The sequence below is a fragment of the Sphingosinicella terrae genome (assembly GCF_003347635.1).
Classification (GTDB): Bacteria; Pseudomonadota; Alphaproteobacteria; order Sphingomonadales; family Sphingomonadaceae; genus Allosphingosinicella; species Allosphingosinicella terrae.
Genome location: NZ_QDFY01000006.1, coordinates 1 through 223,799 on the forward strand (window position 1 = coordinate 1; position 223,799 = coordinate 223,799).

General features: G+C 68.5%; 215 protein-coding genes, 2 tRNA genes and 1 pseudogene (1 of these 218 running past the window's edge). 101 read left to right on the forward strand and 117 right to left on the reverse strand.

What is annotated here, in order from left to right; all coding sequences use genetic code 11:
* Positions 1-161: 161 nt before the first annotated feature.
* Positions 162-1,310 (forward strand): TIGR03032 family protein, encoded by a 1,149-nt coding sequence (locus tag DDE10_RS13220; protein WP_114953263.1) that lies wholly within the window; start codon positions 162-164, stop codon positions 1,308-1,310.
* 6 nt (positions 1,311-1,316) lie between these two features.
* Here the strand turns inward: DDE10_RS13220 and DDE10_RS13225 are convergent, their stop codons facing one another.
* Positions 1,317-1,829 (reverse strand): hypothetical protein, encoded by a 513-nt coding sequence (locus DDE10_RS13225; RefSeq protein WP_114953264.1) that lies wholly within the window; start codon positions 1,827-1,829, stop codon positions 1,317-1,319.
* Positions 1,830-2,758: 929 nt separating this feature from the next.
* On the opposite strand from DDE10_RS13225, the gene DDE10_RS13230 reads away from it, so the two are divergent.
* Entirely contained in the window at positions 2,759-3,253 is a 495-nt protein-coding gene (locus DDE10_RS13230) for a GFA family protein (RefSeq protein ID WP_114953265.1), read from the forward strand.
* A 70-nt stretch (positions 3,254-3,323) separates the two neighbouring features.
* Here the strand turns inward: DDE10_RS13230 and DDE10_RS13235 are convergent, their stop codons facing one another.
* The 5 genes from DDE10_RS13235 to DDE10_RS13255 form a co-directional block, all read right to left on the reverse strand.
* Positions 3,324-4,472 (reverse strand): M23 family metallopeptidase, encoded by a 1,149-nt coding sequence (locus DDE10_RS13235; protein WP_114953266.1) that lies wholly within the window; start codon positions 4,470-4,472, stop codon positions 3,324-3,326.
* Positions 4,473-4,598: 126 nt separating this feature from the next.
* Positions 4,599-5,402 (reverse strand): ferritin-like domain-containing protein, encoded by an 804-nt coding sequence (locus DDE10_RS13240; protein ID WP_114953267.1) that lies wholly within the window; start codon positions 5,400-5,402, stop codon positions 4,599-4,601.
* Between the two features lie 40 nt (positions 5,403-5,442).
* On the reverse strand, positions 5,443-6,024 hold the full coding sequence (locus tag DDE10_RS13245) for a hypothetical protein (RefSeq protein ID WP_162806606.1): 582 nt from the start codon (positions 6,022-6,024) through the stop codon (positions 5,443-5,445).
* 29 nt (positions 6,025-6,053) lie between these two features.
* A complete protein-coding gene (locus tag DDE10_RS13250; protein ID WP_114953269.1) occupies positions 6,054-6,518 on the reverse strand; it encodes a peroxiredoxin in 465 nt (154 codons plus the stop codon).
* Between the two features lie 41 nt (positions 6,519-6,559).
* A complete protein-coding gene (locus DDE10_RS13255; RefSeq protein WP_114953270.1) occupies positions 6,560-9,250 on the reverse strand; it encodes a bifunctional [glutamine synthetase] adenylyltransferase/[glutamine synthetase]-adenylyl-L-tyrosine phosphorylase in 2,691 nt (896 codons plus the stop codon).
* Positions 9,251-9,324: 74 nt separating this feature from the next.
* On the opposite strand from DDE10_RS13255, the gene DDE10_RS23490 reads away from it, so the two are divergent.
* The gene (locus DDE10_RS23490) at positions 9,325-9,504 is read left to right on the forward strand and encodes a hypothetical protein (RefSeq protein WP_162806607.1); all 180 of its coding nucleotides are present in this window, start codon (positions 9,325-9,327) and stop codon (positions 9,502-9,504) included.
* Between the two features lies 1 nt (position 9,505).
* On the opposite strand, the gene DDE10_RS13260 is transcribed toward DDE10_RS23490, so the two are convergent.
* From DDE10_RS13260 to DDE10_RS13265, 3 genes are all read right to left on the reverse strand, one after another.
* The gene (locus DDE10_RS13260) at positions 9,506-10,150 is read right to left on the reverse strand and encodes a sigma-70 family RNA polymerase sigma factor (RefSeq protein ID WP_114953483.1); all 645 of its coding nucleotides are present in this window, start codon (positions 10,148-10,150) and stop codon (positions 9,506-9,508) included.
* A 103-nt stretch (positions 10,151-10,253) separates the two neighbouring features.
* Positions 10,254-10,391 (reverse strand): hypothetical protein, encoded by a 138-nt coding sequence (locus DDE10_RS23830; RefSeq protein WP_284734650.1) that lies wholly within the window; start codon positions 10,389-10,391, stop codon positions 10,254-10,256.
* Positions 10,392-10,463: 72 nt separating this feature from the next.
* Positions 10,464-11,258: a response regulator gene (locus tag DDE10_RS13265; RefSeq protein WP_114953271.1), complete on the reverse strand. Its 795-nt coding sequence runs from the start codon at positions 11,256-11,258 to the stop codon at positions 10,464-10,466.
* Between the two features lie 363 nt (positions 11,259-11,621).
* Between DDE10_RS13265 and DDE10_RS23495 the strand changes: the two genes are divergently transcribed.
* Both DDE10_RS23495 and DDE10_RS13270 read left to right on the forward strand, forming a co-directional pair.
* A complete protein-coding gene (locus DDE10_RS23495) occupies positions 11,622-11,750 on the forward strand; it encodes a NepR family anti-sigma factor (protein ID WP_162806608.1) in 129 nt (42 codons plus the stop codon).
* Between the two features lie 11 nt (positions 11,751-11,761).
* Positions 11,762-13,369: a sensor histidine kinase gene (locus tag DDE10_RS13270; protein WP_114953272.1), complete on the forward strand. Its 1,608-nt coding sequence runs from the start codon at positions 11,762-11,764 to the stop codon at positions 13,367-13,369.
* 18 nt (positions 13,370-13,387) lie between these two features.
* On the opposite strand, the gene DDE10_RS13275 is transcribed toward DDE10_RS13270, so the two are convergent.
* Positions 13,388-13,573, reverse strand: a complete 186-nt coding sequence (locus tag DDE10_RS13275) for a hypothetical protein (protein WP_114953273.1) — start codon at positions 13,571-13,573, stop codon at positions 13,388-13,390.
* Positions 13,574-13,921: 348 nt separating this feature from the next.
* On the opposite strand from DDE10_RS13275, the gene DDE10_RS13280 reads away from it, so the two are divergent.
* Positions 13,922-14,047, forward strand: coding sequence for an entericidin A/B family lipoprotein (locus DDE10_RS13280; RefSeq protein WP_114953274.1), 126 nt, complete (start codon positions 13,922-13,924; stop codon positions 14,045-14,047).
* Positions 14,048-14,122: 75 nt separating this feature from the next.
* Here the strand turns inward: DDE10_RS13280 and tatC are convergent, their stop codons facing one another.
* The 5 genes from tatC to DDE10_RS13305 form a co-directional block, all read right to left on the reverse strand.
* Positions 14,123-14,911 (reverse strand): twin-arginine translocase subunit TatC, encoded by a 789-nt coding sequence (tatC, locus tag DDE10_RS13285; RefSeq protein ID WP_114953275.1) that lies wholly within the window; start codon positions 14,909-14,911, stop codon positions 14,123-14,125.
* Positions 14,908-15,306 carry a Sec-independent protein translocase protein TatB gene (gene tatB, locus DDE10_RS13290; protein WP_114953276.1) on the reverse strand — a complete coding sequence of 133 codons (399 nt, stop codon included), beginning with the start codon at positions 15,304-15,306 and terminating at the stop codon, positions 14,908-14,910. Before tatB ends, tatC begins: the two co-directional genes overlap by 4 nt.
* Before the next feature lie 29 nt (positions 15,307-15,335).
* On the reverse strand, positions 15,336-15,608 hold the full coding sequence (locus DDE10_RS13295) for a twin-arginine translocase TatA/TatE family subunit (RefSeq protein ID WP_114953277.1): 273 nt from the start codon (positions 15,606-15,608) through the stop codon (positions 15,336-15,338).
* Between the two features lie 98 nt (positions 15,609-15,706).
* Positions 15,707-16,300, reverse strand: a complete 594-nt coding sequence (gene scpB / locus DDE10_RS13300; protein ID WP_114953484.1) for an SMC-Scp complex subunit ScpB — start codon at positions 16,298-16,300, stop codon at positions 15,707-15,709.
* Positions 16,301-16,347: 47 nt separating this feature from the next.
* A complete protein-coding gene (locus tag DDE10_RS13305) occupies positions 16,348-17,112 on the reverse strand; it encodes a segregation and condensation protein A (protein WP_114953278.1) in 765 nt (254 codons plus the stop codon).
* Between the two features lie 164 nt (positions 17,113-17,276).
* Between DDE10_RS13305 and DDE10_RS13310 the strand changes: the two genes are divergently transcribed.
* Positions 17,277-17,507: a KTSC domain-containing protein gene (locus DDE10_RS13310; protein WP_114953279.1), complete on the forward strand. Its 231-nt coding sequence runs from the start codon at positions 17,277-17,279 to the stop codon at positions 17,505-17,507.
* 55 nt (positions 17,508-17,562) lie between these two features.
* Here DDE10_RS13310 and DDE10_RS13315 read toward each other — a convergent pair whose 3' ends face one another.
* The 4 genes from DDE10_RS13315 to DDE10_RS13330 form a co-directional block, all read right to left on the reverse strand.
* Complete coding sequence (locus DDE10_RS13315; RefSeq protein WP_284734651.1) at positions 17,563-18,000, reverse strand: ExbD/TolR family protein; 438 nt, start codon at positions 17,998-18,000, stop codon at positions 17,563-17,565.
* A gap of 81 nt (positions 18,001-18,081) precedes the next feature.
* The gene (locus DDE10_RS13320; RefSeq protein WP_284734652.1) at positions 18,082-18,339 is read right to left on the reverse strand and encodes a DUF5985 family protein; all 258 of its coding nucleotides are present in this window, start codon (positions 18,337-18,339) and stop codon (positions 18,082-18,084) included.
* A 4-nt stretch (positions 18,340-18,343) separates the two neighbouring features.
* Positions 18,344-18,616, reverse strand: coding sequence for a DUF5985 family protein (locus DDE10_RS13325; protein WP_114953280.1), 273 nt, complete (start codon positions 18,614-18,616; stop codon positions 18,344-18,346).
* A 4-nt stretch (positions 18,617-18,620) separates the two neighbouring features.
* Positions 18,621-18,992: a hypothetical protein gene (locus DDE10_RS13330; RefSeq protein ID WP_114953281.1), complete on the reverse strand. Its 372-nt coding sequence runs from the start codon at positions 18,990-18,992 to the stop codon at positions 18,621-18,623.
* A 222-nt stretch (positions 18,993-19,214) separates the two neighbouring features.
* On the opposite strand from DDE10_RS13330, the gene DDE10_RS13335 reads away from it, so the two are divergent.
* Positions 19,215-24,602: a HAMP domain-containing protein gene (locus DDE10_RS13335; protein WP_114953282.1), complete on the forward strand. Its 5,388-nt coding sequence runs from the start codon at positions 19,215-19,217 to the stop codon at positions 24,600-24,602.
* 2 nt (positions 24,603-24,604) lie between these two features.
* The gene (locus tag DDE10_RS13340; RefSeq protein ID WP_114953283.1) at positions 24,605-26,701 is read left to right on the forward strand and encodes a response regulator; all 2,097 of its coding nucleotides are present in this window, start codon (positions 24,605-24,607) and stop codon (positions 26,699-26,701) included.
* On the opposite strand, the gene DDE10_RS13345 is transcribed toward DDE10_RS13340, so the two are convergent.
* Complete coding sequence (locus tag DDE10_RS13345) at positions 26,698-28,362, reverse strand: isovaleryl-CoA dehydrogenase (RefSeq protein ID WP_114953284.1); 1,665 nt, start codon at positions 28,360-28,362, stop codon at positions 26,698-26,700. The genes DDE10_RS13340 and DDE10_RS13345 overlap by 4 nt on opposite strands.
* Before the next feature lie 220 nt (positions 28,363-28,582).
* On the opposite strand from DDE10_RS13345, the gene DDE10_RS13350 reads away from it, so the two are divergent.
* The 6 genes from DDE10_RS13350 to DDE10_RS13375 all read left to right on the forward strand — a co-directional run bounded on the left by DDE10_RS13350 (position 28,583) and on the right by DDE10_RS13375 (position 31,914).
* Complete coding sequence (locus tag DDE10_RS13350; protein ID WP_114953285.1) at positions 28,583-28,936, forward strand: YbaN family protein; 354 nt, start codon at positions 28,583-28,585, stop codon at positions 28,934-28,936.
* Positions 28,937-29,000: 64 nt separating this feature from the next.
* Entirely contained in the window at positions 29,001-29,240 is a 240-nt protein-coding gene (locus DDE10_RS13355; RefSeq protein WP_114953286.1) for a MoaD/ThiS family protein, read from the forward strand.
* Between the two features lies 1 nt (position 29,241).
* Positions 29,242-29,700 (forward strand): molybdenum cofactor biosynthesis protein MoaE, encoded by a 459-nt coding sequence (locus tag DDE10_RS13360; protein ID WP_114953287.1) that lies wholly within the window; start codon positions 29,242-29,244, stop codon positions 29,698-29,700.
* Between the two features lie 11 nt (positions 29,701-29,711).
* Positions 29,712-30,251: a molybdenum cofactor biosynthesis protein B gene (moaB, locus tag DDE10_RS13365; RefSeq protein WP_114953288.1), complete on the forward strand. Its 540-nt coding sequence runs from the start codon at positions 29,712-29,714 to the stop codon at positions 30,249-30,251.
* Positions 30,248-30,733 (forward strand): cyclic pyranopterin monophosphate synthase MoaC, encoded by a 486-nt coding sequence (gene moaC / locus DDE10_RS13370; protein WP_114953289.1) that lies wholly within the window; start codon positions 30,248-30,250, stop codon positions 30,731-30,733. Before moaB ends, moaC begins: the two co-directional genes overlap by 4 nt.
* A complete protein-coding gene (locus DDE10_RS13375) occupies positions 30,730-31,914 on the forward strand; it encodes a molybdopterin molybdotransferase MoeA (protein WP_114953290.1) in 1,185 nt (394 codons plus the stop codon). Before moaC ends, DDE10_RS13375 begins: the two co-directional genes overlap by 4 nt.
* A gap of 191 nt (positions 31,915-32,105) precedes the next feature.
* Here the strand turns inward: DDE10_RS13375 and mobA are convergent, their stop codons facing one another.
* Together mobA and DDE10_RS13385 are read right to left on the reverse strand one after the other, a co-directional pair.
* Positions 32,106-32,720, reverse strand: a complete 615-nt coding sequence (mobA, locus tag DDE10_RS13380) for a molybdenum cofactor guanylyltransferase (RefSeq protein WP_162806609.1) — start codon at positions 32,718-32,720, stop codon at positions 32,106-32,108.
* Positions 32,717-33,457 (reverse strand): sulfite exporter TauE/SafE family protein, encoded by a 741-nt coding sequence (locus DDE10_RS13385; protein ID WP_114953291.1) that lies wholly within the window; start codon positions 33,455-33,457, stop codon positions 32,717-32,719. Before DDE10_RS13385 ends, mobA begins: the two co-directional genes overlap by 4 nt.
* 67 nt (positions 33,458-33,524) lie before the next feature.
* On the opposite strand from DDE10_RS13385, the gene DDE10_RS13390 reads away from it, so the two are divergent.
* A complete protein-coding gene (locus DDE10_RS13390) occupies positions 33,525-34,070 on the forward strand; it encodes an NUDIX domain-containing protein (protein ID WP_114953292.1) in 546 nt (181 codons plus the stop codon).
* Between the two features lie 5 nt (positions 34,071-34,075).
* Here DDE10_RS13390 and moaA read toward each other — a convergent pair whose 3' ends face one another.
* The gene (gene moaA / locus DDE10_RS13395) at positions 34,076-35,086 is read right to left on the reverse strand and encodes a GTP 3',8-cyclase MoaA (protein WP_114953293.1); all 1,011 of its coding nucleotides are present in this window, start codon (positions 35,084-35,086) and stop codon (positions 34,076-34,078) included.
* 283 nt (positions 35,087-35,369) lie between these two features.
* Between moaA and DDE10_RS13400 the strand changes: the two genes are divergently transcribed.
* The 3 genes from DDE10_RS13400 (at position 35,370) to DDE10_RS13410 (ending at position 37,506) form a co-directional block, all read left to right on the forward strand.
* The gene (locus DDE10_RS13400) at positions 35,370-36,236 is read left to right on the forward strand and encodes a TraB/GumN family protein (RefSeq protein ID WP_114953294.1); all 867 of its coding nucleotides are present in this window, start codon (positions 35,370-35,372) and stop codon (positions 36,234-36,236) included.
* A 323-nt stretch (positions 36,237-36,559) separates the two neighbouring features.
* Positions 36,560-37,054 (forward strand): peptide-methionine (R)-S-oxide reductase MsrB, encoded by a 495-nt coding sequence (msrB, locus tag DDE10_RS13405; RefSeq protein WP_114953488.1) that lies wholly within the window; start codon positions 36,560-36,562, stop codon positions 37,052-37,054.
* Positions 37,055-37,080: 26 nt separating this feature from the next.
* On the forward strand, positions 37,081-37,506 hold the full coding sequence (locus tag DDE10_RS13410) for a cupin domain-containing protein (protein ID WP_114953295.1): 426 nt from the start codon (positions 37,081-37,083) through the stop codon (positions 37,504-37,506).
* A 103-nt stretch (positions 37,507-37,609) separates the two neighbouring features.
* On the opposite strand, the gene DDE10_RS13415 is transcribed toward DDE10_RS13410, so the two are convergent.
* Positions 37,610-38,776, reverse strand: coding sequence for a hypothetical protein (locus DDE10_RS13415; RefSeq protein WP_162806610.1), 1,167 nt, complete (start codon positions 38,774-38,776; stop codon positions 37,610-37,612).
* Between the two features lie 478 nt (positions 38,777-39,254).
* Positions 39,255-39,345 (reverse strand) — tRNA-Ser (locus DDE10_RS13420).
* Between the two features lie 176 nt (positions 39,346-39,521).
* On the opposite strand from DDE10_RS13420, the gene DDE10_RS23500 reads away from it, so the two are divergent.
* Entirely contained in the window at positions 39,522-39,698 is a 177-nt protein-coding gene (locus DDE10_RS23500; RefSeq protein ID WP_162806611.1) for a hypothetical protein, read from the forward strand.
* Between the two features lie 115 nt (positions 39,699-39,813).
* Here DDE10_RS23500 and DDE10_RS13425 read toward each other — a convergent pair whose 3' ends face one another.
* On the reverse strand, positions 39,814-40,122 hold the full coding sequence (locus tag DDE10_RS13425; RefSeq protein ID WP_114953297.1) for a 4a-hydroxytetrahydrobiopterin dehydratase: 309 nt from the start codon (positions 40,120-40,122) through the stop codon (positions 39,814-39,816).
* Positions 40,123-40,238: 116 nt separating this feature from the next.
* Between DDE10_RS13425 and DDE10_RS13430 the strand changes: the two genes are divergently transcribed.
* Genes DDE10_RS13430 through DDE10_RS13440 form a run of 3 tightly spaced genes read left to right on the forward strand, consistent with a single transcriptional unit; the run spans position 40,239 to position 41,838 of the window.
* Positions 40,239-40,640, forward strand: coding sequence for a metallopeptidase family protein (locus DDE10_RS13430; protein WP_114953298.1), 402 nt, complete (start codon positions 40,239-40,241; stop codon positions 40,638-40,640).
* Positions 40,637-41,200, forward strand: coding sequence for a heme ABC exporter ATP-binding protein CcmA (gene ccmA / locus DDE10_RS13435; RefSeq protein ID WP_114953299.1), 564 nt, complete (start codon positions 40,637-40,639; stop codon positions 41,198-41,200). The genes DDE10_RS13430 and ccmA overlap by 4 nt, the downstream gene beginning before the upstream one ends.
* Positions 41,197-41,838: a heme exporter protein CcmB gene (locus DDE10_RS13440; RefSeq protein WP_114953300.1), complete on the forward strand. Its 642-nt coding sequence runs from the start codon at positions 41,197-41,199 to the stop codon at positions 41,836-41,838. Before ccmA ends, DDE10_RS13440 begins: the two co-directional genes overlap by 4 nt.
* Before the next feature lie 46 nt (positions 41,839-41,884).
* Here DDE10_RS13440 and DDE10_RS13445 read toward each other — a convergent pair whose 3' ends face one another.
* The 10 genes from DDE10_RS13445 to coxB all read right to left on the reverse strand — a co-directional run bounded on the left by DDE10_RS13445 (position 41,885) and on the right by coxB (position 50,527).
* Positions 41,885-42,751: a class I SAM-dependent methyltransferase gene (locus DDE10_RS13445; RefSeq protein WP_114953301.1), complete on the reverse strand. Its 867-nt coding sequence runs from the start codon at positions 42,749-42,751 to the stop codon at positions 41,885-41,887.
* Positions 42,748-43,974, reverse strand: a complete 1,227-nt coding sequence (locus DDE10_RS13450) for a M16 family metallopeptidase (RefSeq protein WP_114953489.1) — start codon at positions 43,972-43,974, stop codon at positions 42,748-42,750. Before DDE10_RS13450 ends, DDE10_RS13445 begins: the two co-directional genes overlap by 4 nt.
* Before the next feature lie 64 nt (positions 43,975-44,038).
* Positions 44,039-44,653: an SURF1 family cytochrome oxidase biogenesis protein gene (locus DDE10_RS13455; protein ID WP_284734653.1), complete on the reverse strand. Its 615-nt coding sequence runs from the start codon at positions 44,651-44,653 to the stop codon at positions 44,039-44,041.
* Positions 44,650-45,018 (reverse strand): DUF983 domain-containing protein, encoded by a 369-nt coding sequence (locus DDE10_RS13460; protein ID WP_284734654.1) that lies wholly within the window; start codon positions 45,016-45,018, stop codon positions 44,650-44,652. Before DDE10_RS13460 ends, DDE10_RS13455 begins: the two co-directional genes overlap by 4 nt.
* 101 nt (positions 45,019-45,119) lie before the next feature.
* Positions 45,120-45,944: a cytochrome c oxidase subunit 3 gene (locus DDE10_RS13465; protein WP_114953303.1), complete on the reverse strand. Its 825-nt coding sequence runs from the start codon at positions 45,942-45,944 to the stop codon at positions 45,120-45,122.
* A 53-nt stretch (positions 45,945-45,997) separates the two neighbouring features.
* Positions 45,998-46,540: a cytochrome c oxidase assembly protein gene (locus DDE10_RS13470; protein ID WP_284734655.1), complete on the reverse strand. Its 543-nt coding sequence runs from the start codon at positions 46,538-46,540 to the stop codon at positions 45,998-46,000.
* A gap of 11 nt (positions 46,541-46,551) precedes the next feature.
* Positions 46,552-46,686, reverse strand: coding sequence for a cytochrome c oxidase system small membrane protein (locus DDE10_RS23835; RefSeq protein WP_284734671.1), 135 nt, complete (start codon positions 46,684-46,686; stop codon positions 46,552-46,554).
* A complete protein-coding gene (locus tag DDE10_RS13475) occupies positions 46,683-47,591 on the reverse strand; it encodes a heme o synthase (RefSeq protein ID WP_114953305.1) in 909 nt (302 codons plus the stop codon). Before DDE10_RS13475 ends, DDE10_RS23835 begins: the two co-directional genes overlap by 4 nt.
* A 104-nt stretch (positions 47,592-47,695) precedes the next feature.
* Positions 47,696-49,372, reverse strand: coding sequence for a cytochrome c oxidase subunit I (gene ctaD / locus DDE10_RS13480; RefSeq protein ID WP_114953306.1), 1,677 nt, complete (start codon positions 49,370-49,372; stop codon positions 47,696-47,698).
* 15 nt (positions 49,373-49,387) lie between these two features.
* Positions 49,388-50,527 carry a cytochrome c oxidase subunit II gene (gene coxB / locus DDE10_RS13485; RefSeq protein ID WP_114953307.1) on the reverse strand — a complete coding sequence of 380 codons (1,140 nt, stop codon included), beginning with the start codon at positions 50,525-50,527 and terminating at the stop codon, positions 49,388-49,390.
* Positions 50,528-50,804: 277 nt separating this feature from the next.
* Here coxB and pyrE point away from each other — a divergent pair, with 277 nt between their 5' ends.
* From pyrE to DDE10_RS13510, 5 genes are all read left to right on the forward strand, one after another.
* Positions 50,805-51,389: an orotate phosphoribosyltransferase gene (gene pyrE / locus DDE10_RS13490; protein ID WP_114953308.1), complete on the forward strand. Its 585-nt coding sequence runs from the start codon at positions 50,805-50,807 to the stop codon at positions 51,387-51,389.
* 4 nt (positions 51,390-51,393) lie between these two features.
* Positions 51,394-52,125, forward strand: a complete 732-nt coding sequence (locus DDE10_RS13495; RefSeq protein WP_114953309.1) for a pyridoxine 5'-phosphate synthase — start codon at positions 51,394-51,396, stop codon at positions 52,123-52,125.
* Between the two features lie 115 nt (positions 52,126-52,240).
* Positions 52,241-52,654, forward strand: coding sequence for a holo-ACP synthase (gene acpS, locus DDE10_RS13500; RefSeq protein WP_114953491.1), 414 nt, complete (start codon positions 52,241-52,243; stop codon positions 52,652-52,654).
* Positions 52,651-53,571 (forward strand): signal peptidase I, encoded by a 921-nt coding sequence (gene lepB, locus DDE10_RS13505; protein ID WP_114953310.1) that lies wholly within the window; start codon positions 52,651-52,653, stop codon positions 53,569-53,571. Before acpS ends, lepB begins: the two co-directional genes overlap by 4 nt.
* Positions 53,568-54,671, forward strand: a complete 1,104-nt coding sequence (locus tag DDE10_RS13510) for an AI-2E family transporter (protein ID WP_284734656.1) — start codon at positions 53,568-53,570, stop codon at positions 54,669-54,671. The genes lepB and DDE10_RS13510 overlap by 4 nt, the downstream gene beginning before the upstream one ends.
* Positions 54,672-54,869: 198 nt before the next feature.
* On the opposite strand, the gene DDE10_RS13515 is transcribed toward DDE10_RS13510, so the two are convergent.
* From DDE10_RS13515 to DDE10_RS13535, 5 genes are all read right to left on the reverse strand, one after another.
* On the reverse strand, positions 54,870-55,520 hold the full coding sequence (locus tag DDE10_RS13515; protein WP_114953311.1) for an FKBP-type peptidyl-prolyl cis-trans isomerase: 651 nt from the start codon (positions 55,518-55,520) through the stop codon (positions 54,870-54,872).
* An 84-nt stretch (positions 55,521-55,604) separates the two neighbouring features.
* On the reverse strand, positions 55,605-55,811 hold the full coding sequence (rpsU, locus tag DDE10_RS13520; protein WP_010126124.1) for a 30S ribosomal protein S21: 207 nt from the start codon (positions 55,809-55,811) through the stop codon (positions 55,605-55,607).
* 195 nt (positions 55,812-56,006) lie between these two features.
* Positions 56,007-57,323 (reverse strand): DEAD/DEAH box helicase, encoded by a 1,317-nt coding sequence (locus tag DDE10_RS13525; RefSeq protein ID WP_114953312.1) that lies wholly within the window; start codon positions 57,321-57,323, stop codon positions 56,007-56,009.
* Between the two features lie 188 nt (positions 57,324-57,511).
* Entirely contained in the window at positions 57,512-59,026 is a 1,515-nt protein-coding gene (locus DDE10_RS13530; protein WP_114953493.1) for a class I adenylate-forming enzyme family protein, read from the reverse strand.
* Positions 59,027-59,060: 34 nt separating this feature from the next.
* Complete coding sequence (locus DDE10_RS13535) at positions 59,061-59,678, reverse strand: TetR/AcrR family transcriptional regulator (RefSeq protein WP_284734657.1); 618 nt, start codon at positions 59,676-59,678, stop codon at positions 59,061-59,063.
* 152 nt (positions 59,679-59,830) lie between these two features.
* Here DDE10_RS13535 and DDE10_RS13540 point away from each other — a divergent pair, with 152 nt between their 5' ends.
* From DDE10_RS13540 to DDE10_RS13555, 4 genes are read left to right on the forward strand one after another with little or no spacing between them, the layout of a single operon-like run.
* Positions 59,831-60,670: an alpha/beta fold hydrolase gene (locus DDE10_RS13540; RefSeq protein ID WP_114953313.1), complete on the forward strand. Its 840-nt coding sequence runs from the start codon at positions 59,831-59,833 to the stop codon at positions 60,668-60,670.
* A 10-nt stretch (positions 60,671-60,680) separates the two neighbouring features.
* Positions 60,681-62,927 (forward strand): TonB-dependent receptor, encoded by a 2,247-nt coding sequence (locus DDE10_RS13545; protein ID WP_114953314.1) that lies wholly within the window; start codon positions 60,681-60,683, stop codon positions 62,925-62,927.
* Between the two features lie 4 nt (positions 62,928-62,931).
* Positions 62,932-64,209, forward strand: coding sequence for a spinster family MFS transporter (locus DDE10_RS13550; protein ID WP_114953315.1), 1,278 nt, complete (start codon positions 62,932-62,934; stop codon positions 64,207-64,209).
* A gap of 27 nt (positions 64,210-64,236) precedes the next feature.
* Positions 64,237-64,659, forward strand: a complete 423-nt coding sequence (locus tag DDE10_RS13555; RefSeq protein WP_114953316.1) for a YciI family protein — start codon at positions 64,237-64,239, stop codon at positions 64,657-64,659.
* A gap of 6 nt (positions 64,660-64,665) precedes the next feature.
* Here DDE10_RS13555 and maiA read toward each other — a convergent pair whose 3' ends face one another.
* Positions 64,666-65,313, reverse strand: coding sequence for a maleylacetoacetate isomerase (gene maiA / locus DDE10_RS13560; protein ID WP_114953317.1), 648 nt, complete (start codon positions 65,311-65,313; stop codon positions 64,666-64,668).
* A gap of 59 nt (positions 65,314-65,372) precedes the next feature.
* Between maiA and DDE10_RS13565 the strand changes: the two genes are divergently transcribed.
* Positions 65,373-66,110: a PepSY domain-containing protein gene (locus DDE10_RS13565; RefSeq protein WP_114953318.1), complete on the forward strand. Its 738-nt coding sequence runs from the start codon at positions 65,373-65,375 to the stop codon at positions 66,108-66,110.
* Between the two features lie 18 nt (positions 66,111-66,128).
* On the opposite strand, the gene DDE10_RS13570 is transcribed toward DDE10_RS13565, so the two are convergent.
* The 4 genes from DDE10_RS13570 to DDE10_RS13585 all read right to left on the reverse strand — a co-directional run bounded on the left by DDE10_RS13570 (position 66,129) and on the right by DDE10_RS13585 (position 70,024).
* Entirely contained in the window at positions 66,129-66,572 is a 444-nt protein-coding gene (locus DDE10_RS13570; RefSeq protein ID WP_114953319.1) for a DUF411 domain-containing protein, read from the reverse strand.
* A gap of 82 nt (positions 66,573-66,654) precedes the next feature.
* Positions 66,655-67,278: a PRC-barrel domain-containing protein gene (locus DDE10_RS24010; RefSeq protein WP_349356543.1), complete on the reverse strand. Its 624-nt coding sequence runs from the start codon at positions 67,276-67,278 to the stop codon at positions 66,655-66,657.
* A 67-nt stretch (positions 67,279-67,345) separates the two neighbouring features.
* Positions 67,346-68,311, reverse strand: a complete 966-nt coding sequence (locus tag DDE10_RS13580; RefSeq protein ID WP_114953320.1) for an SWFGD domain-containing protein — start codon at positions 68,309-68,311, stop codon at positions 67,346-67,348.
* 162 nt (positions 68,312-68,473) lie between these two features.
* On the reverse strand, positions 68,474-70,024 hold the full coding sequence (locus tag DDE10_RS13585) for a L,D-transpeptidase family protein (RefSeq protein ID WP_284734658.1): 1,551 nt from the start codon (positions 70,022-70,024) through the stop codon (positions 68,474-68,476).
* A 148-nt stretch (positions 70,025-70,172) separates the two neighbouring features.
* Here DDE10_RS13585 and DDE10_RS13590 point away from each other — a divergent pair, with 148 nt between their 5' ends.
* Positions 70,173-70,532, forward strand: a complete 360-nt coding sequence (locus DDE10_RS13590) for a pilus assembly protein PilZ (protein WP_114953322.1) — start codon at positions 70,173-70,175, stop codon at positions 70,530-70,532.
* A 146-nt stretch (positions 70,533-70,678) separates the two neighbouring features.
* Here the strand turns inward: DDE10_RS13590 and DDE10_RS13595 are convergent, their stop codons facing one another.
* Entirely contained in the window at positions 70,679-71,125 is a 447-nt protein-coding gene (locus DDE10_RS13595; protein ID WP_114953323.1) for a response regulator, read from the reverse strand.
* 142 nt (positions 71,126-71,267) lie between these two features.
* Between DDE10_RS13595 and DDE10_RS13600 the strand changes: the two genes are divergently transcribed.
* Positions 71,268-72,794: a PAS domain S-box protein gene (locus DDE10_RS13600; protein ID WP_284734659.1), complete on the forward strand. Its 1,527-nt coding sequence runs from the start codon at positions 71,268-71,270 to the stop codon at positions 72,792-72,794.
* Complete coding sequence (gene fixJ, locus DDE10_RS13605; protein ID WP_114953324.1) at positions 72,784-73,404, forward strand: response regulator FixJ; 621 nt, start codon at positions 72,784-72,786, stop codon at positions 73,402-73,404. The genes DDE10_RS13600 and fixJ overlap by 11 nt, the downstream gene beginning before the upstream one ends.
* An 18-nt stretch (positions 73,405-73,422) precedes the next feature.
* Here fixJ and DDE10_RS13610 read toward each other — a convergent pair whose 3' ends face one another.
* The 3 genes from DDE10_RS13610 to DDE10_RS13620 form a co-directional block, all read right to left on the reverse strand.
* Positions 73,423-74,919 carry a helicase HerA domain-containing protein gene (locus DDE10_RS13610; RefSeq protein ID WP_114953325.1) on the reverse strand — a complete coding sequence of 499 codons (1,497 nt, stop codon included), beginning with the start codon at positions 74,917-74,919 and terminating at the stop codon, positions 73,423-73,425.
* A gap of 74 nt (positions 74,920-74,993) precedes the next feature.
* Positions 74,994-75,410, reverse strand: coding sequence for a hypothetical protein (locus DDE10_RS13615; protein ID WP_114953326.1), 417 nt, complete (start codon positions 75,408-75,410; stop codon positions 74,994-74,996).
* A 50-nt stretch (positions 75,411-75,460) separates the two neighbouring features.
* Positions 75,461-76,510 carry an NAD(P)-dependent alcohol dehydrogenase gene (locus DDE10_RS13620; RefSeq protein ID WP_114953327.1) on the reverse strand — a complete coding sequence of 350 codons (1,050 nt, stop codon included), beginning with the start codon at positions 76,508-76,510 and terminating at the stop codon, positions 75,461-75,463.
* Between the two features lie 126 nt (positions 76,511-76,636).
* Between DDE10_RS13620 and DDE10_RS13625 the strand changes: the two genes are divergently transcribed.
* The 10 genes from DDE10_RS13625 to DDE10_RS13670 all read left to right on the forward strand — a co-directional run bounded on the left by DDE10_RS13625 (position 76,637) and on the right by DDE10_RS13670 (position 88,572).
* A complete protein-coding gene (locus DDE10_RS13625) occupies positions 76,637-77,530 on the forward strand; it encodes a LysR family transcriptional regulator (RefSeq protein WP_114953328.1) in 894 nt (297 codons plus the stop codon).
* A 250-nt stretch (positions 77,531-77,780) separates the two neighbouring features.
* The gene (locus tag DDE10_RS13630) at positions 77,781-78,692 is read left to right on the forward strand and encodes a MarR family winged helix-turn-helix transcriptional regulator (RefSeq protein ID WP_162806612.1); all 912 of its coding nucleotides are present in this window, start codon (positions 77,781-77,783) and stop codon (positions 78,690-78,692) included.
* 142 nt (positions 78,693-78,834) lie between these two features.
* On the forward strand, positions 78,835-80,304 hold the full coding sequence (locus tag DDE10_RS13635; protein WP_114953330.1) for an aldehyde dehydrogenase family protein: 1,470 nt from the start codon (positions 78,835-78,837) through the stop codon (positions 80,302-80,304).
* A 47-nt stretch (positions 80,305-80,351) separates the two neighbouring features.
* Positions 80,352-80,852, forward strand: a complete 501-nt coding sequence (locus DDE10_RS13640) for a nuclear transport factor 2 family protein (RefSeq protein WP_162806613.1) — start codon at positions 80,352-80,354, stop codon at positions 80,850-80,852.
* Positions 80,853-80,856: 4 nt separating this feature from the next.
* Positions 80,857-81,957, forward strand: coding sequence for an NAD(P)-dependent alcohol dehydrogenase (locus DDE10_RS13645; protein ID WP_114953331.1), 1,101 nt, complete (start codon positions 80,857-80,859; stop codon positions 81,955-81,957).
* Positions 81,954-82,817, forward strand: coding sequence for an alpha/beta hydrolase (locus DDE10_RS13650; protein WP_114953332.1), 864 nt, complete (start codon positions 81,954-81,956; stop codon positions 82,815-82,817). The genes DDE10_RS13645 and DDE10_RS13650 overlap by 4 nt, the downstream gene beginning before the upstream one ends.
* On the forward strand, positions 82,810-84,264 hold the full coding sequence (locus DDE10_RS13655) for a carotenoid oxygenase family protein (RefSeq protein ID WP_114953333.1): 1,455 nt from the start codon (positions 82,810-82,812) through the stop codon (positions 84,262-84,264). The genes DDE10_RS13650 and DDE10_RS13655 overlap by 8 nt, the downstream gene beginning before the upstream one ends.
* 40 nt (positions 84,265-84,304) lie before the next feature.
* Positions 84,305-86,638 carry a TonB-dependent receptor gene (locus tag DDE10_RS13660; protein WP_162806614.1) on the forward strand — a complete coding sequence of 778 codons (2,334 nt, stop codon included), beginning with the start codon at positions 84,305-84,307 and terminating at the stop codon, positions 86,636-86,638.
* 1 nt (position 86,639) lies between these two features.
* Positions 86,640-88,004: a spinster family MFS transporter gene (locus DDE10_RS13665; RefSeq protein ID WP_114953335.1), complete on the forward strand. Its 1,365-nt coding sequence runs from the start codon at positions 86,640-86,642 to the stop codon at positions 88,002-88,004.
* A 262-nt stretch (positions 88,005-88,266) separates the two neighbouring features.
* Positions 88,267-88,572 (forward strand): PspC domain-containing protein, encoded by a 306-nt coding sequence (locus DDE10_RS13670; protein WP_114953336.1) that lies wholly within the window; start codon positions 88,267-88,269, stop codon positions 88,570-88,572.
* Between the two features lie 30 nt (positions 88,573-88,602).
* Here the strand turns inward: DDE10_RS13670 and DDE10_RS13675 are convergent, their stop codons facing one another.
* A complete protein-coding gene (locus DDE10_RS13675) occupies positions 88,603-89,898 on the reverse strand; it encodes an HD-GYP domain-containing protein (RefSeq protein WP_114953337.1) in 1,296 nt (431 codons plus the stop codon).
* A 373-nt stretch (positions 89,899-90,271) separates the two neighbouring features.
* On the opposite strand from DDE10_RS13675, the gene DDE10_RS13680 reads away from it, so the two are divergent.
* Both DDE10_RS13680 and DDE10_RS13685 read left to right on the forward strand, forming a co-directional pair.
* Positions 90,272-90,742 (forward strand): type 2 periplasmic-binding domain-containing protein, encoded by a 471-nt coding sequence (locus DDE10_RS13680; protein ID WP_114953338.1) that lies wholly within the window; start codon positions 90,272-90,274, stop codon positions 90,740-90,742.
* A complete protein-coding gene (locus tag DDE10_RS13685) occupies positions 90,739-91,668 on the forward strand; it encodes a cation diffusion facilitator family transporter (protein WP_284734660.1) in 930 nt (309 codons plus the stop codon). The genes DDE10_RS13680 and DDE10_RS13685 overlap by 4 nt, the downstream gene beginning before the upstream one ends.
* A gap of 9 nt (positions 91,669-91,677) precedes the next feature.
* Here DDE10_RS13685 and rnk read toward each other — a convergent pair whose 3' ends face one another.
* From rnk to DDE10_RS13700, 3 genes are all read right to left on the reverse strand, one after another.
* Positions 91,678-92,109: a nucleoside diphosphate kinase regulator gene (rnk, locus tag DDE10_RS13690; protein ID WP_114953339.1), complete on the reverse strand. Its 432-nt coding sequence runs from the start codon at positions 92,107-92,109 to the stop codon at positions 91,678-91,680.
* 481 nt (positions 92,110-92,590) lie between these two features.
* Positions 92,591-94,177, reverse strand: coding sequence for an MFS transporter (locus tag DDE10_RS13695; protein WP_114953340.1), 1,587 nt, complete (start codon positions 94,175-94,177; stop codon positions 92,591-92,593).
* A gap of 154 nt (positions 94,178-94,331) precedes the next feature.
* Positions 94,332-94,407, reverse strand: a tRNA-Thr gene (locus DDE10_RS13700).
* A 138-nt stretch (positions 94,408-94,545) separates the two neighbouring features.
* Here DDE10_RS13700 and DDE10_RS13705 point away from each other — a divergent pair.
* Together DDE10_RS13705 and DDE10_RS13710 are read left to right on the forward strand one after the other, a co-directional pair.
* Complete coding sequence (locus DDE10_RS13705) at positions 94,546-95,850, forward strand: PAS domain-containing protein (protein ID WP_114953341.1); 1,305 nt, start codon at positions 94,546-94,548, stop codon at positions 95,848-95,850.
* 265 nt (positions 95,851-96,115) lie between these two features.
* The gene (locus DDE10_RS13710; RefSeq protein ID WP_114953342.1) at positions 96,116-100,822 is read left to right on the forward strand and encodes an NAD-glutamate dehydrogenase; all 4,707 of its coding nucleotides are present in this window, start codon (positions 96,116-96,118) and stop codon (positions 100,820-100,822) included.
* 19 nt (positions 100,823-100,841) lie between these two features.
* Here the strand turns inward: DDE10_RS13710 and DDE10_RS13715 are convergent, their stop codons facing one another.
* From DDE10_RS13715 to DDE10_RS13730, 4 genes are read right to left on the reverse strand one after another with little or no spacing between them, the layout of a single operon-like run.
* Positions 100,842-101,072 (reverse strand): ribbon-helix-helix domain-containing protein, encoded by a 231-nt coding sequence (locus DDE10_RS13715; RefSeq protein WP_114953343.1) that lies wholly within the window; start codon positions 101,070-101,072, stop codon positions 100,842-100,844.
* A gap of 13 nt (positions 101,073-101,085) precedes the next feature.
* Positions 101,086-101,808: an acetoacetyl-CoA reductase gene (phbB, locus tag DDE10_RS13720; protein WP_114953344.1), complete on the reverse strand. Its 723-nt coding sequence runs from the start codon at positions 101,806-101,808 to the stop codon at positions 101,086-101,088.
* A gap of 32 nt (positions 101,809-101,840) precedes the next feature.
* Positions 101,841-102,848 (reverse strand): ferrochelatase, encoded by a 1,008-nt coding sequence (gene hemH, locus DDE10_RS13725; protein ID WP_114953345.1) that lies wholly within the window; start codon positions 102,846-102,848, stop codon positions 101,841-101,843.
* On the reverse strand, positions 102,845-105,073 hold the full coding sequence (locus tag DDE10_RS13730) for a xanthine dehydrogenase family protein molybdopterin-binding subunit (protein ID WP_114953346.1): 2,229 nt from the start codon (positions 105,071-105,073) through the stop codon (positions 102,845-102,847). The genes hemH and DDE10_RS13730 overlap by 4 nt, the downstream gene beginning before the upstream one ends.
* Positions 105,074-105,164: 91 nt before the next feature.
* Between DDE10_RS13730 and DDE10_RS13735 the strand changes: the two genes are divergently transcribed.
* Entirely contained in the window at positions 105,165-105,443 is a 279-nt protein-coding gene (locus DDE10_RS13735) for an ETC complex I subunit (RefSeq protein ID WP_114953347.1), read from the forward strand.
* Positions 105,444-105,462: 19 nt separating this feature from the next.
* Here the strand turns inward: DDE10_RS13735 and DDE10_RS13740 are convergent, their stop codons facing one another.
* The 8 genes from DDE10_RS13740 to DDE10_RS13775 all read right to left on the reverse strand — a co-directional run bounded on the left by DDE10_RS13740 (position 105,463) and on the right by DDE10_RS13775 (position 110,804).
* Complete coding sequence (locus DDE10_RS13740; RefSeq protein WP_114953348.1) at positions 105,463-105,996, reverse strand: NUDIX domain-containing protein; 534 nt, start codon at positions 105,994-105,996, stop codon at positions 105,463-105,465.
* A complete protein-coding gene (locus DDE10_RS13745; RefSeq protein ID WP_432653731.1) occupies positions 105,993-106,667 on the reverse strand; it encodes a TPM domain-containing protein in 675 nt (224 codons plus the stop codon). Before DDE10_RS13745 ends, DDE10_RS13740 begins: the two co-directional genes overlap by 4 nt.
* Entirely contained in the window at positions 106,667-107,491 is an 825-nt protein-coding gene (locus tag DDE10_RS13750) for a TPM domain-containing protein (RefSeq protein WP_114953349.1), read from the reverse strand. The genes DDE10_RS13745 and DDE10_RS13750 overlap by 1 nt, the downstream gene beginning before the upstream one ends.
* A 181-nt stretch (positions 107,492-107,672) precedes the next feature.
* The gene (locus DDE10_RS13755; protein ID WP_114953350.1) at positions 107,673-108,278 is read right to left on the reverse strand and encodes a LemA family protein; all 606 of its coding nucleotides are present in this window, start codon (positions 108,276-108,278) and stop codon (positions 107,673-107,675) included.
* Positions 108,279-108,405: 127 nt separating this feature from the next.
* On the reverse strand, positions 108,406-108,834 hold the full coding sequence (locus DDE10_RS13760; RefSeq protein ID WP_114953351.1) for an ExbD/TolR family protein: 429 nt from the start codon (positions 108,832-108,834) through the stop codon (positions 108,406-108,408).
* Positions 108,835-108,857: 23 nt separating this feature from the next.
* Positions 108,858-109,343, reverse strand: a complete 486-nt coding sequence (locus tag DDE10_RS13765) for an ExbD/TolR family protein (RefSeq protein WP_114953352.1) — start codon at positions 109,341-109,343, stop codon at positions 108,858-108,860.
* Between the two features lie 87 nt (positions 109,344-109,430).
* A complete protein-coding gene (locus DDE10_RS13770) occupies positions 109,431-110,228 on the reverse strand; it encodes a MotA/TolQ/ExbB proton channel family protein (protein WP_114953353.1) in 798 nt (265 codons plus the stop codon).
* A 60-nt stretch (positions 110,229-110,288) separates the two neighbouring features.
* Entirely contained in the window at positions 110,289-110,804 is a 516-nt protein-coding gene (locus DDE10_RS13775) for an energy transducer TonB (RefSeq protein ID WP_349356544.1), read from the reverse strand.
* A 369-nt stretch (positions 110,805-111,173) separates the two neighbouring features.
* Between DDE10_RS13775 and DDE10_RS13780 the strand changes: the two genes are divergently transcribed.
* Positions 111,174-112,013 (forward strand): hypothetical protein, encoded by an 840-nt coding sequence (locus tag DDE10_RS13780; protein WP_284734661.1) that lies wholly within the window; start codon positions 111,174-111,176, stop codon positions 112,011-112,013.
* Positions 112,014-112,032: 19 nt separating this feature from the next.
* Here the strand turns inward: DDE10_RS13780 and DDE10_RS13785 are convergent, their stop codons facing one another.
* Together DDE10_RS13785 and DDE10_RS13790 are read right to left on the reverse strand one after the other, a co-directional pair.
* A complete protein-coding gene (locus DDE10_RS13785) occupies positions 112,033-112,434 on the reverse strand; it encodes a dihydroneopterin aldolase (protein ID WP_114953354.1) in 402 nt (133 codons plus the stop codon).
* A 28-nt stretch (positions 112,435-112,462) separates the two neighbouring features.
* Positions 112,463-113,239 carry an SDR family NAD(P)-dependent oxidoreductase gene (locus DDE10_RS13790; protein ID WP_114953355.1) on the reverse strand — a complete coding sequence of 259 codons (777 nt, stop codon included), beginning with the start codon at positions 113,237-113,239 and terminating at the stop codon, positions 112,463-112,465.
* A 58-nt stretch (positions 113,240-113,297) separates the two neighbouring features.
* On the opposite strand from DDE10_RS13790, the gene DDE10_RS13795 reads away from it, so the two are divergent.
* From DDE10_RS13795 to DDE10_RS13805, 3 genes are read left to right on the forward strand one after another with little or no spacing between them, the layout of a single operon-like run.
* The gene (locus DDE10_RS13795) at positions 113,298-113,861 is read left to right on the forward strand and encodes a DUF1285 domain-containing protein (RefSeq protein WP_114953356.1); all 564 of its coding nucleotides are present in this window, start codon (positions 113,298-113,300) and stop codon (positions 113,859-113,861) included.
* On the forward strand, positions 113,858-114,466 hold the full coding sequence (locus DDE10_RS13800; RefSeq protein ID WP_114953357.1) for a CoA pyrophosphatase: 609 nt from the start codon (positions 113,858-113,860) through the stop codon (positions 114,464-114,466). Before DDE10_RS13795 ends, DDE10_RS13800 begins: the two co-directional genes overlap by 4 nt.
* A 35-nt stretch (positions 114,467-114,501) precedes the next feature.
* Positions 114,502-115,662, forward strand: a complete 1,161-nt coding sequence (locus tag DDE10_RS13805; protein ID WP_284734670.1) for a CCA tRNA nucleotidyltransferase — start codon at positions 114,502-114,504, stop codon at positions 115,660-115,662.
* 1 nt (position 115,663) lies between these two features.
* Here the strand turns inward: DDE10_RS13805 and DDE10_RS13810 are convergent, their stop codons facing one another.
* Both DDE10_RS13810 and parC read right to left on the reverse strand, forming a co-directional pair.
* Positions 115,664-117,430 carry a putative bifunctional diguanylate cyclase/phosphodiesterase gene (locus tag DDE10_RS13810; protein WP_114953359.1) on the reverse strand — a complete coding sequence of 589 codons (1,767 nt, stop codon included), beginning with the start codon at positions 117,428-117,430 and terminating at the stop codon, positions 115,664-115,666.
* A gap of 70 nt (positions 117,431-117,500) precedes the next feature.
* Positions 117,501-119,741, reverse strand: coding sequence for a DNA topoisomerase IV subunit A (gene parC / locus DDE10_RS13815; RefSeq protein ID WP_114953360.1), 2,241 nt, complete (start codon positions 119,739-119,741; stop codon positions 117,501-117,503).
* Positions 119,742-119,884: 143 nt separating this feature from the next.
* Between parC and DDE10_RS13820 the strand changes: the two genes are divergently transcribed.
* The 3 genes from DDE10_RS13820 (at position 119,885) to DDE10_RS13830 (ending at position 122,557) form a co-directional block, all read left to right on the forward strand.
* A complete protein-coding gene (locus tag DDE10_RS13820) occupies positions 119,885-120,856 on the forward strand; it encodes a DUF4349 domain-containing protein (RefSeq protein ID WP_114953361.1) in 972 nt (323 codons plus the stop codon).
* Positions 120,857-120,899: 43 nt separating this feature from the next.
* Positions 120,900-121,517 (forward strand): GDSL-type esterase/lipase family protein, encoded by a 618-nt coding sequence (locus tag DDE10_RS13825; protein WP_114953362.1) that lies wholly within the window; start codon positions 120,900-120,902, stop codon positions 121,515-121,517.
* 110 nt (positions 121,518-121,627) lie between these two features.
* A complete protein-coding gene (locus tag DDE10_RS13830; RefSeq protein WP_114953363.1) occupies positions 121,628-122,557 on the forward strand; it encodes a DUF4349 domain-containing protein in 930 nt (309 codons plus the stop codon).
* Here the strand turns inward: DDE10_RS13830 and DDE10_RS13835 are convergent.
* A complete protein-coding gene (locus DDE10_RS13835) occupies positions 122,535-123,467 on the reverse strand; it encodes a LysR substrate-binding domain-containing protein (protein WP_114953364.1) in 933 nt (310 codons plus the stop codon). The two genes, DDE10_RS13830 and DDE10_RS13835, sit on opposite strands and share 23 nt — an antisense overlap.
* 109 nt (positions 123,468-123,576) lie before the next feature.
* On the opposite strand from DDE10_RS13835, the gene DDE10_RS13840 reads away from it, so the two are divergent.
* The 4 genes from DDE10_RS13840 to purC all read left to right on the forward strand — a co-directional run bounded on the left by DDE10_RS13840 (position 123,577) and on the right by purC (position 127,179).
* Positions 123,577-123,771 carry a hypothetical protein gene (locus tag DDE10_RS13840; RefSeq protein ID WP_162806615.1) on the forward strand — a complete coding sequence of 65 codons (195 nt, stop codon included), beginning with the start codon at positions 123,577-123,579 and terminating at the stop codon, positions 123,769-123,771.
* A gap of 359 nt (positions 123,772-124,130) precedes the next feature.
* Positions 124,131-125,036, forward strand: a complete 906-nt coding sequence (locus DDE10_RS13845) for an alpha/beta hydrolase family protein (RefSeq protein ID WP_114953366.1) — start codon at positions 124,131-124,133, stop codon at positions 125,034-125,036.
* Complete coding sequence (kynU, locus tag DDE10_RS13850; protein ID WP_114953367.1) at positions 125,036-126,259, forward strand: kynureninase; 1,224 nt, start codon at positions 125,036-125,038, stop codon at positions 126,257-126,259. Before DDE10_RS13845 ends, kynU begins: the two co-directional genes overlap by 1 nt.
* 140 nt (positions 126,260-126,399) lie before the next feature.
* Positions 126,400-127,179, forward strand: coding sequence for a phosphoribosylaminoimidazolesuccinocarboxamide synthase (gene purC / locus DDE10_RS13855; RefSeq protein WP_114953368.1), 780 nt, complete (start codon positions 126,400-126,402; stop codon positions 127,177-127,179).
* A gap of 25 nt (positions 127,180-127,204) precedes the next feature.
* On the opposite strand, the gene DDE10_RS13860 is transcribed toward purC, so the two are convergent.
* Both DDE10_RS13860 and DDE10_RS13865 read right to left on the reverse strand, forming a co-directional pair.
* Positions 127,205-127,570, reverse strand: a complete 366-nt coding sequence (locus DDE10_RS13860) for a hypothetical protein (RefSeq protein ID WP_114953369.1) — start codon at positions 127,568-127,570, stop codon at positions 127,205-127,207.
* The gene (locus DDE10_RS13865) at positions 127,563-127,778 is read right to left on the reverse strand and encodes a hypothetical protein (protein ID WP_114953370.1); all 216 of its coding nucleotides are present in this window, start codon (positions 127,776-127,778) and stop codon (positions 127,563-127,565) included. The genes DDE10_RS13860 and DDE10_RS13865 overlap by 8 nt, the downstream gene beginning before the upstream one ends.
* A gap of 145 nt (positions 127,779-127,923) precedes the next feature.
* Between DDE10_RS13865 and DDE10_RS13870 the strand changes: the two genes are divergently transcribed.
* The gene (locus DDE10_RS13870) at positions 127,924-128,382 is read left to right on the forward strand and encodes a DUF2267 domain-containing protein (protein WP_114953371.1); all 459 of its coding nucleotides are present in this window, start codon (positions 127,924-127,926) and stop codon (positions 128,380-128,382) included.
* 110 nt (positions 128,383-128,492) lie between these two features.
* Positions 128,493-128,891, forward strand: coding sequence for a PRC-barrel domain-containing protein (locus tag DDE10_RS13875; protein ID WP_114953372.1), 399 nt, complete (start codon positions 128,493-128,495; stop codon positions 128,889-128,891).
* Positions 128,892-129,015: 124 nt separating this feature from the next.
* On the opposite strand, the gene DDE10_RS13880 is transcribed toward DDE10_RS13875, so the two are convergent.
* The 3 genes from DDE10_RS13880 to DDE10_RS13890 all read right to left on the reverse strand — a co-directional run bounded on the left by DDE10_RS13880 (position 129,016) and on the right by DDE10_RS13890 (position 130,438).
* Positions 129,016-129,471 carry an OsmC family protein gene (locus DDE10_RS13880; RefSeq protein WP_114953373.1) on the reverse strand — a complete coding sequence of 152 codons (456 nt, stop codon included), beginning with the start codon at positions 129,469-129,471 and terminating at the stop codon, positions 129,016-129,018.
* A gap of 2 nt (positions 129,472-129,473) precedes the next feature.
* The gene (locus tag DDE10_RS13885) at positions 129,474-129,956 is read right to left on the reverse strand and encodes a bactofilin family protein (RefSeq protein WP_114953374.1); all 483 of its coding nucleotides are present in this window, start codon (positions 129,954-129,956) and stop codon (positions 129,474-129,476) included.
* 92 nt (positions 129,957-130,048) lie between these two features.
* Complete coding sequence (locus tag DDE10_RS13890) at positions 130,049-130,438, reverse strand: hypothetical protein (protein WP_114953375.1); 390 nt, start codon at positions 130,436-130,438, stop codon at positions 130,049-130,051.
* A 1,008-nt stretch (positions 130,439-131,446) separates the two neighbouring features.
* Here DDE10_RS13890 and DDE10_RS13895 point away from each other — a divergent pair.
* Positions 131,447-132,115, forward strand: a complete 669-nt coding sequence (locus tag DDE10_RS13895) for a c-type cytochrome (protein WP_114953376.1) — start codon at positions 131,447-131,449, stop codon at positions 132,113-132,115.
* A 17-nt stretch (positions 132,116-132,132) separates the two neighbouring features.
* Here the strand turns inward: DDE10_RS13895 and DDE10_RS13900 are convergent, their stop codons facing one another.
* The 3 genes from DDE10_RS13900 to DDE10_RS13910 are packed head-to-tail and all read right to left on the reverse strand — an operon-like array spanning position 132,133 to position 133,974.
* Positions 132,133-132,375, reverse strand: a complete 243-nt coding sequence (locus tag DDE10_RS13900; protein ID WP_114953377.1) for a hypothetical protein — start codon at positions 132,373-132,375, stop codon at positions 132,133-132,135.
* A gap of 59 nt (positions 132,376-132,434) precedes the next feature.
* On the reverse strand, positions 132,435-133,319 hold the full coding sequence (locus DDE10_RS13905; RefSeq protein ID WP_114953378.1) for an LOG family protein: 885 nt from the start codon (positions 133,317-133,319) through the stop codon (positions 132,435-132,437).
* A 25-nt stretch (positions 133,320-133,344) separates the two neighbouring features.
* Positions 133,345-133,974, reverse strand: a complete 630-nt coding sequence (locus tag DDE10_RS13910) for an extensin family protein (protein WP_284734662.1) — start codon at positions 133,972-133,974, stop codon at positions 133,345-133,347.
* 226 nt (positions 133,975-134,200) lie between these two features.
* Between DDE10_RS13910 and DDE10_RS13915 the strand changes: the two genes are divergently transcribed.
* From DDE10_RS13915 to DDE10_RS13930, 4 genes are all read left to right on the forward strand, one after another.
* A complete protein-coding gene (locus DDE10_RS13915; RefSeq protein ID WP_432653732.1) occupies positions 134,201-135,358 on the forward strand; it encodes a phosphoserine transaminase in 1,158 nt (385 codons plus the stop codon).
* 97 nt (positions 135,359-135,455) lie between these two features.
* Positions 135,456-137,033, forward strand: a complete 1,578-nt coding sequence (serA, locus tag DDE10_RS13920; RefSeq protein WP_114953381.1) for a phosphoglycerate dehydrogenase — start codon at positions 135,456-135,458, stop codon at positions 137,031-137,033.
* A gap of 164 nt (positions 137,034-137,197) precedes the next feature.
* Positions 137,198-137,590 carry a cupredoxin domain-containing protein gene (locus DDE10_RS13925; RefSeq protein ID WP_114953382.1) on the forward strand — a complete coding sequence of 131 codons (393 nt, stop codon included), beginning with the start codon at positions 137,198-137,200 and terminating at the stop codon, positions 137,588-137,590.
* Positions 137,591-137,644: 54 nt separating this feature from the next.
* Complete coding sequence (locus DDE10_RS13930; protein WP_114953383.1) at positions 137,645-138,142, forward strand: hypothetical protein; 498 nt, start codon at positions 137,645-137,647, stop codon at positions 138,140-138,142.
* A gap of 33 nt (positions 138,143-138,175) precedes the next feature.
* On the opposite strand, the gene DDE10_RS13935 is transcribed toward DDE10_RS13930, so the two are convergent.
* The 3 genes from DDE10_RS13935 to mutY all read right to left on the reverse strand — a co-directional run bounded on the left by DDE10_RS13935 (position 138,176) and on the right by mutY (position 140,665).
* Entirely contained in the window at positions 138,176-138,643 is a 468-nt protein-coding gene (locus DDE10_RS13935; RefSeq protein ID WP_114953384.1) for a CHRD domain-containing protein, read from the reverse strand.
* Positions 138,644-138,712: 69 nt separating this feature from the next.
* On the reverse strand, positions 138,713-139,582 hold the full coding sequence (gene nudC / locus DDE10_RS13940; RefSeq protein ID WP_114953385.1) for an NAD(+) diphosphatase: 870 nt from the start codon (positions 139,580-139,582) through the stop codon (positions 138,713-138,715).
* Positions 139,583-139,618: 36 nt separating this feature from the next.
* Complete coding sequence (gene mutY, locus DDE10_RS13945; protein ID WP_114953386.1) at positions 139,619-140,665, reverse strand: A/G-specific adenine glycosylase; 1,047 nt, start codon at positions 140,663-140,665, stop codon at positions 139,619-139,621.
* Between the two features lie 45 nt (positions 140,666-140,710).
* On the opposite strand from mutY, the gene DDE10_RS13950 reads away from it, so the two are divergent.
* The 4 genes from DDE10_RS13950 to smc are packed head-to-tail and all read left to right on the forward strand — an operon-like array spanning position 140,711 to position 146,212.
* Complete coding sequence (locus DDE10_RS13950; RefSeq protein ID WP_114953387.1) at positions 140,711-141,283, forward strand: DUF721 domain-containing protein; 573 nt, start codon at positions 140,711-140,713, stop codon at positions 141,281-141,283.
* Complete coding sequence (locus DDE10_RS13955) at positions 141,280-142,035, forward strand: thioredoxin domain-containing protein (RefSeq protein WP_114953388.1); 756 nt, start codon at positions 141,280-141,282, stop codon at positions 142,033-142,035. Before DDE10_RS13950 ends, DDE10_RS13955 begins: the two co-directional genes overlap by 4 nt.
* The gene (locus DDE10_RS13960; RefSeq protein ID WP_114953389.1) at positions 142,036-142,749 is read left to right on the forward strand and encodes a DsbA family protein; all 714 of its coding nucleotides are present in this window, start codon (positions 142,036-142,038) and stop codon (positions 142,747-142,749) included.
* A 22-nt stretch (positions 142,750-142,771) separates the two neighbouring features.
* Positions 142,772-146,212: a chromosome segregation protein SMC gene (gene smc / locus DDE10_RS13965; RefSeq protein WP_114953390.1), complete on the forward strand. Its 3,441-nt coding sequence runs from the start codon at positions 142,772-142,774 to the stop codon at positions 146,210-146,212.
* Between the two features lie 87 nt (positions 146,213-146,299).
* Here the strand turns inward: smc and DDE10_RS13970 are convergent, their stop codons facing one another.
* On the reverse strand, positions 146,300-146,551 hold the full coding sequence (locus tag DDE10_RS13970) for a hypothetical protein (RefSeq protein ID WP_162806616.1): 252 nt from the start codon (positions 146,549-146,551) through the stop codon (positions 146,300-146,302).
* A gap of 127 nt (positions 146,552-146,678) precedes the next feature.
* Here DDE10_RS13970 and DDE10_RS13975 point away from each other — a divergent pair, with 127 nt between their 5' ends.
* Complete coding sequence (locus DDE10_RS13975) at positions 146,679-148,040, forward strand: cytochrome P450 (RefSeq protein WP_162806617.1); 1,362 nt, start codon at positions 146,679-146,681, stop codon at positions 148,038-148,040.
* 72 nt (positions 148,041-148,112) lie between these two features.
* Here DDE10_RS13975 and DDE10_RS13980 read toward each other — a convergent pair whose 3' ends face one another.
* From DDE10_RS13980 to ypfJ, 5 genes are all read right to left on the reverse strand, one after another.
* Positions 148,113-148,706 (reverse strand): YdeI/OmpD-associated family protein, encoded by a 594-nt coding sequence (locus DDE10_RS13980; protein WP_114953393.1) that lies wholly within the window; start codon positions 148,704-148,706, stop codon positions 148,113-148,115.
* A 3-nt stretch (positions 148,707-148,709) separates the two neighbouring features.
* The gene (locus DDE10_RS13985) at positions 148,710-149,846 is read right to left on the reverse strand and encodes a PepSY-associated TM helix domain-containing protein (protein WP_114953394.1); all 1,137 of its coding nucleotides are present in this window, start codon (positions 149,844-149,846) and stop codon (positions 148,710-148,712) included.
* A 10-nt stretch (positions 149,847-149,856) separates the two neighbouring features.
* Positions 149,857-150,540, reverse strand: a complete 684-nt coding sequence (locus DDE10_RS13990) for a Fe2+-dependent dioxygenase (RefSeq protein ID WP_114953395.1) — start codon at positions 150,538-150,540, stop codon at positions 149,857-149,859.
* A gap of 133 nt (positions 150,541-150,673) precedes the next feature.
* Positions 150,674-153,034, reverse strand: coding sequence for a TonB-dependent receptor (locus tag DDE10_RS13995; protein WP_114953396.1), 2,361 nt, complete (start codon positions 153,032-153,034; stop codon positions 150,674-150,676).
* Between the two features lie 269 nt (positions 153,035-153,303).
* Positions 153,304-154,200 carry a KPN_02809 family neutral zinc metallopeptidase gene (gene ypfJ, locus DDE10_RS14000; protein ID WP_114953397.1) on the reverse strand — a complete coding sequence of 299 codons (897 nt, stop codon included), beginning with the start codon at positions 154,198-154,200 and terminating at the stop codon, positions 153,304-153,306.
* A gap of 208 nt (positions 154,201-154,408) precedes the next feature.
* On the opposite strand from ypfJ, the gene DDE10_RS14005 reads away from it, so the two are divergent.
* The gene (locus DDE10_RS14005) at positions 154,409-155,191 is read left to right on the forward strand and encodes a 3-hydroxybutyrate dehydrogenase (protein ID WP_114953398.1); all 783 of its coding nucleotides are present in this window, start codon (positions 154,409-154,411) and stop codon (positions 155,189-155,191) included.
* 14 nt (positions 155,192-155,205) lie between these two features.
* Here DDE10_RS14005 and DDE10_RS14010 read toward each other — a convergent pair whose 3' ends face one another.
* Positions 155,206-156,753, reverse strand: a complete 1,548-nt coding sequence (locus DDE10_RS14010; RefSeq protein WP_114953399.1) for a hypothetical protein — start codon at positions 156,751-156,753, stop codon at positions 155,206-155,208.
* Between the two features lie 46 nt (positions 156,754-156,799).
* A complete protein-coding gene (locus DDE10_RS14015; protein WP_114953400.1) occupies positions 156,800-157,270 on the reverse strand; it encodes a peptidase S1 in 471 nt (156 codons plus the stop codon).
* A gap of 149 nt (positions 157,271-157,419) precedes the next feature.
* Between DDE10_RS14015 and DDE10_RS14020 the strand changes: the two genes are divergently transcribed.
* Both DDE10_RS14020 and DDE10_RS14025 read left to right on the forward strand, forming a co-directional pair.
* Positions 157,420-158,067 (forward strand): DUF4893 domain-containing protein, encoded by a 648-nt coding sequence (locus DDE10_RS14020; protein ID WP_114953401.1) that lies wholly within the window; start codon positions 157,420-157,422, stop codon positions 158,065-158,067.
* A 12-nt stretch (positions 158,068-158,079) separates the two neighbouring features.
* Entirely contained in the window at positions 158,080-159,414 is a 1,335-nt protein-coding gene (locus tag DDE10_RS14025; RefSeq protein ID WP_114953402.1) for an amidohydrolase, read from the forward strand.
* Positions 159,415-159,447: 33 nt separating this feature from the next.
* On the opposite strand, the gene DDE10_RS14030 is transcribed toward DDE10_RS14025, so the two are convergent.
* Complete coding sequence (locus tag DDE10_RS14030; protein ID WP_114953403.1) at positions 159,448-160,992, reverse strand: lipopolysaccharide biosynthesis protein; 1,545 nt, start codon at positions 160,990-160,992, stop codon at positions 159,448-159,450.
* Positions 160,989-163,760 carry a DNA polymerase I gene (gene polA / locus DDE10_RS14035; RefSeq protein ID WP_114953404.1) on the reverse strand — a complete coding sequence of 924 codons (2,772 nt, stop codon included), beginning with the start codon at positions 163,758-163,760 and terminating at the stop codon, positions 160,989-160,991. The genes DDE10_RS14030 and polA overlap by 4 nt, the downstream gene beginning before the upstream one ends.
* A gap of 122 nt (positions 163,761-163,882) precedes the next feature.
* Between polA and DDE10_RS14040 the strand changes: the two genes are divergently transcribed.
* Positions 163,883-164,728, forward strand: coding sequence for an alpha/beta fold hydrolase (locus DDE10_RS14040; protein WP_114953405.1), 846 nt, complete (start codon positions 163,883-163,885; stop codon positions 164,726-164,728).
* Between the two features lie 51 nt (positions 164,729-164,779).
* Here the strand turns inward: DDE10_RS14040 and DDE10_RS14045 are convergent, their stop codons facing one another.
* The 6 genes from DDE10_RS14045 to DDE10_RS14070 all read right to left on the reverse strand — a co-directional run bounded on the left by DDE10_RS14045 (position 164,780) and on the right by DDE10_RS14070 (position 184,899).
* Positions 164,780-179,701 carry an autotransporter-associated beta strand repeat-containing protein gene (locus DDE10_RS14045; RefSeq protein ID WP_114953406.1) on the reverse strand — a complete coding sequence of 4,974 codons (14,922 nt, stop codon included), beginning with the start codon at positions 179,699-179,701 and terminating at the stop codon, positions 164,780-164,782.
* Positions 179,702-180,170: 469 nt separating this feature from the next.
* Positions 180,171-180,890, reverse strand: a complete 720-nt coding sequence (locus DDE10_RS14050; RefSeq protein WP_114953407.1) for a response regulator transcription factor — start codon at positions 180,888-180,890, stop codon at positions 180,171-180,173.
* Positions 180,891-181,308: 418 nt separating this feature from the next.
* Positions 181,309-182,898 carry an L-aspartate oxidase gene (gene nadB, locus DDE10_RS14055; protein WP_114953408.1) on the reverse strand — a complete coding sequence of 530 codons (1,590 nt, stop codon included), beginning with the start codon at positions 182,896-182,898 and terminating at the stop codon, positions 181,309-181,311.
* A 122-nt stretch (positions 182,899-183,020) separates the two neighbouring features.
* Positions 183,021-183,950, reverse strand: coding sequence for an ABC transporter ATP-binding protein (locus DDE10_RS14060; RefSeq protein ID WP_114953501.1), 930 nt, complete (start codon positions 183,948-183,950; stop codon positions 183,021-183,023).
* A gap of 56 nt (positions 183,951-184,006) precedes the next feature.
* Complete coding sequence (locus DDE10_RS14065) at positions 184,007-184,321, reverse strand: hypothetical protein (RefSeq protein ID WP_114953409.1); 315 nt, start codon at positions 184,319-184,321, stop codon at positions 184,007-184,009.
* Positions 184,318-184,899, reverse strand: a complete 582-nt coding sequence (locus tag DDE10_RS14070) for a hypothetical protein (RefSeq protein WP_114953410.1) — start codon at positions 184,897-184,899, stop codon at positions 184,318-184,320. Before DDE10_RS14070 ends, DDE10_RS14065 begins: the two co-directional genes overlap by 4 nt.
* 388 nt (positions 184,900-185,287) lie before the next feature.
* On the opposite strand from DDE10_RS14070, the gene DDE10_RS14075 reads away from it, so the two are divergent.
* The 4 genes from DDE10_RS14075 to DDE10_RS14090 all read left to right on the forward strand — a co-directional run bounded on the left by DDE10_RS14075 (position 185,288) and on the right by DDE10_RS14090 (position 188,024).
* Positions 185,288-185,500, forward strand: coding sequence for a zinc-finger domain-containing protein (locus DDE10_RS14075; RefSeq protein WP_114953411.1), 213 nt, complete (start codon positions 185,288-185,290; stop codon positions 185,498-185,500).
* A gap of 252 nt (positions 185,501-185,752) precedes the next feature.
* Positions 185,753-187,177 carry a metalloprotease TldD gene (tldD, locus tag DDE10_RS14080; protein WP_114953412.1) on the forward strand — a complete coding sequence of 475 codons (1,425 nt, stop codon included), beginning with the start codon at positions 185,753-185,755 and terminating at the stop codon, positions 187,175-187,177.
* Positions 187,177-187,740 (forward strand): DUF924 family protein, encoded by a 564-nt coding sequence (locus DDE10_RS14085; protein WP_114953413.1) that lies wholly within the window; start codon positions 187,177-187,179, stop codon positions 187,738-187,740. Before tldD ends, DDE10_RS14085 begins: the two co-directional genes overlap by 1 nt.
* Complete coding sequence (locus tag DDE10_RS14090; protein WP_162806618.1) at positions 187,737-188,024, forward strand: putative signal transducing protein; 288 nt, start codon at positions 187,737-187,739, stop codon at positions 188,022-188,024. The genes DDE10_RS14085 and DDE10_RS14090 overlap by 4 nt, the downstream gene beginning before the upstream one ends.
* A gap of 2 nt (positions 188,025-188,026) precedes the next feature.
* Here the strand turns inward: DDE10_RS14090 and DDE10_RS14095 are convergent, their stop codons facing one another.
* The 4 genes from DDE10_RS14095 to recQ all read right to left on the reverse strand — a co-directional run bounded on the left by DDE10_RS14095 (position 188,027) and on the right by recQ (position 192,345).
* Positions 188,027-188,803: a DUF2272 domain-containing protein gene (locus DDE10_RS14095; protein WP_114953415.1), complete on the reverse strand. Its 777-nt coding sequence runs from the start codon at positions 188,801-188,803 to the stop codon at positions 188,027-188,029.
* Between the two features lie 169 nt (positions 188,804-188,972).
* A complete protein-coding gene (locus DDE10_RS14100) occupies positions 188,973-189,383 on the reverse strand; it encodes a TIGR01244 family sulfur transferase (RefSeq protein WP_114953416.1) in 411 nt (136 codons plus the stop codon).
* Positions 189,384-189,641: 258 nt separating this feature from the next.
* On the reverse strand, positions 189,642-190,121 hold the full coding sequence (locus tag DDE10_RS14105; protein WP_114953417.1) for a LuxR family transcriptional regulator: 480 nt from the start codon (positions 190,119-190,121) through the stop codon (positions 189,642-189,644).
* Positions 190,122-190,566: 445 nt separating this feature from the next.
* The gene (gene recQ, locus DDE10_RS14110; protein WP_114953418.1) at positions 190,567-192,345 is read right to left on the reverse strand and encodes a DNA helicase RecQ; all 1,779 of its coding nucleotides are present in this window, start codon (positions 192,343-192,345) and stop codon (positions 190,567-190,569) included.
* 284 nt (positions 192,346-192,629) lie between these two features.
* Between recQ and DDE10_RS14115 the strand changes: the two genes are divergently transcribed.
* On the forward strand, positions 192,630-193,538 hold the full coding sequence (locus DDE10_RS14115; protein ID WP_114953419.1) for a hypothetical protein: 909 nt from the start codon (positions 192,630-192,632) through the stop codon (positions 193,536-193,538).
* A gap of 61 nt (positions 193,539-193,599) precedes the next feature.
* Here the strand turns inward: DDE10_RS14115 and DDE10_RS14120 are convergent, their stop codons facing one another.
* The 6 genes and pseudogenes from DDE10_RS14120 to DDE10_RS14140 form a co-directional block, all read right to left on the reverse strand.
* Positions 193,600-194,766 carry a hypothetical protein gene (locus tag DDE10_RS14120; protein WP_114953420.1) on the reverse strand — a complete coding sequence of 389 codons (1,167 nt, stop codon included), beginning with the start codon at positions 194,764-194,766 and terminating at the stop codon, positions 193,600-193,602.
* A gap of 118 nt (positions 194,767-194,884) precedes the next feature.
* Complete coding sequence (locus tag DDE10_RS14125) at positions 194,885-195,454, reverse strand: hypothetical protein (protein WP_114953421.1); 570 nt, start codon at positions 195,452-195,454, stop codon at positions 194,885-194,887.
* Between the two features lie 127 nt (positions 195,455-195,581).
* On the reverse strand, positions 195,582-195,905 hold the full coding sequence (locus DDE10_RS24075; protein ID WP_432653733.1) for an oxidoreductase: 324 nt from the start codon (positions 195,903-195,905) through the stop codon (positions 195,582-195,584).
* Between the two features lie 74 nt (positions 195,906-195,979).
* Positions 195,980-196,300 (reverse strand): annotated as a pseudogene (locus DDE10_RS24080) (oxidoreductase); the annotation flags it as partial.
* Positions 196,301-196,411: 111 nt separating this feature from the next.
* A complete protein-coding gene (locus DDE10_RS14135) occupies positions 196,412-199,204 on the reverse strand; it encodes a hypothetical protein (protein ID WP_162806619.1) in 2,793 nt (930 codons plus the stop codon).
* Positions 199,205-199,720: 516 nt separating this feature from the next.
* Complete coding sequence (locus DDE10_RS14140; protein WP_114953423.1) at positions 199,721-200,659, reverse strand: LysR family transcriptional regulator; 939 nt, start codon at positions 200,657-200,659, stop codon at positions 199,721-199,723.
* 73 nt (positions 200,660-200,732) lie between these two features.
* Here DDE10_RS14140 and DDE10_RS14145 point away from each other — a divergent pair, with 73 nt between their 5' ends.
* Positions 200,733-201,767 carry an aldo/keto reductase gene (locus tag DDE10_RS14145; protein WP_114953424.1) on the forward strand — a complete coding sequence of 345 codons (1,035 nt, stop codon included), beginning with the start codon at positions 200,733-200,735 and terminating at the stop codon, positions 201,765-201,767.
* Positions 201,768-201,782: 15 nt separating this feature from the next.
* Positions 201,783-202,955 carry an MFS transporter gene (locus DDE10_RS14150; RefSeq protein ID WP_114953425.1) on the forward strand — a complete coding sequence of 391 codons (1,173 nt, stop codon included), beginning with the start codon at positions 201,783-201,785 and terminating at the stop codon, positions 202,953-202,955.
* A 511-nt stretch (positions 202,956-203,466) separates the two neighbouring features.
* Here DDE10_RS14150 and DDE10_RS14155 read toward each other — a convergent pair.
* The 5 genes from DDE10_RS14155 to DDE10_RS14175 all read right to left on the reverse strand — a co-directional run bounded on the left by DDE10_RS14155 (position 203,467) and on the right by DDE10_RS14175 (position 205,718).
* Complete coding sequence (locus DDE10_RS14155) at positions 203,467-203,802, reverse strand: DUF6481 family protein (RefSeq protein WP_114953426.1); 336 nt, start codon at positions 203,800-203,802, stop codon at positions 203,467-203,469.
* A 40-nt stretch (positions 203,803-203,842) separates the two neighbouring features.
* Complete coding sequence (locus tag DDE10_RS14160; RefSeq protein ID WP_114953427.1) at positions 203,843-204,052, reverse strand: hypothetical protein; 210 nt, start codon at positions 204,050-204,052, stop codon at positions 203,843-203,845.
* Positions 204,053-204,142: 90 nt separating this feature from the next.
* Positions 204,143-204,343, reverse strand: coding sequence for a hypothetical protein (locus DDE10_RS14165; RefSeq protein WP_114953428.1), 201 nt, complete (start codon positions 204,341-204,343; stop codon positions 204,143-204,145).
* A gap of 83 nt (positions 204,344-204,426) precedes the next feature.
* Positions 204,427-204,633, reverse strand: a complete 207-nt coding sequence (locus DDE10_RS14170; RefSeq protein WP_114953429.1) for a cold-shock protein — start codon at positions 204,631-204,633, stop codon at positions 204,427-204,429.
* Positions 204,634-204,860: 227 nt separating this feature from the next.
* A complete protein-coding gene (locus tag DDE10_RS14175) occupies positions 204,861-205,718 on the reverse strand; it encodes a LytTR family DNA-binding domain-containing protein (RefSeq protein WP_284734665.1) in 858 nt (285 codons plus the stop codon).
* A gap of 123 nt (positions 205,719-205,841) precedes the next feature.
* Here DDE10_RS14175 and DDE10_RS14180 point away from each other — a divergent pair, with 123 nt between their 5' ends.
* The 6 genes from DDE10_RS14180 to DDE10_RS14205 all read left to right on the forward strand — a co-directional run bounded on the left by DDE10_RS14180 (position 205,842) and on the right by DDE10_RS14205 (position 209,837).
* Positions 205,842-206,312: a hypothetical protein gene (locus DDE10_RS14180; RefSeq protein ID WP_162806620.1), complete on the forward strand. Its 471-nt coding sequence runs from the start codon at positions 205,842-205,844 to the stop codon at positions 206,310-206,312.
* A 116-nt stretch (positions 206,313-206,428) separates the two neighbouring features.
* Entirely contained in the window at positions 206,429-207,328 is a 900-nt protein-coding gene (locus DDE10_RS14185; RefSeq protein ID WP_114953431.1) for a helix-turn-helix domain-containing protein, read from the forward strand.
* 101 nt (positions 207,329-207,429) lie between these two features.
* Complete coding sequence (locus DDE10_RS14190; protein ID WP_114953432.1) at positions 207,430-208,311, forward strand: SDR family oxidoreductase; 882 nt, start codon at positions 207,430-207,432, stop codon at positions 208,309-208,311.
* A 12-nt stretch (positions 208,312-208,323) separates the two neighbouring features.
* Positions 208,324-208,803 (forward strand): GlcG/HbpS family heme-binding protein, encoded by a 480-nt coding sequence (locus tag DDE10_RS14195; RefSeq protein WP_114953433.1) that lies wholly within the window; start codon positions 208,324-208,326, stop codon positions 208,801-208,803.
* Positions 208,743-209,252, forward strand: coding sequence for a nuclear transport factor 2 family protein (locus DDE10_RS14200; protein WP_114953434.1), 510 nt, complete (start codon positions 208,743-208,745; stop codon positions 209,250-209,252). The genes DDE10_RS14195 and DDE10_RS14200 overlap by 61 nt, the downstream gene beginning before the upstream one ends.
* A gap of 87 nt (positions 209,253-209,339) precedes the next feature.
* Positions 209,340-209,837: a GNAT family N-acetyltransferase gene (locus DDE10_RS14205; protein ID WP_162806621.1), complete on the forward strand. Its 498-nt coding sequence runs from the start codon at positions 209,340-209,342 to the stop codon at positions 209,835-209,837.
* Between the two features lie 220 nt (positions 209,838-210,057).
* Here DDE10_RS14205 and DDE10_RS14210 read toward each other — a convergent pair whose 3' ends face one another.
* On the reverse strand, positions 210,058-210,426 hold the full coding sequence (locus tag DDE10_RS14210) for a winged helix-turn-helix transcriptional regulator (RefSeq protein ID WP_114953436.1): 369 nt from the start codon (positions 210,424-210,426) through the stop codon (positions 210,058-210,060).
* Positions 210,427-210,520: 94 nt separating this feature from the next.
* Here DDE10_RS14210 and DDE10_RS14215 point away from each other — a divergent pair, with 94 nt between their 5' ends.
* From DDE10_RS14215 to DDE10_RS14225, 3 genes are all read left to right on the forward strand, one after another.
* Positions 210,521-210,847 (forward strand): nuclear transport factor 2 family protein, encoded by a 327-nt coding sequence (locus tag DDE10_RS14215; protein WP_162806622.1) that lies wholly within the window; start codon positions 210,521-210,523, stop codon positions 210,845-210,847.
* Complete coding sequence (locus DDE10_RS14220) at positions 210,844-211,635, forward strand: SDR family oxidoreductase (protein WP_114953437.1); 792 nt, start codon at positions 210,844-210,846, stop codon at positions 211,633-211,635. The genes DDE10_RS14215 and DDE10_RS14220 overlap by 4 nt, the downstream gene beginning before the upstream one ends.
* A 167-nt stretch (positions 211,636-211,802) precedes the next feature.
* Positions 211,803-212,402 carry a cupin domain-containing protein gene (locus DDE10_RS14225; RefSeq protein ID WP_162806623.1) on the forward strand — a complete coding sequence of 200 codons (600 nt, stop codon included), beginning with the start codon at positions 211,803-211,805 and terminating at the stop codon, positions 212,400-212,402.
* Between the two features lie 45 nt (positions 212,403-212,447).
* Here the strand turns inward: DDE10_RS14225 and DDE10_RS14230 are convergent, their stop codons facing one another.
* Positions 212,448-214,520 (reverse strand): serine hydrolase domain-containing protein, encoded by a 2,073-nt coding sequence (locus tag DDE10_RS14230; RefSeq protein WP_162806624.1) that lies wholly within the window; start codon positions 214,518-214,520, stop codon positions 212,448-212,450.
* Positions 214,521-214,719: 199 nt separating this feature from the next.
* Here DDE10_RS14230 and DDE10_RS14235 point away from each other — a divergent pair, with 199 nt between their 5' ends.
* The 3 genes from DDE10_RS14235 (at position 214,720) to DDE10_RS14245 (ending at position 217,301) form a co-directional block, all read left to right on the forward strand.
* Positions 214,720-215,316, forward strand: coding sequence for a hypothetical protein (locus DDE10_RS14235; RefSeq protein WP_114953440.1), 597 nt, complete (start codon positions 214,720-214,722; stop codon positions 215,314-215,316).
* A 94-nt stretch (positions 215,317-215,410) separates the two neighbouring features.
* The gene (locus DDE10_RS14240; protein ID WP_162806625.1) at positions 215,411-216,619 is read left to right on the forward strand and encodes a serine hydrolase domain-containing protein; all 1,209 of its coding nucleotides are present in this window, start codon (positions 215,411-215,413) and stop codon (positions 216,617-216,619) included.
* Positions 216,620-216,677: 58 nt separating this feature from the next.
* Positions 216,678-217,301, forward strand: a complete 624-nt coding sequence (locus tag DDE10_RS14245; protein WP_114953442.1) for a class I SAM-dependent methyltransferase — start codon at positions 216,678-216,680, stop codon at positions 217,299-217,301.
* Between the two features lie 33 nt (positions 217,302-217,334).
* Here the strand turns inward: DDE10_RS14245 and DDE10_RS14250 are convergent, their stop codons facing one another.
* A complete protein-coding gene (locus DDE10_RS14250) occupies positions 217,335-219,326 on the reverse strand; it encodes a BCCT family transporter (protein ID WP_114953443.1) in 1,992 nt (663 codons plus the stop codon).
* Between the two features lie 340 nt (positions 219,327-219,666).
* Between DDE10_RS14250 and DDE10_RS14255 the strand changes: the two genes are divergently transcribed.
* From DDE10_RS14255 to DDE10_RS14265, 3 genes are all read left to right on the forward strand, one after another.
* Entirely contained in the window at positions 219,667-220,260 is a 594-nt protein-coding gene (locus DDE10_RS14255; protein WP_114953444.1) for a uracil-DNA glycosylase family protein, read from the forward strand.
* Entirely contained in the window at positions 220,257-220,811 is a 555-nt protein-coding gene (locus DDE10_RS14260; protein ID WP_114953445.1) for a DUF488 domain-containing protein, read from the forward strand. Before DDE10_RS14255 ends, DDE10_RS14260 begins: the two co-directional genes overlap by 4 nt.
* A 158-nt stretch (positions 220,812-220,969) precedes the next feature.
* Positions 220,970-221,311, forward strand: coding sequence for a GIY-YIG nuclease family protein (locus DDE10_RS14265; RefSeq protein ID WP_284734666.1), 342 nt, complete (start codon positions 220,970-220,972; stop codon positions 221,309-221,311).
* 179 nt (positions 221,312-221,490) lie between these two features.
* Here the strand turns inward: DDE10_RS14265 and DDE10_RS14270 are convergent, their stop codons facing one another.
* Positions 221,491-223,314: an ABCB family ABC transporter ATP-binding protein/permease gene (locus DDE10_RS14270; RefSeq protein WP_114953446.1), complete on the reverse strand. Its 1,824-nt coding sequence runs from the start codon at positions 223,312-223,314 to the stop codon at positions 221,491-221,493.
* Positions 223,315-223,545: 231 nt separating this feature from the next.
* Here DDE10_RS14270 and DDE10_RS14275 point away from each other — a divergent pair, with 231 nt between their 5' ends.
* Positions 223,546-223,799: the 5' portion of a hypothetical protein gene (locus DDE10_RS14275; protein ID WP_114953447.1), read on the forward strand. 43 nt of this gene lie beyond the right edge of the window; the window shows 254 of its 297 coding nt (coding positions 1-254); it begins with the start codon at positions 223,546-223,548; the stop codon falls past the right edge of the window.

Here is a 223,799-nt window from a genome sequence, read left to right on the forward strand (position 1 = left end):
CCAACATCCTGATCATCCAGTCGGACGTCATCTTCGCCTGATCCGACCCGGCACGATCAAGAGGGGCGTCCCGGCATAGCCGGGGCGCCCCTTTTTCAAGGACCGATCTGGCCGGTGCATCCGAATCCTTCTAGCCTGAGCTCCACCAACCGGGGAGCGGCATGGCCAAGGGAAGGAATGGGTCCGCGAAGGCGGATGCGGGCGATGTCGCCGTCGAGGAGGCGAAGGCCGCCCCGGCGCCGGCCGCCCCGGCCGCCGACCAGACCCATATCAGCGTCTCGCGTGGCTTCAGCGCCTGGTTGGGACGGACGAGGTCCAGCCTGGCCTTCACCTCCTATCAGACCGGACAACTCTTCCTCGTCGGGCGCCTGGCCGACGACCGCGTCTCCTTCCATCAGCAGAATTATCTACGGGCGATGGGCGTCCACGCCACGCCCCAGCGTCTCTATCTCGGCTCGCTCTTCCAGATTTGGCGGCTCGAGAACGTTCTCGCGCCGCACGAGCGGGCCAACAAGGATTTCGATCGCCTGTTCGTGCCGCGCAATGCCCAGACCACCGGCGACATCGACGTGCACGAGCTCGCCGTGGATCGGAACGGACGGGTCATCTTCGTCAATACGAAGTTCAGCTGCCTGGCGACGATGAGCGTCACCCATGGATTCAAGCCGCTGTGGAAGCCGCCCTTCATCTCGCGGCTGGCCGCCGAGGATCGCTGTCATCTCAACGGGCTCGCCATTCAGGACGGCGCGCCCGCCTATGTCACGGCGGTGAGCCGATCCGACATGATCAACGGCTGGCGCGACCGTCGCCACGAGGGCGGAGTCCTCATCGACGTGCGCACCGATCGCATCGTCACCGATCAGCTATCGATGCCGCACAGCCCGAGAGTGACGAAGGACGCTGTCTGGCTGCTCGATTCCGGACGAGGCATGCTCGTCCGCGTCGATCCGACGTCAGGGGCAAGAGAGGATGTCGCCTTCTGTCCCGGCTTCCTTCGCGGACTCTCGCTCCACGCCGGCTTCGCGATCGTTACCGTTTCGCTGCCGAGGGACGGCGCCTTTTCCGGCCTGGCGCTGCATGACGAGCTCTCACGGCGCGACGGCGAGCCGTGGTGCGGAATATGCATCGTCGATCTCAGGACCGGTGATCTCGTGGAATGGATCCGCCTGAGCGGCGCAATCAAGGAGCTGTTCGACGTGGCCGTCATTCCCGGAGCGGTCTGCCCGATGGCACTGGGCGTCAACTCGCCCGACATACAGAGCCTGGTCTCGTTCGATCCGGAATTCGGATCGCTGCAACCGGCGGACTGACCCCGCTCAGTCCAGCCTGAACTGGTCGAACCAGGAGACGCGAATCTGGTGGCCATCGGCGGTATAGCCGACCAGGCCCAATCGCGTGGCTGGCCAATAGGGTTCCTTTCGATGGGCGGCCAGTTCCGGCGCCTCGATGATCGCACCCAGACCGGCAACACCCTCTTTGGGATGCGCGTAGGACCACCGCTCGAGCAGGTCGCGCGTGAACAAGGCGAGGCCGAGGGCGGCGCGGCTGCGGCGGAAATCCGGGTCGACGGCGGCCCGCAGCATCGCGAACCGAGCCCGCAGGAATTCCAGCCGGACCACGCTCGCGGTGGCGACTGCGACCAGCCCGCCGTCCCGGTAGGCGACGGCGACCAGTTCCTTGGCCCGCGCCTCCGGGGTGACACCCTCCGGGAGAATGCCGAGCCGCCTCCAGAAATGGATGGCATCCGCCTCGATCGCGGCATCGTCCCGTCGCCATGCCGCACGATAATCGAACTCGCCCGCAGCCCGGTCGTGGAAGGTCGATGCCATGGCGCCAGACTGCCCGAGCCGGAGCGGCCTATCAAGCGACCGCCGATCGGGCTCGGACTCGAGACCGAATCCTGCGCCGGCGCGACAGGCCCTCGATATCCTTGCCAAGGTCCATCTGCACCCGGACGAAGGCCGGCAAGCTCAGTCGGTGTCGGGACCGTGGCGGTGGCCGGCAGTGGCCCGGGCCACCGCCTCGACGATCGATCTCACGGCCCGCGATCCCAACCACCACTTCATTCTCGGCACCGATCTTGTCTCGCCATTCCGGACGAAATCCCTATGAGCGGCGCGCGTCCCAGTACAGAAGGCGCGCCCTGCCCACGATCGCCGCACCTTATCCCCGTTATCCCCGCAATTCACAGCCGTCATCATGTCGATTTCGCTTGGTGCGACTCGGCATGTGGAGTCATGTTCGTGTTTCGCAGCGGAAGATCGCCACTCCGGAAACGGAGCCAGATCGAAGCTGAGACCACCGCGGAAGCGACAGACATTCGAAAGAATGAGTGCCGGCGAAGCGATGGACGGATGAGCAAGGAACAAGCGCGAGGCGCAAGCCGAACCCACTTTCCCAGTCATTCGTGGCTCCGAGCCTTCGGGCAAGGAACCGAAACGGGATAGTCGACGCAGCAATGCCGAGATGATTCCTGCGATCGGGAAACCAGCGAAGTCGAAAGTCTTCGGTGGAATTCCGGTCAGGTGACCGAACGAAGCCGAAAGGCGACGAACGGAAACCGAGGAACCGACCGGGGCCGAAAGGCTCCGGCCGGAACCTTCCACGGATCGCCGTCCGGTTTCGGCTGGATCCGATCCAAGGAAAGTGGGGGCTGACGGCAACGTCAGCCCCCATTTCTTTGTGCGATGAGGCCCGCCTGTATGCCGACGGCGCGGCAGACTCGGACGGTCTTCATCCCGGAGCGGGAGAAAAGGCCATGGCTGCCGAAGAAGGCTTCGAGGGCCGCTGCGCCTGCGGCGAGATCCGCTACCGCATGACCTCCGCTCCCTTGTTCGTCCATGCCTGCCATTGCACCGAATGCCAGCGCCTGTCCGGCAGCGCCTTCGCGCTGAATGCGCTGATCGAGACCGACCGTCTCGAGCTTCTGACCGGCGATACCGAAGCCGACCCGGTCGCCGGGACCAGCGGCAAGCCACAGACGATCCATCGCTGTCCGCACTGCCGGGTGGCCCTTTGGAGCCATTATCCGGGCGCGGGCCAGGCCGCTGCCTTCGTCCGCGTCGGAACGCTCGACGAGCCGGCGCGCCTCCCGCCCGACATCGCCATCTTTACGTCCAGCCGCCTTCCCTGGCTGCCGCTTCCCGAGGGCATTCCGGCGGTGGAGCATTATTACGACCGGCGCGATCACTGGCCTGCGGAAAGCCTCGCCCGGCTCGATGCGGCGCGCGGCCGACCTACGCCGACCGCTTGAATCAACAGGCGCTGCCTTCCCTGGGGGAAGGCAGCGCCTGTTCAGAAGCCGAAAGCGAGGAAATCCGGGGTCAGCGCGAGCCTGCGGCCGGGCCGCCCGAAGGACCGCCGAGCGCAACGTCGGCGGGGCCCTGGCTGCGCTGCTGAAGCGCCACCAGCATGTCGTTCGACTGCATGAAGGGGATCGGGTTCACGGCGCGACCGTCGATGCGGACCTCATAATGGAGGTGGCTGCCGGTCGAACGGCCGGTCGAGCCCATCAGGCCGATCAGGTCGCCGCGCCGGACGCGCTGGCCCGGCTGAGCGATCAGGCGGGAGAGGTGGCCGTAGCGGGTCTGGATGCCTTCGCCGTGATTGATCTCGACGAGATTGCCATAGCCGCCACTATTCCATTCGGAGCGGGCGACGACGCCGTCGGCGGTGGCATAGATGGGCGTGCCGACAGGGCCGGCCAGATCGATGCCGCCGTGCATGGCTGCCCGGCCGCGGAAAGGATCGGAGCGCACGCCGAAGCCGCTGGTGAAGTTCGACGAGGTGCGGAGCGGCTGGGCCGAAGGGATCGCGGTGACGCCCTGCTCGAGCTGCTCGAGGCGCCGCCAGCTGACGAACAGCTCGCGGAAACGGGGATCCGCATTATCGGCATCAACCGCCTCGAAAGGGCCGCCCATGCCGGTGGCCGCGCCATGGAAGCGAGCGGGATTGATGCCGAGCTGCCTGACCAGGCGAGCAGTCTCGCGATAGCGCTGAAGCGTCACGTCCCGCGCCTGCTCGGCCAGCGCCTGCTGCATGCCGTCGACCTCGGCATAGTTTTCGGAAAGCGCGTTGTGCGGAAAGCGCTCCAGCTCCGGAAGCAAAGAGGCGAGCTGATCGGCGTCGGCGTCGCCGGAAAGCATGCGGGTAAGGAATTCCTGGCGGCGCTCGAGCAGCTCGGCGTGGCTGCGGGCCTGGTCGCGCATCGCCGCGACGCTGGCCTCCATGCGGGCGAGCTGACGCTGCATCTGGGCCACGTCGCCGTTCATCAGCGCGATGGCCTGGACAGTCGCGAATGCCGACCAGGCGAGAAGGACGAGGGCGGCAAGCGCGGCGCTCATCTGGATGCCGGCGCCGATCGTGAAGCGACGGAGGCTCTTGCCGTCGTGCAGAAAGATATCTCGTGGCTTGAACAGATTAAGGAACCTTCCCGCGACGTTCACGTTGGTATTCTGCAGCAGATCAGTCATTCGTCTTCCCCGGTCGGCCCGATGGGCCGGCACGGCCACGCATGGCGACCGCTTGCTTAAAAACTGGGCTGTTGCCCCACTCAAGACGCCGGAAGGTGCCCACCCCGTGCGTGTGGCTGCAGATTGTTAATGAAATTCGACCCCGGCAAGCCCTGCGTAGAATTCGCGGGGTAGACCGGCTTCGTCGCGCGCTGAGTCGTTGAACGGAGGTTTGAGACTGCCGCGGAAGTGAGTTCGAATCAGTCGTTGCCAGTGCGCAACGATGTCCAGCCCCTGGGCTTCGCACCCTGCGCGGAACCAGCGCGTGCCGGATCCGACATGGCGGATTTCGTCGCGATAGATCCGCGCGAGGATCGCAGCGGAACGATGATCGCCGGCGCGTTCGAGCGCGCCGATCGTCGCCGGAGAGACGTCGAGTCCGCGCGCCTCCAGCACCATCGGGACCACCGCCAGCCGAGCGAGCGGATCGTGGGCCGTCGCCTCGGCCGCCTGCCACAAGCCGTCATGCGCCGGCAGGCCGCCGTAACGGCTGCCGAGCGCGTGCAGCCGGCGCTCCAGAAGTGCGAAGTGCATCGCCTCGTCGGCGCCCACCGAGATCCAGTCGTCGATGAACGCCGTAGGGAATCTCGCGCCGAAGCGCCCGATGGGGTCGAACGCCAGGTCGATTGCGACGAACTCGATATGCGCCAGCGCGTGCAGGAGCGCGATGCGGCTTCGCTCCGATCCGGCCCTGCCCCGCTTCGGCATCCGCGATGGCGGCAGCAGTTCGGGCCGCTCCGGCCTTGCCGGTCGATCCGGCATCGGCGCGTCGAAACGCGCGGCAAGCCGGCCGCTGCGCCAGTCGCGGGCCGCCGCCCGCGCCGCCTTGACCTTGATGCGCGGGTCTGCGCTGAGCAGCACCCGGCGGCACGCCTGCGCGATCGAAGTCATCGGCCCGGAAGTTCCTTCAGATGCGACGCGAGAGCGCGGACTAACGCTGTTCGCGAGCCCCGTCGATCAGCCACACATCCCCTTGCTGGTAGGACACGTCGCCATAATGCGCCGCATCCTCGACAAGGGCTGGCTCAGCGTCCTCGGCACTCACGGGATAATGGGCATAGCGCACAAGGTCGCGCTTCGGCGCTTCGGCCTCCAATGGCGGTGGAGAAGCCTGCGTCTCCTCCTTCTCGACAGGCTCAGGCAGCGACGAGGTCGCGGTCCCGCCGCCGCCGAAATAGGGCACGGCCGCAGAATAGACCCTCGTCTCGGCCGGGCGCTGTACGTCGCAGTCCGGGCACTCCGCGGCTCGAGCGGCCCGGCCCTCGTCCCAGCCGTAGAGCGATGCATAGGCGGCGGGCCGCGGGGCGAGCCGGCTCTCCTCGATGGCCGCGCCGCGGTCGCGCGGATGCAGCGCCGGACCCTGGAAATAGACCGGCTTGATCATGCCGATCGCGCTCTCGCCGAGATGGATGCCGACGGCAACGGCGGCAAGCAGCGAGCCGCCGATGAGCGGAAGGGTGATCGGATTGTGCATCAGCCGCAAAACGATGCGGGCGGGCCTGCGTTCCGCCATTGGGTCCCCCTCTCTCGGGCCGGTCCGGTTCAAGGCAGCTCGCGCGCGGCCGCGAGCACCTGCTCGGCGTGCCCCGGTACCTTCACCTTGCGCCAGATCCGGGCGATGGTTCCGTCGCGATTGACGAGGAACGTCGCCCTTTCGATACCCATATATTTGCGGCCGTACATCGACTTCTCGACCCATGTGCCAAAAGCCTCGCAGACCGAGCCGTCGGAGTCGCTCGCGAGCCGCACCTTGAGATCATATTTGCCGGTGAAGCGGGTGTGGCTCGCCGGGTCGTCGCGCGACACGCCGAGTATCCAGGTTCCCGCTTTCTCGAACTCCCCGGCCAGCGCGCTGAAATCCTGCGCCTCGCGCGTGCATCCCGACGTGTCGTCCTTCGGGTAGAAATAGAGGACGAGCTTGTTGCCGCGGAAATCGGCGGGGCTGACCGGCTCCCCTTCCATCGCGGTGAGCTTTACATCGGGTACCCGGTCGCCTTCGCTCAGCATGTCGATCTCCTCGCTCGTTGCGACCAACCCGGATTGCGCGTCTAGGTCTGGCTGAAGGTGCGCCACAAGTCGCTTATTGTCTGCCGTGCCCGCTCGTGAGCCGCAAGCAATTCGTCCCAGTCGCGCTGGCCGCAGGCCTTTGCGACCAGCGGCCGGGTGGCCGCCGGCGGCTCGGCGGAGCTCGGCGAGACCAGTCGGAACATGACCAGCATCCGGGTCAGCAGCCGGTAGGCCGGCAAAACCGCCGCTGGAACGAGGCCGGCCTCGATGAGATGGTCGAGCGCATTTCCAAGATGAGGCGTCAGGCCGACCCGGTGGCTGAGCTGGAGGCTGTGCATGGCGAATTCGAGATCGATGAGGCCGCCGTCGCCGTGCTTGATGTCGAAGGGTCCGTGCGGTGGCTTGTGGGCGGCGATATCGGCGCGCATCCGCCCCGCCTCGATCCGGACCCGGGCGGGATCGCGGGGTCGGCGGAGCGTCTCTTCGACGACCTGCTGGAGCTGCGCCCGCGCTCCAGCGGAGCCGAAGACGGGGCGGGCGCGCAGCAGCGCCATATGCTCCCAGGTCCACGCCTGCTCGCGCTGGTAGCGATCGAAAGTCTCCAGGCTCACGGCCAGCAAGCCATCCTGGCCATTGGGCCGCAGCCGCATGTCGACGTCGTAGAGCGGCCCGGCCGCGGTCGGAACCGACAGCGCCGCCGTCACCCGCGGCGCCAGGCGATTGAAATAGTCGGTCGCGCGGAGCGGCCTGAGGCCGTCCGATTCCGCCTCGTGCGTGCCGCTGAACAGATAGATGAGGTCGAGATCGGAAGCGAAGGTGAGCGCGCCGCCGCCGAGCCTACCCAGACCAAGCACGAGCAGCTCCGAGCCCGGGACCCGCCCGTGCGGCCGCTCGAACTCCCGCACCGTGGCGCCCGCCAGCACCTCGATCGCCGCCTCGGCAACCCGGCTATAGCCCTCGGCGACCTGCAGCGGATCGCCATGGCCGACGACGAGCTGGACGCCGAGCGCGAACCGGCGCTCGTTCACCTGGCGGCGCACCCGGTCGAGCAGCAGCTGATAGTCGTCACCGGCGCGGTCGGCACGCGCCATATCCGAGGCCAGCATTTCGACCGCCCCGGCAGACTCGAAAGCGCTGGCGTCGATGAGGCTGTCGAGCAGCTCGGGGCGACGGCCAAGCTGGTCGGCGAGGACCGGGGCATGGCTGAGAATGGCGGCGACATGCTGGGTCAGCGCCGGCCGCGCCTCGAGCAGGCGGTAGAGATTGATACCGCTGGGCAGCCGCTCGATCACGTCCTCGAACCGGTTGATCGCGCGCATCGGATCGGGGGCCTCGGCAAAGGCGTGGATAAGGCTTGGAAGCATTGCCTCGAAGGCGTCGCGGGCGGCAGGCGTCCTCAGCGACCGAATCCGGCCCGACCGCCAGGCGGCGACCCGGACGGCCGCGGCGGCGGGGTCGGCGAAGCCGGCGTCGGCCAGGCTCGCTTCGAGCCCCGCAGGCTCAAGCGGCAGCCGGTTGGCCTCGTCGCCGCCAAGCGTCCCGTAGAGCTCGGCCACCTCGCGGACGTGGGGCTCGATCAGGTCGACGAGGCCCTCTCCGTCGGCGAGGCCGTGCAGCCGCGCGACAGTGTCGAGCGCCTCCGGGTTGCGTGGGAGTTCGTGGGTCTGGCGGTCCTCGACCATCTGCAGCCGATGCTCGATCGTCCGCAGCAGCCGATAGGCATCGCCGAGCGCGGCCGCCTCGGGCGCGCCGATCCTTCCGGCGCGGCACAGCGCGCTCAGGGCGTCGAGCGTCGCCGGCGACCGCAGTTCCGGCTCACGGCCGCCATGGATCAGCTGGTGAATCTGGACGAAGAACTCGACCTCGCGAATGCCGCCGCGGCCGCGTTTGAGATCGAATCCGGGCCCGAGTCCCTGGCCCTGAGCATAATGGTCCCGGATCCGGCGGGTGATCGACTGGATCTCACCGATGGCGCCGAAATCGAGCGAGCGGCGCCACACGAACGGGTGGAGCGAGTCGAGGAAGTAGCGCCCGAGCCGCGCATCGCCGGCCGCCATGCGCGCACGGATGAACGCCGCCCGCTCCCAGGGCAGCGCAGCCGCTTCGTAATAGCTTATGGCTGCATCGACGGGCAGCGCGATCGGGGTCACTTCGGGCGAGGGCCGGAGCCTGAGATCGACCCGGAAGGCATAGCCGTCCTCGGTCCGCTTCTGCAGCAGCTCGACCAGACGGTGAGCGATCCGAACCGCCGCCTGGTCGGCTTCCTCCCGCGGCCGCCGCGGCAGCCGGAGCGGATCGTAGAGCAGGATGAGGTCGACGTCGGACGAGTAATTAAGCTCGTGACCACCGAGCTTCCCCAGTGCGATCACCGCGAACCCCTCCGGCTCGGCGTCGGGCGCGCGCTCCGCCTTGGCCTGGGCGAGGCTGCGGGCGATCGTCCGGTCGGCGAGGTCCGAAAGCTCGGCGGTCACCCGCTCCAGCGGCAGCAGGCCGGCGAGGTCGCCGATGGCCAGGGCCAAAGCGAAACCGCTTCGCTCGGCGCGCACGGCGCTCATCGTCTCGCGGTCTTCGCCTTGTTGCCGCGCCGCGGCGAGGGCGCCGTCCAGGTCGCCTGACGCGAGCCGTTCGACGATCACCGGGAACCGCTCGATCTGCAGTCTCAGGAAAGGCGAATGCACGGACGCACGCGTCAGCGCCGCTTCGATCGCCCGGCCGCTCGGTGTTTCTTTCATGCCACAGGCTCGTTTCGTTCCGTTGGCGCGGCGCAACATATGCAACTGCAGCCGCCAACACACGTTAACGACGCGTGGAGAAGCTGAATCCGAGAAAGGAAGCCTTGGCTCATTGGTCGAACCGGCGCTTTGTGAAAGTGGCCCCGCCCACGATTCATGCGGGTGTCGGCGACGCCCTTCGCCATGCCTACCATCTCGACGGCGAGGCCCGTTCGCTCTCCAAGTTCGAGGACCTGCTCGACAGGCTCAAATAGCCTATCTGGCCCCACTATCGGGGTGAGGATCGCGGTCGCGGCTCAGCTCGTCGACCTCGCTCATGATCGTCTGCAGCGCCGACTGGTCGGTGGTCGCCTGCTCGCGCCGGGACGGCAGCTTGCCCTCGCTCATCAGCGCCTCCAGCGCCACCCGGCCACGCGCGACGCGGCTCTTGATCGTGCCGACCGCGCAGCCGCAAATCTCGGCCGCTTCCTCGTAGGCGAAGCCGCCGGCACCGACCAGGATCAGGGCCTCGCGCTGCGGCTGGGGCAAATGAAGGAGTGCCCGCTGCATGTCCGAAAGTTCGATATGCCTGTCCTGGCTCGCCGGCGCGGCGAGCAGCTTCGAGGCCGTGATCTCGTCCCATTCGCCCTTGAAGCGTGCCCGGCGCATTTGCGACAGGAACAGGTTCCGCAGGATGATGAAGGTCCAGGCACGCATGTTCGTGCCCGCCTGAAAGCGCTTGCGCGCCGCCCAGGCCTTGAGCAGCGTCTCCTGGACGAGATCGTCAGCGAGGTCGCGGCTGCCCGACAGCGAGCGCCCGAACGCGCGCAGATGCGGAATCACCTGCGCGAGCTGATCCTTGAACTCGGGGTCGGACAGCGGCACCGTCTCGGCGCCGCTGCCTTCCTGTTGCCGTTCCATTCCTGCCGGCTTGCCGCCCGCCATCAACCCAGCCCCTACGATATGCGAAATGCGGCTTGCGGCCCGGCGCCCGAATGCGCCCGCCTGCCGACCAAGATAGACCTCAACGCCAGATAAACAACAGAAGCAGGAAAATGGCGATGACCAGACCGAGGCCCCACACGAGCACGTAGCGCGTCATATGGGGCGTGGTGCCTGCCCGCGCTTCAGTCGTGGTAAGGTGTTCGGGTTCCTGATCCATCGTCTCCGCCGCTCTTTATTGAGTTCCACTCGTTTCAGTCTGGGAACGCCTGCTGGTCCGGACGGTTCCCGTTCAGGCCGGCACCGTCGAGGTATCGAAGAACAGGGCCTGAGCGATCTGCGCCTTCACGGTCGAGCGCTGGAAGGGCTTGGTGATGAGGAAGGTCGGCTCCGGCCGCTCCCCGGTCAGCAGGCGCTCCGGGAAGGCGGTGATGAAGATCACCGGCACCTGGAACTCCCTCAGGATGTCCTTGACCGCATCGATGCCCGAGCTGTCGTCGGCGAGCTGGATGTCGGCCAGCACGAGGCTGGGACGACGAGCCATCGCCTGCTGCACCGCCTCGTCCCGCGTGACGGCGACGCCGGTGACGTTGTGGCCGAGATCCCGGACGATCGTCTCGATATCCATGGCGATGATCGGCTCGTCCTCGATGATGAGCACATCGGCGCGGGTCTGGCGCTCGATCTCCGCCAACGCCTCGGCGACCAGTTGCTCGACTTCCTCGGGAGCGGCGCCGATGAGATAGCCGGCATCCTCCGGCGTGAAGCCCTCCATGGCGGTCAGCAGCAACGCCTGGCGGGACAAAGGCGTGATCCGCGCGAGCCGAGCCTGAGCGATGCCCTCCGCGTCATGAGCGCTCGCGTGGCCGGGCTCTTCCTCGATGTTCGCCGAGGACCAGATCGCATGGAACGTCCGGTAGAGACCAAGGCGTGGGTCGACGTCGCGCGGAAAGGCCTCCGGCGCTGCGACGATCGCCTCCAGGGTGGCGCGGACGAAATTATCGCCATGCACCTGGCTGCCGGTGAGGGCGCGTGCATAGCGGCGAAGAAAAGGGAGATGCGGCTTCAGGTCGTCACCGAGCGACATTCTAGAGACTCCTCTGCGGTTCCTGCTGGCCTATTGGGTACAGGCGTGCCCCAATGCAACCCCGCTGGACAGGTGAGAATGCGTCCGGAATCGGCACAAAAGAGGCCCCAGCCCCGTCCTCGCGTCAGGTTGGAACCATCGTCGGAGTTTTTAGTTTCATTCCCGGCGCGGGGCCATTATGCGGGTCCGCCGAAATCAGGTGTCTGTTCGGTGGGACGGCTCCCTGGAAGCTGCTGAAGCAGAGAAAACCGAGGCTGCGGGCGCGGCGCTGCGGGCCGTGAGGGGTATGTGAACTTGAACTTTCAGGACGAGAGGGACGGCCGCAAACGGCGCAAGCCCGATTCTGTCAGCGAGTCATCCGCGATGCCCCGAACGCGTAAGAAGCGCGAGCCCACCGGCGAGGTCGGTAGCGCCCTGCGCTCCGCCTATCAGCGGATGGTCGACGAGGACATCCCGCCTGATCTGCTCGATCTGCTCGGGAAGCTCGGTTAGGGCCAACTGGCTTGGCCAGCAACCGGCACGACGGCGACGTCGCCCCCGAGGAGGTGAGCGGCGGTTGGCTGGTTTCCCGATGGGCAAGGCTCTCGAGCGGCCCGAAGATGCTGCTCATCCTCAGCCTCGCGCTGCTCCCGCTCGGCATCATCGCCATCGCTGCCTCGATCTACAGCGCGCACGAGAACAGTCTCCAGCGCATCGAGGAGACGCTCTCGCGGCTCGAGGACAAGGCCGAACGGCTCGAGGGCCTGCTGGCGCGAACGGCCGGAACGATGCGTCCGGCCAGTGCGGCGGTCGTGGCGGCCCCTCCCGACAGCCCAATCTGCGAGCGTGTCATCGCAAGGCTGTCGACGGTCCAGTCGACCCCTGGCCGTTATGCGCTGTTCGGATCGGACGGACAGCTTCGCTGCGCCACTGCCGGCTTCACGCCGCCGGCGCTGCGCGCGCCCGACCGCTCCGGCCAGACGATCGAGATCAGTCCGGACGGCCGGACCCTGATCGTCGCATTATTCAACGATGAGGGAGTCCCCGAAGGCGTCGCCGCCTTCGACCGGGAGGACCTCAACGCCTTGGCCTTCATCCCGGGCACGCGCGCCGACTTCAATCTGGAGCTGATCGGCGGCGGCCGCCGGATGTTGCTTCGCGATGATTATCGACGGGTGCCCTTCGTGCAGACGGTCAGCGACTCCGCGCCCCTCGCCGACGGCCGGCTCCAGCTGCGGATCGTCCTGGGGGCGGTGCCGATCCGCGCGATCGACGTGCTGCTGATCCTGCTGCCGGTGATGATGTGGATCGCGGCAGGCCTGATCGGATGGTGGGTGCTGAAGCGGCAGCTTCTGCGGCCGCTCGCCGCCATCCAGCGCGTCGTCTCGTCCTACCGGCCCGGCGACCGGCCGCTCGAGCTGCCGGCACTGAGGAGTCCGGCCCGCGAGATCGGCGAGCTTGGACTGGCCTTCGACAATGTGACCCGCACCGTCGCGCGCCATGAGGCCGACCTCGAAGCGGCGGTGGAACGCCAGTCCAAGCTGGTGCGCGAGGTCCATCACCGGGTGAAGAACAACCTCCAGGTGGTCGCCTCGCTGCTCAACCTCCATTCGCGCGGCAGTCCGAGCCCGGAGGCGGCGGCCGCTTATGCATCGATCCAGCGGCGGGTCGACGCGCTCGCCGTCGTCCACCGCAACCATTATGCCGAGCTCGAGGAGAATCGCGGAGTCGCGCTGAAGCCGCTCATCTCGGAGCTGGCGGCGAACCTGCGGGCGACGGCGCCGTCGAGCGCCTCGGCGATGCAGATACGATTGGACATCGAGCCGTTCCACGCCAATCAGGACGTCGCCGTCTCGGTGGCGTTCCTGGTCACCGAAATCACCGAATATGGCATGCTGTGCGGCGCGAACCTGGTGTCGATCGTGCTCGAGTCCGATGAGCCGGGATGCGCCCGGCTGGCGATCGAGGTGGACAGCCTGGCCGGCAAGGGTCCGCGCGACCCGACCCTGTCCGACCGCTTCGACCGGATCATCACCGGCCTTGCCCGCCAGCTCCGATCGACGCTGGACCACCAGCCGGAACGCGGCCGCTACGCCCTGCGCATCGCCGTCGTCGATCGGCGCGAGCGCTGAATAACCGTGACGAGCCGATCAGCGGCTGCGGTCGTCCGCGCCTTCGCCGCGGCTGAATTCCGGCCGTCCCTTCGCTTCGTCTCTGGCTCTCGCCAGATCGGCAGCGGATTGGCCGGCCCGATTGGCGGCATCGATGTTGCGGACCTCGTCCTCGTTCACCCCGTCGAGGTCGGAACTGGGGGGCGTCTGCGGCGGCTTCGGCACGATATCGTCTCCTTTGCCCTCCTGAACCCGTCGCGCCCCCGCCCGGTTGCCGCCGAATAAAAAACGCCGAAAAATTTTCGAGGGCCCGGGAACCGGCCAGCCGCTGCCTCGTTCTTGAGTTCGGATAGTGACCTTTTGCCCCCCCGCTCTCGCTATCCATAACATGGGCCCGGACGCGCTGACCTCCCCCCCCCCGGTAGCGCTTCCGGGTCCAACTTATTCTCCCTCTTCAAAAAAGTTCCAGCCAGGCGATCGATGCGCCGGCGGAACCAATGCGCTTCGGCAGGCTTATATCCGGGTCGAGCGCCGGCGCGCTTCAGTGACCGGCGCTTGCTCAGGAGAAGCGTCATGGTGAAGAAGCTTGTACTGGTTTTCGCTCTGTCTAGCGGCCTCGTGCTGTCGGCCTGCAACACGGTCCGCGGCGCTGGCGAGGACGTTCAGTCCGTTGCCAATGAGGTCGACGACGAGATGTGACCCACGCGGGCCGCGATGCGCCCCGCAACTGAATGCGGATTCTTCAAGGGCGCTGCCTCCGGGCGGCGCCCTTTTTCATTCACCGGAAGCCGCCGCCGCGCGGGCGCGCTTGCGCTCGGTTAACCAGATGGCGACGAGCGAGACTTCGTAGAGCAGGACCAGCGGGATGGCGAGGAGGAGCTGCGAAATGATATCGGGCGGCGTCAGCACGGCGGCGATCACGAAGGCAACGACGATCGCATAGCGTCGGCCCGACTTGAGCTGCTGGCGGGTGACCAGGCCGGCACGCTCGAGCAGCATCAGCAGCACTGGCAGCAGGAAGGCGACGCCGAATCCGAAGATGAAGCGGGTCACGAAATCCAGATAATTGCCGACGCCGGGAAGCGCTTCCTGATGGACGCCCGCAATATTTCCCTCGTAGCCGAGCAGGAAATGCAGTGCGACCGGCATGGCGACATAATAAGCCAGAGCCGCCCCGGCGAGGAACAGGAACGGCGTCAGCAGCAGGAAAGGCAGGAAGGCCCGTTTCTCCTGCGAGTAGAGACCGGGCGCGATGAACTGCCAGAGCTGATTGGCGATGAACGGGAAGGCGATCATCAAGGCCGAGAAGAAGGCGACCTTGATCTCCACGAAGAAGGCCTCGAACACCGCGGTGTAGATCAGCCGATCCTGGCCCGCCGCCAGCAGAGGCTGGACGAGGAAGCCGAAGATCGGCCGGGCGAAATAGAGGCAGACGCCAAAGGACACGGCAAGCGAGGCGAAGCTCCACAGCAGCCGGCGCCTGAGCTCGATCAAATGATCGAGCAGCGGCGCTTTGGTGACGTCGAGATCCTCCAGCCGGTCCGGCTTCACCGCGTCGCTCATGAGGCTTCGCCTGGCGGCGGCACCGCTCCAGAGGGCGGGATCGGCGGCGCCGCGCTGGTCAATGGCCGCGGTGCCGGCTCCGGCGGCGGCGCCGTCGGCTTGGCGGGAGCGGGCTCGGCCGGGGTCTCGCGGCCCCAGTCGCTGTCGGCCGCGCCGGCGGAAGGGAATTCGCGCATGATCCGCTCATTCTCCGACTTCCACTTCTTCTCCATCTCCTCGAGCTCAGCCTCGCGCATCATCGTATCCAGGCCGGATCGGAAATGGCGCGCCATGCCGCGGGCGCGGCCGACGAAATTGCCCACGGTGCGCATCAAGCGCGGCAGGTCCTTCGGCCCGACGACGACGAGCGCCACCACGGCAATGATCAGCAGCTCGCCGGAATCGATCCCGAACATGTCGCGGCGCGCCTCTTCCCGGCGGTGGCTTAGTGACGGTCGGCTTCAGAGGCCGAGCCGCGTTCGGCCGGCGTCGATTCCGGAGCGGGCGCGGGCGGAACGTCGATCGTGCGATCGTCGCTGATCCGCCGCGGTGCAGGCGCGGGCGTGGCGGCCGCCTCCTCATCCTCGCTCATGCCCTTCTTGAAGTTCTTGAGGCCCTTGGCGACGTCGCCCATCATGTCCGAGAAACGGCCCTTGCCGAACAGCAGCAGGATGACGAGGCCCACGATGAGCCAGTGCCACAAGCTGAAACTACCCATTTGAATTCTCCCGATGTCACAGGGAATCTAGGGCCCGGGCCCCCGTTCGGCAATGGCCGCGGCGGAGCGGTGAGGCTCGCTCCCGATCCAGTTCGCCTCTAGGCGTCCTCGCCGCCACTTTCCAGTTCAACCTCGTCGTCGCGCTCGAGACCGAGCCGTTCGAGGGCGACGTCGACCGGATCGAGGAGCCCAGCGGCCTTGAGATCGTCGATTCCCGGAAGATCGCGCCGGCTCTTGAGGCCGAAATGGGTGAGGAATTCCTGGGTGGTGGCGAAGGTGAGCGGGCGACCCGGCACCTCGCGGCGACCCGCGGGACGAACCCAGCCCGCTTCCATCAGCACGTCGAGGGTGCCCTTGGAAATCTGGACGCCGCGTATGGCTTCGATCTCGGCGCGGCTGACCGGCTCGTGATAGGCGATGATCGCCAGCGTCTCGACCGCCGCGCGGGAGAGCTTGCGGCTCTCCTCGCGTTCGCGGCGAAGAATGTGGGCGAGATCGGCGGCGGTCTGGAAATGCCAGCGCCGGCCGCGTTCCACCAGCTCGATCCCACGCCCCGCATAATGATCAGCCAGCTCGGCCAGCGCCGTCTTCACATCGACACCGGCACCGACATAGGCGGCGATATCCTCGACCGAGAGCGGCTCCTCCGCCGCAAACAGAGTGGCCTCGACCGCGCGGATCCCGTCCTCCATCGGCCGCGCGGCCGCCGGCTCCATCGGCATCGCCATCGCATCGTCGCTCACGCGGCCCTCACATAGAGGGGCGTGAAGGTGTCCTCCTGCTCGATCAGGACCTTGCCGAGCCGGGCGAGCTCCAGAGTGGCGACGAAGCTCGATGCCAGCGCGGAGCGCCGGAATTCCGGATCCTGGGTGTCCGGCAGGAAATCCTCCAGCGCGGTCCATTCCATCCGCACCCCGATCATCCGTTCCAGCCGGTGAATCGCCTCGTCCAGGGTCATGACCGGCCGCCGCGCGACCACGTGCACCGCCGGCTCACTACGGGCCCGGACAATGCCGTAGGCGGCGATGAGATCGTAGAGGTCGGTGGTCCAGGCCGAGCGGCGGACGACCTTGAGGCCCTCCGGGCGGCCCCGCGCGAAGACGTCGCGCCCGAGCCGGTCGCGCGCCATCAGCCTGGCTCCCGCCTCGCGCATCGCCTGAAGCCGTTGCAGCCGAAGCTGCAGCCGCATCGCCAGCTCCTCCGGCCCGGGCTCGACGGTCGGGTCCTTGGGCAGCAGCAGGCACGATTTGAGATAGGTGAGCCACGCGGCCATCACCAGATAGTCGGCGGCGATCTCGAGCCGGAGCTTCTTCGCGTCGGCGATGAAGGCGAGATACTGCTCCACCAGAGCGAGAATGGAGATCTTGGCGAGATCGACCTTCTGCGCCCGCGCCAGCGTCAGCAGCAGGTCGAGCGGCCCCTCCCACCCGTCGAGATCGAGGGTCAGCCGCTCGGACTCGCGGGTCGGCGGAGCCAGATCGAAGGATTCGCTGTCGTCGCTCATCGGAGGCGAGACTAGGCAGCAGCTCGGCCCGTGTCGAAGGGGAATGGTGACTTTTCCACAAGCTTTGCAGCGACGCGGGTTCGGGACTGCCCGAAACCGCGGCGGGACCCGCACGTTCACAGGCGGTGTTGCCGGCGCCGGGCCGGCCGTCGCAGGAGCCGTCGATGCCCTCGGCCGTGATCCGTGCCTTCGACTATGCCGCCGATGCGCGCGAGCTCCACGTGCTCTTCACGACGGGCCGCCGCTATCTCTTCCACGACGTCCCGCCCGAAGCGGCGGCCGCGTTTCGCGCGGCGTTCAGCAAGGGCCGCCATTTCAACAAGCGCATCCGCGGCCACTATCGCTTCAGCGAGCTCGGGCCGGAAGATGAGGGGTCCGAGGGGCTCGAGGCCTGAACGCGGGGGCCGCCGCCGCGACGACGCGAGGAAGGTGCTCGGGGCTGGCCCGGATCTAGCGATCCAGGGCCTGCGCGAAGCGCTCGTTGCCGATGAAGCCGGTGCGGGTCACGCCGGCGCGCAATATCTCGGCGAGGACATGATCCACCCGCTCGTATCGGGTCTCGGCGGCAACGGCGATGTGCAGCTCCGGTGCGGCCGGATCGGCGGCGAGGCGCGTCAGCAGGAGGCTGAGCTGCGCATCGCGAACCGGCCTGCCGTCCCAGGAGGCTCGGCCGGCGGCATCCAGGTCCAGCCTGTGCGCGGGCGGGCGCTCCGACGGCGGCGTCGGTCCCGTCGACACGTCGAGCGGCACCTTGTGGGTGGCGATCGGGATCGAGACGATGAACATGACCAGCAGGACCAGCATCAAGTCGATCAGCGGCGTGGTGTTCATCATCGGCGCCGGGTCGGCGAAGGCGGCCGGATCACGGCCTGGGAATGCGTACGTCATGACGGCCTCCCTCTCGTTGAGACTGGTAAGTTATAACATATCTTTGTTCGGGTAAAGGTCGGGTTTGCGAGGGCCTGCCGGTCAGCCCCGGCGATTCTTGCGCCAGATCGAGATCAGGATGATGAGGAACGCTGCGAGGCGAAGCAGGTAGAGCCAGCTGCGCTCCTCGATCGGGATGTCGGTGAAGGCAAGCAGGCTCTGGACGAGTCCGAGCAGGCAGAAGGCCAGCGCGAAGGCCATGAAGAGTCCCTCATGCGTCCGCTTCCAGAAGCGCAGGAAGAATAGGCTCGCGACGAGGAAGCCCATCGTGATCGCGCCCGAGAGGAAGTCGAACAGCACCCTTCTATTCCTCCAGGTCCCAGATGAAGCCGAACAGGAGAACGCCTACCGCGGCCAGAGAAAACAGGTGGCGGACCAGTCGAAAGTCGGTTTGCGGCAGGACCAGCATGTCGATGATAACGACAAAATTATTCCCGGCCAGGAAGAGGAAGCATAGAGCGCTCCACAGGAGCATTCTCGCGCCCGTCCGCCAGTAGTTCCGTGCCAGCAGCAGCGCGCAGGCGCTGCTCGTCAGGAAGCAGAGGAGATAAACCAGCGCGGGGAACCACTCCGTCACCGCCTCAATCCTTTCTAAGCCTGAAGGAATCGGCGAATGCCGTGATACTCGGATTGGCCGCGGCCACGATCATCCGACGTACCGCATCTGGACTGGTATTGTAGAGGGCCTCGGTCTTTTCGACCAGCTTGTCCAGCGCCTCGGAGGCCGGCTGGTAGCGGCCGGAGCCGTCCGCATCGACGAGGATCAGGCCGGCGGCGGAAAGCGCTTCCAGGCTTTGCGTCACCACCAGGTCACTGCCCCGCAGCCCCGCGACCATCTCCTCGTGCGACAGCGAGCGCCCGCGATTCTGCCGCAGGAAGCAGAGCAACTCCAGGGCCCACACCGATCGAAAGGTGGCGCGAATAAAGCTCGAGACGTCCTGCTTAGACGGCATGCCGGTGAGTCAGATCCCTTCCCTGGTGCTTCCAGGTCATTCGTTGCTCCCGCTCCCCGCCCGGCCTTCTAGCTACGTGGGACGGGGGTGCAACCCCGCGGCTGGTGACGAAGGGGAAACCATCTTTTTCGTGGGTCCGCCATCGGCTTGTTGCTATGAAGCGTCACGGGCGGGGGCCCTGGCATTCGGATTCGGGCGGGGGGCCGCACGAAGGAGTGCTGAGTGAACGAACTTTCTCCGCGGGACTTTCTCGATCGCCGGCAGCTGGTCAGTGCCCTTCGAAGCTTCAGGCGTGGCGACTTTTCGGTAAGGCTGCCGGAGGATCTCTCCGGCACCGATGGCGAGATCGCCAGGCTGTTCAACGAGGTCGTCACGCTCGAGGAGCAGATGACCGGAGAATTCGAACGGCTTTCGCTCGTCGTGGGCAAGGAAGGCAAGATCAGCCAGCGCGGCCGCGTCCGCGGCGCCACCGGCGGCTGGGAAGCCAAGCTGCGCGCGGTCAATGAGCTGATCGAGGACATGGTCCAGCCGACCGCGGAGGTCGCACGCGTGATCGGCGCGGTCGCCAAGGGCGACCTCTCCCAGACCATGACCGTCGAAATTGACGGCCGACCGCTGCGAGGCGAGTTCCTGCGCATCGGCAAGATCGTCAACACCATGGTCGAGCAGCTCGCCTCCTTCGCCTCGGAGGTGACCCGCGTCGCCCGCGAGGTCGGCACCGAAGGCAAGCTCGGCGGACAGGCCAATGTCAGGGGCGTGGCCGGCACCTGGAAGGACCTCACCGACAACGTCAACGCGATGGCGACCAACCTCACCGGTCAGGTCCGCAACATCGCCGAAGTGACGACCGCGGTCGCCTCGGGCGATCTCTCCAAGAAGATCACCGTCGAGGTGAAGGGCGAGATCCTCGAGCTCAAGAACACCATCAACACTATGGTCGATCAGCTCAACAGCTTCGCCTCGGAGGTCACCCGCGTCGCCCGCGAGGTCGGCACCGAGGGCAAGCTCGGCGGGCAGGCGCGAGTCGAAGGCGTCGCAGGCACGTGGAAGGACCTCACCGACAATGTGAACCTGATGGCCGAGAACCTGACCGGCCAGGTCCGCAACATCGCCGAGGTCACCACAGCGGTCGCCTCCGGTGACCTTTCGAAGAAGATCACCGTCGACGTGAAGGGCGAGATCCTCGAGCTCAAGAACACCATCAACACGATGGTGGACCAGCTCAACGCCTTCGCCTCCGAGGTGACCCGCGTCGCCCGCGAGGTCGGCACCGAAGGCAAGCTCGGCGGACAGGCGCAGGTGCCCGGCGTCGGCGGCACCTGGAAGGACCTCACCGACAACGTGAACCTGATGGCGGACAATCTCACCGGCCAGGTCCGCAACATCGCCGAAGTCACCACCGCCGTCGCTCGCGGCGATCTTTCCAAGAAGATCACCGTCGACGTGAAGGGCGAGATCCTCGAGCTCAAGAACACGATCAACGTCATGGTCGACCAGCTCAACGCCTTCGCTTCGGAGGTGACCCGCGTCGCCCGCGAGGTCGGCACCGAGGGAAAGCTCGGCGGACAGGCGCAGGTGCCCGGCGTCGGCGGCACCTGGAAGGACCTTACCGACAATGTGAACCTGATGGCGGACAACCTCACCGGCCAGGTCCGCAACATCGCCGAAGTCACCACCGCCGTGGCCCGCGGCGATCTATCCAAGAAGATCACCGTCGACGTGAAGGGCGAGATTCTCGAGCTCAAGGACACCATCAACGTCATGGTCGACCAGCTCAACGCCTTCGCCTCCGAGGTGACCCGCGTCGCCCGCGAGGTAGGATCGGAAGGCAAGCTCGGCGGACAGGCCCAGGTGGAAGGCGTCGCCGGCACCTGGAAGGACCTCACCGACAACGTCAACCTGATGGCCGGCAACCTTACCGGACAGGTGCGCAACATCGCCGAGGTGACGACGGCGGTGGCGCGCGGCGATCTTTCCAAGAAGATCACCGTCGACGTGAAGGGCGAGATCCTCGAGCTCAAGAACACGATCAACGTCATGGTCGACCAGCTCAACAGCTTCGCCTCGGAGGTGACCCGCGTCGCCCGCGAGGTGGGCTCGGAGGGCAAGCTCGGCGGACAGGCCCAGGTGGAGGGCGTCGGCGGCACGTGGAAGGATCTCACCGACAACGTCAACGCGATGGCGGCCAACCTCACCGGACAGGTCCGCAACATCGCCGAAGTGACCACCGCGGTCGCCTCGGGCGATCTCTCCAAGAAGATCACCGTCGACGTGAAGGGCGAGATCCTCGAGCTCAAGAACACCATCAACACGATGGTGGATCAGCTCAACAGCTTCGCGTCGGAGGTCACCCGCGTCGCCCGCGAGGTCGGCACCGAAGGCAAGCTCGGCGGACAGGCGCAGGTGCGCGGCGTCGGCGGCACGTGGAAGGATCTCACCGACAACGTCAACCTGATGGCCGAGAATCTGACCGGCCAGGTCCGCAACATCGCCGAGGTGACCACCGCCGTCGCCCGCGGCGATCTTTCGAAGAAGATCACCGTCGACGTGAAGGGCGAGATCCTCGAGCTCAAGAACACCATCAACGTCATGGTCGACCAGCTCAACAGCTTCGCCTCGGAGGTGACCCGCGTCGCCCGCGAGGTCGGCACCGAAGGGAAGCTCGGCGGGCAGGCGCAGGTGCCCGGCGTCGGCGGCACCTGGAAGGACCTCACCGACAACGTCAACCTGATGGCGACCAACCTCACCAATCAGGTGCGCGGCATCGCCGACGTCGTCACTGCGGTCGCCCAGGGCAATCTCAAGCGCAAGCTGACCGTTGACGCCAAAGGCGAGATCGCGGCGCTCGCCGAGACGATCAACTTCATGATCGAGACCCTGTCCACCTTCGGCGACCAGGTGACCAACATGGCCCGCGAGGTCGGCATCGAAGGCCGGCTCGGCGGCCAGGCGCGCGTCCCCGGCGCGGCCGGTCTGTGGCGCGATCTCACCGACAACGTGAACCAGCTCGCGGCCAACCTCACCAACCAGGTGCGCTCGATCGCGGACGTCGCGACCGCCGTGACCAAGGGCGACCTCACCCGGTCGATCGCCGTCGAGGCGTCGGGCGAGATGGCCGCGCTCAAGGACACGATCAACGAGATGATCCGCAACCTCAAGGAGCAGACGCTCAAGAATGCCGAGCAGGACTGGCTGAAGACCAATCTCGCCCGCTTCTCGCGCATGCTCCAGGGCGAGCGCGATCTCGCCACGGTGTCGAACCTGATCATGTCCGAGCTGGCGCCCCTGGTGAACGCCCAATATGGCGTCTTCTACGTCACCCGCCGCGATGAGGACGAATCGAAGCTCGAGCTGGTCGCGAGCTATGGCGCTGAGAGCCATGACGCGCTCAAGCGGGAGTTCAAGCTGCGCGAGGGCCTGATCGGTCAGGCCGCTGCCGACAAGCGCCCGATCCTGCTCGAGGACGTCCCGGGCGACTTCATTCGGATCGGCTCCGGCCTCGGCCATGCCGCGCCGGCCAATATCAACATCCTGCCGGCCTTGTTCGAGGACGACGTCAAGGCAGTGATCGAGCTCGCCTCCTTCAGCGAGTTCAACGAGACTCACCAGAGCTTCCTCAACCAGCTGATGGAGTCGATCGGCATCGTGCTCAACACGATCGCCGCGACGATGCGCACCGAGGGCCTGCTCAAGCAGTCGCAGCTGCTGACCCAGGAGTTGCAGGCCCGCCAGACCGAGCTCACCACCAAGCAGGAAGAGCTGCACGCGACCAACGAGGAGCTGCAGGAGAAGGCGCAGCTGCTCGAGAACGAGAAGAAGCAGGTCGAGGCGAAGAATCTCGAGATCGAGATGGCCCGCCGCGCGATCGAGGAGAAGGCCGAACAGCTCGCGCTCACCTCGAAGTACAAGTCCGAGTTCCTCGCCAATATGAGCCACGAGCTGCGTACGCCGCTCAATTCACTGCTGATCCTCTCGAAGCTGCTCGCCGACAATCCGCAGGGCAACCTGAACGAGAAGCAGACGGAATTCGCCCGCACCATCCATTCCGCCGGCTCCGACCTGCTCAACCTCATCAACGACATCCTCGACCTGTCGAAGATCGAATCGGGCACGATCTCGATCGAGATCGGCGACATGCCGATGAGCGGGCTCAAGCAGCATATGGAGCGCACTTTCCGGCAGCTCGCGTCTGACAAGGGGCTCGAGCTTCGGATCGACTTCGACGAGACCCTTCCCCAGACGATCCGCACCGATGAGAAAAGGCTTCAGCAGATCGTCCTCAATCTCCTGTCCAACGCGTTCAAGTTCACGGCCGAGGGCAGCGTCACCCTGGCAGCGCGCCGCGCCGAAGGCGGGTGGAGCACGAATCATCCGGTGCTTCGCAATTTCGACCACGCCATCGAGATCGCGGTCACCGACACCGGGATCGGTATCCCCGAGGACAAGCAGAAGCTGATCTTCGAGGCGTTCCAGCAGGCCGACGCCACCACCAGCCGCAAATATGGCGGCACCGGCCTCGGCCTGTCGATCAGCCGCGAGATCGCCCGTCTGCTCGGCGGCGAGCTTCAGGTCCGGTCCCGGCCGGGCGAGGGTTCGACCTTTACCTTGTTCGTGCCGCTCGAGGCCGCCGCCGTCGCGGCTGCGCTCCCCGGGGCGGGCAACGCCCGCTACGAGAATAGCGGCGCGACCGTGCCGAGCGCTCTGCCGGCGACGATCGAAGTCAGCGACGACCGGGATTCCCTGGGCAATGATCCGTTCGTGCTGATCGTCGAGGACGATGTCACCTTCGCCTCGATCCTCCTCGACCTCGCGCGCGAGGCCGGACTCAAGGGCGTGATCTCGACCGCCGGCGCCGGCACGCTGGCGATGGCACGCAAGCTTCGGCCAGACGCGATCACCCTCGATCTCGGACTGGACGACATTAACGGATTCGTGCTGCTCGACCTGCTCAAGCACGATCCCGAGACGCGCGACATCCCGATCCACGTCATTTCCGGAGCAGACGAGCTCGCCTCGGTGACCGGGCTCGGCGCCTTCGGGGTCACCGGAAAGCCCGCGGACGACCAGGATCTGGCACAGGTGTTCGGGCGGATGCGGGAGGCGGCCTTGACCGGCAAGCGCCGCCGCCGGGCTCGGACGATCGACGAAACGGCCGAAAAGCCCGCACGGTCGATACCGGAGCTGGCCGGCTCCAAGATCCTCATCGTCGACGACGACATCCGGAACATCTATTCGCTGACCAGCGTATTGGAGAGCTATGATGTCGAGGTGCTCCATGCCGAGCGTGGCCGAGACGGCATATTGATCCTCGAACAGACGCCCGAGATCGACGTCGCCCTGATCGACATCATGATGCCCGAGATGGACGGATACGAGACGATGCAGCAGGTACGGGCGATGCCCGCGCTGGGCCAGGTGCCGCTGATCGCGGTGACCGCCAAGGCCATGAAGGGCGACCGGCAGAAATGCCTCGAAGCCGGCGCCTCCGACTATATCGCCAAGCCGGTCGACATCGATCTCCTGCTCGCTTTGCTCAGGGTGTGGATCGGCAAGCGGCGCAGCCAGGTGGCCCTCGCGGCACCCCGGGCCATGCCCGAGGCGACTCACTGAGCATGACCGGGACGATTCCGAGCCTGGCGGCCAACGGCGCGCCTGCGATCGCTGCAGGATCGCGAGCGCGCGTCCTGATCGTCGACGACGACGAGCGCAACCTGCTCGCCATCCGCACGGTGATCGAGGACATCGCGGATGTCGAGACCGCCTCTTCGGGCGAGGAGGCGCTTCGTCACCTGCTGAAGAGCGAATTCGCGGTCATCCTGCTCGACGTCTACATGCCCGGACTGGACGGCTACGAGACCGCACAGCTCATCCGGCAGCGCGAGCAAACCAAGCGCATCCCGATCGTCTTCCTTTCCGCCGTCAACAAGGAGAAGGAGCATCTGATCCGCGGTTACGCGATGGGCGCCGTCGACTATGTGTTCAAGCCGGTCGAGCCGGTCGTGCTCCGATCCAAGGTCGCGGTTTTCGTGGATCTGTTCACGATGACCCGCGAGATCCAACGCAAGGCAGAAATGGAGCAGCGCCTGCTCGACGAGAATCTGCGCGCCAATGCCGAGCGGCTTCGCGTCGAGCAGGAGCTTCGTCTGGCCGAGCAGCGGCAGGCGGCGATCATCCGCTCGCTGCCGATCATCCTCTACATCGAGCCCGACGGCGTCAGTCCCCGCGTGCCGCAATTCGTCGGCGGCAATTTCGCCGCGGTCACGGGATTCCCGTTCGACGCGGTCCAGGAACGGCCGACGATATGGGCGGAACGGCTCCATCCGGACGACCGGGAACGGGCGCTGCAGGCGCTGCACGAACGTCGGCGCACCGGCTTCATGGCGATCGAATATCGCTGGCAATGCGCCGACGGCTGCTACAAGCATTTCCTGGATCAGGCGGTCCTGCTCAGAGACGCGGATGGCGGCGCCACCCAATATGCCGGCACCCTGCTCGACGTCAGCGACCGCAAGGACCTCGAGAACCAACTGCTGCAGGCGCGCAAGATGGACGCGATCGGCAAGCTGACCGGCGGCATCGCCCATGACTTCAACAATCTCCTGGCCGCGGTCCTCGGCGGCATCGGCCTGATCGAGCGGCGCCTGCCGCTGGGCGACGATCACAAGAAGATCCTCACGATGACCCGGCGCGCGGCCGAGCAGGGATCGGAGCTCGTAGGGCGCCTGCTCGCCTTCGCGCGGCGCCAGCAGCTCCAGCCGGCCGAGATCGACCTCGCCCGGCTGTCCAGCAACGTCACCGATCTGCTCGCTCACACGCTCGGCGGGCTCGTCGAGCTGCAGTGGGAGGCGGACGAGCAGATCTGGTGCGCGTTTGCGGACAGCACACAGCTCGAGCTCGCTCTGATGAACCTCATCATCAATGCGCGCGACGCGATGCCGAAGGGCGGCCGGATCAAGGTCGAGGCGCGCAACGCCGCCGCCGAAGGCGACAATCCGCTCGGCCTCCCCGCCGGCGACTATGTCGTGCTGGCCGTCAGGGACAATGGCAGCGGCATTCCGGCCGACATTCTCGAGCAGGTCACGGAGCCGTTCTTCACCACCAAGCAAATGGGCGAGGGCACCGGGCTCGGCCTGTCGATGGTCTACGGCTTCGCGCGTCAATCAGGCGGGGCGATCGACATCGCCTCGGCCGTCGGCGAAGGCACCATAGTCGAAATCTGGCTACCGCGGGCGCCGGAGCGTGCGCGCCACGGCGACACCGCGGCCGAAACCTGCGACGGCGGCGAGGAGGCGATGCGGCCGCTCCGGGTCCTGCTCGTCGACGATCATGCCGCGGTCCGCGAGACGACGGCAGGCATGCTCGCCGATCTGGGCCACGAGGTCGAATCCGCCGCCGACGGTCGGTCGATGCTGCGGCAGCTCCGTGCCTCGCCGGACGGATACGATCTCATTGTCACCGATTATGCGATGCCCGGAATGTCGGGCGGCGAGCTCCTGCACAAGGCGCGGACCGTCCGGGTCGACCTGCCGGCGATCATCATCAGCGGCTATGCCGATGCCGAAGCCATATTGAGCAAGCCGGCCGACGCGATCGTGCTGACCAAGCCGTTCTCGCTCGACCAGATGCGGGCTGCGATCCGGAGCGTAATGCCCCCGTCGGTAGCGGACGCAGCCCCGGCCCCGGCGCCCATTGCCAGGACGGCGGGCTAGACCGCGACGTCGCCAGTCTGTCGGGCGAGAATCGCCGTCACGTCGGCGGTCAACGGAAGCGTGCCGAAGGCGCGGCCGCCGGTGTCGTCCAGCCGGCTGGAGATGAAGGCGTCGGCAACGGCGACCGGCGCGTGGCGCGCCAGCAGCGACGCTTGCAGCACCAGGGCCATCCGCTCGGCCAGCATGCGCGCTTGCGCCTCCGGCGGTGCGCCGGCGCGGAGCAGGCCGGCAAGCGCATCGATGGCGTGGTCGAGCCGCGGGTCCGCGCCCCGGGCGAGCGCCAGCTCAGCCATGAACGTCTCGAATGCGGAAGGCTCGCGATGGAGCGTCCGCAGGATGTCGAGCGCGATGACATTGCCCGAACCTTCCCAGATGGCATTGAGCGGCGATTCCCGGAACAGGCGAGGGAGCGGGCTCTCCTCGACATAGCCGGCACCTCCCAGGCACTCCATGCATTCGTAGACGAAGCCGGGATTGCGCTTGGTCAGCCAATATTTGGCCACCGCGACGGCCAGCCGGGCGAAGGCGCGTTCCCCCTCGCCGGCGCCATCGAAGGCGCGACCGACACGGAAGGTGAGGGCCACCGCCGCCTCATATTCCACCGCCAGATCGGCGAGCACGCCGCGCATCGCCGGCTGGTCTATGAGGCTCTTCTGGAAGGCGCGGCGGCCGGCGGCATGATGCACGGCCAAAGCGAGCGCCATGCGCATGATACCGAGCGTACCGGCGATGGTGCCGAGCCGGGTATGGTGGACCATCTCGATGATGGTCCGCACGCCCCTTCCCTCCTCGCCGAGCAGCTCGGCATAGGCATCGTGATATTCGATCTCGGCCGACGCGTTGGAACGATTGCCGAGCTTGTCCTTCAAGCGCATGAGATGGATGGCGTTGCGCTCGCCGTCCGGCTTGATCCTCGGCACCAGGAAGCAGGACAATCCACCCTCGCTATAGGCGAGCGTGAGGAACCCGTCGCTCATCGGCGCCGAGCAGAACCATTTGTGACCGACCAGGCGGAAGGCATGACCGCCGCTTCCGTCCAGCCGATGGGCGCGGGTCGTATTCGCGCGCACGTCGCTCCCGCCCTGCTTCTCCGTCATCGCCATGCCGAGGGAGATGCCCCGCTTTTCCGCGATCGGCCGCAGCGGCGCGTCATAGACCCCGCCGACCAGCTTCGCGGCCCATGGCGCGCCGACCGCGGCGGCGCTGCGGAGCGCCGGCACCGCCGCATAGGTCATATTGATCGGACACATGGTCCCGGCCTCGGCCTGGGTGAACAAAGCGAGCATCGCCGCGTGACCGACATGACCGCCGGCGCCGGGCGCCCGCCAGGCGATGTCGTGGATGCCGTGCTCCATCGCCAGCGCCATCAGCTGGTGGTAGGCGGGGTGGAAGCGCACCTCGTCGAGGCGGCGACCCTGGCGATCGAAGGTCCGAAGCTCCGGCGGATGCCGATTGGCGAGCTCGCCGAGCTCGATGACCGCTTCGGATCCCACCGCCGCGCCGAGCGCGTCGAGACGCGGATCGAGCCAGCCACCGCCCTCCCGCAGCGCCGCGTCGCGAAAAGCGACATCCGTCGCGTAGAGGTTGCGGCCGGCAAGTTCGTCCGGCTGGTTGGCGACGTCGTGGGTCAGCAAGCGGGTCGCGGGAGCGTGGGGAGGCATGGACGGCGACTAGCACATTCCCCGGCGGCGGGTCAGCCGGCCTTGATCGGCCCCGTTTCCGGAACGATACTTCTCGGCGCCCCCCGGCGCCGTGGCCGGGGAGCCAGTGGCCGGGGCCGCCCTTGCGAGCTTCCCCTCCTTCGCATGGGGAGAGTGCCCCGATCCGCGATGGTTCAACCCTGGGCTGGACAGCCCCGCTGTATCCGCGCACCGGCGCTCGATGATCCGGCTCGGCTACATGATCCTCGGCGCGATCTCTCTGGTCCTCGGCGTGGTCGGGACGGTGGTGCCGCTGCTGCCGACCGTGCCCTTCGTCATTCTCGCCGCCTTCCTGTTCGCACGCGGTCATCCGGGCGTCGAGCGTTGGCTGGTCGAGCATCCGCGCTTCGGACCGCATATCGTGGCATGGCGGACGCGCCGGGCGATCAGTCGGCGAGGGAAGAAGGCGGCCACCGCCGCCTTCGCCTTCAGCATCACCCTCGGCTTCCTGCTCCTGGACTTCCCCTGGTCGTTCCTGCCGCTCGCCGCCAGTCTGGTCGCCGGAAGCTGGATATGGACCCGCCCCGACGGCTAAGGCGGCATTCCGCCACGCCGATGTCCACGGCGGGACAGGAACGGGCAAGGATGGTCGCATTGCGATGAGGATCCTCTTCTTCGGCAGGCTTGGCGAGACGATCGGCCGTGAACTCGACCTGACGCCGCCCCCGTCGGTGAACACGGTCGGCGCGCTGCGGCGGCTGCTCGCAGAGCGCCACCCCGATGCCGACCTCAACGGACCGCGGTTGCGCGTCTGTGTCGACGATTCGGTCGCCGGGGACGAAGATCCGATCGACGACGCCAGCGAGATCGCCTTCCTGCCGCCGCTGTCCGGTGGCTGAGATGGCGATCCACAGCCGACTGGCCGATACGCCGTTCGAACCCGAAAGCGAGCTGGCCGGCTTCATCGCCGAGCTCGACGGCGAAGGCGCGGTAGTGAGCTTCGTCGGGCTGGCGCGGCCGGCCACCAAAACGGGAGAGGCGGTCCACGGCCTCTTCCTGGACCATCATCCGCGCCTCACCGTTCTCTCGCTGGAAGCCATCGCGGCCGAGTCTGAGCGGCGCTTCCAGGTGAGCGCGGTCCGCATCGTCCATCGCTGCGGCGCGATCCGTCCCGGCGAGCCGATCGTCTTCGTCGCCGCCGCCTCGCGCCATCGCCGCGCCGCTTTCGAGGCGGCCGACTATCTGATGGACCGGCTGAAGACCGAGGCGATGTTCTGGAAGCGCGAGGACGGACCGGACGGGTCGCGCTGGATCGAGCCGACCGACCGGGACTATGCCGACCGCGACCGCTGGCGCTAAAGGGCCGTCTCATGCCGGGAAGAATTGACGAGAGGCTGACCTTCCACCCGTTGCGGATCGCGGTTCTCACCGTCTCCGACACCCGAACCGAGGAGACGGACACGTCCGGAAAGCTGTTGGCCGAGCGGCTCGCCGCCGCGGGCCACATATTGGCGGGGCGCACCATCGCCACCGACGATGTGGAGGCGATACGCAGCCGGATCCGGGTCTGGGCCGACGATCCGGAAGTCGACGTCATCCTCACCACCGGCGGCACCGGCTTCGCGCCGCGCGACGTGACGCCGGAAGCGGTGAAGCCGTTGTTCCGGCGCGAGATGGACGGCTTCTCGATCGTCTTCCACCAGGCCAGCCTCGGCACGGTCGGCGTCTCCACGCTGCAGTCGCGTGCCTTTGCCGGCCAGATCGACGACACGTTCGTCTTCTGCCTGCCGGGCTCGACCGGCGCCTGCCGCGACGGCTGGGACCTCGTCCTCTCCCTCGAGCTGGACAGCCGCTATCGCCCCTGCTCGCTCGCCGGTCAGGTTCCCCGGCTGCGGCATCTGTGCGCATGAGCGGCCTCAGCCATCTCGACGAGGCCGGCCGCGCGCGGATGGTCGACGTCTCCGACAAGGCGCCGACGCACCGGGTCGCCACCGCCATCGGCGAAGTGCGATGCCTCGAGGAGACGCTGGCGCAGGTGCAGGCCGGAACCGCGCCCAAGGGCGCCGTCGTCCAGACCGCGGAGCTCGCCGGCATGATGGCGGCGAAGCGGACGGCCGACCTCATCCCGCTCTGCCATCCGCTGCCGCTCACCAAGGTCGATGTGCGCATCGCCATCGACGAGGCGCTGCCAGGCTTCCGGATCGAGGCGGAGGCGCGCACGAACGGGGTCACGGGTGTCGAGATGGAAGCGCTCACCGCCGTCTCGGTCGCCTGCCTGACCCTGTTCGACATGCTGAAGGCGATCGACCGGACGATGACGATCGGCGGGATCGCGGTGACGGCGAAGAGCGGCGGCAAATCGGGCGACTGGCAGCGGACGCCGGCACCTTGATCACCTTCGACGAGGCCACCGCGTTGGTAGGGCGCGCGGCCTCGCCTCTCGCTGTCGAGACGGTTCCGATCGAGCGGGCGCAAGGACGGGTACTGGCGCGAAGCGTCGAGGCACGGGTCGATTCGCCGCCCTGCAATGTCTCGGCGATGGACGGCTATGCGCTGCGCGATGCCGACCTCGCCGAGCTGCCGGCGCGGCTGCGCGTCGTCGGCCAGTCCTTTCCCGGCGACGGCTTCGTCGGCACGCTCGGTAAGGGCGAGTGCATACGCATCTTCACCGGCGGGCCGGTGCCGCCGGGCGTCGACCGCGTGGTCATCCAGGAGAATGTCGAGCGCGACGGCGACATCGCGCTGATCGGGCAGGGGCCTGGCGAGGCGCGGCACATCCGCCGCGCCGGCTCCGACTTTCGAGCCGGCGCCGTGCTGCTCGAACCGGGCAGGCGCCTGGATGCGCGGGCTTTGGTCGCGGCGGCGGGCGCCGATCATGGGGAAATCGAGGTGTGGCGGCGGCCGCGACTGATCGTCCTCGGCACCGGTGACGAGCTCGTGGAGCCGGGACGTGCCCGGTCCACGCCCGCGGCCATCCCCGAGAGCGTGTCCTACGGCGTCGCCGCCCTCGCCGAGGCGTGGGGAGCGAACACGGTCGGGCGCCGCCGGCTGCGCGACGATCTGGCCGCGATGAGCGAGGCCGCGGCCGAGGCGGTCGCGGCGGCCGACCTGGTGGTCGTCACGGGCGGCGCCTCGGTCGGCGACAAGGATTTCGCCAAGCCGATGTTCGGCGAGCCGCTCGATCTGATCTTTTCAAAGGTCGCGATCAAGCCGGGCAAGCCGGTCTGGCTCGGGCGGCTCGGCACCACCCTGGTGATGGGCCTGCCCGGCAACCCTACCTCGGCGCTGGTGACCGCGCGCCTTCTTCTCGCGCCGCTGCTCGCCGGCCAGACCGGCCGCGATCCGGCCGAGGCGCTGCGATGGCGCTCGGCGCGGCTGGCGGCGGCGCTCGGCCCCTGCGGCGACCGCGAGACATTCGTGCGCGCGCGCCGTGAGGACGACGCGGCAATTCCACTCGGCAACCAGGATTCGGGCGCGCAGCACAGCCTCGCCGCCGCCGATTGGCTGATCCGCCGCCGCGCCGGCGCTCCCGCCGCCGGGGCCGGCGAGATCGTCGAGGTGCTCGATTTCTGACGCCCTAGAGCCTGTCCTGGTCAGGTGAGTCGGCGGCTCTTGGGCTGTCCGCGACGGGTGACCGACATCAGCGCGAGCAGAAGCGCGGCGAGGATGATCAGGAACACATAGCCAGGACGAGGAACGTGTCACGGTCATAGTCGTAGCGAAAGGCCAACGACAAGCGCTCCCTCGCGCCACTCGGCCTGTCCCTATCCTACAGGGTCGGCGTTGCGGCGGGCGAGCCAGGCCTCGGCCTGCGCCAGCTCCTCGGCCGTATTGACGTTGAAGAAGGGATCGATGGGCTCGCTCGGCCATTCCGCCACCCGGAATCCGATCTCGGCCGCGAAGCCGCGGAGCGAGCGTCGGCCGCTGGCGACATAGCCGGCGAGGTTCGCGAGCGCCTCCACTTTCCAAAGGGCGCAGACCGGATGGATTTCGCCGCCGCTTGCTGCGACCGCAACCGCCGCGTCGCCGATCTCGATGACCAGCCGGGACGCGAGATCGTCGGGGACGAACGGGGTGTCACAGGGAATGGTCAACAAGGCCGCGCGGCCCGCCTTCTTCGCATATCGAAGGGCCGCCGCGACACCCGCGAGGGGCCCCGCGACGTCGGAATCGTCGCTGAGGCGGTCCGCATCGACAGCGCCGAGGTGGGTTTCGGCGCGCAGAGCGACGGCGACATAAGGCGACCAACGCCGCGCCTTGCGCAGCGCACGGTCGATCAGCGTCTCGCCGCCGAGCTTTCGCAACGGCTTGCCGCCGCCGATTCGGCGCCCTTCGCCGCCGGCGAGGACGACCACCGCCAGCTCCGCAGGCTCGATCACGTGAAGATCAGCTTGAAGCCGGCGATCGCGAGCACCAGGCCGAGAGCCTGGAGCAGGCGGTCGCGCGGAAGCCGGTCGACGCCGAGCCAGGTGCCAAGGAGGGCGCCCCCGGCGACGGCGGCGGCGAGGACCGGCAGCTCGGACGGCAGCGCCTGCACGGCGGCGACATTGCCGGCGAGGCCCGCCGCGGAATTGATGAAGATGAAGGCGGCGGCGACGCCGGAGGTGCGGCGCGGCTCCTCCCAGTGGAAGAGGATGATGAGCGGACTGAGGAAGATGCCGCCTCCGGTGCCGGTCAGGCCGGCGAGGAGGCCGAGACCGGCGCCGGCGGGGAGCGCTACGGCGAGCGGCGGCATCCGGACGGGACGCTCCGCGAGCGACTTCGGCTGCCAGAACAGGCGCAGCGCCGCGAGCCACAGCAGCAGGCCCACCAGCGGGCGGTAGAGATCGGGCGGGATCGAGACCCAGCCGCCGACGAAGGCGGCCGGCGCGGCGGTCACGACAAAGGCTGCCAGAAGCCGCCAGTTGGTCTTGCCGGCCAGCGCATAACGAGCGGTGCCGAATCCGGCGACGACGAGATTGAGCGCCAGCGCCGTCGGCCGCATCGTCTCGGGGGCCACTGCGAACAGAGCCATGATCGCCAGATAGGCCGAGGCGCCGCCATGGCCGACGGAGGAATAGAGCGCCGCCGCCACCGCCATCAGCAGCGCGATCCAGAGGAGGGCCGAGGAATCCATCGCCGTCGTTCTGGCTAATCGCTGCACGCGCGGCCGTCGAGCCGCCCAGATTGCTTCGCGCGGCGACATGGCCCACAGGCCGGCCGTGTTCGAGCGCGCCACCCGCAAGCCGCTGCGATGGGCCCTGACAGCCTTCCAGGGGCTGCGACGCGCCTTCTGGTTCATCCGCGGCTCCAGGACCCTCGGTGCCCATGCGGTTCCGCTGACGCCGGCCGGCCGACTGGTGCTGGTGAAGCTTCGCTATGCGCGCGGCTGGCGCCTGCCCGGAGGCGGACGCGCCGCCGACGAGGATCCGCAGGCCGCCGCGCTTCGCGAGCTCAGGGAGGAGATCGGCCTGGTCCGCCATGGAGCGGTCGAGCCGGTCAGCGAGATCGACGATCAGCCCGACATGAAGCGTGAAGCCGATTCGCTCTTCGTCGTCCGCGACGTCGAGTACCAGCCGCGCTGGTCGATCGAGATCGAATCGGTGACTGAGGCCGAGCCGGACGCGCTGCCACGGGATCTGTCGAACCCGGCGCGCCAGTGGATCGAGCTCGCCATGCCGCGAATCCTCGGCGGTGCGGGCCAGGCCCCGCCGGCGGGCGGCTCGGCCCCGTCCGATCCCCATTCCTGAAGGAATCAGCCGCCGGTCACGCTCATGTGCCGGGGCACCGCGGGCCGCGCGGCGGCGATGTCGAAGGCGTGGCCCCTCGGCTTTCCGGCGAGCAGCCGGTCGAGCGCCTCGTCGACCGCGCCTCGTCCGCCGGCGCGGAGCAGGTCCCGCAGCTCGACCTTCTGGTCGTGTCCGAGGCAGCCATAGACGGTGCCGGTCGCGGCGACCCTGATCCGGTTGCAGCCCTCGCAGAAATTGCCGGTGAGCGGTGTGATCAGGCCAAGCCTTATTCCGGTGCCGCCCACCTCGTAATAGCGCGCCGGCCCGCCCGTGCGGCGAAGCGAGGGCGTCAGCGCGAAGCGTCGCTCGAGCCGGTCCCGAATCACATCGAGCGGCAGATAATGATCGCTGCGGTCCTCCTCGACCTCGCCCAGCGGCATGGTCTCGATAAGGGTAAGGTCATGTCCCCGCGCCGCGCACCAGCGCAGCATCGGCTCGATCTCGTCCTCGTTGAGCCCGCGCAGCGCAACCATGTTGATCTTGACCGCCAGGCCGGCAGCGGCCGCGGCCTCGATCCCGCCAAGCACCTTGTCGAGGTCGCCGCGCCGGGTGATGTACCGGAAGCGGGCGGGGTCACGGCTGTCGAGGCTGACATTGACGCGGCGCACGCCGGCGCGGCGCAGCGGCTCGGCGAAGCGGGCGAGCTGGGTGCCGTTGGTGGTGAGGGTGAGCTCGTCGAGGCCGTCGCCGATGCGGACACCCAGAGCGGCGACGAGCGCGTCGATTCCCCGCCTGACCAGCGGCTCGCCGCCGGTCAGGCGGATCCGCCTGACGCCGCGCTCGATGAAGATATCGGCAAGCGCGACGATCTCCTCGAAGGTGAGGATCTCGCTGCGCGGGAGGAACTGCATCGTCTCGGCCATGCAATAGCGGCAGCGCAGGTCGCAGCGGTCGGTGACCGAGAGGCGGACATAAGTGACCCGCCGGCCGAACGAGTCGACCAGGCCGTTCTCGGCGGCGGCTTGCCTCGGCGTCATGTGGTTCAGCTAGGCTCTCCAGGGCCACTGGACAAGACGAGCCGGCATGGCCGCGGTTCCCGCGACGGCAGATGCGCTGGATGGTCACGGCCGGCGCCAGGATGCGCTTTTCGGCATGAGCCGGTCCGGGGATGCCTTGCCAGGCCCGCAAAGTCCTCTTGACCCGCTCCATCGCCCGTCGAAATCTCCCGACCGGTCGTCGCGCGGCGCTTCCGGCGCGGCGACGCGGCTGCTCCTCACGAAGTCAGGCACGCAGCGGTGCCATTTGCCCAAGAGGAAGTTCATGAAACACGCGCTCTTCATGTTGGCCCTGTGCGGCCTGACCCTGGCGCTGCCGGCGCAAGGGCGGGCGGCCGCCCGCCCTTGCGCGGCGTTGCCGGGGGCGGAGGAACTGGCTCGGCCAACCGGTCCCGACTTCGTCCTCTTCGGCGAGGCGCACGGCACGAACGAACTGCCCGAAGCCTTCGCAGACCTCGTCTGCACGCTTTCGTCCGCAGGTCTGGCGCTTACCGTCGGGCTGGAATTCCTGCCCGAGGACCAGGCGGCTCTGGACGCCTATCTCGCCTCGGACGGCGGGCCTGCGGCGCGCGCCGCGCTCCTGGCGTCGCCGGGCTGGGCCGATCGCCATGGTCGTGCGAGCGAAGCGATCCTGGCCGTTGTGGACGTGCTGAGATCGCTGAGGTCGGCCGGCGCAGACATTGCGATCGTCGCCTTCGATCATCCAAGCGCGCAGCCCGGCACGTCCGCCGCGCGCGAGGAAGGCATGGCGCGCAATCTCCTGGCGGCCCAGCGGACGCGGCCTCATGCCCGAACCGTGGCGCTCACCGGCCTCGGCCATGCCGGCAAGAGTCCCTGGACGTCGCTGGGGCCGCCGTTCCAGTCCATGTCCCAGTATCTTCCTCGGGACGGCACCATCGCACTCGCTTTCGTACGGGGCGGCGGCGAAGTCTGGGCATGTGGGCCAAGCGCCGGCGACGGCCCATCGGAATGCCGCGTCCGACCCGTCGCCCCTCGCGAGCCCATCCGTCCGCGGGGACTCACCCTTTCGCGCGCGCGCGACGGCTTCGACGGAATATTATCGGCGGGCCGTCCTTTCACGGCCTCGCCGCCCGCACGACTTCGGCCGCCGAATTCGGATCGTCGAGGATGATCGTGCTGGCTTCCCTCGAGCGCCGACCCTGTCTCCCGTTCGATGGGAGCGCCCGCGCTCGCGACGATCGGGTCGTAGGGCGCGGCAAACGCGGGTGCCCACGCCACCCGCCGCAGCCGCCATCGCTCGCCGTCCCGGTGATGGGCGTGCGCCTCCTGCTGTGATATAGCCCGGTTCGCCGAGCCGGACGACGATCGGGACTCTCGACAGGGGCGGACGGGTTCGTTGGATCAGAATCAGCTCGCCGTGGGTCCGCCGCCTGGTGAACCACGCGAACAGGACGGACGGCGAGACTTGCCGGATGAACCAATCGGAGAATGACGATGACAGACAGCGACGCCGCCATCCGGACGGCCTTCGATCTCGAGCCGCCGTCGGAGGCGCAGCTGCGCGCGCTTGCCGCCGATCTCGACGAGGATGAAAGGCGCGTCCTGCTCGAGCACGGGACCGAGGCGCCGTTCTGCGGGGTCTTCCTCGACGAGAAGCGCGAGGGCCTGTTCACCTGCCGCCTTTGCGGGCTGCCGCTGTTCAAGGGCGGATCGAAGTTCGAGAGCGGCACCGGATGGCCGAGCTTCACCTCGCCGTTCGCGGAGGGGCATCTGCGCACCATCCAGGACACGAGCTACGGGATGATCCGGACCGAGATCGTCTGCGCCCGCTGCGGCGGTCATCAGGGCCACGTCTTTCCGGACGGGCCGCCGCCGACCGGGCAGCGTTACTGCATCAACTCGGTGTCACTGGCCTTCACGCCGCGAGGCGAGCCGCTCCCGGACAGGCTGGGACGGGGCGCCCCGGAAGGGGAGCCGTGGACGGAGTGAAGCCGCGGGCCCGGAAGGAGACACGGATGAAGACGACCAACCCGCTGCGGCTCGCGCTTTTCGTCGGCGCCGCCGCGATCGCAAGCCTCGGTCACGCGCAGGCGACGGCGCCGGCGACGGCAGCCCTGCCGGCCGGAATCTCGCGGACGGACCTCGCCCGCCACGACCTCGCCGCGGCCGGCCACGAGCTGATCCAGGTGCGCGTCGATTTCGCTCCGGGCGCCTATGCCCCCGGCCATACGCATCCCGGCGAGGAGGTCGCCTACGTACTCGAGGGCGTTCTGGAATACCGACTCGAAGGCCGGCCGCCGGTGACGCTCCGGGCCGGCGAGACCCTGTTCATCCCTGCGGGCGCGGTGCATTCGGCGCGCAATCTCGGCGGGGACCGCGCGTCCGAACTGGCGACCTATATCGTGAGAAAAGGCGAGCCGCTGCTCACGCCTGCGGAGTAGCTGCCACGGGCACTCGACAGGGGCGCTGGTTCGTCCGTCGAAGAGGGACCGCGATTCGAAACGGCCGGCGCCCGAAGGCGCCGGCCGTTCACGAAAGCCGCGATCAGTTGCCGATCGGGGCCGTGCCTTGGGTCACGGTGGCGTTGTTGCCGGTGCCGGACTGGGTGACGCTGGAGGCGTTGCCGTCCGAATACTGGCCGACCGTAGCGGTGTGGCCGCTGCCGCTCTGGACGATGTCGGAGGTCGAACCGACGCCTTCCTGGGTGACGGTCGCGGTCATTCCGGATCCGTCCTGCAGGATGTCGGACTCGACGTCGATGCCTCCCTGGGTGACGGTGGCTTCGTTGTCGTGGAAGAACCAGCCGCCGGTCTGGGTGACGCTCGACCGGGCATTGTCCGACGTCGCCGTCTGGATCACCCGTGCCGTGTCGCCGAACTGCTGGCTGATGCCCGAGACGCCATCGGTGCCGAGCTGATCGACCTCGGCATAGCTCTGCTCGCCTTGGGCGACGGTCGAGTTGTTGCGGGCGCCGGCCTGATAGACGTTGGCGATGCCGTTCGACGTGCCATACTGGCCGACCGTCGAGACATTGTCCTCGCCGAGCTGCTCGACATAGACGCCGTCATTATTGCCGAAGATGAAGACGCTCGACCGGCCGCGATCGCCCGACTGGATGACGGTGGCCGAGGTGTTCGAGCCACCCTGGTCGATCGTCGACTCATTCTCTTCGCCGCTCTGCTGGTTGAGGGCGGAATGGTTGCCCTGATATTGCAGGATCGTCGACTGGTTGCTCGCGCCGCTCTGCTCGATCGTGGCGTCGGCCGAGCCGCTGAGGCGCTGCCGGATCGCAGCGGTCGAGCCGCCGGCATTTGCGTCCTGGCTGATCGTTGCCTCGACCTCGCGGGTCGCGCCGCCGTCGACGGCGATCTGGTCGACGGTCGCGACGGCCGCCGAAGCCTGGGTCACGGTCGCCTCGGCGCCGCTGCTCTCATAGGTGCCCGACATGCCGAAGCGCGACTGCTCGCCGGCGTCCGGCTCGCCGCCCTGGTTGATCGTGGCGCTGGCGCCGGAGCCGCTCTGGCTGACCGTGGCGAGATTGTTGGTGCCGAGCTGGTTCACCTCGGACGAGGCATCCGAGCCCGACTGGCCGACCGCCGCCATATTGGCGGTGCCGTCCTGATTGACGGAGGAATCGTTGTCCTGGGCCAGTGCGGGCGCGGCCGCGAACAGGGCCAGAGCGGATACGGTGGTGCAAATGCTGCGCTTCATCTTCGTGCCTTCCCTCATGCGGCAAGCTGGACGGCCCGGCCGAAATGACCGCACCGCAGGGCGCTTGCACGACATCCCTGACCACCCGCGCGAGCTGCCACTCGGAGCGGACGGCAATCTGGCCTGAAGAGAAGTTCGACGCCCAGGCCCCCCGGCGGACGATCCGGTCGTTGCCCTCCGCTCGACGAGCGCCGTTCGGCGTAGTCCGGTGAAGGGGTCTCGGGATCGTTAACGAGACCTAAATGCGGCTTCTACGGTACGCATCCCCTGTTCTGGGTACGCGAGGCGAAACAATCGGAATTTCCGTGGTTTAGTAGAAGGAGCCCGCCGCAAGGGAGAAGGCTGAGCCGAAACGGGACAGTCCGGCCGGAAAGCTGAAGGGCGAGGCCCCCGAGGCTGACCCGGGCGCACGGCCTCGACTGGCGGGATTGCCGCAGGCTGATAAGCCTTGGAGGGGCCTGAATGGGCAGCGTCGGGGTGGCGGAGCGGGAGGGATTCGAACCCTCGATACGGTTTTGCCGTATACTCACTTTCCAGGCGAGCGCCTTCGACCACTCGGCCACCGCTCCGCATGTCCCGGAAGACCGCCCATCTAGTGAACGCGCTCGCCGCGAGCAAGGTGGCTCTTGCATCGGTCACGCGCCTGTCATCGCCCGCATTTATCCTTGGCGGAGCCTGATCGAGGTGAAGGCAATGGCTCGCGCCTCGTGGCATGATCCGAAGCGACTCGAAACCGGGGTGAGTCATGAGCAACGAAGACCAGATCGCCTATCATTCGAAGCGCGCGATGAAGGAGCTCGACCTCGGCCTGATGGCCGGGTCCATCCCGGCGGCCCGGGCGCACATGCAGCTCTCCTCGCTGCACCGGCAGCGCGCTCGTGAGCTGTCCGGACAGTCGGAACCGGCGCCGCTGAGGATGTAGACGGTCCGCGGCCTGCCCCCTCCTCCGCCGCCGCCACATACTAGGTCGCCACGCAGGAGCGGCGCCGGCCTCGCCGGCTTGCATTCCAGATCATAGGCACCGGTTCTTATCGCTCTTATCGCGATGATGAATCGCGGGCTCCGGCTATGTCGTCGATCCGGCGGGCGAGGGCGACGTCCTTGTCGGTGAGGCCGCCGGCGCTGTGGGTGGTCAGCAGGATGTCGACCCGGTTCCAGACGTTCGTCCACTCGGGATGGTGGTCGGCTTTCTCGGCCTCGAACGCGACCCTCGTCATGAAGGCGAAAGCCTCGCCGAAATCGCCGAAGCGCACGCTGCGGACGATCGCGTCGCGGCCGGGCTCGTGCGCCCAGGCCGGCAGATCGGCCAGCGCCGCCTGGCGCGCGGTCTCGTCGAGCTTGGCCATTTCGTCCTCCCGTGCGTCGCCACGGATAGCGGACCGGCGACCCTGGGTCCAATCGCGCGGGCGCGGGTGCCGCTCGGCGATTCCCTCCGCCGCGAATAAGCTTTATGCCGCCTCGGATGGGGCAAAGCCGAACCTATGCGCCGGACGCGGCCGAGATCGAACGTCTCGCCGATGCGGCAATCGCAGCCTTGTCGGAACCGTTCCGCGGCCTCCTCCAGGGGGTCGTGCTCCGGGTCGAGGAGTTTGCCGACGAGGAAGTGCTCCAAGCCTTCGGGATCGAGGATCCGTTCGAGCTGTCCGGCCTCTATAGCGGCCGTTCGGTCGACAGGCAGAGCAGCCTCGTCTCGGGCGAGCTGCCCTCGATGATCCATCTCTACCGCCGCCCCCTGCTCGACGAATGGGCCGAGACCGGCGTGTGCCTGGAAGAGCTGATCACCCACGTCATCGTCCATGAGGCCGGGCACCATTTCGGCTTCTCCGACGCCGAGATGCACGCGATCGAGGAGCAGGCGGAATGACGCCCCTGCTTCGGCTGGAACATGTTTCTATCCGGCGCGGCGGGCGTCTGCTGTTCGACGATCTCAGCCTGGTGCTGGGGCCCGGCGAGGCGGCACTCGTCACCGGTCCCAACGGCGTCGGCAAGTCGAGCCTGCTGCGGCTGTGCGCCGGGCTGCTCGCACCGCACGCCGGCCTCGTCGAGCGCGCGGCGCCGTCGCTGGCGGACGAGCATGCGGCGCTGGACGATCGCCAGCGTCTGGGCGACGCGCTGCGCTTCTGGGCGAGGCTCGACGGCGGCGAGGCGGGTCAGGGCATGGCGATGATGGGGATCGATCATCTCGCGCCGGTGCCGGTACGGATGCTCTCGACCGGCCAGCGCAAGCGCGCAGCGCTCGCTCGGGTGATCTCGAGCGGCGCAGCGCTCTGGCTGCTCGACGAGCCCGGCAACGGGCTCGACGCCGACGGGCTGGTGCGCCTCGCCGAGGCGGCGGCGGCGCATCGCGCCGGCGGCGGCGCCGTGCTGGCGGCCTCGCACCAGCCGCTCGGGCTCGGCGACGCCCGCGAGGTGCGGCTCGGATGACCGCCCTGATCCTGCGCGAGCTGCGCCAGGGGGCGGTGGGCGGCGCCGCCATGCTGCCGCTCATATTCTTCCTGCTCGTCGCCACGCTCTTCCCGTTCGCCGTCGGCCCGGATGGACCGCTGCTCGCCCGCACCGGCGGCGGCGCGCTATGGATGGCGGCGCTGCTGGCGGCCCTGTTGCCGGTGGACCGCCTGGTCGAGCCGGACCGAGCGGCCGGCTTCCTGGATCAGCTCGCGGTTCGCGGGATCGGCGAGGAGATGGTGGCGCTCGCCAAGCTCGCGGCGCACTGGCTGAGCTTCGGTCCGCCGCTGATGATCGCGGCCATGCCGGCGGCCGCCCTGATGAAACTGCCGCAGGACGTGCTGATCCGGCTCGAGCTGGGACTGTTGGTGGGCACGCCCGGCCTCGCCGCCCTCAGCCTCGGAGTCGCGGCGCTGACCGCGGGCCTGCGGCGGGGCGGGGCGCTGACCGGGCTTCTGATGCTGCCGCTGGCCGTGCCCCTGCTCATCTTCGGCGCGGGACTGGTCGAGCGCGGCAACGATTCGGGCGCGCTCCAACTGCTCGGGGCGGTTTCGCTGCTGCTGGTGGCGGGGGCGCCGTTCGTCGCCGGGGCCGCGATCAGGGCAGGACGGGATTAGACTAGAGCAGGGATCGAAAAGCCTTGGGTGTGACGTCGTCCGGAAGCTATGTCCGGCTCCACCTCGCGAAGATGGCGGTCGGGAGGAGCAGGCCCCTCGCCTCCTCGCGGACGGCCATGTCGCCGCATTCGACGGTGCCGCCGAGGTCGGCGCAGGCTTGGCGGAGGAGCTCGCCGATGGCGAGCGCCGACATGCGGACGGCATAGACGGTGAGGACGAGGAAGCGGCTGTCGGCGTCGAGCAGCCGTCGGCAATCGGTAATCAGGCCGGGCAGGTCCTCCTCCAGGCGCCAGATCTCGCCATTGGGACCGCGGCCATATTTGGGCGGATCGAGGATGATGCCGTCGTAGCGGCGACCGCGCCGGACCTCGCGCGCGACGAACTTGGCGGCATCGTCGACCAGCCAACGGATCGGCCGGTCGGCCATTCCCGACAGAGCGGCGTTGGCGCGTGCCGCCTCGACCGACTTCTTGGAGGCATCAACATGGACGAGGCGGGCACCGGACGCGGCCATGGCGAGCGTGCCGACACCGGTATAGCCGAACAGGTTCAGGGCCTCGGCACCGTCCGCCAGCCGCTCGCGCATCCAGGCCCATTGCGGCGCCATGTCGGGAAAGAATCCGAGATGGCGGAAGGGGGTGCACTGAGCGCGGAAGCGGACCTCGTTCCAGGCCAGGTCCCAGCCCTCGCGCGGCACCGGGCGATGGAAGATCCAGCGCCCCCCGCCCTCCTCGTCCGATCCGGGCACGAATGCGCCGTCGGAGTCCCAGGCGTCGTCGGCGGGGGCCCACATCGCCTGCGGCTCGGGACGGATGAAGCGCCGCGTCCCGTATCGCTCGAGCTTGCGGCCATGACCCGAATCGACGAGCCCGTAATCGGGCCAGGGTTCGCCGGCGAGGATGTCGAGCTTCACGCCGCGCGGACGGCGGGCAGGCCGATCGTCGCGCTGGCGCGGGGGCCGGCGAGCATCCTCGCTCCCGCGGCGCGGACATCGTCGAGCGTCACCGTCTCCAGCTCCGCCAGCACCTCCCGGGGCTCGACTAGCCTGCCCCGGACCGAGAGCTGCCGCGCGACATAGGCGGCCTGGCCCCAGCTGCTTTCGAGCGACATCATGAGGCCCGCCTTGGCCTGGATCCTCACCCGCTCGAACTCTCGCCGGGTGGCCGTCTCGACCGCCTCGGCGACGACGTCCTGGATGAGGGCGGCGGCGGCGGCGGCCTCGCGGCGCGCGGTGGCGGCGTAGAAATGGAAGATGCCGGAATCGCGATAGGGCTGGAGCGAGGCCCAGACGCTGTAGGCGAGGCCGCGATCCTCGCGGACGGCCTGGAAGAGGCGGGACGAAGCGCCGCCGCCGACGAGGTCGGCGAAGAGCCGCGCCGCATAATGATCGGGGTCACCCTGCGCGGGGCCGGCGAAGGCGGCGGCGAGATGGGCCTGATCGGCGCGGCCGCGGCCGGCGCGGACGCCGCCGATGAAGCGGGCCGGCTCCGGCGCGGCAATGCTGCCTTGGGGAAGACCAGCGAAATGAGCTTCGGCAAGCCGGACCAGTGCATCGTGGTCGACCTTGCCGGCAGCGACCAGATAGAGGCTGCCGGCGCGATACTGGCCGCGCTGCCAATCGTACAGATCGTCGACGCCGATCGCGGCGATGCTGGTCTCCTCGCCGAGCACCGACCGGCCGAGCGGCTGGTCGGGATAGGCGGCCGACCAGAGCTCGTCGAAGATGATGTCCGAGGGCGTGTCGCGCGCCTCCCCCAGTTCCTGGAGCACCACCTCCTTTTCGCGAATGAGGTCGGCGGGATCGAAGCGCGGTCGCAGGACGAGGTCGGCGATCAGCTCGATGCCGAGCGGCAGATGCTCGGCGAGCAGGGAGGCGGTGAAGCTGGTGCCTTCGCGGTCGGTCGACGCGTTGAGATCGCCGCCGACATCCTCGATCGCCTCGCTGATCTCCCGCGCCGAACGCGTGCCGGCGCCCTTGAACACCATGTGCTCGAAAAGATGGGCGATGCCGTTGAGGCGGGCGGGCTCGTGGCGCGAGCCGGCATCGGCATAGAGGCCGACGGCGACGGTCTCGACGCTCGGCATGGTCCGGCTGGCGACGCGAAGGCCGCTGTCGAGGATGGTGAGCTTCATCATGAGCCAGCCCAATTAGGGTCCGGACTTGCATCCGGCAAGGCGCTGACCCGGCCGACGGGATCGCTCAGCCGAGCCGCCGGCGCAGCGCGATCCCGTAGATGACGGCCGCGGCCGCGGCGAAGAAGAACCACTGGAAGGCGTAGAAGAGGTGGTTGTTGGGGATGTCGTCGATCGTCGGCGCGGCGCTTGCGGCGAGCCCGGGTGCCGCGGTAGCGGCGGTGAGGACGATCGGCCGCCCGGGCTCTGCCGGGCCGAGCGTCCCGGCGACGATCCGGTCCAGCGTCAGCCGCCGCGCGTCATCGGGCATCGGCGACCAGCCGGCATTGACCAGCAGGCGCCCGGCGAGCCCGTCGGCGCCCGGCCGGCAGGCGACGAAATAGGCATAGCCGCCGCCGCTCCCGGGTGCCGCCTCGCGGGCCCGGCCGCCGCGAAGCGTCGGCTCGGAATCGCGGGCGCGGCAGGTGACGAGGACCCGGCGGAAGGCGAGCGGCGGAAGGTCGGCGCGGCCGCTTGCGATGAGCGGATCCAGGTCGAGCGCCGGCAGCGAGGCCGCCGCGGCATATTCGGCGAGCAGGCGGTCCTTCCACGCGGCCCGCTGCAATTGCCAAAGGCCGAGGCCGATCATCGTGACGACCGCCGCGAGGACGATCAGCGTCGGCACGATCGGGAGCCGCCTCACTCGTCGCCTCGCGCCCGCCCCTCGCGGGCACGGTGTCGATATTCGAGCCCGAGCAGGCCGGCCTTGGCGAAGCGCAGCGACACGATGACCAGCAATGCGGTAAGCGGCAGCCACATCACGACATGGACCCAGAAAGGCGGCTCGGCGGCAAGCTCGAGCATGACCGCGAGGAGGGTGACGAGCGCGCCTATTCCCAGGGTCAGGAAGGCAGCGGGTCCGTCGCCGACATTGAACCCCTGGTAATCGAGCCCGCAGGCGCGGCAGCGGGGCGCGAAGCTCAGGAAGGAGGCGAAGAGCGGCGCATTGCCGCAGCGTGGGCAGCAGCCGCGCAAAGCAGCGGCGATCGGCGAGATTTCAGTCTCCATTCCGGGCCCCATGAGCGACGGGGCCCCTGCTTTCCAGCAGGAGCCCCGGAAGGAATGTCACGCTCCGGTTGCCCAAGAGCTTGGAGCCGCCCAGGCACGCCTTAGTGATATTCGGCGCCCCAGCCGCCCCAGACATAGATGCACAGGAACAGGAACAGCCAGACGACGTCGACGAAGTGCCAGTACCAGGCTGCCGCCTCGAAGCCGAAATGCTGCTGCGGGGAGAAATGGCCCCTATAGGCGCGAACCAAACAGACGATCAGGAAGATCGTACCGATGATGACGTGGAAGCCGTGGAAGCCGGTCGCCATCATGAAGGCCGAGCCGTAGATGTTCGCCTCCGGCCCCGCGAACATGAACGGCGCATGGGCATATTCGTAGGCCTGGATGCCGGTGAACAGCAGGCCGAGCAGGATCGTCGCCCACAGGCCATTGATCAAGCCGCGGCGGTCGCCGTGAATCAAGGCGTGGTGGGCCCAGGTGACGGTGGTGCCCGAGCAGAGCAGGATCAGCGTGTTGAGCAGCGGCCAGCCGAACGGATCGAGGACGTGCATGCCCTCGGGCGGCCAAACGCCGCCGATCGACTCGACGTCGGCCGGGAACAGCGAGGCGTTGAACCACGCCCAGAACCACGCGACGAAGAACATCACCTCCGAGGCGATGAACAAGATCATGCCGTAGCGCAGATGGAGCTGGACGATCGGCGTGTGGTCGCCCGAATGGGCCTCGCGGATGACGTCGCCCCACCAGCTGAACATGGTGAAGAACACGCCGAGGACGCCCGCGAAGAAGACCCAGGCGCCATAGGGATTGTCGTGCATCCACATGACGAGCCCGCCGAACAGGACGAGCGCCGAGAATGAGCCGACGAGCGGCCAAACGCTCGGCGGCAGAATGTGAAATTGGTGGTTCTTCGCTCCGGCCATTCTCGAAAGTCCCTGTCTCTTCGCGCGCCGGCTGGCACCGGCGGTGATGGTCTCTAGCTGCCCGCTTCCGGCTGGTCCACGGGGTAAAAGGTGTAGGAAAGGGTGATCTCGCTGATGTCGCGGGCGTCGGGATCGTCCATGATCGCCGGGTCGACGAAGAAGATCACCGGCATGCGCACCTCCTCGCCCGGGGCGAGGGTCTGCTCGGTGAAGCAGAAGCACTGGATCTTGCTGAAATACTGCCCGGCCTGGGCCGGCGTCACGTTGAACGTGGCGGTGCCGGTCACCGGACGGTCTGACAGATTGCGGGCGGTATAAAGGGCGATGTTGCGCGCGCCGACCGCGACGTTGCGGTGGGTGTCGACCGGCTCGAACCGCCAGGGCAAAGCCCGGGAGGTGTTGGCATCGAAGCGAACGCTGATCATCCGCCCGACCGGCCCCGGCACGGCACCGTCCTCGGCGCGCTGGGTCGTGCCGGCGAAGCCGGTGACCTGGCAGAAGATCCGGTAGAGCGGCACGCTGGCGAAGGCGAGCCCGACCATGGCGACGGCCACGAAGGCCGCGATCGCCGCGGTGCGTCCGTTTCTGCGGGCCATGGAGGCGGCCATCACTGGCTCCCCACCCTGACGATGGTGATCAAATAGAGAAGCACCACGAAGGCGCCCAGCGCCAGCGCCATGACGATGGCGCGGCTGCGCTGGCGCCGGCGAATCTCCTGCTCCACGGGATCCTCCAGGCTCACGCCAGCAGCACCTTGTCGGCGACGAGGAAGCCGAACAGGACGAACAGATAGAGGATCGAGAAGGCGAAGAGCTGCTTTTCCGGCTTCATCCCGGCAGGCTCGGTCGCGCGGTTCGCGAACACCCGCACCGCGAGCAGTAGGAAGACGAGGCTGAACGCGACCGCGGCGGCGCCGTAGAGCGCGCCGGCCAGGCCCAGCGGCCAGGGCGCGACCGCGGCCGCGGCCATCGGCAAGGTATAGAGAAGGATCTGGACGCGCGTGTGCCGCGCCCCGGCGACCACCGGCAGCATCGGCACGCCCGCTCTGGCATAATCGGAGCGGACGAACAGCGAGAGTGCCCAGAAATGGGGCGGCGTCCACAGGAAGACGAGCGCGAAGAGGAGCAACGGCAGCGGATCGGCCGTTCCCGTCGCCGCGGCCCAGCCGATCAGCGGCGGAAAGGCGCCGGCGGCACCGCCGATGACGATGTTCTGCGGCGTGCGCCGCTTCAGCCAGACGGTGTAGACGAGGACGTAGAAGAGGATCGATCCGGCAAGGATGAAGGCGGCGAACCAGTTGGTCGCCAGCCCCATCAGCAGCACGGAAAAGACGCTCAGCCCGATCCCGAACTGAAGCGCGGATTCGCGGTCCATCCGGCCGGCCGGAAGCGGGCGTGCCGCGGTCCGCTTCATCAACGCGTCGATATCGGCTTCGTACCATTGGTTGAGCGCGCCCGCGGCGCCGGCACCCAGCGCGATGCACAGGATCGCGGTGAAGGCGAGCACCGGGTGCAGGCTCACCGGGGCGGCGAGCATGCCGCAAAGGCCGGTGAACACGACGAGCCGCATCACCTTGGGCTTGGTGAGAGCCACGAAGTCCCGCCAGTCGGCGGGGAGGGTCGGGGTGGGTGCGGTCGTCGTCGTCATTTCACTTCATCCTCCCCTCCCGGCCCGGGAGGGGATCTGGCTGGGGGCCATGGGCCGATTGTCCCCGCCCCGCCCTCCCGCCGGCCGGCGAGAGGGTGAATCGTTCAGTCGATCCTGGGCAGGGTCTCGAACTGGTGGAACGGCGGCGGGCTGGACAGGGTCCATTCCAGCGTCGTCGCACCCTCGCCCCACGGATTGTCGGGCGCCTTCCGGCCCGCGAAGAGCGACCAGATAAGGTTGATGAAGAAGAAGATCATGCCGATGCCCATGATCGCATAGCCCCAGGAGGCCAGCCAATTATAGTCGGCGAAGGCGTCGGTATAATCCGGCACGCGGCGCTGCATTCCCTGGAGGCCGAGGAAGTGCATCGGGAAGAACAGGACGTTCACGCCGATGAAGAAGATCCAGAAATGCAACTGGCCGAGCATCTCGTTGTACATCCGCCCCGACATCTTGGCGAACCAGTAATAGAAGCCGGCGAAGAGCGAGAACACGGCACCGAGCGAGAGCACGTAGTGGAAGTGCGCCACGACATAGTAGGTGTCGTGCATGTAGGTGTCGACGCCGCCATTGGCGAGGACGACGCCGGTGACACCGCCGACGGTGAACATGAAGATGAAGCCCAGCGCCCACAGCATCGGCGTCTGGAAGGTCAGGGAACCGCCCCACATGGTGGCGATCCAGCTGAAGATCTTGATGCCGGTCGGCACCGCGATCACCATCGTCGCCGCGGTGAAGTACATCTTCGTGTTCACGTCCATGCCGACCGTGAACATGTGGTGGGCCCAGACGACGAAGCCGATCACGCCGATCGCGACCATGGCATAGGCCATGCCGAGATAGCCGAAAATCGGCTTGCGGCTGAAGGTCGCAACGACGTGGCTGACCATGCCGAAGCCCGGCAGGATCATGATGTAGACCTCGGGGTGGCCGAAGAACCAGAACAGATGCTGGTAGAGCACCGGATCGCCGCCGCCGGCCGCATCGAAGAAGTGCGTGCCGAAATTGCGGTCGGTCAGCAGCATGGTGATCGCGCCGGCGAGCACCGGCAACGACAGCAGCAGCAGGAAGGCGGTGACCAGCACCGACCAGGCGAAGAGCGGCATCTTGTGCAGCGTCATGCCCGGGGCGCGCATGTTGAAGATCGTGGTGATGAAGTTGACCGCGCCGAGGATCGACGAGGCGCCGGCGATGTGCAGCGAGAAGATCGCCAGATCGACCGCGGGGCCGGACGATCCGCTGGTCGAGAGCGGCGCATAGGCCGTCCAGCCGATGCCGGCACCCGGGCCGTTACCGCCTGGGAAGAAGGCGGAGGAGAGCAACAGGATGAAAGCCGGCGGCAACAGCCAGAAGGAGATGTTGTTCATCCGCGGGAAGGCCATGTCCGGCGCGCCGATCATCAGCGGCACGAACCAGTTGCCGAAGCCGCCGATCATCGCCGGCATCACCATGAAGAAGACCATGATGAGACCGTGCGCGGTGATCAGCACGTTCCAGAGGTGAAGCGCCTCGTCATAGGTGGCGCCCGGATTCATGAACTGGGCCCAGGCCTCGAGATGCTGGATGCCGGGCTCCGCCAGCTCCCAGCGCATCAGGCCGGAGATGCCGCCGCCGATGATACCGGCAATGATCGCGAAGATCAGATAGAGGGTGCCGATATCCTTGTGGTTCGTCGACATGAACCAGCGGGCGAAGAAGCCCGGCATGTGGTCCGCGTCATGATGGGCGTGCTCGCCATGGCTCGCCTCGAAATGGACGGCATTTGCGGTGGTGTCGGTCATGTCGTTGTCGCCGCCTTATTCGGTCTGGGTGCTTTCGCGGGAGAGGACCGGCGCGGGCACGGCCTCCTGCGCGACGTTGGTGGGGGCCGGAACGGCCTCTGTCGACTGGGCCGCGGTGACGCCCGGCTGGCCCGCCGCGGTCGCCGCCGGGGCCGGAGCGGCGCCGGGCATCTGGCCGCCCTTCGAGGCGACCCAGGCGGCGAACTGCTCGGGCGTCACGACTTCGACCGCGATCGGCATATAGCCGTGGCGGGCGCCGCACAGCTCGTAGCAGACGCCGTAATAGAGGCCGGGTCGATCGGTGCTGAACCAGGTCTCGTTCAAGCGGCCCGGGACGGCATCGATCTTCGTCCAGAAGGCGGGAACGCCGAATGCGTGGATGACGTCGTTGGAGGTGACGATGAGCTTCACCGTCGCGCCGACCGGGACCACCATGCGCTCGTCGACCGCAAGCTGGCGGGGCTCGCCGCGGGCCCGGGCCTGCTCGTCGTCGAGCATGTTCGACACGAGGCTGATGCCATGGTCGGGATACTCATATTCCCAATACCATTGGTTGCCGATCACCTTGACGGTGAGGTCCGCCTGGGGCGGCGAATATTGATGGGCGAGCAGCCGGATCGACGGCACCGCAATCACGACGAGGATGAGCACCGGCACCAAGGTCCAGGCCACTTCGAGCACGGTATTGTGGGTGGTGCGCGACGGTGCCGGATTGGCGGCGCGGCGATAGCGGATGATCACCCAGGCGAGCAGGAAGAGGACGAGGAGCGAGATGATGGTGATGGCCGGCATCAGGATGTAATTGTGGAAGCTCGCCGCCTCCACCCCGATGGGCGAGAACTGTTCCTGAAGGCCCCAATAATGGCGCGGCTGACCGATGCCCGGCTCGGCGCGCGCCGTGCTGGCGAAGGTGGTCGCCTGAGCCACCGTCGCATCGCTCGGCGCGTCGGTCGAGATGGTGGGCGCCAAAGCGGGGTCGCTCGACTGAGCCGGCTGCGCGGGCTGAGCCTGCGACTGGGCGCTGATCGCGTCGCTCGGCGGCGCCGAGGGGGCCTGCACGGTGGGCTGAGTCGGCGCCGCGGCCTGGCCGATCGCCGCGGCGGGCGCGAGGGCGAGCGCGGCGGCAAAAGCGAAATGCTTGAAGAGAGTTCTCATCTAGACCCCATTGTGCCGCAGGCGAGGACGGCATGGATTCGGCGCCGGCAGGGGCGCGACGCGGCGCTTATAGGCAGCCTCATGCCGTCCCTCAAGCTTGTTGCGCCACATCAAAATTCGCATTGCAAATCAGCGCCTCCCGGCCGTTGCCGACGGCTGGTGGAGGGCCGACCGATCGGCGTCCGGACGCTCCGCGACCGCGGCCGGCGCCATGAAGCTTGATGCCTGCCGCGCCCGCCCCTATCTCGCCGGAGCCCTATCACGAGCGGAAGAGGCGATGACCGAAGAGGAAGTGCTTGCGGAGTTCCGCGCCGCGGGGGCGCTGCTCGAAGGCCATTTCGTCCTGTCCTCGGGACGGCACAGCCCACGCTACCTGCAGTGCGCGCGGGTGCTGATGGAGCCGATGCGGGCATCGCGTCTGGCCTCGGCGCTGTGCGCGAGCCTGCCTCGCGAGATCCGGTCGCAGATCGAGGCGGTCGTCTCGCCGGCGATGGGCGGAGTCATCATCGGCCACGAAATGGGCCGCGCGCTCGGCGTCGAGGCCATGTTCGTCGAGCGTCCGACCGGCACGTTCGAGCTTCGCCGCGGCTTTGCGCTGAAGCCGGGACAGAAGGTCCTGCTCGTCGAGGACGTCGTCACCACCGGCCTGTCTTCCCGGGAAGCGATCGAAGCGGTCGAGGCGGCCGGCGGCGAAGTCGTGGCGGCGTCGGCCCTGGTCGATCGTTCCGGCGGCGAGGCCGATCTCGGCCGCCCCTTCTTCCCGCTGGTCCAGCTCAACGTGCCGACCTACGCGCCGGACGAGATACCGGCGGAGCTGGCCGCGCTGCCGGCGGAAAAGCCCGGCAGCCGCAAGGCCGCCTGAGCCGGTGCCCCGAACGCTGCGCCTCGGGGTCAATATCGACCACGTCGCGACGATCCGCAACGCGCGCGGCGGCGAGCATCCCGATCCGGTCCGCGCCGCCTTCGCCGCCGCGGAGGCCGGGGCCGACGGTATCACCGCCCATCTGCGCGAGGATCGGCGCCATATCACGGACGACGATATCGATCGGCTGATGGCGCGCCTCGAGATCCCGCTCAATCTCGAGATGGCGGCGACCGAGGAGATGCTCGACATCGCGCTGCGTCACCGCCCGCACGCGGCCTGCATCGTCCCGGAAAAGCGCGAGGAGCGCACGACCGAGGGCGGACTCGATGCCGCCGGCCAGCATAACCAGCTCGCTTATTTCGTCGAACGCCTCGGCGCCGCCAATATCAGGGTCAGCCTGTTCATCGAGCCCGATCCGGCCCAGGTCGAAGCCGCGCTCCGGCTCGGCGCCCCGGTGGTCGAATTCCATACCGGCCGCTACGCCCATGTCGAAGGGGAGGCGCGCGCGGACGAGCTCAAGCGTATCGCCGATGCGGCCGCGCTGGCGGCGAAGAACGGCATCGAGCCGCATGCCGGGCATGGCCTCACCTTCGACAATGTCGCCCCGATCGCCGCCATTCCCCAGATCGCCGAACTCAATATCGGCCATTTCCTGGTCGGCGAGGCGATCTTCACCGGGCTCGAGGCAAGCGTCGCACGGATGCGCGCGCTGATGGACGAGGCGCGAGGGTGATCTTTCGGTCTTGCCGTCATCCCAGCGAAGGCTGGGATCCCTACGGGATCCCCACGCTTCCCAGAGTCGGCTTGGCCCCCAGCCTTCGCTGGGGCGGCGACCTGTGGGGGTCGTCATGATCATCGGCCTCGGCTCGGATCTGTGCAACATCGAACGAATCCAGAATTCGCTCGACCGCTTCGGCGAGCGTTTCCTGGCACGGGTGTTCACCGAGGCCGAACGCGCCAAGGCGGAGCGACGGCCCTTCACCCGGGCCGGCACCTTCGCCAAGCGCTTCGCCGCCAAGGAGGCATTCTCCAAGGCGGTGGGGACCGGATTCAAGCGCGGCGTGTTCATGCGCGACATCGGCGTCGTCAATCTGCCATCGGGGCAGCCGACGCTCCGGCTCACCGGCGGAGCCCGCGACAGGCTTGACGCGATGACCCCACCGGGCCACGTCGCCCATATCCACCTTACCATGACCGACGATCATCCGTTCGCGATGGCGGTCGTCGTCATCGAAGCGTTGCCCGAGGAGCGCCCGACTTGAACCAGAACGACCGCATCGACGCGGCCGCCCCCGAAGCCGGAGTTCCGCGCGACGCGTCCGCCCCCGTGGCGCCGGCCAAGAAGCAGGGCACCGACTGGTGGGCCGAGATCAAGGCGATCTTCTGGCTGATCCTCGCGGTGCTCGCCTTCCACAGCTTCATCGCCAAGCCGTTCTACATCCCGTCCGAATCGATGATGCCGGTGCTGCTCCAGGGGGACAGACTGGTGGTGAGCAAATATCCCTATGGCTGGTCCTGGGTCTCGCCCTCCTTCCATGTCTTCCCGCGGAGCGAAGGCCGCCTGCTGGGTCGGCTGCCGGAGCGGGGCGACATCGTCATCGCGACGCCGCCGGGCGGCCGCTCCGACTATATCAAGCGGGTCATCGGCCTGCCGGGCGACACGATCGAGCTGATCGATGGGGACGTCTATCTCAACGGACAACAATTGCGTCACGAGCGGCGACCCCCGCTCGAGCTGCCCGTCGACCAGAACCTGCCGTGCCGGTCCGATGTCGGCTTCGCCGACCGTCGCGTGACCGGCGCCGACGGCACTCCGGTCTGCCGCCTGCCGATCCTTCGCGAATATCTGCCGAACGGCCGCTTCTACGACATCATTGACGATGGCTATTCGAAAGGCGACGATTATCCGCGGACCAGGATACCGGAGGGGCACGTTTTCCTGATGGGCGACAATCGGGACCATAGCGCCGACAGCCGCTTTCCGCTCGCCGAGCAGGGGCTTGGCGGTCCCATTCCCTGGGAGAATATCGGCGGACGCGCCGAGTTCATCACCTTCTCTCTCGACGGCAGCTCCAGCTACTTCAATCCGATCAGCTGGTTCACCGCGCTTCGCGGCGGCCGCGCGGGCACCTCGCTCCGTCCCGGCCGCGTGGAGCCGACAGCGGCCGAGGCGCGGTGAGCGAGGCGGCGGCTCCCGCCGACGAGGAGGAACCGCTCGGCCCCTCCGAGCTTCGCGACCCGTTCATCCGCCAGGAGCTGAAGCGCGCCGGCGTCTGGTTCGGGATGGGGATCGCGATCCTCGCCGTCATCTTCCTCGCCCAGCCGCTGATGCTGATCTTCGGCGGAATCGTCTTCGCCGCGATCATCGACGGCGGCACCCGCCTGCTCGGCCGGGTGCTGCCGATCGGCCGCGGCTGGCGGATGCTGATCGTGACCATCGCCGCTTTGGTCTTCCTCGTCGGCACGATCTGGCTCGCCGGAGTCCAGCTCGCCGCCCAGGCGGCGACCTTGCGCGACATCCTGACCACCCAGGTCAACCGCCTCGTCGAGTGGGGGGCGCTTTACGGTCTCGGCGTCGACTCGATCGAGCCGCAGCAGTTGGTCGAGCAGGCGATGAGCTCGCTCGGCCGGCTGACCTCAGCGGTCAGCTCGGTGCTCGGCGGCCTCACCAACCTTGTCATGATCGTCGTCATCGGCCTGTTCATCGCCGCGGAGCCCAACATCTACGAGCGCGGCATCGCCTGGATGCTGCCGAGCGAAAGTCGCGAGCGCTTCTATCGGACGTCCGACCGCGTCGGCAGCACGCTGAGGCGGCTGATGGCGGGCCGGCTGCTCGGCATGGCGGTCGAGGGGGTCGGCACCTGGCTGCTGCTCATGGCCGGCGGGGTGCCGATGGCGGCGCTGCTCGGGCTGCTGACCGGGATCCTCGCCTTCCTGCCCAATATCGGGGCGATCATCTCTGGCGTGCTCATCATCCTGGTCGGCTTCAGCGCGGGCTTCGAGACGGGTCTGTGGGCGATTGCCGTCTACGCGATCGTCCAGGTCGTCGACGGCTATCTCATCGTCCCTTATGTCGCCCGCAAGACGGTGGACCTCGCCCCCGCCCTGGTGCTGGGCGCCCAGCTCATCTTCGGCGCCCTGTTCGGCATTCTCGGGCTCGCCCTCGCCGATCCGATGGTGGCGATGCTCAAGGCCGCGCTCGAGCAGAAGTCGGAGGACGACCATGACGAGCATGAGGAGGAGCAGGAAGCGCTCCAGATGCCGGCCGCAGCCATCTGAGGGTTGAGGTTCGCAGCACCCGCGACCCAGTTACCGCTCAGTCATGCCGGCGAAAGCCAGGACGGACGGACTCAGGCGAGGTCGATGAATCTCCGCCGCATCGAACCGGTCTGATCAGTGTTCATGGGTCCCGGCTTTCGCCGGGATGACGATAGGGAGGTGATGGCGATCGGTCCCTATTCGGGTGACGATTGCGGCCTACTGGCTGTTGCCGGTCGGCGCCGGCGGGGCGCCGGTCGCATCTTCGCTGGCGGGGGCTGCGCCCGGCGGCGGCCCGGCGCCCTGAGGCGGCCCGGCGCCTTCGGGCGGACCCATGCCTTCCGGGGGGGCCGCGCCGGGCGCGCCGCCGCCGGGGCCCATCATGTTCTGCATCGCCGCCATGCCCGGCGCGATCTCGAGTATCTCGATGTCGAAGATGAGCGTGTCCGTCGGTCCGAACGGGGCGCCCGGCGGCACCCGGTCGCCATAGCCCAGCTCGGGCGGGATCCAGAGGCGGTAGCGGCCGCCCTTCTGCATCATCTGCAGTCCTTCGGCGAAGCCAGGGATGATGTTGCCGACGCTGGCCACCATCGGCTGTCCGCCGCGCTGCTCGCTGCTGTCGAAGACGGTGCCGTTCTCGAGCCGCCCGGTATAATGGAGCAGGACGAGATCGGCCGCGGTGATCGTCGGCCCCTCGCCTTCCTGGACCACCTGGTAGCGCAGGCCCGAAGCGGTCGTCGCGACCTGCTGCCCAGCCGTCCCGATCCAGGCGAGGCCGGCCGCCGCCAGGGAGAGGACGAGCAGTCCGATCCAGAGCTTCAGCACGGAGCCGCGGCGAAGCGGGCGAATCGGCACGGCAGTGACGGACATGAGGATCCCCAGAAAAGGAACGGGCGGCGATGGTCTATCGCCGCCCCTTCGATTAGCCAAGCCGTGATGGCGCGGCGTCGCGCCTCAGCGGACGCCGTCACGCTCGGCGCGCTTGCGCTCCAGCTTGCGGGCCCGGCGGATCGCCGCGGCGCGCTCGCGAGCGCGCTTCTCCGACGGCTTCTCATAGTGGCGCCTCAGCTTCATCTCGCGATACACGCCCTCGCGCTGCAGCTTCTTCTTCAGGGCGCGCAGCGCCTGGTCGACATTGTTATCGCGGACGATGATCTGCATAAACGCTCGCCACTCTTCCTTTCTGAACGGGTTATCGCCGGACGCCCAGGAGACGCCCCTGAAAATCAAGTATATAGCACAAAAATGACTTCGCCGCGAAGCACTTCCCCCGCGGCGTCGGCGGGCGCGTTAGCAGGGTAGGGGCCTTGTGGCAAGAGACCGCGGCGCCCATCGGCGCCGCGGCCACAGCCGAAATCAGCCGCGCGAGGCGCGCCGCCGGCCTGCCCCCGCCGGCTTGACCGCCGAGGCGTAGCGGCCGCGCTGGCCCTGCGGCCGCCGCGGGCGGCGTTCCTCGTGCCGCGGCGCCGTGCGCTCCTCGCGGAGCGAGACCGGCGCGCGGGTCGCCCTGATCCGCTCGGCCTCGGCGGTAAAGTTGGCCGGCAGCGGCGCCACGTCGATCTTCTGGCGGGTCAGCTTCTCGATGTCGCGCAGATAAGGACGCTCGTCCTCGGCGCAGAAGGCGATCGCCACGCCCGCCGCTCCGGCGCGCGCGGTGCGGCCGATGCGGTGGACATATTGCTCGGCGACGTTGGGCAGCTCGAAATTGATGACGTGGCTGACCCCCGAGACGTCGATGCCGCGCGCGGCAATGTCGGTCGCAACGAGAATCCTCACCTCGCCCGACTTGAAGGCGGCGAGCGCCTTCTCGCGCTGGGGCTGGCTCTTGTTGCCGTGGATCGCATTGGCGGCGATGCCGCTGCCGGCAAGCAGCTTCACGACCCGGTCGGCGCCATGCTTGGTGCGGGTGAAGACGAGCACGCGCTCCATCGAGCCCTTGTCGGAGAAGCCGACGCGCAGCATCATCGTCAGCAGCGCCTGCTTCTCGGTCTGGTTGAGGAAGCTCACGAACTGGTCGACCCGCTCGGCGGTGGTCGAGGCGGGGGCGACCCGCACCTCGGCCGGATCGGTGAGGAAGCGGCCGGCCAGCTCGGCGATCGTCTTGGGCATGGTCGCGGAGAAGAACAGAGTCTGCCGCTTGGCCGGGACCAGCTTCACGATCTGCTTCAACGCGTGGATGAAGCCCAGGTCGAGCATCTGGTCGGCTTCGTCGAGGACGAGGATCTCGACCTCGCGCAACGACAGATATCTCTGCTCGACCAGGTCGATCAGGCGGCCCGGCGTAGCGACGAGGATGTCGACCCCGCGCTCAAGCGCGCGGCGCTGCTTGCCGATCGGCACGCCGCCGAAGGCGGTGGTGACCGACAGCCGCGAGAAGCGGCTATAGGCCAGGGCGCTCTCGGCAATCTGGCTGGCGAGCTCGCGGGTCGGCGCGAGGATCAGCATCCGGCAGGTCGCCGGGCGCGGGATGCGGGTCGCGGCGGCCAGCCGGTCGATCGACGGCAGCATGAACGCCGCCGTCTTGCCGGTGCCGGTCTGGGCGATGCCGAGCAGGTCGCGCCCCTCGAGCAGCACCGGGATAGCCCGGGTCTGGATCGGCGTCGCCTGCGAATAATTCTTGGCGGCAAGCGCCTTCAGGACGGGCTGCGAGAGCCCGAGATTCTGGAAAGACATTGTAAGGATGACTCACTCGTGTGCGGCATCGCGCACGGCCCATGAGGCACGCGCGATGCGGCGGGTTCAGAACGACCCGCGTGAAAAGGGAAGCTCAATCAAACCGAGGCGGAGCCGGGGCGGAGGACCGCCCGTTCACGCTGCATGACGCCTCGCTGTCCGCCATGTGGTCGCCCAGCGGTTAAAAGTCAATCAACGGCGCTGAGAATGTTCTCGGGGACTTCGCGCAGCCGGTGCTTCTGGATCTTCCCCGCCGACGTGCGCGGGAAGTCGTCGACGAAAACGAAACGCCGCGGCACCTTGTAACCGGCGAGCCGCTCGCGGCAGAAGGCGGCGAGCAGCGCGGCATCGGCACGTGCGCCAGCGCCGAGCTGGACGAAGGCGCAGCCCACCTCCCCCCATTTGGGATCGGCCTCGCCGATGACGGCGGCGTCGACCACCCCGGGATGGGCGCAGAGCACATTCTCGACCTCGACCGGATAGATGTTCTCGCCGCCCGAGATGAACATCTCCTTTCGCCGTCCGACGACATAGTAGAAGCCGTCGGCGTCGCGGCGGGCGAGATCGCCCGATCGCAGCCAGCCGTCCTCGGTAAAGGCGGCGCGAGTCGCCTCCTCGTTGCGCCAATAGCCCGGGGTCACGCCCGGCCCGGCGAAGAGCAGGTCGCCGACCTCGCCGTCGGCAACGTCGCGGCCCTCGCGATCGACGATTCGCACGTTCGACAGCAATTGCGGCTTGCCGACCGAGCCGATCCGATTCCAGGCGTCGGCCGGATCGACGAGGAAGGCGGTAGGCCCGGTCTCGGTCATGCCCATGCCGTTGCATACGCGCACGCCCAAGGCGCGGTAGCGCTCGACGAGGCTGTCGGACAGCGGCGCGCCGCCGCAGCCCCAGTGGCGTACCGCCTGGAGCGGCGCGGCGGCGAAGCGGGCGTGGTCGAGCAGGGCCTGGTAGACCGTGGGAACCGCGAAGAAGGCATCGATCCTCCGCTCCTCGAGCAAAGCGACCAGAGCCTGCGCGTCGAACCCGTCGAGCAGCTGGACACGAGCGCCGGCCATCAGCGCCGGCAACGCGTGGAGGTTGATGCCGGCGGTGTGGAAGAAAGGCAGGAAGCTCACCACGCGATCGCCTGCGCGCAGCTCGATGCACGATCCGATATTGACGTAGTTCGCGACCGCCATCCGATAGGTGTAGATGACGCCTTTCGGTCGCCCGGTCGTCCCGGACGTGTAGAGCAGGTACCAGGTCGAGGGGCTCGGCCAGCTCGATCGGACGGCTGCAGTGGGTGCGTCCGCGATCATTCGCTCATAGGCTTTGCCGAGCGCGACGGCCGGAGGCGGCGCCTCCAGCTGACCGACCACGGCCTCATCCTCGTCGCCATGGACGATGACGCTTGGCTGGGCATCGGCGATCAGCCCATCCAGCTCGGCCGCCGGCATTCGCCAGTTCAAGGGAACGAGCACGGCACCGAGTCGCGCGCAGCCGAACAGCAGCTCGAAGAATTCGATACGGTTGCGGCAGAGCATGGCGACCCGATCCCCGGCGCCGATTCCATGCGCGGCGAGCGCCGCGGCTGCGCCGGTCGCGCGGGCGTCGAGCTCGGAATAGGTCCGCCTTCGCCCGGTCGCGACCTCCTCGAGCGCGAGCTTTTCCGGCGACAGCGACGCCCGCCGGGCGAGGAGATCGGGATAGTCGGCGTTCACCACCGAGCCGTCCGGCGAAGGGAGAGGGGCATGCTCACCTCTTCCTCAGGCCCTCCGAGACGAAGGCGATCGCCTCGTCCGCCACTTCCTCGGGCGAGCGGTCCTGCAGCCAGATCCCGTAACGCATGCCCAGGAAGACGCTCATCCCGATGAGCACCCAGGCGCGCAGTTCGTCCGGCCCTTCCGAGATCTCGCCGCGCCGGCGGGCGGCGGCAAGATTGCGGCCATAGCCTTCGACGAAGGTCAGATAATGTTCGCGATAGACGTCCTCGGCGACGAACTGCGCCTCCTCGATGATCCGGTAGAGCTCGGGGTGGCGTCGGACGAAGGCGATGAAGGCGGCGAGACCGGTGCGCTCGGCGGCAAGGCGGTCGGGTGCGCCCGCGACGGCCTCGGCGACATGGGCACGGACCGCGTCGCTCATGTCGCGCACAAGCGCCCGGAACAGCTCCTCCTTGCTTTCGAAATAGGTGTAGAAGGTGCCGAGTGCGACGCCTGCACGGGCGGTGATTCCGGTGATCGCCGACTCGTGGAAGCCCCGCTCGCCGAATTCCTGCGCCGCCGCCTCGAGCAGCTTGCGCACCGTCCGGCGTCCACGCTCGGTGCGCGGAGCCTTGTCGGCGGACACCGCGGCCTGACCCATATCGTTCATCCAGGCTCCTCCCACCGCCGAACCTGAACCGAGTTTCAGCTTGGTGCAAGTCAGGATGGGATCAGCATATAAACTGAATATTGACTCACCTTTCATATTCGGACAGAGGCGCCGCAGAGGCGGTCAGTAAAAGGCCGCTCGGGGGAGAGGCGTTGAAGGTCTTCAGGGCATCTGACGGGGCGCAGCTGGCCTATCGCGACGAGGGCCGCGGCACGCCGCTCGTGCTGGTGCACGGGCTGATGGCGCATGGCGGCTTCTTCCGCGAGCAGATCGCCCTCGCCAGCCAATTCCGAGTGATCATCCCTGACCTGCGCGGCCATGGCGAATCGGCCGCTGGGGACGCCGCGCCAACGGTTGAGCGCCTGGCGCAGGATCTCGCCGAACTGGTCGATTCGCTCGACCTCGCCGGCACGATCGGGGTCGGCTGGTCCCTCGGCGCCACCATCCTCTGGCACGTGCTGGCAGGCGCCGCCGGTCGACGCTTCGCCGGCGCCGTGGTGGTCGACATGACCGCGCGCGTCCTCAACGACGAGGCGTGGGATCTCGGTCTCTCGGCCGAGGCCTGCGAGGCTCGGAGCGCGGCGATCCGGGCCGACTTCCCGGCCTTTGCCGCCTCGGCCGGACAGGGAATCGTCGCCCAGCCGGTGCCGCCCGAGCTGCAGGCGCTGGCGGATTGGGCCGGGGACGAATTCGCCCGCAACGATCCCGGGACGATCGCCGCCTTGTGGTCATCCCTGATCAGGCAAGACGTCCGCGCGCTGCTGAGCCGCCTCAGGCATCCGACCCTGATCGTTCATGGCGGCCAGAGCCGGCTCTATGGAGACGACACCGCCGACCATCTAGTCGCCGCCTTGCCGGATGCGCGTGCCGTCCGCTTCGACCTCTCCGGCCATGCGCCGCATCTCGAACAGCCCGAGACGTTCAACCGCATCCTGACCGACTTTGCGGAGCGCCTGGCGCGCGACCGCCTTGCCCAAGCCCATGAAATCTGAGGAGGAGCCCATGTCCAGCACGTCACGCCTTTCGATCGGCCTCAAGCTCGGCACAGCCTTCGCCGCCCTGATCGCCGCCGCGCCCGCTCTGGCCCAGGACGAGGAGACCCAGGTCGCCGCGGCCAATGTCGACGGCATCGAGGAGAGCGCCGGCGACGAGGAGATTCTGGTAACGGCCCGGCGCCGGTCCGAGAGCCTCCAAGACGTGCCGATCTCGGTCACCGCACTCGACGGCGAGACCCTGGAGGACCAGGGCGCCACCGATCTCACCGCGGTCATGCAGCGCACGCCGAACACGACGCTGCAGATCGCGCGCGGCTCCAATTCGACGCTGATCGGCTTCATCCGCGGCGTCGGCCAGCAGGATCCGCTATGGGGCTTCGAGCCGGGCGTCGGCCTCTATCTCGACGACGTCTATGTCGCCCGGCCGCAGGCCGCCGTGCTCGACATCTTCGACGTCGAGCGGATCGAGGTCCTGCGCGGTCCGCAGGGCACGCTCTACGGCCGCAACACGATCGGCGGCGCCGTCAAATATGTCACCCGTCGGCTTGGCAACGAGTTCAGCGGCCGGGTGCGCGCCTCCTATGGCAGCTACGACCAGATCGACCTGGTGGGATCGGTCACGGCCCCGGTCACCGACACGCTGAGCGTCGGCGGTGCCGTCGCCTGGCTGCAGCGCGACGGCTATGGCGAGAATCTCAACACCGGCACCGAGCATTACAACAAGGACGTGCTCGCCGCCCGCGCCTCGATCGAGTTCGCGCCCACCTCCGACCTGTTCTTCCGCCTCGCCGGGGACTGGATCCGCGACACCTCCAATGCGCGTCACGCGCATCGCCTGATCGGCAATGCCGGGATCCCGGCCTACGATCCGCCGGCGGACGAATATGACACCCGCGCCGGCGCCGGCGACCCGAACGAGGTCGAGACCCGCGGCATCTCCCTGCTCGCCGAATGGAACGTCGACGACCGTGTGACGCTGAAATCGATCACCGCCTATCGCGATGGCGAGACCGAGGGCAATATCGACTTCGACGGCACGCCGCTGCCGACGCTGGACATCCCGGCCTTCTACGAGGACGACCAGTTCAGCCAGGAATTCCAGATCGTCTACGAAGGCGACCGGCTGCAGGGCGTCGCCGGAGTCTATTATCTCGACGGCCACGCCGCGGGCGCCTTCGACACCGTGCTCGGCAATGCCGGCCTGACCATCTTCACCGCCGGCAGCGTCGACACACGCAGCCTCGCCGCCTTCGCCGACTTCAGCTACAATCTCTCCGATCGCTGGCGGGTCTCGCTGGGCGGCCGCTACACCAGCGACCGGCGCGAAGGCACCGTGTTCCGCCAGACGCTGCTCGGCCTGCGCAGCCCCTTCTTCGGCAACGAGGCCGCGGTGCCGCTGACGACCAACACCGACTACACCAATACCCGCGAAGACGACCAGTTCACGCCCCGGGCCAGCCTCTCCTTCCTGCCGACGCCGGACGTGACGCTCTACGCCTCCTATTCCAAAGGCTACAAATCGGGCGGCTTCGACATGCGCGGCGACGCCTCGCTCACGCCCAATACCGTGAACGGCTACGATCCGGAGACCGTCGACGCCTACGAGGTAGGCCTGAAAGCCTACGCGCTCGACCGGGCGCTCTATTTCAGCGTCGCCGGCTTCTATTCGGACTATCAGGACCAGCAGGTGACCGTGCAGGTGCCGGTCGGCACCAACGTCGCCAGTTTCGTCAACAATGCCGCCGATTCTCGCATCTGGGGCCTGGAGGCCGAGGTCAGGGCCAACATCACCGACGCTTTCTCGGTATCGGCGATGTTCGGCTACACCAACGCCGACTTCAAGCGGGTGATCACGTTCGATCCGGTTACCCAGCAGGACGTCGACGTCTCCGACATCTGGGGCTTCCAGAACACGCCGGAATTCAATTTCGCGGTGGCGCCCACTTATGTTCACGACCTCGGCGGTGGCGGCACCCTGACCTTCGCGCCGTCCATCTCCTACCGCTCGAGCTACCAGCAGTTCGAAGTGCCGAACGCGCTGCTCGACGAGGACGGCTACACCCTGGTCGACGCGGCGATCGTGTGGACCTCGGCCGACCAGCGCTTCCAGGTCTCGGCCGTCGGGCGCAACCTCGCCGACGAGCGTTATCGGATCGGCGGCTACAACTTCCCCGGCGCGCTGTTTGGCAACTCCATCGTCGCCTTCTATGGCCCGCCGCGGACGTTTACGATCACCGGCGAAGTGAGGTTCTAGGGGGATGAAGGCGGGGAGCAGCAGCCAAGAGACGGGCCCGGGCGGGCGCGTCCTCCTCATCCTGCTCCTCGCCTACATCTTCAACTTCGTCGATCGCCAGATCATCGGCGTGCTGGCGGTCCCGATCAAGGCCGAGCTCGGCCTCTCCGACCGGCAGCTTGGCCTGATGGGCGGCATCGCCTTCGCCCTCTTCTACAGCGGCCTCGCCATTCCGATCGCCTGGCTCGCCGACCGCAAGAGCCGGGTCAACATCATCGCCGTCTCGGTGGCCTTCTGGAGCCTGTTCACCGCCTTGTGCGGGCTCGCCCAGAATTTCTGGCACCTTTTCCTCGCCCGGATGGGCGTCGGCATCGGCGAAGCCGGCGGGGTCGCGCCTTCCTATGCGCTCATCTCGGATTATTATCCCAAGGCGAAGCGGGCGCGCGCGCTCGCCTTCTTCTCGCTGGGCATTCCGATCGGCTCCGCGCTCGGGGTCTTCTTCGGCGGCTGGATCGGCGCCTATCTCGATTGGCGCTGGGCCTTCATCATCGTCGGACTGGCCGGGCTTCCCGCCGCCCTCTTGGTCAAGGCGGGCATCAGGGAGCCGGTGCGCGGCGGCTTCGACACGCCGGACGGCGGCGCGAGCGAGCCGGCGCCGCCCTTCCTCGCGGTCGCAGGCCAGCTGGCGGCGACGCCGAGCTTCTGGCTGCTCTCCTTCGGCGCCGCCTCGGGCTCGATCCTCGGCTACGGGCTGATCTTCTGGCTGCCGTCCTTCTTCAGCCGCAGCTTCGATCTCGAGCTGGCCGAGGTCGGCTGGTTCTACGGCTCGATCGTCCTCGTCGGCGGCATGGCCGGCACCTGGCTCGGCGGCTGGTTTGCCGACCGCACGGGACCGGAGAAGCCCGGCTCCTACGCCCTGATCCCCGCCGTCTCGTTCCTCATCGCCGCGCCGGTCTTCGCGGTCGGGGTGATGACGCCTTCCCTGATCCTGGCCTGGCTGCTGTTCACGATCGGGCAGATGCTGGCCTTGGCCTGGCTCGGGCCGGTGATCGCCGCCGTCCAGCATATCGTCCCGCCGAACATGCGCGCCACTGCCAGCGCCAGCTTCCTGTTCATCAACAATCTGATCGGGATCGGCTTCGGCATCTATTTCCTCGGTTTCATGTCCGACGCGATGGCCGCGGCCCATGGCGAGGAATCGCTCCGCTGGTCGATCCTCTACGGGCTCGGCTTCTATGTCCTCAGCGGCCTCCTCTATCTCGCCGCCGCGACGCGCTTGAACCGCGACTGGTATCGCGCTTAGTCTCCGTTTCCCGGACGGAGACGACAGATGATCCAGGCGCTCGGACGGCGCATTCTGCCCACCTTATTCCTCGGCCTCACGCTCTTCGGCACGCCCGCCGCGGCGCAGGCGCCCTCCCCACCGACCGAGGCGCAGCCCGATCGCCAGCTGTTCGTCATCCACTATCGGCCAGGCCCTGCCTGGGTAGCGGGAAGACCGATGGGCGAGCAGAATTTGCGCCCGCATGGCCTTTATTATCGAGATCTCCTCCAGCAGGGCCGGGTCTTCGCCGGCGGCGGCTTTGTCGGCGAGGATGGCGGCCTGGCGATCATCCGGGCAGCGAGCCGCGCCGAGGCCGAGGCGATACTGGCCGCCGATCCGGCGATCCGCGACGGCATCTTCGCCGCCGAGCTCAGGCAATGGTCGCCGCGCTTCGTCGCCGACGGGCCGCTCGCCGAACGGCCGCGTTGAGGTCGCTCAGCCCGCGGCGGCGGCAGCGATCCGGTCGGGATGCGCCGCGGCAAAGGCGTCGAGCGCCGCGGCCGCGGCGTCGGCCGAGACCAAAGTCGGGAAATCGTCCAGCGGCACCTCGAAGCGACGCGCATTGTACATTTGCGGCACCAGGCAGATGTCGGCGAGGCCGGGCGCATCGCCGAACAGGAAACGCCCGGCGTGCGGCGCCGCCATCTTCTCCAGCGCCGCGAGCCCCTCGGCGACCCAGTGGCGGTACCATTCGTCCCGTGCCTCGGGCGGCTGCGAGAGCGGCCCCGACAGATATTTGAGCACGCGCAGATTGTTGAGCGGATGGATGTCGCAGGCGACGGCGAGCGCCAAAGCGAGCACGTGCGCTCGATCGGCGGGATCCTTGGGGACGAGAGGCGGTTCCGGATGGCGGGCGTCGAGCCAATCGATGATCGCCAGACTTTGGGTCAGCCGCAGCCCCTCCGCCTCGAGCATCGGCACCAGTCCCTGCGGATTGCGCTCCCGATAGGAGTCCGTGCCCTGCGCGCCGTCGAGCAGGTTCACCGGAACCGCGCGATAGGCAATGTGCTTGAGGTTGAGCGCGATCCGCACCCGATAGCAGGCGGACGAGCGATGATAATCGGAGAGGACGTAAGGGCTCATGCGTCGGCCATAGCCGCCACCGATGCGGGGCGCTACGCCGTGGAAGAGCGGAGGTGCGAATGACCGGCCTGGCGTCGAAGACCCACAAATGGCTGGCGCTGCTGATGGCGATCCAGATCCTGTTCTGGTTCGCGAGCGGGCTGTTCTTCGCTGCCTTCCCGATCGAGCGGGTGCGCAGCGAGCATGCGATCGCGGAGCCGCATTCCCCGCCCCTGCCGTTCGGTGTCGCCGCCGACGGACTGTTGCGGCTTGGCTCGGCCGGCGTGACCGGGGAGCGGATCGAGATCCGCACGTTGACGGGCACGCCCGTCGCCCTCGTCACCGCGGCGGCCGGGCGGCCGCGCCTCTACGACCTCGCCACCGGCGAGCGGCTGTCGCCGCTGTCGATGGAGCAGGCGGTACGGATCGCGGAGGCCGACCACAAGGGCGACGCGCGCGCGGCGCGTGTCGAGCAGGTGGCGGCAGTTTCAACCGAGTATCGGGGGGCGCTGCCCGCCTGGCGGATCGACTTCGACGACGGCGCCGAGCGCTCGCTCTATGTCTCGGCGGACACCGGCGCCGTCACGGCACGGCGATCCAAGCAGTGGCGGTTCTACGACTTCCTGTGGGGGCTCCACATCATGGACTGGCGCGGCCACGAGGACTTCAACTCGCCGGTCCTCATCGCCTTCACCGCGCTCGGGCTGGTCGTCATCGTCACCGGAATCGCCCTGTTCCCGAACCGGCTGGGCTATACCGCATGGCGCAATCGACGGCGCCGGCTGCGGGAGAATGACGCTCCCGGTGCCGTCGGCTGAGCGCTCCCGGGCCGCGTATCAATGCTGGGCGAAAACCGTCCGGCGTCCGTCCCGATGGAACAGGATCGTCTGGTAGGGATCCCGGCGATCCCCCTGCTCCATGCCGGGCGAGCCGACCGGCATTCCCGCCACCGCGATTCCCGCCGCCTGCGGACGCTGCTCGATGAGCCGGCGGATGTCGGCGGCCGGCACATGGCCTTCGATCGCATAGCCCTCGATCGAGGCGGTGTGGCAGGAGCGAAGGTCGTCGGGAACGCCGAGGCGGCGCGCCGTCGGACTAACGTCCTCGGCCTCGACGACGTTCACCTCGAAGCCCTCGTGGCGCAGATAGTCGATCCAGTGCGTGCAGCAGCCGCAATAAGGCGATTTCACCACCTCGATCGTCGCCGCGGTGGCGTTCTGGACACAGGCGAGCAGCGCCAGCGGCGCAAGGACGAGCGAGAGCTTCCGGCGAATCGTCATGGCGTCCTTTTCGGGTGGGAAGGACGCGCTCGTCCAGTTATTTCCGTGGGGTCGGCCCCGCCGGAGCGGGGCCGACGACCGCTCAATAGTCGAGCCCGTACCAGTTGTGGACGCGGCGGCCATAGTCGCGGTTGAACCGCGGCTCCTCGTCCCGGGTGAAGCTCGGTGCGCGCTCGAGGTCACGGTGGCTCATCTCGATCCGGTAACCGCCCGCGCGCGTGTCGTAGCTGAGGATCCGCCAGGGTAGCGGGTAGTAGCGCTGGCCCATGCCGAGAAACCCGCCATAGCCCATCACCGCATATTCGACCTGGCCGGAATGTTTATCGACCATGAAGTTGTAGATGGTGCCGAGCCGGTCGCCGCCGCGGCCGTAGACGGCGGTCCCCTCCACCTTGTTGGAGGCGATCAGCCGGCTCGTCTCGTCGACGGGCAGGCCCTGATGATAGTCGTCATAGCCGTAATATTCCTCATCGCGGTCCCAGTCGCGGCCGTAACGGCTGTCGCGGTCCCACGCCGAGCTGCGGCTCGCACCGCCCGAGCGGCGGTCGTCGAGGTCACGATCCCGCTCACGGTCTCGTCCACCCCACCCGCCGCCGAACATGCTGGTCCGGCCGCGGCCACGCTCCCGGTCGCGGTCGCGGTCGCGGTCGCGGTCACGATCTCGGCTGGCATAGTCGCCTTCGCCATATCGTCCATAGTCAGCCATCGTCATTCTCCTCATTCTCGGTGGCGCGGCGTCCTGCGAAGAACTCGCCGCGCTCCTTGGATTCGGGTCAGCCGCGGGTGCGGCCGCCGCGGGTCGGATTGCGGGCGGCTCCTTCGTCGTGGGCGCCCGCGGCGACGCCGCCGCTCTCCCGGCCCATGCCGGTGCTGCCGGTGCTCGCTCCGGTCGCCGATGCGCTGCCACCGCCGGCGGTGAGGGATGCGGCGCCCTCCGCCCCGAGCGATCGGGCGGACCCGCCGGAACGGCCCCGGCTAGGCGTGCCGTCGCTCCCGGCCGCGGAGGACGCCCGGCCGACGGACGCGCGCGCTCCGCTTCCGGTTTCGGCGCGCGAATCATCCTGGGAGCCGCTGCCGGCGGGCATGGTGCCGCCCGCAGTCAGCCGGCTCTGCCGCCAGCTGTCGAAATCGCTCTCGAAGGTCTGCTGGCAGTCTCGGCAATATTCGTCATATTCGCGGTCGAGCTGCTCGATCTGCCGGTCGCGCCATTGCCGGTAATGGTCATCCCATCGGGAGCGGCCGTAGGTACCGCCGCGTCCGGCCGATTCCCGGCTGCTCCAGCCGCCACGGCCTTCGCCGCGGCCGCGGAAGGCACCGCCGCCGCTCTCCTCATAGCCGCCGCGGCCGCCGGTCCATCCACCCGCGCCATATTCGCTGCCGCCGCGGCCGTAGCTGGTGGCGCCGTAGCCGCCGCCATAAGCGGAGCGATTGCCCCAGCCGCGCGACCGATCCTCCTCCGCGCCATAACGGTCCGAATAGGCCTCGCGAGCCTCGTCACGGCGAACGTCCCTTTCGCGGCGGCGCTCGGCTTCCTCGTCGCCGACCCAGGATCGGACCTCGTCGGCGGCGCGGGCGAAGAAGCCGCGCTCCTCGCGGTCGCCGCGTTCACGGCCATGGTCGGGCGACCAGCGGCCGGAGCCGCGGCCCCAGCGATCGTCGTCATCCTCCGAAAAGATCGAGCTGTCGCGGCCGCGCCAGCCATCCCTGCCGGAATAGCCGCCATATCGGTTATCTGACATCGTAAATCCTCCTGAAGGCCTGCAGGCCAATTATGCGTGCGGGAAGAAATTTCCGCTGCGGATCAAGCGCGAAGCTCATCGGTCCGTTCCGGCGCGAGGACGCCGGAACGGGCTCTTTTCGCTATATCGTGTGGCCTTCGTGACGAGCTTCGCCGCTCGGCGTCATGGGCCGACGTCGGTGACGTGGACCGGAGCCTGACGGCGCCCGCGGCTGGCAAGGCCGAGCGCGACGGCGACGTCATCGTCGAACCCGTAAATGTCCGGCCGGAAGCGCAGCCGGCCGCCGTCGACGAAGGCGGTATGATAGAGGAGGCGGACCGGTATCTCTCGCGGCAGCGCCACGAACGTCTGCTCGCCGCTTGCCTGGGCCTCCTGCCAGTCGTCGAACACGCCTTCCTGCTCCGCAATCATCCGTGCGAAACCGAGCGCGTCCTGGACCCGGACGCAGCCATGACTGGAGTGGCGCTGGTCGCGCGCGAACAGCGCCTTGGCGGGCGTGTCGTGCAGATAGATGGCCTGGTCGTTGCGCATGTCGAACTTGACCATTCCGAGCGCATTGTCCGGCCCGGACTCCTGAACGATCATTCCGTCGGAGTTCCGGCTCATATTGTTGCGCTGCATGTAGCCGGCACCCTTGGGCTCGATCTCCTCCTCGGCGATCGACGTCGGCACCGTCCAGGTCGGGTTGGCGACGAGCCGGTACATCGGTGAGACCATCATCGGCGTCTCGTTGCCGGGCTGGCCGACCACCGTCCGTCTTCTGTCGGCGGCGGCGCCGTCACGCCAGTAGGTCAGCATGGCGGCCGGAATGTTGACGTCGATCCGGGTCGGCGCGGCCTCGCGCGGCATCCAGCGGCGTCGTTCGAGATTGACCGCCAGGGTACGGGCGCGGTCGAAGCCGCTATGATTGATTGCCGCCAGGGTGGCGGCGTCGACGACTCCATCCGCCTCGAGGCCATAATCCTCCTGCAGCCGGCGGACGGCGGCGACCATGTCCTCGCCATAGGCCGCCGCCTGCGACGGCGCTTGGCCCGCTGGCTGGGCCTCCCCGTCTCCGGCAGCGGCGAGATGGCCGCTGGCGCGAAGCGCATCGGCGATGACGGGCAGTCGTGGATCCGACGCCCCGGGCCGGATGTCCTCTCCTTCCGGGATGGGCGACCGGCGCTCGCCGGACGCCTGCCGCACCGCGGCGACATAGGCTTGGGAGAGCAGGCGATATTCCTCGTCCTGCGGCGCGAGACCGTCGAACCAGGAAGCAATATCGGACTGATCGACCGCCTGGACGAGCCCGGCGCCGAGGTCCGCCTCCGGCCGCGGTACCGCATAGGTGTCGCGGATCCGCTTCGGATCCACCTGGCCGCGTGCCAGCGCCTCGGCATAATTCAGCGCGGCGAGGCTGAGTCCGGCCTCGCGCGCCGCCGGCGCGTCGGACCGCGCCGCTCCGGCAAGCAGCGCCTGGGGATCAAGGCCGTGGCGGGCGGCGGCGCCGATCGCCTCGACCAATGCGGCCGCCTTGTCGGCCGTCCAGACCGGCTGCCATTGCCGGGATTCGTAGAAGCGGACGAGACGCGGGTCGGTCGCAGCGGCGCGAAGCTCGGCTTCCGTCACCCGGCTCGGCTGGACGGCTGCCGTGCCTTCGCCTCCGTCGCCGCTCTGGAGATTGCCGCACCCGGCGAGGAGAAGCAGCCCGGCTGCCAGCATGTATCGATTCACAAAAGCTCCGCAAACATGGTCTTTCGGTGCTGAACGCCGGCAGGGGGCCGCATGTTTCCCGGATGGCGTGCTTAATCCTTGTTTAGAGATTGGCTGTCTAAGGCGACGCTGGCCCGCCGATGTAGAGGCGGCGCCGAAAGGAGTGAAAGTGGCGAAGGCGCAACTCGCGATTCTGCCCATCCAGGAAGGGCGTCAGGCGGAGCGGCGGATCGTGAATCTGGCGGCGCGGCTGCGCGATCCGGGCGCGAGCGTTGCCGACATCGAGATCCAGAACCTGTCGATCAGCGGTTTCATGGCGGAGGGCGATATAGCGCTTGAGCCCGGCAGCCACGCCTGGCTCCGCCTGTCCGGCCTGGAACCGCAAAATTGCCGGCTGGTCTGGGTCAAGGACGGCAAGGCCGGCTTCGAATTCGCCAATCCGCTCCACCCGGCGACGATCGAGCTGCTGGTCGCCGCCGGCCGCAAACCGATCAAAAAGAACCACTTCGGCGTCCAAAACGGGCGCTGACGCACCGGGCACCGGACCCGGACGTCATTCCCACGCGATCCTGGTCGCGGCCGAATGATTCCGCACCTGCTCGCACGATGATGATCGTTTCGATCAGACCGCGCGCGTGGCGCGGCGCCCAGGTTCCTCGTTTCGGGTGAAGTGCGTCATTGGCAGGGCGGGGAAGGCTTGCCTCCACTAAACTGTCCGAGCGGCCTGCCGGCCGCGGCCGTCGACGCAGCGGCGCGACCATCGCCGGTCAGCAAGTGCAAGGCCGCGACGAGCGTATCGGTCAGCAGGGGCTTCTCGACCAAGGCGGCGCCCGCTTGGCTCACCTGGCGTCGAAGTCGCCGCGTCGGATTGGTGGTCAGGATGACGGCCGGCGCCAGCAAGCCGCGCCTGCGCAGGCGCGAAAGAAGGGCGAGGCCATTCGCCTCCGCCAGCCGCTGTTCGATGACCAGGCAGGCGGCGCTGCGCCAGTTGGCGCATTCGATTGTCTCCTCTCCGTTCGCACAGGTCTCGACATCGAAGCCGTGCAGCTCGAGCGAGAAGACGAGCGCCGCCCGCACCGCCGGATCGTCGTCCACCAGCATGATCTTGCGACTCGTCGACATTCCTCTTCCCGCGCTTCGGCCGTGTTGGATGATGCGGCGCCTTTCAGGCGGATTCAGACTAGCATTCGCAGCCGGTGCAGGGATTCCGATGATGTCCCTAAGTAGAAAAACGGAGGTCCCGTTCCGTCACCGTCGCGCATACATGCGTCTCATGTTGGCCCTTCTGTCGAATCGGAGGTCGTGGGTCGGCCTCGACGATCGGGCGGGTCCGCTCGGCGCCTGCCTCGTCGCGTTCGCGGCGATCGCCGCCGGGATCGCCCTGCGCTGGGGCCTGGACCCGTTCCTCGATCAGCGCGCGACCTTCATCTTCTTCGTCCCGGCGGTGGTCCTCGCATCGGCACTGGCGGGCCTGTGGCCGGGCCTGTTCGCGGCCCTGGTCGGCGGCCTCGCCGGCTTGGCGATCGAACGGCTCACCGGCGCCTGGCCCTCGAGCCCGCTGATCGCCGCCGGCGCCTTCCTGCTGGTGAGCGCCGCGATCGCCGTCGGCGGCGAGTGGTTCCATCGGACGCGGCGGCGGGCCGAAGCGGCCAATCGGGATCTCGCCGCCCGCGAGGCGCATCTCCGCCTGATCCTCGAGACCGTGCCCGACGGGATGATCGTCATCGACGAGCAGGGGCTGATCCGCGACTTCAGCCCGACCGCCGAGCGGCTGTTCGGGTGGACATCGGCCGAGATTGCCGGCCGCAACGTCAACATGCTGATGCCCTCGCCCTATCGCGAGGAGCATGACGGCTATCTGCAGCGTTATTATCGGACAGGCGAGCGACGCATCGTCGGTACCGGCCGGGTCGTCGTGGGCAAGCGCAAGGACGGTTCGACCTTCCCGATGGAATTGGCGGTCGGCGAGATGCGCCTTGGCAAGGATCGCTTCTTCACCGGCTTCGTCCGCGACATCACCGAGCGCCAGCAGACCGAGACGCGCCTCCAGGAGCTACAGGGCGAGCTGGTCCATGTCTCCCGGCTGACCGCGCTCGGCGAGATGGCCTCGGCCCTCGCCCACGAGCTCAACCAGCCGCTGTCGGCGATCGCGAACTTCCTGAGCGGAAGCCGGATGCTGCTGGAGCGTGAGGAGATCCCCGCCGAACGCGTCCGCGATGCAGTGAAGCGTGCCACCGAAGAGGCTCTGCGGGCGGGCCAGATCATCCGCCGGCTGCGCGACTTCGTCTCCCGCGGTGAAAGCGAGCAGCGGATCGAGAGCCTGCCCAAGCTGATCGAGGAGGCGAGCGCGCTCGCCCTCGTCGGCGCCAAGGAGCATGGCATACGCGTCCGCTTCGACTTCGATCCGGGCGTCGATCTTGTGCTCGCTGACAAGGTGCAGATCCAGCAGGTGGTGGTGAACCTGATCCGAAACGCGGTCGACGCGATGATCGAGACGGCGCCGGGCGCGAAACGAGAGCTCAATGTCGCGGTGGCTCGCGGCCACGGCCGGCTGGTCGAGGTGTGCATCGACGATACCGGCCCCGGCATCGATCCCGATATCGCCAACCAGCTCTTCCAGCCGTTCATCACCACCAAGGCCAGCGGCATGGGCGTGGGCCTTTCCATCTCGCGCACGATCGTCGAGGCCCATGGCGGCCGAATCCTGGTGGACCGGAACCCGGCCGGCGGCGCGACATTCCGGTTCACCCTCCAGGGGGTAGAACCGGAGGAGTCGAACGATGGCGAGTGACCCAGTGATCCACGTGATCGACGACGACGAGGCGGCGCGCGAGGCGCTGGCCTTCCTGATCGACTGCGCCGGCTATCCGGTGCGCACCTATGAGAGCGCGACCCGCTTCCTCGACCATGCCGCCGACCTCGAGCCGGGCTGCATCGTCACCGACGTGCGCATGCCGGAAATGAGCGGGATCGAGCTGATCGAGCGCCTCAAGGAGACGGGAATGGCCGCGCCGGTGATCGTCATCACCGGCCATGCCGACGTGCCGATGGCGATCCAGGCGATGAAGCAGGGCGTCGCCGACTTCATCGAGAAGCCGTTCAGCGACGAAGCGATCATCGGCGCGATCCGCGCCGCCGTCGACCGCGACCGCGCGCGCAGCGAGCTGGCGGCGGAGAGCGAGCGGTTCCGGAGGCGGATGGCGGCCCTGTCGCCGCGCGAGCGCGAGGTGCTGGAAGGTCTGGTCGAAGACCATCCCAACAAGGTGATCGCCAGCGATCTCGACATCAGCGCCCGCACTGTCGAGGTCTATCGCGCCAACGTCATGGCCAAGATGAAGGCGGGGAGCCTGTCGGACCTGGTGCGGATGGCGACGGTGGCGCGGCTGACGACGCAAGCCTGATCCGCCGCGGTCCCCGCCTCAGCGGCGCCGCGCGATCCGGGCGAGGCGGGACGGCTGGGCGGGATCGGGATCGGCGGCCGAGGTCGTCCAGCCCAGGCGCGGCAGCGAAACGGTGCGCTTTCCTGCGAGATCGATGCGCACGACCAGCACCCCCTGCTCCTCCATATAGCCGAGCATGCGCCGCACCCGGCCGAGCGAGCTAGTGCCGTAGACTTCAGCCAAAGCGGCGTCGGACGGGCATTCCGCGCCGTGGCGGGCGGCGCGGGCGATCGCCAGGAAGGGACCGAGCATCTCGTCCGGCAGCAGAGTGGCGAGCGCCAGCGCCTCGTTCCATTCGCCCGCATCGTCGACGCCCGCCCGCGCCATGGCGAGGCGGCGCCGGAAGGCGGTGAGATCGAGCGTCGCCGCGGCAACGCCCTTCATCCGGCAGCGGATCAGGAAGTCCTGGTAGAGCTCGGCCGCAGGGCGCATCCCCGATGCAGGATCGGCGGCGACTTCGGCGAGCGCCTCGGCCGTGGCGGCGGCGCGCTCGCCCTCGTCCGGCATCGGCTCGGGCGGCATGTCGGGCGAAGGCACCGGCTTGTGCAACCGGGCGATCATCTCGTCGGCGGCGGGCGGCGGCGGCGGCGCCGGAATCGCCAGCGGCGCGAGCTCCGCTTCGGTCGGCGGCGCGAGCAGCAGCTCGCCGAGCGCCTCGGGGGCCTGGTCGGGCAGCGGGATCAGCTTCGGACTGGCACTGCGCGCCGCCGTGCGGACGGCGCCGATCTTCACCCGGATCGCGCGGCGGGAGATGGCCGGGCCGAGGCTGAGGAATTCGCCGCGCTCGAGGTCGCGGATGACCTCCGCCTGGCGACGTTCCATCCCGAGCAGGTCGGCCGCGCGCAGCATGTCGATGTCGAGGAAGGTTCGGCCCATGAGGAAATTGGACGCCTCGGCGGCGACGTTCTTGGCGAGCTTGGCGAGGCGCTGGGTGGCGATCACCCCGGCGAGGCCGCGCTTGCGGCCGCGGCACATGAGATTGGTCATCGCGCCAAGGGAAGCGCGTCGGGCCTCGTCGCTGACCTCGCCGGCGACGGCGGGCGCGAAGATCTGGGCTTCGTCGACGACCACCAAAGCCGGATACCAATGCTCCCGCGGCGCATCGAACAAGGCGGCGACGAAGCCGGCGGCGCAGCGCATCTGGGCCTCGAGCTCGAGACCCTCGAGGCTGAGCACGACCGAGGCGCGATGCTCGCGCACCCGCGCCGCCATCCGCATGATCTCGGGGATCGAATAGGCACTGGCGTCGATGGCGACGTGGCCGAACGCCTCGTGGAGCGAGACGAAGTCGCCCTCAGGATCGATGATGACCTGCTGGACCAGGCCGGCGCTGCCCTCGAGCAGGCGGCGCAGCAGATGCGACTTGCCCGATCCGCTATTGCCCTGGACCAGCAGTCGGGTGGCGAGCAGCTCCTCGAGGTCGACCTCGACCGCATTGCCGTCGGCCGCCTTGCCCATGTCGATCTTGCTGGTCATGCACGGCCTGTGGCCGATGCGCCCGTTTCCCCGCAAGCATTGACTTTCGGGAGACTTTTCGAAGCGCCGGCGGCTCAGTCGGGCCGGCCGGAGGGGCCGGTCAACCTGAACCCATTGCGCCTGGAGACACGGCGTGGATTGACGATCGGCAGTCCGTCCCGGGCGCCGACGATATTGCCGACGATCAGCCCGACGGTCCCGTTGGCGAACGGACGGTCGCAGCTTGTCTGCGCGGCGGTGCGGACGATCAGAAAGTCGCCCGACACCTCGCCCTGGATGACCCGGCGGATCCGTGCGCGCATACCGGGGCCGCGAAGCGCTGCGACCTCGTCGCTCTCGAATTCCACCTCCGCCACGACGGTCTCGGGCGAGACCCGCTCCGGCGGCGCGCTGTGGACGATGGCGAGCGTATAATCGGCCGATCGGCAGGCATGAGCAGGCGCCACGAAGACGAGGGCGCCAGCCGGGACGAGGAGAGAGAAAAGCTTCATCCTCGGGAGGATAGAGCCGCTCTCTCCTGCATCCAGGATGAACGGCGCCGTCAGCCGAGAGAGCTGTTGTCGATGACGAAACGATATTTGACGTCGCTCTTCAGCATTCGGTCGTAGGCGCGGTCGATCCCCTCGACGGGGATCAGCTCGATTTCGGACACGATTCCCTTCTCGGCGCAGAAATCGAGCATCTCCTGGGTCTCGGCTATGCCGCCGATCAGCGAGCCGGCGATCGCCTTGCGCCCGAAGATCAGCCCGCTCACGTCCGGAGAGGGATGGGCATGCTCGGGCACGCCGACGAGGCACAGCGTACCATCCCGCTTGAGCAGGGCGGTCAAGGCGTCGAGATCGTGGCTCGCCGCGACCGTGTCGAGGATGAAATCGAGACTGCCGGTCCGTGCCGCCATCGCCTCGGCGTCGCGGGATACGACGACTTCGTCGGCGCCGAGGTCGAGCGCGTCCTGACGCTTGCTCTCGGAGGTGGTGAAGGCGACGACATGCGCGCCCATCGCATGGGCGAGCTTGATCCCCATATGGCCGAGCCCGCCAATACCGACGATCCCGACCCTCTTGCCCGGGCCGACTTTCCAGTGGCGCAGCGGCGAATAGGTCGTGATACCGGCGCACAGGAGCGGCGCGACGGCGGCGAGCTGCTCCGGCGCGTGGCCGATCCGCAGGACGAACTTCTCGTCGACGACGATGCGCTGCGAATAGCCGCCGAGCGTGTGCCCCGGCGTATCTGGCGTCGGCGCATTGTAGGTGCCGGTGAAACCGTTCTCGCAAAATTGCTCCAGCCCCTCGCCGCAGGCGGCGCAATGCTGGCAGCTGTCGACCATGCAGCCGACGCCCACCGTGTCGCCGACCTCGAAGCGGGCGACGCCGGCGCCGACCGCGCTGACCTTGCCGACGATCTCGTGGCCGGGGACGCAGGGGTAGAGCGTGCCCGCCCATTCGGAGCGGACGGTATGGAGGTCCGAATGGCAGACCCCGCAAAAGGCGATATCGATCTGGACGTCGCTCGGGCCGGGCTCGCGTCGTGTAATGCCGATCGGCTCGAGCAGCTTGTCGGCGGCATAAGCGCCATAAGCTTTGGTGGCCATGATTGGTCTCCCTGCTGTGGTGGATGCTGCCCGGAAGGGCTGGAAGCGTCTCCACGGAAGATGGGGACTGGGGTGTCTAGCGATTAGACGCTACAAAGCGCATGAAGTCATATCAGGAGTTCATGAATGCGCCGCGAGGATCTGACGGACCTGAATGCCTTCATGGCCGTCGCAGAGGCCCGCAGCTTCACCCGCGCCGCAGCCAGGCTCGGCACCTCGCAATCGGCGCTGAGCCACACCGTCCGCCGACTGGAGGCGCGGCTGGGCGTCCGGCTGCTGACCCGGACCACCCGCCGAGTTGCTCCGACCGAGGCCGGCGAGAAGCTGCTCCGCACGCTCGAGCCAGCCTTTGACGAGATCGAGAACGGGCTCGCGGCGCTGAACGTCCTTCGCGATCGGCCGGCGGGCACGATCCGTATCACGACGACGGAGCAGGCGGCCGTTTCGATCCTCTGGCCCGCGCTCGAGCGCCTTCTGCCAGACTATCCGGAGATCAAGGTCGAGCTCAGCCTCGACCTCGGCTTCGCCGACATCGTCAGCCAGCGCTTCGACGCCGGCGTCCGGCTCGGCGAGCAGATCGCCCGCGACATGGTCGCGGTGCGGATCGGCCCCGATCTCAGGATGGCGACAATCGGCTCCACCGCCTATCTCGCCCGCCGCGGTCGGCCGAGCCTTCCCCAGGATCTGGCGGGGCATGATTGCATCAACCTGAGGCTACCCACCGCCGGCGGTCTCTATGCGTGGGAATATGAGGTAGACGGGCGGGAACTTCGCGTCCGCGTCGAGGGAACGCTGGTGTTCAACGATCCGGACATGTGCGTCCGCGCAGCCAGCGCCGGCTTCGGCCTCGCGCATTTGCCCGAGGATCATGTCGCCGACGCGCTCGCCGCGGGCCGGGTGGAACGGGTGCTGGAAGAATGGTGCCCGCCCTTCCCGGGCTACCATCTCTATTATCCAAGTCGCCGCCAGACCTCGCCCGCCTTCGCCTTGCTCGTCGAGGCTCTGCGCTATCGCGCCTGAGCGGCCGGCTAGGCGGCAGCGGCCTTCCGCCGGAAGCCGATCGATCATTCATCGCCGCGGGAACGGGAGGCGTGGTGCGATCAGGCTGATCGTGGGCTGGACTTTCAACCGATAGCGCGGCCCCCTTCCAAAGGGGTTTGAGCTTGCGCCCGGCTTGGGTAAGCTTGGGGACATGGGGGAAGGCGCCGCTCATTTTTCCGAAGAGAGCCAAGTCGATAAAACGACGTCGGCCATTTCCGACCGGGCGATCATGGCGCGATTCCTCGCTCGGCCCGGCTTCCTGCTCGCGCGCATCGACCAGATCTGCACCGCCATTCATGCCGGTCTTTCCGACGGCGAGACACTCGCTCAGGCCGAGTTCCTGATGCTGCTCGACCGGCTCGGGCCGATGTCTCAGATCGTGCTCGCCCGGGCCGCCGGCGTCGACAAGTCGACGACCGCCTACGTCATCGACAACTTGACCGTCCGGGGCTGGGCGGAGCGGACGGCCTGTCCGGAGGACCGCCGCCGGTCGATGGTTTCGCTCACCGCCGAGAGCCGCGCGCGCATGGGTCGGATCGGAGCGCATTTCGCCGAGCTCCAGCGCCAGCTGACGGCGCCTCTTGATCCAGGGGGATTGCCGAGGCTGATCGAGATGCTTCGCAAGCTGGGCGCGAACCCGATGAGCCCGGCCCCGCTCTGGGTCCCTGCTTCCGCCGCCGTCGACGGGGTTCTCGACGATGCGCCGAGCTTTCTGACACGGCGCGCGCTGCAGGTCTTCCAGGCCCAGTTCATCGCCTCGACTCCGGGATTGAACCTGACCCTGCGGCAATTCTCGCTGCTGTTCATCCTCGAACTGCGAGGGTCGCTCACCCAAGTCGGCTTCGCGCGGTTGTTCGGTCTCGATCCGTCGACCTGCGCGGTGATCATCCGCGGCCTCGCGCGCCGCGGCCTGATCGTCGGCGCCCCCTCGGCCCAGGACGGGCGCGAACGAGTCTATTCGATCACCCGGCAGGGCCGAGAGATTCGCGCCGAGGCGCAGGCCCTGGTCGATCGCTCGGAGCGACAGGTATCGCGCGGCGAGCCGGCCAGCGAGATGCGCTGGCTGGTCCGCCAGCTCCAGGCGATCGTGCACGCCCACAGCCACCGTCTCCGCTTCCCCGGCGCCACCCTTCCCGCCTGAGCCAAAAGCGGCCTTGTGCCCCTCGCGTCGGTCGCGACGCGATTCGCCGCAACCCGTCTTGACTCGTTTCGTACACGAGATAGAACGACATCGGACGATTTGAACGGAGCCGCGAGAGCTTCGGCCGACAAGGAGTGATGGGATGGCTGACGCCGAAGGGCGCGCGCTGCCCGTGCGCAATCCGCGCACCGGCGAAACCGACTTCATGCTGAGTGTGACCCGCGCCGCCGAGGTGGCGGCGAAGGCGCAACGGCTGCGCGACAACCAGAAAAGCTGGGCCGCGCTTCCGACCGCCGACCGTGTCGCAGTCATGAAGAAATGGCTCGGCGAGGTCGCCCGGCGCGCGCAGGACATTGCCGAGGCGGACGCCGTCGATACCGGCGGCTGCCACACCTCCTATCTCCAGGGCTTCATCACCATGGGGAATATCGGTGGCTGGATCGAGGATGCCGAGGCCGTGCTCGACCAGGCGGGCTTCCACGGCACCTCCAGGTCGATGCCGTCGGTCGAGGTGCGCACGCAGCTCGTGCCCTACCCGCTCGTCGGCGTGATCTCGCCATGGAACGCGCCGATGATGCTGGCTTTGCTGGACGCAGTGCCGGCCTTGTTCGCCGGATCCGCGGTCCTGCTCAAGCCTTCCGAGATCACGCCGCGGTTCATCGGTCCGCTCTTCGAGACGGTGGCGGCCGTCCCGGAGCTCGCCGGGGTGTTCGACTATGTGATGGGCGACGGCGAGACCGGACAGCAGCTGATCGCCGAGGTCGACCTCGTCTGCTTCACCGGCAGCGTGCCGACCGGCCGCAAGATCGCCCGCCAGTGCGCCGATCGGCTGATTCCCTGCTTCCTCGAGCTCGGCGGCAAGGATCCGGTCATCGTCACCGAGACCGCCGACATCGATCGTGCCGCGACATCGGTTCTGCGCGGCGGCGTCCATGCCAGTGGCATGGTCTGCTTCTCGGTGGAGCGCATCTACGTCCATCAGGCCCTGCACGACCGCTTCGTCGAGGCGCTCGTGCGCAAGGCCGAGGCGGTGCGGCTCAACGCCGACGATCCCCGGGCCGGCCATCTCCACCCCTTCACCTTCGCCCCCCAGGCCGAGATCGTCGAGCGCCACCTCTCCGACGCGGTGGCCAGGGGCGCGACGATCCTGACCGGCGGCAAGGTCGAGACGATCGGCGGCGGCCTCTACATGCGGCCGACCGTGATCACCGGCGTCGACCACGACATGCTGGTCATGCGGGAGGAGACGTTCGGGCCGGTTCTGCCGGTGATGGCCTATCGCGACATCGACGAAGCGATCGCGCTGGCGAACGACACCGTTTTCGGCCTCACCGCTTCGGTGATCGCCGGCAGCGAAGAGGAAGCGCTGCCGATCGCGCGGCAGGTCAATGCCGGCGCGGTCTTCATCCAGGACACGTTCCTGACTTTCGGCAAGAACCGCACCGTCGGCACCCACAGCTTCGGCGCTTCCGGGCTCGGGGGGTCGCGTACCGGGCCCGAATCGATCCTGCGCTTCGTGCGCCGCAAGGCGCTGATGACGCAGCACGGAAAGGTCGCCGACATCCAGGACGACCATCATCTCGGCAAGCCCGCGCAGCCGACCAGCCGCTGACCGGCCTCGCCCGGCGCCACCGGCCACACGACAGGAAAGGACCGCAATTGACCTGGCAGCTATCCGCTCTCGATCGACTCGAGATCCAGGAGCTCTACGCCCGTTACGCCTGGGGGATTGACCTCGCCGACGAGGAGATGGCGCTCTCGACCTTCACCGAGGATGCCTGGTTCGACCATCTCTGGCAGGGCCGCGTCCAGGGCCATGAGGCGATCCGCGACAATCTGCGCTCGCTGTGGAACGACCGCCAGCACTGGTGGTACGGCCGCCAGCACCTGATGAACCACTTCATCATGGAGCCTCGCGAGGAGGAAGGCGAGGCGGACGTCCGCTGTTTCTACCAGATCCTCCAGTTCAACGTCGATTACGGCACCAATTTCGTCTTCGGAATCGGAACCCGCATCGATCACGTCACCCGCCGACACGGCCGTTGGCTGTTCCAGTCGCTCAAGGTGAATGCCTGGACGGCCATGGATCAGGTGCCGTGGAAGGGCGATATCGTGATGAAGCCGAGGCCCGGCCAGGCGCCGGCTGCCCGGAAGGCTTGAGCGGATGCGAATCCAGGCCGCCGTCAGCCGTGCCGATTCGCCGGCGCCGGCGATCGAGACGGTCGAGCTCGAGGGTCCGCGCCGGGACGAACTGCTCGTCCGGATCGTCGCGACCGGCATCTGTCATACCGACCTCCATGCCCACGAAGGACGGCTGTCGCCGCTGCCGATCGTGCTCGGCCACGAAGGTGCCGGCATCGTCGAGGCGATCGGCGAATCGGTCGTCGGCTTCGCGCCGGGCGATCATGTCGTGCTGAGCGGCAGCTCGTGCGGCCTGTGTCCCAACTGCGCGGCGAACGTGCCCAGCTATTGCGATCAGGCGATGCCGCGCAGCTTCGGCGGACAGCGCATGGACGGCAGCACCGCCCTCGCCGACGGCGAGGGCCCGCTGCATTCGCATTTCTTCGGCCAGTCCTCCTTCGCCACCCACTCGATCGTCCCCGAGCGCACCGCGGTGAAGGTCGACGCGGATCTGCCGCTCGAACAACTGGGGCCGCTCGGCTGCGGCATCATCACCGGCGCTGGATCGATCCTCGAATCGCTGAGGGTCGGCGCCGGCGCAACCGTGGCCGTCTTCGGCGTCGGCGGAGTCGGGCTGAGCGCGGTGATGGCGGCGCGCCTCGCCGGAGCTCGCCGGATCGTCGCGATCGATCTCCATCGCGAGCGGCTCGATCTTGCCCTGGAGCTCGGCGCAACCGATGCGATCTCGGCCGACTCGGAGGAAGTGGCGAAGCAGGTTCGCGCGGTCACCGGCCGCGGCGTCGACTTCACGCTCAACACCACCACCGTCCCGGCGGTGTTCACCGCCGCCGTGGATTGCCTGGCGATGCGCGGCACCGCCGCCTTCGTCACCGCGCCTCGCGGCGAGTGGAGCCCGGCCATGTTCCCGATGCTTGCCGGCGGCCGCATGCTGCGCGGAATCCTCGGCGGCGACGCGGCGCCGCGCCGGTTCATCCCGATGCTGATCGATTATTGGCGGCAGGGGCGCTTCCCGTTCGAGCGGCTGCTGACCTTCTACGACTTCGCCGATATCGGCCGGGCCTTCGCCGACACCGCGGCGGGACGGGTGATCAAGCCGGTCCTGCGGATGAAGGCGGGCCGATGACGATCGACCTGCGCGACCGCCTGCGCCCGCTCGGCGCCGATCTCACTCCCGACATGATGCGCGCCACCCAGGCGCTGCTCGCCGAGATGGCGCCCCCGCTCGAGCCCGACCTGAGGATCGAGCGCGACCTCGTTTACGGCCCGCACGAGCGCCACCGGCTCGACCTGTTCAGGCGCGACGGCGAAGCCGGAAAGCCCGTCCTGGTCTACGTCCATGGCGGCGGCTTCGTCATGGGCGACAAGAGTGCGCCCGGCCTTCCCTTCTATGAGAATGTCGGCGCCTTCGCGGCGCGGCACGGCATGGTCGGCGCGACCCTCACCTATCGGCTCGCTCCGGACCACCGCTGGCCCTCCGGCGCCGAGGACATGCGCGCCGCGGTCGAGTGGCTGCGGTCCAATATCGTCGGGCGAGGCGGCGATCCCGACAGGATCTTCCTGATGGGCCAATCGGCGGGCGCGGTCCACGTCGCCGGCTATGTGGCGCAGTTCGCGCCTCGGATCGCCGGCGCCCTGCTCGTCTCGTGCATCTACGACGTGGCAGCGGCTCAGGCGAACCCCTTTCACAAGGCCTATTATGGAGAGGACGAGGCCGACTATCCGCTGGCATCGAGCCAGGACGGGCTGATCGCCAGCCGGGTGCCCCTGCTCTGCACCGTCAGCGAGTTCGACATCGCCGATTTCCAGCGTCAGGCGGCCGCCTTCGTCGGCGCCTGGGGCATCGCGCGCGGCGATTTCCCGCGCATGCACTGGCTGGCCGGCCACAACCATCTCTCGCCGGCGCTCGCGCTGGGCGGGCCGGCCGACACGCTGGGCCCGCTCATTCTCGACTTCATCCGATCCCAGGAGCCTCGACATGGTTGAACCCGTCCGATTCCCCGAAATCGACCTCTACGAGGGCTGGGGCGAGCCCATGCGCACGGAATGCGAGGTGAAGGCGCTCGAGATCATCCAGGGCGAGATCCCGGCGGGCCTGGAGGGCACGCTCTACCGCAACGGCGCCGACCGGCAATTCCCCTCCGGCCGCACCGACGACATCTTCATCGACGGCGAGGGCATGTTCCACATGTTCCGTTTCGAGGGCGGGCAGGTCGACTATCGCTGCCGCTGGGTTCGCACCGAACGGTTCAAGCGCCAGGAGGCGGCGCGTCGCGGCCTGTTCGGCCGCTACCGCAACCGCTTCACCAACGATCCGTCGGTGGAGGATGTCCATATGGGGACGGCCAACACCACCGCCATGTTCCATGCCGGGCACCTCTACGCGCTCAAGGAGGACGATCTCCCCTACGAGCTCGATCCCGATACGCTGGAGACGCTCGGGCGCGTCGACATGGACGGCCAGATCCGCTCGACCAGCTTCACGGCCCACCCCAAGGTCGACCCGGTCACCAACGAACTGTTCGCCTTCTCCTACCAGGCCAAGGGCGACGGCACGAAGGACATCGTCTTCTACCTGTTCGACGCCGACGGCAGGCTCTCCAACGAGATCTGGTTCGAAATGCCCTATGCGGCGTGCGTCCACGATTTCGCGATCACCGACGAATGGGTCGTCTTCCCCTTCTTCCCGCTGATCACCGACATGGACGTGGTGAAGGCGGGCGGGCCGTTCTATCAATGGAATCCGAAGCAGGAGACCCATGTCGCCCTGGTGCCGCGGCGCGGCGGTGCCGACGGAATACGCTGGTTCAAGGGGCCGGCGACCAGCGCCGGGCACATGATGAACGCCCATCGCGACGGATCGAAGATCCATCTCGACGTCTGCCTGTACGAGGGCAATTGCTTTCCCTTCTTCCCGACTCCGGAAGGCGAAACGGCACCGGGAGTGCCGCCTTTCCTGACGCGCATGACGATGGACCTCGAGCGCAACGAGGGAGCCTTCACCAAGCAGCGGATGCTCGACGTGTCGTGCGAGATGCCGCGCACCGACGACCGCTACCAGGGCCGCCCCAATCGCTACGGCTACATGATCTGCTACCGTTCGGCCGACGGATCGAGCTCGACCGGTCGACTCGACCTCGCCACCGGCAAGCTCGACTTCTGGTCGCCCGGCGCGGGCGATACCGTGCAGGAATGCCAGTTCGTCCCTCGCGCGCCCGACGCGCCGGAGGGCGACGGATGGCTGCTCGTCCCGGTCGCCCGCCTGTCCAAGGGCCGCAGCGATCTCGTCGTGCTCGATGCTCAGGATCTCGCGGCCGGACCGGTGGCGACGATCAAGCTGCCGGTTCGCGTCCGCTCCACCTTCCACGGCACCTGGGTGCCGAAGGAGACGCTGGCCACCGGCCTCTATCCCTACAAGCTGCACGCGGCCTGATCCGCGCAGCGCCCGACCAGCCCGATACATGGAGAACAGGATGCGTAAACTGATTTGGGCGGCCAGTCTCGCCACGCTCGCCATCGCCACTGGAGCGCAGGCCCAGGATGCCCCGGCCGACGAGGCCCAGGCGCTCGAGACGGCCGACGCCGAGGGCGCCGGCGACCAGATCGAGGACATCGTCGTCACCGCGTCGCGCCGCGCCGAATCGGTCCAGGATTCGTCGCTGTCGATCGCGGTGCTCGGCGGCGAGACCCTGGCCAATGCCGGCGTCACCCAGGCGTCCGACCTCGGCACCGTCGTCCCCGGCCTGACGGTGAGCCTCGGCGGCGGCACCAACCAGACTTATCTGCGCGGCGTCGGCAGCTTCGCGACCGACGCGTCGGCGGAGAGCGCGATCGCCTACAATATCAACGGCGTCTACATCTCGCGTCCGAACGGCATCGGCCCGATCTTCTTCGATCTGGAGCGGGTCGAGGTGCTGAAGGGACCGCAAGGCACACTCTATGGACGCAACGCCACCGGCGGCGCCATCAACCTCGTCACCCGCCGCCCGACCGCCGGGATCACCGGCGACTTCAGCGTCGACATCGGCAATTACGACCTCATCCGGGTGACCGGGGCGGTCGGGGGCGGCAGCGATACCTTCGCCGTGCGGGCGGCGGTGCAATATACCGATCGCGATGGCTATCTCACCGACGGCTATGACGACCAGCACAGCCTCGCCGGGCGGCTGACCGCGCTGTGGCGGCCGGCCGACAATGTCGACCTGCTCGTCACCGGCGAATATGTCAGCGTCGACAGCCAGGGCGCGGCGACGGTGAAGCGCTCGACCCTGAGCCCTGTCCCCGACGATCCCTGGGAAGGCCCGTCGGTCGGCAACGCCCAGCAGCCGCCGACCGCCTTCATACCGGGCGGCACCCGTATCCGCGACGACGGCTTCAACCTGATCGACGTCTGGGCGCTGAGCGCCGAGCTCAACGTCGATCTCGGCGGCGCCACCCTCACCTTCATCCCGGCCTATCGCGACACGCGGGCGAGCTACCTCACCTATACGCCCGGCTTCTATTTCGACACGGCCGAGACGTCGCAGCAGCAGAGCTACGAGCTTCGCCTGGGCAATGACGGCGACCGGCTGAAGTGGGTGGCGGGCGTCTATTATTTCGACGAAGACCAGACCCAGCTCTACGAGCTGCAGGCGCTCCCGATCCAGCGCAGCATCGTCAACACGACGCTCGACACGCGCTCGTGGGCGGCCTTCGGCGAGGCGACCTACAGCCTGACCGACACCTTCCGCGTGATCGGCGGCCTGCGCTATTCCGAGGATAGGAAACGCCAGGGCGGCTTCACCAACGCCTTCCTGCCGACGGTCGCGACCATCTCCAACGAGGGCCGCCGCTCGTTCGACGACATCAGCTGGCGCGCCGGTCTCGAATATGATGTCGGGCCGGAGAACATGCTCTTCGCCACAGCCGCCCGCGGCTACAAGTCCGGCGGCTTCTTTCCCTCGGTGCCGCAGCCGAACAACAGCTTCGAGCCGGAGACGCTCACCGCCTTCACCGTCGGCTCGCGCAACCGCTTCCTCGGCAACACGCTCCAGATCAACCTCGAGGGCTTCTACTGGAAGTATCGCGACAAGCAGGAGCGCTTCCTCGGCGCGACGCCTTCGGGCACCACCGGTCTGCTTACGACCAATGCCGGCCGCGCGACGCTTTACGGCGCCAGCCTCGACCTGCAATGGCGGCCGACCCCGCAGGGTACGTTCAGGGCTGCGGTCGAGTATCTGCACACCAATTACGACAGCTTCGTCTACGACGTGTACAGCCCGCCGATCGCGCCGCCCTTCCCCGGCTTCGTCAATTCCTATCCGACGGAGGCGACAGGCTGCACGCTCGGGCCCGTCCGGCCCTATGCGGGCAACGACAATCCGCCGCTTCCGCCGGGCGTGCCGGTGCCGCCGGCGCTGCTGACCGATTCCCAGCAGAGCGTCGACTGTTCGGGCATGCCGCTCGTCCGGGCGCCGAAATGGACCGGAAGTGCCGGCTACCAGCATCGCTTCGACCTCGACGGCGACCATCGCATCGTCGCCGGCGCCGACCTCCAGTTCGCGTCGGGGCAGTATCTGTCGCCCGACTTCATCGAGTCGGGCCGGGACGACGGCTATGTGTCGCTCAATGCCGATCTCAGCTTCGAATCGACCGATGGCTATACGATCACGCTCTGGGGCCGGAACCTGACCGACGAGGCGATCTATACCGGCGGCGGGCGCTACGCCTTCTCGCGCGGCGTCGCCGCAGGCGGCGATCCCACCCTGTTCTATGCCAATATCCGCGCGCCGCGGACCTACGGCGTGACCTTCAGGGCGGGATTCTGAGATGCACGGCCAGGCAGCCGCCACGATGCCGACCGGCGAAGGCACGACCTTCTCGCGAGGCTATCGCGGCTGGCTGCTGACCGTCCTCCTGATCGTCTGCCTGATCAATTATGCCGATCGCTCGGTGGTCGGGGCCGTCGCCGAGCCGCTGAGGCGCGACCTCGGCCTCAACGACCTCCAGCTCGGCCTCCTCCAGGGGCTGAGCTTCGCCTTGCTCTATTCGGTCCTCGGCATCCCCTTTGCGCGGCTTGCGGAACGACGCAGCCGGGTGAACATCCTCGCCGCCGCCACCGTCGTCTGGTCGGCGGCGACGATGGTGTGCGGCGCGGCGGCGAACTTCGCCCAACTGCTGGTGATGCGGATCATGGTCGGAGTCGGCGAGGCCGGCTTCATGGCGCCGGCGACGTCGTTGCTGGGCGATCACTTCACCCGCGACCGCCGTGCCTTCGCCACCTCGATCGTGATGCTCGGCGTTCCGTTCGGCGCGCTCGTCGGCGCGATGGCTGGGGGGATTATCGCCCAGTCGATCGGCTGGCGCTGGGCATTCGTCATCATGGGGGCCCCGGGGCTGCTCATCGCCTTGCTCGTCCGGCTCACGCTGCGCGAACCGCCACGCGGCCATGCCGAAGCCGAGACCGCGGACAGCGTGCCGCCGCTCCGCGACGTCGCCCGGCAGGTTTTCGCCGATCCTGTGTTCCGCCACGTCCTCGCGGGCGGCACCCTCGCCGGTTTCGGCCTCCACGGATTGGGCCAGTTCCTCGGCGTCTATTTCGCGCGCGTGCATGGCCTGCCGCTCTCGCTCGCCGGGATGATCTATGGCCTCGTCACCTTCGTCTCGGTCGGCGGCGGCCTGCTCATCGGCGGCGCACTGGCCGACCGGCTCGGGCGCCGCGACCTGCGCTGGTATGCGCGCATCCCGGCCATCGGCCTGTTCCTCGCGGCGCCGCTCTACGTCGCCGCCTTCACCACCACCGGCCTATCGCTCAACATCGTGCTGATCGTCGCGGCCGGCGTTTGCCTGCTGCTCCATTACGGCCCCGGCCTCGCCATCGTCCAGAATCTCGCTACCGCCCGCACCCGCGCCTCGACCATCGCGATCTACATGCTGGTGGTGAACGCGATTGCGCTGGCGCTGGCGCCGACCCTGATCGGCTGGCTCAGCGACATCTTCGCCGGAATCGAGCTTCAGGGGCGGCCCGGTCTCGTCTGCGCCGCCGGTTCCGCCGAAGCGGCCTGCATCGAGGTCGCCGGTATCGGGCTCCGCCACGCCTTCATTGCCTCCACTCCGCTCTACCTCTGGGCAGGAATTCATTACTGGCTGGCCGTGCGTGCGAGCCGACCGGCGGCCGAGCCGGCCGCGGCGTAGAGCGATTTGCAGTCGGACGTTATCGTCTGACGGCCCGCAATTCGCGGCAACCCAGAAACCTGGAGCGAGCCTGGCCCGCCAGCCGCCAGGCAGTGGCGGCTTTCGCCAACTGTTGGCGCGGATCGCTCGGAAAGCAGCGAGGAGGCCTCTGGGCCTTCTGCCCAAGCCATTGAAGAATATTCATTTTCTGGAACTGGCACGGCTCGTGCTGAGGGGTACGCATCCACGCGGCGCCAGCCGCCAGACCCCAGGAGTGAACGAGATGCAGACCGCCCGCCCTTCCCTGATCGCCCGCGACGATACCTTTTTCGGCGTCTGCCAGGGGCTCGGCGAGGATTTCGGTTTCAATCCCAATCTCCTGCGGGTGGCGCTGGCGATCGGCACCTTCTTCAACCCGGTGGCCTCGCTCGCCGCCTATGGAATCTGCGGCGTCGTCGTTGTTGCCACTCGCCTGCTGGTTCCCGATCCGAAGCAGGCGCCCGCCGCGACGACGGCCGCGGAATTGGCGCCGGCCACCGACGAGGCCCATAACGACCAGGATTGGATCGCCCTCGCCGCCGCCGCTTGAGACCGCCGCGCCGCCGGCCGCGCGGCCGGCTCAGGCGGCGTGCTTCACCGGCTGGCCGTGGAGCAGGTTCATCGAGAAGTCGTCCCAATTGGAAAGGCCCCAGCGGGACGGCTCCTCGCGGCACACGATACGATCGGGCTCGGGGAAGATGGACAGATCCAGCTCCTGCGGCGGCACGTGGGCCCGCTCCACCACCGAATAGAAGACCCGCACGACCGGACGGGTGAGTTGCTCGCGCCGCTGCGCCACGACGAGAGCGAGCCGCCGGGATTCGAGCCGGACAAGGGAGCCGACCGGATAGACGCCGATGCTCCTGATGAAGGCGGTCAGCATGCTCTCGTCGAAATGGCCCTTGAGCTTGTACATCTCGGCGATCGCCTCGGCAGGACCGTATGCGGCGCGGTGCGGCCGCGCCGAGGTCAGGGCGTCATAGGTGTCGCAGATCGCCGCCATGCGGGCGAACAGGCTGATGTCGTCGCCGGCAAGGCCGTGCGGATAGCCGCTCCCGTCATAGCGTTCGTGATGGTGCAGGCAGACGTCAGCGACGATCTTCGACAGGTCGCCGGAGCTCGACACCGCCTCGGCGCCGAGCTGCGGATGACGATGCATCTCGGCCCAGTCCTCCGCCGTATAGGGCAGGCGCTTGCTGAGCAGGAGCGGCGGCAGGAAAGCCTTGCCGATGTCCATGAACAGCCCCGCCGTGCCGGCCTGGGTGACGTAGTCGGACGGGAGCTGGAGTTGACGCGCGAGGTTCACCATCAACGCGCTGACGGCGATCGAATGCATGTAGGTATATTGGTCGAGGCTGCGCACGCGGGTCAGCGTGACGAGCGCATCCGGATGCCGCTCGACCGACTCGGCGATGGCGTTGACCACCGGCGTCGCTTCCTCGATCGCCCGATCGCCGCCTTTCTCCACATGGACGAAGAGCTCGCCCACCGCGGCCATGCAATCCGTCAGGACCATGCGCGCCGCGTGGAACTCGTTCGGACGCGGCGCCGGGCGCCGCCACGGGTCGGCGGTGAGATCCTTGGCGCCGGCGGCCTTCCCCGCGCGGGGGCGCGGCGAAGGGCTCTTCGCGGCGAACTCCTCGAGGAGCTTCGAGCGCGGCGCCGGCTCGGGCGCACTGAGATGGGCGAGCGCGGGCGCAAGGCTGCGCGCCGCATCGACCAGCACGACATCGATCTCGCTGTCCTGAAGCTTGCGGAGGTCCTCCTCCTCGGTCAGCAGGAACTTGGATTTCCAGAAGGGATGATCGAACCAGGATCCCTCCAGCCCCTGGATGTACATGCCCAGGCGCAGATCCTCTTTTCTTACGCGCAGCATCGGTGATCCATTCCCGCAAAGCCCCACACGCCTGATTGCCCGAAGCAGGTTTGGAAATGCTTAAGGCCGCGGCGGACGAACCCGGTATCGCCGCCGCACGACACCGACGGCCGCAGGCGCTCGATGCGATCCGACGCCGACATCCTCGAGGCGGTATCGGACTGCTCCACGACGGCCGGGTGATGATCGATGCCGCCGGCTCTGCCTTGCCAAAGCCGGTCGGCTCTGCATGGTGCGAAGCCCAAGCCGCCGACCATCGGGCGCAGGAGGCAGCAGGACGAGAATGCCATTGCGGTGGAGCCGAACCCTTGGTGCGGGAAAGTACGATGTCTGGAGGCTTCCTAGCGCCCCATCCGGCGATGCGCGCGGAGACGTGCCATGGCTCGGGGCCGGGCGAGTTGCCTTTCCGCGCCTCAGGCTCGGTCTCGGGCTGGCCGTCCTGGCGCTGGCGGGCTGCGCCGATCTGCCGAAGGATCCCGAAGGCACGCTCGAGCGGATCCGCGCAAGCGGCGAGCTCAGGGTCGGCCTGATCGCCGATCCGCAGCCGGACGGCACGGCGGGCCGCTACCTGGCGCGGGTCGCCGGCGCAACCGGCGCCCGCCCCGCGATCGTGAGTGGGCCGAGCGAACGGCTGCTCACCGAGCTCGAGCATGGCCGGCTCGACCTGGTGCTCGGCGAGCTGCGGCCCGATACGCCCTGGACGAGTCACGTCAACATCGTCCTGCATCCGGATCAGCAGACGAACGAGCCGGTCCTGGTCACTGCGGCTGCCGCCCGCCATGGCGAGAATGCCTGGATCATGCTGCTGGAACGCGAAGCGGGGCGGCTCGGAGGGGATCCGTGAACCGCGAACTTCCCGAGAATATTCGTGCCGACCTTCGACGTGCGCGCCGTCTCGCCTGGTGGACCCTCGCCTGGATGGGTTCGGTCGTGCTGGTCATGTGGCTCGCCATGGGCGGCAGCCAGGCGATGAAGACGGCCCTGATCGAGGACGTGCTCAGCCTGATCCCGGCGGCGGTCTTCCTCATCGCCTGCCACTTCGAGCCGAAGCCGCCGACGCGCCGCTTCCCCCACGGGCTGGAGCGGGTCCACAGCCTCGCCTCGCTCATCGCCGCCGTCGCGCTGTCCGCAGTCGGAGCGTTCCTGATCTACGACGCGGTGACGACGCTGGTGACCGCCGATCATCCCACGATCGCCTCGATAAGCCTGTTCGGCCAGGATCTGTGGCACGGCTGGGTGATGATCGCGGCCCTGGCCTACTCGGTGGTCCCGCCGGTGATCCTCGGTCGTCTCAAGCTGCCGGTCGCGCGGCGCCTTCAGGATAAGGTGCTCCACACCGACGCGATGATGCAGAAGGCTGACTGGATGACTGGCCTGGCCGGCGTCGCCGGCGTGATCGGGGTGGGCCTCGGCTATTGGTGGGCGGACGCGGCCGCGGCTGCGATCATCTCGTTCAGCATCCTCTGGGACGGGATCAACTCGCTGCGGGTTGCCACCGCCGAGCTGGTCGACGGCGCCCCGCGCGCGCTGGACGATGACGAGATCGCCGAGGATGCCGAGGCGCTGATCGCGGAGCTGGAGCGCCGCTATCCCGGCGCCGACGTCAAGCTGCGCGAGACCGGCCGCTATATCCATGCCCAGCTTGCCGGCGTCGAACCGGAGCGGCGCCTCGATCTGCGCAGCCTCTGGCCGGGCGACCCCAAGCGTGCCTGGCGGCTCGTCCAGGTCAGCTTCGTCCCGCCCGAGCCGCCGACGGCGACGAAGGACTGAGCCCGCCTGTCAGGCCGCCGCTTCGTCCTCGGGGGACTGGACGACGGCGAGGATTCGAAGGACGCGCGGGCGCCCGTCCGGGCACGGCCAGTTTATCTCCTGTCCTTCGGAAAGCCCGATCAGCCCCGCACCCACCGAGGTCATGACGGAGATCCGGCCGGCGGCGATATCCGCCTTGAACGGCATGACGAGCCGCACGCGGCGGCGGGTGTCGCTGCTCTCGTCGAGGAATTCGACCTCCGAGCCGATCCTGACGACGTTGCCGGGAAGCTTGGCATCGGGATGGACCCGGGCGCGATCGATTTCGCTCAGCACCTGCTGGGCAAGATCGGGAGAGTTGCGCTCCATCCTCAGCGCCAGGTCGGCAATGCGGTCGTAATCGGACTCGCTGATGTGAATGACCGGCTTGCGAGTTGCAGCCTTTTGCGTTGCGCTCGGCATGATGGCCTACCATTTTCTGTTCGTGGAAGCATAAGCCTCAGCAGGGTACAATAATGTCCCGCCGCGCTCGCGATTTGATGAAGTTCCCCCCAGATCGGCTAAAAGAAAAACAAGCGCGACCTGGGGCTAAGCGCCGGCGAGCAGCTGCCCCGAATGATGGAGAAATCGGCTGAATGTGAAAAGCCGGCGCATGATGAGAACGTAGCTCTCTTTCCGACACTGTCAACCCGGTAGCCAATGTCCGGCGCGGCCTTTCCTGAAACGGTCCTTCGACTTGACGTCGTCAGGGTCCTCCGATCGCCCGCATCTGGCTTGCCGCCGCCGCAGCATCGGGCGCGCCTGTCCGAACCCAGGCCGGTCGCCTCGAAGGACCTCCCGACGCTCCGCTTTCCGCGGGCCTGGACCTGAACGATCCGCCGTCGACGGCGGCCGGAGCCGGCAAGGGACATCGCCGCCCGGATCGATGCTGGATCGGAGCGCGCTACATGCCGGTGGCGGCAAAGGTATGGCCGTCGGGATCGAGATCGCGCAGGTCGCGGCCGCGCGTTTCCTTGCCGAACCAGGCGACCAGCCCCAGCGCCGCCGCCGTCGGCACGAAGATGATGATCGAGACCATCGCGAGCGGCGGCACCAGCCCGAGGATGGCGGCGAATTGGGCGAGCATGCCGCCCGCCTTGGTGCAGGCGGCGACCGTGCCGGTGGTCCGACCGCGGATCCGGAGCGGAAAGCTCTCGGCCGCATAAGGCAGCACCATCGCGACCAGCGCGTTGGTGCCGATGATGATCAGCGCGACCGGCAGCACCGGGCTGGCGACGAGGCGAAGCTCGAGCGCGAGCACGCCGACGAGCCCGATCAGAGTCACGGCGATCGATCCGACCACCGACCATTTGGTGCTCAGCCGGCTGTAGACGGCCGCGGCCACGAAGATGGTCGGAAAGGCGATCAGCGCCGACTGGGCGAGCAGGCTGCTGGTCAGCTCCATGCTGTAGCCCCTCTCGACGAGGTCGGCGGGAAGCCACAGCAGCAGCCCGAAATTGATGAGGCCGTAACAGGTTGCCGCCAGGCTGAGGGCGAGCAGCTTGCCGAAGAAGGCGGCGCCGGTGAGGGCGACCGAAGGGCCGCGCTGGAAGGCAAGCCGCTCGGCGGCGCGCGTCTTTCGCGCTTGTGCCCCGAACCGCTCCATGACGCGCTGCGCTTCCTGACGCCGGCCCCTGGCGAGGAGGAATTTGGCCGATTCCGGGATCAGTCCGCCGAGGAGGATGAGCGCGAGCCCGGTCGGGAGGTTCATCAGCCAAAGGATCCGCCATCCGAAGAGCGGCTGCAGCAGCGCCGACGCCGCGCCGGCCGCGAAATAGCCGCCGACCGCGCCCAGTCCGCCGACCAGGACAAGGCTCCAGCCGCGATGCTTGCTCGGCATCATCTCGGCGAGCAGCGCGTAGGTGACGGGCAGCATTCCGCCGGCCGCGGCGCCCATCATGAAGCACATGCCGACATTCCAGGCGAAGGACGGCATCGCCCCACAGATCGCGGTGCCGACGAACATCACCGCGGACAGCAGGATCGAGGCCTTGCGCCCGTAAATGTCGGCGACCACGCCCCACAGGACCGAACCGACCACCGTCCCGATCAGCGCGAAGAAGGGCAATAGCGAGACGGTAGGGCGATCGACTCCATATTCGCCGACCATGCCCGGCAGCGTGAAGCCGAGGCTGGCGGGCTTCATCACGTCGATGACGAGCGCGATGACAAGCACGGCCATCAGCCGCCAGTGCGCCGCCGTCAGCGGCGCATCCTCCGGCGGCGACACGACGATCTCCTCGGCTGCCGCGAGGTGCTGCGAGATGTCTCGCGGCAGCAGCCCGTAGCAGGCGATGGCGGTCCCGCCGATGATCAGGCCCATGCCGACGATCATGTCGTCGCCCATCGGCATGCCGTTCAGCCGATAGCCCATGTCGCGACCCATCAGGAACATCGGGATGTGCATGACCACGCCGACCGTCACCGCGGCGACGCCGAGCACGAACGCCCAAAGCCCCCGCCGCTGCGCAAAGGTGCTCATGCTCAGCATGTCTTGATCGTTTCCCCGTTGGCCGACTTCAGCGACTGGGGATCAGCGATGGGCGAGCGCTGGGAAAGTTGCAATGCGGGACGAGCGATGGGCGCGGCTTTCGAGTCCGCCGCCCAAATTAGAACGCGTCACGGGAGGTCGCCTGGGGAGATCGTGGTGCCGCTTGGGGGACTCGAACCCACGACCCCATCATTACGAATGATGTGCTCTACCAGCTGAGCTAAAGCGGCGTGCCACGGAAGCGGGCCCTTATCAGGGGGGCCCTGGGAAGACAAGCGGCGCCCTTCACGGGGTTAGACTTAACCATATCTCAACCACGAGCGGTGCATCCACGGCCCAATCGCGACGTGCGGCGCCGAGGACGATATATGGACAGCTTGCGGGGTTTTGAAGACGAGGCGGCGGTCGCGCACGCGCCGGACGACGAGGCGGCGATCGAGCGCCCGCCGGAGATCGGCGTCGATGAGCGGCGCATGCATGTGCGCGCCTACAATTACTGGGTTTCGCTGCTCAACGGACGGCCCTACCCTTCGATCGGCGACGTCGATCCGCATACGATCGAGGATTTCGGCGGCAACAGCGTCCTGCTCGATTTCTCGACCAACGCTCACGATCCGGAGATCGCCTTCCTCGGCCGCGCGCTTCGGTACGAATGCGACGTCGACCAGACGATCCGCCGCATCAGCCAGGTGCCGCCGCGCTCCCTGCTGTCGCGGCTGACCGACCATTATATGCAGATCATCGCCAATCGGGCTCCGATCGGCTTCGAGGCGGAGTTCGTCGGCCAGCGCGGCCACAACACTCTCTACCGCGGCATCCTGATGCCTCTCTCCTCCGACGGCGAGGCGATCGACTTCATCTATGGCGTGATCAACTGGAAGGAGCTGGCCGACAGCTCCACCGCCCATGCTCTGGAGACGGAGGTGGACCGCGCCATCGCCGCCGCGCCCGCGGTCGGCGGCTGTCCCGTTTGGGCGGACGGTCCCAATGCCGACCTTTCGGCCGAGAAGGCGCAGGCGCCGGGCGAACCGAATCTCGGCTTCTGGCCGGACGAGGCCGCCGCGCCCGAGGCCGACCTGGCCGACGACGCCTCCCTCGCCGATCGCCTCTTCGCGGCGCGCGAAATCGCCGAGCAGGCGGCGGGAAGCGACCTGCGTAGCCGGGTCGCCCTCTATCGTGCGCTGGGCCAGGCCTATGATTTCGCGCTGGCCGCCGAATCGGATCCCGAAGGCTATGCCGAGCTGCTGGCCGACGCCGGGGTGAAGACGCAGGCACGGGCACCCATGACCCCGGTGGCCAAGCTCGTCTTCGGCATCGACTACGACAAGACCCGCCTCACCGAGTTCGCCGCATCGCTCGCCTGGGCGAAGCGCGAGGGCCTCGGCGCCGGCGCCCTGCCCGCTTATCTGGAAGCCTTTGCCGGCGGCCTCAAAGGCGTGGTCCAGGCGGAGCGCAAGGCGCGCCGTCCGCTGCCCCGTCCCGACATGTGGCAGGAAGTGCGCGAGGCGCTCCGCCATGCGCCCCCGATTGCCCAGGTGACGGTGGCGCTGCCGGCGGAGTCCGGTGAGTTCGTCCTCCTGCTCGCGCGGCGCGACCAGGACCGCCTCGCCATCGTCGCCCCGGTCGACGACGAGAAGCTGGTCGAGCAGGCGATCCGCAAGAGCGCCGCCTAAGCCGGCTCGGCGGGTGCCGCCTTGCGGCGCGCGCGGTCGCGCAGCCACTGAATTCGGTTCCTGCCGGCCTCTTGGACATGGACGGGCCTGCCCTGTCGCCTTGCTCGCCCACCGGACGCTTGCGCCGCCCGCGGCCGCGCAGGCCGGGCGGGCGACATATGCCTGATCCCCTCCGCCGGCCCGCCTTGCCCATGGCTCCGGGGCGGGTCTATAGGCCCGCGGCATGCGGGCCAGGCCTGCCATGCCAAGACCAGGAGCGAGTTCGATGAGTGCGGACAATGTCGCTGGATCCACGAGCGCTTCCGGCGGAAGCGCCGCCAGCGGCAAGGTGTCGGGAGACTCCCTTCACCGGCAGCTGCGCGACAGCCTGGTCGAGGCGCTCCGGCGGGGCGCGCTTCCCGGCGAGCTGGAAGGGTTCGGCGACGAGGACTTCGTTCAGGCCGCCGAGTTCATCATCGAATGCGCCAGCCGTCGGCCGCCCGGCATCGCGCTGGTCAGGCTCGAATCGGCTGGCACCCAGCTCGGCCGGCGGCGGATGCGAATCTGCATCGCCAATGACGACATGCCCTTCCTGGTCGATTCGATCGCGACGGCGATCGCCGGCCGTGGCCTCATCATCCACCGCCTGCTCCATCCGGTCGTCTGCGTCCGACGCGACGGCCATGGCTGTCTCGAAGCGGTCGAGCCGCTCTGCGACGAGCCCCAGCGCCGCGAATCGATCATGTATATCGAAGTCGATCGCGCCGATGCCCGCAGCCGCAGCGAGTTGCTGACGGAGCTGCATCGCGTTCTCGCCGACGTCCGGGCCTCGGTCGTCGACTGGCCCGCGATGCAGGCGAGAATGCGCGCCGATGCCGACCTCATCCGCGGCGACGAGGAAGGCGCGGCGCTGCTGCGCTGGTTCGCCGACGGTGCGATGACGCTGCTCGGCTATCATGTCGAGCGGCCGACCGGCCAGCCGACCGATGCGCTCGGCCTGTTCCGCCTTCCCGGCGAACCTACCGACGAAGGCGGATGCATGGGTGCGATCCGTTATTTCGAGCGGGGCGGATCGGTGCCGCTCATCGCCAAGGCCGACCGCCGCTCTAGCGTGCACCGGCGGGTTCCGCTCGATCTTGTCGTCGTCCCTGTCCGCGAGGGCGACGATATCGTCGGCGTCGGGGTCCACGCCGGGCTGTGGACCAGCCAGGCGCTCACCGCTCCGGTCGAGGATGTGCCGCTACTCCGCCAGCGCCTGGGCGAGCTCGACCGCGACTTCGGTTTCGATCCGCGCGGCCATAGCGGCAAGGCGCTCCGCCACGCCGTCACCTCTCTGCCGCACGATCTGCTGATCAACCTGCCCTATGAAGCGGTGAAGGCGCTGGTGGTGACGGCGATGTCGCTGGCCGACCGGCCGCGGCCGACCCTGACCCTCGTCCGGTCGATACTGAAAGGCCATCTCTTCGCATTCGTCTGGCTGCCGCGCGACGAGCTGACCACCCGGCGCCGTATCGCCATCGGCCGAATGATCGCCAAGGCATCGTCGGGCGAGATCAACAATTATGCGGTCGACCTCGGCGACGGCGACCTCGCCTTGATTCGCTACACCCTGTCGGTCGCGGCCGATTCCCCGGATCCCGACGTCGCCGAGCTCGACCGCCGGCTCGACGAGATGGTCCGCGGCTGGGAACCCAATGTCGAGGAGGCGCTTGGGGAACTGGTCGGACCGACCCGCGCAACCCGCCTCGCGCTCACCTATCTCGGCCGCTTTCCCGAAGGCTATCGGATCCGGACGGGCGCCCAGGAGGCCGCCGCGGACGTCGCCCGAATCGATGCGCTCTCAGGACTGCAGGCCCGCGACGTCCGGCTGTTCGGCCGCGAAGGCGATGCGGCGGAGCGCCTGCATCTCAAGACCTATCGCTGGGGCGAGATGATCCCGCTCTCTGAGGCGGTGCCGGTCCTCGAGAATTTCGGGTTTCGGGTGCTTGAGGAAGTCCCGACGGCGATGACCGGTGCCGGCGGCGCCCATATCTCCGCCTTCGAGCTCGACGTGGCCGGCGGCGGCCACGCTTCGAACGTGCTGGCGCGAAGCCAGATGGTCGAGCGGGCGATCGCGGCCGTGCTCGAGGCTCGTGCCGAGAACGATCCGTTCAACCAGCTCATCGTCGCCTCCGGTCTGGAGCCGCGCGATGCGGTGCTGTTCCGCGCCTGGTTCCGGTATCTGCGCCAGACCGGCTTGTCTTATTCCCAGCAGACCGTCGTCGACGCGCTTCGCCACGCGCCGGAGGTGACCAAGGGGCTGATCGCGCTGTTCGATGCGATGCACGATCCATCGCTCTCCGGCGATCGCGACGCGGCGATCGCTGCCGCCGAGGCGCGGATAAACCGAGGCCTGGCGGCGGTCGCCGCGATCGATGAAGATCGAATCCTGCGCCTCTTCCGCGGCGTCATCGCCGCGACCCTGCGCACCAACGCCTTCGCGCCGGCCGGGGCCGAGGCGCTCGCCTTCAAACTCGATTCGGCGCAGGTGCCGGGGTTGCCGGCGCCGGTGCCGTGGCGCGAGATCTGGGTCTACAGCCCGCGGCTCGAAGGCATTCACTTGCGCGGCGGCCCGATCGCCCGCGGCGGGCTGCGCTGGTCCGACCGGCGCGACGATTTCCGCACCGAGATCCTCGGCCTGATGAAGGCGCAGCTCGTCAAGAATGCGGTGATCGTGCCGACCGGTGCCAAGGGCGGCTTCTATCCCAAGCAGCTTCCCACCGCCTCCGATCGTGACGCCTGGCTGGCCGAAGGCACCGAATCCTACCGGATCTTCATCCGCGCCTTGCTTTCGGTCACCGACAATATCGTCGAGGACAAGGTCGTCCATCCGCCGCAGGTCACCGTCCGCGACGGCGACGATCCCTATTTCGTCGTCGCCGCCGACAAGGGAACCGCCACCTTCTCTGACGTCGCCAACGGCATCGCGGTATCGCAGGGCTTCTGGCTCGGCGATGCCTTCGCCTCCGGCGGCAGCCAGGGCTACGATCACAAGGCGATGGGCATCACCGCCCGCGGCGCCTGGGTCTCCGTTCAGCGCCATTTCCGCGAGCTCGGCATCGACGTCCAGACCCAGCCGATCCGGGTCGCCGGCGTCGGCGACATGTCGGGCGACGTGTTCGGCAACGGCATGCTGCTGTCGAAGGCGATCCGCCTGGTCGCCGCCTTCGATCATCGCCACATCTTCCTCGATCCCGACCCCGATGCCGCGCGCAGCTGGATCGAGCGCAAGCGTCTGTTCGATCTGCCGCGATCGAGCTGGGCCGACTATGACACCAGCCTGATCTCGACGGGCGGCGGCGTGTTCCCACGCAGCCAGAAGGCGATCCCGCTCAGCCCCGAGGTCCGCTCGATGCTGCAGCTCGACGCGCCGGAGGTCGACCCGGCGACCTTGATCAAGGCGATCCTGAGGAGCCCTGTCGACCTGCTCTGGTTCGGCGGCATCGGCACCTACATCAAAGCGAGCGATCAGGGTCATGCCGATGTCGGCGATCCCGGCAACGACTCGATCCGGGTCAATGCGGCCGAGCTGCGCGCGCGCTCGATCGGCGAGGGCGCGAACCTCGCCGTCACCCAGGCAGCCCGGATTGAGTTCGCTCAGGTCGGGGGCCGCATCAACACCGACTTCATCGACAATTCGGCGGGCGTCGACTGCTCCGACAACGAGGTCAACATCAAGATCCCGCTCAACCGGGAGATGTCGGAGGGCCGGCTCGAATTCGAGACGCGCAACAGCCTCCTCGCCGAGATGACCGACGAGGTCGCCGAGATCGTGCTCGAGGACAATCGACTGCAGACGCTGGCCCTGTCGATCGCGGAGCGCGGCGGCGCCGACGCGCTGCCTCAGCTGGTCCGCGTCATCGAGGTGCTCGAGGAGAGCGGCCGCCTCAACCGCGCCGTCGAGGGGCTCGACAGCAATGAGGAGCTGCTGCGCCGGGCCCAGCAGAATCAGGGCCTCACCCGGCCCGAGCTGGCCGTGCTTCTGTCGACCACCAAGATGCGCCTCCAGTCGGCGATCGAGATCGCCCCGTTTGTCGAGGATCCGACGCTCGAGCCGGAGCTGCTCGGCGCCTTTCCGCCGCAAATGCAGGATCGCCATCGCGACGCCATACTCCGACACCGGCTGCGCAAGCAGATCATCGCCACCAAGATCGCCAACCGCTTCGTCAACCGCCTCGGCATCATCGCCCCGCTCTCGCTGACCGAGCAGGAGGGCGCCGCTTACGGCCAGGCCGCCGCCGCCTTCGTCGCCGCCGAGCGGCTGTTCGGCATGAAGCATCTCTGGGAGGATCTCGACGCCACCGACATGCCCGAGCAGGCGCGGCTGGCCTTGTTCGATCAGGCCTCTCGCGGGCTCCAGTTCCACATCGCCGACCTGCTGCGCTGCACGTCGCCGGACGAGATGCCGGGTCAGATCGTCGACCGGCTCCGGCCGGGGCTCGACAAGCTGACCGCGGGCTTGGGCGAACTGCTCCGGCCCGAGCCGCTGGCGGAAGCGTCCGCTCTCCGGTCCGGCCTCGAGGGGCTGGGCGGTCCGCCCGAATTGGTCGGCCGGATCGTGCGGCTGTTCGAGCTCAATGCCGGCATCGGCCTCGCCGTGCTTGGCCGCCGGATCGGTGTCGACGAGGTGGTGCTGACCAGGGCCTATACCCGTCTCGGCGAGGCGCTGGGACTCGACTGGGCGCAGAATGCGGCCAACCAGTTCCAGGCCAAGGACCAGTGGGAACGGCTGCTGACCGCCGGCCTCGCCCGCGATTTCGAGCAGCTGCGGCTCGAATTCCTCGGCCGGCGCGACAGCGATCCGGAAGCGGCGGTCGAGCGCTGGGTGGCCGACCAGGGACCGCGGATCGAGCAGTTCCGCAACACCGTCGAGCGGGCGCGGGCGGCCACGGTCACCACCTCCCCGATGCTCGCCCAGATCGCCACCCAGGCCCGCGTGCTGCTGGCGCGGTAAGACCTAAGGTCTGTCCCGGTCAGGACGGGCTCCAGCCGGCCGCCCGGCGGAACAGCCACACCCGGATCGCGCTGGCGAGGTTGGCGGGATCGGGCTCGCTGATCCGCTCCGCGTCGATCCGGGCGACGAGCGCGTTGAGCGGAAGCTGCTCCTGCTCCGCCGCCTCGCGCAGCGCTTGCCAGAAGGCCGGCTCCAGGCTGATCGAGGTGGCGTGGCCGGCAATCATGATCGATCTTTTCACCGGCCCCATCGCCGCGCCCGCCTCAATACATGTGCTGGCCGCCGTTGATCGACAGCGTCGAGCCGGTGACGAAGCCGGCATCTTCCGAGCAGAGAAAGGCGACGCCGCGGGCGATCTCTTCGGCGTGGCCGAGCCGGCCGACCGGTATCCGGGCGACGATCTTCTCGAGCACGTCCTGCGGGACGGCCGCGACCATCTCGGTGTCGATATAGCCGGGCGCGATCGCATTGACGGTGATGCCGGCGCGCGCGCCCTCCTGCGCCAGCGCCTTGGTGAAGCCATGGATTCCGGACTTGGCGGCGGCGTAATTGACCTGGCCATATTGGCCGGCTTGGCCGTTGATCGAGCCGATATTGACGATCCTCCCATATTTGCGCTCGTTCATGCCGTTCCACACCGCCTTGGCCATGTTGAAGCAGCCGCCGAGATTGACGTCGATCACTTCGTCCCACATCTGCCGCGTCATCCGCTTCATCGTGCCGTCCCGGGTAATGCCGGCATTGTTGACGAGGACGTCGACGGGGCCGAGCTCCTCCTCGACCTGGCCGACGCCGGCCAGGCAGGAATCGAGGTCGGAGACATCCCATCTATAGGCCTTGATCCGGGTGCGCTCGCTGAACTGCCGCGCCTTCTCCTCATTGCCCGCATAATTGGCGGCGACGGTCACCCCCGCGTCGCGAAGCGCGATGCTGATCGCCTCGCCAATGCCTCGCGTCCCACCGGTGACGATTGCAACTCGCGCCATTATCCTCTCCTCTTCTGTTATCGGCCCGGGCCTTATTGCGCCCCTGTCCATCCTTCAAGCTCGCGCGCCAGCAGCCGCTTCAGCATCGTCACCCCCGGCGCGCTGTCGTTCAGGCAGGAAAGATAGGCGAAGTCGGTTCCGCCCGCTTCGGTGAAGGATTCACGGCCGCGGATCGCGAGCTCCTCCAGCGTCTCGACGCAATCGGCGGAGAAGCCCGGCGCCAGCACGGCGACGCGCCGAACGCCTTTGCCGGGCAGGCCGGCGAGCACCTTGTCGGTCGCGGGCTCGAGCCATTTCGCCCGGCCGAACCGCGACTGGAACGCCACGATCAGCTCGCGGCCCATCGCCTCCGCCAGCAGCCGCGCCGTCTTGCGGCAATGGCAGTGGTAGGGGTCGCCGAGATGAAGGGTGCGCTCGGGCATGCCGTGGAAGCTGGCGACGATCGCCTCCGGCTCGAAAGGCAGCGCCGCGATCTCGGCCTCGGTCACCGCCTTGAGCGCGGCGATATACTCCGGATCTTCGAAATAAGGGGGCAGGGTGCGTACTGCCGGCTGCCAGCGCATCCGGCGAAGATGGGCGAACGCCTCGTCATTGGCGGTGGCCGTCGTCGCGGCGCAATATTGCGGGTAGAGCGGCGCGATCAGGATTCGCGTGCAGCCGGCCGCCCACAGGGCGTCGACCCGCTCGGCGATGGCGGGGCGGCCGTAGCGCATCGCATGATCGACGATCACGCCGGGCCCGAAGGCGCCGGCCAGCGCCTTCGCCTGCCGCGCCGTGATCGCCGCCAGCGGCGAACCTTCCTCGGTCCACACCTGGCGATAGGCCTCGGCCGACTTGCGGGGCCGGCGCGGGAGGATGATTCCGCGCAGGATCGGCTGCCAGACGAGCTGCGGGATCTCGATCACGCGCGGGTCGGAAAGAAACTCCTTGAGGTACAGCCGCACCGCGCCCGGCTCCGGCGCATTCGGCGTACCGAGATTGATCAGCAGCACGCCCAGCCTGGCTGGCGGGACGGCGGGATGGTCGGCCGGTGGCTTCACCGGACGGCCCCGACGACCAGCGGCAGGGACCGCAGCCGCCGCCCGGTCAGCGAGAAGAGCGCGTTGGCCACGGCCGGCGCCGCGGTCGGCACGGCCAGTTCGGTGACCCCGCCGGGCTCCTCGTCGCTCTCGAGGAGCTCGACCGCGACCTCGGGCGAGTCGCGCAGGAGAGGCAGGCGATGGGCACCGATTGTGCGCGCGGTCGGAATGCCGCCGGCCAGCTCGACCGGCTCGCCGACCGCCTGCGAGATGCCGTGGACGAGGCCGCCCTCGATCTGCTGGCGAACGATCTCCGGATTGACCACTCGGCCGCAATCGACCGCGCAAACTGCCCGAAGCACGCGGACGCGCTGCTCGCGGGTCACCTCGATCTCGACCAGGGTAGCGACATAGGATCCGAAGGCGCGGTGAACGGCGATGCCCATGCCGCTGCCGGCGGCGCCGCCGTCCCAGCCGCCGATCGCGGTCGCCGTCTGCAGCACCCGCGCGAGGCGGGCATCCTGGCCGACCATGCGCATCCGGAACGAGAAGGGCTCAATCCCCGCCGCCCGCGCCAGCTCGTCGATGAAACTCTCGGTGAAGAAGGCGGTGTAGCTGTGGGCGCCGGACCGCCAGACGCCCGTATCGATGCCGATCTCGACCGGCACATGGTCGACGGCGAGGTTCGGGATCGCATAAGGCGGCACGGCGCCGCCGACCGGCCCGCCGTCCGGTTGAAAGAAACTCCCGGCGACGCGAAGCCGCCGTGCCACCTCGGCCGCTGTCGCCGGCACGGCGATCCGCGCCTGCCAGGCCGAAATGCCTGCCGGCGCGATCCAGGCGTGCATGCGCGCAGCGGCCGGCGGCCGGAAGGTGTCGCGCTGGATCTCCTGGATCCGCGGCCAGGTCAGCTGGACGGGGCGACCGACCCGTACGGCGACCACCGCCGCCTGCTCGATCGCTACTACCTCGAGCTTGCGTCCATAGCCGCCGCCGACCAGGGTCGGATAGAGCGTCACCTGACCTTCGGCAAAGCCGACCGCGCGGGCCGCCGCCGCACGCGCCAGTGCCGGAGCCTGGGTCGGCGCCCAGATCTCCAGCCGATCGCCGATCAGCCGTGCCGTCGCCGTCAACGGCTCGATCGCCGCGCTCGGCGCCAGCCCGACCTCATAGCGTGCGGTGACGTGGCTGGCGCCGGGGAAGGCGCCGTCGATGTCGCCGGCCTCGAATCGCCGGTCGGCTTCACCCTCATCGAGCGCGGCGGCCAGGGCTGCGGGAATGTCTGCGGTCGACGGCAGGCCAGCGGGGACTTCGTAGCGCGCCTGAAGCGCGTCGAGCGCCCTAGCCGCCGCCCACCAATTGCCGCCGACCACCGCCAGCCAGTCGGCATGCTCGATCACCGTCAGCGCGTCGAATACCGCGTCGGCGGCGGCGGCGTCCATCGCCACCCGGCGACTTCCGCGCGGACCGCTGCGAACGGCAGCATAGACCATGTCGGGCAGCCGTACGTCGGCGGCGAAGATCGCGGTGCCGTCGATCTTGGCGGGGATGTCGAGGCGCGGCAGCGGCTGGCCGACCAGCCGATTGTCGGCACCGCCGCGGATCGGCAGATCGGGCGGCAGCTCCTCGCCCGCGGCGGCTTCGGCCAATTGCGAAAACGGAATGCGATCGCCTTCCCGCCAGACGAAGCCTTCGCGGGTGTCGAGGCTCTCCCAGTCGGCGTCCCATCGCCTCGCCGCCGCCTTGCTGAGCAGCGCCCGGGCCGCGGCACCCGCCTCCTGCATCCTCGCCTCGAAGGCTCGGATCGAGGTCGAGCCCCCGGTCAGCATCAGCGCCTCCCGGGTCGCATATTGCTGCGCCGACCAGCGATCGACGCCGAACAGCGCGGGGAAGCCGCTTTCCGCGCCGGCCTCCTCGGCAAGGACCATATTGGCGTAGAGCGGGCTGATCGGCGCCGGCTCGACCGAGACCGTCCGCCAGTCGGCGCCGAGCTCGTCCGCGAGAATTTGCGGGAGGCTGGTATAGACGCCCTGTCCCAGCTCCACCTGCGGCACGGCCACCACGACGCGGCCGTCGGCGGCGATCTTGAGGAAGGCGTTGATAATCGTCTCGCCTTCGGCGGCGCGAAGATTGGGACGATAGACACGCGGCCAGAACGCCCAGGCGACGACCAGCCCGATTCCCGCGCCGCCGCCTACCAGCAGCGTGCGCCGGCTTATTCCGCGACTGTCGCCGTCCCGCGCCATCCAGGGCCTGATAGAGGGCCGTCCGGGCGGCGGCTAGAGCTTGATTCCCGGGCGGCTTTTCGCCATTCGCTGCTCGCATCCGGGAGCGAACATGGCCGCACGTATCTACCAGCGCTACAAGAACGCGATGCAGTCGGGAAAGGCGCGCACCGACGAGTGGGTGCTCGAGTTCGAATCGCGCCGCCCCAAGCGTGCCGATCCGCTCACCGGCTGGTCCGGCGGCGCCGATACTCAGGAGCAGGTACAGCTTACCTTCCCCAGCCTCGATGCGGCCAAGGCCTATGCCGAGCGCCATGGGATCGACCATCATGTCGTTCCGCCGGCATTGCCCCGGCTGAAGCTCCAGTCCTACGCGGACAATTTCCGCTGACGCCCTGACGGGGGCGGTGTCATTGCGCCGGCACGAATCCGCCGGTGAGAAGCAGCAGAAGCTTGACGTCCATGGCGCAACCGCCCGCACGCTTGGCGGCGACGAAGGCGGCGATCTCGGCGAGCGGGACGAGGTGGACGATTATGTCCTCGCCTTCGACCCCGCCCCCTTCGCCGATCCGCGTCAGCCCCTCGGCGCGGAGCAGAGTGAAGGCCTCCGATGACATTCCCGGGGAGGCATGGAAGCGGCCGAGATCGACCATCCGCTCGGCCCGATAGCCGGTCTCCTCCTCCAGCTCCCGGATCGCGGCAGCCTCGGCCTCCTCGCCGTCGACATCGTCACCGACGAGCCCGGCGGGAAGTTCCAGGCATTGCGCTTGCAACGGCGCTCGAAATTGCTCGACCAGTATCACCCGGCCTTCGTCGACGGCGAGGATGACGGCGGCGCTGACCCCGCGTGTGCGAGACACATATTCCCATTTGCCGCGCTTCTTGGCGGCGATGAAGCGGCCTTCCCAGACCACCTCCTCCGGAGCCGCGGAATCGTCTCTCATAGCTCGAGCAGCCGATCCGGAAGCTCGTTGCGGTCCTGACCGGTCGGCGGGAGGATGCCCGCCAGCACGCCGCCGACCTTTTCCACCGCCAGTGCCATGCCGATCCCGGGGCGTCCCGCCTTCACCTCGTCGATCAGCACCTCCAGCGCGTCTCCCCACACTTCCGGCTCGACCTTCTCGGCGATGGCCTTGTCGGCAAGGATCTCCGCGCGGTGCTCGGCGAGCGAGAGATAGATGAGGATGCCTGTGCGGCCGCGCGTCTTCATCTCGCAGCCGGTGCGGAACAGGGCGATGGCACGACGATGCACGCGCCGCGACTTGGTCCGCCCCGGCGTCAGCGCCATGCGGAGCGGCCGCCAGACGAGGAGGAAGCGAACCGCCAGGAAGACCAAGGCGAGCAGGACGAACAGGGCCAGCATCAGCCCGCCGCGCGTGAACTCGGCGTTCCAGCCGAGCGTCAGCGCCGCAGCCCAATCGATCCATGTCACGGGCACCAGCGCGATGACCGCCGGCACGACCAGCATCGCCAGCACCGCATAATGGAGGCCGACATCGTGATAGGCGTCCGAGCGGTCGGCGACGATGGTGACGATCTCGCCCTCGCTCTCGCGCTCCGCCCGCGCCACCGCATCGGTGACGAGCTTGTGGTCCTCCGCGCTCAATCGACCCATCACCATCCCCCCGAGGCGCCGCCGCCGCCGAACGACCCGCCGCCGCCGGAAAAGCCGCCGCCGCCGCCCCATCCGCCGCCGCCGCCGCCCCAGCCGCCCCAGCCGCCCCCGGACGAGGAGCCTCCGCTCCCCCAGCTGCCCGGTCCCCAGATGACGATCGGCGCCCCGCGCCGGCCGCGCCGGCCTCGCCCACGATATTTGCGGCCCTTGGCACCGCCTTGGACGATGAAGGGGATGACGACGAAGACGAGCACGACGATCCAGAAGAGGATCGGCCAGATCGATGGGCCGCCCTCCGCGTCGGCGCCGCCGGCCTGCGCCGCCTCCAGCGCACGCTGCTCGGCCTGTTCGGGCGGTGCCTGCAGCTGCTCGATGATCGCGCCGGCACCGGCCAGGATGCCGCCCGGATAGTCGTTGTCGCGGAAGCGCGGGAGGATCCGGTCCTCGACGATACGGTGCGACAAGGCATCGGTCATGATCGGCTCGAGGCCGTAGCCGACCTCGATCCGCACCTTTCGCTCGTTCGGCGCGACCAGCAGGATGATGCCGTTATTGGCCTCGTCCTGGCCGATTCCCCAGTGGCGACCGAGCTGATAGCCGTAATCGGCGATATCGTAGCCGCCGAGGCTGCTCACCGTCGCGACGACAAGCTGGCGGGTCGATGCCTGCTCCAGCGCTTCCAGCCGCTGGGTCAGCTCCGCCTCCTGCTCGGGGGCGAGCAGGTTCGCCTGGTCGACGACCCTTCCCGAGAGCTCGGGAAAATCCTGGGCCGCAGCAGGCGCCGCGAGGACCAAAAGGAAAAGGAGGCAGAACCGCTTAATCATGGCCGCCCCTGCCTAGGTTCCCGCTCGTGATCGATCAACGTCGCGACGACGGCGCGCGTCGCGTTCTCGATTGCCAGGGCCGGCCGCCCAGCCCTCGACTGCGGGAGCATGTCGCGATCGATGATCTCTGCCGCCGCGGCCAGCGTGAGAAGAAAAGGCCGCGGATGGACCCGCCCGATGCTCAGGGTGTGGCGCCGTTCGTGTCGAAGCTGACGGTCGGCGCGACGTCGGCATTGGGAACGGTCGCCTCGAACGGCACCATCGGTTCCGCGCCGTAGATGATGCGGGCGCCGATCACGGCGGGGAAGGTGCGGATCTCCGTATTAAAGGCCCGCACCGCCTCGTTATAATCGCGGATCGCGATCGTGATGCGGTTCTCGGTTCCTTCCAGCTGGCTCATCAGCGTCGCGAAATTCTGTTGGCTCTGGAGGTTGGGATAGGCTTCCTGGAGCCGCTGGAGGGGAATGATCGCCGCACTGAGACTGTTCTGCGCCTCCTGGAAGCGCTGCATCGCCTCGGGATCGGTGAGCTGGTCGGGGGAGACCGTGATCCGGGTCGCATCGGCGCGCGCCTGGGTGACGTTGGTCAGGATCCGCTCTTCCGAGGCGGCGGCGCCGCGGACCGTGGCGACCAGGTTAGGGATCAGGTTGGCGCGGCGCTGGTACGACGCCTGCACGTCGGCCCATCTTGCCTTGGCATTCTCCTCCGCGGTCGGGATCGAGTTGATACCGCAGGCGGAGAGCGTGACCGCGATCGCGGCGAGGACGGCGAAAAGTCGAGTGCGCATGGCGAACGGGCCCCTATCAGATCCGCCATTCAGGTAGGCGCTTCGATCCGCCTCCGCAACGGGAGGCACAATAGGAAACGGCGGCGGTGAGATCACCGCCGCCGCAACCTTGCATCAGAAGGAGCGATCAGAAGTTCGCGTAGGCCTCGTTGCCGACGAAGCCCATCGCCTGCACGTTGGCGCGCTTGGCGACGGCGAGGACCTCGTCCACGACCTCGTAGCGCGCATCCGGGTGCGGCTGCAGGTGGAGCTCCGGAGTCGGCGTCATCGTCGTGGTGATGTCGAGATACTGCCTCAGCGTCACCATGTTCACGGGAGCGCCGTTCCAGAGCACCGCGTCGTTCGGCATGATCACGATCTTGTTCTTGACCGGGTCGATCGGCGGCGGAGTCTGGTTGTCCTGGTTCTGCGGCAGGTCGAGCTTCACCGCGTGAGTCTGCACCGGGATGGTGATGATGAACATGATCAGCAGCACCAGCATCACGTCGATGAGCGGCGTGGTGTTGATGTCCATCATCGGTTCGCTGGACTCAGGATTCAGGGTCGATGCACTCATTGTCTAACTCCTGCTTCCCGGGCTCACAGACGCCGGCCGCCGGTCGGCTCCGGCTCTGAGATGAACCCGATCCTCGCGAAACCCGCGCGCTGCATGGTGAAGATCGCCCCGCCGATGCAACGATAGGGGGTGTCGATGTCGCCCCTGATGTGCACCTCGGGCATGTTCTCCTCGGTGATGTTCTCCGGACCGCCGAGCGCCACGACCTGGCCTTCGAGCTCGGCGACCGCCCGGTCGAGCAGCTGCTGCGAGTCCAGCCTGCTGAGGTCCCAATAGACCTCGCACTGCCCGTTGGCGTAGGTCACCGACAGGTTGACGTTCTCCGGCTTGGTGGTCGTCGCCTCGAACTCCACCTTGGGCAGCCGAACCGGCACCGTCTGCAGCACGACGGGCACGGCGATCAGGAAGATGATCAGCAGCACCAGCATGACGTCGACGAGCGGCGTCGTGTTGATGTCGGACATCGGTGTTTCTTCACCGTCTCCGGATTCGCCGACCTGCATTGCCATGTTTCAGTTCCTATCCTGACTTCCCGCGGCCCGGGGGTCGCGGCGGATGGCGGCGGCGGAGCCGGGCTCCGCCGCCGGGACTTCCGGTTACGCCTTCTGGCCGGCGCTCGAACCCGCGGTCGAAGCGGTCGAGGCGGTCGACGCGCCGGTCGCAGGACGGGCGGCGGCGCCGGCAGCCGGAGCGCGAGCCGCGGCAGAGACGGCCGGACGGACGCTGCCGCCGGACATCATGTAGCCGTGCAGATCGTTCGCGAAGCGGGCGAGCTCCTCGACGATCGCCTTGTTGCGGCGCATCAGCCAGTTGTACTGCATGACGGCCGGGACCGCCACGATCAGGCCGAGCGCGGTCATGATCAGCGCCTCGCCGACCGGGCCGGCGACGGTGTCGATCGACGCCTGGCCGGCGGCGCCGATCTTGATCAGCGCGCGATAGATGCCGACGACGGTGCCGAACAGGCCGACGAACGGCGCGGTCGAACCGACGGTGGCGAGCAGGGCAAGGCCGGTCGACAGCTTGGACGCGACCGCGCCCTGGCTGCGCGCCAGCGAGCCGAGCATCCAGTCATGCTGGTCGATCGGGTCGGTGAGCTTGGTGTGCTGCTCCTGGGCGAGCATGCCGTCGTCGACGATCTGGCGGTAGGCACCGTTCTTGTCGAGCTTGTTGGCGGCTTCGCGCAGATTGGCCGACTGCCAGAAGGAGGTGCGCGCACGGCGCCCTTCCTTGATGATCTTCTGCTGGTCGATCAGCTTGACGAAGAAGACGTACCAGGAGGCGACCGACATGATGACGAGAGCCGCGAAGGTAAGCCAGGCGATGACGCCGCCCTGCTGCAGAGCGCCGACTAGTCCGAAATCACCGTGAGGGGCTGCTGCTGGTGCTGCCATTGTCTCAATTCCTTCTCATGCAAATAGGTAGATTGGGATGTGGAAAAAGGCTGAACTGGATTATTCCTGGATTCGCCACGTGATGCGGGCGCTCACCGAGTCCGTGGTCGGGTTGCCCCGATTGTCGCGAGCCGGCGTGAAACGGGCGCGGCTGCGCATGATCCGGCAGGTGGCGGCATCGAGCGCGCTCGAGCCGCTCGACGACGTAACCGTGCAATCGGATACGCGGCCATTCGGGCCGACGGTGAGACGGAAGCCAGTCGTGCCCTCTTCCTCGTTGCGCAGAGCCGAGGCCGGATAGTCGTCGTTGGAGACGTAGGAGGCGAGGTTGGCGCGGGCGCGGGCCGGCTCGACGGTGCGAGGCGGCGGCGGCGGCGGGGCCGGGGGGGGCCGGCGGAGCCGGCGGCGCGGTCGGCGTGATGACGACGGGCGGGGCGGTGGGAACCGAGGCGATCGGCGGCGGCGGAGTCTGCGTGCGGACGATAGGCGGCGGCGCCACGACGGGCGGCGGCTGCACGTCCGGCGTCTCCGGGGGCGGCGGCAGCTCCTCGGGCGGCGGCGGCTCCTCGGTGACATCGAAGGTCTTCAGATCCTCCTGGACACCCTTGACGAATTTATAGGCGAGGCCAGTGACGAAGGCATAGCCGAGAAGGGCGTGGAGGATGGCAACGAGGACGATCGCCCAGACACGTCCCGTGCTCATTCTCTGATCAACGTACGACATTAACCAGCCAGGCTCCCTCTCTTGTGCTGCCGACCGCCCGCATAAAACGCAGGGGGCGGGGTTCGGTTCATCCATGTAACGGCATGGATGCGGGGGGTTGTCTATAGTGACAGTCTGGCCGACGCAATCCTTCTGTGACTCATACGATCCCGATGGATTCGCTACGCAATGCGCGGTTAATGCCCGGCCCGCTAGGCACCGGTTCCGACGCGGGAGAAATGATGCGCACCCTCACTATCTCGATGGCCTTCGCGGCCATGATGTTCGCCGTCCAACCCCTTGAGGCGCAAGGAGTCCCGGCCGCGCCGACGCTGACCTATGCGGACCTGGCCGACCTCGCCCTCGCTGCACCGGTCGTCGCCCATGTCCGGGTCGAGCGAAGCGACGCCCTGTCCGAAAGAGAGACAAGCGGAGTGCCCGCGGGACACCGCCGATTCCTCATCGAGGCGAGCGTGGTCGCCCTGATTCGCGGCACCGGCGGACTGCCGCCGCGAGTCAGTTACCTGGTCGACCTTCCCAACGATTCTCGGGGCCGCGCGCAGCGCATCCGCCGGCGGACCGAATATCTGGTCTTCGCCAGCCGGGTACCGAATCGCCCCGCCGAGCTGAGGCTCGCCGCACCCGACGCCCAGCTGCCGGCCTCCCCCGAACTGGCCGAGCGGTTGCGCGGGATTCTTCGCGATTCGATCGCGCCGGACGCCGCGCCGGCCATCGTCGGCATCGGCCGCGCGTTCCATGTTCCGGGCTCGCTGCCCGGCGAGAGCGAGACCCAGATCTTCCTGCTTGCCAGTGACGATCGCCCGATCTCGCTCAGCGTGCTGCGCCGTCCGGGCGAGCAGCCCCGCTGGTCGGTGGCGCTCGGCGAGATGGTGGACAATGCCGCCGCTGCCCCGCAGCCGGAGACTCTGCTCTGGTACCGCCTGGCCTGCACGTTGCCGCGCGAGCTGCCGGCGCAGAGCGTGAGCGAAGCGACTCCGCAGGAGGCGCAGGCGATCAGGGCTGATTATCGGCTGGTGATGGAGGGCCTCGGAACCTGCACCCGAAGCCGGATTCCCCGCTGACCGACGCGTTCGCGGGGCCTCAGAAGGAGGCCAGCTCGACGCCGACGCCGGCGCAATCGGGGTAGATGTCGGGCTTGCGGGTGGAGACGCGAAGCGCAGTCACGCCGCGACGAGCGGCGACCAGGGCATAGATTTCCCGCACCAGCGTCTCCTGGAGGTTGAAGCGTCGGCCCTGGATCAGGGTTGTGACCTCGGTGCGCAGGAAATCGTAGTTCCAGGCGCTGTCGGAGGCATCTTCCGACGAGAAGGAAGACTCGTCGACCCACACCTCGACGGTCAGCAGCAGCCGCTGCGGATTGCCGATCTCGAACTCGTGGAAGCCGATGTCGAGCTGGAGCTGATAATCCTCGAGCACGATCTTGCGGGTCTTCGGACGGAGGGCTTCCGGTACCAAGCCGTCCAGCGCGGCCGCATTCTGCATGGCTTGCTCCAATTCCTTCGCCGCCCGATCAGTCCCTGCCCGGCTTGGGCGGGAAGCCTTGGATGAACTGAACGTCGCGCGCGAGCGACAGGAAACGCTGGCCGCCGTCAAGCAGGATCGTCTGGCCGGTCAGGGTCGGCGTGGCGAGGATGAAGCGCAGCGCCGCCACGATCTCGGCGACGTCGACGCCGCGGCCAAGGGCGTTGAGCGCGTGCACGGCTTCGAAATTGGCGCGGCTCTGCGGCCCCGATACCAGGGTAACCGAAGGCGCGATGCCGCAGACCCGGAGCGCCGGCGCATAGGCCCGGGCGCACAATTCGGTGAGACCGGCAAATCCCAGCTTCGAAACGGTGTAGGTGAAGAAATCGGGATTGGGCGCGGCGATCTTTGCGTCCAGCAGGTTGACGATGACCCCGCCTTCCGCCCCGGCGTGTCTGGCGAAAGCCTGCGACAGCAAAGCGGGCGCGCGCAGGTTGACGTCGATATGCGCGGCCCAATCCTCGACGCTGAAATCCAGCGCCGAATCGTGGACGAAGCGCGAGGCGTTGTTGACGAGGAGGCGTGCAGGCGGGAGCCCCTCCAGAGCGGCCATGATCGTCTCGGCGGCCGTAATCTCGGCAAGATCGGCGGCGACGACGCTGGCCGAGCCGAGCTCGGCGGCCAGCGCCCGCGCCTCCGGCTGCGAATGGTTGCAGTGGATGAGGACGTGCCAGCCGTCCTCCGCCAGGGCCCGGGACAGCGCCGCGCCGATGCGGCGCGCACCGCCGGTGACGATCGCCGTCCGTGGCTCCTTCGTCTCGACCATGGCTGAAGCCGATAGCGGGCCGCTTTGCCGGTGACCAGTCAGAGGCTAGAGGCCGATCATGGATGACCTTCAGTCGAACCTCGCCGGCCTCACACTGGCCGACATCGCGCGGCTCGCCGAGGCGCGCCGTTTGCCGCCCGTGGAGAAGTGGGACCCGCAGCATTGCGGTCACAGCGGCATGCGCATCGCGCGCGACGGGACCTGGTTCCACGAAGGCAGGCCGATCGGCCGGCCGGAGATGGTCCGGCTCTTCTCGACCATCCTGCGACGCGAGCCCGACGGCAGCTTCGTTCTGGTGACGCCGGTGGAGAAGCTCGCCATCGACGTCGACGACGCGCCTTTCCTCGCGGTCGAGGTGAAGAGCGCCGGCGAGAGCCGGAGCCGCTCGCTCGCCTTCCGCCTCAACAGCGGAGATCTGGTCGTCGCCGGGCCGGACCATCCGATCATTCTGCGGTCGGGCAAGGACGGCCCCCATCCCTATTTGGCGGTCCGTGGCGGGCTGGAGGCGATGCTGGCAAGGCCGGTCTATTACGAACTGGCGGAGATCGCCCTCGCCGAGGCGTCGCAGCCCGCCGGAATCTGGAGCAGCGGCGCCTTCTTCGCGCTGGAGCCGGGGGAATGAGCCTTGCCGACACCCTGCGGGGGGCGCTCGAGCGCGGCCATCGCCGCCGTCCCGAGCTGATCCTCGGCGACGTCCTCGAGGAGGAGGAAGTCGGCCGCGGCATCACGCCGGCGGCCGTGCTCGTGCCGATCGTCGAGAGGCCCGATCCGACCGTCATCCTCACGTTGCGGCCCGAGACGATGCGCAAGCATCCCGGCCAGGTCAGCTTCCCGGGCGGCCGCATCGATCCCGGCGACGCCGATGCCGTTGCCGCGGCGCTTCGCGAGGCCGAGGAGGAGATCGGACTCGCGCCCGCCGCGGTCGAGGTGATCGGCATAGCCGACCGCTATCGCACCGTCACCGGCTTCGAAGTGACGCCCGTCCTGGGCATCCTCCCCCCGGGCCTGTCGCTCACGCCCCATCCGGGCGAGGTCGCCGCGATCTTCGAGGCGCCGCTCGCTTATCTGCTCGATCCCCGGCATCAGCAGGTCCGGTCGGCCGAATGGCGGGGGCGCGAGCGACATTATTACGAGATAGAGTGGGACGGCCGCAGGATATGGGGGGCGACCGCCGCCATGATCGTCAACCTGACCCGCCGTCTCGCTTTCGAGGACGCCAGGTCTTGAGACTGCCGCCGGCCAGCTGGCAGAAGCGCGCCGGCATGACGCGGCTGCTGCGCGTCCTTGGCGCCCAGGACGGCGAGACCCGGTTCGTCGGCGGCTGCGTTCGCGACACCTTGCTCGACATCGAGGTCAACGACGTCGACCTGGCGACGCGCCTGCTCCCCGAGGAGGTGGTGACGCGGCTTCAGGCGGCCGGGATCAAGGCGGTCCCGACCGGCCTCGCCCACGGGACCGTCACCGCGGTGACCAACGGCCAGCCGGTCGAGGTGACCACCCTTCGCCGCGACGTGGTGACCGACGGGCGCCGGGCGACGGTCGCCTTCACGAGCGAGTGGCGCGACGATGCGGCCCGCCGCGACTTTACCATCAACGCGCTCAGCGCCGATCCCTCGACGCTCGAGGTCTACGACTATTTCGGCGGGACGGCGGACCTGGAGGCGCGGCGCGTCCGGTTCATCGGCGACCCGCTGACGCGGATCGCGGAGGACCATCTTCGGATCCTGCGCTTCTTCCGCTTTCACGCCCGCTTCGGCGTGAGCGAGCCCGACCGCGAAGGACTGGAGGCCTGCACCCGCCGCGCCAACGACCTGATGGCATTGTCGCGCGAGCGGATCGCCGACGAGCTGCTCAAGCTGCTCGGCCTTCCCGATCCCGGCACCACGTTGCGGCTGATGATCGATCGCGGTATCCTACGGCCGGTCCTGCCCGAGATCGGCGACCCGGGGACGCTCGAGCGCCTGATTGAGGCGGAACGGCGCGCCGGGATCGCCCCGAACCCGCTGAGGCGGCTCGCGGCCTTGCTTCCCGCCGATCCCGACGTCGCCGCCGCCATCGCCGCGCGTCTGCGGCTGTCCAAGCAGGCGACGAAGCGGCTGGTCTCGGCCGCCCGGCGCGAGCTCGCTCCCCCCTTCATCCTGGCTTATGCGATCGGCGCGGACGAAGCCGTCGACCGCTTCCTGCTCGCCGGCGAGGCGTCGCCGGAGCTGGCGGCGCTGCAGGCCTGGCAGCGCCCGCGGCTGCCGATCGGGGGAGGCGACCTCATCCGCCTGGGCCTCGAAGCCGGTCCGGCGGTGGCAAGGGCGATCCGCGCCGTCGAGACGGAATGGGCCGAGGCCGGCTTTCCGTCGGACCGGCAGCAGGTGCGCGAGATTGCGCGGCGTCACGTCGACCGGGCGCTCGCCGGAGACGCGAAAGGCTGATCTACGGCTCTCGTTCCAGCCCGTAGGCGAGGGCCTCGTCGGCGCAGAGCGGCTCGGAGAAATGATAGCCTTGGCCGTAGGTGCAGCCGAGTTCGGTCAACAGCTCCCGCAGGTCCGCCGAATCGATGCCCTCGGCGGTCGTCTCCATTCCCAGCGCCCGCGCCAGCGACAGGATGGCGCGGACGATCGCACTGGAATCGCCGCCGGAAAGCATGCCGGCGACGAACGACTGATCGATCTTGAGCAGGTCGATCGGCAGCTTCTGGAGCATGGCGAGCGAGGTGAAGCCGGTACCGAAATCGTCCATGGCGATCCGCACCCGGAACTTCTTGAGCGCGCTCAGCGCTTTCGCCACCCGGTCCGGATCGTGGATGATCGCGCTCTCGGTCAGTTCCAGGGTCAGCCGGTCGCCCGAAATGCCGGCCGCCGCCAGCGCGCCGGAAACGGCGCCGGCGATATCGTCCCGGCTGATCTGGATCGGCGAGAGGTTGACGCTGATGTGGAATGGAAGGACCCGTCCTGCCCGGCGGTCCCAGTCGCCCAGGGTGCGGGTCGCGGATTCGAGCGCCCACCGGCCGAGCTGGACGATCAGGCCCGATTCCTCGGCCACCGGGATGAATTCCGCCGGTGCGACCGGCTGGCCGTCGAGCTGCCAGCGCGCGAGCGCCTCGAAGCCCGCGACCTTTCCGCTGTCGAGGTCGATCAGGGGCTGGTAGGCCAGCTTCAGTTCCTCCGCCTCGATCGCGCAGCGAAGCTCGGTCTCGATGCTGAAGCGGCGGCGTACGGCCGCCGCCTGGATCGGCTCGTAGACCTGCGTCGAGCCGAGCCGCTTGGCGCGCTTCAGCGCGAACTGGGCGTTGCGCAGCACCTCGTCGGCATTGGAGACGCCGAGATTGAGGATCGCGCAGCCGATCGCACAATCGACCCTGATCTCGAGCTCCGAGAGGCGGAAGGGAAGGGTCAGCACCGCCTTGATGCGCTCGGCGGCCCGAAGCGCGTCGGGCAGGCCGCGGTCGAGCCGCAGCAGGATCCCGAATTCGTCGCCGGAGGTGCGGGCGAGCATGTCGGAGGGGCGCAAGGCGGAGACCAGCCGTCGGGCGAAGGTGATGAGCAACTCGTCGCCCGCCAGAGCGCCCATGCATTCGTTGACCCGGCTGAAGCGGGTCATGTCGACGGCAAGCACGGCATAGCTGCCTTCGCGGAAGGTTGGATCGGCGAGGACGGCGTCGACCTTCTCGTTGAAGGCGAATCGGTTCGGAAGGCCGGTAAGGCTGTCGCGCAGCATCTCCGAGCGCAGGCTCTTCTCGGTCTCGACCTGGGCGGTCCGATCGATCATCGACAGGAGCAGGCGCGGCGGATGGCCCGGCAGACGCTTCAGGCGCGCGAAACGGACGGTGAAGTGGCGGCCGGCGATGCTCCGTCCGTCGGCCGTCTCGAACTGATAGGCCGGATCATCCGATCGGATGAAGGTGGCAAGGCGGGTGCCGATCGGGCCGCCGCGCAGCACGGGGATATGCGAGACGCGCCGATCGCCCATCCGCTCGTCCCATTCCGCGATGGTGCGGAAATGGTCGTTGGCACATTCGACGCAGGCGCCGTCCTCGGCGAGCGTGATCATCACCGCGGCGATCGGGAGCGCATCGAGATAGGCCTGACGGACCTGGCCGAGCAGCCGATCCAGGTCGGAAGAGAGCGGCGTGCGCCCGGGCGCCTCGATGGCGGCACCTGAGGGCGATCGGCCTCGCCCGCGCGTCTCGGCGGCATGCATGGCCGAAGCGATAAACGAACAGGGTTAACGCTTTATTTCGAATCGGACGCGTCGCGACGCGGTGCGCCCCTCAGTCGGCGAAGCGGTTGTCGCGCGGGAAGCCGACCGGGGGCATCCGCCCGGCGGCGCCGCGGGCGGTGCGCCACGCATTGAGATCGGTCTCGGTGCGCGTGCGGCCGCTGTCGCCGCCCATCGACCAGGACAGCCCCTGAGCGAAGACGAAGGTGGTCGCGTCGGAGAGGCCGCCATCCCGAAAGCGCTGGAGCTGCACGCCCTGGCCGCGCCCCATCTCCGGCAGCTCGCTCAAGGGATAGACCACCATCTTGCGATTCTCGCCGATCACCGCCACGAAATCGTCCCCGGGCGCGATCGGATGGACGACCTTGAGCCGGGCGTCCGTGCGCAGATTGACCACCTGCTTGCCCTTCCGGGTCTCGGCCACGGCGGCGGCGGCGGCGGTGACGAAGCCGCGGCCGTCCGATGAGGCGAGCAGCAGCTTCTCCGCCTGCCCGGCGGGGAACAAGGCGAGGACATTGCCCTCCCCTTCTATGTCGACCATCAGCTTGACCGGCTCGCCGAAGCCGCGCCCGCCGGGAAGCTTGTCGGCACCGAGCGTGTAGAAGCGGCCGGCGGTGGAGGCGAGCAGCAGCTTGTCGGTCGTGTAGGCGTGGAAGAAGAATTGGGAGGCATCGCCCTCCTTGAACTTCAGGGCCTCCGGGTTCGACAGCTCGACATGGCCCTTCATCGCCCGGATCCAGCCGCGCTTCGACATGATCACGGTGATCGGCTCGCGCTCGATCATCGCCTCGAGCGGAATCTCGCGGGCGGGACCTGCTTCCTCGATCAGCGTCCGGCGGCGGCCGAGCTCTGTGTCCGGGCCGTAGCGGTCGCGCAGCGCCGCCAGATCCTTCTTCAGGCGCGTGCGCTGCCGGGCCGGGGATTCGATCAGCTTGCGCAGCTCCTCGCGCTCGGCGATCAAGGCGTCGCGCTCGCGGCGAAGCTCCATCTCCTCCAGCTTGCGCAACGAACGCAGCCGCATGTTGAGGATCGCCTCGGCCTGGCGGTCGGTGAGCGCGAACTCCGCGATCAGCACCGGCTTGGGCTCGTCCTCGGTGCGGATGATCTGGATGACTCGATCGAGATTGAGGAAGGCGACGATATAGCCTTCGAGCAGCTCGAGCCGATCGTCGATCTTGGCGACGCGATGCTCGGCGCGACGCACGAGCACCTCGAGCTGGAACGTCACCCATTCGCCGAGCACGTCCTTGAGGCCCATCACCCGCGGCGTGCGGCTGGCATCGAGGACGTTGAGATTGAGCGGAATACGGACCTCGAGATCGGTCAGCCGGAACAGACTGTCCATCAGCAGCTGCGGATCCACCGTGCGGCTGCGCGGCTCGAGGACGATCCGGATCTCCTCGGCCGATTCGTCGAGCACGTCGGCGAGGATCGGCAGCTTCTTGTCGGTGATCAGGGTGGCGATCTGCTCGATCAGCTTGGCCTTGGGAACCTGATAGGGGACCTCGGTGATGACCGCGGTCCACATGCCCTGCCCCGCTTTCTCGATCTCCCACTTGGCACGGACGCGAAAGGCGCCGCGGCCGGTGGCATAGGCCAGGGCGATCGACTCGCCCGAGTCGACGAGCACCCCGCCGGTCGGGAAGTCGGGCCCGGCGATGAAGTCCATCATCGCCGAAGCCTCGGCCTTCGGATTGTCGATCAGATGGACCGCCGCGTCGATCACCTCCGCGACATTGTGCGGCGGGATCGACGTCGCCATGCCGACCGCGATGCCGCTGGCGCCGTTGGCGAGCAGGTTGGGGAACAGGCCGGGAAAGACCTCCGGCTCCTCCTCCTCGCCATTGTAGGTGGGCCGGAACTCGACCGTCCCCTCGTCGAGCCCGGCCATCAGGTCGTTGGCGGCGAGGGTCAGGCGCGCCTCGGTATAGCGCATCGCCGCCGCATTATCGCCGTCGACATTGCCGAAATTGCCCTGGCCGTCGACCAGCGGGTAGCGGAGCGAGAAGGTCTGCGCGAGACGGACCATCGCATCATAGACCGACTGGTCGCCATGGGGATGATATTTGCCGATGACGTCGCCGACGACGCGGGCACATTTCTTGTAGCCCGTCGCCGGATCCAGTCGCAGCAGCCGCATCGCCCAGAGCAGCCGGCGGTGGACCGGCTTCAGCCCGTCGCGCAGGTCCGGCAGCGACCTCGCGGTGATCGTGGAGAGAGCATAGACGAGGTAGCGCTGGGACAGAGCATCGTCGAAGGGCGCTTCGACGATCTGGTCGAATTCATCACTCATGGCGGAGCGTTAGCAGGCACCCTCCGGCAAGGCGAGAGGCACCCCGCCGACCTTCCGCGGAGCGCCTTCCGGTAAGGCCAACTAGTAAGTGACGGCGTATTTTGAATGTGGTATGTTGTATCATCACAATATGGAGAGGAGCGATGACCGCAGGCAAGTTCAACCCGCTGGCACTGGTTCTGTGCATTGCCGCCGTCCTGGCCCTCGGCTGGGCCGTCGTCACGATGACCGCATCGCGCGAGGCGCCCCATTTCGAAGCGCCGCCGCTGCGGGCGATGAACGCGCCCGCCGATCCGCCGTCGCTCGAGATGATGCCATCGGTTTCGACTCCGCGCCTTCCGCCGCCCCGTACCGGCGGCCAGAGGGCGGGCCCCGACGTCGCCCTCGCGAGCGCGCCCGGAGTCGCCTTCAGCTATCTTTATGCCTTCCAGCTGCCGGGGGAGCGCATCGCCGGGATCCAGGAGCAGCATGCGCGCGCCTGCGAGCGTCTCGGGGCGAGCCGCTGCCGGATTACCGCCATGCAGTACCGGGCGGCCGATCCGGCGACTGTCGAGGCGATGCTCAGCCTCAAGGTCGAACCCTCGTTAGCCCGCCGCTTCGGCCAGCTGGGCAGCGAAGCGGTGGAGCGCGCCGCTGGCACGCTCGTCGACGTGGAGATATCGGGCCTGGACGTCGATGCCTCGATCCGTTCCGCGGCTCGCCGCGTCGTCGAGCTGCAGGAGGAGCTGCGCCGCATCGAAGGGCGGCTCGGCTCGCGTCTCTCACCGGAAGAGCGCGTGCGGTTGGACGCCGAAGCACTGCAGCTGCGTCAATCTATCCGCGCCGTCCAAGACAGCCGGATCGACCAGCGCGATTCGCTCGCCTCGACCCCGATGGCCTTCCATTACCGTTCGACCCCTGCGGTCGCCGAGGCCCGCGAGACGCCAAGCCTGGCGGCGAGCGCGGATCGCGCCATCGCCAATTTCATGTCGGGCGTGACGATCCTGCTGATCGTCGTCGTGACCTTGCTGCCCTGGGCGATCGCTGCCGCGACCGGCTGGGGGATCTTCCGCCTTTTCCGACCCAGGCCGAAAGCAGTGGCGCCGGACCCCGTCGAAGTCGCGGCAACCGGCTGAGCCGGCCGCGGAACCCGCGGAGGCGCTGAAGGCTTTGCCGTCCATGGGTCACGTCATCCTGCTCGGCGATTCGATCTTCGACAATGCGCGCTACGTGCCCGGCGGCCCCGACGTCGTCCGCCAGCTCCGCGCCGCCTTGCCCGCCGGCTGGCAGGCGAGCCTGCTCGCGGTGGACGGCGCGGTCGTCGCCGACGTCGCGCGGCAGATCGGCCGCATCCCGGCGGACGCCACCCATCTCGTCGTCAGCGCCGGCGGCAACGATGCCCTCGGCGCGTCTCACCTGCTCGGGGCGCGCGCCGCCACCGTCGCCGAGGCGGTCGGGCTGCTGGCGGAGGCGCAGCAGGCCTTTGCCGCCGCCTATGGGCGAATGATCGCAGACCTCGCCGCAACCGGCCTGCCCATTGCCGCCTGCACCATCTACGATACCCCGCGCTCGGCGCCCGACCACCGGATCATCCGCACGGCCCTGTCGATCTTTAACGACGTCATCACCCGCAGCGCCTTCGCCCGCAGCGCCGGGCTCGTCGACCTTCGCCTGATCTGCGACCAGGACGAGGATTACGCCAATTCAATCGAGCCCTCCGCCCGAGGCGGAGCCAAGATCGCCACCGCCATCGCCCGCCTGGTCGGCGGAACGGGTGGCAGCGCGGTCATAGCCTGAGGCCTTCGAAGCGCGTTGGCGCGAGGCTTCGCCAGTCCAAGCAGGCTGACTTGCCATTCTCTACCGATCGAGTAGAGTAGCTTGAGAGAATAGAAGAAGGGGAGGCTTCGATGCGTCGTCCGATCGTTCTTGCCATGGTCCTGCTTGCCGCCGGCTGCGGCCGCCCCGAACCGAGCAGCGAAGCGCCGCGCGAGCAGATGCAGACCTTCGACGTCGCCGAAGACGCTTCGCCGGCGACCGCGCCTGGCGCGGCCTCGCGCGAGGCGGGGCCCGATGTCGGCCCCACCGCGGCGCCCGGCGTCGCCTTCAACTATCGCTACGCCTTCCGCCTGCCGGCCGAGCAGATCGCAACCGTGCAGGAGCAGCATGCGCGGGCCTGTGAAAGCCTCGGGCTGTCGCGCTGCCGCATCACCGGGATGCGCTACCGAGTCATCAACGAGCGCGACGTCGAGGCGATGCTCGCCTTCAAGCTCGACCCGGCGATCGCCCGCCAATTCGGTCAGCAGGGCGTGGCCGCCGTCACCGAGAAGGACGGGATGCTCGTCGAGAGCGAGATCACCGGCACCGACGTGGGGACGACGATCCGCACCGCCGGCCGCAACATTGCCGAGATGAATGCGGAGCTGAGCCGGCTGGAGGCCGAGCTCGCCCGCGGCGGCAAGTCGACGAGCGAGCGCCAACAGCTCGAATATCAGGCGCAGCAGCTGCGCCAGTCGATCCGTGCCCAGCAGGCGACGCGCGAGGAGCAGCAAGACGCGCTCGCCAACACGCCTATGGTGTTCAATTACGGATCGGGCGACCTCGTCCCGGGATATCAGGAACCGTCCTTCCGCGACGCCGCCCGCCGCGCATGGGACAATTTCCTCCAAGGCCTGCTCGTCCTGTTCGTGATCGTCGTCACCTTACTGCCCTGGGCGCTGCTGGCGGGGTTGATCTGGTGGGCGGCGCTGGCGATCCGACGCCGCCTCCGCCGGCGGTCGGCGGCGACCGGAGAGCCCGACCGCAATCCGGACGAAGTCAGTCCGCCGACGGCGGCGTGAACACCTCGGGCCGTTCCAACGCGCGGAATTCGCCGAGTTCGCGCATCATCCATTCGCGGAAGGCGACGACCTTGGGCTGCGACCTCTTATACTCGGGATAGACCATCCAGTAACAGCCATGCGTGTCGCAGATGTCAGGGAAGATTTCGACGAGGCGGCCGCTCTGCAGCTCATTGCGCCAGAAGATCGGCGTCAGCAGCACCACGCCGGCACCGGCCAAGGCGGCATTGCCCTCCATCACCTGGGTATCGAAGCGGATACCGGTCGGCCGCTCCTGCGCCTGGTGCTCGACGCCCGCGTGCGCGAACCAGCTGCACCACCAATCGTCGTCGGCGCTTACCCGCGGCGCGTTCAACAGATCGGCCGGTTGCTCGATTCGCAGCCTGTCCCGGACCTGCGGCGTGCAGATCGGCGTGGAGTGGACGCGGAACAGGAAATGGCGACGCAGGCCCGGCCATTCGCTTTTTCCCCTGACGAAGCGGATGCCGATATCGACTTCCTCCCGCGCGAAATCGACGAGCCGATTATCGGTGCTGAGCCGCACCGCGAGGTCGGGATGCTCCAGCTGGAACCCGCCCAGCCGCGCCGCGAGCCAGTTGGCCGCCATCGAATGGGTGGCGCTGACCCCGAGGACGCCGCCATCCTCGGCCAACGCGCTCGAAAAGGCGTCGGCGATGCTGTCCAGGCCGGTGGAGACGAGGGGGGCCGCCCGTCTGCCGGCGTCGGTCAGCGTCACCCGACCCTTGCTGCGCGTGAACAGCGGCATGCCAAGCCGTTCTTCCAACAAGCGAATCTGATAGCTGACCGCCGCTTGGGTCATGCCGAGCTCGGCCGCGGCCGAGGTGAAATTCTGGTGGCGGGCGGCGGATTCGAAGACCCGGACGGCACTGAGGGGCGGCAGTCGGCGCATGGCTGAAGCATAAGCGGCCCTTATGGCCCGTGTCGAGACTTTCGTTGGCGCTGCCGGCCGCTGCGAGCCAATTGAGGAGCATCCAGTCTCCAGTGGAAAGGATCGAACGATGCGAGACGAAATGGACGGCCGCCTCTGGGTGGATCATCATGACGACTTCTCGGAAGCCGTCGACCGGGCGATGTCGGCGCTGCGCGCCGGTTTCGGGCGATTGGCGCTGTGGGACGGCAGCAGCCATCAGCTCATGGCGCTGGTGGCCGCCTTCGCCGTCACCGCCCTCACCTTCAACACGACTTCGGCCTGAGGAGAGAGACGATGGTCAAGCGACTGAAGCAATGGCTGGAGGACATCCACTTCGCTTTCGCCGAGCTGAACAAGATCCAGTTCGCGGCGCCGTGGCGCAGGCCCAGCCGCCGATGCTGAAAGCCGGGATCGATCCCGCCTCCGTACCGACATCGCATAGCTGCGGCTGACCGGCGCAAGAGCGTCGTTGCTCAGCCGCAGCGCGATGCTTTCCCCGGCCGCTTCGACGCCGATGACGGCGCTTCGGCTGATCCGCCAGCCGCGATGATCATGCAGCCCGTCGAAACCGACCACCCCCGCGCCCATCCCTTGCCCTGATCCGCTCTGGCGCCGCAAGTCGGGCTGGGCCAAGGGCGGATCATGACCCGCTTCCGCGCCGCACTTGCGTTCCTCCTCGCCGCCGCGCTAGCCGCCTGTGTCGTGAACGAAGTCGCTGTCGAACCACCGACCGGCCCGGATGGGCTGATGGCATGGCCGGACCTGCTCGAACGCCCGCGGCCGGAGCCGGATCATAGCTTCTCCTATGGCGGGGATCCGCTTCAGGTCGCCGACCTGTGGGTGCCCGCCGGAGCCGGTCCGCACCCGGTCGTGCTGATGGTCCATGGCGGCTGCTGGCAGAGCGACATCGCCGATCGCACGATCATGAACTGGATTGCCGATGATCTGAAGCGGCGCGGCCTGGCGGTGTGGAACATCGACTATCGCGGCGTCGACCGCGACGGCGGCGGCTATCCCGGCACCTTCCAGGACGTCGCGGCGGCCGCCGACGCGCTCCGCCCACGGGCCGCTGTGCACCGCCTCGACCTCGGCCGGATCGTTGCGGTCGGCCATTCGGCCGGCGGCCACCTCGCCCTGTGGCTGGCGGCAAGGCCGAGGCTCCCTGCAGGCTCGCCTCTCCGCGGCGGCGAGACGCTGCCGATCCGGCGGGTGATCAGCCTGGGCGGTCTTCCCGATCTCGAGGAGGCGGCGCGTCCACCCGGCAGCGGCTGCGGCACCGACATTATCGCGCGCCTGACCGGCGGCCGCTTCGACGACACTTCGGTGCCGCGCCTGGCGCCGCTCGGCGTCGACCAGGTGCTGATCAACGGCCTCCAGGACCGGATCATCCCGACCTCTTATGCCGAAGGCTATGCCGCGCCGATGCGCGCCGCCGGCGACGACGTGCGCGTCCGGATGATCGACCGCACCGGCCATGTCGAGCTGGTCGCTCCCGAAACCGCCGCCTGGGCCGCTGCCGTCGAGGAAATCGAAAGGGTCTTGCGCTGATGGGGCTCACCCGCGCCGAAGCCGTCGCCGCCGACGCCGCCGATCCGCTTCGCTCGTTGCGCGAGCGTTTCCTGCTTCCGGAAGGGATCATCTATCTCGACGGCAATTCGCTGGGGCCGCTGCCCCGGGCGGCGCCGCCGCGCCAGCAGGAAGTGATCGCCGAGCAATGGGGCAAGTCGCTGATTCGCAGCTGGAACGAGCATGGCTGGATCGACGCGCCGCAGCGGCTCGGCGCGCGGATCGCGCCCTTGATCGGGGCGCGGCCCCATGAGGTGATCGTCACCGACTCGACGTCGGTCAACCTGTTCAAGCTGCTGGTCGCCGCAGCCCGCCTGTCGGACCGGCCCGCCTTGCTCTCCGAGGCGGGCAATTTCCACACCGACCTCCATATCGCGAGCGGCGTTGCCGATCTGATGGGCCTGCGTCTCGACATTGCGCCGCGGCAGGAGGTGGAGTCGCGGATCGGTGCCGACACCAACCTGCTCCTGCTCACCCACGTCCATTACAAGACCAGCGAACGCTTCGACATGGCGGGGGTGACCCGCCGGGCCAGGGCCGCCGGCGCGCTCACGGTCTGGGACCTCAGCCACAGCGTAGGCGCGGTGCCGCTCCACCTCAACGAGACCGGCGCCGAGCTCGCCGTCGGTTGCGGATACAAATATCTGAACGGCAGCCCGGGCGCGCCCGCCTTCCTCTATGTCGCCGAGCACCTTCAGGAACAGCTGGTGTCGCCGCTTCGCGGCTGGATGGGCCATGCCGCGCCGTTCGACTTCACCGACGATTACCGCCCGGCGCGCGGGATCGACCGCTTCCTCGCCGGGACCCCGCCGATCCTCGGCCTCGCCGCCCTCGAGGCGGGGATCGGCGCCTTCGAAGGCGTGTCGATGGAGCGGCTTTGGACGAAGTCGATCGCCCTGTTCGACGTCTTCTACGGACTGGTCGAGGCCCGCTGCCCCGAGCTCGACTGCATCAGCCCGCGCGGGCCGGACCAGCGCGGCAGCCACATCTCGTTCCGCCATCCTCACGCCTTCGAGATCTGCCAGGCCTTGATCGAGGACGGCGTCATCGGCGACTTCCGCGCACCGGACGTGATCCGCTTCGGCCTCACCCCGCTCTATCTCGGCTTCGAGGAGATCTGGGAGGCGGTCGACCGGATGAGCCGGATCCTCGACGGCGGGCGATGGCGCGAGCCGCGATTCGCCGTCCGGTCGAAGGTCACCTGAGCCGCGCCACGGGCGCGGACGACGAGAATTTGCGCGGCCGGACCCCTTCGAGTATAGGCCACGCCTCCGCCCCGCCCGCGCGTTGCCGAGCCGACGCCGCGCCGGGGCGCGCCTGTTTATAGCCCGGGAGGCCCATTTCCATGTCGCGCCGCCGCATGATCTACGAAGGCAAGGCCAAGATCCTCTACGAGGGTCCGGAGCCGGGCACGCTCATCCAGTATTTCAAGGATGACGCCACCGCCTTCAACGCCCAGAAGAGGGGCACGATCTCCGGCAAGGGCGTGCTCAACAACCGCATCTCCGAGCACATCTTCACCCTGCTCGGGACGATCGGCATTCCGACTCACTTCCTGCGCCGGCTCAACATGCGCGAGCAGCTCATCCGCCAGGTCGAGATCGTGCCGATCGAGGTGGTGGTGCGCAACGTCGCCGCCGGATCGCTGTCGACTCGGCTCGGCATCGAGGAAGGCACCCAGCTGCCCCGCACGATCATCGAATATTATTACAAGGACGACGCCCTCGGCGACCCGATGATCGCGGACGAGCATATCGCCTGCTTCGGCTGGGCCAGCCAGGAGGAGATGAACGACATCGCCGACATGGCGATCCGCATCAACGACTTCCTGTGCGGCCTGTTCGCCGGGATCGGAGTAAGGTTGGTCGACTTCAAGCTCGAATTCGGCCGGCTCTGGGAGAACGAATATAGTCGGGTCATCCTCGCCGACGAGATCAGCCCGGACGGCTGCCGCCTGTGGGACATGAGCTCCGGCGAGAAGCTCGACAAGGATCGATTCCGCCGCGACCTGGGCGGCGAGGCCGAGGCCTATCAGGAGGTCGCTCGTCGGCTCGGGCTGCTCAAGGAAGGCGAGGCCAATATGGTCCTCGACCTCGACAGCCACCGCAAGATGCGCGGCAAATAGGACCTTCGAGCCTGGCGGCGGCGCGCTAGGCGCCCTTGCCGCCGCCGCCGAGATCGCCCGTGTCGGCGGGCGTTCCGCTGCCGACTTTTGCCCGGCCGGCGCCCGCACCGATTGCTTCGCCGCCGGAGATGCGTCCGTCACGGGCGGCGGCAAGCTTGCCCTTGCCCATGGCGTCGCCGGAATCGCCCGATCCCGGGACCGCCGGGTCCTTCTCCCGATCGGTCGTGCCGCCGGACGGGTCGCCGGCACCGGCGAGGGTGCCGCCGCCGCTGGAGCCACCTTCGCCGCCAAGGGCGTCCTTTTCGCGGCGCTGCAGCTCGGCACCGTTGAGGCCGCCGCCGCTCGCACCGCCCTCGGGGCCTCGCGCCGCATCCTTCGCGTCGTCAGCCATGAGCTTCGTCCTTCGTCCGCCTTCCCTGGGCATCCGGATCGCGGCTGCTGCCGGAATTGTGCCGCTGACCGCCGACGCCGATCTCGTCGCGGGTCTCGGCACCGGCGGGGGCCCGATCGCCGCCGACCGGATCGATGCCTTGCGCCAGCGGTCCGTCCTGAGGGCCGCGTTCCTCGTGCCGGTCCTTTCCTTCCAAGCGCTTGTCCATCTCGCCTCTCCTTCACCGCGCCCAACGGACGGACGCCGGGTTCGGCTCCATCTCCGGCAGGTCGCGGCAGACCCGGCGGCGGAACAGGCAGGCGCGAAGCTCGTTGGCCGGACGACGGGAATTCCACGATGAAGGAGGTTCTCGGATGGGCGCCGCCGGCCTCGGCCTTTTCGACACCACGCTTCGAACGGCCAGGATCTGGCTCGACGAAGTGGCGGACCGCACCGGGGACGATCGGGACGCCGCCTGGGAGGCGCTGACGGCCGTCCTCCACGAGATCCGCGATTGCCTCCCGCTAGAGATTGCGGTCCATCTCGGCGCACAGCTGCCGCTGCTGGTGCGCGGCGCCTATTATGATCGGTTCGATCCGATGAGACGGCCGGCCGCCTGCGACCGCCCGGACCGATTCCTCGCGGCGGTCGGCGAACGGCTCGCCGGCGCCGGATCGATGGATGCCGGGGAGGCCGTCGCCGCCGTGTTCGCGCTGCTCGACCGTCACCTCGGCGAGGGTCAGCTCGCCCGGATCCGCTCCGCACTTCCCAAGGGGCTGTGCATCGCCTGGGACGGCGCCGATGCCCGGCTCCTCGCCGAAGCCGGAGCCTGACGGCCGGAATTGGCCGCGGGCGAGGCAAGCAGATTTTCGGTCGGGATTTCCGTGCCTTCCGGCCGCGTTTCTGCTATGCGGGTCCCGGGGGCCAAGGAAGGAGACTCGTCATGTCTCAGCAACCGCGCCCGCTGCTCGATCAGGAGCAGGCGATCGACCACACGCATCGGCTGATCTCGTCCCGGCGTGTGGAAGGCACGCCGGTCTACAATCGCGCGGAACAGCGTCTGGGCTCGATCCATGCGGTGATGATCGACAAGAAGGATGGCCGCGTCGCTTATGCGGTGCTGTCGTTCGGCGGCTTTTTCGGCGTGGGCGAGCGAGTCCACCCGGTGCCGTGGGGAGTGCTCAATTACGATGTCGGCCTCGACGCCTACGTGGTCGACCTCACCCGCGAGCAGCTCGAGAGGGCGCCCAGCCTGCGGCTCGACGAAGCCGACCGGCCGCAGTCCCAGGATTACGAGGAGATCCAGGGTTATTATTCGAAAATGCCCTGGTGGGGGCTTTAGGCCGGATTGCGGTCTGATGGCATCAGATCATCCGGCCTAGGGCCTTGATAAGTCGCGATTTCCGAGTCGCCGGATGCCTCTATCCGACTGGAAATCGCTTTGGCCTCCCGCCTTCACCGGCACGTCAGGGCGATTCGATGACGATCTCGGTCCGGAGCGAGTTGGCGATGAAGCAGCGCTCGTGCGCCTCCTCGTGCAGCCGGGCCAGCCGTTCCGGGTCGGGGCCCTCGCCGGCAAATTCGATGCTGGGCCGAAGCACGATCCGCGACAGCGCCATCCGCCCGGGTCCGATCCGGCCCATCACCCCTTCCGCCTCGTCCGCATAGCGCACCACGTCGAACCCGGCCTGGCGGGCAAGGTCGAGGAACCAGAGCATATGGCAGGAGGCGACGGAGGCGACGAGCGCCTCCTCCGGATCCACCCCGGCGGGATCCGACATCGGTTCCGGCACCACGTGAGGCGAGGAGGAAGCGGCGATCTCGGCGCCGCCGTCGAAGCGCCAGACGTGGCGGCGGCTGTAGCGGCCCGCTAAGAATGCGCCGTCCGACTGCCAGTCGACATGAGCGACGTGCCGGCTCACGCTCAGCCCGCCGCGGCGTGGCCGGAGGAGGCGAAGAGGCCTGGCGCGACGTGGATCGTGCTCGCCTTTGCCGGCTCGGCCGGAAGCGCGATCAGGGTATCGCTGCCCGCGGAGAGCGCTTCGCGACGGGCGAGGCGGCCGTCGATGCGGGCCCCGGCGGCGATGCTGATCGTCTCGTAGGCGATGTCGCCGGAAACGCAGCCGGTCGCCTCGACGACGACGTTGCGGGCGTTCACCGTTCCCTGGACCTGGCCCGCGATCCTGGCTTCATCGGCGACGATGTCGCCGGCAATCAGTCCGTCCGCACCCTGGAAGAGGTGTCCGCAGCGGACGCCGCCGTCGATTCGCCCGTCGACGTGAAGCTGCGCGCTGGTCGAGACGTCGCCGCTGATCACCACTTCCGTCCCGACGAACGAGAGGCCGGGGGCGCCGGATCGAGGCGGCCGGGAGGCCCCTTTGGCATGGGACGACTTACGTGAAAACATGGGCGACCTCCTCCCTCCGGGGAGGACTATCGCCCCGCCCCTGCGGGAGATCAAGCCGCGGCGCAAGCCGTGGCCTCTTGCGCCCGTGGGCGTCAGTCCTCGTCGGGCTCGATGGGGCTCACGCCGCCCGGCGGACGGTCATGCCCGCTCGCCCGGGTCGTCTCGACGCCGCCCATGCCGCCGGGATCGCCGGCATCCGGCGGATTGGGCAGCGAGGCGCCCGCGCCCTCGCCGCTCCTCCGGCCGCTTTGCGCCGGGGCGCCGCCGGTGCCGGATACCCGGTCGGCTCCGTGCTTGCCGATCGCCGCGTCCGTCGAGCCGTCGCCGCCGGCGAGGCTGTCGGAATCCCGCTCGCGTTCCGCCACCGATCCGGCGGGGCCTTCCGGACGGGTGTCGGGCTGGCCGGTGCCGCCAGTGCCGCCAGTGCCGCCAGTGCCGCCAGTCGGGCTGCCGATCGCGCGCTTGCTGTCATCCGCTGCCATTCATCGTCTCCCATCGTCTCGAAACGGCCAACGCGAGGCGCGGACTGGCGTTCCTGCTGAGAGAGATTGAGGAGGGCGGGGAAACGGAAATGGGGGCTGGCGTTGCCGCCAGCCCCCACTGTCCCGTCGCGGGTGAGGCCAGGCCTGGGAGGCGAGGCTGTCCGCTTGGGCGGTTTCGAGGCCGTTGCCGAGCCGGGGGCTCGTTACCGTCCTCCGGGGTCCGTCGCGACTTGCGCCGCTGGGTTTCCCCGCCGGCTCCCCGTCAGGACCGGTGGCCCTGGCGGTTCGCCGATCGGCGGAATGGAACCGGGATTCCCGTCCTGTCTGCCCTGCCCTCGGCCGAAACCGGGAACCTGGCCGACAGGGCGCCTCGAACCGAAGCCCGAAGATCCGCCTAGCCGTCGCGGACCTAAGTCCACGATGGCATTTCGCAGCTCCCGGGCAAGGCCCGGTCCTGCCCGATTTCGATCGGCCGAGGCCTCTCTCCACCGGTGGCAGCGCGCCGACTTTCGTCCCGCTTCTGCCGGACGGACGCTTCGGCCGAAGCCGAAATTTCCGCCTGCTTGGCCGGATCCCCGAAGGGTCCCGAACCTGGGCGCTTCACGAAGCCTGCCGCTTTCGCATCCGCCAAAGGGCAAGCCCGTTGCTTCCGCATGGCGGCGGCTTCGTCAGCCGCCCCGCCTCCGCTTCGCGGACATCCGTCTGGTGGGACCGGATCGCCGCTTGTCTCGGGCTGCGGCCGGGGCTTTCGATCGTTGCCTTTCGATCGCCTCGGCCACGGATCGAAGCTCTCATGAAAACCGAGTCGCACCAAGGGGATTCTGGCTGTGGATAACGAGGATAGCGGGCATAAGTGCGCGCCTCCGGAACGAGCTCGAGGCCGTTCGCGGCAAAGCGGGACGCCCGCCAAGGCGCGGCTTGCGGGGACGGCCCCTCCCGCATAAAGGGGCGCCATTCATCTTGTGGCTCGGCCGTCGCGGCCGCGCGTCTGCGGAGGTTCTTGGCGGCATGGACGATCGCTTCAACACGATTGCGGGCTGGGTTTTGGGGGGCGGCATCGTGCTGCTCGGCGCCAGCCTCGTCACGGGCGAGTATTTCAAGGCCGAGCGTCCCGAGACCATGGGCTTTCCGATCGCCGGCGTCGTCGAGGAAGGCGCCGGCGAAGAGGATGCCGAGCCGCCGATCGCCGCCTTGCTGCAGAATGCCGATCTCGCCGCTGGCGAGGCCCAGTTCCGCAAGTGCAGCACCTGTCACACGATCAATCCGGGCGGCGCGACCGGGCTTGGCCCGAACCTGCACGGGATCATGGGCGCCAATGTCGGCCATGCCGCCGGCTTCGCCTATTCGGACGCGCTGCTGAGCAAGGGCGGCACCTGGACCTGGGAGACGATGAGCGAGTGGCTCCGCTCGCCGCGCAACTATGCGCCGGGCACCAAGATGACCTTCGCCGGCCTCAGCGATCCGCAGGATCGCGCCAACCTGATCGCCTGGATGAACGCCCAGGGCAGCAATCTGCCGCTGCCGCCGCCGCCGGCCGCCGGCGCGGAGGAGCCCGCCGCCGAGGCGGCGGCCGAGGCTTCCGACCAGGTGGTGAACGGCCTTGCCCCTGACACGCCGGTGGCGGCGGAGGGCAATGCGGTGACGACGGCCGGTCCGGCCGCACCGGAAGGCGAATAAGCCCTCTCTCCTCCGTTTCACGCGCCGCGGAACAAGGACAGGTCGATCGCGTCGACCGCGGCGGCCATGTCAGAAAATCGCTTCGCGAGGACTCGGTCGGCGCGGCGCAGGTCCGTCCGGAGGTCGCCCTTCAGTTCATGCCCGAAGGTAGCGACGAGGCCCTCCTGGGCCGAAAGCGCCGACGAGCCATTGAAGGTCGCATCAGGAATTCGAGCTCTTCCTCGTCGACCGGCAATCGGGGGGCGGAAGAGCGAGAGCATGGCGAAATCTAGCCGGGACGAGCGGGCGCGAAAGCGCCGTCCGGGCGGTGCCTGCCCTCTCAGTCGGGGCAGTCCAGGCCGTGATCGGTACCGGCATAGTGTCGGCAGACGCACGCCCAGGCTTCCTCGGCCGTCTCGCAATATTGAAACAGGTCGAGGTCGTTGGGCGCGATCACGCCTTCGTCGACGAGCGCCTGGAAATCGACCACCCGCTCCCAGAACTCGCGGCCGAAGAACAGGATCGGCAGCGGCTTGATCTTCTTGGTCTGGATCAGGGTCAGCAGCTCGAAGGATTCGTCGAATGTGCCGAATCCGCCGGGGAACACCGCCACCGCCCGCGCACGCAGCAGGAAGTGCATCTTGCGAAGCGCGAAATAGTGGAATCGGAAGCTCAGATCCGGGGTGACATAGTCGTTCGGCAGCTGCTCGTGCGGCAGGATGATGTTGAGTCCGATCGATTCGCGCCCCTCGTCGGCGGCGCCGCGATTGGCCGCCTCCATGATCGACGGGCCACCCCCGGAGCAGACGACGAACTGTCGGCGTCCGTCGGCGTCGGGCTCGACGCGGCTGGCCAGCCGGGCGAGCTTGCGGGCCTCGTCATAGTAACGGGACTTGTCGCGCAGCCGCTCGGCGATCCGGCGCTGATGGTCGGTCGAGGCGGCCTCGACCAGCGCGTCCGCCTTGGCCCGCTCCGGAATTCTCGCCGATCCGTAGAAGACGAAGGTGGAGGCGATCCTGGCTTCCTCGAGCAGCAGTTCCGGCTTGAGCAGCTCGAGCTGGAAACGGACCGGCCGCAGATCCTCGCGCAGCAGGAAGTCGAGGTCCTGGAAGGCCAGCCGATAGGCCGGGCTGACGGTCTGCGGGCTCTCGGTCTGCTGGGCAGCGGTCTCCGCCTCCTCGCGGGCGGGGTGGAAGACGCGCTTGTGGGGGACGGGATCGGTCATCGGGGCGCCTTAATGTGCCGGCCCGCTAGCGGCAATAAGGACCCCGGCCCATGTCGAAATGGAGATGGTTGTAGTGATAGGCGTCCGAATCCGGGCCGAGGCCGATGTTGAACTGGCGGCAACCGCCCTGGTGGATCTGGCGGAGGAACCGCCGGACGCGGTCCGCGTCGCCATTCCACCCTTCCTGGACGGTGATGCGCCGCCCGTCGGCAAGCTGGAAGGCGGCGACGTCGACGGCATTGGCATAAGCATGCTCGCTCAGCCGCGCGCCCGGGCGGCTGTTGACGCTGCGGCAGGCATAGGTGCCGAACGTCTCGATCCGGCGCACCGGCGATCCGAGCCACTGGCTCGCCGCGGGCTGCACCACCTCGCGTGTCCAGCGCGCGAACTGGCGCGCGAGCGGGCAGGTCATCGCGCCCAGATTGGTGACGGGCGTGCCGATCTCGAGCAGCTGGACCGCGCCCAAAGCGGAGCATCCGCCCTCGAACCGGCGATCCTCGAGCACCCGGAAGCCGACCCCGTCGCGGGCGAGCTCGATATGGCATTGGAGCGGGGCCTGGGCGGAGGGCTGGGCTGGCCCGGGCCGCGGCGCCGGCGGCGCCCGCCGGTCGCCACGCGGTATGCAGGCCGCCAGCAGGAGCAGCAGCGCCCCCAATAATATCCCCCGTAGCACCCGGCGACTGAATCGCCGGATGGGCGGCGGGTCAACGGAACCGAGTCGAAGCGTGTCCGAGCTGCGATGAACGACCGGCGATTCGCCTCATCTCCTTAGTCTGTCGGCATTTTCAGTTCCCGGTTGACAGGCGGCGCCCGGACTCTAGGTTCCGCGACGGGCCACGCCGTCCCAACGCGGCGCGTGCTCTCTGCGAGGAGAGTTGACAGTGACGATCACCAAGCCGGACGTGCGCCCCGCACGTCCTTATTTTTCATCCGGGCCCTGCGCGAAGCCGCCGGGCTGGACCCCTTCCAAGCTCGCCACCGGTTCGCTCGGGCGCTCGCACCGCTCCAAGCTCGGCAAGGCGCGCCTCGCCCATGCCATCGATCTCACCCGGCACGTGCTCAAGGTTCCCGCCGGGCACCGCATCGGCATCGTCCCCGCGTCCGATACCGGCGCGGTAGAGATGGCATTGTGGAGCCTTCTCGGCGCCAAGCCGGTGACGATGCTGGCCTGGGAGAGCTTCGGCGAAGGCTGGGTTACGGACGTCGCCAAGCAGCTCAGGCTCGACGCGACCATCCTGCGCGCGCCTTATGGCGAGCTTCCCGATCTTGCGACCGTCGACTGGGGCGGCGACGCCGTCTTCACCTGGAACGGCACGACCTCGGGCGTGCGAGTGCCGGACGGCGACTGGATTCCCGACGACCGCGAAGGGCTCGCCATCTGCGACGCGACCTCGGCGGCGTTCGCTATGGACCTTCCCTGGGACAAGCTCGATGTCGTCACCTTCAGCTGGCAGAAGGTGCTCGGCGGCGAGGGCGGCCACGGCGTCCTGATCCTGTCGCCGCGCGCTGTCGAGCGGCTGGAGAGCTACAGCCCGGCCTGGCCGCTGCCCAAGATCTTCCGGATGACGAAGGGCGGCAAGCTGATCGAGGGCATCTTCAAGGGCGAGACGATCAACACGCCTTCGATGCTCGCGGTCGAAGACTATATCTACGCGCTCGAATGGGCGGAGCTGCAGGGCGGCCTCGCCGCGCTCGTCGGCCGCGCCGACGCCAATGCCGCGGCGCTCGATGCCTGGGTGTCGCGGACCGACTGGATCGACCACCTCGCCGTCGATCCGGCCAGCCGGACCAATACCAGCGTCTGCCTCCGCTTCTCCGAGGCGGCGGCGGGATCGCTCGATGCCGACGGGCAGCAGGCGCTGGTCAAGAAGATGGCCACCTTGCTCGAGGCGGAGGAGGCCGCCTACGACATCGCCGGCTATCGCGACGCACCGCCCGGCATCCGCATCTGGTGTGGCGCCACGGTCGACACCGTCGACATCGAGGCGCTCGGGCCGTGGCTCGACTGGGCCTACCGGACCGCGCGCACCGCCGCCTGACCGCCGTGACGCCGGTCGCCGGGCCGGCGGCCGAACATTTCTCCCTGAATCCAGACTGGGTCCCGGCGCGGCCGGGACGACCTGAGGAACCCAGACCATGCCCAAAGTCCTGATCTCCGATAAGATGGATCCGAAAGCCGCCGAGGTCTTCCGCGCCAGCGGGGTCGAAGTGGACGAGAGGCCCGGCCTCTCCAAGGACGAGCTCAAGGCCATCATCGGCGACTATGACGGCCTCGCCATCCGCTCGGCGACCAAGGTCACGCCCGACCTGATCGAGGCGGCGACCCGGCTCAAGGTGATCGGCCGCGCCGGCATCGGCGTCGACAATGTCGACATCCCCTCGGCGACCGCCCGCGGCATCGTCGTCATGAACACCCCGTTCGGCAACTCGATCACCACCGCCGAGCATGCCGTCGCCCTGATGTTCGCGCTCGCCCGCGAGCTTCCCGCCGCCGATTTGTCCACCCAGGCCGGCAAATGGGAGAAGAACCGCTTCATGGGCGTCGAGCTCACCAGCAAGACGCTGGGCCTGATCGGCTGCGGCAATATCGGCTCGATCGTCGCCGACCGCGCGCTCGGGCTGAAGATGAAGGTGATCGCCTACGATCCCTTCCTCACGCCGGAGCGGGCGGTCGACCTCGGCGTCGAGAAGGTCGACCTCGACGATCTTCTCGCTCGCGCCGACTTCATCACCCTCCACACGCCGCTCACCGACCAGACGCGCCACATCCTGTCGCGCGAGAATCTGGCGAAGACCAAGAAGGGCGTGCGAATCATCAACTGCGCCCGGGGCGGCCTGATCGACGAGGCGGCACTCAAGGAAGCGCTCGAAAGCGGCCATGTCGCCGGCGCGGCGCTGGACGTGTTCGTCGAGGAGCCGGCCAAGGACAATGCGCTGTTCGGCGTGCCGGGGCTGGTGGCGACGCCGCATCTCGGCGCCTCGACGACCGAGGCCCAGGTCAATGTCGCGATCCAGGTCGCCGAGCAGATGGCCGACTTCCTCGTCCGCGGCGGCGTCACCAACGCGCTCAACATGCCGTCGCTGTCCGCGGAGGAAGCGCCGAAGCTGCGGCCCTATATGGACCTGGCCGACCAGCTCGGCTCGCTCGTCGGGCAGGTCGAGGGCCGCCGCATCGCCGGGGTCTCGGTCGAGGTCGAAGGCGCCGCCGCCGCGCTCAACCAGAAGCCGATCACCGCCGCCGTGCTCGCGGGCCTGATGCGCGTCTATTCCGATACGGTGAACATGGTGAACGCGCCTTTCCTCGCGCGCGAGCGGGGCCTGGACGTGCGCGAGGTGCGTCACGACCGCGAAGGCGATTACCACACTTTGCTCAGGGTGACCGTCATGACGCCCGACGGCGATCGATCGGTGGCCGGGACCCTGTTCGGCAATTCGGCGCCACGGCTCGTCGACATGTTCGGCGTCGCCATCGAGGCCGATCTCGGCGGCGAGATGATCTACATCGTCAACGAGGACAAACCGGGCTTCATCGGCCGGCTCGGCTCGACCCTGGGCGCGGCCGGCGTCAATATCGCGACATTCCATCTCGGACGGCGCGAGGCCGGCGGCGAGGCGGTCGCGCTCGTCGCGGTCGACGGCCATGTCGACGAGGGACTGGTCAAGGAGCTGGCGGCGCTGCCCAGCGTCAAGCGGGTCAAGCCGCTGCGTTTCTAGAGTCTGTCCTGGCCGGCTTGTGCTAAGCAGGCCGGGCGCCTGACGCCCTCCATGCCGGGAGGGCGTCACGGCCGAACGCCGGCAGGCCGGCGGCGGAATCTGCGGCAGGGCTGCAACTTCGCCGAAGGCCGCGAATTCCTGCCGGCGCACGGAAAGGAATTCGCATGCGGCTGATGATGCTCCTGCTCGCCTTGCTCGCCGCGACGCCCGCTGCAGCGCAGCAGCCGGAGTGGCGGACGGCACCGGAATATGACGTGCTGCTCGCGCCGTTCGACATCGCGCCGGATCCGATCCGGATTCCCGCCAACCGGCCGGTCAAGCTGCGCTTCGTCAACCAGGGGCAGGCGACCTACAGCTTCTCGGCGCGGGATCTGTTCGGCGCTGCCCGGATCCGGCCTCGGGATGCCGATTTCGTCGGTCCCGACGGGCATTTTCGGCTCGGGCCGGGCGAGCGTCGGACGATCGCCCTGGTCGTACCGCCGGGTCGCTATCGTGCCCGGAGCGCCAACCTCCTCCATCGCCTGCTCGGCATGACCGGAACGATCGTCGCCGAGTGACCGCTTGAAACCCCTCGCGTGTATTACTAATATAATACACAAGGAGACACTGACATGGCCGACAAGGTGAAGATTCCCAAGCGAGTCGCCGGAATCAAGGTGCCGAAGAAGGTACGCAAGAAGGCGAAGAAGGCGCTCAAGGCCACGGCCAATCCGGTCGTCCGCGAGTTTGCCGCGGCGGCGGTCGGCGCCGCCACCCAGGCCCGGGTCGATCGTTGGGCGGGTCGTGCCGCCCGCCCCGGCGCACCGCCGCGCAAGGTCGTCGGCGTCGACCCCGAGCGGCTGGTCGAAGCGGTGAGGGACGCTGCCATCGACGGGTTCAGACGGTTTCTCGAAGGCTTCGAGGAGGGTCTTCGCAACGCCGCCGGCGGCGACGAGAAGCACCGCGACGAGGAGGAAGTCGGCGACGCGGCGCGGGAGCGCCGGCACGCCGGCCCCGACGCGGGCTCGCCGCGGCCGGACGGGGACGAGGGCGATGAAAGGCCCGACGCGAAGGCATCCCGGCCTACCCGCCCCGGAGCCGGCGATGCCGTCGAGCAGGCGGACGGCTGAACGAACCTCTCGGCGGGTCCCGCCGGAGAGTCGCTATTGAGCGGGCAGCCGCTGCCGGGTGATCGGCCCGCCGCGAAGCTGTCCGCGGATTGCGCCGGCGGGAAAAGCGGCGTTGTGGACGTTCACGTAGAAGAGGTGCGACTGGAGGACCAGCTCCTGCGCGAGCGCGGGATCGACCGTCGCGCAGCCCTCGCTGTGTCCGGACGCGTCGGGCGTCGTAAGCGGCACGACCGGCGGGCCGGCGACGCCCGGAGCGCCGCGATGGATATGCGCGGCCGTCGCCGCATCGATCTGGCGCGCATAGAGGTTCCAGCACAATTGGTTCTGGGCGGCGTCAACCCGGATCTCGGCCGTGCCCGTGCCGTCGGCATCGCCGGGGCCGGGCACCTCCTGAATGCCGGTGAGCGTCACGTTCAGGGTAGCCCGCGTCGGCTGTCCGCCTCCGGTGGCGCAGCCGGCCGTCACGATCAGGGCGCTCGCCGCCGCCAATAGAGTCCGCATTCTTGTCCCTCCTTTTCCGGCGTCAGGCTAGACCACGATCCCGTCCGCCGATAGCCCGGTCGAAAATGGTCAAGCCGGATCCCCCTCGATCCAGCGCCTGAACAAGGTATGGGCGATGGCGAAGGGCGGCGGCGCCTCGAACGGAGCCCCGGCCTCGCCGGCCAGCGCGGCGGCGACGCCGGCTTTGTCCACCCAGATCGCGGCCTCGAGCTCGGTAAGGTCGAGGGTCACCTCGTCGGTCGCGGCATCGGCGAGACAGGCGATCATCAGCGATCCCGGAAAGGGCCAGGGCTGGCTTGCGACGTATCGGATGTTGGCGACCGGCAGCGACGCCTCCTCCATCAGCTCGCGCGCCACCGCTTCCTCGATCGATTCGCCAGGCTCGACGAATCCGGCCAGCGCCGAATAGCGCCCCGCCGGATATTGCGGCTGCCGAGCCACCAGCACCTTCCCCTCATGCTCGGCGAGCATGATCACGACCGGATCGACGCGCGGGAAATGCTCGGCCCCGCACCCGCCGCAGCGGCGCCCCCAGCCCGCCCGGAAAGGCGCCGTCGGCGAACCGCAGATGCCGCAGAAACCGTGACGGTTGTGCCATTCGTTGAGGCTGCGCGCGGCGCCCCAGATCGCGGCGTCGCGCGGGCTCATCTGCGCCAGCGCCCGGAACACGCCCCAGGCGCCCCGGCCGATCGCCTCGGTACGGACGAGCGGCGCGAACAATGGGGAGCCGCCTTCCAGGCCGAGGAAGATATGCTCATCCTCCAGCGCGGCGATCTCCGACCAGAGGAGGCGCCCCTCTTCGTCGAGGACGGGATCCAGGTCGGCGAGGGCAAGCAGGCGGGCTCCGGCCTGGAGGGCGAGCGAGCGCAATTTCTCCGGATCGAGCCTCAGAAGGTCGGCCCGGTCTATGCCGGCGCCGGTGAAGCCGGGATGGGTCACGGGAGGGCTCCTCTCTCTTCCAGCCGGGTCATGCCTTCACTCCGCCGCCGCCCGCGTCACCTCGGCAACGCCCATCGGGAGCTGGGGGGCCGATCGCCACGCGGCGCCGCGGAAAGCGAGCTTGGCGAAAAGTGTCGGCAGCCCCGCTTCCTCGATACGGGCTATCGGCTGCCAGATGCCCTCCAGGCGGCTGTCGGTATGGCCACAGAGGAGCTTCATCTCGAGCGTGAAATGGGTGAAGACATGGCTGACAGATCCGGCGTCGTGCCAATCGACGTCCGCCGGCGGCGTAACGGTGGGCAAAGCGAGCATCCCGCCGAGCAGGCCCTTCGCGGGCCGGCGGACCAGGAACACGTCGCCCTCCCGCTCGAGCCAATAGGCGGTTCCGGTCCGGTGCGGGCGCGCCGCCTTGGCGGCCTTCACCGGATAGCGGGCCGGATCGCCTTCCCGGCAGCCGGCACAGAAGGCGGCGACCGGGCAGCGCGCGCAATCGGGGCCGCGCGGCAGGCAGATGGTCTGGCCGAGCTCCATCACCGCCTGGATGAAATCGCCGGCGCCTCGATCGGGGGTGAGCCGGTCGGCGAGGGTCTTGAGGCGCGGCCGGGCCGCGGGCAGCGGCTCCGCCACGGCGAACAGCCGCGCGACGACCCGCTCGACATTGGCATCCACGGCGACGGCGCGGCGCCCGAAGGCGATCGCCGCGACCGCCGCCGCGGTATAGGCGCCGATACCGGGAAGGGTCCGCAGACGCGCTTCATCGTCCGGAAAGCGGCCGCCATGCTCCGCCACCACGGCACGGGCGCAGGCGAGCAGGTTGCGGGCCCGGGCATAATAACCGAGCCCAGCCCAGGCTGCCATCACGTCGCCGTCATCGGCGGCGGCGAGCGCCTCGACGGTCGGCCAGCGCGCCGAGAAGGCCTCGAAATAGGGTCGGGCATGGGCGATCGTGGTTTGCTGGAGCATGACTTCCGACAGCCAGACCCGATAGGGATCGGCCGCCTCGTCGGCCTTCGCCCTCCACGGCAGAGGCCTCTTATCCACAGCATACCAACACAAAAGCGCCTGGGAGGCATCGACGGGCATGGCCAGCCTATGCCATGCTTGCCGCAAGGGTGGAACAAGGCTCCTATGGTGGCGAAAGCGGGCGGAACGCGGAGGAAGGAAGCGGCAGAGCCGGCGCGGTCGCGGCGCATGCGCCCGGTTGCGGAGCTGCTCCCGGAAGTCGGCGGCGCCGCCTTCCGCCGGTTCGGCTTCGTCCAGTCCTCGATCGTCAGCCGCTGGCGCGAAATCGTCGGGGAACGTTACGCCCGCGTCTCTTCCCCGGAATCGATCCGCTTCCCGCCAGGCCGCAAGAGCGAGGGCGTGCTCACCTTGCTGGTCGAGGGCGCGCACGCCCCGATGATGCAGCATGTCGCGCCGGCGATTGTCGAGCGGGTCAACCGCTTCTTCGGCTATCAGGCCGTCGAGCGGCTGAGCTTCCGGCAAGGAATCGTTCAGGCTGAGAAGGCAAGGTCGCGACGGGCGCCGGCTCCGGTTCGGCCGCTGCCGGCGGAGCTGGGCGACTCGCTCCGGGAAGTGGCCGATCCGGAGCTTCGCGCCTGTCTGGAATCGCTTGCGCATGGCCTCGCCTCCGGCGAAGGGGCGCCGGTCGTGACGACGATCCCGGTCGTCGGCAGAATTGGTGGAGACAGAAAGAAATGAGATCATCGCTCGGCACCGGCGCGGTCGCGCTGGCCCTTCTCCTCTCCGGCTGCGGCGGCAGCGACGATGGCGCCAGTCTGAACGCCGCGGCCGCCAACAGCAGCGCGCCGCTCACCCAGATCGCGGCGCCGAACAATGGCGACTGGACCCAGATCGTCTCCGAAACCCCCGAGGGCGGCTTCCGCGTCGGCAATCCCGACGCGCCGGTGAAGCTGGTCGAATATGCCTCGATCACCTGCCCGCATTGCGGCGACTTCTCCGCGAACGCGGCCGAGCCGCTGATGAATACCTATGTCCGCAGCGGCCAGGTCAGCTGGGAATATCGCCCCTTCATGCTGTTCCCGTCCGATCCGGCCATCTTCATGTTGCTGCGCTGCCAGGGCCCGACCCCGTTCTTCACGCTCACCGAGCAGCTCTATGCCGCCCATGACGACTGGCTGAACCGGCTCCAGACGCTGCCGCCGGAGCAGGCGCAACAGCTCCAGTCGATGGCACCGACCGATCAGGCTCGGGCGATCATCCAGGCGACCGGCCTCGACCAGTTCTTCCGCCAGCGCGGCATGCCCGAGGCGCGGATCAACGCCTGCCTCGCCGACAACAGCCAGCTCGAGCGCCTCGCCCAGATCACCCGCGAGGGCAGCGAGCAGCACGGCGTCACCGGAACCCCGAGCTTCTTCATCAACGGCGAGAAGCTCGATGTGGGCGACTGGGCGGGGCTGCAGCCGCGGCTGCGCGCCGCGATCGGCGGCTAGATGAAGGCCCGGTTCCTGACCGCGGCGGCGGCGGCGGCGGCGGTGGCCGCGCTGGCCATCGCCGCGGGAGCCGCCCCGGCGCAGGAGGCGCCGCGGCCGGCGCAGCGGGACTGGACCGCCAATGTGGTCGCGACCCCCGAGGGCGGCATCCGGATCGGAAATCCGGAAGCCCGCGTGAAGGTGATCGAATATCTGTCCTTCGTCTGCCCGCATTGCGCGCATTTCGCGGAGGAAGGCACGCCCGCCCTCCTCCGCGACCATGTCCGCACCGGGCGGGTCAGCCTTGAGGTCCGCAACTACATCCTGAACGGCACCGACGTGGCGGCGACGATGCTCGCCCGCTGCGCGACGCCCGCCAACTATCTCCGCTTCGGCGATCGATTGCTCTCGACCCAAAGCCAGTGGGTGGGTCGCGTCCAGGCGATCCCGCCGGCGCAGCGCCAGGAGATGATGGCGATGTCCGTCCCGGACCGGCTGACCCGCATCGCCGAGACGGGCGGCTTGATCGAGACGGCTGCCCGGTTCGGCCTGCCGGCGGCGCAGGCCCGCCGCTGCCTCGCCGATACGGCGGCGTTCAACCGGCTGGGCGAGATCCGGCAGGCGGCGGCGGCACTCGGCGTCCAGGGAACGCCGACCTTCCTGATCAATGGCGCCGTCCAGGAGGTGAACGACTGGCCGTCGATCCAGCAGCGTATCCGCCAAGCCGGCGGCTAGGGACAGGAGCGGTGCCGACCCGGTGCAGGTAAAGCGTCTCAAGCTCTCCGGTTTCAAGAGCTTCGTCGAGCCGGCGGAGCTCAGGATCGAGCCCGGCCTGACCGGCGTGGTCGGGCCGAACGGCTGCGGCAAATCGAATGTGCTGGAGGCGATACGCTGGGTGATGGGCGAATCCTCGCCCAAGTCGATGCGCGGCGCCGGCATGGACGACGTCATTTTCGCCGGCACCGCGACCCGGCCGCCGCGCGAGTTCGCGGAAGTGACTATGCTGGTCGACCGGCCGGCGAGCGAGGTCAGCGGCGATACCGCCATCGCCCCCGCCGGCGACGTCGAGATCACCCGCCGCATCGAGCGCGGTGCCGGCTCCGCCTATCGTCTCAACGGGCGTGACGTCCGCGCCAAGGACGTGGCCTTGCTGTTCGCCGACGCCGCCACCGGCGCGCATAGCCCCGCTCTGGTCAGCCAGGGCCGGATCAGCGCGGTGATCGCCGCCAAGCCGACCGAGCGCCGCCTGCTGCTCGAGGAAGCGGCCGGCGTCTCCGGGCTCCATGTCCGGCGCAAGGATGCCGAGCAGAAGCTGCGCGCGGCCGAGGCCAACCTCACCCGCATCGACGAGATGCTCTCCGACATGGAGCAGCGCGGCGCGGCGCTGAAGCGGCAGGCGCGCGCCGCCGAGCGCTACCGCAAGCTCTCCGACCAGATCCGGATCGCCGAGGGGCGGCTGATCTTCGCGCGCTGGAAGGAGGCGGCCGAGGCGGCCGAGGCGGCGAAGCAAGAGGCGCACAAGGCCGAGGCGGCGGTCGAGACCGCGGCGGAGGCGCAGCGCGCCGCCGCGGCCTGGCAGACCCAGGCGGCGACCGAGCTGGCCGACAAGCGCAGGGCAGCCGAGGCGGCACGGGAGCGGGCGTCGGAGCTCGGCCACCGGCTGGCGGCACTCAAGGCCGAGCGCGACACCGTGAAGCGGCGGATCGGCGAGCTGGCCGAGCGGCAGCGGACCTTTGCCGCCGACCGCACCCGGGAGGAAGCGCTCCGCGCCGATGCGGCAGAGGCGCTGGGGCGGCTGGAGGCGGAGCTGACCGAGATCGCCGCCCGCCTGGCCGATGTCGACAGCCGGCGCGGTGCGATCGAGGGCCGCACCGTCGCCTTGGAGGATGCGTGGCGCGAAGCCGAGACGGCGCTCGCGCAGGTGCGGGCCGTGCAGGCCGCCGAGCAGGCCGAGGCGCGGGTCGCCCAGGCGGCGCTCGAAGCGGCGCGGCAGAAGGTCGCCCGGGCGGAGGCCGAAGCCGCGCGTATCGCCGAGCAGATGCGAGGGCTCGGGGACGAGCAGCCGCTGCTCGACGCGCTGGCGGCGGCGCGTCGGCGGCGCGAGCAGGCCGAGGAAAGGCTCGAGCAGGCGGGCGAGGCGATCGGCGCCGCCGAATCGGCACGCCAGCATGCCGCCGCCGACCGCGACCGGGCCGAGAGCGAGGCCGCCGGCGCTCGGGCCGCGCTGGCGGCGCTCCAGTCGGAGGCGAAGGCGCTGGTCAAGGCGCTGGAGAGCGCCGGCGGCGACCGGGCGATCAACCATATCAAGGCCGAAGCGGGGTTCGAGCGGGCGCTGGCGGCGGCGCTCGGCGATGATCTCGACGCCGAACTGGGCGGCTCCGGGGCCCGCCGCTGGACCGGCGCCGAGTCCGGCAAGGACGATCCGGCGCTGCCGCCCGGCTGCACCAGGCTCGCCGACCATGTGTCGGCCCCTGCCGCTTTGCGGCGGCGGCTGGAGCAGGTCGGCGTCGTCGAGAACGACGACGGGACGATCGCGCTCGCCGTCGGGCAGCGACTCGTCACCGTCGACGGTCAGCTGCGCAGATGGGACGGCTACGTCGCCAGCGGATTGGGCGCCGCCGCCGCCGAACGGCTGATCCGGGTGAACCGGCTCGCCGATCTCGAGCGGGCGCTGCCGGCCTCTTCCGTCGCGGTCGAAGATGCCGAGCGGCGCAGCCAGGGGGCGCGGTCGGCGATGGACCAGGCGCGCGACGCGGCCGAGGCGGCACGGCGCGCCCAGACCGAGGCGTCTTCCGCGATCCGCGAGGCGGCGCGCGAGGAGGACAGCGCGACGGTCGAGATGGAGCGTCTCGAGCTTCGGCGTACCGGCCTTGCCGAACGCGAGCAGCAGGCGCAGGCCGATCTGGCGGAGGCGAGGGCGGAGCTCGACGCCGCGCAGGCCGCCGCGGCCGGCCTCCCGGATCCTTCGGCCACCGCGTCGCGGGTGGCCGCACTGGCGCAGGCGGCGGAACGCGCCCAGCAGGCGCTCGCCGAGGTGCGGGCGGAGGCGGCGACCTTTGCCCGCTCTGTGGCCGCCGACCGCCAGCGCGCCGAGGCCGCGGCGAAGGAGCAGGAGGATTGGCGCGCTCGCGCCGCCCGTGCGGACGAACGCAATGACGAGTTTGGCCGGCGCATCGCCGAGGCCGAGGCGGAGGCGGAGCGCCTCGCCGACGCACCCGGGAATCTGGAGCGCCAGCTGGCCGCGCTCACCGAGGATTCGATCGCGGCTTCCGAGGGTGCCCAGGCGGCCGCCGCGCACGAGCGGGCCGGCGAGGACAGGCTTCGCGAGACCGAGCGCAAGCTCGCCGAGGTCGCCGAGATCCTGGCATCGGCGCGCGAGGCCCGCGCCGGCGCCGTCGCCCGCGCCGAGAATCAGGAGAGCCGGCGCATCGAGATGGGGCGGATCTCCGGCGAGAAGTTCCAGTGCCCGCCGCCGCTGCTGCCGGAGAAGGTCGGCTTCGACGCCGGCACGATCGGCGAGGCGGCCGCCGAGTCCGCGACCCTAGACCGCCAGACGCAGGAACGGGAGCGGATCGGGCCGGTCAATCTCGTCGCCGAGACCGAGCTGGCGGAGCTCGAGGAGAGCCGCACCGCTTCCCAGACCGAACGCGAGGAACTGGGTCAGGCGATCCATCGGCTGCGCGGGTCGATCGGCAGCCTCAACCGCGAAGGCCGCGCAAGGCTGCTCACCGCCTTCGAGGAGGTCGACCGCCATTTCCGAAGCCTGTTCACCACCCTGTTCGAAGGGGGGCAGGCCCATCTCGAGCTCGTCGAATCGGACGATCCTCTGGAAGCGGGCCTCGAGATCATGGCGCAGCCGCCGGGCAAGCGCCTGTCCACCCTCACCTTGCTTTCGGGCGGCGAGCAGGCGCTGACCGCAGTCGCGCTCATCTTCGCCATCTTCCTCACCAATCCGGCGCCGATCTGCGTCCTCGACGAAGTCGACGCGCCCTTGGACGATGCCAATATCGAGCGTTTCTGCGACCTGCTCGACCGGATGACGGGCGAGACCGAGACCCGCTATCTGATCGTCACCCACAATGCGGTGACGATGAGCCGCATGCACCGGCTGTTCGGCGTCACCATGGTCGAGAAAGGTGTCAGCCGCCTGGTCAGCGTGGACCTGGGCGGGGCCGAGAGGCTGTTGGCGGCCGAATGAGCCGGCCGGCCTTGCGGCGGACGTCCTTCCCGATCTCAGGCCTGGCCTACTCGATCTGATTGCCGCGCGCCGAAGCCCGCATCAGGATCATTGGGCATTCCCCCCGTCCGCCGGATGGCTGCCGGTGGCGCCGCCGTCCGTAGCCGGCGATAGACCGGTGGCGGTGGCGAGCGTGTTGCCGCCCATGCCGGGATCGCCGGCGGTCCCCGGCGAGGGCGCGGCGGGCTGAAACCCGTTGCCCAGCGCTTCCTCGGCCTCGGTTGTCTCGGTCTGGCCGCCGCCGCCGCAAGCGCCGACCAGAAACGCGGCCGCAATGGCCGGAACGAGCATGATCCGCATGATATCCTCCTCAGTTGCAGCCACCGAACGGCGGGCGGGCCGGCGCGTTCCGGTGCGGGCCGGACCGACAAACGGGGCTTGTCGTGGTTCCGCTCGCCCTCGAGATGGAGGGCGATTAGGAGAAAGCATGGACACGATCGACCGCGCCGGCCGCTTCGTCCCGCCGCACCCGCCACGCCCGTCGGGTCCCGTGCCGGTCTGGCGCGGCTTCGTCGGGGAGCGGGCGAGGACGGCCGTCTACGGCTGGTCCGAAAGGGCTTTCACTCTGCCCTATTTCAAGCGCCGGGTCTTCGGCCACGACGTCCACATCCCGCTCGATCCCGATTTGGTCCAGCACGTGCTGCTCGACAATGCCGCCAATTATGTGAAGCCGGATCTGGTCAAGAAGCTGATCGTGCCGACGATCGGGCGCGGCCTGCTGAGCTCGGACGGGCCGCTTTGGCGCGAGCAGCGGCGGATCGTCGCGGCCAGCTTCGCACCGGCGGCGGTCGATATGCTCGTGCCGGTGTTCGCGAATGCCGTCCGGACCTCCTCCTTGGGCTGGAGCCGGCAGGGCGGCATCGTCGACATGGCCGCCGCTTCGACCGCCACGACGATGCGGGTGATTGCCGACAGCCTCTTCGCCGGCGATCCGCGGCTGACCAGCGAAGCCGCCATGGCGCATATCGCGGCGGCGCTCGACGGCGTCAGCGAAGCGCGGCTGCAGGTGCTGCTCGGGCTTCCGCTGATCCCATGGAGCCGGCGCGGCCTGGCCGGACGGCGCGGGCAGATCTATCTGAGGCGCACGCTCGCCGAGGTCGTCGACGACCGAATCGGCAAGGACGGCGAGGACTTCCTCAGCAAGCTGATCCGCGCGCTCGAGGCGCGCTTCGCGCCGGGGGAGGCGCGCGAGCTCGCGATCGACAATGCCGCCACTTTCTATCTCGCCGGCCACGAGACCACCGCCAATGCGCTGACCTGGACGCTGTTCCTGCTCGCCGAGCAGCCCGATCTGCAGGAGGAGGCCGCCGCCGAGGCGCGAGCGGCGCTGTCGGCAGGCGAAGAGGGAATCGTCGATCGCCTCGCTTTGGTCCGCCGCATCCTCGAGGAATCGATGCGGCTCTATCCGCCGGTGCCGCGGTTCGATCGCCAGGCGGTGGCGGCGGACCGGCTCGGGGACCATGATGTCGCGCCCGGCGACTTCGTCTCGATCTGGCCCTGGCTGATCCATCGCCACAAGCGCCTGTGGGACGAGCCGGACGCCTTCATCGCCGACCGCTGGCAGGACGGCGCCGCCGAGCGGCACCGCTTCCAGTATCTGCCTTTCGGCGGGGGTCCGCGGGTCTGCGTCGGCGCCCGCTTCGCGACGACGGAGGCGCTGGTGATCCTGGCCGGCTGGCTGGCGGACTGGCGCTTCGATCCCGTCCCGGGGCGGGAGGTGCGGGCCTCCGGAATGGTGACGCTTCGGCCGGCCGGCGGACTGCCGCTGAACGTGTCGGAGCGGCGCTGAGAACCGGGCCCGGCTTCAGGGCACGGCCGCCCTTCGGACGATGACGGCGTCTCGCGCCGGAGCCGGCTTGCCTCAGCCCCGCTTGTCGCGGCCAATGTCGACCGCACCGATCTTGCGGCCCGCCGCGCTGTCGCGGATCAGGGTCTCGAGGCGGCGAAGCCGCGTCTCCGGCTTCTTGGCGCTGGTGATCCAGTGCAGCGCGACCTTGCGGTAGGAGGGCGGGCGGCGCTCCCAGTCGGACCAGGCGGATTCGTTGCGGCGGAACGTCTCGGTCTCCTCGGGAGTGAGGTCCTTCGCCTCATTCTCATAGGCGTAGACGTTTCTCCTGCCCCGATTCTCCTCGAACGCGCGGATCCCTGCCGGCGTCATCCGACCGTCCGCCTTCAGCGCCTCGTAGCGTTCGAGATTGACCTCGCTCCAGGTGCTGCCCTTGCGGCGCGGCGTGAAGCGGATGGTGTAGCTGTCCTCTCCCAGCGATTTGCGGACGCCGTCGATCCAGCCGAAGCACAGCGCCTGGTCGCGCGCCTGCGGCCAGTCGATCGACGGCTTGCCACTCGCCTTCTTCCAGAAGCCGACGAGCAGCTCGCTCTCCCGTTCGTGGCTTTCGGCGAGCCGGCGGCGGAAATCCGCCTCGGTGGCGAAATAGACAGGGTCCGGCCCCGCCACGGCTCACTCCGCCGGCTGCGGCACCGGCCGGGCGCGGCGCCGGCGCTTCAGCTGGGACCGCCAGCCGCGGCTGCGCCACCACATGACGATACCGGTCACCGACAGGATCGCCGGGATGATGCCGCCCGCGAAGATGATGGTCTGCCAGAGCGCCCCCATGCCATTGCCGTCGTGCCAGCGCCGCATCAGCCGGGCCGTCGTCTCCGGCCGCGGCGGTCGGGGGGGACTCACTTCCCGCGTCGCATCGCCGACCTCGACCTCGGCGGGTCCGCCTTCGCGCTGGAACGCGATCTTCCATTCGGCCGACTGGTCGGTGGGCCAGGTGACGGCGGCGAGCGGCCCGGTCGCGTGCGGCTGGGCCAGCGCGAGCGCGCCGTCGGCGTCCAGCGCGGTACGTTCGAGCGGCCGGGCCCGCATCGCCCGAATCCGATCGGCACCCCCGCCCCCGCTCTTGGGCTGCGAGGCTTCGAAGCGGCCGAAAAACTGCGGGAACGAGATCCAGGCGCCGGTGAAGGAGAGCATCGCCAGCGGCAGCAGGATCCAGAAGCCGAACTGATGATGGAGATTGGCGTTGGTCGAATTCTGCCTTTTCCAGCGGAAGCCGCGGCGGACGCTCCCAGTGACCGGCCACCACAGCCAGAGGCCGGTGAGGCAGGAGACCAGCATCGCGACCCCGACCCAGCCGACGATCTGCCGCCCCGCGCCCGGCACCATCAGGCTGCCATGGAGGACGTGCAGGACCTGGACTGCGCCGCCATTGCTCGCGGCGACGTCGAGCACGCGCGCATCGGCGGGATCGAGCCAGACATTGGTGCGCACCGGGCGCCCGCCTCCCGGTTGCGGCGGGCGCGACGCGCTGACCATGATCGGCCCCTCTCCTTCCGGGAAGCGGATGCTCGCCACCCGCTCGCCCGGACCGATCGCGCGCTGGGCCGCCGCGGCGTAGGCGGAGGGCGGCAGGGCGACCGGCCCCGAGACCGCATAGCGACCGGGATTCAGGGTCTCGTCGAGCCAATCGTGCCAGACCAGCGCCGAACCCGTCACCGAGATCGGGACGATCAGGATCGCGAGCAGCAGCCCGATCCATTTGTGGATCTGGAGCCAGAGGCGGCGAAGCCGGAGCGTGGTCGTTTGCGCCATTCTGTTCTTCCTACGTGTCCGCCCAGCGGCGGAGAAGGTTGTGATAGATTCCGGTGAGGCGGATCACCTCCCGGTCGTCATGGCCCTGAGCGGCGGCGATCGCCTGGATGGACCGGTCGAGATCGAACAGAATCGTGCGGGCGGCATCGTCGCGCACCATCGACTGGACCCAGAAGAAGGAAGCCAGCCGCTCCCCGCGCGTCACCGGCTCGACGCGGTGAAGGCTCGAGGCGGGGTAGAGCAGGAGATGGCCCGCCGGCAGCTTGGCCGCGTGGACGCCGAGATTGTCCTCGACGACGAGCTCCCCGCCCTCATAGGCATCCGGCTCCTCGAGAAAGAGGGTGGCGGACAGGTCGCTGCGGACTCGAAACTCGCTGCTGCGGTGGATCCGCACGGCATTGTCGACATGGGTGCCGAACGTCTCGCCGACGCCGTAGCGATTGAACAAAGGCGGGAAGATCTTCAGCGGCAGCGCGCCGGCGATGAACAGGGGTGACCGCCCGAGCGCATCGAGGACGAGCCGCGCGGCCTCCCGCGCGGCCGCGCTCTCTTCGGCGAGTTGCCGGTTGTGCTTGGCGAGCGCGGACTGGTGGCCGGAAGTGGCATTGCCGTCGATCCATTCGCCCGCGTCGATGACGGCGCGGACGCGCGCCACCCCTTCCTTGTCGAGCAGGTCGGGGACGGCGAGCATCATCGTACGAAAGCCTCCGGGAGAAGTGTCCCCTCCCTGCACGCGGGGAGAGGCCGGGGATGGGTGCTTAACCGGAACGGCGCGATCTGTGGAGACATACCCACCCTAGCCCCTCCCCGCGCGCGGGGAGGGATGGTCAGAAGCTGTAGAACAGGCTCAGCACCGCCGAGCGTCCCTCACCGGGAACCGCCCACCCGCCGGTAATCGCCCCGCTGCCGGCGTTCACGTTGTTGCGCACGCCGGTGAAATAATTCTCGTCGGTGAAATTCTGGATGTTGAGCTGCGCGGTGAGTCCGTTGCCGAACGTGTAGGCGAGGAAGGCGCGATGGATCAGATAGTCCTCGGCGAAATATTGCGTCCGCTGGAGCAGGTTGCGCTGATGGGTCGCGAAGCGGCCCTGATAGGTCAGGCCGTAGCCGATCTCGAGGCCGAAGGGCAGGCGATAGGTGGTGAACAGGCTGCCGGAGTGGCGCGGCGTCTGGATCAGACGGTCGCCAGCCTGGGGATCCGGGATGGCGTCGCTGTTGGCGCACCCGGCGCTGCCCGGATTGGCGAGGCAGAAGTCGGAGACGCTCTGCCTGACCTCGCTGTCGAGATAGGTATAATTGGCGAAGATCGACCATTCCGGGGTGATGTAGCCGCTGGCGCCGAGGGCGATGCCGTCGACCCTGGCACGGCCGTCGAGCACCTGCGGATCGGGAATCCCGGGCTCGTTCGAAGGCACGCGGAAATTGGTGCGGTCGTTGCGGAAGATGGCAAGGGTGAGCTGGAGTCGGCGTTCGAGCAGGTCGGCCTTGGCGCCGATCTCGTAGGTCCGGGCCGTCTCCGGCGCGACGTCGCAGAAATCGACCAGAGTCGCGCCCGATCCGCTGGTGCAGCCGGCCCGCACGCTCGCCGAGGAAGGCGTGCGCGAATTGCCGAATGCGGCATAGAGGCTGGAATAGGGAGTCGGCTTGAACACGGCGCCGACGCGGTAGGAGAAGAGGGTTTCCTCGCTGCGCCTCGGCCGAAGGTCGGCATCGGTCGGCGGCGTCGTGCCCGGAGGATAAGAGGGTAACGGCAACACCCGGAAATCGCTCTCCGCGCGCTCGAGGCGGACACCGCCGTTCAGCTCGAACTGCTCTCCGATCTCGAGGGTGTCGAAGGCGTAGATGGCGCCGTTCCAGGTCTCGCTGCGCGAGCGCGCGGTCACCGTATAGTTGATCGGGCCCGTATAGATACCCGACGGATTGGAGATGCTCTCGATCGGCAGGGTGAGCGTGGAGCCGTCCGGGTTGCGCGGCAACGACGCGCTTTCGATCCGGTAATCCTCCCAGGTAAGGGAGCCGCCGACGACGAGCGTGTTGCGAAGCCCGCTGCCGGTCGAGACGATGCGCAGGTCGGTCTGGTTGTGGATCAGCTGGTTTTCCTGGTCGCGCACCAGCCCGCGCGGACCGGATGGGCGCCAGAATCCCGGTGCGACGCCGTCGGCGCAGGGCAATCCCTGCGTGTCCGTGGCATTGGCGGCCACCGGCTGGCGCCCGGTGGTGGAGAGGCAGAAGCTCCCCTGGGGGGCGCTGGTCTGGCTGTACTGGCCGACCCGCTGCCAGCGGGTGAGGTTGCGGATCGAGACGCTGGGCGAGATTTCGTGCCGGAAGGTCGCCGTCAGCCGGTCGACGACGATGTCCTGGAGGTCGAGGTTGCGATACCCGAAATAGTCGCTCGAATCCGCTTCCTCGAGGGGCCCGTCGTTGATCTGGCTGAGATAATAGGGAACGCCGTAGACTGGCGTGTTGTCGTCCTCCTGATGGACATAGGCCAGGGTCAGGCTGGTCCGGCTGCCGATGCCGAGGGTGACCGCCGGCGCGACGCCCCACCGCTCGAACGCCTCGAAATCGCGGCCGGGATAGTCGTTGCGGTGGATCATCGCGTTGAGCCGGACCGCGACGAGGTCGGAGACGCGATGGTTGGTGTCGACGGTGGCACGGTAATAGTCGTCGGTGCCGATCGCGGCGTTGAGGATGGTCAGCGACTCTGACTGCGGCACTTTCGAGACGAGGTTGATCGTGCCGCCGACCGAACCCGATCCGTTGAAGACCGAATTGGCGCCGTTATAGACCTCGATCTGCTGCAGGTTGAACGGGTCGGTTCGGCTGTACTGGGCGCTGTCGCGCACGCCGTCGACCGTGATGTCGTTGCTGGCGCTGTAGCCGCGCAGGTTGATCGAATCGCCATATCCGCCGCCGCCCTCGCCGGCACCGAAGGTGATGCCCGGGACGATCGCCAGAGTGTCGCGCAGGGTGAGCAGGTTCTGCCGGCGGATGGTCTGGTCGCTGATCACGGTCACCGCCTGGGGCGTATCGAGCAGGGGCGCCGTCGCCTTGGGCGATTCGAGCACTTCCGGCGCCGCCGTCCCGGTGACGAGGATGTCGGATTCGCTGCGCTGCACGTCGCTCTGATAGTCCTCCGCCAGAGCGGGCGAGGAGATGAAGCCGACGCAGCTCAGGGCTGCGAACATGGGTGAGGCTAGGCCCGGACGGCCGGTATGATTCACGATGGTCCCCTTTGCTCCGCCAGCATTCTGGCCGGGGACCGCTATTGCAATTCATTCTCAATAGTGTCAAGAGAGTTGCGAATGGATCGCATCGATGGGCGGCTTCCTCCCCGTTGCCCGCCCATCCGCGCCGGCGTGGCGGCAGCCCAAGGCCACGCCGGCGCTCTTGCTGCGCGGCGCAGGGCGTTTCTCCTGAAGGACGTGAGTCGAGCGCGGCGCTGCCGCGCTGCTGTCTAGAGGTCGGCGGTGTAAGCGTCGCAGGCGGCCGGATTCGCGCCGCGATAGCCGCGCAGGAGCGCCTCCTGGCGCTGCGCCGAGCTGCCGTGGGTGAAGCTCTCCGGCACGACGCGGCCCTGCCCCGCGCGCTGGAGGGCGTCGTCGCCGATCGCCGCCGCGGCGTTCATTCCCTCCTCGAGATCGCCTTCCTCCATCAGGTTGCGGTCATTGGCGGCCCAGACGCCGGCGAGGCAGTCGGCCTGGAGCTCGACACCGACCTGGACGCGGTTGGCGGCGGCCTCGCTGGCCCCGCTCTGGCGTCGTCGCGCCGCATCGAGCGTGCCGGTCAGGTTCTGGATGTGGTGCCCGACTTCGTGGGCGATGACATAGGCCTGGGCGAAGTCCCCGGCGGCGCCATATTGGCTGCTCAGCTCCTGGAAGAAGGTCGCGTCGAGATAGATGCGCTGGTCCGAGGGACAGTAAAAGGGCCCCATCGCCGACTGGGCGACCCCGCAGCCGGAGCGGTCGGTCCGGGCGTAGAAGACCAGGGTGGTCGGCTGGTATTGCGCGCCCTGCGCGCCGAACAGGTCGGTCCATCGGCGCTCGGTCGAGCCGAGCACGCGAAGCACCATGTCCCGGGTCTGCGGATCGACGGTGGAGGCGGCCTCGGGCGAGCCCTCCCGCGCCGGCTGGAAGCCGCCCGCCCCGGTGCCGCCATCACCTCCGCCGCCGACCATGGTCAGCGCGCAATAGCCGAGCAGGAGCACGAGCAGGCCGACGATCCCGAACCGGTTGAGCACCAGCCCGGCGATCAGGCCGAACGCCCCGCCGCCGCCGCCGCCGAAACCGCGGAAACCGCCGCGGCCGCTTCTATCCTCGAAGTTGCCGCTGGGCCGTTCGTCGCCGAGGCGCATGGATTCCTCCCTGTTTCGCGAAAGACAATGCTCGGGCCGTAACGAAGTTGCGGACCGCCGCGCGCCGGGCAAGTCCCGATCGCACGGCCCTGGGTCTGGAAAGGGTCAAGATCCTGAATCGATTGGGAAGGGCGGAGAGGCCCGAGAGCGGTTGCATTCCTTCCTGGGAGCCGCGAAGGGAGCTTCGGATCAAGTTGAAAGGCCATTCATGCTGCTCGAAGGCAAGACCGCGCTCGTCACCGGCTCCACCTCCGGCATCGGCCTCGCCGTCGCCCGCGGGCTAGCCGCCGAGGGTGCCAAGGTGATGCTCAACGGCTTCGGCGACGCCGGCGCGATCGAGGCGACCCGGGCAGACATCGAATCGCTCGGCGTCGCCGTCGGCTTCGACGGCGCCGATCTCACCCAGCCCGAGGCGATCGAGCGGCTGGTGCGGCGCACCGCCGACACGCTCGGGCCGATCGACATATTGGTGAACAATGCCGGCATGCAGCATGTCGCGCCGGTCGACCAGTTCCCGGTCGAGAAATGGAACCAGATCCTGGCGCTCAACCTGACCGCGGCGTTCCACACCATCCGCCTCGCGCTGCCCGACATGAAGGCGCGCGGCTGGGGCCGAATCATCAACACCGCCTCGGCGCACAGCCTGGTGGCGAGCCCGAACAAGTCCGCCTATGTTGCGGCCAAGCATGGCATTGCCGGCCTCACCAAGACGGTGGCGCTCGAGGTCGCCCAGGCCGGGATCACCGTCAATTGCATCAGCCCCGGCTATGTCTGGACGCCGTTGGTCGAGAACCAGATTCCCGACACGATGCGCGCCCGCGGCCTCACCCGGGAAGCCGTGATGAACGACGTCCTGCTCGCCGCGCAGCCGACCAAGCAGTTCGTCACCGTCGACCAGGTCGCCGCGCTCGCCTTGTTCCTTTGCCGAGACGAAGCCGCCGCGATCACCGGCGCGAACCTGTCGATGGACGGCGGCTGGACCGCGCAATAGCGGGTGCCACCGGGTCAGTAATTCCCCCAAGAGGTGCGGGCGAGGGGCAGAGTGAGCTGCCGCCCGACCCTCTCGAGCGCGGCCCGGACCTCCGGCCGCTGGCGCAAAGCGTTCAAGTGCTGGATGGGAAAACTTCCCCGGAAAGGGCCGCGACTGAGTTCATAGTCCTGGAGCGCGAGGATCGCGCTGGACGGAGCGTCGCTGTCGAGGCGCCTTACCATCTCCGCCGCTGCCGCATCCACGTCGCCGCTGCAGAGATAGGCAAGGACCAAGGCCGACGGATTGACGTCGCGCCCGGCACGCATCACCTCGAGGCGTCCGCCCGCTTCCTCGCGGCGGCCAAGCTGCGCGAGTGCGCAGATGACTGTCGACGAGACCCACATGCGGCCATATTCGCTGGCATAGACCGCCGCCTCCGGCTCGAGCGTAGCGGCGTGCGCGAGCGCGCCTTCCGGATCGCCCGTCTCCTCCAGAATCTCCAGATAGTTGATATTCTGGCTGATGAGGGAAGGCTCCTCGCTGAGCGGCAGCGTAATGAGCGCCTCCATGAGTGCCCGCCCCTCCTGCGAACGCCCGAGTGCGATCAGCGCATAAGCCGCTTCGTTGATCAACCAGGGGCCGTCTTCGCCGGAACGCGCGGTCCCGGCGACATCCTCGAGAAAGGGCTGGATGAGGGTCAGGGCCTCTTCGTCGCGCCCGACGCTGCGTAGAAATTGAGCGCGCCTGAGGACCCATTTCGGCTCGTCCGGCGCGGCCTCATACCCCCCCAGGGTCTCGGCGTCCTCCTGCTCGAGCAATCGGGCGAGCAGCGCCAGCCGATCCTCTCCCGGAGCGAGCACGGGATCGTAGCGCCGCTGGACGATCATCGGCAGCAGGAACGCCGTCGACGACATGGTCTGGGCATATCCCGAAGCGGCAGCCGCGTCGCCGCGTTGCAGACCGTCCTCGACCAGGATCGAGCTGATCATATCCGCGGTGTGGCGATCGCCGCCGCCCGGCCAACCGGTGCGATGGAGCGCAGTGGCGAGCCGCACGCGCAGGTCATTGCGGCCGTCCTGCTTGAGCTGGCGGAGGACTCCGCGACCGGTCTGGCGGGGCAGTAATGCATTCAGCTCGCCGCGGGCTACCCCCGGCACCTGGCGGCTGGCCGTTTCGAGCAGGACGACGAAGCGAGCAAAGTCGGCCGTCGCGAGCGTGGCGTAAAAGGCGTCAGCATAATCTTCGGGTCGGGAGGAACGGCGCGCGGTCATGGCATCGACGATCCGGCCGATCTCGTCGCGGTGCTGGAGCGTCGCGAGCGCGGTCAGCCGCGTGCCCTCGAGGTACGGGATCACTTCGGTGCGATCGCCGCTCGCCGCCTCGATCCGATCGAGATGGAGGAGCACCTCGCGGGCATAATCCCCGTCTTCGGCCAGCCGGTCGCCGTCGAGTTGGGTGATGGCGACCACCGCTTCCCGCAGCGCCTCCTCCGGCGGCAGGACGGGACCGGACGCCACCGCGCCGACCGGCACGGCTTCGGCAAGCGCCAGAGCCAGCAGGGCGATCTCGAATGCGCGCTTCATGGGCCTTCCCACGATGTTCGGTCGATTTCCCGGCGCTCCGCCGTCCTCAGCGGCTCTCGAGCTCGGAGATATGGAGCTGGCCGGGCTCGAGGCTGGCGCTGCCATAGGTGCCGATCCAGATCTCGTAGCGGCCGCTCTGCGGACTGTTGAAGCGCAGCGACGGATTGAGCCCCCGCTCGCCGCCGTCATCGTCGCAATACCAGGAGCCGTCCGGCCCGTTCACCACCAGGGTGGTGTCGGCGCTCGCGTCGACCGAGATGATGAGCGGCAGGCTGCCGGCCGTATAGTTGAGTCGAACGTCCGGCGCGTTGGAGATGAAGCCGGCGCAGGAGCTGCTGAGATTGGCGGCGTTGAGCTCCCCGCCCGACCGGACGGCGATCACCCGCGGATCGTTGGCGAAGCCCGCCTCGAGATTGAGCGTGCCGTAATTGGGCGCCGCGTTGAAGTCCTGTGCGGCGGCGGGAAGGACGGCCAGCGCGCACACGGCGCCGGCAAGGAACTTGCTGAATTTCGACATGGATGCCCCCTGTAGAGCGGCCCTTCGGGCCGACTCATGCGCTTGTGCACCATTCGCAGCGCGGCCGAAAGACACGAATGCCGTCAGGTCCGGCGCCGGCCCGGCGATGAAGCCTTGCCCCTCCCCCGCCCCTCGGCTTAGCTGACGGCATGTTCTCCACCTTCGCCGCTGCCCTGATCGCCGCCTGCTCGGCCGGACAGGGCGCGTCCCCCGGTGCCGGCCCACCCGATCTCGCCGCCTGCTTGCCCGCCGGCACGCGATGGCGGGCGGTGGCGACCGAAGACGACCGTCGCCGGATGCGGCGCTGGCGCGACGCCTGGGGCGAGGCGCTCGAGCAGGCGCGAGCGGCGGGCCACAGTGAGGCGATCGCTGGCGAGGGCGCGCTGCTCGAGCCGGACGCGGCGTTGGTCGGCCCTGCCATCCCGCCCGGCGACTATGACTGCCGCACGATCAAGCTCGGAACGCCATCGAGCGAACTCGACCCCTTCGTCGCCTATCCGCGCTTCCGCTGCCGGATCGCCGGGGAAGGCGACCGCGTCACCTTCGCGAAGCTGGACGGGTCGCAGCGGCCGATCGGCCGGCTGTTCCCCGATTTCGACCGGCGGCTGGTCTTCCTCGGCACCCTCCAGCTCGGCGACGAAAGACGTTCGCACGAATATGGTGCCGACCGCGAGCGCGACATGGCGGGGTCGCTCGAGCGTATCGGCGACCGGCGCTGGCGGCTGGTCTTCCCCTATCCGCGCTTCGAATCGCTCGTCGACGTGATCGAGCTTGTCCCGGCCGGCGCCGCAAACTGAAGAAGGGTTTTGATGAAGAGACGAACTTTGGCACTGTGGGTCATGGCCTCTTTCCTGTCCACGACCTCGCCCGCTCTCGCCCAGGATCTCGGCGCCGGCATTCGCCAGGACATGCCCGAGCTAATGAATCTCTACCGCGACCTCCACCAGCATCCCGAGCTCAGCATGCAGGAGACTCGGTCCGCCGGCCTGCTCGCCGAGGAGGCGCGGCGGCTCGGCTTCGAGGTGACGTCGGGGGTCGGCGGCACCGGGGTGGTCGCGGTGCTGCGCAACGGCGACGGGCCAGTGGTGATGCTGCGCGCCGACATGGATGCGCTCCCCGTCGAGGAGCAGACCGGCCTCCCCTTCGCCAGCCGCGCGCGCGGCACCAGCCTCGCCGGCATCGAGAGCGGGATCATGCATGCCTGCGGCCACGACACCCATATGGCCGCCTGGGTGGGCACGGCGCGGCGGATGGTGGCGATGCGCGAGCGCTGGTCCGGGACCCTGGTGATGGTCGGCCAGCCGGGCGAGGAGATCGGCCAGGGCGCCCTGGCCATGATCAATGACGGCCTGTTCACCCGCTTTCCCAAGCCCGATTACGCCATCGCCTTCCACGATTCGGCCGGCCTCCCCGCCGGCACGATCGGCTATTCGGTCGGCCCGGCGCTCGCCAATGTCGACTCGGTCGACGTCACCGTCCATGGCGTCGGCGGCCACGGCGCCTATCCGCACACCACGCGCGACCCGATCGTGCTCGGCAGCCGGATCGTGACGACCCTGCAGACCCTGATCAGCCGCGAGCTGAACCCGCTCGATTCGGCGGTGGTGACGGTCGGCAGCTTCCAGAGCGGGACCAAGCACAACATCATCTCGGACGAGGCCAAGCTGCTGATCACGGTGCGCAGCTACACGCCCGAGATCCGCACCCAGTTGCTCGACGGCATCCGCCGCGTCGTCCGCGGCGAGGCGATCGCGGCCGGGATGCCCGACGACCGCATGCCCGAAATCGCGATCCGGGAGACCGATTTCACCCCGGCGACGATCAACAGCGACCGCCTGACCGAGAGCACCGCAGCGCTCTTCCGCCAGCATTTCGGCGAGGAGCGGGTGCGCCAGGTACCGCCGGTCATGGCCGGGGAGGATTTCTCCCGCTACCGGCTCGCAGACCCGAGCATCGAAAGCCTGATCTTCTGGGTCGGCGGCGTCCCGCAGGACCGCTGGCAGGAAGCGGGCGGCGATCCGCAGCGCCTGCCCTCGCTCCACAGTCCGTTCTGGGCGCCGGAAGCCGATGCGGTCATCTCGACCGCGACCGAGGCGATGGTGGTGGCGGCCTTGGGCGCATTCGGCCAGCCCGCGCAGCCTTAAGCCCCTCCCCTTGATGGGGAGGGCCTGAATTGATCACGGTGAGGCGCTCCCCGGCGGGGGCAGGCTTGGCTCCTCGTTCGAGTGCCGGCGGAACAGCGCCCGGTCTTCTCGGGTGAAGCCCTTCTTCCAGACGACGAAGCCGAAGGCGAGCAGGATGAGCGGGACGCCGAGGGCGAGTTCCGCCCATTCGAACGCCTGGGGCAGCATGGTGAAGCCGAAGCCGACGACGACCGCGGCCGCGCCTGCCCAGACGAGCGACCAGCGCCAGCCCTGCACCGGCGCGCCGAGAATGCGGCAGAGCAGGTTCGCCTTGAGCACCGAGGCCAGGCCCAGGGCCAGCATCAGCCCGATCGCCGCGCCCGCCGCCTGGAAGGCTTGGCGCCTTTCGGGATCGGCCGGCCATTCGGCCGCCCGCAGCGCGAGGATGATGGCGACGGTCAGCACCGCCTGGGTGGCGAGCATGAGCATCGAGATGAGCAGGTTGCGGTGGCGGGCGACATAGACCAACGCGGCTTCCGAGACCGCGGCAGTGGCCGCGACCACCTCGGCGGCGAGCAGGAAGGCCAGCGCGGCGGTTCCGCCGACGAACGCCGGACCGACCAGGCCCATCACCGCCTCGCCGGGTATGCCGAGCGACAGGCCGATCGCGGCCTGGGCGGCGATGATCCAGAAGCCGACTTGGCGGACCTGGCGGGCGACCGCCGCCTTGTCGCCTTCGCCGAGCTTCTGGGTGATGACCGGCGCCAGGATCGGATCGAAGCTGGTCTTCAGCTTCTGGGGCAGCGAGGCGACCTGCTGCGCGACATAATAGACCCCGACATAATAAGGGGCGACGAACAGGCCGAGAATGGCGATGTCGAGCCGCCGCGATCCCCATTCGATCGCGTCGGCGGCGGCGAGCGGGACATTCTGGCGCGCGACCGCCATCAGCTCGGCGGGATTGGGCCGCCAGCCGGACGGGAGGCCGTAGCTTCGATAGAGCCGCCACAAGGCGGTGAGCAGCCCGGCGACGATGGAGACGACATAGGCGATGATCAGGCCATCGCGCGACGACAGGAAGATGAGCGCGCCGGCGGCGATGCTGATCGTCCACGGCTCGACGATGGCGCGGACATGGACGGTCGAGGCGACGTCGTGGCGATAGGCCAAGGCGGCCAAAGCGACGTCGGCACCGGCGATTCCGAAGATGACCAGGGGCAGCAGCCAGTCCGCGCCGTGTATCTGGCCGGTCGGGAACATGAGCTGGGGGAAGACCATCAGCACCGCGCTCGCCGCGGCGGAGGCGATGAACGCGGCGAGCAGGCCGTCGGCGACGACGCAGGCATGGGGCCGCTCGGCATGAGCGAGCTGCTGGGCGAGGCCGCGCTTCAGCCCGAGCGTCGCCAGCTGGGCGGCGAGCTCGATCACGATGATCGCATAGGCGAAGCGGCCGAGCAGCTCCGGCCCGTAATAGCGCCCGGCGATGAACAGGAAGGGCAGACGAGCGACGAGCCGGAGCAGGAAACCGAAGAAGTTGGTCCGGCCGCCCTTGGCGAGGGCGGCGATGTCGTCGCCCGGCCCGGGGCCGGCCTGGGTCAATGCGCGGCGCCCCAGTTCTGACCGAAGCCGATTTCGACGCCGAGCGGGACGCTGAGCTCGACCGCCGGCTCGGCGGCGCCCTCCATCACCCGCCGGATGACCGCGGCCGCCTGCTCGGCCTCGGCTTCGGGCACCTCGAAGACGAGCTCGTCATGGACCTGGAGAAGCATGCGCACGCCGGTGAGGCCCTCCGCCTCAAGCGCGGGATAGATACGCGTCATCGCCCGCTTGATGATGTCGGCGGCGGTGCCCTGGATCGGCGCGTTGATCGCGGCCCGCTCCGCCCCCTGGCGCTCGCCCTGCTGGTTGGACTTGATCCGGGGGAAGTGGGTCTTGCGGCCGAACAGGGTGGTGGTGAAGCCGGTCTCGCGCGCGTGGGTGAGCGTGTCGCCGATATAATTGCGGATGCCGGGAAAGCGGTCGAGATAGCGGTCGATGATCGCCTGGGCCTCGTCGGCGGTGACGCCGAGCCGGCCGGCCAGCCCCCAGCGCGAGATGCCGTAGAGGATGGCGAAGTTGATCGTCTTGGCGCTGGCGCGGGTGTCGCGATTGACCTCCCCGAACAGCTCCTCCGCGGTGCGGTTGTGGATGTCCGCACCCTGGCGGAACGCCTCGCGCAGCTGCGGCACGTCGGCGATGTGGGCGGCGAGCCTCAGCTCGATCTGGCTGTAGTCCGCGGACATGACGACATGGCCGGGCTCGGCGATGAAGGCGTCGCGGATCCGCCGGCCGATCTCGGTGCGGATCGGGATGTTCATGAGGTTGGGATCGGTCGAGGCGAGGCGGCCGGTCTGCGCGCCCGACAGGCTGTAGCTTGTATGGACCCGGCCGGTTTCCTTGTTGATCTGCTCCTGGAGCGCGTCGGTATAGGTGCTTTTCAGCTTGGTGAGCTGGCGCCAGTCGAGCACGAGCTGGGCGATCGGCACGCCGTCGCGGGCGAGCCGCTCGAGCTCGGTCACGTCGGTCGACCACGTGCCCGACTTGCCCTTGCGGCCGCCCTTCAGGCCCATCTGGTTGAACAGCACGTCGCCGAGCTGCTGCGGGCTGCCGATGGTGAATTTGCAGCCCGCCTCGCCGCACACGCGCTCCTCGAGGTCGGCGATCTGGACGTTGAACTCCGCCGACAGCGCCTTCAGCGCCTCGCGATCGACCTTGACCCCGTCCCGTTCCATGCGGCCGATCACCTCGACCAGCGGCCGGTCGACCATCTCGTAGACCCGGGTCACCCGTTCGAGCGGGAGGCGATGGCGGAAGCGCTTCCACAGACGCAAGGTGACGTCCGCATCCTCGGCGGCATATTCGGTGGCGCGGTCGATCGTCACCTTGTCGAAGGTGATCTGCTTCTGGCCGGTCCCGCAAAGCTCCTTGTAGGTCAGGCAGTCATGGTCGAGATGCTTCTTGGCGAGATCGTCCATGGCATGGCTGTTGAGCCCGCCGGCATCGAGGTTGAAGCTCATCACCAGGCTGTCGTCATAGGGCGACACCCGGATGCCGCGGCGGTCGAGCACGACCCAGTCGAATTTGAGATTGTGGCCGATCTTGAGGACCGCCGGATCCTCGAGCAGCGGCTTCAGCCTGGCCAGCACCAGTTCGGCGGCGAGCTGGTTCGGCCGCTCGCTGAGGAGATCGTGGCCGCCATGCTCGAGCGGGATGTAGCAGGCCTTGCCGCAGTGGGTGGCCATGCTGATCCCGACCAGCCTGGCGGTGACGCAGTCGCGCCCGTCCGTCTCGGTATCGAAGGCGACGAAGCCCTGGGCGTAAGCCTCGGCGATCCAGCGGTCGAGCGCGGCCTCGTCGGTGACGGTCTCGTAGGCGGATCGGTCGATCTTCGGCTCGGGCCGCACCTCCGCCTGGACCGGGATGTGTGCGGGCGAGGTGGACGCCGGCGCCGCCGCCTGCTTCTGAGCCCCCAGGCGGGCAAGCAGGGTGCGAAAGCCGTGATGCTCGAGGAAATCGCGAAGCGGCTCCTCCGGAATGCCCTGGATCGCCAGCGAGTCGAGCGGCTCGGGCAGCGGCGCGTCGCAGACCAGCCGGACCAGCTCGCGCGACAGCCGCGCCGCGTCGGCATGCTCGATCAGATTCTGCTTGAGCTTGGGCTTCTTGATCTCCTCGACATGGGCGAGGACGTTCTCGACGTCGCCATATTGCTGGATCAGCTGCGAGGCCGTCTTCGGCCCCACGCCGGGCACCCCGGGCACGTTGTCGACGCTGTCGCCCATCAGCGCCAGCACCTCGCCGACCTGCTCCGGCGGGACGCCGAACTTCTCGATCACCTCATCGCGGCCGATGCGGCGGTCGTTCATCGTGTCGAGCATGTCGAGCCCGGGCTCGATCAGCTGCATCAGGTCCTTGTCGGAGGAGACGATGGTGACCTGCCAGCCCTGCTCGAGCGCAGCCTTGGAATAGCAGGCTATGATGTCGTCGGCCTCGAGCCCGTCCTGCTCGATGCAGGGGATGGAGAAGGCGCGGGTGGCGTCGCGGATCAGCGGGAATTGCGGCACCAGCTCGGGCGGCGCCGGCGGCCGGTTCGCCTTGTAGCCATCGTACATCTGGTTGCGGAACGTGCTCTCCGACGCGTCGAGGATGACGGCGAGGTGGGTCGGCCCTTCCGTCTTGTTGAGGCCGTCGGCCAGCTTCCACAGCATCGTCGTATAGCCGTAGACCGCGCCGACATTGAGGCCGTGCTTGTTGGTCAGCGGCGGCAGCCGGTGGAAGGCGCGGAAGATGTAGCTCGAGCCGTCGACGAGATAGAGATGCGGGGAGGACATTGGCGGGATGTAGCCCAACCAGATGTTGAGACAACCGGATTCGGGCACGCTCTGCCGTGGGTCGCGGCGGCACCCGTCGCTTCGTCAGCTTCGGTTAAAGCGCGCCTCTTAGGAGAAAGCCGATGAATCGCAGGGGCTTCCTCTTCGGCGCGCTGGCGCTCGCCTTGACCTCGCTGTCACCGACGCCGTCGGAGGCTCAGGCTCGCTTCCAGCCGAGCCGCTTTTCGGTCCAGGTTCGCGGCACCGGGCCCGACGTCATCCTCATCCCCGGCCTGACCTCGGGCCGCGACGTGTGGAGTGCCGCAGTCGCCGCCGTGCCGGGCCATCGCTACCATCTCGTCCAGGTCGCCGGATTCGCCGGCGAGCCGGCGCGCGGCAACCGCGAAGGCACGGTGGTCGGGCCGCTCGCGGACGAGATTGCCCGCTACATCGTCGACCGGCGGCTGCAGCGGCCGGCGATCGTCGGCCATTCGATGGGCGGCACGCTCGCGATGATGATCGGCGCGCGCCACCCGAACCTCGCCGGACGGATCATGGTAGTCGACATGCTGCCGCAGCCTTCAGGCCTTTTCGGCGGCAATGCCCGCGACATGAGCCCGTTCGCCGACACGATCCGCAACATGGTCGCCTCGCCGGGCGGCCGGCGGCTGCTCGGCAATCTGATGAACGCCTTCAGCCCGCCCGCTTCGAGCAACAGCCGCAGCGATCCCGACGTCGTCGCCCGCGCCACCCACGATCTGGCGGGCATCGATCTCGCAGCGCAGCTGCCGCGCATCCGCGCGCCGATGATGATCGTCTACGCCTCGCCCGATCCGCGCGGGGCGGCCGCGCTCGACCGCACCTTCGCCAATGCCTATGCCCGCGCCCGCGGCGCCCGGCTGGTACGGATCGACGGCGCCGGCCACATGGTCATGCTCGACCAGCCTGCGCGGTTCGCCGCGGCGATGCGGGACTTCCTGGGACGGTAGGACCCGCGAAGGTTCGGAGAATTCTCCGTCGGCCTGGCCCCGCTGCCGGTCTTAGAACTGCATCCGGAAACCCGCATTGGCGCGAAGCGTGTTGCTTTCGCCGAACCTCGAAAGGGCGGTTTCCGCCGAGATCTCCGAGAAGAGGGCGTAGCGGCCGTCCTGCCAACTGAAGCTGCCGCCGATGCCGACCTCGCCCCACAGGCGCTCCTCCCGCCGCAGGAGCGGCGTCCCCGACACGTCGATTCGGGTGCCGTCCAGCATCTCGTGGTCGAGATTGACGATCCCGTAGAAGTGGGTCCGCGCCGTGTCGCCGCTGCTTCGCTGCCAGCTGCGCTGGTGATCGAGCGACAGGCCGAACCGGCCCCGCAGGCTCTCGGCCCCGTCTGACGAGACGATGGCGTCGGCGGGGTCGGAGAATCGATCGAACCGGACGCCGGAGTAGACGATCTGCGCCTGGGGGGTGAGGCTGAGAGACCCGCCCAGCGGCAGACGCTGGCCGACCTCGAGGCTGAACGCCTCGCCGGCGCCGTCATTGTCCTCGACGAGGCTCCCCAGCAGGTCCGACTCGAGGTCGCTATAGTACCAGCTCATCTGTGCCTGCGCGTCGGCATAGAAGCCGCCGCTGCCATACCAGGTGAGGGTGGCGCCGATTCCATAGCCCTGGGTGTCGAGCGTGCCGTTGCCGAACTGCGACCGCACCCGGCCATCAGCCTGGCCGTAGCGAACGTTCATGCCCGCGACGAGCGTGCCCGCCGTCTCGTCCAGGAGCGGCGCGTCGAGCCCGACCTGGAGGCTCCAAGTGGAGGCGTTGAGATCGGTAGCGCTGGTCGAAACGGCAGCATCGGGACGATGACGCGTGGCCTCCATCCGGCTCCACAGGCCGATACCCGAAGCGGTGAACCCGGACCATCGACGGTTGCCGGCGCGTTCCTGGAGCGTAGGCAGGCCGTTCAGCAACCGAAGGGTCTCGCCGTAGCTCTCGTAAAGTGGGACGCCGGGCTGGAAGAGCGGCCCCTGAGGCTCGCCCGACCCGTCGAGCAGGGCCGAGCGGAGATACCAATCGCCGTCGGTCGGGGTCGAGACGCCGCCCTTGAAGAGGCGGTATCCAAAAGCACCGGCGATCACCGCCTGACTGCCCTCGAAGACATAGTCGCCTCGAAGCGCGAAGGTGCCGTCGGAGGCTCCGCCGGTCACGTCGACGATCTTGATCCCCTCGACCGTCTGTGCGCCCGCGCCGCCGACGTTGATGACGACGACCTCGGTCGTTCCGGCCGTGCCTCCGGTGACCACCAGCCGGTCGGCCGCCGACGCATCGCCACCAAGCTCGGCCTCGACTTCGAGCACGCCATCGACGCCGGTATAGCGGCCATCGACGGTCAAGGTGCCGATGGAATTGCCCGAAGCGACGGTTCCGGCATTCACCGTCGTGCAGACGGTACCGGTGCCTTCCAGGCGTGCGCCGTCGAGCACGTTGACGTCGCCGCACAGGGTGCCGTTCACCACCAAAGTGCCCTCGACATCGGTCGAGCCGCCATAATCCGAGCTGTCGCCGGTAAGGAGCAGCGTGCCCTCGCCCGACTTGTTGAGAGCTCCCGAGCCCGACAGCGATCCGCTCAGAGTGAAGATGGTTCCGCCTGCGGTCGAGATCGTTCCGGCGCCGGCCATGACGAGGTCGCGTCCGCTGCTCAGGTCGGCGCTGGTCGCCAGCGTGCCGCCCTCGAGCGTGATGTCGCCCTCGGCCGCGCCGAGATTGGAGTCGGACGAGATCTGGACGGTTCCGCTCCGGATGAGGGTGCCGCCGCCATAGCTGTTGATGCCGGCGAGGATCAGTGTGCCGGCATCGGTCTTGACCAGCTGCGCTTCGCCCGAAATCGCCGATTCGATGGTCGCGACGAAATCCGCACCGGCCGCGCTGCCGTCGCCGACCCGTATCGTTGCCTGCGGACCGGTCAGGGCGAGGGCGTCGCCCTCGATGACATAGTCGCCGGCCGCGAACTGGAGGCCGCCGGCCACCACTTGTCCAAGGCCGTTGTCCACCGTGACCGTTCCACCGGTGCCGCCGAAGATCGCGAAGGAGCCGTTCCCGTAAGGCGCGTTCACTCGGCCGCTCGCGTCGGTCCAGTTTTGGCTGGCGTCGCCATTCTGCCAGACGCCGTCGCCCCCCTGGACGACGCCGTCGTCGCGCCGCCCCGCTCCGCCATCCCAGAAGTTGATTTCCAGCCCGGCGCTGTTCACCAGGTTCACCTGGCCGGCGATCGACGTCTGGACGGTGGCGCTGCCGCCGCCGGGCAGGGTGCCGACGACGAGCCCGTTGTCGGTCAGCGCTCCGCCATAGTTGAAGACGCGATAGATACCGGCCTCGAAGGGGCCGCCGCCGGGGACCGTCACGTTGATCGTGCCGTCGAGGATCAGGTCGCCGCCGACATTGACGAGGTCGTTGAGCGCTCCGCCGGCGACGTTGGCCTGGCCGAACTCGAAATCGAGCTGAGCGTCGGAGGCGATCGTGAGATCGCCGGCGATGGTGAGCGTGCCGGCCCCGCCCGCGCCCGGAGTGAGCGTCGCTCCCGCGGCCAGGGTGACGTCACCGCCGATCGTTCCGGTGCCGCCGAGGCTCGCACCCGAGCTGATCGAGGTCGCTCCGGTCGAGTCCGCATAATCGCCGTTCACCAGCAGCGCGCCGGCATTGACGCTGGTCGCGCCGGAATAGCTGCCGGTCCCGGCCAGCACCAGCGTGCCGGTCCCGCTCTTGGTCAAGCTGCCCGCGCCGGTGACGGCGCCGCCGAGGGTCAGCGTAGTGCCCGCATCGGTCAGGAAGGTCCCTGTCCCGGCGAGTTCGACCGCGCGCGCCGAGCGGAGGTCGGCGGTGGTGTTGAGCGTGCCGCCGTCGAAGCTGAGGCCGCCCGCGGCGGCACCCAGATGGACATCGCTCGCGATCCGCAGCGTGCCACCGTTGATCGCCGTGCCGCCGCTATGGCTATTGGCGCCGGACAGCAGAAGCGTGCCGAGATCCGTCTTGACCAGCCTGGCGGTCCCGGTGATCGCGCTCGCGATGGTGGCGGTATAGCCTGCCCCGCCCGCCGTGCCGTCTCCGACCCGGATCACCGACTCCGGCGCCGCCAGGGTCAGTGCATCGCCTGCGATGGTGTAGCCGTCGGCGGCGAACTGCAGGCCCGACGCGGTGACCGCCCCGAGACTGTTGTCGACCGTGACGGTTCCGGCCGTGCCGGTGAAGATCGCGAACGCGCCGTCATCGTATCCGGCGTTGACCGCGCCGGTCGCATCGGCCCAGTTGTCGTTGCCGCTGGCCGCCTGCCAGACGCCGTCACCGCCGTCGACTTCGCCGTTGAGCTTCGGTCCGGCCGCGCCGTCCCAGAAGTTGAGTGTCGCGCCGCCGGTGTTGATCAGATTGACCTGGTTCGCGACCGACGTCTGCACCGACACCTCGGCGCCGGCCGGCAAGGTGCCGAGCGCCAGTCCGTTGTCGGTCAGCGTGCCGCCATAATTGGCGATCCGGAAAAGGCCGATGCCGAACGCGCCGCCGGGGGGGACGGTCACGTTGAGAGTGCCGTCGAGGATGAGGTCGCCCTCCACGTCGACCAGATCGTTGAACGCGCTTCCCACCGCGTTGGCCGCCCCGAAATCCATGTCGACCTGCGCCGCCGATGCGAGCGACAGGCTGCCGTTGATGGTCAGCGTCCCCGCGCCCCCCGCGCCCGGGGCGAGCCTTGCGCCATCGGCGACGACGACGTCGCCGCCGATGATGCCCGCGCCGGCGAGCGTGGCGTCGGAGGCCACGCTGGTGAGACCGGTCGCCCCCGACTGATCGCCGTTGACGAGCAGGGTGCCGGCGAGGGCCCAGGTCGACCCGGAATAGCTGTTCGCGCCGCTCAGGATCAGCGTACCGGCCCCGTCCTTCACCACCGAACCGGTTCCGGTGACGGTGCCGGAAAAGGTGACCGAATCCGAGCGGTTGAAGGCCAGAGTGCCGTCATTGGCGACATCGCCGAGGATTGAGCCCGTGGTGCCGCCGTCACCGATCTGGAGCGTTCCCGAACCGATCGCCGTGCCGCCGGCATAGAGGTTCGCGCCGGTGAGGATCGTCGTGCCGGTACCGGCCTGGCGAAGAGTGCCCGAGCCCGAAATCGCGCCTGCGAAGGTCAGGGCGTCCGAACGGTCGAAAACGAGGGCGCCGTCATTCGCGACATTGCCCCTGATGCTGCCGCTGGTACCGCCGTCCCCGATCTGGAGCGTGCCGCCGGCGATGACGGTGCCGCCGGCATGAATGTTGTCCGCCGTCAGGACGAGCGATCCGGCACCGTCCTTGACCAGCGCTCCGGCGCCCGAGAGGAGACCGCTGAGCGCGAGCTCCGTGTTTCCATCGATGAGGAACGTGCCTTGCCCGGCAAGGGTGACGGCCCGCGCCGAAACCATGTCCGCCGTGCTGTTGAGCGTGCCTTCGTCGAGGATCACCCCGCCGGCGGCGTCGCCCAGATTGGAATCGGCCGAGATGCGGACGGTGCCGCCGTTGATCGTCGTCCCGCCGCCATAGCTGTTGGTGCCGGCGAGGATCAGCGTCCCGGCATCGGTCTTCACGAGAGCCGCCGAGCCCGCGAGCTCGGCCGCGATCGTCGCGGTGTAGCCGGCTCCGGCCGCGCTGCCGTCGCCGACCTGGACGATGGCCGAGCTCCCGGTCAGCGTCAGTCTGTCGCCGGTGAGCAGATAAGCGTCGCTCGCGAACTGAAGTCCCGAAGCCAGCACGTCGCCGCCGGCATCGTCGATGCTGACCGTGCCCGTTGCGCCGGAGAAGATCGCGAAGGTTTCCTGCGCATAGTCCGCATTCACGGTGCCGTCCGCGTCGGTCCAGTTGATGGATCCGCCACCCACGCGCCAAGTGCCGTTGCCGCCGTCGACGAGGGAGTTGTTCTTTGGACCGGCATCGCCGTCCCAGAAGCTGAGCGTCAGGCCCGCCGTATTGACGAGATTGATCTGTCCGGCGATCGAGGTCTGGACCGAGACTTGGCTCCCACCCGGCAAGGTGCCGAGTGCCAGGCCGGCGTCGGTCAGTGTGCCGCCATAGTTGAACACGCGGTAGATGCCGGGGCCGAAGCTGCCGCCGGTCGCGACCGACACGTTGATCGTGCCGTCCAGCCTCAGGTCGCCGCCGACCACGACGAGGTCGTTGAGCGAGCCGCCCGCGACATTGGCCTGGCCGAACTCGTAGCTCAGGTTCGAGCCGGCGCCGAGCGTAAGGCCGCCGTTGATCGTCAGCGTGCCGGGGCTGGTGCCCGGCGCAAGCGTGCCGCCGTCGGCGACGATGACGTCGCCGCCGATTATTCCCCGCCCGCCGAGCGTCGAACCGGCCGCGACGCTGGTGAGGCCCGTCGCCTGCGAAAGGTCGCCGTTGACGATCAGGTTGCCGGCGAGAACGCTCGTGGTGCCGCTGTGGTTCGACGTGTCGTTGAGCGCAAGCGTGCCCGCGCCGTCCTTGATGAGATTGCCCGATCCGGTCAGCGCGCCGGTAAACTCCAGGCTGGTCCCCGCATCGGTGAGGAACGTGCCTGTGCCGGTCAGGGTGACGCTGCGCGCGGAGACGATGTTCGCCGTCGTGTTGAGGGTGCCGCCGTCGAGGATCAGGCCGCCCGCCGCGTCGCCGAGATTGGCGTCGCTCGAGATCCTCAGCGTGCCGACATCGATCAGGGTGCCGCCCGTATAGCTGTTGGTGCCGGTGAGCACGAGCGTGCCGAGATCGGTCTTCACGAGCTGCGAGCTTCCGGTGAGCGCCGAGGCGATCGTTGCGGTATAGTCCAGCCCATCCGCCGTGCCGTCGCCGACCCTGATCACCGATTGAAGCCCGAGCAGCGCCACGTCGCCGCCCGCGATGACGTAGCCGTCGCTGACGAACTGCATGCCCAAGGCGGTGACCGGGCCCAGGATGTTGTCGACGGTCACGGTCCCGGCCGCCGCCGAGAAGATGGCGAACTCGCCATCGTTGAAGGGGCCGTTCAAGGCGCCTGTGACATCGGCCCAATTATCGTTGCCGGCGCTGTTCTGCCAGATGCCGTCGCCGCCGTTGATGAAGCCGTCGAACTTGCCCGGGGCGCCCTCGCCGTCCCAGAAATTGAGTGTCAGCCCCGCCGTGTTGACGAGATTGACCTGCCCGCCCACCGAGGTCTGCACGATCGGCGAGCTGCCGGCGGGCGCGCCGCCCACGGCGAGGCCGCTGCCGGTCAGCGCTCCGCCGTAGCTGATCACGCGGTAGACCCCGACGTCGAAGCTGCCGCCCGGCGTCACGGTCACGTCGATCGTGCCGGCAAGGTCGAGATCGCCCCCGACCACGACCAGGTCGTTCAGCGGCCCGCCGACCACGTTCGATTCGCCGAAATCGTAGAGAAGCCGCGACGTACCGGCGAGCGACAGGTTGCCGTTGATCGTCAGCGTGCCGGGGCCGGAGACATCGCCAGGCGCCAGGAACGCTCCGTCGGCCAGGATCACATCCCCGCCGATCCGGCCGATGCCGCCGAGCGTCGCGCCCGAAGCCACGTCGGTCTGGCCCATTGCCGACGACTGATCGCCGTTGACCAGCAGCGTCCCGCCGTCGACCGTCGTCAGGCCGGAATAGGTGTTGAGGCCCGTGAGGATCGTCGTGCCGGCGGTCTGGTTGACGTTGCCGGTACCGGTCAAGACGGTCGCGAACACATAGCCGGGGTCGGTGTGGTTGAAATTGAGGCGCGAAGTCGCGCTGCCCAGGCCGAGCGTCGCGGCATCGAACACGCCGGACGCCGCAGCCGCCGCTCCCTCGGCCCCACCGATGTTGAGGATGCCGGTCGCGCCGGCATCCTCAGCGAGCGTGAGGGTTCCGCCGACCGTCACGTGTCCGCCGTCGGTCAAGGTGAGCACGCCGGTGCCGGTGCCGCTGCCGATGACCAGGTCGCCGGTCGTGGCGAAGCTCGAATCCGCACCCGACACCTGCAGGCTGGCTGCCTGAGGTGCCGAACCGAAGGTCGCCGACGCGAAGGTCGCGACACCGCCCTGATCGACGGTGAAGTCGCCGGCGGTCATGAGCAGCGAGCCGGTGCTCGTCCAGTTTGAACCGGCGCCGGTGATCGCGACGGCGATGGGGTTGGTCGTGCTCGTCGCGCTACCGATCTGGCTCGCGCCCGCCGTGCGCAGCGTCCCGCCCGTGCCGATCGTCATGCTGAAGGGGGAGTTCACGACCGCGGTCCCCAGGACACCACCCGAAATATCGGCCAGCGAGTTCGCGCCGCTGACGTTGACCTGAATCGAGGTCCCCGCAGCGCGCATGGAGAGATCGCCCGCCGTGACCCGAAGCGTGCCGCCGTTGGTGACGCTCACGATGCTCGAGCCCGCGCCGGATGCGGTGCCGTTGACGGACGTGGTGCTGAAGACCGTATTCGCGCCGTCGATCGTCAGCGTGGAGCGACCGAGGCTCGTGGCGCCGCCGGACGTGACGATCGCGCCTTCGGCTATGCGCAGATTGGTGCTCAGATTGCCGAGCGTCGTCGTGCCGCCGTAATTGCTGTTGCCCGTCAGAGTGGTCACGCCGGTGCTGAATATCGTGACCCCGCCGGTGCCGGTGATCGATCCGGCGAAGCTATGGGCGTCCGAGCGGTTGAAGTTCAGCGTGCCGTTATTGACCACGTCGCCGACGATCGACCCGGTGGTGCCCCCGGCCCCGATCCGCAGCGTGCCGCCGCTGATCGTCGTGCCGCCGGCATAGCTGTTGTCTGCTGCGAGAGTGAGCGAGCCGGCGCCAAGCTTGGTCAGTCCGCCGTTGCCGCTGAGCCCATTGAGGATGCCGGCCGAGGCTGCGGCGTCGGTCACGTCGATGGAGCCGCCGCTTGCACCCAGCGCGTAGCTGTGCGTGGTGGGCGCGCTGGCGCCGGTCAGCTGCAAGGTGCCGCCGTCGAGCGTGATCACCCCGGCAGCGTCCCCGAGGAAGCTGTCATTGGCGACCGAAAGCACGCCGCCGCTGATCAGCGTACCGCCGGTGTAGGAATTGGCGCCGGTCAGGATCAGCGTTCCGGCATCGGTCTTCACCAGCTGCGAATCGCCGATGAGGGCCGCGTCGATCGTGGCGGTATAGCCCGAGCCTGCTGCCGTTCCGTCGCCGACGCGGATCGTCGCCTGGGAACCGACCAGTGTCAGGTCGTCACCCGCGATCTGGTAGCCGTTCGTTGCGAACTGCAAGCCCGATGCGGTCACCGCGCCCAGGCCGTTATCGACATTCACCGTGCCCGCCGTGCCGGCAAAGATCGCCATGCTCCCGTCGGCATAGGCGGCGTTGACCGCACCGTCCGCGCCAGTCCAGTTGTTGTCGGTGCCGGCCAGATGCCAGGCGCCGCTGCCGCCATTGATGACGCCATCGAGCTTGGGGCCTGCGTCGCCGTCCCAGAAGCTGAACGCCAGCCCTGCCGAGTTCACCAGATTGACCTGGCCTGCGACCGAAGTCTGAAGCTGCACACTGCTCCCGCCGGGCATTGCCCCGAGCTGGAGGCCCTGATCGTTCAGCGTGCCGCCATAGTTGAATATGCGGTAGATGCCGGGGCCGAAATTGCCGCCCGCGGATTCGGTGACGTTGATCGTGCCATCGAGAGTCAGATCGCCGCCGACATTGACGATATCGTTGAGCAGACCGCCCGGCACGTTCGCCTGTCCGAACTGGAAGTCGAGCTGGGAGGTGTCGCCGAGCGCAAGATTGCCGTTGATGGTCAGCGCGCCGACGCCGTTCGAGCCCGGTGCCAGCGTGCCGCCGTTGGCGATGGTGACGCTGCCGCCGGTCGTGCCGGCGCCGCCGAGCGTCGCGCCCGACGCGACGCTGACGAGACCGGTCGCGCCCGACTGGTTGCCGTTCACCAACAGGGTTCCGGCGTTGACGTTGGTCGCACCCGTGTAGCTATTGCTGCCCGTGAAGATCGTCGTCCCGCTGCCATTGTGTTGGACGACCCCGGTGCCGGAAATCACACCGGCGTAGGTGGAAGTGCCCGCACGGTTGAACCTCAGCGCGCTGCTGTTCGCGACATCGCCCGCCAGCGTCCCGGTCGCGGTGCCATCGCCGATCTGCAGCGTGCCGCCCGTAACGGTGGTTCCGTTGGCAAAGCTGTGGTCGCCCGTCAGGATGAGAACGGCGATGTCGTTCTTGGTGAGCGACTCGAAGCCGGTGACGTTGGCGCTATCCAGTACACGGAAGAGCGTGCCGTCGACCTGCAGCCCGTCGGTACCGGCGCCCCCGTCGATGCGGCCCACGAGCCCGCCGCTCACAATGAACGTATCGTTGCCGGCGCCGAGCAAGAAGGCACCCGCCCCGGTGTTCAGCGTTCCCGCGATGTTCACGACATCGCCGCCCCCGCCGAGATCGCCCGCCGCGCGCAGCGTGACGCCCGACGCGACATTGATCGTGCTGGCGCCGGTGTCCCCGGCGAAGATCGCGGTACCGCCTGCTGCCGCGCCCATCGTGGCGTTCACGTTCAGCGTCGAGGTGCCGGTCATCGCGACGGTTTGCGTCGTCAGTGCGCCGTTGACGTTCAGCGTGCCCGCGCTGATCGTGGTGGCGCCGGCGGTGTTGGCTGCAGTCAGCGTGGTCGTGCCGGTGCCGATCTGTGCGATCGTGCCGGTGCCGGTGATCGTGCCCGCGAAGGCGTAGGCATTGTTCCGGTTGAAGGCGAGCGTGCCGCTGTTGGCGACATCGCCGACGATCGCTCCCGACGCGCCGCCGTTGCCGAGTTGCAGCGTGCCCGCACTGATCGTCGTGCCGCCCGCATAGAGATTGTCGCCCGTCAGGATCGTCGTGCCGGCGCCCGCCTGGGTGACGCCGCCGGAACCCTGGATCAGTCCGGCATAGGTGACGGTGTCGGAACGATTGAAGCCGAGCGCGCCGAAGCCGGTGACGTTGACGATGGCGCTGGTGATCGAGCCCGTATTACCGCCATTGCCGATGAACAAGGTACCGGCATTGATGTTGGTGTCGCCGCTGTAGGTGCTGTTACCGGTGAGATACCAGTTTCCGGTGTCGTTCTTGGCAAGGGTGGTCGCGCCGCCCGTGCCGTTGGTGATGCTCACGCCCATGATGTTGGCGCCGGTATTGGTGCCGCCGAGCGCGAAGACGCGCGCCCCGTTGCCCTGGAAGCCCATGGTGCCAGTGTTGGTGAACGCAATCGCCCCGGTTCCCGACGATTCGATGAAGGAGACGCCGGTCTGGAGCGTGAACAGGCGGTTGGTTGAATCCCCTGCGCCGGTGTAGCGCAAGGTCGAACCCGAACCGATCACGAGATTGGCCGCATTCAGGGTCGAACGGCCGATGCTGCTGGCAAGGCCGCCATCCGCGAGCTTGTCGACGCTCAGGACGCCGCCGAGGATGGACGTGACGCCGGTATAGGTGCTGTCGGCGTTGCTGAGCCGCCAGGTACCGGCTTCGGCCTTGGTCAGCGAAGTGATGCCGCCGCCGTCCGTATCCGTAAGCTGCGACGCGAGGACATTGTCTCCCGTGTTCGTGCCCCCCAGCGTCAGGGTCCGCGCGCCAGGCCCGGTCAGCGTCACCGCGGCGGTGCTGGTGAAGGCAAGGGCACCGGTCCCGGAGGCATTGATCCTGGCGCTGCCACCGAGGGTGAACTGCCGGTCGGTGCTGTCGCCCGTGCCCGTATATTGCAACGCGCCGCCGTTGAGCACGAGGTTGGACGCATCGTTGCTCGAAGCGCCGATCGAGCTGTTGGTCAGCCCATCGGTGAGGCAGCTGGCAAAAAGCGTGCCGCTGTTGATCGTGGTCGAGCCGGTATAGCTGCTGCCGCAACTGACCAGGCCCTGGTTCCCGGCGCCGGTCTTGACGAGCGAGCCGCTTCCGCTGATCGTGCCGCCATAGGTCCTGTTCTCGATGTTCGCGACCGTCAGCGTCGCGCCGCCGAGCGTGATGTTTCCGCCGATCGCACCGCCGCCGTCCAGGGCGCCGAACGTCGCGTCGAAGCCGTTCAGGTCGAACGATGCGCTCGCCACATTGCTCATCAACAGGCGCCGGCCGTTGTTGAACGCCTCATCCGAACCCGATCGCAGGACGCCCGCTTCGACCCGGGTCTCCCCCGTGGAGCCGTTGGCGCCGGAAAGGACCAACGTGCCTGCGCCCCGCTTGATCAGCGCACCGGGGCCGGTGAAATCGCCAGTGAACTCCAGCACCGTACCGGCGTCGGCCACCTGTATGTAGCCGAAGCCCGCGGCCAGGGTGAAGCCGCGGTCGGTAACCTGGTTGGTGGCGACGGCCGTATAGTTCAGGATGCCGCTGTTCTGGATCACGAGATTGCTGGCGTCGCTGCCGGACGCACCGATACCGCTGTCCTCGCCGCCGTCGCGAATGCAGTCCGTGGCCAGGACGGATCCGCCCAGGGCTCCCGTGATGGTGGTGACGCCGGTGTAGCTGTTGCCGCAGCCCGCCATCACCTGAGTGCCGTTGGTGTGGGTCACGTTGCCCGCGCCGCTGATCGTGCCGGTGAATCCGGTGCCGGTGCTGTTGGCGCCGCCGATCGTGAGCGTGGTCGTGACCAGCGAGCCGAGCGTCACGTCGCCATCGCCGTTGAGCGCCCCGATGCGGTTATCGTTGTCCGCAAGATCCAGAATGCCCCCGGCATTCACCGTCATTGCACCGGTCGGACTGCCGAAGACGTCGGTGCCGCCCGCCCGCAATATGCCCTCCTGCACGACCGTGCCCGCGTGCAAGTTGGCGCCCGTCAGCACCAGCGTTCCGTCGCCGTACTTCTCGAGGTTGCCGCCGCCGAGGATCACGCCGCCGACGGTCAGCGTGGTCGCCCCCGCGCTGACGTCGATCCTCCCGGCACCGCTTTCGACCGTGAAGCCGCGGTCGATCTCGACATTTCCCCCGGTATAGCGGAGGGTGCTGCCGTTGAGCAGCACGAGGTTGGCCGAGTCGCTGCTCGCGGCGCCGATCCCGCTGGTGATCCCGCCATTCGCCAGATTATCGGTCGCAAGGACACCTGCTTCGATTCTGGTGATGCCGGTATAGTCGTTGCCGGCGTTGGTCAGCGTCAGCGTCCCGTCGCCGGTCTTGGTGAGGCCGGCACCGTCGGAGCTCGTGACTTGCCCGCCGAAGGTCAGGTTGGCCGCCGCGTCGAAGACGGAGATCGTGCCCGAGGTGGTGGAGCCCGAACGGGCCAGGGTGAACCCGCGATCGGAGATCGTCGTGCCGCCGGTATATTCCAGCGTCGCACCCTGGATCACCAGGTTCGATGCGTCGGAGGCCGATTGGCCGATGGCACTCGCGGTGCCGCCATTCTCGATCGAATTGACCGAAAGCGTGCCCTGGGCGATCGTGGTCGCCCCGGTATAGGTGTTGCTGCCGCTGAGGACGACCCTGCCCGCGCCGGCCTTGGTGAAGCCGATCGTGCCCGTATTGTCGACGATCTGCGAAGCTATTTCGAAGATTCCGGCACCATTCTGCTGCACGCCGAGCACGCCGCCGCCCGACGAGCCGGTGATCGAGCCGTCGGTGATGAGCTGGGTCCCGGTGGCCACGCTCGGGGCGACGATGATCGTGCCGTCGATGCCGAGCGTGGCCCCTGGGGCGATCTCGACCGTGGAATCCGCGTTGGCGGTATATTGCAGTCCCCCGATCTGGACGTTGCTGCCGACTGTCCCGAAATAAGCGGAGTCTGCGCTTCCGCCCGCGTCGCTCAGGATCTGATCGGCGGCCCAGGTGGAAGCGTCGTCGCTGTTCACATAATCCGTACTGGTGAATGCGACGATGTTGCCGCCCTCGACCTTCGCATAATCGGTGCCGTTCACGGTCGCCCATCCGCCCAACGCGCCGTCGGCATTGCTGGTCGTGATCGCCCCGGCCCCGGGAAGCACGAAATTGGCGAGACCGGCCGAGCGCGTGATGGCGCCCAGGTCGAGCGTCAGGTTGGCCGCGGTCCCGGTCGCCCGGATGATATTGTTCCCGCCGGTGATGGTGAGGCCGTCGAAAGTCTGGCTGTTGTTTTCTCCGGGGCCGCCTGTCACGCGAAGCTCGCCGCCGCTCATGAACAGCGCCGACTGATCCGAAATGAGATTGTCGGTAGGGCCGTCGGACGTCGCGGCGAAGTCGAGCGACAGAATGCCGCCGCCGATCGTCGTCACCCCCGTATAGCTACTGGCGCCGGTGAGCGTCAGGTTGCCGGCGCCGAGCTTGGTGAAGCTGCCGGTGCCGGTGATGCTACCGGAATAGGTCCTGTCGACGCCCGTACCCAGGTTGACGGTGAGGTTCGCGCTTCCGAGGGCCAGCACGCCGCCAGAGCCGGCGATCGAGGTCAGGCTAAGGTCATACCCGTCGAGATCGAGCGTGCCGCCGTTCACGGTCACGTCGGTGGTCACGCCGAGGGCCGAGGCGGAGCCGATGCGCAGCGTGCCGTTTTCGACGGTTATGCCGCCGGTAAAGCTGTTCGCACCCGAGATAACCCATGTGCCCGCACCGTTCATGACCAGACGGCCTGAGCCGGTCAGGTCGCCCGAGAAGCTGTTCTCGCCCGCGAAGCTGCCGCCGAGCGTCAGCGTGTCCATCGTCGCCCCGGCATTGAACTGTGCCGCGCCCGTGAGCACCAGCCCACCCAAGCCATTGTTGAGCACGCTTGAACTGTTCGAAAGCGCCCAGGTGCGGTTGCTGATGTCGCCGTCACCCGTATAGTCGAGCACGCCATTGTCGATCTGTATGTCGGCGAGCCCCGCGCCCGTATTGCCGTTCGTGCCGAGGGAACTGGCCGCACCGCGATCGGCGAGGCTCGAGACCTCCAGCGTCACCGCGCCGATGCTGTTGGCACCGGTATAGGTATTCGCTTCACCGAGCGTGATCCTGCGCGCTGTGCCGAGTCCGGTAAAAGTGACGGTCGCGGTGTTGGTGCCGCTGAGGGTACCGGAGAGGTCGAGATCGCCGCTGTTGGCCGCGAAGCTGATTCCGCGCGGACCTCCCTCGAGAGACATGGTGCCGGTCAATGCCAAGGTACCGGTACCCGCATTGGCCAGAGTCACCGCTGCGTTGGCGGAAGGCTGAAGTCGGAACGTGCGGTCGGTGGTGTCCCCGTCACCGGTATAGATATTGGCGCCTCTGAGAAGGATTTCGCCGCCCGCTCCGAGCGAACTTGCCAGACCCGTATTCCTGACCGACGTGAACCAGACCGTTCCGGCTGTCCCGGGTGCGTTGGTTATCGTCGTGCCTGTATAGGTGTTGGCGTCGTTGCTCATCGTAACGCCCCTGAACAGGGAGAGCGTTCCGGTACCCGAGATCAGGGCGGACCCGACGCCGGCACCGGAGAAGGTGATCGCGCCATTCAGGACGACTTGGCGGCTGGTGCTCAGGGCCCCCGTGGCCGCGAAGGAGGCGCCGTCGTTCAGCGTGACCGTGTTGGCACCGTTGCCAAGCGCTGCGTCCGAGTCGACCGAAAGCCCGCCGGCGTTGACGACGACGCCACCCGTGAAGGTGTTCACGCCGGTCAGGCTGATCGTTCCCGCGCCTGCCTTGGTCAGGCCCTGCGTGCCGGCGATGACGGAACTGATCGTCGAAGTGCCACTGTTGACGGTGATCGTTGGCGTCGTACCGGCGAGCGTCAGCGTGTTTCCGGTGAGCGTATAGTTCGCGCTGTCGAAAGTGATGTTGTGGACGGTGATCGGCACGCTCAGGTTCACGATGCCCGCGGTCCCGGCGAAGATCGCATTGTCCAGCTGCGCGTTCTGCCACGGCCGGTCGTAGAGACCGCCGGTGCCGATTCCATCGGTGCTCCACCGCAATGACGTCGTGTCCCAGGTGCCTGCGCCGCCGGCGCCGGGCGCCGTGCTGTTGGCATCCCAATAGCGGTTCGCGTTCTGGGCGTGCGCGAACGAGGGAAGGCCGAGCAGGACCAGCGCAGAAACCGATGTCCCGGACAGCAAAGGACGCCAGCGCGTTCTCGCATTGACGCCTCGCGGATCGCGGCTCACTCGGACCATCTTCTTTCCCCTTCGGATTCGGGCAGGAACGACCCGTCGCCGGCACGATCGGGCCGGTCTGCAGAATTGACGGGTTGAGAGGCGGGCGCAGCGCTGCGCCTCAGCCGATCGGGCGGGATCATTTGCCCGGAACCTACGCCCACTGGATACACTACCCCCTGCACATCGACTTTCGAGGCTAGACGAAACGACGTTGTCGTTTCAAGTAGTCTCTAATAGTCCAATCACTAACTCGCTGTATTTACGATGATCCCAGAAAATGATTTATCAAATATTTACAGTCTTTGGTCGATCGTTTCTATCCAGATACGTTTAGTTCTGACTAAAACTGACGAATCCCAACCAAGTCCGACACTCGGTCGGTCTGAGCTATTCATGCGAGAGCGTCGCCTTCACGGCACGCGGGTTCATGCCGGCAACGGCGCGACCTGACGGATGGAGGCGGTAGAATGGGCCTGCGGCGGCGGCGTCAATTCGGCGGGCGTCGGCGTTCCCGGCGCAGCGGAGCCGAGAAGAGATAGCCTTGGCCATGCACCGTCTGGATCGGTGCGGAATCGCCGGTGTCCCTCTCGATCTTCCGCCGCAGACGACGGACCAGCGCGTCGAGGCTCTGGTCGGCGGCCTTGCCCTCGCGATAGCCGAGCTCGGCGCGAAGATCGTGACGGGGAGCGGCACGCCCGGGCTGCAGGACCAGCCGCTGGAAGAAGGCCTGCTCCGTGGCGGTGAGCTTCACCGATTTCCCGTCGGGTGACTGGAGGCGCCATTGGGCCGCATCGAAATACCAGGCGACGGGCGTCGGTGCGGGCGAGGGGTGCAGCGGCGGTTCCCCGCGGACGAGGCGCCGCGCGAGGCTGCGCGTCGCCTCGGCGAGCTCATCGCCGTCGACCGGCTTTGCGAAATAGAGATCGGCGCCGCTGCGGAACCCGTCGATCCGGTCGCGCGCGCTCTCCTCCTTGCCGAGCAGGATGATTCCCGCATCGCCGCGGCTGCGCAACCAGGAGGCGACCTGGAGCCCGTTCTCGTCGGGCAAGCCGATGTCGATGATGGCGATGTCGTAGCCGTCCATCGCCATCCCGCGGTAGAATTCGAGCGCGCATTCGGCCGCGTCGGTGACGAAGCCGTCTTGCCGGAGCGACCGGACGAGGGGCTCGCGAGCGATCGGATCCTCATCGACGACGATCACGCGCATCGGCGTCGGCCCACCCGTCCCCGCTCGGCGCCTGGCACGGCGGATCCCGGCCCACGCACCCCGCAAGAGGGGCGTTCCATGAGGCCAAACGCAAACCGCACCCCCATACGCACCCCCTGGCGAACCGCGGCCACGAGCCGGGCTTGCCAGCCCGCATCGCGAATGCCTCACGGCCGATCACCGGTGCGGCGGACTGACTGCGTTGCAGCCCCAGGCGCCGCGCCGGACGATCACCACCCGTCCTGGGATATTCATCGTTAAAGTTCGGTAGCGCAACATTCGGTAATTACCGTATTCCCCCGCGATATTCCCCGGAAATTGTAAAAGATTGTAAATTGGCGCGGCGCCGGGCCTTCCCGACAGGCGCGCTTCGTCGCCGCGTACCTCGCGATGCCCGCCGAAGGGCCTTTTCGAGGGATCAGGGCGCCAGCACCGTGTCGCCCGCTTCGGCCAGCGTCTCGGGAAAATCGAGCGTGTAATGGAGGCCGCGGCTCTCCTTGCGGTGGAGGGCGGAGCGGACGATGAGCCCGGCGGTCTGGAGGAGGTTCCTGAGCTCGACCAGGTCCGGCGTCACCCGGAAATGGCCGTAATAGTCGCCGACCTCCTCGGCCAGCATCCGGATCCGGTGCTGGGCGCGCTCGAGCCGCTTGGTGGTGCGCACGATGCCGACATAGTTCCACATGAAGCGGCGTATCTCGGTCCAGTTCTGCTTGATCACCACCTCCTCGTCGGAGTCGGTGACCCGGCTCTCGTCCCACGGCCGGATCGGCGGCGGCGGCGCCAGATCGTCCCACTGGTCCGCGATATGCCGGGCCGCCGCCTCGCCGAAGACGAAGCATTCGAGCAGCGAGTTGGAGGCGAGGCGATTGGCGCCGTGCAGGCCGGACTGGCTGACCTCGCCGACCGCATAGAGGCCGGGCAGGTCGGTGCGGCCGTCCAGATCCACGACCACGCCGCCACAGGTATAATGCTGCGCCGGCACCACCGGGATCGGCTGGCGGGTGATGTCGATGCCCAGTTCCTGCAGCCGGGCGTGGATGTTGGGGAAATGGCCCCGCACGAAATCGGGCGGGGCGTGGCTGATGTCGAGATGGACGAAGTCGAGGCCGAGCCGCTTGATCTCGTGGTCTATGGCGCGGGCGACGACGTCGCGCGGCGCCAGCTCGGCGCGGGGATCGAAGTCCGGCATGAAGCGGTGGCCGGTCTCCGGGATCAGCAGCCGTCCGCCCTCGCCCCGCACCGCCTCGGTGATCAGGAAGTTCTTGACCTCGAGATTGTAGAGGCAGGTCGGGTGGAACTGCATGAACTCCATGTTGGAGACGCGGCAGCCCGCCCGCCACGCCATCGCGATGCCGTCCCCGGTCGCGCCGCGCGGCGCCGTCGAGAAGAGGTAGACGCGGCCGGCGCCGCCGGTGGCGAGGATCGTCGCCCGGGCGGTGAAGGTCTCGACGATGCCCGACGCCCGGTCGAGCGCGTAGACGCCCCAGACATGGCCGTCGCCGGAATAGCGCTCGCCGTGGCGGCTGGTGACGAGGTCGATCGCGACTCGGTCCGGAAGCAAGGTGATGTTCGGATTGGCCGCCGCGGCGCGCTCGAGCGCCTGCTGCACGGCCCGGCCGGTGGCGTCGTCGACATGGACGATGCGGCGATGGCTGTGGCCGCCCTCCCGGGTCAGATGCCAGCCATTGGCGTCGGGGGCGACGTTGAACGGGACGCCGAGCTCGGCCAGCCGCTCGATCGCCGCCGGGGCATTCTCGACGACGAACTCGACCGTGGCGCGGTTGTTGAGGCCGGCGCCGGCGATCATCGTATCCTCGACATGGCTCTCGAACGTGTCGCCGGGCTCGAGCACCGCCGCGATCCCGCCCTGCGCCCAGGCGGTCGAGCCGTCGGAAAGGCCGGCCTTGGCGAGCACGCCGACCCGGAAGCGCTGGGCGAGGTTGATCGCCGCGGTCAGCCCGGCGGCGCCCGAGCCGATGACGATGACGTCGAAGGCGTGGTGCGGCATTTCAGGCCCGGGCTTTCGGCAGCGAGGGGAGTCGTGAGCCGGTGACGAGTCTTCCAGGCGCGCGGACGCGCGCCCCCTCCCCTTGATCCCCTCCCCTCAAGGGGAGGGGCGGCTGCGGCGGTTCAGCCATTGGTTCCGGTCGAGCGGGTGAGGTTGAGGAAGACGTCCTCGAGATCGGCCTCGCGGGTCGAGACGTCGACGATGCCGAGCCCTTCGCGCTGGAGCGCGGCGAGGACGTCGCCGGCATTGACCCGGTCCTTGCGGTAGGTGATCGCCAGCGTGCGCTCGCCCGACAGCTCGACCTTGTCGAAGCAGGGCGCGTCCAGCGGCGCGGTGACGTCGCGGTCGACGATCACCTCGACCACCTTCTCCTGCGCCATGCCGACCAGGTCGCGGGTCGCCTCGTTGGCGATGAGGCGGCCATGGTTGATGATCGCGATCCGGTCGCACAATTGCTCCGCTTCCTCGAGATAATGGGTGGTCAGCACGATGGTGACGCCCTGCGCGTGGAGGCTGCGGACATAGTCCCAGAGCTGCTGGCGAAGCTCGACGTCCACGCCGGCGGTCGGCTCGTCGAGCACCAGGATCGGCGGCGAATGGACCATCGCCTTGGCGACGAGCAGGCGCCGCTTCATGCCGCCCGACAGGGTGCGGGCATAAGCGTTCGCCTTGTCCTCGAGATGGACGGCGCGCAGCAGCTCCATCGTTCGCCGGTCCTCGCGCGGCACCCCGTAGAGCCCCGCCTGGATCTCCAGCGCCTCCTTCGGCGTGAAGAAGGGATCGAACAATATCTCCTGGGGAACGACCCCGATCGCCCTCTTGGCGTTGCGCGGTTGCTCGTCAACGTCGAAGCCCCAGATCCGGGCGCTGCCGCCGGTCTTGGTGACGAGGCCGGCGAGGATGTTGATCAGAGTCGACTTGCCGGCGCCGTTGGGGCCGAGCAGGCCGAAGATCTGGCCGCGCGGCACGTCGATGCTGACGCCGTCGAGCGCACGCTTGCCCCCCTTATAGGTCTTCTGGAGATCCTGGATCGAGATGGCGGCTTCGGACATGGCCGGAGGCATAGCGGCCTTGGCCGCCGCCGGGAAGCGCCGGGCGACGCCGGCGGTCAGGCGGCGGAGCGTATCCCCCGCGCCGGCGCCAGGCTCGCCCAGCGGAACAGAGGCAGGCTCTCGATCGAATCGTCCTCGTCCGGATGGGCCGCCGCGAACTCCATCTCGACCTCCTGCCAGAGCACGTCGAGCAGCCCGGACAGCTCGCGGATGTGCGGGACGTCGTGGCGGCGAACGTGCCGGTATTTCTCGGTGAGCAGCGACACCTCGGCGAGGATCAGCCGCGCCAGCTCGCCATGGGTGTCGAGCGAGGGGATATTCTCATAGGCTTCGAACGCCTGCGCCCGCAGCAACCCGTCTGACACGTTCATCGCACCACTCCGTCGATGACGGCGTCGAGCGGGGGCCAGCCCGCCGCGGCGCCGGACAAGAGATAGAAGGCCAGGCCGCCGAGCAGGAGCAGGACGAGCACCAGGCCGGCGGCGATCAGGCGGGAGCCCGACGCGCGGGGCTCCGGATCGTCGAGCAGGATCTGGGTCGGCTCGAGCTCGAGCGGGGCGGGCGGTCGCTCCTGCGCCGCCGGATCCGCCGCCGGCCGCGCCAGTTCCACCCATTCCGGACGGGGCGCGAGACGCGGGCCGTGGACGCCGGCGACCAGGGTCAGCTTCTCGCGGGCGAGGGCGCGGCCCTGCGCTTCCACCTCCGCCCGCGCCGCCGACAGGGGGCCGTCCGCGACCGGCAGATCGTCGAGGAACTCGCCGAGCCGCCGGTCGAGCCCCATCAGCTCGTCCACCGCCTCGATCGCGGCGCGGCGATCCCGGCGCTCCATCGCCAGCTGCAGCCTCACCACCTTGATCGCGCTCGCCCGCATCAGCAGCAGGCCCTGCGCCAGCTCATCGCTGCCGACCGACCTCGCCCCTGCGGCCGCCGCCACGGCTTCACTCGCCATCCCACTCGCTCCCGCACACCGGCCGCCAACACTCCGGCGGCCGCGGAGATGGTTAATCCCAAGCGCGAACGGGAGAAATCCCCACCGGGTCGATATGCGGCCGGAACGTTGCGAAGGTGCGACGAGGGCGGGATTTGGGCTGTCAAAGGCGCCCCAATCAAGCCCTCCCCTTGATGGGGAGGATCGGCTGGATCCAACGGTCCGTCCGGGGGACGGACCGCCAGCCGATGGTGGGGTGGAGGTTACACGGGCACAGCGTGGGTCGTGGAGGCCACCCCGCCCCTAACCCCTCCCCATCAAGGGGAGGGGGACAAGTTCGAAGGGAGGGGAGAAACTCCCTTCGCCAAAGCCGATTGTCCGGGCTTGGCCGCATTGCTAGAGCCGGGCCATGGCCACTACCGATCCCTTCACGCCCGAGATCGCCTATACCGACATTGCGCGCGTCGCCTGCGACGGTGCGACCGAGATCTCGCCCGCGCTCGGCCATCCGCGCGTCTTCATCCAGATCGACGAGCGCGGCTATGCCGATTGCGGCTATTGCGACAAGCGCTTCATCCTGAGCGGCGGCCCGGCCGACGATCGCGGCGGCGCACAAGGGTAATCGCCGCCTGCCACGCCATTCCGGCGAGCCGCCTCAAGATCGCCTGCTCACCCTCTCCGTCGAGATGGAGGGTCTGCCCGGCGCAAGAAGGACGGACACGGTTTCCTTCACATGCTTTTTCGCGGGGACATGCGCTGGCACCGCGGCGGAGCGGGCGCCCCTCGACTTCGCTCGGGACGAACAGGTGCCGAACGGCGGCCCAAGCGCTATCGCCCCATTCGACATCGCGGCGGCGGTCCCTATATCGGGGGCATGACCCCAGATCCGCGCCGCTTCCTCTATCGCCCCGACGGCCTCGACCCCGACGCCGCCCTCCGCCTCACCGCCGAGGCGCTCGCCCGCTGCGACGACGGCGAGCTCTACCTTCAATATATCGCCTCGGAGAGCTTCGGCTTCGACGACGGCCGGCTGAAGACCGCCGACTTCAACACCCAGGCAGGCTTCGGCCTGCGCGGCGTGTCGGGCGAGACCACCGCCTTCGCCCAGGCGAACGAGATCAGCGAGGCGGCGATCCGCCGCGCCGCCGAGACGATGGCGGTGCTCGACCCGGCCAAGGGCGCGCGGGCCGCGCCGCCGCGGCGGACCAATGCCCGGCTCTATATCGAGGACGATCCATTGGGCCTCGTCCCCTTCGCGAAGAAGGTGGCGCTGTGCCAGCAGATCGACGCCGCCGCCCGCGCCCGCGATCCGCGGGTCGCGCAGGTGACGGTCGGCCTGTCGGGCAGCTGGAGCGTCGTCGACATCGTCCGCCCGGACGGCTTCGTCGCCCATGACGTGCGGCCGCTGGTGCGCCTCAACGTCCAGATCGTCGTCGAGCAGAACGGCCGGCGCGAGACCGGCTTCCACGGCCTCGGCGGCCGCTACCTCTATGACGACCTGTTCGAGCCGGGGACCTGGAACCAGGCGATCGACGTCGCCTTGGCCCAGGCGCTGGTCAATCTCGAATCGGTCGCCGCGCCGGCCGGCGAGATGACGGTGGTGCTCGGGCCGGGTTGGCCCGGCGTCCTCTTGCACGAGGCGGTCGGCCACGGCCTCGAGGGCGACTTCAACCGCAAGGGAACCTCGGCCTTTTCCGGGCGGATCGGCGAGCGGGTGGCGGCTCCCGGCGTCACCGTCATCGACGACGGATCGATCGACCGCCGCCGCGGATCGCTCACCATCGACGACGAGGGCACGCCGACCCAGCGCAACGTGCTGATCGAGGACGGCATCCTCAAGGGCTATATCCAGGACCGGATGAACGCCCGGCTGATGGGGGTCGAGCCGACCGGCAACGGCCGGCGCGAGAGCTTCCAGCACGCGCCGATGCCGCGGATGACCAACACCTTCATGCTCGGCGGCAGGGACGATCCCGGCGAGATCCTCGCGCGGGCGAAGAACGGCATCTACGCCAAGAGCTTCGGCGGCGGCCAGGTCGACATCACCTCGGGCAAGTTCGTCTTCTCCTGCACCGAGGCCTACCGGATCGAGAACGGCAAGCTCGGCGCGCCGATCAAGGGCGCGACCCTGATCGGCGACGGGCCGACCGTGCTCACCAAGGTGGCGGCGATCGGCGACGACATGGCCCTGGACGAGGGCATCGGCATCTGCGGCAAGGGCGGCCAGTCGGTCCCCGCCGGCGTCGGCCAGCCGACCCTCCTGATCGAGGGCCTCACCGTCGGCGGGACGGCGGCCTGATGGCGGCGTCGGCGACGGGCGCCGCCGCCGAGCCCTGGGTCGGCGAGGTGCTCGACTTCTGGTTCGCGCAGGACGAGGAGAGATGGTGGAAGGCGGACCCCGCCTTCGACGCCGAGATAAAGGAGCGCTTCCTCGCTTTGTGGGAGGCGCAGAGCCGCCGCCAGGCGGCGGACTTTCTCGGCTCGCCCGACGAGGCGCTCGCCGCGGTGATCCTGTTCGACCAGTTCCCGCGCAACATGATGCGCGGCCATGCCGACCAGTTCTCCACCGATCATCTCGCCCTCGCCGTCGCCAAGGGTGCGGTCGACAAGGGCTATGACGACGGCATGGCCCAGGAACGGCGCGGCTTCCTCTACATGCCCTTCCAGCATAGCGAGGACCTCAAGGACCAGGTCCGCTCGCTGCTCCTGTTTACCGCCTTGGGCGATGCCGAGCCGCTGCGCTACGCCCGGCTCCACCATGACGTGATCGAGCGCTTCGGCCGCTTCCCGCACCGCAATGCGATGCTGGGGAGGAAGCCGACGGCGATGGAGACCGCGGCGGGGGATGTGGTGCCCTGGTGACTGGGGACTGGGGACTGGGGACTGGGGACTGGGGACTGGGGACTGGGGACTGGGGACTGGGACCGGTCGAGGCTGAAAGGGCGGAGATGGCGCTGGTCGAGCTGAGGAAGTGCGACAATCGGATCGAGGCGTCGGTGCTGCAGTCGGCGCTCGAGGCGGCGGGGGTCGACGCCTTCCTGTTCGATGCCGAGATGAGCTGGGTTGGCGGCATCCTGCCCTGCCGGCTGATGGTCGACGAGGGCGACCTCGCCCAGGCGCAGCGGGTGCTCGACGCGGCCGGCTGAGCTCAGGCGTCGGCGCGGTTGGCGAGGACGGCGAAGACCCCGCCTTGGTCGGCGAGGAAGTCGCCCGGTCCGAGCGCATAGCGGGTGATCGAGACCGAATTCCTGACATTGCCGCCGAGCGCGAGGACGACGTTCTTCGCGCTGTCGACCTTGATGACGATATCGCAATGGCTCTTATAGTCGTCGCGCCGCCGCGCGGTCTCGAAGTCGATCGGCCGCTCCCGCCACCTGCAGACCATGTCGCCGAGGCGCGGGCGATGCTCGTGCAGCCGGAAGCCCCAGAAGGGCGAGGCCGCGTCCGCCTCGCGCTTCTTGATCGAATGGTGGATGTAGCGGGCGTGGGCGGCGGCGAAGCGGAAATCCTCATAGCCCTTGCCGGCGTGGCGGACCATGAAGGAGATCGCCGCCGCAGACCAGGGCTGGTCATTGTCCTTGCCGTCGAGGTCGATGCCGATCGCCCGCCACATCTCGCCGACATGGCGGAAGAAGGGATCGACCGTCTCCTTGCCGAGCCCGCGCTCGAACCGGTGCCATTGCAGGATCGCCTGTGCGATCAGCGCCTCGCGCCGCTCGCCGGCAGACTCGCGCAGCAGGGCGCGCGAGACGAAGCCCTCGGTCTGGGCGCCGTCGAACCGGGTCCTGACCCGGCAGAAGCCGTCGCCGCTATCCGCCTCCACTATCTCGACCGGATGGCAGAGGAAGAGCGTGCCGAACTTCGTTTCGGGCGTCGCCCGCGGCGCGTTGCGGAAGTTGAGCGCCTCGACATCGACAAAATGCATAGGAACCCCCGGGACCCTGCGAGTCGATCTTCATAATACATCCGCCGGTTGTTCTGCCCAAGCGAAAGACGAGCAGCGGCGATCGCCACCGGCAATATTCCGGCTCGTCCTGCGCCAATGCTTTCGGATTATTTGGAAATGGCGGCGATTCCTTCGCCGCGGCGGAAGCTCAGTGCCGCGCGGGCAGCATCCGGCTGAGATCGTAGCCGGCCGCCGAGGCCCTCGCCTCGATCGATTCGATCGCTTCGCCCTGGCTGGCGCGGGCCATCGCCCACAGATAGGCGGAGCGGGTGCCGGAGCGGCAGAAAGCGAGGACCTTGCCCTCCGCCTCGCCCAGCGCCTCGCTCATCGCCTCGACCTGATCGTGGGCGGCGCTGCCGGCGACCGGGATGTGGCGATAGTCGAGCCCGGCCGAGCGGGCCGCCTCCTCGACCGCGGCCGAGCTCGGCTGGCCCGGCTCCTCGCCGTCGGGGCGGTTGTTGATGACCAAAGTGATCCCCTGCGCGGCCAGCTCGGGCATGTCGGCCGGATCGACCTGGCCGGCGACGAACATGGCGGGACCGAGGGGAATCAGCTTCATGACGGACGCTCCGGGCGGTGACGTGTGGGGCCGGCATAGCGAAGCGCGGCGGCGGGGGCGAGACCCTGAGGGTGGCGGAGTCCCTGATCCTCCCCGCGCTTTCGCGGGGAGGGGGACCAGGCGAAGCCTGGTGGTGGGGCTCTTCTTGTTCCTGTTGATGCCCCCCGCACTTCGCGGCTGAAGGCCCCCCTCCACCGCCCTGCGGGCGGTCCCCCTCCCCGCGGAACCGCGGGGAGGAATAAGCGGTGGCCTGCTCTCCTACTCGATCCGGTTGAAGTGGTTGGTGCGCTGGGCGGGGGTGCCGTCGGGGCGGAAGTAGACCACCGTCTCGGTCTGGCTGTCGCCGCCCGCGTCGACGGTGAAGACGCGGGTCGAGGACGGGGTTCCGCGATTGGCGAGGGCCATGACGAGGACGTCGGGCGAGGGGGTGGTGACCGAGACGGTATCGGCGCCGGGATAGCCGGTGACGGCGGCGGGAGTGCCGTCGAGGCTGTAGGTCGCCTCGGTGGTCAGCCTTCCGCCGTTGGCGGCGACGATGTCGATCCGGGTCGTCCAGCGGCCGGCGCCCGCATCGCTGATCGTGAAGGTGACGCTTCGCGGCCGATCGTCGGCCGGCAGCCGGGCGACGTCGACCGCCCAGCGGCCGAGCAGGGGCGAGGCGGCCGGGGTCTGCGCCGCGGCCGGGGCGGCGGCGAGGAGGCTGGAGGCGAGGATGAGCAGGCGGACGGGGGACTTCATGGCATTCCTCCCTGTTTGGCGCTGGCGGGAGGAGGATATTCGATTGGTGATGTTATATCAAGCTCAGCCCAATCGTCGCCCCTGCGCAGGCAGGGGCCCAATCTGGGTCCCCGATTGATCGGCGACCGCGGGCCTCACTGACTCGGCTTGGGCCCCTGCCCCTTCGACGCCGCCTGCGGCGTCGCTCAGGACAGGCTCCGCAGGGGCGACGTGGGGTCGGATTGACGCCGGCGGGCTTCACTGGCTCGGGTTGGGCCCCTGCCTGCGCAGGGGCGACGAGAGGGGAGATGCCCGCCCGAACAAACTCGGCTTGGGCCCCTGCCCCTTCGACGCCGCCTGCGGCGTCGCTCAGGACAGGCTCCGCAGGGGCGACGTGAGTGGGGGACGCCCCGCCCTTCGATGACTCGGCTTGGGCCCCTGCTTTCGCAGGGGCGACGGAAAAGGTTCACCCCTGCGTCTCCAGATGCTCGGCGATCGCTTCGAGGAACGCCTCGCCATAGCGTTCGAGCTTGGCGGCGCCGACGCCGCCGATGGCGCCGAGGGCGTGGAGGCTATTGGGGCGGGCGGCGGCCATCTCGCGCAGGGTGGAATCGTGGAAGATGACGTAGGGCGGGACGCCGGCCTCGGCGGCGAGCTCGCGCCGGCGGGCGCGCAGCGCCTCGAACAGGGGATCGTGGCCGTGCTCCTCGTCGGCGCCGGAGCGCCGGCGCTTGCGGGTGCGGGGCGGCGGCAGCACCACTTCGAGCTTGGCCTCGCCCTTCAGGATCGGCTTGGCGCCCGGGCCGAAGGAGAGGCCGCCGAAATCGTCGGCGCGGAGCGCGTCGCGGGCGAGCAAAGCGCGCGCGACCGGCTTGACCATAAAGAGCTCGTCGGCGTCGGCGATGCCGAAGACGCTGAGGCGGTGGTGGCCGGAGCCGAGCACCTTGTCGGTCTCGCGGCCGGCGAGGACGTCGGTGAGGTGCCCGAGGCCAAAGCGCATCTCGGTGCGGAAGGCGGCGGAGAGCAGCTTCTGGGCGACGGTGCTGGCGTCGATCGCGCGCGGCGGTTCCAGGCAATTGTCGCAATTGCCGCAGCTTTCCGGCGGATCCTCGCCGAAATGGCGGAGCAGGATCGCGCGCCGGCAGCCGGCCGCCTCGACCAGGCTGGCGAGCGCGTTCAGCCGCTCGCGCTCGCCCCCCTGGCGGTCCTCCGGCACCTCGGTGGCGATGCGGCGGCGGGCGCGGGCGAAATCGTCGGCGCCCCAGAACAGCCAGGCCTCGGCCGGCTCGCCGTCGCGGCCGGCGCGGCCGGTTTCCTGGTAATAAGCCTCGATCGACTTGGGGATGCCGGCATGGGCGACGAAGCGCACGTCCGGCTTGTCGATGCCCATGCCGAAGGCGATGGTGGCGCACATCACCATCTCCTCGGAATTGACGAAGGCGGCCTGGTTGCGGGCGCGCACCTGGGGATCGAGACCGGCATGGTAGGGCAATACCGGGCGGCCGCCGGCGGAGAGCTGCTCGGCGAGCCGCTCGGCCTTGTCGCGGCTGGGCACGTAGACGATGCCGGGGCCGGGGCGGCCCGCCATCAGCGTCTTCAGCTGCGCACCGACGCCGTCGCGGGGGCGGACATGGTAGCGGATATTGGGCCGATCGAAGCCGGCGACGATGAGGCCGTCGCCGGGGATGCCGAGCTGGACGAGGATGTCGGCGCGGGTGCGCTTATCGGCGGTGGCGGTGAGGGCGAGCCGCGGCACGTCCGGGAAGAGCTGCAGCAGCGGCAGTAGCTGGCGGTAATCGGGGCGGAAATCGTGACCCCATTCGGAGACGCAATGCGCTTCGTCGATCGCGATCAGCGACAAGGGCACGCGCGAGAGCAGATTGCGGAAGCCGTCGCCGGTGGCGCGCTCGGGCGCGACGTAGAGGAGATCGAGATCGCCCGCTTTCAGCCGATCGATCGTCTCGGCGCGGTTCGAATCGGCCGAGGTGAGCGCGGCCGCCTTGATCCCGAACGCGTCGGCGGCGCGGATCTGGTCGTGCATCAGGGCGATGAGCGGCGAGACGACGAGCGCGGTGCCCGGCCGCGCCAGCGCCGGCACCTGGTAGCAGAGCGACTTGCCGGCGCCGGTCGGCATGACGGCGAGGCTGTGCGCGCCGGCCATGACCCGATCGATGACCTGGCGCTGGACGCCGCGGAAATCCTGGAAGCCGAAGGTCGTATGGAGAATGTCGAGGGGATCGTTCACCGGCGCGACCCTAGACCGGATTGTGATCTGATTGCATCAGATCATCCGGTCCAGGATTTTGATCTGCCGCGATTTCCGAGTCGTCGGATGAGTCCATCCGACTAGAAATCGCTCTAGGGGCGGGCCCAAGCGGGTGTCGAGGGCGAAGCGACGGGCGGAGGCGGGGGATAAAGGTGACGAAGGTGACGGGTGCCATTCGCGCCGCGGATCCGGGAAGGGGGAGACATATTGCCGCCCCAAATGGCCGTCACCTCGATCGCGGAAATGCGGGGAGGGAGAGGCGGATGCGTTCGGCGCGGGCGGCAATATCGGTATTTGCGGCGATCGCCCTGACCGGGGCGGCCGAGGGGCCCGAGACTCTGGTCGTCTCCGGCGACGGCATCGTCGCCGCAACGGTCAATGACGCGCCGGGACGGATCCGCATCGATCCCGCGGCGCCTTCCATGGCGGTGCTCGACCAGGAATGGGCGGGCCGGGCCGGGTTGCGGCGGGGCATGGTCGGCTTCGGCTATCTGGTCGGGCCGCATCGGATCGACGGCAGCTCCGCCGTCGCCCGCATCGCCGTCGGCGAAGGCGCGCAGGCGCGACGGCGGCGGGTCGGGTTCGGCGCTCGGCCCTTCACCCGGGCGGCGGACGGAGTCATCGGGCCGGGCGGCCTGCCGCAGCCGGTGATCAGCTTCGTGCTGCGAGATCCGCTGCCGGGCGAGCGCACCGTGTCGCTGCCGATGGCGGACGAAGGCGGGCTGTTCGGCGGCTGGGGCGGGATCTACGCCCTGGTCGAGCTGGGCGGCGAGCCGCTCCGGATCCGCTTCGATCCGCATCATCCGCGCACGCTCGCCACCGCTGGCGCCGGCGTCCGGATCGCCGAGGCGCAGGACGGGACGATGAGCGGCGCCGCCGAGCCGGTCGAGATCGCCTTCGGGATCGAGCGGCCGGTACGGACGCTCCGGCTCGCCCGTCCGTTCGCCGTCGGGCCGCTCGCGCTGACCAGCCTGGGCGTGCGCACCGCCGATTTCGGCAATGCCGGATCGATCCGCGAGGAGGATGCCGATCCGGACGAGATAATCGTCACCGGCCGCCGCGGCCGCGACACGAGCCGCGACCGGCTGTCGATCGGCGCCGACGCGCTCGGGCGCTGCTCCTCGATCACCTTCGACAAGCCCGGCCGAGCGATCCGCCTGACCTGCGCCTGACGAGGGCCCGTCTGCTCAGCCTCGCCCGGGCGATAAAAGTGACGAAGGTTACGGGTGCCATTCACTCCGCCGCGACCGCCGTGGGCGGGTAAGCGGTGGCCGGTTCGAGGTCGTGCGCGTCGGTGTGCTCAGTGTCGTACGACGCGAGCTCGGCGAGCGCCGATCCGGGCGGGTCGGCCGGCTCCCCTTCCCTGCCCTCGCTTCCCCGAACGGCCAAAGCGGCGGCGACGTCCCAGAGCGCCGAGGCCGCGGCTTCGGCGATCGGATCGTCCTCATCCTCGGCTTCGGGATCGTCGTCGCCTTCGTCGAGAGCGTCGTCATCGTCTTCCTCGAGCAGGTCTTCGGGGTCGAACGCCTCGAAGCCGAGCGCATCCGCCTCGCCCTCGTCGTCCTCCTCGTCCGCCTCTTCCTCGACCAGCCCGGCGCGGCGGGCGCGGTCGAGCTGCTCTTCGGTCCAGCTCTCGGGATCCTCGGGATCGATGTCCGAGACGTCGATCTCCTCGGGCAGGCCGACGCCGTAGCGGCCGTAATTGTCGCAGCGCTCCAGGGTGCGGGCCTCGCGCGAGGCGGTCCAGCGGTCGGCCTCGACGCGGGCCTCGACGAAGTCGGCGGCGCCTTCGCCGTCGCCGGCGCAGACGAGGTCGAGATACTGGTCGAACTCCTCAGCGACGAGCCGGGCGGTGCGGTTCTCCTCGTCATGGGCGAGGAGGCTTTTGTCGAGGCGGGCGAGCACCGCCATGGTGAGTCGGTTGTCGAAGCGGTGGCGCTCGCCCCAGACCTCGCCGTCGCGCACGATCACCTCGACGCAGCCGTGCATCGCGCGCGAGACGAGCTCGGAGGCGAGGCGGCGGCGGCCGAGCAATTCGGCCGCGGTCCAGGCGACGTGGAAGGCCCGGCCGGCGGCGCGATTGCGCAGGCGATAGGCGCTCTGCTTGCTCATCCCGGCGGCGCGCGCCGCGTCCTCGACCACGCCGCAATCGGCGAGGGCGGTGAGAAAGGTGCGGATGCGATCGGGCGTCCAGCCGTCGGCTCGGGTGGACCAGCCGGGGCGGGCGTCGGTGCCGGCGTGGAGAGCGGGATCGAGGAGGTCGGGAGCGAGGTGGTTGGAGATGCGGGCTCGGGGGCGGGTTGGGGCGGCGATAGGGGCGGAGGCCTCGTCGGCGGAGGTGGAGAGGACGGCCGGCTCATCGGTCGCGGCCGCGGGCGGATTGTTCTGGAGATGTTCCATGTGAAGCGCATGGCATACCCTGCCGCTGATTACAAGACTTATGTGACTTTGTTGTAGCCACTGCTGACCGCCGGCCACGGACTGGGAGGCAATCCAGTCTGTGAAGAGACGGTGCCGATCAGTGGCTCTCGAAGGCGATGTACCATTGGGGGGCTATTCGGCGCGCCGCCTGGCAGCCGCTCCTGGGACTGCAGGCCTCCTCGAGACTGCGGCCATCGTCTGGAGCGAGGACGGGCAGGCCGATCGCCTCGGCCCAGACGAATTCCTTGCTTGAGCCGCTCGTCACAAGTCCGCTGGTGCTACGCAGGAATCCGACGCTGCCGTCCCGATTGCGCTGGACGCCGGCTTCGAGCCTCAGCCGGTCGAAGAGCGTGAGGTAATGGGCGTACCGCTCGTCAGGCAGGTAGCGCGAGCGCTCCTCGTAGGGGACGTCCTGCCTGTCGCCGACCCGGATGAAATCCCGCGCCACCCGGGTGACATGGGGCTCCTCACGCACCATTGCCAGCAGCTCTGCGAAGGCGTCACGGTTCCGGCGGAATTCCTCGACCATTTCCTGATCGGTGGGATGCGCATCCGCCCATTGGCACATCTTAAGCAGGAACAGAGGCGTGACGACGAAGACGAGCAGCAGGAAGGCACAGCCGCGCGCCTTGCGGCGACGTTCGAGAGCGTTTTCCGAGCGGTCCATAGGGGTATGTTGGCGGCGATGCCCGGCGGGCGCAATTTCAATGCCAGTAGGATGCGGGCCTGCGGCCGCAATGCGATCAGCCGGAGTGTGACCGGCGCTCATACCTGCCGGCTTGCCCTCGCAACCTTCATCGCGCGATGCGTGCCGAATTGTGTCCTGTGTCCCTGGAATTCCTGTGTTCCTGGAATTCGCCGATAGCCTCGCGCGGCCGACTCATCTCTCCCCCGGTCGAGCAGGCCGCCTGGGCGGCAAGGAGGAACGGATAGTCGGTATATCCCTCGGCCCCGCCGCCATAAAAGGTCGCCCGATCGTGCCCGTTCAGCGCGGCGCCTCTCCGGATGCGCTCCGGCAAGTCGGGATTGGCGATGAACGGCCGGCCGAAAGCGACGGCATCGGATTGGCCCGAGGCCACGGCCGCCGCCGTGTCCGGAACGAAGCCACCGGCGGAGATGACCGGCCGCCGAACGCCTTCTTGAACAGCGACGCGACGTCGGGCGCGTTCATGTCGAGCGGCTTTTCGTCGTCGGTGAAGTCGGCGCGCGGCTCGATCAGGTGAAGATAGGCGAGCCCACGCCTGCCAAGCTGCGTGACCGCATGTTCAAAGAGCGCGAGCCCGGCGGAGTCCTTCATCCCGAGCAGGCCACTCCAGCGCGACAGCCGGACCGCGACCCGATCCGCACCGATGACGTCAGCGACCGCATCGACGACCTCGAGGAGGAGGCGGGCACGGTTCTCGATCGAGCCGCCATAGCGGTCGGTCCGGCGATTGCTGCCATCGTGCAGGAACTGGTCGATCAGATAGCCATTCGCGCCGTGAATCTCGACGCCGTCGAACCCTGCTCTCACACAAGTCCGGAGACGCTAAATCAATCCGACAACAGAATCAACACTGCTCTTTGGGGATCCCGATTCTCCAGCGAGGCGCTCCCTCTTAGCCTCGGCGCGATGTGCTCATATTCATTGACCCGCAATTTTGTCATGTTCCGCGCGGAGATCTTCGTCAGCAGCGTCTCGGGCGTATCTATCCGCAATCTTGTGGAGCATAGCCGAGGTGCGCGGCTCACCTATCTTTCTGGCGAAATTCCGATACTTGTCCTCCAAGGCCCGCTCTTGCTTACCCCCTTCATAGAGAGCCTTCGAATAGACGCCGCGTGAGTTGAAGGTCTCAACAGCGAAACCCTCTTCAAGGAGATCCGATCGCTCCTCCTCAATTACCTTACGGACCGAGCGATGTGGCCACGCACCGTCCTGTTCGTCAGGTACGGAGTGAGCGAGCGTATGCCCGATATAGTTTGCGGTAATGTCGACCCGGTCGTGTTCAATCGCGAGCGCCTTAAGCCGGTCGATCCATGTCCGCAGAGAGCGATAGTCCACTGTGTCCCCTTCCTGACCCGGCACGAGCTTGAACTCGCTGAGGAGCGTGTACCCAGCTCTGGCCCTCGCAAGCTTCTGCTCCGACGCGGGCTCACTCGGCTCGTCGGACTTAGCCCGGAACACGTCCGAGATAATCGAAAAGTAGAACTCGGGATCGCTTGCCATGAGTCTGTGTATGCTAAGCGTCTTATCACGGAACCGGAAGATATCGAGATAATAGTACTCTCGCCTGGCCACTTCGAGCAGCTTGACGTCTTCCCGATGTGAAAGTTCCTCAAGAGCCGTTTCGACTAGGTGCGCTGAGAGTGCATCCATCGTTTGACCAGCCGCGCTTAACTCGGTTGGCAGTAAGTCTAGGATCGAGAAGAGAGTACCCTGCGGCAATCGCCTGATCCTATCGCTGGCGGTGTGGAGTGCGGCACTCGCGCGACCTAAGTGTAGGTATGTCTCAACCGCTCGTTCTACGTCGGCATCATCCCCTTTCAGCCGGAAGGGCTGCTTCTGAAGCCAATACTGCTTCTGAACCTCTTCGCCTAAAGATGCGACGAAGTCCCACGTTTCCCTCTGATCTGGCCAACCAACGAGCAACGCGGCGATGTCGCTGCCGGATGAACCAGCGCCATGCAGCGCCCGCACATAATCCACCCAAAGTGATGCAAACCTTTCGAGTGCCTGACTCGAAAGCGCGACGATGAACGAACGCGCTTCCTCATCCTGATAGAGGTCTGCAGCGAGTTCTTGGATGACCTCCATCGACAACACTCGCGCGGCGGTCTGGCCAAGGGTGTGGGGAAGTTTGACGGTGCGCACCGCGGCAAGAAGGGTAGGATAGCCTTCGGCAAGCAGGTCGTTCAGAGCCGCGGCACGCGCCGCCATGATTCTAACTTCACGTTCTTCGAAGGCGCCCGGAAGGTCGGGGACCCACTCGTCGAAGAGCCACCGGTACCGGTCCAGGGCAGCCAGCGGCTGGTACTTCGCGAGCATTGCATCGAGTACCTGCAGCTCGTCTTCCGGGAGAGCCCAAGCCGCGTCCGCGAAGCTGCGGTGACGCGCTACTTTGTCGCGAACGGCAGCCCAAGCCGTGCGGCGTTCCTCGTCCTCGAGCGTCTCGAAATGTGCCTCCAGGCGCTCGTAGAACCGCTGGCGCATCTCGGTAGGAAAGTCATCAGACTCATCGATCAATGCCAACCACCGGTCGGGCTTTTCTGCGGCAAGCTCCAACGCTCGGTTGATGACGTGAACGTAAGTCCGGCGCACGTCGCCCACAGTGAGGGTGGCTTGCTCAGACGCCCCAGCATCTCGGAAGCGGGGTTTAGTAGTCAACGAGGTGGCTGAACGGTTCTGCGGCAAGAGGCTCAGTACTAAGCTCCAGCCGACAGCCTCGTACCTCGAAACGAGGGTGTCCAGCGCGGCCAGACGCTTTTCAAGGCGAGCGTGAGTACTAGGTAGCCAAGCTAAAAAGATGGTTCGGAGCGAGTTTATAGGCCGGTTGGAGAGCCGCCCTCCCTGGTCTCGTTCCGCCAGCTGGGCGAGGAGCAACGAAACTCTTTCCAAATACCTCGGATCCCAAGCCATCCTCTCCAGCGCCCACAAAACATCCGTGAGGGGGCTGCTGGAAGAGAGGAAGCCTTTCTTCTCCTGGAAAAGAGGACTGACCAGTCTTTCATCGCCCTCGAGCAGGTGCTCGAGGGCCGCCAACAAAGGGTCAGGGGCGGCCTCCATCAACACAGGTAGTTCGTCTCGGATGCTGATCAGGAGGCGCGTGTCCGTGGCCAAACCCGGAAGACCCTTTACTAGGTCGTTAACGAAGCTTTGCGGCTGAACCCCCGCAACCGAGAAGTTCGCCTGCTCGGCCAAAACGGCAATGTGAAGCAGCGTCGTCGAGAGCCCTGTTCTCAGCCAAGAGCTATATCCTGAGTCGCGAGGTGGGGCAGGAGCAAACGGATCGTCTTCATCCTGCTCGGGAACGATCGCGCCGAAGGCCTCCGCCGCTGCTTGCTCCAGTCGGTCCAGATTTGCGCGAGTGATGAGATGACCCAAATGTACGAAGGCATCGACGGGTGACCTCATTTGCCAGACGTCGCCGTGCAGGTCGATTGGAGCATCCTGGGTGCGAGAGAGGGGTCGGAGAGCCTCCTCCAGACGGGTGTAGTCGCCGTCAGCGGTCAACATCCCCACTACCCGCCGATCCTCAGCAGAGGCGCCGTTCCATCCGCCTGCCAGCAGACTGGGCACGAGAGTTCGTCCCTCCGCGATCCATGCGGGGTTCGCCGGAGCGCCCCTAGGAATCGTTCGAGCGAGAATCGTGACGCTTCGTCCCGCCCGCCGAGCAAGCATCAATCCCTCTTCTTCAGAGATGCCCTCCATGGTGGCCAACGCCGCGCCCATGGCGTGGAACGACGGATTCCCGAGAAAATTATCGCTACCTCGCTTCTGATCGTGCCCGAGGCCGACAATTGTCGGGCCGGCTCTCGATAGCATCCCTGCATGAGGTGCGGCGCGATCTCTGGCCTTTGCCCATCTGCCGAGCGCAGGGATCGGATTGACGCTCCCGATTTGAGGCGACATCGGATGGGTGTGGCAGCCAGCCCGAAAGTGGTTGGCTGCTTAGGCGAGGGGATGGGCGAACGCGCAACCGTTTCCCCGGGTTCAAGTTCCACTCCTCCCGCCATGAAACTGTGCAGGATTTTGAGCAGTGAAGCTTGGCCCCGCCTGCGCCCGGATGACGCGAAACAGCAAATTGAAAGCAATCCAACGGCGAAAATCCGTGGGCTTCAGCCTCGAGCCCTCACCAGCTTGAAAGCCGCTGGGTTGAACGGCCGATTCAGGCAACGATGATCGGCGCGGGGACCCCCTGTTATGGCGCGCAGTAGTCGTTCCCAAGCACCTCCTTTATTCTGATCCCCCACTCCCCAACCGCTCCGCCAAAAAATCCACGAACACCCGCACCCGCGCCGGCATGTTCGCCCCGCCGACGAACACCGCGTGGATGGTCTCGACGTCCCCGGGATTATATTCCTCCAGCACCGGCGCCAGCCGCCCGCTCGCCAGCTCCTCCGCCACGCTGAACGCCCCGACGCGGGCGATGCCGACACCGGCGGCGGCGAGCTGGCCTAGGGTCTCGCCATTGTTGGCTTCGATATTCCCGCTGACCGAGAGGGCATAGTCGCGGCCGTCCTTGCGGAAGGGCCAGATCGGCTCGGCGCGGCGGAAGTTGAAGCTGAGGCAATTGTGGCCGTGCAAATCCTCCGGCACGCGCGGGGTGCCGTGGCGGTCCAGATAGTCGGGTGAGGCGACGACGACGCGGCGGGTCTCGCCGAGCTTCCTGGCGGTGAGCGGGCTGTCGGCGAGCGGGCCGAAGCGGATGGCGACGTCGGCCTGGCCGGCGGCGACGTCGACAAGCGTGTCGGTGAGGCCGATGTCGACGAGGATCTGCGGGTAAAGCTTCACGAACTCGCCGAGCATGGGCACGACGCACAGGCGCCCGTGCGACAGAGCCGCGCTCACCCGCAACCGCCCGCGCGGGACGCCCTGGTCGGCAATCTCCTGCTCGACGTCGTCGAGATCGGCGAGGATGCGGCGGGCGCCGCACAGATAGGCATGGCCTTCGGCGGTCATGGTCAGCGCGCGAGTGGAGCGAAGCAGCAGCCGCACGCCGAGCCTTTCCTCGAGCCGGTCGATCGCGCGGCTGACGGCCGACGGGGTGAGGCCGAGGCGGCGGCCGGCGGCGGAGAAGCTGCCCTCGGCGACGACCGCGGCGAAGATCTCGAGCGAGCGGGCGCGGTCCTCGCGCGCCGCCGCCTTTGCCTGGGGTTCAAAGGTGCTTGACATCTGGCGGCCCTACTCCGGCCGCGCCGGGCCGTCCATCTATGCGCTCTCATCGCAAACGGAGGCGAGGCGGATCATGGACTATCGGCAATTGGGAAGATCGGGCCTGCGCGTGCCGGCGCTCAGCTTCGGGACGGGCACGTTCGGCGGCAAGGGCCCCTTGTTCGGTGCCTGGGGGACCACCGACGCCCAGGAGGCGCGGCGGCTGATCGATCTCTGCCTCGAGGCGGGCGCGAACCTGTTCGACACGGCCGACGTCTATTCGGGCGGCGCGTCCGAGGAAGTGCTGGGCGAGGCGATCAGGGGGCGGCGCGGCGAGGTGCTGATCTCGACCAAGACCGGGCTGCCGATGGGCGACGGGCCGGCCGACTGGGGCGTGTCGCGATCGCGGCTGATCGGGGCGGTCGAGGCGTCGCTGAAGCGGCTCGGCACCGATCATGTCGACCTGCTGCAGCTCCACGCGCTCGACGCGCACACGCCGGTCGAGGAATTGCTGGCGACGCTCGATAATTTGGTGGCGCAGGGCAAGGTGCGCCATGTCGGCGTCTCCAACTATCCCGGCTGGCAGCTGATGAAGGCGCTCGCCGTGGCCGACCGTCACGGCTGGCCGCGCTTCGTCGCGCACCAGGTCTATTATTCGCTGATCGGCCGCGCCTACGAGCATGACCTGATGCCGCTCGGCGCCGACCAGGGCGTCGGCGCTTTGGTGTGGAGCCCGCTCGGCTGGGGGCGGCTCACCGGCAGGATCGGGCGCGGGCGGCCTGTGCCCGAGGGCAGCCGGCTGCACGACACGGAACAGTTCGCGCCGCCGGTGGGCGAGGACCATCTCCATCGGGTGATCGACGCGATCGAGGCGGTCGCCGAGGAGATCGGGCGGACCGTGCCGCAGGTCGCGATCAACTGGCTGCTCCGGCGGCCGACCGTGGCGTCGGTGATCATCGGCGCCCGCAACGAGACGCAGCTGCGCGACAATCTCGGCGCGGTCGGCTGGACGCTGACGGCGGAACAGGTCGCGCGGCTCGACGCGGCGAGCGACGTGCTGCCGCCTTATCCGCACACGCCCTATCGCCAGCAGGAAGGCTTTGCCCGCCTCAACCCGCCGCTGGCCTGACCCGGACGAACAGCCATGAAACTCAATCCTCCCTTGCTCGCGCTCGCCGCGGGCGCCTTCGGCATCGGCGTCACCGAATTCGCGCCGATGGGCCTGCTGCCGGTCATCGCGACCGATCTCGGCGTGTCGATCCCCGCGGCCGGGCTGCTGGTCAGCGCCTATGCCTTGGGCGTGCTGATCGGCGCGCCGCTGATGACCTTGACGACCGGGCGGGTGGACCGGCGGACGCTCCTGGTGGGGCTCGCCGCCATCTTCACGCTCGGCAATTTCCTGTCCGCGCTGGCCGACGGCTACGGGATGCTGCTGGCGGCGCGGATCGTCACCTCCTTGAACCATGGCGCCTTCTTCGGCGTCGGATCGATCGTCGCGGCGAGCCTGGTGCCGGCCGAGCGCCGGGCGGCGGCGGTCGCGGCGATGTTCATGGGCCTCACCATCGCCAACGTCGTCGGCGTGCCGCTTGCCACCTGGGCGGGGGAGCAGCTCGGCTGGAGGGCCTCCTTCTGGGGGATAACGGGCCTCGGCGTGGCGATCATGGCAGGGCTGCGGGCGACCTTGCCGGCGATGCCGGCGCCGGTCGGCGGACGGATCGGCGACGAGCTGCGCGTGCTGGCGCGCGGGCCGGTGCTCGGCGCGCTCGGCCTCACCGTGATCGGATCGAGCGCGATGTTCACCGTCTTCACCTACATCACGCCGATCCTGCAGAGCGAGACCCATGCCTCGATCGGCTTCGTGACGGCGATGCTGGTCACCTATGGCGTCGGGCTCACCGTGGGCAACTGGCTGGGCGGGAAGTTCGCCGACAAGTCGGTGGACATGACCCTGATCGCCTCCTTGGGCGCGCTGTCGGCGATCCTGGTGGCGTTCGCACTGTTGAGTTCGTTTGCCGCCGCGGTGGCGGTGCTCGTGTTCCTGTGGGGCGTGGCGAGCTTCGCTTTGGTGCCGCCGCTGCAGGTGCGGGTGATGGAGGCGGCGCGGGCGGCGCCCAACCTCGCCTCGTCGGTCAATATCGGCGCGTTCAATCTCGGCAACGCGATCGGCGCGGCGCTGGGCGGGGCGGTGATCGCCGGTGGGCTCGGTTATGCCGCGGTGCCGCTGGCGGGGGCGGCGACCTCGGCGCTGGGGCTGGCGGCGATAGTGCTGGCGCGGCGGCGGGAGGGTCGTGAGGCGTTGCGGGCTGGGGCGCTCTAGGCGTTCTCATCGGGCGGCGGCGCGGGACCCGAGCGTGGGAATCGTCTCAAGCGAAGACGCGAAGACACGAAGGGGCCCGCTTCTCTCACGCGTCAGGCGTTTCCCGGGACGCCAGCCGCGCGGGAGGGACGGCGGATTTTGCGCGCGGAGGCGAAGACGCGGAGGGGCCACTCCGCGGACCTTGGCCGGCGCCGCCCTGGCAGAATGGATACTGGCCCGACTGCCGGCTGGACGAAGAAGCCGAAAAGCGGGCGTCCGAGCCGCGGATCGAGGCCCTGGAGCATCGGCTACTCATGGCCGACGCCACCGTTCCCGAGCGATCCAGACAAGCCGCCGCTCGCGGGGTCGGCGGCGCCGGCGCGGGGCACGCGGCGCGGCGGTGCACAGGACGAACAAGAGCCGCCGGCGCTTCGCCTCCCTCTTCGGGGGCCGGCGCGACGCTTTCGAAAGGGGCGCTTGCCGTCAACGTCGGGGGGGCGAAGCGCGCTCTTAATTAGTATTGTGTCCCCGTTTATTGGCGGCTTTTGCGGGCGGCGTAGCGGGCGTCGCGGGCGAGCTTCTTTTCCGCTTCGGTGCGCGGCGGCGGAGCGGATCGCGGCTGTGCGGCTTCATCCGCCCGCGCCGCCTTCTCCGCAGCCTTTTCCTCTTTCGCGCGCTGCTCCGACGCCTTGCGGGATGCGCGCTCCTCGGCTTTCGCCGCTTCCCGCAATTCGCGCGCCGCCCGGCGCTCGGCGGCTACCTTCTCGTCGACCGGCGGTTTGGCGCGGAGCTTGTCGAGCGCCTTGCGCTTCGCTTCGGCGGCCTGGCCGACCCGGTCCTGGAAGGACGGATCCTTGTACGACTTCATCTCTCGCGACACTCCCTTGCCCGACGGATCGGACGTTGCTCTACTTGCTCGCGAACTGGCCTGCCTCGGCCCCGAAATTCTCCTTGGCGAAGGCCCGGGCCGCCGCCGCGGTCTTGAAACTTTCCGGCTGCAGGGTCGACGTCACCAGCGGATAATGCTGCGAATTGTAGCGCGTCTCGCGGACGGTGAGGCGGACGACGCCGTCCGCATCCTTGGCGATCAGGAACGGGCGCAGGGGAATTCTGGACATGTGGTTCTCCGGATATTTGACGGCAGCAGCGACGCCGCGAAGAGTTTATGGAAGCAGGCGATCGATCGAGGGATCAGGCCGGATTGTGGCCTATGAAGCGGCTTGCTCGGCGGCCTTCTCGTCCACGAGCTTCTGGCGCATCTTCTCGCCACGCTCGCTGCGAGCGGCCATCTCGGTCCAACGCGCCTCGGCGCGAAGCCAACGCTCACGAACATTGTCGAGCGTCGTCGCGGCGGCTCCGGCGCGGGCTTCCGCCGCGCGCTCCAGATAGAAATCATGCTGTGCAGACATAGCGGCTCCGATCCCGGGAAATCGGGCGGGTGCCCGCTGGCCCCCGCCCTCGTTCTTCCTCCGCTCAGAGCGGAGGCCGCCGCTTACGCCGCCTGCAGATTGACCGCGCTGGTCTTGCCGCGCCGGTCATTCTCGAGCTCGTAGGACAGGCGCTGTTCCTTTTCGAGGCTGTGCATCCCAGCCGCCTGCACGGCGCTGATGTGGACGAACGCGTCGTTGCCGCCCGCCTCGTTGGTGATGAAGCCGTAGCCTTTGGACGTATCGAAAAACTTCACGGAGCCGATCGGCATAACCCATTCCTTCTTGATGCGGAGACCGGGAGTCGGTCTCCTGGCGCTAGGAGAAGCGAGAGAAGGAAAGAGGAGCGCAAAGCACCAACGACCGTCACTTTGCGACTATAGCCTTCCCTATATAGGCATTCCGCGCCAAAAAGTAAGGGGCGGCGAGCATGGCAGGGCTGCAACCCCTATTCTCGACCGCCGATCTATATCCCCGCAACAGGAGCCGGAGCCTGCCGTCAGGCGCCGCCGGCGAAGGGCGCCTTGGCCGTGGCCGAGACCGGGCCGAGCGGGCCGGTGTCGCGGCCTTGGGCGAACCTTGTCCTGGCCGCCGCGGCGAAGGTCCTGCCGACCGGAACCAGGGTCCCGTCGGTCAGGCGGAGGACAAGCCTGTGCCCCTCCGTCCGGACGCCCGCGACCGCGGCCTCGGCGACCCACCAGCGGCGGTGGACCTGCGCCCCGAGACGCGGGTCGAGCAAGGCGACCGCATCGGCCATCCGCATCAAGATCAGGGCGCTGCCCCCGGCGGCATGGACGCGCAGATAATGATCCTCCGTTTCGAGCGCGACGATGTCGCGGCCGATCTCCGGCGGCAGCCGGCCGAGCAAGGCGGCCGGAAAGGCAGGCGGGATCGGCTCTTCCCCCGATTCCGGGCGCGCGGGCGCATGGCCGGGTGTCTCGGCATCATCGGCCCGCGGCGCGGTGGCCGTCGCCGCGTAGGCGACCAGCAGCTGAACCGCCGCGACCGCGGCGAACAGGGCCGGCAGCTGCAAAGGCGTGAAGAAGCGGCCCGGCTGAAGGAGCGACAGGGTCCAGGCCACGATGAAGGTCATCGGCAAGGCGGAGGCCAGAGCGACGGCGCCGATCCGGATCGCGCCGGGGCGAAGCCTCGCTCTGGGCAGGACGGCGTCCGCCGCGACGGCTGCGACCACGCCGGCCGCGGTCAGCCCAATCCAGAAGGCGTAGCGGATCGCGGCCGGGAAGGCCTGGTAGGAACCGAAGGGGCCGGCGAAGCCGAGGAGCAGGCCCACCGCGATCGCGGCCCATGAAGGCCGCCATCTCCCCCACAAAGGCCGTTGGCGCTGCGTGAACTCCATGCTTCCCACATTGGCGAAAAACGAAAGGCTATTGGCGAAATCCCGGCTTGTCGATGCGGCGCGGACCGGCGGATGCCGGCCGCCGGCGGCGCGATCCCGCGCCCCGGATATCAGCCTGGAGAGATGAAGATGAAATGCCTGATGACGCTCGCGCTGGCCGCCGCCTTCGCTGCCCCGTCCGCTCTTGCCGCACAGCCCGCAACATCGATCACGGTGGACTGCGGCGCGGGAGCCGCCCCGGCGGGCGGTGAGGCCCCGAACCTCCACGGCGATTGGGATTTCCTGATGGACGTCGACGGGACGCCCAGCTTCGGGCTGATGTCGATCGGCCTGGTCGACGGCGGCTATGGCGGATCGGTGACGCCGGCGAGGACCGCGCCAGTCGTCCTGCGCCTGATCACCCTGAGCGGGCGCAGCATCCGGATGGCCGTCGCCTCGCGCGAGGGCGACGTCCTGTTCGACGGCAGGCTCTCGGCCGGAGGCGACCGGATGTGCGGGACGGTGACCTATCATGGCGGCCGCACCTTCGCGATGGTGGCGCAGAAGCGGCCTTCGACCTACGGGTCGCAGCCCCAGCCCCCGCGGGCGCCCTGACCGGCCGCACGGGCAGGCGCCGGGCGCCCGGGCGCCGCCGCCTCGAGCGTGCGAGAATCGTTTTCGGCCCGAAACGGATCTGGTAGAAAGGCTCTTCCTCATCTGCGGGCGCCACCATGGAGCATCGCTTTCGCGATCGTCTGGAGAAGTTCGCCGGCGTCGAGAAGCCTCCGACGCTGACGATCTCGGCGTTCGAAGCGGGGGAGTTTACGGCCACCCGGCTGCAGTGGAAGGAAAGCGCAAGCCATCGCACCCAGTTCGACCGCGTCGACGGGTATCTGATCTGCCTGCAGCGGCGGGAATTGCCCGCCCATCCCTATTGGGTGGAGGAACGTGCCCTCTCCCTGGCGGCCAGGCCCGGCCAGTTCCTGCTCCTCGACCTGAATGTCCGGCACGGCTCGCTCGGGCCGTCCGAGGTCGACTGCATCTCGGTCCACATCTCGCGCGAGACGCTGCGCCGCTACGAGCAGGAGCATGGGATAAGCGGCGGCGGGCAGCTGATCACGCCGCTCGCCGAGGCTCTCGACGACGACGTCATCCGGAACCTCACCGAATCGCTCCTGCCGGCCATCCACCAGCCGGAAACGCCGAGCCAGCTCTATTCCAGCCACGTAGCGCTCGCGCTGCTCGCGCGGCTGACGTCCGTCCACGGCGCGGCCGGGACAAATTCTCCGCGGCCATCCGGCCGCCTCGCCCCCTGGCAGGTGCGGCGGGCGAAGGAATTGCTGATCGCCCATCTCGACGGGGACATCGGCCTGGAGACGCTGGCGTCCGAATGCCGGCTCTCCCGAAGCCATTTCGCGCGCGCGTTCAAGGCGACCACCGGAAGCTCGCCGCTTCGCTGGCAACTCGCCCAGCGGCTCGAGCGGGCCAAGACCCTGCTCCTCGACACCGACCTGCCGGTCGACGAGATCGCGAATGCCTGCGGCTTCGCCGATGCCAGCCACCTGTCGAGACACCATGTCGCGGCGACCGGGATGCCGCCGGGCGCGTGGCGGCGGGCCCATCGGTCCTGATCCGGCACTCACGTCCAAGCCGCAGCACTCCGGTCCATGGGAAGGCCGAAGCCGACCGCGTTACTGCCCCTTGATCGGCAGCAGCGAAAGGCGACGCGGACATGGGCAAGCGGATATTGATCACCGGTGGCGGCTCGGGCTTCGGCAAGGCCGCGGGGATCGGAATGGCCCGCAACGGCCATCACATCATCGCCACCTGCGAGGTATCGCCGATGGTCGCGGCGCTGCGCGCCGAGGTCGATGCGCTCGGCCTGGCCGACCGAATCCGCGTCGAGCGCCTCGACCTTCACGATCCCTACGACATCAAGCAGGCCCAAAGCTGGGACTTCGACATATTGTGGAACAATGCCGGCCGCGGCGAGCCCGGCCCGGTGTGGGAGATCCCGGTCGACATCGTCCGCCGCAACTACGAGAACAATGTCTTCCTGCCGCTGGAGCTGACCCAGGGAGTCGTCCAGCGCTGGATCCGCGAGGGCGCGAGCCGCGGCAAGAAGGTGGTGTTCACCTCCTCCATGGGCGGATTGTTCACCCCGGCCAATTGGGGGACCTACGTGTCGACCAAGCATGCGATCGAGGCCTTCGCCGAGGCGATGCAGCAGGAACTGGCCGCCTATGGGATCATGATCCAGACGATCAATCCCGGCGCCTATTTCACCGGCTATAACGAGACGATGGCGGACAATCCGTTCCGCTGGCTCGACGATGCCCGGAACGTCACCAAGCGCGCCGAGCTGCGCAAGGGCTTCGACGATTTCTTCGCGACGCCCGAAGGCCGGATGGACCCGCAGGAGCAGATCGACGCGATGATCCGGATCGTGCCGGCGGAGACGGGCAGGTTCCGCAACGTCTGCCCCCAGCCAATCGAGGACATGCTCAAGGCCCACCAGCTCGCCGCCTGGGAGAACCGGATCGAGATCGCGCCGCCGGTCGACGACGTCATCGTCGCCGATCTGAAGACCGAAACCCAGCCCAGCCTGGCCTGAGGGGAGGCACGGATGGACCTTCCCGAAGCGTGGAGCGCCGCCGCGATCGCGGCGGCGTGCGAAGAGGCGCGGGCGATCGGCGTGCCCATGAACGTCGCCGTCCTCGACGGCGGCGCGAACCTCAAGGCGTTCCTGCGGATGGACGGGGCGCTGCTCGGATCCGTCGACATCGCCCTGCGCAAGGCCAAGACGGCGGCCCTGTTCGGCATGAACAGCGAAGCGGTCGGCGAGTTCTGCAAGCCCGGCGGCACCTCGCCGGGCCTGGAGGACAGCAATGGCGGACTCACCGTGTTCGCCGGCGGCATCCCGTTGCGCGACGGCCAGGACCGCCTGCTCGGCGCCGTCGGCGTCTCCGGCGGCAGCGTCGCACAGGACCTTCAGGTCGCCGAGGCCGCCGCGCGCGGCGCGCAGGCGCTGCAGGAGAAGCTGACATGGTCGATTGCGGACGCCGCGGATTCTGCCTCGCCGCCGGCGCAGGCCTCCTCGTCATGACGGCAGGGGCGGCCGGCGCCGAGACGGCACCGGCCGAGGAAGAAGGCAACCGCGCCCGCGTCGCGGCCGGATTCGAGGCGTGGCGGGCCGGGACCGGCAGTCCCTACGACCTCCTTGCCGAGGATGCGGCCTGGACCATTACCGGCCGATCGGCGGCCGCCGGGACCTATCCGAGCAAGGAAGCCTTCCTCGCCGGAGTCATCCGGCCGTTCAATGCGCGGATGCAGTCGCGCCTCATCCCGACGGTGCGGCGTCTCTATGCCGAGGACGACACCGTCATCGCCTTGTTCGACGCCGCGGGAACGGCGCGCGACGGGCAGCCTTACGCCAATAGCTACGCCTGGATCCTGGAGATGCGAGGCGGGATGATCGTGCGCGCCCAGGCCTTCTTCGACAGCATCGCCTTCGACGATCTGTGGCGGAGGGTCAGTCCCGCGCCCGAAGGCTGAGGTCGTCAAAGCGGGGGCAGGACTGAAGCTGCCTCTTGCCGATGCGGACCCGCGAGGGGAAAAGGCGGGCACGAGGAGCGAACATCCGTGTCCGAATACGCCCTTCGCCCGTTGCGCCTCGCCGACGCGCCCGCCTTGCTCGCCTTGATGAAGCGCGCCGAAGGGGGGCTCGGGCGGCTGCCCGGCGAGATGGACCTGCCTTGGATGGAGGAGGCGCTTTCCGGCGCGCTGGCGGGCGGGGTCGCGATCGGCACGTGGGAGGGGGACGGGCTGATCGGCATGATCAAGGCGAGCCGCATGCCGTCCGTGCAGTTCCAGCATGTGCTGTGGGACCTGACGGTGGCGGTCGCGCCCGAAGCGCAGGGACGCGGCGTCGGCCGCAGGCTGTTCGCGGACCTGATCGCGCGCGCACGGTCGGCGACGCCGGGGGTCGAGCGGATCGAGCTGGTGGTCAGGGAGGGGCTGACCCACGCGATCCGGCTCTACGAAAGCGTCGGCTTCCGGCAGGAGGGACGGTTCGAGCGACGTTTCCGGCTGGCCGATGGGACATACGAGGCGGATCTGCCGATGGCGCTGATGTTGTAAGGGAGGGACGCCCTCTCACAGGGGATGCCGGTGCGGCCACGCGTCGCCGCGTGGGCCGGTTGCAGGAGGAGAGTCGGTCCGCCGCCCGGAGCTGGATTCCCGCCTTCGCGAGAATGACGGAGAAAGGGGTGTGGCAGGGCGGGACACGCGGTTCCTGATCGGCGGTGTCGCCTCCAGCGATCTTCGAGTCGTCAGACGAAACGTCTGACTGCCCATCGCTTCAGGCTTCCGCCGCTTCCTCCTTCCCCTCTTTCACTTCGGCCGGCGCCGCCTCCGCCCAGATGAGCAAAGCGTCGAGCGTCGGGCAGAGGGACTGGCCCCAGTCGGTCAGGTGATATTCGACGCGGGGCGGGACCTCGTGATGGACGATGCGGGCGACGACCTTGTCCTTTTCGAGCTGGCGCAGTTGCTGGATCAGCATCTTCTGCGAGATTCCCGGGATCGCTCGCTCCAGTTCCGAGAAGCGGCGCACCTTGCCGCCGAAGAGCTGGAACAGGATGACGAGCTTCCAGCGGCCCTCGAGAACGCGAAGCGCATTCTGGACGCCCCGGGCGGCCGTATCGGCGGTATATTCGGGTCGCTTACCCATGGGTGAGTACCTTACTTTTTTGTGCGTTCTTGCGTGAAAGTGAGCGTAGCGCCAGATCCTTGTCGGTCAATCCCGGACCCAAGGAGACTGGACGATGAAAATCCCTCTTCCCGACCCTATACGCGCCTATTTCGACGCCAACCGGCGGCTCGACGCCGAGGCGATGCTCGCGCCCTTCGCGCCCGAAGCGGTCGTCCGCGACGAGCGGCGCACCCACCGGGGACGCGACGCGATCCGCGCCTGGATCCTCGAGGCCAGCGTCGCCAGCCAGGCCGTGGCCGAACCGCAGTCGGTTCGCGCCGAGGGCGGCGTCGAGCGCGTGGCCGCCCGCGTCTCGGGGGCGTTCCCCGGCAGCCCGGTCATCCTGGACTTCCGGTTCAGCCTGGCGAGCGGCCGCATCGCCGCGCTGGAAATCGGATGATGGCGCGGATCGATCCGGAGGAGTTCGCCGGCCAGGCGGTGGTCGTCACCGCGGGCACCAAGGGCGCCGGAGCGGCCACCTTCCGTCGCTTCGCCGCGGGCGGGGCCAGGCTGATCACGGCGGCGCGATCGGGGCGGCCGGACTTCGTCCCGGCCGACGCCTTCGTCGAGGCGGATCTCGGCACGGCCGAGGGCGTGACGCGCCTCGCCGAGGCGGCGGCCGAACGGCTCGGGCCGATCGACGTCATCGCCCATGTGCTGGGCGGCTCCACCGCGCCCGGCGGCGGCTTCGCCGCCCTGGACGACGGCCATTGGAGCGCCGAGATCGCGCTCAACCTGATGGGCGCGGTGCGGCTCGACCGCGCGCTCGTCCCGGCTATGCTCGCGCGGGGGCGCGGCGCGATCGTCCATGTCGCGTCGATCCAGCGCCGGCTGCCGCTGCCCGAATCGACGACCGCCTATGCCGCGGCGAAGGCGGCCTTGGCCGCCTACAGCAAGGCGCTGTCCAAGGAGATCGGGCCGAAGGGGATCAGGGTCAACGTGGTCTCGCCGGGCTGGATCTACACCGAGGCGGCCGAGGCGCTGGTGAAGCGGATCGCGGCGAGCTCGGGCGAAGGCGAGGCGGCGGCCCGGCAGAGCATCCTCGACGCGCTCGGCGGGATCCCGCTCGGCCGGCCGGCGCAGCCCGAGGAGGTGGCCGAGCTGATCGCCTTCCTCGCCTCGGACCGGGCGGCTTCGATCCACGGCGCCGAATTCACCATCGACGGCGGCACGGTGCCGACGATCTGAGGCGGGGCGGATGGCTCGACGGCGTGGGGATCGCGCTCGCGTCACCGAGACAGGGTGGCGCCCGAGGAAGACGCGGGAAAGCGATGGCCTGCCTGCCGAAACAGGCTCATGTTGCCGTGTCGCCGTTTTGACCGCGGATGCGGCCCGCGCATCCCGGGAGAGCAGATATGCGGTCCAGACCCGTCAGGATAGCGATCGGCGCCCTGCTCGCCCTCGCCTGCGGTGCCGGACCGGCCGCGCCCCTCGCTCCCGCGGCTGGCCCGCAGGCCGGAGGCGTGTCGCCCGCCGGCCTGATCCTTCAGGTGGACGAAGGCGAGCGGCGGGTCCGCCGCTCACGGGCCGACGGCGCGCCCGGATTGACGACTCCGTTCATCCTCAAGGTGGATCGAAGGAATGGCGGCTCGCAGCATCTGATGATGGGCTATGAGGAGATCGCTCCGGGGGACTCGATCCGGCCGCATCGGCACCTCGTCGCCGACGAGATCATCTTCGTCCACCGGGGCTCGGGACGGGTCGGACTCGGAGGACGCGAGGCGCGGGTCGAGTCCGGCGCCACCATTTATATTCCGAGGGAAACGCGGATCACCCTGCACAATGACGGCACCGAGCCGCTCGCCATCGCCTTCATCTTCTCGGCGCCCGGCTTCGAGGAGCTGATGCGCGACAATTCGGTGCTCGAGGGAGAAGCCGATCGACCGATCGATGCGGCGGAGAGACGGCAGATCGAGGCCCGCAACAGCTGGCATACCGTGCACGAGGCGCACTGAGGCCGAGCGTCGTCTTCGATCGAGAGAGCGCCGGCGGCCGCGTCCTCAGGGCAGCGGCGCCATGCCGTAGAAGGGAAAGAGGTCGCCATTGCCCCACGCATTGGCCTGGGCGGCGGCGCTGATCTGGCCGTACCAGTCGCGGTCCGCCGACGGGCCGTCGGGATCGCCATTGTAAGCGATCGCGTAGGCCAGTCCGCGGCCGCCGGTGGTGCCGCGGATGCCGGCCCGCGCCGCCTCGAACGAGCCGCCCTTCGAATATTCGAAGGCCGGATTGCGCGTCGTGCCGACATTGCTGACCCAGTCGAAGCCGTGATAGCCGTGGCGCTTGTTGTTGTTCGGCGCGGGATCGGGCTGGTCGGCGCCGGCGGTCACCGCCCGCCGCATCATCCGATCGATGGTGGCGGGGGTCAGCACCGGATTGGCGGCGTTGCGCGAGCCCAGCATCGCGCACAGCCGCGCCATGTCGACCACCGATGCCGACATGCCGCCGGCGCTGCTGAACACGTCCATGTTCCAACCGCCATATTGGACCGGCACGTAGCGCCGGTCGGAATGGACTTGGCTGCGGGTCAGCCAGAGCGCGTCGTCCGCGGCGGTGGTGTGGTAGCGGGTCTCGTCGTCGGGCTGGTCGTCCGCGGCCGAGCTGGAGGTGCGGGTGCGGATCATGCCCAGCGGCTGCATGACCAGCCGGCGGAAGGCGTCCTCGAACGAATCGACGCCGAGCCGCCGAGCCGCGATCCGGCCGAGCAGATAATAATCGGTCCGCCCGTAATCGGTGATGTCGCGGTCGCCGGGCGTGCCGGTGAGCGCCTGCTCGGCAATCCCCTCGTGGATCGCGCGGTGCGGCGCCGGCTGCCATGCCGAAGGCCCGCGCGAGCGCCATTCCGAAAGCGTCTCGCGGACGACGTCCTGGGGAATGCCGGAGCAGCTTTCGAGCAGATGCTGGAGCGTGATCATGGCGAAGCGGAAGTCGCCGGGCGCGTTGCCGCGGCCGGTGCGCAGGCTCAGCACCGACTGCATGATCGTGCCGAGCGCCAGGCCATTGCTGCCGCCCTGCTGGATCAGCCGCCAGATGGCGATCGCGGACAAGGCCTTGGACACGCTCGCCTGGCGGAACAGGGTGGTCTCCAGGACATTCGGATAATCGCTTTCGGCGAAGGTGTAGCCGCGCGCGAAGACCAAACGGGTGCCCTGGACGATCGCCAGCGCCAGCCCGCGCAGATTCTGCGTCTGCAGCAGCCGCTTCATCGCCTGGTCGATCGCCTGGGTGTGGGTGGTGGTGCCCGACGTGTCGCGGCCGACGGTACGCAGGCCGCGCTCCATCCGGGTCTCGCCTTCGGCGCAGATCATCGCGAAGCGCGCATTGTCGCCCTGGCCGGAAGAGGCGATCCGGATCGGCCACAGCCCGTCGGCCTTCTTCTCGGTGCGATAATCGGTGGTCTCGCCGAAGGTCATCAGCGAACGCATCGTCCAGCGGCCGATGCGCGAATCGCGGTAGAGGTGCAACACGCCGCCGCTGGGGCTGATCGAGACATGGGCCGGACGCGCGCGCTGCGAGACCATCGCGTCGAAACGCTGCTGGCGCAGGTCGCCGACCGCGTCGATGACGTCGAGATTCCAGGCGATGCGGTCGGGATTGGCGCCCCAGATCGCGCAATAGCGGCGGTCGCCGAGCGTGCCGAAGCAGTCGGCCCAGACGAGCAGATTGCCCTGCTGGCGCTGCTCGTGATTGATGTCCCCGAAATTCTGCTCGCTCATGTTGATCCGGGTGAGCGGGATCGTCGGCATCGGCCGGAAGGCGCCGGCGAACACCGCCCGGTCCTTGCCGCCGCCCGCCGCGACGATGGTCGGGCCGAAGCCCTTGGCCGCCATCTGCTCGAAGATCGTCTGGAACTGGGCCTGGCTCTTGCCGAACACCACCTCCTGATCGGTCCAGATCCGCCCCTTGGTGAGCACCACCGAATAGCGGGCGTCGATCGTGCCCGAGACCGGATTCTCGCCGGCGACCGAGATCGACTTGACGCGGAAGCCCTGGGCCATGCGATCGTCGCAATAGGCGCGGGTCTCGGCGAGGTTGCGCTGCAGGAAGCTGAAATTTGTGGCGTCGCTATAGCCCATGTCGGTCTCCCCTGGCGGTGTCCCGCCGCGCGCTGACCATGAGGGGAGGCCGGCGGCGCATCGCCGGCAGGCCCGTCTTACCAGAGTTGCGACCATTGCGCGACTGCAACGAACCGCGCTCCGGTCCGCGCGGGCTCAACAAGCGGGTCCCGCCGCCTTATCCTGTCGGCGACTTGTGGAGCGACAGAGGGCGGCGGCGATGCGCGACCGGGGGATCACGAGGCCGGGACCGAAAGCGGTGCTGGCGGCGGGGCTGGCGCTGGCCGGCGCGGCCGCGGTCGGGTGGAGCGTGCAGGACCCGGCGGGCGCGCCGGGTCCGGCCCGGCCGCTGGGCATCGTCGTCCTGATCGTCGGGACGCTGGCGATGCTCAATTATCTCTATGCCTGGACGCTGGTGCGCCGGATGCGCCGGGGCGAGCGGGTGATCGGGCGGTGGACGGTAGCGCCGGCCACCTTCGCACGGTTCCGCGAGGCCGAGCGAGCGCGCAGGAAGGGCAAGAACAACTGGCGGATGCCGCGCCGGAGCCCGCCCACGGGCCTGAAGGTGATCTTCACGGACCATTCGGTGCTGGTCGGGGAGACCTATTTCAGCCTGCGCAGCAAGGGCCTGTCGCGCTTCACCTTCGCGCGGATCGAGGCGGGCGCCGTCGCCTCGGTGGAATTCGCGATGACCCTGACCGTGATCGGCGCCGGCACCCAGGGACGCACTGCCCGCTATCGCGGCCATTTGCGGGTGCCGATCGCCGACGATGCCCATGTCGAGGCGGCCCGGGTGCTGGAGCGTTTCCAGGGCTAAGGGTCCTGGCCGAGCCGCCGGTTGGCAGCGGCCGGGAGGCGCGCTTATGGTCGGCGGCCTGGCCCATGGGGCGGACAAAGGGGGATTTTACGACATGCGACGCCGTTTCGCCGCCTTGTTCCTGGTCGCGGCCGCCTGCCTCGTGCCCAGCCCCGCTTCGGCGGACGAACGCGCCTTCGCGGCCGCGCTGGAGGAATTCCGCCGGCTCCACCGCGCCGAAACGGGGCGCGCCGGGATCGCCGGGAGCAGCTTCTATTTCGTGCGGGAGGGGCGGACGGTCGCCGCCGACCATCTCGGCGAGCAGGATGCGCAAGGCCATGTGCCGGTCGACGCGCGGACGATCTATCACTGGGCGTCGATCACCAAGACGATGACCGGGATCGCGATCATGCAGCTTCGCGACCGCGGGCTGCTGTCCCTCGACGATCCGATCACGCGCTACGTCCCCGAGCTGGCGCGGATCCACAATCCGTTCGGGAATACCGAGGCGATCACCCTGCGCCAGCTGATGAGCCACAGCGCCGGCTTCCGATCGGGCACCTGGCCGTGGCGGGAGGCGGAATGGCAGCCGTTCGAGCCGGCGGGCTGGGCGCAGCTGGAGGCGATGCTGCCTTATACGCAGGTGACGTTCCGGCCGGGCTCGCGCTTCGGCTATTCCAATCCCGGGATCGTCTATCTCGGCCAGGTGATCGAGCGGCTGACCGGCGAGGATTATGAGGTCTATGTCGACAAGAACATCCTGCGCCCGCTCGGCATGCACGACAGCTATTTCGACCGGACGCCGCCGCATCTGCTGCGGCACCGCTCGCACAGCTATCATGTGCGCGACGGGCGGCGCGAGGCGGCGCCGTTCGACGTCGATACCGGGGTGACCGTGTCGAACGGCGGGCTTAACGCGCCGATGCCGGACATGGCCCGATATCTCGTCTTCCTGATCGGCGATCCGGCGCGGCAGGCGGAGCATGAACTGGTGCTGCGGCGGGCGTCGATCGAGGAGATGTGGCGGCCCCAGATCGCCGCCGGCGAGGATTTCAGCCAGGGGCGGATGGCGGCGACGACGCAGAGCGGCCTTTCCTTCTTCGTCGACGCGGCCGGGCCGGTGCGGTTCGTCGGCCATAATGGCGACCAGAACGGCTTTCGCGCCTATCTGAGCCTGTGCCCGGACCAGAGAGCCGGGAGCCTGCTCGCCTTCAACACCGAGACGCGGGCGGTGAGGAACGATCCCTCGAACCGGGAGACGGCGGAATCGCGGATCGCGCTGGCGACGGACCGGCTGTGCGAGGCGCTGGCGCAGGCGGGCTGAGGGCCGAAGGAGGGCGAGGCGTGCTGGACCAGGGCCAAAGGTACCCTAGATAAGGAGGATGAGCGACAGCGAGCGGGCCATCCCCATCTACGAGCGCGCGGCCGCCGCGCTGGCGGAGCAATATGAGACGGACGGCACCGGGGCGGACATCCTCTCCCTCGTCCCCGCCGCCGGGCCCGGCGCGACCGCGCTCGATGTCGGCGCCGGAAGCGGGCGCGACGCGGCGGCGCTGGCCGGGCTCGGCTACAGGGTGACCGCGGCCGAGCCGGCGGCGGCGATGCGCGCCGAGGCGATGCGACGGCACGGCGGCGCCGCGATCGAATGGATCGACGACCGGCTGCCGGCGCTGGACGCGGTGACGCGCGCCGGGCTCGCCTTCGACCTCGTCCTGGTTTCGGCGGTCTGGCACCATGTCGCGCCGGCCGACCGCGCCGACGCGCTGGCGGCGCTGGCGCGGCTGACCAGGCCCGGCGGACGGCTGGCGATGACGCTGCGGCTCGGCCCGGCGCCGGCGGGGCAGCCGGTCTTCGCCGTGTCGGCGGAGGAGGTCGAGCGGCTGGCGCGCCCGCTCGGGCTGGCGACGGTCGAGCGGCGCGACGAGCCCGATCCGCTCGGTCGGACGGGGATCGCCTGGACCAGCCTGTGCCTCGAACGGAGCGGGGCGCCGGCGGGCGCCGGATGAGGGAAGCCGGCGGGGCGGCCTTGCCGCCTTCCGTCAGGCCAGCCGGCGCGCATGCCTGAAGCGGGCATAGCGGTTCAGCAGGTCGTTGATGAGCTGGTCTCCGGTATAGCCGGTGACGTCGTGCGGCTGGTCGCCTTCGGAGCTTTGCGCCATCGCCCGGTAGTGACGGGGCTCGCCGTCCCGGGACTTGCGGGTGCCGACGAAGGCGAAGCTCGGCGCCCGGAAGGCGCGGGCGCGAACCGTGTAGCGGAAGGTGCCATGGTCGCCGTGCGGGACGGAAAGACCGAGATGATCGCCGTCCTGGACGAGATCGGGGGACAGGCGGTTCTCGCGCATCTGCTGCGCGACCGCGTCGAGGGCCGGCCGGGCGGTGTCGGCGAGGAAGGCCACTATCTCCCGCTTCTCGTGATAATGGGTGATGCTGGTGAGACGCTGCTGCCAGCTCAGGCTGGCAGTCTCCGCCGGCGGCGCATCGGCCGCGATGGACAGGTCGATCGCCGATCCGGCGCTCTCCATCTGGAGCGCGCGCAGCGTGCCGTAGCAGATGAACACCATCACCACCCCGAACGGCAGCGCGCTGGCGGTGACCGCGGTCTGCAGCGCCTCGAGCCCGCCCCCTGCCAGCAGCGACGCGGCGACCGCACCGCCGCAGAGCGCCCAGAAGAGACGCTGCCACACCGGCGCATTCTCCGCGCCGCCCGAGGTGATCGTGTCGATGACGAGCGCGCCGGAATCGGCCGAGGTGACGAAGAAGGTGATGATCAGCAAGGTGGCGAGGCCGGAGGCGATGGCGGACAAAGGCAATTGCGCGAGCATCTCGAACAAGGCGACGGGCATGTTGTCGGCGGCCGTGGCCGCGATCGGCGCGACGCCGCTCAGGTCCATCTGGATGGCGGTGTTGCCGAACACGGTCATCCAGAAGAAGGTGAAGAGCGGCGGCACGAGCAGCACGCCGAGGATGAACTCCCGGATGGTGCGCCCGCGCGAGATGCGCGCGATGAACATGCCGACGAAGGGCGACCAGGAGATCCACCAGCCCCAATAGAACAAGGTCCAGTCGCCCAGCCACGGATTGGGCTCGTAGGCGTACATGCGGAACGTGCGCTGGACGATGCTGCCGAAATAGGCGCCGACATTCTGGACGAAGGCCTGAAGCAGGAACACGGTCGAGCCGGCGATCAGCACGAAGACCAGCAGCGACACGGCCAGCAGGATGTTCAGCTCCGACAGCCGCTTGATGCCCCTGTCGAGGCCGACGACGGCCGACACCGTCGCCATCGCGGTGATCACCGCGATGAGGAGGACCTGGACCAGGGGGCTGACCGGCAGGCCGAAGAGATAGGCGAAGCCGGCATTGACCTGCAGTGCGCCGAAACCGAGCGAGGTCGCCACCCCGAACATCGTGCCGAGCACCGCGAAGATGTCGATGGCGTGGCCGATCGGCCCGTTGATCCGGTTGCCGATCAGCGGGTACAAGGCCGATCGAAGGGTGAGCGGCAGGCCCCGCCGGAACGAGAAATAAGCGAGCGCCAGCCCGACGACGATATAGACCGCCCAGCCGTGCAGCCCCCAATGGAAGAAGGTGAGCACCATCGCCTGGCGCGCTGAGTCGATCGTGCGGCCCTCGCCGACCGGCGGCAGCGCATAATGCTGGATCGGCTCGGCGACGCCGAAGAAGAGGAGGCCGATGCCCATGCCGGCGCTGAACAGCATCGCCAGCCAGGAGAGGTAGCTATAATCGGGCTCGCTGTCGTCCGGGCCCAGCTTCACGTCGCCGTAGCGGCTGAGCATCAGGAACAGGACGAAGAGCAGGAAGCCGGCGACGGCGACGATGTAGAACCAGCCGAAATCGAGGATGATCGTCGCCTGCGCCGCCGCGAACAGCCGGCCGGCCTCGTCGGCGAAGAGCGAGCCGAACAGCACGAAGGCGAGGATCAGGGCGGCCGAGACGAAGAAGACCGGCGGGTTGACGTCCATTCTGGGCCGGGATTCGGGGAGACCCGCCTGCTGCGTCTCTTCATTCATGGCCCCTGAAGACCCTCCTCGGAGCGATGGCAGGTCCAGTGGGAACGAGTTCGGGCGGCGCTGGTTGCCGGCGACGATCGAATTCGGCGGGCGGCGGGTGGAGGACGCCTGCGACCTTCCCGTCCTCCTGACGAAGCCAGGATCTTGTCCTATTCGACTAGAAGGGAAATCCCAGCTCTCGCTGGATGACGATACGAGGGCCGGGGCACCTCTTCGCGTCTTCGCGGCTTCGCGTGCATTTTGCGGGAAGTGGCGGCGACCCCGGCGCGGGCAAGACAGGCGCGGCAAGGAACGCGGCGGCGAGGGTTGAACCGGGGCGGTTCGACCCGATTTCGGGTGGGTGAGCGCGCTCGATTCCCTGCTGGCCGAGATTCGGACATGTACCGCCTGCGCGGCCTCGCTGCCGCTGGGGCCGCGGCCGGTGCTGCAGGCGTCGGCGACGGCGCGGATCCTGGTCGCCAGCCAGGCGCCGGGGACGCGGGTGCACGAGACCGGCGTGCCGTTCGACGATGCGTCGGGCGACCGGCTGCGCGAATGGCTGGGCGTCACCCGGGCGCAGTTCCACGATCCGCGCCTGTTCGCGATCGTGCCGATGGGCTTCTGCTATCCGGGACGGGGCGCGGGCGGCGACGCGCCGCCGCGGCCGGAATGCGCGCGGCTGTGGCGACGGCGGCTGATGGCGGCGCTGCCGGCGGTGCGGCTGACCCTGCTGGTCGGGAGCCATGCCCAGGCGCATGCGCTCGGGCCCGGCCGGATGACCGACCGGGTGCGGGCGTTCCGGGATCATCTGCCCGACCGGGTGCCGCTTCCGCATCCGTCCTGGCGATCGCGGCTGTGGGAGCGCAAGCATCCCTGGTTCGGCGAAGAGGTGCTGCCGGCGCTGCGCCGGCGGGTCGCCGAGGAGATCGACGCCGGCGCGCGGGTGGCGGCATGATTGCGGCGGAGCCGGACGCGGCGCCGATCTTCACGATCGGCCATTCGACCCGGTCGATCGAGGAATTCGTCGCCTTGCTGCGCTCCGGGCCGGCGGACCTGGTCGTCGACATCCGCACCGTGCCCAGGTCGCGCCGCAACCCACAATATGGCGAGGACGTGCTGCCCGGCGAGCTGGCGCCGTTCCAGATCGGCTATGAGCGGATCGCGGCGCTGGGCGGCCTCCGCAGCCGGTCGCGCGAGGTGCCGGCGGAGACGAACGGCCTGTGGCGCAACGACAGCTTCCACAATTATGCCGACCATGCGCTGGGCGAGGCCTTCGCCGAAGGGCTGGAGGCGCTGCTGGCCCTTGCCGACGAGCGGCGCTGCGCGATCATGTGCGCCGAGGCGGTGTGGTGGCGCTGCCACCGGCGGATCGTCGCCGACCATCTGCTGGCGCGGGGGCGGACGGTGCTGCACCTGATGGGCGAGAAGAGGGTCGAGCCGGCGAAGCTGACGCCGGGGGCGGTGGTGAAGGATGGACGGGTGATCTATCCGGGGCGAGGGAGTTAGCGCAATCTGCTCGGCCGCCGCACGAGCGCCCCTCGACTTCGCTCGGGACGAACGAGATTGGGGATGGCGGAGCCGCTTGACGTGCCGCCGGGACTGACGTTGGTGCAATAACAAGACTTCGTTCGTCCCGAGCGAAGTCGAGGGGCTCTGGCAGGGCGATGCTGCAATTCTGGGTCTATATCCTGCGCTGTCGCGACGGCTCCTACTATACCGGGCACACCGATGACCTCGAGAAGCGGCTGAGCGAGCATCACCAGGGATTGGCAGCCGACTGGACGAAGCGCAGGCGGCCGGTTGAGCTGGTGTGGCACGATTGGACCGGTTCACGATACGAAGCGATCGATTTCGAGCGCCGGGTGAAGCGCTGGTCACGCGCCAAGAAGGAAGCCTTGATCGCCGGCGATTGGGCGGCGGTCGGGTACTTTGCGCGGCCGCCCCACGAGCGCCCCTCGACTTCGCTCGGGACGAACGAGGCAGGGGAGGGCACAGGCTCAGCTTGAGGCGCCCCTCGACTTCGCTCGGGACGAACGAGATTGGCGAGGGCTCAGGCTCAGCTTGAGGCGCCCCTCGACTTCGCTCGGGACGAACGAGATTGGCGAGGGCACAGGCTCAGCTTGAGGCGCCCCTCGACTTCGCTGGAGACGTACGAAGGAGGAAATGGCACGGGCGGAACTTAAGCCTATTCCGCCGCTTCGGCCGCTTCCTCGGCCTCGCGCTCGCTTTGCTGGCGGGTCCACATTTCGGCGTAGAGGCCGTCCTTGCGCAGCAATTGGGCGTGGGTGCCGCGCTCGGCGACCTTGCCGTTGTCGAGGACGACGATCTGGTCGGCGTCGACCACGGTCGACAAACGGTGGGCGATGACGATCGACGTGCGGCGGGCGGCGACGCCCTGGAGCGTCTCCTGGATCGCGGCCTCGGTGCGGCTGTCGAGGGCGCTGGTCGCCTCGTCGAGGATGAGGATGGGCGGGTCCTTGAGAAGGGTGCGGGCGATGGCGACGCGCTGCTTCTCGCCGCCGGAGAGCTTGAGGCCGCGCTCGCCGACCAGCGAGTCGTAGCCGGCGGGAAGCTCGAGCACGAACTCGTGGATGGCGGCGCCGCGGGCGGCGGCCTCGATCTCGGCCTGGGTTGCGCCGCCGCGGCCATAGCCGATATTGTAGCCGATCGTGTCGTTGAACAGGACGGTGTCCTGGGGGACGATGCCGAGTGCGGCGCGGAGGCTCGCCTGGGTCACCGCGCCGATGTCCTGACCATCGATGGTGATGCGGCCCGAGGTCGGCTCGTAGAAGCGGAAGAGCAGGCGCGACAAAGTAGACTTGCCGGCGCCGGACGGGCCGACGATCGCGGTCATCGTCCCCGGCTTCACCTCGAGGTCGATGCCCTTCAATATGTCGCGGCCGGGCTCATAGGCGAAATGGACGTCCTCGAAGCGAACATGGCCGGCGCGCACGACGAGGCCAGGCGCGCCAGGGCGGTCGGCGATCTCGGCGGGCGTGTCGACGACGGCGAACATCGCCTCCATGTCGACCATGCCCTGGCGGATGGTGCGATAGACCCAGCCGAGCATGTCCAAAGGCCGGAAGAGCTGCATCAGGAAGGTGTTGACGAAGACGACGTCGCCGGCGGTGAAGGCGCCGCGGCTCCAGCCCCAGACGGTATAGGCCATCGCCCCGGCCATCATCAGGTTGGTGATGAGCGACTGGCCGACATTGAGCCAGGCGAGCGACTGCTCGTTGCGCACGCTCGCATCGGCGAAGGCGCGGGCGGCCTGGCCGTAGCGGCGCGCCTCCCGATCCTCGGCGTTGAAATATTTGACCGTCTCGTAGTTCAGGAGCGAGTCGACCGCGCGGGCGATCGCCTGGTTGTCGACCTCGTTCATCTGACGCTGCAGCTTGGCGCGCCATTCGGTCACGATCCGGGTGAAGGCGATATAGGCGACGACCATCACCAAGGTGGCGACGACGAGCCCGGGGCCGAACTTGACGCCGAAGATGATGCAGATGGCGGCGAGCTCGATGATCGTCGGGGCGATATTGAACAGGAGGAAATAGAGCATCATGTCGATGCTCTTGGTGCCGCGCTCGACGATCTTGGTGAGCGCGCCGGTGCGCCGCTCGAGGTGGAAGCGCAGCGACAGCGCGTGGATGTGGCGGAACACCGTCTCGGCGAGGCGGCGGGCGGCGTCCTGGCCGACCCGTTCGAACACGGCGTTGCGGATATTGTCGAACAGGACGCCGCCGAAGCGGGCGGCGACATAGGCGATAACCAAGGCGATGATCAGCCCGGCCGCCTCGTCCATGCCGGTCGACATCCGGTCGACCACCGCCTTGTAGGCGAAGGGCATGGTCAAGGTCGCGGCCTTGGCGAGAAGCACCAGCAGCACCGCGACGATCACCCGCGCCTTCAGCCGCGGCTCGCCCGCCGGCCAGAGATAAGGGAGGAATCGCCGCAGCGCCGACCAGCCGGGATTGGATTGTTCCGGAGTCTCTGTCGCGCCGCTCGCCATCTTCGTCGCTAGATAGGGGCGCCCACGCGATTACCCAAATAGGAGGGATCCGCCGGCGGGGACGGAGGGTGCCGCTCACGACCGGGAGGGGCCGAGACGCAGACTCAACGCTGCGGGTGTCGGCCGGCGGCGCCGTCCACCAACAGCATACCGCCTTTCGCGATGGTAACGGGCGCGGAATGGCAGGAACTCCTGCGAAGAGAGTCGGTTGAGGGGGCAAAGGAGCGGGCGATGGAACCCCTGACGTTCATCATGGCGATACTGGGCTGCGGCGAGAGCGATGCGGCGTGCCGCGAGGTCGCGACCGTCGAGACCCGCTATGCCAGCGAAGCCGAGTGCCTCGCCGCCACCGAGACCGAGCTCTATCGCCGCGACGACATCCTCTACCCGTCGGTGGTCGCCCAGTGCCGCCCCGCCGGTGCCCGCCCGCAGCTGATCCGCGGCAACGAGGTGATGCTTCCGGAACCGCCGCGCTTCCAGGCGCC

Coding starts and splice junctions, on each gene's coding strand:
- DDE10_RS13345 (WP_114953284.1), bottom strand. CDS start 28,362: ATGCCTCCCCACGCTCCCGCGACCCGCTTGCTGACCCACGACGTCGCC.
- DDE10_RS14155 (WP_114953426.1), bottom strand. CDS start 203,802: ATGAAGTCGTACAAGGATCCGTCCTTCCAGGACCGGGTCGGCCAGGCC.
- DDE10_RS13820 (WP_114953361.1), top strand. CDS start 119,885: ATGACCGCAGGCAAGTTCAACCCGCTGGCACTGGTTCTGTGCATTGCC.
- moaA (WP_114953293.1), bottom strand. CDS start 35,086: ATGACGCCGAGGCAAGCCGCCGCCGAGAACGGCCTGGTCGACTCGTTC.
- DDE10_RS13755 (WP_114953350.1), bottom strand. CDS start 108,278: ATGCGCACTCGACTTTTCGCCGTCCTCGCCGCGATCGCGGTCACGCTC.
- DDE10_RS13545 (WP_114953314.1), top strand. CDS start 60,681: ATGTCCAGCACGTCACGCCTTTCGATCGGCCTCAAGCTCGGCACAGCC.
- DDE10_RS13340 (WP_114953283.1), top strand. CDS start 24,605: ATGACCGGGACGATTCCGAGCCTGGCGGCCAACGGCGCGCCTGCGATC.
- DDE10_RS13615 (WP_114953326.1), bottom strand. CDS start 75,410: ATGAAGCTTTTCTCTCTCCTCGTCCCGGCTGGCGCCCTCGTCTTCGTG.
- DDE10_RS14235 (WP_114953440.1), top strand. CDS start 214,720: ATGCGCGACCGGGGGATCACGAGGCCGGGACCGAAAGCGGTGCTGGCG.
- DDE10_RS13470 (WP_284734655.1), bottom strand. CDS start 46,540: ATGGCCCGCAGAAACGGACGCACCGCGGCGATCGCGGCCTTCGTGGCC.
- DDE10_RS13230 (WP_114953265.1), top strand. CDS start 2,759: ATGGCTGCCGAAGAAGGCTTCGAGGGCCGCTGCGCCTGCGGCGAGATC.
- DDE10_RS13625 (WP_114953328.1), top strand. CDS start 76,637: ATGCGCCGCGAGGATCTGACGGACCTGAATGCCTTCATGGCCGTCGCA.
- DDE10_RS13245 (WP_162806606.1), bottom strand. CDS start 6,024: ATGGCGGAACGCAGGCCCGCCCGCATCGTTTTGCGGCTGATGCACAAT.
- DDE10_RS13710 (WP_114953342.1), top strand. CDS start 96,116: ATGAGTGCGGACAATGTCGCTGGATCCACGAGCGCTTCCGGCGGAAGC.
- DDE10_RS13295 (WP_114953277.1), bottom strand. CDS start 15,608: ATGGGTAGTTTCAGCTTGTGGCACTGGCTCATCGTGGGCCTCGTCATC.
- DDE10_RS14230 (WP_162806624.1), bottom strand. CDS start 214,520: ATGGGCTATAGCGACGCCACAAATTTCAGCTTCCTGCAGCGCAACCTC.
- DDE10_RS14200 (WP_114953434.1), top strand. CDS start 208,743: ATGGTCGATTGCGGACGCCGCGGATTCTGCCTCGCCGCCGGCGCAGGC.
- DDE10_RS23500 (WP_162806611.1), top strand. CDS start 39,522: ATGAGCAACGAAGACCAGATCGCCTATCATTCGAAGCGCGCGATGAAG.
- DDE10_RS13250 (WP_114953269.1), bottom strand. CDS start 6,518: ATGCTGAGCGAAGGCGACCGGGTACCCGATGTAAAGCTCACCGCGATG.
- DDE10_RS14075 (WP_114953411.1), top strand. CDS start 185,288: ATGGCCACTACCGATCCCTTCACGCCCGAGATCGCCTATACCGACATT.
- DDE10_RS13885 (WP_114953374.1), bottom strand. CDS start 129,956: ATGTTTTCACGTAAGTCGTCCCATGCCAAAGGGGCCTCCCGGCCGCCT.
- DDE10_RS13565 (WP_114953318.1), top strand. CDS start 65,373: ATGACCGGCCTGGCGTCGAAGACCCACAAATGGCTGGCGCTGCTGATG.
- DDE10_RS13525 (WP_114953312.1), bottom strand. CDS start 57,323: ATGTCTTTCCAGAATCTCGGGCTCTCGCAGCCCGTCCTGAAGGCGCTT.
- DDE10_RS14215 (WP_162806622.1), top strand. CDS start 210,521: ATGAAAATCCCTCTTCCCGACCCTATACGCGCCTATTTCGACGCCAAC.
- DDE10_RS13790 (WP_114953355.1), bottom strand. CDS start 113,239: ATGGTCGAGACGAAGGAGCCACGGACGGCGATCGTCACCGGCGGTGCG.
- DDE10_RS14160 (WP_114953427.1), bottom strand. CDS start 204,052: ATGTCCAGAATTCCCCTGCGCCCGTTCCTGATCGCCAAGGATGCGGAC.
- DDE10_RS13970 (WP_162806616.1), bottom strand. CDS start 146,551: ATGCGGATCATGCTCGTTCCGGCCATTGCGGCCGCGTTTCTGGTCGGC.
- DDE10_RS13535 (WP_284734657.1), bottom strand. CDS start 59,678: ATGAACGATATGGGTCAGGCCGCGGTGTCCGCCGACAAGGCTCCGCGC.
- DDE10_RS13555 (WP_114953316.1), top strand. CDS start 64,237: ATGATCCAGGCGCTCGGACGGCGCATTCTGCCCACCTTATTCCTCGGC.
- DDE10_RS13735 (WP_114953347.1), top strand. CDS start 105,165: ATGGCCGCACGTATCTACCAGCGCTACAAGAACGCGATGCAGTCGGGA.
- DDE10_RS13310 (WP_114953279.1), top strand. CDS start 17,277: ATGCCCTCGGCCGTGATCCGTGCCTTCGACTATGCCGCCGATGCGCGC.
- DDE10_RS13255 (WP_114953270.1), bottom strand. CDS start 9,250: ATGAAAGAAACACCGAGCGGCCGGGCGATCGAAGCGGCGCTGACGCGT.
- DDE10_RS14065 (WP_114953409.1), bottom strand. CDS start 184,321: ATGAACGTGTCAGACGGGTTGCTGCGGGCGCAGGCGTTCGAAGCCTAT.
- DDE10_RS14185 (WP_114953431.1), top strand. CDS start 206,429: ATGGAGCATCGCTTTCGCGATCGTCTGGAGAAGTTCGCCGGCGTCGAG.
- DDE10_RS13975 (WP_162806617.1), top strand. CDS start 146,679: ATGGACACGATCGACCGCGCCGGCCGCTTCGTCCCGCCGCACCCGCCA.
- DDE10_RS13655 (WP_114953333.1), top strand. CDS start 82,810: ATGGTTGAACCCGTCCGATTCCCCGAAATCGACCTCTACGAGGGCTGG.
- DDE10_RS13675 (WP_114953337.1), bottom strand. CDS start 89,898: ATGCTGCGCGTAAGAAAAGAGGATCTGCGCCTGGGCATGTACATCCAG.
- DDE10_RS14245 (WP_114953442.1), top strand. CDS start 216,678: ATGAGCGACAGCGAGCGGGCCATCCCCATCTACGAGCGCGCGGCCGCC.
- DDE10_RS14165 (WP_114953428.1), bottom strand. CDS start 204,343: ATGTCTGCACAGCATGATTTCTATCTGGAGCGCGCGGCGGAAGCCCGC.
- DDE10_RS13240 (WP_114953267.1), bottom strand. CDS start 5,402: ATGACTTCGATCGCGCAGGCGTGCCGCCGGGTGCTGCTCAGCGCAGAC.
- DDE10_RS14105 (WP_114953417.1), bottom strand. CDS start 190,121: ATGAAGTCCCCCGTCCGCCTGCTCATCCTCGCCTCCAGCCTCCTCGCC.
- DDE10_RS13465 (WP_114953303.1), bottom strand. CDS start 45,944: ATGGCCGGAGCGAAGAACCACCAATTTCACATTCTGCCGCCGAGCGTT.
- DDE10_RS13360 (WP_114953287.1), top strand. CDS start 29,242: ATGGCGATCCACAGCCGACTGGCCGATACGCCGTTCGAACCCGAAAGC.
- DDE10_RS14100 (WP_114953416.1), bottom strand. CDS start 189,383: ATGAAGCTGATTCCCCTCGGTCCCGCCATGTTCGTCGCCGGCCAGGTC.
- DDE10_RS13600 (WP_284734659.1), top strand. CDS start 71,268: ATGCGTCTCATGTTGGCCCTTCTGTCGAATCGGAGGTCGTGGGTCGGC.
- DDE10_RS14270 (WP_114953446.1), bottom strand. CDS start 223,314: ATGGCGAGCGGCGCGACAGAGACTCCGGAACAATCCAATCCCGGCTGG.
- DDE10_RS13260 (WP_114953483.1), bottom strand. CDS start 10,150: ATGGAACGGCAACAGGAAGGCAGCGGCGCCGAGACGGTGCCGCTGTCC.
- DDE10_RS13550 (WP_114953315.1), top strand. CDS start 62,932: ATGAAGGCGGGGAGCAGCAGCCAAGAGACGGGCCCGGGCGGGCGCGTC.
- DDE10_RS14145 (WP_114953424.1), top strand. CDS start 200,733: ATGGACTATCGGCAATTGGGAAGATCGGGCCTGCGCGTGCCGGCGCTC.
- DDE10_RS13460 (WP_284734654.1), bottom strand. CDS start 45,018: ATGGAGACTGAAATCTCGCCGATCGCCGCTGCTTTGCGCGGCTGCTGC.
- DDE10_RS13695 (WP_114953340.1), bottom strand. CDS start 94,177: ATGCTGAGCATGAGCACCTTTGCGCAGCGGCGGGGGCTTTGGGCGTTC.
- DDE10_RS13930 (WP_114953383.1), top strand. CDS start 137,645: ATGGCCGACAAGGTGAAGATTCCCAAGCGAGTCGCCGGAATCAAGGTG.
- DDE10_RS13830 (WP_114953363.1), top strand. CDS start 121,628: ATGCGTCGTCCGATCGTTCTTGCCATGGTCCTGCTTGCCGCCGGCTGC.
- DDE10_RS13950 (WP_114953387.1), top strand. CDS start 140,711: ATGGTGGCGAAAGCGGGCGGAACGCGGAGGAAGGAAGCGGCAGAGCCG.
- DDE10_RS13870 (WP_114953371.1), top strand. CDS start 127,924: ATGGGCGCCGCCGGCCTCGGCCTTTTCGACACCACGCTTCGAACGGCC.
- DDE10_RS14140 (WP_114953423.1), bottom strand. CDS start 200,659: ATGTCAAGCACCTTTGAACCCCAGGCAAAGGCGGCGGCGCGCGAGGAC.
- DDE10_RS13745 (WP_432653731.1), bottom strand. CDS start 106,667: ATGGGTCGATTGAGCGCGGAGGACCACAAGCTCGTCACCGATGCGGTG.
- DDE10_RS14180 (WP_162806620.1), top strand. CDS start 205,842: ATGAAGATGAAATGCCTGATGACGCTCGCGCTGGCCGCCGCCTTCGCT.
- DDE10_RS13440 (WP_114953300.1), top strand. CDS start 41,197: ATGACCGCCCTGATCCTGCGCGAGCTGCGCCAGGGGGCGGTGGGCGGC.
- DDE10_RS13400 (WP_114953294.1), top strand. CDS start 35,370: ATGAAACACGCGCTCTTCATGTTGGCCCTGTGCGGCCTGACCCTGGCG.
- DDE10_RS13780 (WP_284734661.1), top strand. CDS start 111,174: ATGCGCACCCTCACTATCTCGATGGCCTTCGCGGCCATGATGTTCGCC.
- DDE10_RS14115 (WP_114953419.1), top strand. CDS start 192,630: ATGCGTTCGGCGCGGGCGGCAATATCGGTATTTGCGGCGATCGCCCTG.
- DDE10_RS13355 (WP_114953286.1), top strand. CDS start 29,001: ATGAGGATCCTCTTCTTCGGCAGGCTTGGCGAGACGATCGGCCGTGAA.
- DDE10_RS13315 (WP_284734651.1), bottom strand. CDS start 18,000: ATGACGTACGCATTCCCAGGCCGTGATCCGGCCGCCTTCGCCGACCCG.
- DDE10_RS13595 (WP_114953323.1), bottom strand. CDS start 71,125: ATGTCGACGAGTCGCAAGATCATGCTGGTGGACGACGATCCGGCGGTG.
- DDE10_RS13865 (WP_114953370.1), bottom strand. CDS start 127,778: ATGGACAAGCGCTTGGAAGGAAAGGACCGGCACGAGGAACGCGGCCCT.
- DDE10_RS13935 (WP_114953384.1), bottom strand. CDS start 138,643: ATGCGGACTCTATTGGCGGCGGCGAGCGCCCTGATCGTGACGGCCGGC.
- DDE10_RS13415 (WP_162806610.1), bottom strand. CDS start 38,776: ATGAAGCGCAGCATTTGCACCACCGTATCCGCTCTGGCCCTGTTCGCG.
- DDE10_RS14045 (WP_114953406.1), bottom strand. CDS start 179,701: ATGGTCCGAGTGAGCCGCGATCCGCGAGGCGTCAATGCGAGAACGCGC.
- DDE10_RS13515 (WP_114953311.1), bottom strand. CDS start 55,520: ATGTCCGTCACTGCCGTGCCGATTCGCCCGCTTCGCCGCGGCTCCGTG.
- fixJ (WP_114953324.1), top strand. CDS start 72,784: ATGGCGAGTGACCCAGTGATCCACGTGATCGACGACGACGAGGCGGCG.
- DDE10_RS13730 (WP_114953346.1), bottom strand. CDS start 105,073: ATGGCGCGGGACGGCGACAGTCGCGGAATAAGCCGGCGCACGCTGCTG.
- DDE10_RS13905 (WP_114953378.1), bottom strand. CDS start 133,319: ATGACCGATCCCGTCCCCCACAAGCGCGTCTTCCACCCCGCCCGCGAG.
- DDE10_RS14265 (WP_284734666.1), top strand. CDS start 220,970: ATGCTGCAATTCTGGGTCTATATCCTGCGCTGTCGCGACGGCTCCTAC.
- DDE10_RS13785 (WP_114953354.1), bottom strand. CDS start 112,434: ATGCAGAATGCGGCCGCGCTGGACGGCTTGGTACCGGAAGCCCTCCGT.
- pyrE (WP_114953308.1), top strand. CDS start 50,805: ATGACCGAAGAGGAAGTGCTTGCGGAGTTCCGCGCCGCGGGGGCGCTG.
- DDE10_RS13650 (WP_114953332.1), top strand. CDS start 81,954: ATGACGATCGACCTGCGCGACCGCCTGCGCCCGCTCGGCGCCGATCTC.
- DDE10_RS13795 (WP_114953356.1), top strand. CDS start 113,298: ATGGATGACCTTCAGTCGAACCTCGCCGGCCTCACACTGGCCGACATC.
- DDE10_RS14025 (WP_114953402.1), top strand. CDS start 158,080: ATGAAGAGACGAACTTTGGCACTGTGGGTCATGGCCTCTTTCCTGTCC.
- DDE10_RS13580 (WP_114953320.1), bottom strand. CDS start 68,311: ATGTCAGATAACCGATATGGCGGCTATTCCGGCAGGGATGGCTGGCGC.
- DDE10_RS13765 (WP_114953352.1), bottom strand. CDS start 109,343: ATGGCAATGCAGGTCGGCGAATCCGGAGACGGTGAAGAAACACCGATG.
- DDE10_RS14085 (WP_114953413.1), top strand. CDS start 187,177: ATGGCGGCGTCGGCGACGGGCGCCGCCGCCGAGCCCTGGGTCGGCGAG.
- DDE10_RS13665 (WP_114953335.1), top strand. CDS start 86,640: ATGCACGGCCAGGCAGCCGCCACGATGCCGACCGGCGAAGGCACGACC.
- tatB (WP_114953276.1), bottom strand. CDS start 15,306: ATGTTCGGGATCGATTCCGGCGAGCTGCTGATCATTGCCGTGGTGGCG.
- DDE10_RS13810 (WP_114953359.1), bottom strand. CDS start 117,430: ATGCATGCCGCCGAGACGCGCGGGCGAGGCCGATCGCCCTCAGGTGCC.
- DDE10_RS13925 (WP_114953382.1), top strand. CDS start 137,198: ATGCGGCTGATGATGCTCCTGCTCGCCTTGCTCGCCGCGACGCCCGCT.
- DDE10_RS13350 (WP_114953285.1), top strand. CDS start 28,583: ATGATCCGGCTCGGCTACATGATCCTCGGCGCGATCTCTCTGGTCCTC.
- kynU (WP_114953367.1), top strand. CDS start 125,036: ATGGGGCTCACCCGCGCCGAAGCCGTCGCCGCCGACGCCGCCGATCCG.
- DDE10_RS13280 (WP_114953274.1), top strand. CDS start 13,922: ATGGTGAAGAAGCTTGTACTGGTTTTCGCTCTGTCTAGCGGCCTCGTG.
- DDE10_RS14210 (WP_114953436.1), bottom strand. CDS start 210,426: ATGGGTAAGCGACCCGAATATACCGCCGATACGGCCGCCCGGGGCGTC.
- DDE10_RS13875 (WP_114953372.1), top strand. CDS start 128,493: ATGTCTCAGCAACCGCGCCCGCTGCTCGATCAGGAGCAGGCGATCGAC.
- DDE10_RS13570 (WP_114953319.1), bottom strand. CDS start 66,572: ATGACGATTCGCCGGAAGCTCTCGCTCGTCCTTGCGCCGCTGGCGCTG.
- maiA (WP_114953317.1), bottom strand. CDS start 65,313: ATGAGCCCTTACGTCCTCTCCGATTATCATCGCTCGTCCGCCTGCTAT.
- DDE10_RS13990 (WP_114953395.1), bottom strand. CDS start 150,540: ATGATGCTCGCCGTCCCCGACCTGCTCGACAAGGAAGGGGTGGCGCGC.
- DDE10_RS13760 (WP_114953351.1), bottom strand. CDS start 108,834: ATGAGTGCATCGACCCTGAATCCTGAGTCCAGCGAACCGATGATGGAC.
- DDE10_RS23830 (WP_284734650.1), bottom strand. CDS start 10,391: ATGGATCAGGAACCCGAACACCTTACCACGACTGAAGCGCGGGCAGGC.
- DDE10_RS13220 (WP_114953263.1), top strand. CDS start 162: ATGGCCAAGGGAAGGAATGGGTCCGCGAAGGCGGATGCGGGCGATGTC.
- ccmA (WP_114953299.1), top strand. CDS start 40,637: ATGACGCCCCTGCTTCGGCTGGAACATGTTTCTATCCGGCGCGGCGGG.
- mutY (WP_114953386.1), bottom strand. CDS start 140,665: ATGCCCGTCGATGCCTCCCAGGCGCTTTTGTGTTGGTATGCTGTGGAT.
- DDE10_RS13630 (WP_162806612.1), top strand. CDS start 77,781: ATGGCGCGATTCCTCGCTCGGCCCGGCTTCCTGCTCGCGCGCATCGAC.
- DDE10_RS13890 (WP_114953375.1), bottom strand. CDS start 130,438: ATGGCAGCGGATGACAGCAAGCGCGCGATCGGCAGCCCGACTGGCGGC.
- DDE10_RS13225 (WP_114953264.1), bottom strand. CDS start 1,829: ATGGCATCGACCTTCCACGACCGGGCTGCGGGCGAGTTCGATTATCGT.
- DDE10_RS14260 (WP_114953445.1), top strand. CDS start 220,257: ATGATTGCGGCGGAGCCGGACGCGGCGCCGATCTTCACGATCGGCCAT.
- moaB (WP_114953288.1), top strand. CDS start 29,712: ATGCCGGGAAGAATTGACGAGAGGCTGACCTTCCACCCGTTGCGGATC.
- DDE10_RS14070 (WP_114953410.1), bottom strand. CDS start 184,899: ATGGCGAGTGAAGCCGTGGCGGCGGCCGCAGGGGCGAGGTCGGTCGGC.
- moaC (WP_114953289.1), top strand. CDS start 30,248: ATGAGCGGCCTCAGCCATCTCGACGAGGCCGGCCGCGCGCGGATGGTC.
- DDE10_RS13825 (WP_114953362.1), top strand. CDS start 120,900: ATGGGTCACGTCATCCTGCTCGGCGATTCGATCTTCGACAATGCGCGC.
- DDE10_RS13610 (WP_114953325.1), bottom strand. CDS start 74,919: ATGACCAGCAAGATCGACATGGGCAAGGCGGCCGACGGCAATGCGGTC.
- DDE10_RS13705 (WP_114953341.1), top strand. CDS start 94,546: ATGGACAGCTTGCGGGGTTTTGAAGACGAGGCGGCGGTCGCGCACGCG.
- DDE10_RS13670 (WP_114953336.1), top strand. CDS start 88,267: ATGCAGACCGCCCGCCCTTCCCTGATCGCCCGCGACGATACCTTTTTC.
- DDE10_RS13955 (WP_114953388.1), top strand. CDS start 141,280: ATGAGATCATCGCTCGGCACCGGCGCGGTCGCGCTGGCCCTTCTCCTC.
- DDE10_RS14225 (WP_162806623.1), top strand. CDS start 211,803: ATGCGGTCCAGACCCGTCAGGATAGCGATCGGCGCCCTGCTCGCCCTC.
- DDE10_RS14170 (WP_114953429.1), bottom strand. CDS start 204,633: ATGCCGATCGGCTCCGTGAAGTTTTTCGATACGTCCAAAGGCTACGGC.
- acpS (WP_114953491.1), top strand. CDS start 52,241: ATGATCATCGGCCTCGGCTCGGATCTGTGCAACATCGAACGAATCCAG.
- DDE10_RS13800 (WP_114953357.1), top strand. CDS start 113,858: ATGAGCCTTGCCGACACCCTGCGGGGGGCGCTCGAGCGCGGCCATCGC.
- polA (WP_114953404.1), bottom strand. CDS start 163,760: ATGTCCTCCCCGCATCTCTATCTCGTCGACGGCTCGAGCTACATCTTC.
- DDE10_RS14120 (WP_114953420.1), bottom strand. CDS start 194,766: ATGGAACATCTCCAGAACAATCCGCCCGCGGCCGCGACCGATGAGCCG.
- ctaD (WP_114953306.1), bottom strand. CDS start 49,372: ATGACCGACACCACCGCAAATGCCGTCCATTTCGAGGCGAGCCATGGC.
- DDE10_RS13775 (WP_349356544.1), bottom strand. CDS start 110,804: ATGTCACCGAGGAGCCGCCGCCGCCCGAGGAGCTGCCGCCGCCCCCGG.
- phbB (WP_114953344.1), bottom strand. CDS start 101,808: ATGGCGCGAGTTGCAATCGTCACCGGTGGGACGCGAGGCATTGGCGAG.
- DDE10_RS13390 (WP_114953292.1), top strand. CDS start 33,525: ATGGCCCACAGGCCGGCCGTGTTCGAGCGCGCCACCCGCAAGCCGCTG.
- DDE10_RS14005 (WP_114953398.1), top strand. CDS start 154,409: ATGCTGCTCGAAGGCAAGACCGCGCTCGTCACCGGCTCCACCTCCGGC.
- DDE10_RS14020 (WP_114953401.1), top strand. CDS start 157,420: ATGTTCTCCACCTTCGCCGCTGCCCTGATCGCCGCCTGCTCGGCCGGA.
- rpsU (WP_010126124.1), bottom strand. CDS start 55,811: ATGCAGATCATCGTCCGCGATAACAATGTCGACCAGGCGCTGCGCGCC.
- DDE10_RS13645 (WP_114953331.1), top strand. CDS start 80,857: ATGCGAATCCAGGCCGCCGTCAGCCGTGCCGATTCGCCGGCGCCGGCG.
- DDE10_RS13450 (WP_114953489.1), bottom strand. CDS start 43,974: ATGATGAAGCTCACCATCCTCGACAGCGGCCTTCGCGTCGCCAGCCGG.
- DDE10_RS13425 (WP_114953297.1), bottom strand. CDS start 40,122: ATGGCCAAGCTCGACGAGACCGCGCGCCAGGCGGCGCTGGCCGATCTG.
- DDE10_RS14060 (WP_114953501.1), bottom strand. CDS start 183,950: ATGTCCGAAGCCGCCATCTCGATCCAGGATCTCCAGAAGACCTATAAG.
- DDE10_RS14150 (WP_114953425.1), top strand. CDS start 201,783: ATGAAACTCAATCCTCCCTTGCTCGCGCTCGCCGCGGGCGCCTTCGGC.
- DDE10_RS13475 (WP_114953305.1), bottom strand. CDS start 47,591: ATGACGACGACGACCGCACCCACCCCGACCCTCCCCGCCGACTGGCGG.
- DDE10_RS13840 (WP_162806615.1), top strand. CDS start 123,577: ATGCGAGACGAAATGGACGGCCGCCTCTGGGTGGATCATCATGACGAC.
- DDE10_RS13385 (WP_114953291.1), bottom strand. CDS start 33,457: ATGGATTCCTCGGCCCTCCTCTGGATCGCGCTGCTGATGGCGGTGGCG.
- DDE10_RS13805 (WP_284734670.1), top strand. CDS start 114,502: ATGACGCGGCTGCTGCGCGTCCTTGGCGCCCAGGACGGCGAGACCCGG.
- DDE10_RS13410 (WP_114953295.1), top strand. CDS start 37,081: ATGAAGACGACCAACCCGCTGCGGCTCGCGCTTTTCGTCGGCGCCGCC.
- scpB (WP_114953484.1), bottom strand. CDS start 16,300: ATGGAGGACGGGATCCGCGCGGTCGAGGCCACTCTGTTTGCGGCGGAG.
- DDE10_RS24010 (WP_349356543.1), bottom strand. CDS start 67,278: ATGGCTGACTATGGACGATATGGCGAAGGCGACTATGCCAGCCGAGAT.
- DDE10_RS13620 (WP_114953327.1), bottom strand. CDS start 76,510: ATGGCCACCAAAGCTTATGGCGCTTATGCCGCCGACAAGCTGCTCGAG.
- DDE10_RS14220 (WP_114953437.1), top strand. CDS start 210,844: ATGATGGCGCGGATCGATCCGGAGGAGTTCGCCGGCCAGGCGGTGGTC.
- DDE10_RS13985 (WP_114953394.1), bottom strand. CDS start 149,846: ATGGCGCAAACGACCACGCTCCGGCTTCGCCGCCTCTGGCTCCAGATC.
- coxB (WP_114953307.1), bottom strand. CDS start 50,527: ATGAGAACTCTCTTCAAGCATTTCGCTTTTGCCGCCGCGCTCGCCCTC.
- DDE10_RS13895 (WP_114953376.1), top strand. CDS start 131,447: ATGGACGATCGCTTCAACACGATTGCGGGCTGGGTTTTGGGGGGCGGC.
- msrB (WP_114953488.1), top strand. CDS start 36,560: ATGACAGACAGCGACGCCGCCATCCGGACGGCCTTCGATCTCGAGCCG.
- DDE10_RS13995 (WP_114953396.1), bottom strand. CDS start 153,034: ATGTTCGCAGCCCTGAGCTGCGTCGGCTTCATCTCCTCGCCCGCTCTG.
- DDE10_RS13960 (WP_114953389.1), top strand. CDS start 142,036: ATGAAGGCCCGGTTCCTGACCGCGGCGGCGGCGGCGGCGGCGGTGGCC.
- DDE10_RS13635 (WP_114953330.1), top strand. CDS start 78,835: ATGGCTGACGCCGAAGGGCGCGCGCTGCCCGTGCGCAATCCGCGCACC.
- DDE10_RS14095 (WP_114953415.1), bottom strand. CDS start 188,803: ATGCATTTTGTCGATGTCGAGGCGCTCAACTTCCGCAACGCGCCGCGG.
- DDE10_RS13835 (WP_114953364.1), bottom strand. CDS start 123,467: ATGCGCCGACTGCCGCCCCTCAGTGCCGTCCGGGTCTTCGAATCCGCC.
- parC (WP_114953360.1), bottom strand. CDS start 119,741: ATGAGTGATGAATTCGACCAGATCGTCGAAGCGCCCTTCGACGATGCT.
- serA (WP_114953381.1), top strand. CDS start 135,456: ATGCCCAAAGTCCTGATCTCCGATAAGATGGATCCGAAAGCCGCCGAG.
- DDE10_RS23495 (WP_162806608.1), top strand. CDS start 11,622: ATGCCCCGAACGCGTAAGAAGCGCGAGCCCACCGGCGAGGTCGGTAGC.
- DDE10_RS14175 (WP_284734665.1), bottom strand. CDS start 205,718: ATGGAGTTCACGCAGCGCCAACGGCCTTTGTGGGGGAGATGGCGGCCT.
- purC (WP_114953368.1), top strand. CDS start 126,400: ATGTCGCGCCGCCGCATGATCTACGAAGGCAAGGCCAAGATCCTCTAC.
- DDE10_RS14050 (WP_114953407.1), bottom strand. CDS start 180,890: ATGCGCGTGATCGTCGTCGATGAGGATCCGATCGCTCGCGAGCCCCTC.
- ypfJ (WP_114953397.1), bottom strand. CDS start 154,200: ATGCGCCTCGGCGACGAACGGCCCAGCGGCAACTTCGAGGATAGAAGC.
- DDE10_RS13305 (WP_114953278.1), bottom strand. CDS start 17,112: ATGAGCGACGACAGCGAATCCTTCGATCTGGCTCCGCCGACCCGCGAG.
- DDE10_RS13660 (WP_162806614.1), top strand. CDS start 84,305: ATGCGTAAACTGATTTGGGCGGCCAGTCTCGCCACGCTCGCCATCGCC.
- nadB (WP_114953408.1), bottom strand. CDS start 182,898: ATGCCGCACCACGCCTTCGACGTCATCGTCATCGGCTCGGGCGCCGCC.
- DDE10_RS14240 (WP_162806625.1), top strand. CDS start 215,411: ATGCGACGCCGTTTCGCCGCCTTGTTCCTGGTCGCGGCCGCCTGCCTC.
- rnk (WP_114953339.1), bottom strand. CDS start 92,109: ATGCCGAGCGCAACGCAAAAGGCTGCAACTCGCAAGCCGGTCATTCAC.
- DDE10_RS14040 (WP_114953405.1), top strand. CDS start 163,883: ATGAATCGCAGGGGCTTCCTCTTCGGCGCGCTGGCGCTCGCCTTGACC.
- DDE10_RS13750 (WP_114953349.1), bottom strand. CDS start 107,491: ATGATTAAGCGGTTCTGCCTCCTTTTCCTTTTGGTCCTCGCGGCGCCT.
- DDE10_RS14190 (WP_114953432.1), top strand. CDS start 207,430: ATGGGCAAGCGGATATTGATCACCGGTGGCGGCTCGGGCTTCGGCAAG.
- tldD (WP_114953412.1), top strand. CDS start 185,753: ATGACCCCAGATCCGCGCCGCTTCCTCTATCGCCCCGACGGCCTCGAC.
- DDE10_RS13845 (WP_114953366.1), top strand. CDS start 124,131: ATGACCCGCTTCCGCGCCGCACTTGCGTTCCTCCTCGCCGCCGCGCTA.
- DDE10_RS13860 (WP_114953369.1), bottom strand. CDS start 127,570: ATGGCTGACGACGCGAAGGATGCGGCGCGAGGCCCCGAGGGCGGTGCG.
- tatC (WP_114953275.1), bottom strand. CDS start 14,911: ATGAGCGACGCGGTGAAGCCGGACCGGCTGGAGGATCTCGACGTCACC.
- DDE10_RS13265 (WP_114953271.1), bottom strand. CDS start 11,258: ATGTCGCTCGGTGACGACCTGAAGCCGCATCTCCCTTTTCTTCGCCGC.
- DDE10_RS13430 (WP_114953298.1), top strand. CDS start 40,239: ATGGGGCAAAGCCGAACCTATGCGCCGGACGCGGCCGAGATCGAACGT.
- DDE10_RS13330 (WP_114953281.1), bottom strand. CDS start 18,992: ATGCCGTCTAAGCAGGACGTCTCGAGCTTTATTCGCGCCACCTTTCGA.
- DDE10_RS13900 (WP_114953377.1), bottom strand. CDS start 132,375: ATGCTCTCGCTCTTCCGCCCCCCGATTGCCGGTCGACGAGGAAGAGCT.
- DDE10_RS14195 (WP_114953433.1), top strand. CDS start 208,324: ATGGACCTTCCCGAAGCGTGGAGCGCCGCCGCGATCGCGGCGGCGTGC.
- DDE10_RS14015 (WP_114953400.1), bottom strand. CDS start 157,270: ATGTCGAAATTCAGCAAGTTCCTTGCCGGCGCCGTGTGCGCGCTGGCC.
- DDE10_RS14125 (WP_114953421.1), bottom strand. CDS start 195,454: ATGGACCGCTCGGAAAACGCTCTCGAACGTCGCCGCAAGGCGCGCGGC.
- DDE10_RS13235 (WP_114953266.1), bottom strand. CDS start 4,472: ATGACTGATCTGCTGCAGAATACCAACGTGAACGTCGCGGGAAGGTTC.
- DDE10_RS13740 (WP_114953348.1), bottom strand. CDS start 105,996: ATGAGAGACGATTCCGCGGCTCCGGAGGAGGTGGTCTGGGAAGGCCGC.
- DDE10_RS13770 (WP_114953353.1), bottom strand. CDS start 110,228: ATGGCAGCACCAGCAGCAGCCCCTCACGGTGATTTCGGACTAGTCGGC.
- DDE10_RS14010 (WP_114953399.1), bottom strand. CDS start 156,753: ATGAAGCGCGCATTCGAGATCGCCCTGCTGGCTCTGGCGCTTGCCGAA.
- DDE10_RS14250 (WP_114953443.1), bottom strand. CDS start 219,326: ATGAATGAAGAGACGCAGCAGGCGGGTCTCCCCGAATCCCGGCCCAGA.
- DDE10_RS13715 (WP_114953343.1), bottom strand. CDS start 101,072: ATGGGGCCGGTGAAAAGATCGATCATGATTGCCGGCCACGCCACCTCG.